This window comes from Cohnella herbarum (genome assembly GCF_012849095.1).
GTDB lineage: Bacteria > Bacillota > Bacilli > Paenibacillales > Paenibacillaceae > Cohnella > Cohnella herbarum.
Genome location: NZ_CP051680.1, coordinates 6529044 through 6759729, shown reverse-complemented (window position 1 = coordinate 6759729; position 230686 = coordinate 6529044). Strand labels below are relative to the sequence as shown.

Genomic DNA, 230686 nt, shown 5'->3' with positions numbered 1-230686 from the left:
GTATATAACAAGAGCTACCAAGTACTCCCCCAAGTGTACGGATGGGTATACGAAGCGACTAAAGGAATGAAATCCGATTCCTTGTTCGCCTCCTGGTTGCATTCCTTCGGTACCGTAACCTTACAAAAGCTAGTGGAGCAAGAGCAGCCGGATGCCATCATCCATACGTTCCCCATTCTAGTCCTTCCATACGTAAGCCAGCGCATGGGTCGCAAAATTCCGATGTTTAACGTCGTGACGGATTTTGACTTGCATTTCAGATGGGTACATCCGGATGTGGATAAATATTATGTCGCGACGGAAGATATAAGGAAGCAGCTTTGCGACCTGGGCGTCGACTCTCATCGCGTAGCCGCAACGGGCATCCCGATTCGCCCGGATTTCTTGGCGGGATCGGGAACCGCCGCCCATTACGGCTTATCTCCTCATAAACCTATCGTGCTCATGATAGCCGCAGCCAACGCGAGCGGGTCGGAAACCGCCGAGCTTTGCCGTAAACTAGCTCTCCGCCGCGAAACGCAAGTAGCGGTCGTATGCGGGCGCCGGCAAAAATTAAAGGACTCTCTAACCGACTTATTCAAAGCGAATCGGGACATTACGGTGCTCGGGTATGTCGACCGGATCGATGAATTGATGGGGATATCCGCTTGCATAATAACGAAACCCGGAGGTTTAACTTTGTCCGAAGCGATTTCCGCCGAGCTGCCTATCGTCCTCTATCGCCCCGTCCCGGGGCAAGAACGCAACAACGCCCGATATTTGCAAAATAAAGGCGCGGCCGTCATTTGTCATTCCGTCGAACAGTTGTTAAGCGCCGTTACCGAGCTATTTTCTGAGCCCGGACGCCAATTGGAGATGAAACTCGCGCTGCGATCTTTAAGCAAAAAAGGAGCAGCCGATCGGATCGCCTTGGATATTGTCCGTCAATTGCATATAATGGAAGAGGCCTCCTCGACTTCGATTATGGTACGGATATGATTCATGGGCTAAGGCAAAGGTTAATGTCTATCCCGACCTCTTAAATTCGTTTCTCATTGAAGCTTCGTTAAAGGAGAGCTGATCGTGAGCAAAGCTTTCACGAAATTTTTTTTCCAATCGGACATGCTGCTTTATTTGACGATCCTCTTCTTAGTTGAATTCGTGCGGGGCGCGGCCCTGATCAGCTTCCTGCCGATCTATGGAGATAAAGCTCTCGGTCTCGACCTTGACGTCATCGGCGCCGCAATCACGGCCCACTACATTACGGATACGGGACTTAAGCTGGCTATCGGCTATCTACTAGACCGTCTGTCGATCCGCACGGTCGTGAGCATCGGATTATTATTCTCGTTGATCGGAATAGCCGCGCTTCAGTTCGCAGATATCCCTTGGGTATTCATTACGGCCGCGGCCATCTATGGCATTGGGATTTCTCCGATCTGGATCGTCTGCTTAACAAGGGTAAAAGAAGATCAGCGCGCGACGCAAATGGGTTTCTTGTACACCGTCTGGCTTGTCGGCTTAGGCAGCGGACCGGTCGTCACGAATCTATTGCTGGATTTCAACCTGGAGATCACTTATTGGGTAATGACGGGAGTCGCTCTAGCCGCCTGGGTCATGTCCCTGTTTATTAAGGGAAGCCGCAGCGTCCATATCGACATCGTCCCGTTCCGAGAACAGCTGGCCATACTCGGAAGCCGGCTTAAGGACATGAAGCTGCTGCTGCCCGGCATGGTCCTGCAGACGCTTGGCGCGGGCATGCTGCTTCCGATCTTGCCTAGCTTTGCCGTGAACAGCTTGGGCATGTCGGCAACCCACTACTCCATCCTGCTTATTATCGGCGGAGGCTGCACCGTAGTCGGGCTTATCCCGATGGGAAAGCTATCCGACACGTTCGGCAAAAAATGGTTCCTCATCGTCGGATTCTTGGCTTTCGGAATCATTCTGATCGCTCTCACCCAGAAGCCTCCGCTCGCTCTCGCTTTGTTCTGGGCTTTCGTGCTAGGGGTCTCTTACGCCGCCGTACTGCCGGCTTGGAACGCTTTGCTCGCAACCTTCGTCCCTCCGGGACAGCAGGGCCTCGGTTGGGGCGTTTTCTCGACCGTGGAAGGGATAGGCGGGATCGTCGGTCCGCTCATCGGAGGTTTCATCGCGACGCGATACCACGAAGCCTCCGTCGTAGGGTTGGCCGGCATCATGTTTATGATCATTAGCTTGTTTTACGTCTTCTTTCCTTTCCGTCTCTTTAAGGGCGGCGAAGAACTGCCTCCCGTAAACGGGATGAAATAAACGAATATTCGCCGACAAGATTTTGGAGTCGGTTGGGTTGAATGGAGTTCGAGCGATGTACAGTGCGCACTTGTTATGGTCGTCCGCATGGAGCTTTCACGAATGGATCTCTTATGCGAAAGACATCAATCTGGAGGAGATCAAGAGTCTCCTCCAACGCTACTCTCAGTTCGGGCCTCTTCCCGGCATCCTGCTTCCGTTCCTCGAAGCCTTACTGCCCATTCTTCCTCTTGTCGTATTCGTCGTTGCGAATGCCGCCGCATACGGCATGTGGTGGGGTTTCCTGTTCTCGTGGATCGGAGTGGCTTCGGGCTCCTTCTTGGTATTCATGCTAGCCCGGCGTTTCGGATACCGATATGGAGACCGCATTCGCCGGAGATTTCCGAAGTCGAAAAAGTTTTTCGATTACATCGAACGCAAGGGTTTCACACCGATATTTTTATTGGCTTGTTTTCCTTTCTCGCCTTCCGTTATCGTCAATATCGCTTCAGGCTTATCGAAAATTCCTTTACATACTTTCTTTATCGCTATGGCGCTTGGCAAGGGCGTAATGATCTTCACGCTCTCCTTCCTGGGACATGATCTGCAAGCGATGGCCGACCAGCCTTGGCGCATTGTCATGGCCATTGCCTTCCTCATCTTAATGTGGCTAGGCGGCCGTAAGTTGGAAGCCCGGTATCACTAAGCCGACTCCCGAGCACTTATTGCCAAGCATAACGCTCCTCCTCCAGTGGCACCCTAAAGTGCACGGAATAAAAAGGAGGAATGGTGGTCATGTCGGGAAAGAACCCTTCCGCCAACCAGAAAGCGGCCAGCAAAGCTCAATCGGAAGCAGACCAAACCGGGGCGGGCAAGGACAGAGCGCGCCAGCTTCAATCGGATGCCGATAGAGCGGCCGTTCCGAAACACGGATTGTGAGGGAGCGAACAAGATGAGCGACTCTAACAGCATGGACCCGATGTCCGGAGAAAAAGTCGAAGTTGATGGCGTCTACGAGAACGAGGCGGGACAAGCGCAGAAGCTCAAGCGCGGAGATGCGTTCCCCTCCGATCTGATTCTAGGCGAAACGGAGTGGAAGCTGACCGAGTTCAGTTTCGACAACCATCACGAGGGCCGAACGGATCCGCGGCTTGTCCCGAAAGAGGACGACGTGGACAAGATGGGCAAGATCGATCATCCCCGTCGCCAGATGGACCGCGGAAAGAAATAGCGGTTTGGCGAAAGTTCGGACTGCGAGATTAAATTCAGCGTCGATATGCACGAAAGGCCGAACGGGGTTAACTCCGTTCGGCCTTTTATTCGTTGACGGTGTCACCGTGCATTACGTTAAATTCTAAAACGATAACCGGCGCCCCAAATCGTCTCGATGTATTGGGGCTTGGACGGGTTCGCCTCGATCTTCTCGCGAAGCTTGCTGATATGTACCGTTACCGTGGCGATTTCGCCCATGGCTTCCATGCCCCATATCTGATCGAACAGTTGCTCTTTGCTGAATACCCTATTGGGATTCATGGCCAGACAGCACAACAAATCGAATTCCTTGGTCGTAAACGTCACTTCCTTCTCGTTCACGAATACGCGACGAGCCGTCTTGTCTATCGACAACCCGTGAATGTGGATTTCATCGTTGCGGGTTTCCTTCCGGCCGCTGAGTCTTTCATAGCGCGACAGATGGGCTTTCACCCGGGCGACGAGCTCTCCCGGACTGAAGGGCTTGATGATATAATCATCCGCGCCAAGACCTAGACCTCGAATCTTGTCGATATCTTCTTTCTTCGCGGACACCATAATAATCGGGATATCCTTCTCGTTGCGTATTCTCCGGCAGATTTCGAAGCCGTCGATCTTCGGCAGCATGAGATCGAGAATAATCAGATCGTAATCCGATCTGAGCGCGCGTTGCAGCCCTTTCTCCCCGCAATTCTCGATATCCACGGAAAATCCGCTGATCTCCAAATAATCCCGCTCCAGCTCCGCTATAATTTGCTCGTCTTCAATGATCAAGATCTTTGTGCCCATGTTCCGCTGTCCCCCTCTCGTCCCTGCTCCGCAGCGGCAACGCCACATAAACCGTTGTGCCCATGCCAAGCTCGCTTTCGGCCCAGATCAGACCGCCATGCTCTTCAACGATCTGCCTAGCGATAGACAGTCCAAGCCCGCTCCCGCCGGTGGATGAATTACGGGATGGATCCGCCCGGTAAAACCGATCGAATATATGAGGGAGCACCTCTTGGGCGATTCCCTGACCGTTATCGCTCACGCCGATGACGGCCCTCCCCTCTTCCATGTGGACGTTCAGCCCTACTCTTCCGTCCGGTTTATCCATGTATTTCATCGCGTTTTCCAATATATTCATGAGCACGCGCTTTAACTTCTCGCGATCGGCCATAATGAGCGCCGAATTCCCCGGCAAGATGTTCAGTTGCAGCTTGATGCCCCTTTTCTCCATATCCAAATGTATTTCGAGCGCGCAATCTTGCAAATAAGCGCCTAAATCCACCGGTTCGAATTGAAAGGTGAGTTTGCCCATTTCCAGCTTGGAGATGAGGAACAGCTCATCGATCATCCGATCCATATCCACCGCTTTGGCATAAATAATCTTGACGTACCGGTCAAGCTTATCGGGCGAGTCCGTCACTCCGTCAATGATTCCTTCCACGTAGCCCTTAATCGCGGTAACCGGCGTTTTCAAATCGTGCGAGATGTTCGAGACCAATTCTTTGCGGTTTTCCTCGTAGCGCAGTTGCAGTTCGACCGATTCCTTGAGCTTCTTGCGCATTTCTTCAAATGCAACGCTAAGCTTCCCGATCTCGTCCTTGGAACGCGGTTTGACCTCATGATTCAGATTGCCTTCTTTAATTTCTTCCGTCGCTCTCTGCAAGGCTTTCAAGGGACGAATGATGCTGCGCGACATCAAATAAGTCAGCACCCCGTTGGTAAGAGCCAAAATAACCAGAACGATAGCCGCCAACCAGATAAAAGCTTCCATGATTTCTTTGGAAATCGGGAAGTCGTCCGCGACGACGAAAATAGAGCCTTCGCGCCCGTCCGGCAGCAGAAAGTCCTCATGACGCGCAATCCTATGTTTTTTGCGGAATTCTCCCTCCTCCTCGGATACCGTCCCGAAAGCGGGCAACTGCCCGAGGAGATCCGACGAGAGTAAACTAGGCGCAGCATATTGAATATCCTGATTCACTCGTATAATCAGATTCATGTTCATTTGTCTTAATCGCTCTTCGAAATTCTCGGCTACGTCCTTCCGAAGGAATTGCTCCGGCTCGCGAATGCTCGTCAGCTTGATCTCCGCATACAGGCTCGCTTCCTGTTCTACCATTTTCATAAACGGACTGCCGTGACTTGCGTAGAAATAAAAAATCACGGCGAAGGCTATGATAGACAGCACGAACGGCACGACCAACATAGCCAAGTAGGATAGGACGAGCTTCACGCGAATGGACAAGATTAAAGCTCCTTTTTATCGAACAAATAATAACCCGCTGTAAAAAACAGTATACTGCACGCTACCAAAAACATAAATACGGCCCCTACCTGATTCGACGCCATCGGGGTGCCTATCCAGAGCATGTGCCAATCCAAATAGGCCGTCGGGGAATAGGTCGACACCTGAGGGAAGAAGAACGAGCTTACCTTCACCCCGATATATAACAATACGCTGACGGTTAGCGCGCTGCTGCCGCTCGAGAAAAACTGCGCGATAAACACCGCCGCAATGCTTAGCGCCGCAAGCGGAACGAATGCCGAACCGTAAGCGAGCAACCAATCTCCAATGGAGTAGACCGAAACGCGGCCACTTAAGAATAGGGCAGAACCTACCGAACCGAGCATCCCGAGGAATAAATATACGGCTATGGACAGGCTAAGGGAAATTTGTTTGGATACGAAAACTTTGAAGCGAGAGATCGGCCTCGTCAGTAAAATCTTAAGCGTTCGGTCGCCGAGCTCTCCCGAGAACTGGTCCGCCGCGCCCATGAAGATGAAGAGCGGCAGGAATATCCCGGTGAACAGCCCGAGCATGACGATCGGAAAATCGCCCGAGGAAACGGCGCTGATGCCTAAACCGCTTTGAACGTTGGCAAATAGCAGGGCGGCTCCGATCGGGATCAGCAAAGTCATGGCCATGAAAAACCAAGTTTTCTTCTTCAAAGCGATCTTCAAAGTTTCATTCCAGACGTTCGCGTACAAGTTATGCATGGTTCACCGCTCTCCTTTCTTCTTTCACCTCGTGGATGAACAGCTCCTCTAACGTAGGAAAGCGTCCGTCCAGCAGCTCGGTCTTCAGTCCTTCGCGAATAAGCTTGCCGCCGTACAATATTCCGATTCGGTTGCACATGAGCTCCATATCGTGAATGAGATGGCTGGATAGGAAGAAGGTCGTTCGCTCCTCGCGAGCCAGCAGCAGGATCACCTCGCGAATCTGAACCATCCCTTCGATGTCGAGCCCATTCGTCGGTTCATCGAGGATCAGCAGCTCAGGGCGCGATAGAATGGCCGCCGCCAAACCCAACCGCTGCTTCATGCCCAGCGAATAGTGTCCTACCTTCTCCCGCTGGTAGCCGCTTAACCCGACGAGTTCGAGCACTTCGTCCACTCGACTGCCCGGAAGCTCCGGATACAGCCTTGCGGCTAGCTCCAGGTTCTTTCTTCCGCTCATGTACTCGTAGGCTTCCGCCGTTTCGATCAATACGCCGACCTTGGCCATCGCCTGCTCGTAATGCGTCGTCACCTCATGGCCGAATAATCGAACCTTGCCCTTATTCGCTTTGCTTAAGCCGGCCATAATCTTCATCACGGTCGTTTTACCGGCTCCGTTAGGTCCGAAGAATCCGTAGATATCCCCCTTACGTACCGTAAGGCTTATATCGTGAATTCCCCTTTGATTGCGGAAGGTTTTCGTTAATCCTTCTATCTCGACGATCGTTTCCATCTTATTGGTCTCCTCGCATGGCGCAAGAGGAAGAGCGACTCCGATCTTTCAGTCTTGGTCGCTCCCCGCTCTTAGCGCGGTCTGATGGTCTGACTATGAACGGTGCCACCGCTGGAACGTTTTTTCATCCGACAGCTTCACGTTCTCCACTTGCTTGCCGGTTAAATCAACCGTATCCGGCGTAGTGGAGTTAAAATCGGACGATTCCATGCCGAGCTTTACGACCACTGAATGCGGAGTGCCTTGGTTGTCCTTGCCGCTAATCCGAATTTCGGCGGCATGGCTCGTAATCAGGTTGTCGGCATTCACGTCCGCACCCAAGTTAACCGCATCGATTTTAATCTCATCGGTCAGCTTCGGAAGGCTGTCATGAACGGTTTGCAAATTCAATCCGAAGATATCCGCCGCCTTCCCCTGGGCCTTATCGCCGTGATCGCGGCCTCCTTCTCTAATGATCAGCGAACCTACGGCGTTCACCACGGCGGGAATTTGGCTACCCTCGAGATGCAACGAAATCTCCTTTGCAGATCCCTCTTCGTCCAAGGTCACATAGTTCTTCAAATTGCCCACCAACGCATCGATGACGTTCTCCGCTTCCCGGGCGAAAGCCGGATCTTGCAGTTCATCCGGATGTCCGCTTTCGTGGCGCATTTCCTCTCCCGCGTCGTTCTCCAGTACTTTGTACACGTCGGAATTCCCGGACTTGATAATTTGCTTGCCGCCCTGATTAAAGTATTGAATGCTTTGCTTCGTCTCTCCGCTCTGAAGAGTCGCATCGGCGCTTCCCGTCTTATCGTCTTTGCCCGTCTTTATCGTCGTATTCACTTGCAACAGCACCTTGCCGTTATCCTCCACGGTCAAGTTCATCTTATTGGTGGAGTTCTGTACGGTGACGGCCGTATTCTTGATGGCCGATTTGTAAGTATCGTAGCCGGGGGTCCCTCCGATTCCCGCGTATACGGACGACATCAGCAGCACGCTGCCCGCTACCGCTCCCGCTCCGATCATCGCCAACTTCTTGTTCATTCTCTTTTCCTCCTTGGGGGTTCTATCAGATATTTGGAATTTCCTCTCGGCTTCCATATCTTCATCTTAGCCACCGGTTCTAAACTCCCCCTAAAACGGTTGTAAAGCGAATCTAAAAAATTCTAAAATTTTTATAAAGTGAACTACGGATAATCCACTACGTATACTTACATTTCCCCTTAGCGGATTGGATACTGGGAAATCACATGAGGAACGGCTTAGTATTCGAGGTCACGACGTTGATTTCAACTCTAACGGAAGTGACGAGAATGTCGATTTTGTCGTAGCGAACAGATGAGTATTATTGCAAAAAAAGCCCAACCTCCGGCCTATTAGGCACGTTGATTGGACTTTCATTCGTTCATATCAGAAATTAGCTCGGTTCGAACGTTATTCTTCTTCCGGTTAATCTTCTTCCGGATTTTCTTCGTCGTCTTTGCGATGCAGCCATTGCTCCATCAGCTTATCCAGACGCCTTAGGCGCTCTTCATAGGTGTAGACCGAAGAGGTAATGACGAACAGCCGGGCTTTGGCGGTCAAATCCTCGTCCGTCCGGTCCGAGATCAGCTCGGTCAGCAGGATGGACGCTTCGGGAGGGGGAGCGGAAGCCAACGCGCCTGGCTTCATCTTTCCTTCCCACTTCCATAGCAATTGTTCGTGGTAGCCGCATAACGCTTCGATTTGTCGGTCGATGAGCCGATTCCACGCTTTGCTTGTCGAGACGGCCCAATAGTGATCCTCCACCGCTTCGATAAGCGCGTATCCACGTTCGAGCGTGGTCAGCATCCCTTTGTACACGACGAGCAGTCTCGCCCGCTTCAGCCTCGATTTCTTTCTCCATACCCGCTCCTCTGCGAATAGTTCGTAGAACTCGTCCAGCTTGCGAAGCTTGATTCGGAGACGGTGTTGTTCTTCCCGGTAGACGTTCTCCTTCAATTCGTTGGATACGACCGTCCTGAGCAAACGGGATAACATCACCTGAACCTCTTCCGCTTGTTTCAGAAAACGATTGCGATGCCGCGGAGGGGCAATGGCGACATTCACGGCGAAAGCCGATACCATTCCCGTCAAGATGGCGGCAATTCGGTCCAAAGCAAGCATCCACCCTTGGCCTTGGGCTTCCATGATGACTACGACCGTTACCAACGTGAGGGCGATCGTCTCTTCGGTTTTCAGTCGTATGCATAGTAAAATAACGCCGATACAAACAAGGCCCACCAGGATGGGCGTATTTCCGATGAGCGATACGGCCGTAATCGCGATGATCGCTCCGAGCACGTTGCTCTGTACCTGCTCCAATACTTGCATCCAAGAACGATAAATGGACGGCTGGATGGTGAAAATAGCGGCGATTGCCGCGATTAACGGGGAATCCAGACCGACGAGTCCGCCTACCCATAACGCGATGGCCACCGCTAGACCCGTCTTCAGCACTCTTGCTCCGATCGTCATGCGTCGCCCGTCCCTCCCGTCGCCGAAGCTTGAAGCTGAACGTCGGCGGAAGCGACTTCCTGCCCGTTAACGATAAGCGAAAGCCGGTGAATGCCCGGATAATGGCGACGCGTGGACAGGTCCGCGAAGGAAAAGCCGCGCCCCCCTCGAATCGACATATCGCCGGATACGGTTTTCTCGCTTAGCTTGAAGAGCTTACGGTAGAACTTGCCCGTTGAACGGGGAAACAGCACGGCAAGCTCGATTCTTAACTTGACCGGCTCGCCGGTCGGGGACTGCAGCTCGTATCGGAATTCCGTCGCTCCCCCGATCTCTACCGTCGAAGGAAATACCGTCCACTCCTTCACGATAACGTCCGGCTGAGGGACGATTCCGAACAACGCCATGATTTCCGGATCCGCGGCGCGCAACAGCCCTCTGCAAGCATGGCGAATGACCCACTCCGTCTGTTCGTTCTGGCCTTTCCAAGCTTGCGCGATCTTCTTGACCTGATCGGGGTGATCCTTGGAAATATCGTTCAAGTTATTCGCTACGCTTCGTCTCACGTATTCCGACGGATCTGCCTTCAAGTTCTCGAGGATCGGCCATATCGGGCTTGGATCGCGCTTGAGCTCGGGCAGAGCATCCGCCCACGGCAGCCGAGGCCGGCATCCTTCGCTGGCAAGCCTGCGGACGTGCTCGTTCGGATGCAGGCTCCACTCGAGCATCTGGGCCATCATGCGCGGCCGATCCCGCTTCACGAAAGGCCGAACCGCGAATTCGGAGCTCGACATTCTCGTAAAGGTCTCCAACGCCGCCACGGATTTCTCCCAATGCTCCAAGCCGTAGACTTCCACGAAGTCGGGGAAAAACAAATAAGGAAACCCGCGGCATTCCTCCGCGATCGCTTCCAGCACATCGATTGCCCGATCGTAATCGGCGGGTAGCGTAGCGCCGAGACTCATGGTAATTCGGCGCATTCTGCCTTTCAACTCCAGCTCGTTCCAGCCCGCTCCAAGCGAGAGCCGTATGAAGGACTCTCCGTCGAATTCGGGGTAAGCTTTGCGGACAATATCGGTAAACGCTCTAAGAAAAGGCTCGTTATACATTGCCTTAAGCGGTTCTGCCATTCTGAAATCCTCCTCATGCAACGGTAAAGCCATCCCATTATAACATGTCCGGCAGTCGGTACGCGCCTATCCGTTAATCGCTCTGTTCCTTCTCCCGCTTACAAGCGAACGGATTCTTTCCATCCATACGCATAGAAACGAGGATAGGAAAGAAGTCATCGCAATCGTCTCCAAACCTTCCTCCACGGACTGAAGCAACCTTTCCGCGCTTTTGTCCAAACGACGAATATCGATCGTGTCCATCGCAACCGCGCAGACGGATACGCAAAGGGCGACGACGAGGAATACCCGTGCCGATCTATTCGCGCCGATTAATCGCCAGATGCCCCATAACGCCGCGATTCCGCAGACCGCGTAGAGAGGAATAAGCCAGTCGCCCGCTTCCATCCAAGGCAGCAGCTTGATTCCCGTCGGTTTCAGAACCCGGTCTCTCAGCCTTTCATGCAAGGCGAATCTCTCATCCAGGGCCAACCAAGCGAAAGCCGCCGCCAGAAGAGTCCATCCCGAAATGGATTTCCTATTCATGTCTCCGTCTATCGTTCCTACGAATGCGTTAAGTCCCGCTATTCCCGCGACAAGCAAGAGAAGAACGCTCTCCAGCCAAGCAAGCGGAGTCGTCTCCGCGGCGATGAACCGCCAATATTGCGGCCAGGCCGCTGCAATCAACAGAAGCAGAAATCCCATGACGGCCGTCCAGAGTACGAGTAATAACTTGATCTCGCTGCTTATACCTTTTAACCGATTCATCCTAATCCTCCCGCTCTTCCTGCAATCCTATTAGATTTCGCGGATTCCCGGTGGCCAGGCCGATTAGATTATCGATCCAAGCGTCGTATCCCCGATGAATGACTTCCCGCGAATACCATGCCGTATGACCGGTCTGCAGGATGCGGCCTTCGGCGATCTGAACCTTGGCGCGTCCATGCGACTCCCCGATCGGAAAAATATCGTCGACCGCATACCCCCGCAGCGCTCCCAAGTCGATCGCTTCCACGACCGCTTCGGGATCGACCAACGCGCAGCGGGACACGTTCAGCAGAGTTGCGCCGGGTTTCATCTTCGCGATCTCCTCACGGCCGATCGCCGCCTCCCCCTGCCACTGCGCCGGGAAATGAAGGCTTACGACATCGCTGGAAGCAAGCAGCTCCTCCATGCTTACGTTAGGGATTCCTTCTACCTGACGATTAGGATCATGTCCGAGCACTCGCATTCCGAATACGCGGACCAGCTCCGCAACGCGGTTACCGATTCTGCCGAGTCCTACGATCCCGATCGTGCGCCCCCGGAGCTCCCACCCCAATACGGAAGTCCCTGCGGGAACGCGTCCTCTTACTCGGTCCTGACTCAAGTGAATCCGGCGAGACATCGTAAGCAACAGGCCCAACGTATGCTCGGCGACCGACTCCGTCGAGTAGTCGGGCAGATGGCAAAGGGCGATGCCTCTCTCGCTTAAATACTCCGTGTCTATGTAATCAACGCCCGTGGCGAATACGGCGATTCCCTTCAATCGGGGCAGCCGCTCCAGCCAGCTCCGGTCGATGACCTGCACCGATCGCGGGGTCAAGCCCGCATAATCCGCATCGGCCAAACGCTTTACGATTTCATCCGCTCCAAGCGCGCGAATCGCCGAACTGAACTCGACCTGCGCCGAATCCTCCAGCTTACGGACTTGCTGCTCCGTGAACGTGTTTCTTCCTTGCGCCGTTATGACGGCCACTTTGTAACGGATTGCGGACATCAGGTTCACTCCCTAACTTAGCTTCATGTGCAAATGGACGCGGTATCCCCCCGAAAGGTTTCTATTGCCCCTCCCCGCCGTGGACGGGTCTTCCCCATTTCGCCGCCCCCCCTTATAATGAGAGTCATAGGCACGCATACACCAAGGGGGCTTGAACGGCTTGATTCTGTTCGTCGTCAATGAAAATTCCGGTAACGGCCGCGGTAAGAAGATATGGGATAAAGTAGAAGTTCGGCTTCGAAAAAGCGGCGCGGAATACATGAAGATTGCTACGAAATCGGAATCGGAGGCCGTTGCCCTAGTAAGCGAGCAATTGAAACGGGGAAAAATGAAAGCGGTTGCGGTTGTCGGCGGGGACGGTACGTTGCATGGTCTTCTGCCCATACTTGCCGGCTCCGGTATTCCTTTGGGCCTTATTCCTTCCGGTTCCGGCAACGATACTTCTCGTTCTCTCGGCATACCTAGCGATCCGATCAAAGCTTTAGCTATTCTGCTAGACGGGCACTCGCGGCGGATCGACCTGCTGGAGACTACGACGAGCAGCGGTCAAAAACAGCTTACCCTCACAGCGGTCGCCATCGGGCTTGATGCGACGGTCGCGGAGGACGTTAACCGATCAAGCTACAAAAAATGGTGCAACAAGCTTAGAATCGGCTCCCTTGCTTACGTGATCGGTTTGCTGCGCGCTTTGGCAAAATTCAAACCGCGTCCCATTAAGATCACGATCGACGGAACGAGCCATGAATTCCGGCAAGGCTGGTTATCCGCGGTCTCGAACGTTTCCTCTTACGGCGGCGGACTCCAAATCTGTCCGAACGCCCTTCCGGACGACGGACTTCTCCATGTGTGCATCGTTCACGACTGTAGTGTTCCGCGTATTCTATACATTTTCCCAACGGTCTTAACGGGCAAACATATTCGTCAGCAACGATTCGTAACGATCTTGTCGGGGACTTCCGTCACCATCGAGACGCCGGTGTCCATGTTGGCTTATGGAGACGGGGAGCCTTCCGGGGAAACCCCGATTACGGCCGCGATTCGTCCTCGTCAGCTGGATTTCTTGATCGCGGTTTCCGGATAGCGGAACGGCAGCATGATCTCGAACAACGTCCCTTTGCCGATCTCGCTGTCCACGGTGATTTTCCCCTGGTGGTTATCGACGATTTTATAGCTGACCATGAGACCGAGACCGGTTCCCTTTTCTTTGGTCGTATAGAACGGTTGCCCCATCTTCGCCAATTGATCTTCGCCGATCCCGGGGCCTTCGTCGCGAATGCGAACGTATACTCCGTCGTTCTCGCGGGAGAGCTTAATTCCGATCGCTCCTCCGTCTATCATTGCTTCTATCGCGTTTTTGATCACGTTGATAAAAACCTGCTTCACCTGATTTTCCACGCCGTAAATCCACAGAGGATCCGTGCCGTATTCGGCTTCGATCGCGATGTTATGAAGAATGGCTTGCGTCTCCAGAAGAGTAACCGTATCCCTCATCATTACCCGCATATCCTGATAGCTTAGCTCGTAAACCTGCGGTTTGGATAACATGAGCAGTTCGCTGACGATATCCTCGATCCGATCGAGCTCCGCGTTCATGATGTCGTAGTAGCTGTTGTTGTTTTTTCTCCCGGAAGCGATCAATTGCAGAAATCCTTTAAGCGACGTGAGCGGATTACGGATTTCGTGCGCAATTCCCGCTGCCAATTGGCCTGCTACGTAGAGCTTCTCGGAGTTGATAAGCAGTTCCTCGTTCTTCTTCCGTTCGGAGATGTCCCTGATGATCACCTGGATGGCTGGCTCGTTGTCGAGCGTCGTCATCGTCTCTACGATCTCGGTATGCAGCACTTTACCGTTCAAAGTTAACCATTCTTGCTCGATCGGCTTGCCGCTGCCGGTATAAACCAGATTATGCAGCCTTTCCTTGACAATGCTATGATCCTTCACGGGCAGGAAAGAGTAGATGGACTTGCCGATAAAATCTCCGATCATCTCCGCCTCGAACATTCTCAAACCGGCCGCGTTCACGAAGCCCCAGCGGTCGCCCTTAAGTATCGCGATCGTATCCAGCGAGTTCTCGACCAACAGCCGGTAACGTTCGTCCATTTGGTTTAATCGTTTATCGATATACCAAGTAATGTGAGTCGAAACCAGAATCAATAAAGCCCCGACGCCTACGATCAGCGCTAGCAAATTAATATCCTGGCTGAGCTTGTCCCACGTGGAGATTCCGTCGGTATATTCGATCTGCAACGCTTCATTGCCTAGTAATTGCACGGCGACGACGGAAGCGCCCAAGATCAAGCTAGAGAGAAACTTTCTGCTGCGATAAGCGGTTTCCGACAAGAGAAAGGATAAGTAGGTGCCGAAGAATAACAGAAGAAGAGAGAGCAAGATGTATCCGATGTTGATGCTTAATCCTTCGATCTCCGGTCCTAGCACGCTAAAATAGTTCATGATCGCTACGCCGAACGCCAGAATCGAGCTGCCGATCACGAGACGATACTTCAGAACTCCCTGAAAAGTCAGCATGACGAACGACATTAGCGAGAAGAAAATAATAAACATCAACGCTACCGGCATGACCCAGGTAAAATTGAGAGGTTCATTTTCCCTTAGCAGCGTAACGAAGTGTTTCGCCCACATCCCGACTCCGAAAACGAACGCTCCCCCCGCCAACCAAAACTGGCGAAAAGTTCCGTTCGTTCTTTTGAGATTGCCGATGAAGTTGAACATGGTATATGATGCGAGTATGCTAATTAACAGCGCCAGCAGCAGAAAGAAAGTAGACCAAGTGGCTACGGAACCGTTCATCATTATGATCCCTCGCAGAAACTGACATTTGTTGCTTTCGTGTATTAGGATTCGACGAATACCAGCAAATTCCTTTTCCGTCAAAGTCAAAAAATGGAGGTTATACAAATGTTTCGCTCAACTTTAAACGAATTTAAAACTTTTGCCATGCGTGGCAACGTCGTGGATTTAGCAGTCGGGGTTATCATCGGGGCGGCTTTCGGCAAGATCGTCACCTCTCTCGTGAACGATATTGTCATGCCTCCTATTGGAAAATTGCTAGGGAACGTAGATTTCAAAGATTTATATCTCCCGCTAGGATCTACTTCGGCTAAAACACTAACAGAGGCACAAAAAGAAGTCCCCGTCATCGCCTACGGACAATTCATCAACATCCTTATCGACTTCATCCTCGTTGCTTTCTGCGTGTTCATGCTCGTGAAGTTTTTGAACAAGCTCAGCCGCAAGAAGGAAAAGGAAGCGCCTGCTGCCGCGGAGCCTACGACGCGCGATTGCCCTTATTGCCTGACGGCGATTCCGTTAGCGGCTTCCCGCTGCGGACACTGTACTTCCGAAGTGACTCCTGTAAAAGCTTCTACAGCCCAAGGGTAATCAGGCATGGCTGAAATGTTCGATGTCTATGATGAACAAGGGAATTGGACAGGCATAGCGGAGCGAAGCGAGGTTCATGCGAAGGGATTATGGCATCAGACCGTGCACTGCTGGCTTGTCCGCAATGCAGATTCCGTAAGCGGCGAAGGCGAGGAGGCAGGTTTAGTTGCGGGCTCAGGCGCTGGGAAAGGATCGGACGCGGGTGTGAGCGCCAAGATCTTGTTCCAACAGCGTTCGGCGAACAAGGACACGAATCCCGGTTGCTTCGACATTACGGCCGCGGGCCATATCGAAGCCGGAGAAACGCCCCGCGCGGTCGTTCGAGAGCTGGACGAGGAACTTGGCGTAAAAGCGGACTTCCAACAGCTTCGGGAATACGGGATCATTCGCGAACAAGGAACCGGCGTATTCGGAGGTGTCCGATACGTCGATGCCGAAATAAGCCACGTCTACGGTCTGGTCACTTCGATGCAACTGTCCGACTTCCGTCTGCAAGAGGAGGAAGTTGCCGGATTGTACGAGGCGGACGCGGAAGCGTTAATCTCGTTAATGGAAGGGAACGTCGAAGCCATTGCGGCGCAAGGCGTGGAGCTCCGATCCGGCAAGCTGCAGGAGGCGGAAACCAGGGTCACCCGCAGCTCGTTCGTTTTCCGGGATTATGATTACTATATTTCCGTTTTTAAGTTTTTGCGAGAACTGGTTCAAGCGCGGTAGATGAAGCCCCGCTAAGCTGTAACCGGACGGGTTGCCACATAATCCGTCCGTTCCTTACCTTCCCCTCGATCCAGCAGTCTCTCGCCGGATGATGGAACAACACCTCGAGCTTACCGTCTCCATCCGCGTCCCATACGCGAAAAGGACGATCGTCGCCCATCGAACCGAACTCCCGGCTATCTCCGATGACCGACCACTCCACCCTTGTTTCCTTGCGATCCATGCCTTGATTTTGCTGCAGCTTCCCTAACCACCAATCCCCGAATAACGAGCTATACAATAGAATCTCGTCGTCTTCCCCTTCGAACTTGCCGCACCAATAGCCGCCTTCCTCGCGGAATCGACCTAAACCTTCCCAATTGCGCCACCAGCGGTCGATCATGCCATGAATGTTATAAAAGACCGTTTCATGCGGAGCGACGTCGAAATCGTTAATGTCTTGATCCGCGTACAATCTGGCCGATTCCTGATGAATGCAGGCATGCAGATTGGACGACTCGATAAATCGGCCCAATTCGTCCGCGCTAGCGAATGATTCAGGCTGGAACAAGATGCGAGCTTCCGCGGCTTTGTTATAGCAAGGCGCCTGCCTGATCGGCTCCGGAACGGACGGCCAAGGCTCAACGAGACTAGGATCGTTCCCGTTCTGGTTGTACCAAGCCAATGCGCGAGCGATGAAGTTGCGGTGGAATTGCAAAAACTCCAAACCGTAACCGGGCGGAGGATTGTTAATATCCACGTTATGCCTAGCATGGTGCCACTGCTTATGCTCCTCGATCAAGTTCTGAGGAAAATTCGGAATTTGCGGCACAGGGACGTCCCCCCTCTAAATCTGCCTCATTGTGACTGTCGGCAGTATAATTGCCTATAGAATATGCAGCAATGTTGCGAGGGGTACTTTCACCCAACTTTTCGCCAAAGAGAATCGTCTATTGATTGTCCGAGTACGGAAGGAATGACATAGCGAGAGAGGAAGATGATAGCGATGAGCCGGAACCTGATCTGGAAAATGCTATTGGTTTGCACGTTCGTTCTTGCGGGATGCCAATCGAATCCGATTCCCGACGAAGAGGTTGTTGTTAGCGGACAATCGATAGATTCCGTAAAACACACTGCTTCACAGCCGCAATATCCAGCAACTCAACCACCTCGTACCATCGTCTATCAGACACGGCCTCTTGTGCTCTATTTTCTCTCTGACGATATGTTCAAACGCACGCGAACGGAAATTCCTTATTACCGAAACGGAGAGATCGTTTATCTGGAGGAACATGTTTTTCGGCAGCATGACGAGGGGCATCAGCCTTGGAAGGCTAACGGTATCGACGTCGTAACTGCGGGCTCCTCGAATTTGACGGGAGAGGATCTGCCCTACGAGGAAGCGGAAATCTTATATCGCGGGAAAATGCTCAAAACGAAGTCCGGCATCGTCCTGCGGCGAATCACGAACGAGAACGTCGAGATGACGGTGCCGGGCATCGGAAAATACAAGTTTTATTTGACCGCTCCCGAGGGGACTTCGATTCTGTTCATTCGCAAAATCATGCTTTATCCGGAAGTTGTCGCTTAAAATCAATTCAAAAGAATGTCGACGGCGTGGGTCTCTTTGTTCCAAGCTACCTTCGCCTTCGGATTCGCAGCCGCCAGATCGCGGATGGGTACATAACCTTTGCCATCGATGAGTCTCGTCGCTAAAATGATACCATTGGCGGTAACGGATTGTCCGTTCCAGCCCACTTTGATTTGCAAGGATTCTCCAACGACTCTAGCGGGTACCCAAGTCTGGCTATCCGAAGTTTGGCCTTCGGCTACTTGAACCCCGTTTACCGAAATCGGAACTAGAGTGACAGCCGGCTTAGGGTTATTATCGACCGGCGCGGCAAGATCATCGTATTGCGTGAGTTTATTGGCTTGAATAATCGAGATGATTTTGGCTCCGTATTGCGGATCGGTGGCATAACCGCAGAGGCGCAGCGCCTCCGCTTGCTGGCTTGGCGATTGGGCTTTCCTAACCCGCTCATAGCGGGAAAGCTGGAATAGCAAGTCCTGATCCTTGTAGAAATCGTAGACGCTATCGTAAGCTCGGAACAGTGCCGAGGTGTCCACGGTCGTGCCATTTTCCACTTCCCATGTTCCTTTACGTACCCACTGCCCATGCCAGTATGCATTCGCTTTGCCGCTACCCACCTTAATGCCGCCGAGATTGTTCCATGGATGGATCACCCCGCCGGTCTCTAGCAAATTCTGCGCCAATCGGACAGACGGGAACAACGGAGAACCCTCTTGCCTAACGCGAATCGCCATGGGCGCTAAAGCAGCGATAAATTGCGACTTGCTAAGCTTTGCCATTCGGCTGATCCTCCCTCTTCTTAGTAAAATGATACACGCCCGACGCCGTCAATCCAATGATCGAGATGGTCGTTAGCGTCTGCTGCACATGGCTAGGAACCAGCACGAAGAGGGCTGCGATTAATAGGCTGATTAGATGATAGTATTGGCTGGGGATACGGAATTCTTTCGCGATTCCCACGTACGCGGCAACGATAGGCGCTAGCATGACCGCTTTGTCGGTTAACAATGTAAGGCTGTCCATATTGTATTCATCCTCCCTGCAAGTTGGTCACGGCCGCAATCACGGCCGCCAGTATGGCACCGACAAGCGTCCGCCATAACCAACGCTGGTTGTCGGCGATCTCGTCTAACCGCAGATGGGCGGACTTAGCCGACTGCAGCGCCTGAAGCGCCGCGTCTCTCGCCGCCTCCGCCGTATCGCGTACATCGGTCATCGCATCGATCTTCGTCTCCACACGAACAACGCGCTCCCGGATATCCGAGAGCACGCGCGCTTCTTCGCTGGACATGGTTTCACCTCCTGGGTGGGGGTTAGGGCTACATTTTATTTCTATAGCCGTTTAAACATCTCTTGCTAGAATAGCTTCAACTTCTGGTCGCTTTTCAGTAGGAACGTCATCGATCGTTTTTAAACCTTTTCTGATTAAGTTTGCGTATATTTGTGCCATTAGTTATTTGCCTCCTCCGTTGGATTCTAATGTGGCGATATGGGTTGATAGTCCTTCGATCGCCAGTGCTTGGGCTTTGATTGATTACAGCTTGTTGGCGGAGAATAATCTTGTAAGCTTCCCAAACCCACTTGTCGTATCAACAGCTTTCTGTCCAAGTGCCGAGTTGGCTATCAAAGCCATTTCGTATATCTCGGCTAGAGCTAGCATTGTATCGACACTTTCGGACTCTAGCCTCGCTATCTTCTGGGCGTCCGTTTCCGGTTGTGGCTCGTTTTTGATTGCTTCTATTTCTTGTTGGGTTAAACCTTCACGAAACTCGTCTGTATCGAAGTCATAAACGGGTTTATAGGTTCCTTCTGGTACTCTCTTTGTTGTGAGATATCCGGTGATGTTCATAACCTCCGGTTTATCCGGGTCTTGTTCTGAAATGGGATGTAATTCATTTAGCTCTTCACCTACTAATTCTACATCTACTATATTGCCTTCAAGGTCGATTTTTAGTGCTTCTCTCATTATTCAATCCTCCTATTGTGCGGCCCGGAATGACACACCATTCATAAAGAAGTCATTGTTGGTTCCACCTACGGCTACTTTGTATATTTTAACTTCACCATTTGTACCCACAATAATATAAGGACTTGCAATGTCAGGAACATGGCTGAGAACTGCTCTCAATACCCTCTCAGTCGGTCTATAATCTCTGGGTAATAAAAATATTGTTGTCCCTTCGGTTGCGACTCCGCCCCAACAGTATCCATCAATAATCACATTCCCGGAATCATCTTTAGAGTATTTAACCGGAATTCCTCCAGCAGATGTCCACCCGTTCGACAACGTTGGTACGACCCATTGCGGCAGTTGTTTTTGTACCTTAGTGTTTCGTAATACTGATATTTCCGTCCGCGCTTCTACCACTTCACGAACCATTGACTCGACGGACTCTCGAATATTAGGCGCGTATTCAGCGTTGATTGAGTGTGGTGCGATACCTAGCGCGTATGTGTCTAAGGCAAGGTATGTTACGGAATAGGCGGCTGTTGGATCAAGATTAGCATTTAACGTCATCGCCCACGAACTTCCGTTTACTACACTACTCCCTGCTGAATTGTTATCTATCTTCCATACAGTGTCTATGTTGCCATTCTTATAGATTTTAATTGTTCTTAATGCCCTGCGTTTAAAATTACTCCCTGCCACATCTGTCCTATTTAAATAATATGATGTTCCATTTGTTAATGGCTTTGCTGCTTCTTGAACAACAATCCCTGTTCCCACTTCAATTTGATTCGCACCCTCTTGAAGCATTAAGGAACCCTCATAGTTGACCGCTTCATCTACGCTTTGGGCTAGTTGGTACATTAGGCGGTATGGCGTAAAGGACGGAGCCTGAGTAGTAGGAAGTATTAACGTCCCGTTTCCTGCGCTTGGATTTGTAACCCCATCAACTCGATAGTGCCATCCCCTTGTCCCCATCCCATTAAACGGGGTTTGATATCCAGATCCATCTAAGTGCATTCTCCACCCATTAAAATATGCCTTAATCTCATCTTGTGACGGTGAGTATGATTCTCCCCAACCACTGTCAGTGTCGGCAATATAAATGTATAAGATTCCAGCATTATTAAACCGAACCGCATCATAGAAAGTGGGAACATTTGTAACTGAAGTTAACAACTTTCCATCGTATTTAATTCCGATATTCGCTGTAGTATCTCCAACCCAGCCACCAATAGATGAAGTATTTACCCTTTTATATCCCGTATAGTCTCCATCATGCGTATACATCAGCGTTCCATCTAAGATCGTCTCCCTGAACCGTCTTGAAACTCTTGGCTTACCTTGCCCATCTGTATACAACTTATCTGCGATACTACCTTCGACATTGGATCGTAAGTTACAATCTGGCAAATACAAATAGGATGGTTTCTGTGGTTCAAATGGAATGGCTATGGAACCAATGTTAAGCATAGGATTTGTAAAACCTTTAGCACTTAGTCCAGTTGTATCTAAAACAACACGAATATATTTTGCATTTACTTCCGTTACTTTACTAATACTTGAACCAACTACATAGTTAGATTGAGCTATGAGAGACATACTAATATCAAAAGTTGCGATTAAAATTCTCCCGCCTCCTACATTAGTCACACTAAATGTGTAATCATAATTAGGCATACAGGGAACGTCCATTTGAACGGTAGAATTTGCATCAAGACTTAACGTATTAAATTCGGTGACAGTGGATGTTCCTGAATACTGTGTCCATTCCGAAAACAATGGTAATAAATTCTTACCCGGATTCCGCATAAAAACTGAATTGACATGCTTCATATCGTCTACATAAGGATATTTAGACTCAATATAGGACTGTGCTGTCAAAACAGATAACCCGTCAATATACATCTTTTCGGTTGCTGTGATTTCGAATAATCGCGCACCATCTACATAGTTGAAAGTGTTATCTGCTCCGTAACTATAAATAGAGAACTGCCTCATTATAGAATCGGGGGCAGTCCACGTTAGGTAAGAAATACAATACTTGGTTGTATCCGTCACTTCATTTCCTATAGTAGCTCCGTCACCACCACTTACTCCGACTGCCATCTTAGTTCCAGTTCCCACTTTGCCCTCAAAGAGCAGCAGATATGTCTTCCCTCCAACAATAGAGAAGTATCTCCACGCACTTCCATAACCACCAGCAGCGGCGGGGTTGAGTGTTAGTCTCATAGCATTGTTACCATACTTTACATTTGTCGTTACCAGTGAATGGGTATTTTGATAACTGTTCCATATGTTCAACTGCTCACAATTACCATCACGTCCCAAAAGGTTAATCAATGTCCTACCTATCATAGAAGGATGTAATATAGCGGGTACATCCCCACCCTGCACGATCTGAACACCATTGTTTAAAGCAATAGGTACCCCAGGCTTATGTCGCAATTGATCATGTATCTCCGAAATCGCCCCAGCAGCATCCTTAGCCGCAGTCGGTAAGTTTGACATTTGCCCAAGAGATTGGTCGATTTTATCCATATTCCCATTGATAATTCCGATATCAACAAATTCATTTTCCAGTGGTTTCTTTAATCCAATATTCGGCGATGTGTCAGCCATTAACTCCAACTCCTTATCATCACTTCACTGTAAGTGAAGTTGTTGAGATGCCCTAGTCGTACGCTACACTTCTACCCTTCAGGTATAAAGTGAGTAGGCGTTTTCGACGATGATATACGCCTTGGTTTCTTCATTGACCACTTTGACGATACCTGTGTCGTAAAGATTCGATAGAATGACGTTGTGATGTTGAGACATTGACTTCCAATTAGGCGACTACTTGTCCATTTCTCTCTTAATCCGAATCTTCTAATGAACCCGACAAGTGCAGCGAGCTGTAATATTTCATCTTCCATCGACCCGACCCCTTCATGCATAGAAGTCAATTTATGCGTACCCTTTAGTACTCAAATCCCTTTATTTCCTTGTATTGCTGTGTTCGATCGGCCTGAACCGTAGTCTTCCCAAGTTACCTATGTTGTTTTCCTTTTCTAATATGCACTTGGTTCCTATGACGGCCTTGATCCCACCGAGGTAAGTTAAAAAATAGCTGTTACTATTAAGGCGACTACGTGTGTCTGTTTCTCTATTAATCCGAATTATCTAATGACTCTGACAATGCTGCGACAAGTGCAGCAGGCTATAATATTTCTTATCCCATTAATCCGACTCCACTCATAATTGAAAACCCTCTTTTGCGGAGCTCCCAATTAAATCCTCTTTGTCCTTAGATACTAAATACGCATCTATTTCAACCTGTAGGTCAGGTCGCTTCCCGATAACAAACTCGTATGTGTAAACCCCGTCAACTATGCGCTGTCCCATATACGCAGCCATTAACCCCCACCTCCTAGGATTAATTCATCAAGAGCGGCTTGCATGAGGGCTTGTTTAGTTTTGAGCTCAATGAGCTCCTGATCCTGTGTTTTGGGCTCAGATACACCAAACTGGTACACAACGACCGACATCGAATCAACAATTCCGTCTGCCATAGCTTGAATAGTTACCGTCTGAGTTTCTCCTGTAGCAGTCGGATAAATCAACATGAAGCCATTCGAGTCTATTGTGGCCCCGGATACTGACCAAGTAACAGCCGCATAGATTTGTTCACCATATTGGTCTATGACATGAGCGGAATATTTAACAATTTGCTGGACGTCGTAAACGCGGAGCAACTCCGGCCCCTGAATGATTACCTTCGATGGTGTCGAAACTGGCTCGTTGTATTGTTCACCCACTGGTATTATCGGCTCCGCACTCAGCTCCGGGTTCTCGGCGTCGATCCGGTTAGCTTCTGATATTGCATGTTTCCGGATTTCAAACCAAACAGCGTCCCGGATTTCACCTGCAGTTCCATTTGCTGCAACCCCGTATATCATTCCGGAAATTTGAAAATCGTTACCTATCGAAGTAACGATAAGGAAATCGGCACGTTTATCCTTTCCTATCTCCGTTATTCCAAGAAAATAGATTTGCACGTCCTCTTCCTCCTTATGGCTGTTGATTGATATCCCAAACAAACTTTTCCGCAGAATTTACGGTATTACGAAGTTTGATGCTGTAAACTTTAATGGTTACGGAATGAAGCTGTTGTCCATTATCCGAATGAATATTTGGCTGAATTTCTATCTTGTAGACACCTGGGTTGGCCATTGTTAGGGTAGCTGTTATCCTAGATTCAACTGTGCTTGGTGTGTATGTTGCACTTGTGGAAAAAGGCCCCCAATTAATACGAGAAGAGTGCCACACTGAATTAGTTGCAATGTGGGCCATATCAACAACAATTTGATTATAACCGGCACTATCGATTGCTTCGCTCGTTTCCAGCGTGTTGTATGCGGGGACTCCGCTGTTGTATACCCCCACACGAACAAGCACATGATCACTATTTTTTTGTATAATGCTATCAAAGTCATTTAACTTTGCACCTTGTTGCAATATAACCGCACCGGAATATCCTTTTTTCCAGGCGCCCCCTATATTGGTATGAACCTCTTTCGTTTTTTTCCAAACCCCGCCGATGTTCACCCACACCTCTTTCGCTTGCTTCCAAGCGCCGCCGATATTAACATGCATCGTCATACGACAGACTCCCCTTTACGGTGTATAGACAATCCAAACGTCACCATTTCCGCCGCCACTTGGCGCAGCCGTGGACAAGGTAATATTACGGATTTGTTTGGTTGTGTATGATGTATTGTTCTGAGCAGTCACCGCTTCAATTAACCCAGTAGCATAATTGAGCAGCACGTTTGCCGATGTGCCACCGTTATCGATATAGCGTAGTTTGCTAACTAGATCGATAAATAAAGCGCCCGCAGTAGAGCCTGCGCGATGAAAAGCGTAACCAGCAAATTCTCCATCGTAAGAAGTTGCCATAGCTTGCATTTTTGTATACGTTATGGCATCCGCAACCTTAGTCCCTTCACCCGTGGGCGTGGTAAAATTTTGTGCTTTCGTAAATGTGTTTGGATATCCCAACAACGCAAAAGCTGCCGCTTGTACACCATCCAACAAATCAGCATCCAGGCCGCTTCCTGTACCATCAACCGTTTTGACTTTGGCTAATACATCAGCGGCCGTATATGCAGAAGAATTGAGCTTAGATGCAATTAAATTCGTAATTGTAGTCGCGAAATTCGGGTCGTTCCCGAGTGCAGTTGCCAGTTTTTTCAGCGTGTCTAATGCAACTGGCGATCCGTCAACTAAATTTGTGATTGCTGTCGCGATTGCCGACTCAACAGAGCCTTTGTTCGTAATGTCATCAGACGCTGATGGATTAGCAATTTTAGCTCGTCCTTGGGTGTCTCGTTTCACGAGAGTAATCGGTGTCGGGCCTGTCGAACTTGTTCCTAAAGCTTCGAGATCAGCATGCAATTCGTCAATCGCCCCAGCTACATTCTTGGCTGCCGTCAAGACTGATGGCATCGAGCCAAGGACTTGATCGATCTTATCCATATTCCCGTTAATGATGTTAATATCCGCACTTTCGTTCTCCAAAGGCTTTTTCAATCCAATATTCGGCGTTGTCTCAGCCATTAGCTCCAACTCCTTGTCATCACTTCACCCCACGTGAAGTTTTTGAGATTGCCCCACGTCGTAAGCTTCAACTCTTCCCATTGGGTATATGTGAAGGCATATTCGACGGCGAGATGCGCCGGCTTGATTTCTTCGATTACAGCTTTGAGGTCGTCTAGGTTAGGCGGAATGCCTCGCGTATCTACGAACTTTACGGTAAAAGTATAGGCCTCTGGCTGCATAGTGACATTCACTGTACCTCCGTCATAAGCTTCCGCGACGGATTTGATTAAGCTAACCGTGACGGTACCTATGCCGCGTAGTTTCGATAGGATGACGCTGCGACGTTGAGCGATTGGCTTCGTCGTGTCTACCGAGATACCGAGCTCTTTTTCCCAGAAATCAAGTCCCCATGTCGCCGTCGACACAAAATATTGCTCAAGCGTGCCGTCCAATGCTTGCCATAATTGATCTAACTCGGAGCCTTGGGCATCCATGTTGGCGCTCATAACCCGTGAAGTCGCATAGTAATCGGGGAGATAGGACAGCAATTCCTTCCCTCGTTCGTTAGTCATCGTAAAATTAAACAATGAAGCTCACCGTCCCGATGACCGCCACTTGACCTAGCGTCAAATCGACATTGTCGATCCCGCCATTAAGTAGGAACCCTTCGAAATCGACGATACGAGGAATATCTAGCAGGATCGCCCCGATCCGGTTGTACCGAACGAGAGGATCGACGAAAGCAAGCTGTTCGAGATACTCGGTAAGGCCAGCTACGAAGTCGCTCTTCGCCTGTTCTAACGTTGAACCGTTAGCAAGGGTAAGCTTAGCTTGTATGTTAAGCGGCACTTCGACAGCCGCCTGTACCGTTACGGTCGAACCGATCGGGGACTTGCCTTCACCCAGACCGGCAGATGGAGAAATATAATTTTGCACGGCTTGCACGATTGTTGGATTAGGAGCCCTTTTACTCTCGTCAAGCACGAACAGCCTTACCGTACTTGGACCGTTCCATAACGGTTGAACCTGAACCCGGCTCACTCCCGGCGTTTCGAGCGCCCATTGCTGGTAATCCGCCTTGTTACCGCTCGTTCCCGGTTGCCTAACCTTCAGAAGATACCGAGCGAGCAAAGACTCATCCGATTCTTCGTCTGCCCCACCAGTCGTCGCTGCTGTGTTCGTCACCCCAGTAACTCCGACGATTGGCTGTGCCAAAAGACTAATCGCCCCGACGGGAACATTTCCTACAACTCCGGCTTCTATTGCTTTAATCGGAATAACAGCCACGCCTTGCCCATCCAATACGGCAGCTTCCATCGTCTCGTAATCAATAGACGAAGATGACGTAACATCGTCGGCCGGCGTCGCTACTTGCGTGCCAAGCGGAATGACCGTACCGACAACCCCTGTCAACTTGACTGTTCCCGACGAAGCAACAGCCGGTCGTGGAATTACGCCTTGCTCTTCGCAGCGCATTTTCAAGTAGGGACCGAACGTCGTCATTGCAAAGCCCCGGCTCAACACTTCCCGCGCCCATTCTGACGCTCTATACAACTGATAGGCTGCCGGAGAAAGAGAGTCCCAAATGTACGACCCTTCCGATTTATCGAGGTCTGTCGGCAAGCGCTCTAGCATTCTCGCCAAAATCGCTTCTTCCGTCTGATCTTGTAAAAAATCCGGTAATACCGCCATTAAACATTCACCGCCCTTCCTTGAATTTCTGCCGATTCCTCATGAACGTTCGACACGTTACAATTAAAATAGCAGCCGTCTTCCGACCACTCATATGTGAATCCATCCACGCTAGCGGTCCTAGGATCGCTCATTAGCGTCTCGATCGTAATCCTTTCGATTTCCATCTCAATCGCGGAACGCGATAAGCCGGAACGAATGAGCTCATTGAATTCCTGGCCGTAGTTTCTCGAATATACGAGATGACGGTAGCGTTCGGTCATCAGCGCTTTTTTACACCATTCGAGCCATGCTTCCTTGCCCTCGCTACCTGCAATTTTCCCGCTAGGGGTCGTTACGAACTCTCCCGCTTCGAAATCGAAACGCCAGCTTCGACCGAAAAATACGTCATCGCTCCCCGTATCCACAACCTCTTCAATCGGCTCTTCCGTCGGAAATAAATTAGCCACCTGAACTCACCACCTTACAGACGACAACCGCATCTTTACCGCCGTTTACGGGAACGGCAAGAACTCGGTCACCTGATTTTAATCCAGCCGCCCAATTCAATCGCACTTCGCCCACCTTCGTTTCCTGGAAATCAAAACGCGTTCTCTGTGAAGGGGTAGCTCCACCGATGGTCACACCGTCTTCGTCCACTGGGGAAGTCATCGTGCCTACTAGCGAGAAAGCCGGATATTCTAACTGCGCCACCCAATTAGCGACAAGATAATCCGGTATTTCATATTTGAAAGAATCAAGCTTCAAGCCCGATACTGTAATCGTACCTAATTCGGAAGGAATCCCGGATAGCGATTTCGCGGCAATCTCCGAAAATCGCTTTTCCAATGTTGACACCAAACTTTTGTAAGGATCAGCCAAGAAAATCCCTCCTGACTTTTGCCTCTGTTGCAAGTTCCAATTCCATCCGCCCAGGACTACCCAATTGGTGGCGGACTCTCGTTACGATTAACTCTTGTCCATTCATACGCACCTTGTCACCAGCTCGAATTGTATTAATGTCGAGAGCAGTAACCGATAGCGTTTCCTGCAAACCCAACAATATTTTTTTGCCGGCTGCTTCGGCTTGTTCAATTGTCTTGATATTGCTATCGGAAATTATTTTCTGGAGAGTGCCAAACTTTTCCGTATCCTTACTCATGATCGCCAATGACTTGGGTTCTGAATATTCGCTTGTTTGAGAGCCCATCACTTTAACTCGTGTAACCGCACCTTCAAGCGTCCGGCTCTGAGTTACTTCTTGAATCGCCTCTAGCTCCCAAACCGCTGCGTTGCCACCAACTTTGACCAACTCCAATCCTCTAATCGTCATTCGGGGCTTGAACATTCCTCCGCCTTTTTTAACGGTCTCTTTCAAATCCTCCATGATCATAGAAAGAATCGTTTGCGATCGTTTAATGCTCCTAGCAAGCTTCTCTTTGGTATTTACTACATTACCAACTGAGATACCCCACTGTTTCGCATAGATTTGAAGTCGTTCACTTGCCGTTTGATCTTTAGGCATCAGCAGCTCATCCTCGGATTTCGCGAGATAGATCGTTTTCTCATAAGCTGTTATACTAAGACGTTTAATACCAGTATTCGTGCTTTGACATTCCCAAACTACCCCGGATGCAACAAGTTCTCCTTCCGGTTTCCCCCGAAAGGAATTCCTGCAACGCGGATGGACTGACCTGGAGTAATCATTGGCATGTCCGGTGTAACGACCAGTTTCATACTCGCGCGATAAGCAATCTCTTCAAGCGATTCCTCCAGGGAAATATCCTCTATTAATTCACTCAGATCATATTTATTAGCGTAAATAACTTCGTAGCTCACGGCATCACCAGCTTCTGTCCGGGCTTAATGAGGTCTGGATCGCGTCCGATGACCTTTTTATTACCGTTGTAAATATCACGCCATTTGGAGCTGTTTCCGAGTTCCCGTTTGGCAATAGCCGTAAGCGTATCTCCTGATATGACCGTGTAGACTTTAGGCACCGGCTTAGTGTCGGGCCGTGTGGACGCTTTCGCGCCTAAAGTCCCGACCTTAAACCCTTTCCATGTCCGGAATGTGATGTCGAAGTAAATATCCCCGGGTTCCCCGCCCTTAAACGTCGAGTTGTGAGAAGTCACATAGACCAACGCATTAATGATCGTACCTGTAATCGAGAGCCTGACTGGCCTCTTTTTGGTAAGAAGAGATGTCAGCCGGTTCATCGCAACTTGTGGATCGGGATGTCCACCAGTATCTTGAGAACAGTTACAATAAGTATCGTGATATTTCGGAAAAAAAGAAGAGAAGGTAATTTCCTTAATCCTTTCTCCTTGAAAAAGATCGATTTCACCTAGCGATAGAATTGTTACCGTTTCGAATTGCCTGTCTCGTTTGATTTGAACTTCTTCGGGGTTAACCGGAAATTGAAAATTACCTTCAATAGGGTCCCTTAATATAAACTCCATAGTAAGTCACCTACCTTCCCGCATTGAATGCAACATTGCTGTTCATTAAGGATTGCTTAATAGCTGCTGTCAATTTTTCTCCTAAAACAGCAGAAAGCTCTTCATAGTTCAGTTCATTACCTGGTAATGAAAGCTGAATCGCCCCAGGCGGCAGACTAACATTAACTGGTGCAGGCGATGGAGAACTTGGCTGCTTCGCTGACTCAGAGGAATTCGACAAAACCGGGAAAGGAGACATTGTTGAAGAATACATTGGAAAGTTTTGTTGTTTGTGTAACCATTCCTGAACCTTTACGTCTTGTAAGGTTAACGGCTTTGGCGGACCATTCAATATTTTCAGTTCTGCCTCAGAATACTTATAAGGTTCTTTATCCGTTTTTTCGGGTTTATCTTTTTTACCGCCAAACCCGAAAAATGCTTTAGTTCGATCAACAGCGTCGTTAAAGCTTTCTTCTACCTTTTCCGTTACTTCGTTGACCTTATTGTTCATCCTTGAAGCTATGTCGTCTAAATTAATGCCTATATTGTCCGAGAGGTATTGCTTTGTTTGATCAGCAGCGTAGTCTAAATTTTCTCCAACTATTTCTTTGACTTCGTTAAACTTGTCATTCGCCCGTGATGATACCTTATCAATATCAATTCCTAGATTATCCGCAAGGTATTGCTTTGTTTGGTTAGCTGCGAAATCAAAGTTTTCTGTTACTTTCCCTTTAATTTCAATGAACTTTTCTCTCGCCTGACCCGAAAAATCATTGTACTTCTCCTGAAATGAGCTCCACTCATTGCTAACATTTTCACGAATCATGCCCGAGGTCTCGTTAACCCAATCAACATAGTTATTAAAGTTTGTCCCAATATGTTTACCTACTCTCCCAAAAGCTTCTGACCCTAAATACGCTCCAACAATCGTAGCACCAGGTATCGGAACTAACGTACCTACAGCGCCTCCTACTAGAGATCCTACAAACTCACCAGCCATTTCACCTATTGCTCCATGCAGCTCTTTCCCCGGTTTTGTTGTTGCCAGCTCTATTGCATCACCAGCATAGCCAGCCCACTTAAAAACCTTTTCTGACTTCCTGCTCAGATCAACTACTTTTTTCATTGCAGGATCATTCCACCATTTCCCTGATGAATCCCTCTGAGTTATCGTTCGACCAGGTAACCTAGAAGCTTGCCTAGATTGTCTCACTCGATTAAGTGCTTCAGTCCTTTGGTTATACCCCCACTCCATAGTGGTATGAGTAACGTCCGTTAATTTACCTGTTTCATCAACGGTTTCTAAAACTTTGCCCATTATTTCGTTAACTTTATTGGTGGTTTGAACCCATGTGCTATCGTAATACGAACTTGATGAAGCAGCTTTAGAACCTGCTTTTGGTTGGACAGTATTAGTCAAGTTATCTAATCGCTGAAGCATTTTCATTTGTCTGGTTAATTCTGTATTAAGTTTCTTAATATCCGACGATGCACCACCACTTGCACCAATAACAACCTCTTCTTTACTCGCCATCCCTTCATCCTCCTCTCTTCGCCGATGTCGCTTTCTCCGCATCCCATTCCAGTTCCATACTAGCCATCAGGAATAGCTGCTCGCCTCGCGGAAGGCGCCAAAACTCTCCGGGGCGCAAATGGTGGCGAACCCAGCAGGCATGAAGCATGCCTGCGAGCCCCCCGGATCGAATTAGTTTTTTACGTCTTCGAGCTCCGTGTTAAAACCGGACAAGTCGAGCACAATGTCTCCAAGCGCCGACAGCTCTCCCGCCAGTAAAATCCTCTTGATTACTTCCTCTGCGCCACTAGCCGAGAATTTATCTAGCAGTTGCGGGTTCCCCCAATTGGGAGAGATGGTGGAAGCCGCGATTAGCGACACGTTAAACAATTCCTCGTCCAACCGCGTGATCGTCTGACCGCGTTTCTCTTTTCTCTCTGTGCAACGTTCGCGAATGTTGAATACTTGCTTGCCGGTCAAACCGCGAAGTTTAACCGGAATATCAAGGCGTTCAAGCCTTACTGCCCGCTCGGGCAGTTTGTCGGCGTCCAGTAATCGCTGCAAAACCTGTTCATCCGTCAATTGATCAAAAGACATTTTGTCTTTCCTCCCTTTATTAGCCTGCTACGATCGGATCGGTCAACTTGTATCCTACGAAAGTGAAAGCTGTCTCCTCAGTTACTTCTTCTCCCGCCGTCCAATTGGCCAGTTGGATCTTATCCACAACGCAGTCATATAATTCAATACGCTCAAAACCATAGGCTTCCGGGTCGGACAACTTGTTAACGATGGTAAATTTAGAGAACCCACGATTAATCATTTCGCTAGTCACTTTGTAACCGCTCATCGTACCCGTGCCCTTCTTAGCGCCCAGCTTATGCGTCGTCCACTCTCGTCCAGCGAGCTTCAACTCCCGCTTCTCCACCTCGACCGAAGCCTCAAGCTTGTTAATATTCGTTTGCCATACCCCGTCAATAAACACTTGTCCATACGTACCCAGAATCGCTCTTGTTGGATCCATCATGTTTGTTCTGCCCCCTTATCGCACGATAAACGTGCTGAAAATTTGTTCCATAACGTCCGTAAGACGCGCTTCCCACTTCAAGAAAACCTGGTCCGGCTCCGGAGTATAATCCGGATCTACATAGACGTCGTAACCTTCGGCTTCGATAATGCCAGCTTGAGCTAGCGACTGCATATACTGACGGCATGCGCCGATGAGCGCCAATCGTCCTTCTTCGCTGTTGTTGACTTTACCGATGTAGGAATCTTCGGCCGTCCGTTGAAGATCGGAGTTAATACTGTCCATCACGCGAATCGTGCGGATTTTCTTCCATGGATTGTTCTGTCCTTCGCGTAACGTCACTAAGCTGTTAATGCCTCGCAAGGCTTTGACTAGGCGACCGTCGTGAACGAGCAAGAATACGCCATTGCGAACGGCTTGCTCTTGCTCGGAGCGAGTCCATCTACGAGTAACGTCTTCGAACGGAGATGGGGCATAAGTGGTCGATTGGCTAAGCCCCTGTCCCGCGATCAATCCCGCGACATAGGCCGCAGCTTGAGCGGAACTGTAGGAAGTTCCGTCCAACTTAACGCCGGTGCCGACGTTAACGACGCCTTCATGATTAAACGCCGAGCTGCGGCTAATCGCCTTGGCCACCGCATCGGATGCCGTATCGTCTGCCGAAGTGCCTCCCAGCACCGCGATAACGCCTTTGCCTTCACTCCGAATTCGACTCACCCAAGAAGCAACGCTCGTATGAAGAGCCGGATCCGATACGCCATCAAGCGAGATGACATTGAAGTCCCGGGTTTCGAAATCTGCCAGCGCGTTCAAGTACTCCGCGTTGGTGATACCCGTTAAGCCCGAGTTTCCGCCGCTCAAAGAAACGCCCGACACGCTAGCTAGCGTGCCGTTACCTTCGGCAAGCTTCGAGGCATTCACCCATTTGTTGCCGCTATCGGCGTTGATGGTATTAACCGCCGCTTGAATAGAGCTTCCGTCGATCGTAAAAGTACGAAGCAACGTCGTTCCTTCGAACAGCTTCAAATCCTTCTTAGCGGGTTCGACCGCGTTGACTTGAACCGTAACCCTGAAATCATTCCCTCTAGTGCCCGGGTATTTCGCTTCCAGGCTCAAGACGTTTACCGGCGTGCTTGCCGAATCCGTCAACGTAATCGCCGAAGCGGCCGCGCTCCCGTCAGCCATGCGATAAGCAATAACTTTCCGCGCGCCTCCCAGCAACGCTAGCTTAATAGAACGGTATGCTGTCGCTCCATTTTCCTCCGAACGCGAGTAGGCATTCGCCGCTTCCGTTTCGCTGGAGATTTCGACAAATTGTTTTGCCGGCCCCCAATGAGCTTTTACCGGTACGATTACAACGCCTCTAGCTCCCGCTTGGATCGCCGCAGCCGCGGCTGCCCGAAAATTCATATAAAAACCCGGCAATACCGGTTTATCCGTCGTACTCCAAGTTCCTCCAGCCATATTAAAGCACCTTCCTTTTCAGAAATTGATCGACTAAGCGCTTGGCATCATCGATGGTAAGTTGATCGTTCTCGACTTGATGGAAAGCTCCGGCAACAATCTCGGGGTTCACCTGAAAAAGCGCCTGCGCATTTTGCATATAATCGTCCCGGTTGTACCTTGCTTCCGCGACTCCGGCTTTCTTGTTTGCCATTCGTACCACCTCGTTCATCATTTGTGTTGAAATTGAATTGTCCGCATCAACGGGCCCTCGTCTAGCTGACGCACGACCTTTCTCGATAGCGTGATTGATAGCTGTCCTTCGGTTAAAGCATCTTGCGCGAGATCGACGATAGGGCTAAGTACGGATAAATAACGACGCTCGGTAACGTTAAGAGGAATTTTTACCGCGCTGGTTAAGGCTTGCGTAAGCTCCAGGATAGTTGCGGTCTGCTCGCCCAAAGTTCGGCCTAATACATGACCGACCGTTTTCTTGCGAACCTCGATCGTAGCCGCTCGGGTGCTTGCCGTAGTTTCCGCGCCTTCCAATCTCCATAAGATAGACGGTCGAACGTAGTCCGAAGGCCATTTGCCGCAGTAAACCTGCCAATCCTCGCTGCCTAGCGTATTCTTGGTCCAGCTTGAGAGGGCAGCTAGCCAGGCGTCCTCCTGCAAATCTTCTGGGACATCCCCTCTCTTCACGGAGATTACCGCAAATCGAAGGCCGCGAGTGAGAGCGTTCCGCTCGATATCGACTTTGTCGCTGCCGATGTTCCCCTCGTATTGACAAGTGAATGATGCCATAGAATCCGGATCGGTAATGACCTGCCCGTCCAATGCTTGAATGATCAGGTTGGATAACCCGTCCACTTCGGAAAATTCATCCTGCGAAACGAAAGGCCATATTTCGAAAGAGGTTCGATATCCCATCCAATCGGTGTCTACCGTATCGGCGCCTTGAACGAGCAACACGTAAGGCTTGTCCAAGCCGGTTGCCGTCTCGTCGGCTTCGACGACTCTTCCCCCGATCAACGGAACGGCTTGAGTCAACCTTTGCCGAATACCGTTCCTCATGGCTGATGCCCATAGCTTCTATTTCGTGAGTGGTTTGCCATGTCAGTCCTCCTCTCCCCTAATTTGTCCTCTCGCTATTAAGTGGCAACCGTACGACAACCTGACAATCAACCGTTAGCCGACGAGGATGAGGAAGCTAACGTTGTCGGCGACTTTACGCTGGGCGCGCGTCATGTAGGTGCCTACGCTGGATTTGCTAATGTTCAGCAAGACGGCAATCTCGGCAAAAGAGTAACATTCGCCATGGGCGAGCATATAACAACTGCGTTCCCTTTCGGTCAGTCCTCGGAGGGCGGCTTCGAGACGAAATCGACTAACCTCGGTTTCTTCGATTGAAGCATGCGATTCGTTTCCTAATCTCGAACTCGTCGGCAGCTTCGCAGGATCCGTTAAGATCTCCCGCTGATACCCGGCCCGGCGCTCGATGCCTCTTCGACTGCCCGGCCTTCTCCCCGTCTCCAACCATTCAATGACGTAAGAGCAGCTTCCGATCATTTCGATAACCAATCGGCGATCTTTATCCAAAGCGAGGATTTCGTTCATCTCTTCAAGCGATCTAACCGGCTCCAGTCGGCTGATGAGTAAGGATAACTCGTCTGCTTTCCTCAATAGCATCCGCCTTGTATCTAAGTAGCTCTCTAATGTAGCTGGGCCTAGCTCTGTTATCCGAATCGTTTTCATAGGTTCACTCCCCTTTTTATGTTTTGCCAATTTGGCAAATAATAGATTCGAAGAATCAATTGGTATCACCTAATGCTCTACATCCAACCAATAACCGATTGCGTTTATAAGCTACAAATTACCAAATCGGTAATGTAACCCCATCATATATTGCCAATTAGGTAAAGTCAATTGTAATTTTGCCATTTTGGCAAATAAATCAGTTTACCAATTTGGAAATTGTGGTATACTATTAGTATCCTTACTAAAGAAGGAAGATTACGATGTCGTTAGGCGCACGTCTTAAAGAACGACGCGAGAAATTCAGTAAATCACAGCTAGACGCTGCCAAACATCTAGGCATAAGCAACGTCCAGCTCTCCCGATACGAGTCGGACGATCGTAAACCCGACCCCGAGATGCTTAGCCGTTTTGCGGAATATTACCGCACCACAACGGATTACTTGCTGGGAAGAACGGACAATGCGTCCTCGGACTTACATTCTTCCGGCGGTACGATGGAGTATCCCGTATTCGAGGAATTCATCAACAATCCGGAGCATGGCGTTTTTTTCAAAGATTACTTGAATGCGCCGGAGGAACGGAAAGAGGAAATGCGACGCTTCTGGGAGTTTATTCAGGAGAAGGAAAAAGGCAGGAAACCCGGAGATCAGCAAGGTAATCGTTAGTTCTCGCAACTAAGCCCGAATGGGCTTTTCTTTTCCCATTAAATACGAACATACATTCTCATTAATAAGGACGGGACTATGTACCGACACTATCGAACAACCCCATTGGAACAATGGATCGAGCAGCTTTGGTTGAAATCGGGAATCGTGAGCCCCTCCCAATTGAATATCGACGACGTAGCCGGAAGACTGGATGTGTGGGTTCACTTCATGCAAGATACTAGCCGCGCCCTGGAGTATATGGGGTTGAGATCCATCTTAATCGATAAGCGGCAAGGACGGGAATCGCAATGGGAAGACTTCCTGCACGAGCTGTGCCACATTCTTCGGCATGCGGGCAATCAGACGACGATGCCGCGGCTTTTCTGCGAGGGACAAGAAGCGGAAGCGAACCGGTTCGTGCTGTATGCTTCCACCCCTTTCTTCATGTTGAGGGAGCTCAAGCTGCCTGACCGAATGGACGAAGCCAGCGAGTTCATTGCCAGCCACTTCGGAGTCACGCATGAACTTGCGAGCAAACGATTGGAGCAAATCCAACGTAGAATGTTCGCTTCCGTTCTATGGGAAGAAGCTTTGAAGCAAGAGGCTCAGAGACTATTGCTCCAAGTGGAATTCCATAATAAAAACGCGGTCCTCTAACGCTAAGGAATGTTTTCTCTTAAACAAAGCAGGGTAATGGAAAATACAACCACATCATGCTTCCAGGAGAATTAAATCTCCCAGCATCTAAAAATCATTACAAAGGTGGTGATCAACGTGCGGGACTTGAGAGACAGCATTCATACGCTTGACGACAGCTTTCTGATCAACCAATTTCACCGAGCTTCCGAGCAATCTCCCGATGATGAGTTTATCCAAATCCTTCTGGGAGAGATTATCGAGCGCGAACTGACGATTGAAGAAGTACTGAGCCGGTCTCACTTCCATTAATGCAGCGTAGTATAAAAAGCAAAAATCCCCATACAGCACAAGGGCTGAACAGGGATCGATTTACGTAAATGGTGCCGACTAGAGGACTTGAACCCCCAACCTACTGATTACAAGTCAGTTGCTCTACCAGTTGAGCTAAGTCGGCGAATTAATGGCTCACAAGATAAGATAATACCACCTTCGGACGAGCTTTGCAATACCCAATTTCATTTTTCTTCAGGGTAATCGCAATAGACTGACTTCGAGACGAGTACGCTTAAAATCTACTAAAATTCGTTGATGGCGTAAACAACAATCGTGAGTTTTTCTAACGGAAGCCAAAGACGCTATTTCGACGAAAACAAGCGTTTTAAATTTTTAACGGAACTACGAGCCTCTATTCATGCTCAAATAGTATATTTTTATTGGAAATACGAAAATAAGAGCGCCTATTTCCGTTAGATTTCGAAAAGTGTCCTTTTTAGCAGAATAAGGGCTGTGGGCTCCGTTAGCCTGAAACTAACGAACTAAACCCGGTTACTCTATCATTTCCCCCTAACAATAGCGAGGAAAAACAGACCGCCACCTTCTCGCAAGGCTCGGTCTGTTTTCCGCGACGTGACGTTTCCCTTGACATAAGGTTCCCCTTATCGAGTTCCTCTTATCAAGTTCCCCCTCGCTCAATTACTCCATCATTTTCGGACTTCCTTAGAAACCGACGATTTGATCAATTCCGATACGGTGACGAACCGATACCCTCTGGCACGCAATTCGGGCAAAATGATGCCCAGCGCCTCCACCGTTTGAGTCTTCCCTTGAACATGGTCGTGGAATAAGACGATATCCCCGTTTCGCGCGTTCCGAATGACCTTGTCTCCGATCTTCCTTACCCCGGGTTTACTCCAATCCCTCGTATCCTGATGCCAGGACCACATGACGGGAACCAAACCCATACGATTCGAGACCTGAACGATCGTATCGTCGTATAAACCGCCCGGCGGGCGAAAAAAAGACGATTTCTTCCCGGTCGCTTGATATATTTCCCGCTCGGTCCGTTCGATTTCTTGTTGCACGATCCGTGCCGAAGAGGGACTTTTGAAATACACGTGGTTATATGTATGGTTTGCCACCTCGTGCCCCTCTTTCACGATCCGCTTCACGATCTCCGGATATTTCGTAACGCGATTGCCGATGACGAAGAAGGTAGCTTTCGCTTCGTATTTCTCGAGCAAATCCAAAATCTGATTCGTTTGAACCTTGTCCGGTCCGTCGTCGAACGTAAAGGCGATCATCTTATGATCGGTTCGGACTTCCCAAATCATCTCCCCTTTTTTCTCGTAATAATATCGATCTTTCTTGAACGGCAACGCCTCCGCCTTGTTGTTCATGAACAGTACAGTAAGGCTAAGGAAACACAGCAAATATTTCCGATTAATGAGGAATCACCATCCTAAACGCGAATGCACAATACCTGTAGGCTTTCGAAAATACCGCGATCTCATACATTGGAATTGTTTCACTCTCATTTCTGCTGAGCAGAAGGACATAATGACTCAGGGGACAAAAGCCCCTCATTCAAAATCCCAAGGAGGCAATCCAATGAAGAAGGCAGTTATCACGTTCGTATCCGCTTGTATGCTTCTCACCGCAGGCTCGGCAGCTTACGCTTCCGCTCCGGTGGCGGAGAAAAAACACGAGCACAAAGTTCACATGAAGAGCGCCCACGAGAAAAAAATGCATGAGAAGAAAATGCATGAGAAAAAAATGAAGGCCCACGCTACAAAAGCCCATAAACACCCAAGCAAACTTCATGCGAAAAGCCTTCACTCGAAGAGCCTCCACTCAAAAAGCCTGAGAGCAAAAGACGTTACTGAATTGCCGAAAACAGGCTTCGGCGGCGCAAGCGAAAAAACGGAATAAAGGAGCGCAAAGAGGGGATCGAGCATCTCCCCTCTTTATTCTTTATGATGAAAAAATGGCCTTTGCTTGTTCTTACGATCGCTATCCTCGTCGGAAGCACGAATTGCGGCAAACAGAGCCAGAGCGAGAAAATCGTTCAAGATTTACCCACGAACCCTACGAGTACCGAGAATAAGGTTATGGAATCGAAGGAATCGAAGGAGTCGAAGGAGCCGCAGGCATCGAAAGTCCCTAACGTCGAGCCCAAAGTCCAGGAACTCAAGAGAGTCGAGAAACCCAAGATAAAGAGCGCGAGCAAAGGAATTACTCCGGCAAGAATTTACATTCCCGCGATTGACGTTCATGCCGATATCGAACCCGTTAGCGTCACAAGCAAGGGGCAAATGGGAGTTCCGAACAGCACGGGAAGAGTAGGGTACTTATCCAGCGGCATTTTACCTGGCGCTGTCGGAAACGCGATAATGGACGGGCATGTCGATTCTTACGAAGGTCCGGCCGTTTTCTTCGATCTCAAGAAGCTCAAGAAGGGCGATTCCGTTATCGTAAAGAACGATAAGGGTTATTCTATCCCATTCATCGTTGAATCCGTCGAGAGCTTCCGAACTTCCGAAGCACCCATCCAAAGAATTTTCGGACATGCGGATGAGCCCCGGCTTAATCTCATTACGTGCACCGGAAAATACAGCAGGAAAAAACGGGAGCACGAGGAGAGGCTTATCGTCTTTACTAAGCGGCTGATGGATAAGTCGATCGTTAACGGATAAAATAATGAACAGCCCTCGGTCTCTCATAAGAGATGGAGGGCTGCATTTTAAACATAATGAAAAAAACGCTCCCTCCGACAACCCGGAAAGTGCGCTTTAATTGAAATATTAGTGGTGCTGATGAAGGGATTCGAACCCCCGACCTACGCATTACGAATGCGTTGCTCTACCAGCTGAGCTACATCAGCAAATCCTATATTAGGATAGGATTTTTCGAAGAAAAAGTCAAGAATTTCGCGACTGGATTTTTTTGTATCGGCTAATTACACAAGATGGAACACTTTGTTCGAACGTCTTTCCTTTTGCTCCGGCTCGCTTCCGATTAACAGCTTACCCGATTTATCGCTTCCGACGCCGCTAATCATGAGGTCGAGCTTGCTCTTGAGATCCACCTCGTAAGGCTTCGCCAGCAATTGCCCTTCCGGCGTGCGGATAACGCGGACGATCGGCCTTTGCTTCGTATCCTCGTGAAGAGCGGACACCACCCCGAGCTCTCCCGTGCTTAAGCGCACCGTGGTGCCTCTCGGAAACAAGGCCATATTGTCCCGCAAATTGCGTACTTTATCCATGTCATAGAGCGAGCCGGCTCCGCCGTACAATACCTCCAAAGCTTCGTGAGGCAGCATCGGAATGCCATTGCCGCGTCCATTGACGAGCGTATCGAACATATCGAAAATGCTGATCCATTGATGATGGGGATGTATCTTTCTTCCTTCCAGCCCGAAGGGATAACCGCTTCCGTCCATCCTCTCGTGATGGAATAAAGCGCAGTGCGCCGCCATCAGCGGAAATCCGCTATCCCGCAGCAGCTTGAATCCGAGCTCGGCGTGCGTCATGTACTGTTTGTCGTTCTGCGTCACCCTCGCCTTCAAGCCGTCGGGCAACAAGAGCCGGCCGATATCGTGGAACATCGCCCCTATGGCTAACGCCTGCAGATCTTCGCCAACCAAACCCTCATCGAGACCCAAACGGGTCGCGCAGACTCCGACGTTCATCGCATGCTCCAGAAAATGCTGCTTGTCCCCGTCCGCAAGCGTGGTCGCTAGATGAACCGGCAAACAAAGATCGTTACGGCGCGATTTCAGATCGTCGACCAGAAGCTTGGACGCATCGAAACAAAATCTCACGATCGCCGGCGACAGCTTCTCCTTAGCCCCTCCCGCAAGCTCTTCCATGACATGCGTTAACGCCCCGTGCAGCACGATGATCGTCTCGTCTCGGATCGCTTGGTCGGGAGCGATGTCCTCCGTTCCCTGCTCCTCGATATGAAGGTACGGCAATCCTAACTGTTGCAGCTTGTTAATCGCGTTCGCCGTAAGCACGAATCCTCTTCCCGCCAACACGTGTCCTTGCTCTGTATAGATCGATCGCCCCAGCTTCATGCCCGGGCGACACTGATTCGTATGCAAAATAATCATACTTTCGACTCCCTTCCGCAAGCGGGACGTAAGCTTGTCCCCGCCTTATGTACTCATCCTATCTAATCCTTCCGTCATATGACCAGTGACGCGTGTCACCTCTTCGGTCATGATTATGTAAGCATGTTTTGCCATCTATACTGTTCAAAATTAAATGTTCCTCTATAATGGAAAAGAAAGGGGAGAAACGCATGTTAAGAATATTGATCGCGGACGACCAAACGCTCATGAGGGACGGCTTGCAAACGATTCTTCAATTAGAGGACGATATCGAAGTCATAGCCACCGCCGAGAACGGCGAGGAAGCTTGCCGGCTAGTCGCCATTCACGATCCGGACTTGGTTCTCATGGACATCCGCATGCCCGTCATGACCGGCATCGAGGCGGTCAAGAAGCTGCGCGTCGATTCTCCTCATACGAAGGTGCTCGTGCTGACGACCTTCGACGAAGACGAATATATTATCGACGCTCTGGCTGGCGGGGCTGTCGGTTTCCTGTTGAAAGACATTCCCGCGGAGAAGCTGCTCCAAGCGGTACGCGAAGCGGCTAGGGGAGAAATCATGCTACCGTCTTCGATTGCCGTGAAATTGGCCGCGCGCTTATCCGCTCCGTCTCCCGGACGCACGCCGCCTGCCCGAGCACGCGGTAGAACTTCCGACCTCAAGTTCACGAATCGGGAGATGAGCATCATCGCCTTGATGGTCGAAGGACGCAATAATCGGGAAATCGCGCAACTGTTGTTCATGAGCGAGGGAACCGTTAAGAACTATATCAGCGCGATATACGATAAAATCGGTACGAACGACCGCACGCAAGCCGTGATCTGGCTCAAAGACATGACTGTCATATGACCCTCGTCACTGTGCCGCGTTGTGCCCCCGAGTTACAATAAGATCAGATTCTTATACCTATAAAGGGCTGCATCGCTTGGGGGAATGAAGGTTGGTCGGAGGCGGTATTCGCAATCATCTACCGTTGCTGCGCACGTTAACGGTATTGCTAGGATTCCTTGTACTCATAGGCTGGGGACTTGGATCCGTAGGGAAAAGCGATGAAGCTTCCGGATTGAAATCCGATCGATGGCTTTGGGCTCCCGCCCGTTCATTTCACGACTCTTCGCCGCCCCGAGGCGTATGGTTGCCCTATCCGAACAAATCCCCTAATCTGGAAACAAGCAGTCCATATTGGTTGCAAATCCCATTGGACAAGAGCTCCGCGCGCGAACCGCAATTATTGATCTTCAACGCCGTCGCTCTATCCGTGTACGATAACCAACGCCTTCTTTATACTTACGACCCCCAAGCCGAACACCATCGGCTGAATCTGTTCTACCATTGGAACTTGGTTCCGTTACCCGCCCCTATCCCTTCGGAAGTGTACGTCCTGCTCGACAATCGCGACTCCTCGCGTCCTCTGCCTTCGATTCATTTCGTTGGAAAAGGCGATATTTTTACGTATTTCATCCAAAAGGATACCTACGCCTTCCTGCTTGCCGGTCTCTTTCTCTTCAGCCTGTTCGTTGCCCTCGGATTGTATTTCGTTCGTCGGGATCGGCTTCATCTTTATTTTGCCTTGCTTGCGTTCTGCGGGTGTTACGCTTCGATTGCCCGGAATTACCTGCTGCAAGTCATCTGGGATCAGCCATGGGTCAGCTTTATGGAGCACGTCATCTTCCCGCTCGGCGTCTATGGATTCGTCAACATTATGATTGAAGTGTTCGGTTCCGCGCAGGCTGGCATTCTTCGAGCTATCCGATGGGTGCTCTTAGGCTTCGTCATCGTCACCTTATTCAGCGCGATCTTCTTGGATATGAAATGGTTCGGTTGGTTGCTTAGCTATCCGCTATTAACGGTGTTTCTTGTTACGGCCGGGGTCGTATTTCACTCGATATGGAGCGCTTACCAGGAAAGGCAGGGACCGGAATCCATTTGGATGCTTGCCGGTTTTTTCATCGTATGCACATTCGCTCTCATTCACGTGCTTCGCACCTATTTGCCGATGTTCTACGTTCTGCTTGAACGGAAAGTTCCCTTGCTTTTCAAGCTGCCCTTCGATGTCTTGTCCATCTCGCTATTCTTATTTCTCATTTGCCTGTTTCGCATTATTATTTTTCGGTTCGGCTTAATCAATGAGCAGTTAAAGGCTTTTAACCTTTCCTTGGAATCCAACGTCCGCAAGCGTACGGAAGAGTTACTCGAAAGAGAAACGCAGCTTCGGGACGCGAATACCCAGTTGACCATTACGATGAGAGGAACCGCGGAAGCGATCGCTTCTTCCATGGTTCTGGAGGAGCGGCATCTCTTAACCGGGACGATTCACGATACGATCGGCCATGCGTTAACCGCCACGATCGTCCAGCTTGAAGCCGCGAAACGCTTGCTTAAGCGGGATCCGGATTTAGCGCTAGAGAAGCTTGACGCTTCTCAAAGCTTGGTTCGGCGCGGACTGGAAGAAATCCGCAATTCCGTGCGCCTGCTACGGGACGATTCTTCCAGCTACGATCTGCAATCCGCCTTGAAGGAATTAATCCGCGAGACGGAACAAACGACGGGAGTCACGATCGTAAGCCGGATAAACCCGTTGCCGGATTCCCTAACGACGCTGCAGAAGAGAGTCCTCTATCAAGCGCTGCAGGAGGGGATGACTAACGGGTTAAAACACGGCGGCAGCACGCGCTTCGACTTTTCCTTAACCGTCTCCGGCACTCGGTTACAATTTCGGTTGATTAGCGACGGGCTAACCTACACTCCCTCCACCTTCGGATTCGGACTGAAGGCGATGTCGGAGAGAGTCGCTAACCTAGGCGGGCACATGGCCGTCGAACCAGGCAATCCCGGTTGCGTGCTTACGCTAACTTTACCCTTTCAAGCGCATGCGCAGCCGGAAGAGGTGACCCGAGGATGATCCGTTTTCTAACAACCCATATCCCTCTATTTCGTATTTTATTGGGCTTGACCGCCTTGATCCTATGCATCGGCCTTGCTTTAACCGCCTTTCAGCAGAGGGATAGCAACGCCATACAGTTAAATCCCGACAGATGGAGCTGGGCTCCCGCTCGTTCTTTCGAAGACGCTCACCCCCCTTCGGAAGGCTGGCAGGATCATGTACCCGGCACCGTGATTCCCGCGAAAGCTTATTGGATTAGAGTACCGATTCCGCGGAACGGTTGGGCAGATCCTCAACTATTCGTCCTCCGCGTCGGGAGTATCAAAGCGTATGCGGATGGAGCGATCCTCTACGATTACATCCTTAAGACTAAACAAGTACACACGGGATTTCATTGGAAAATGATCGCCGTACCTTTGCCCGCGCCGGACCACGTCGATCTTCTCGTCAAATACGCGAAGCATTCCCCTCTCGCCGCATCCGTCGTCATCGGGAATAAATCCAGCTTGCTGAATATCATTCTGATTAACGATCTGGATAATCTCATTCTGGGAACCCTGCTCTTATTCAGCGGAATTATCGCGCTCGGACTCTATGCGACGCAACGGGACAGGCTCTATCTATTCTTCGCTCTTCTCGCGTTTTCCGGAGGATTTGCCGCGCTCGTTCGCAACCTTCTTTTGCAGGTGATATGGGATATCCCGCAACTTGCCTACTTTCATGATAGTTGCTTGTCGTTGGCGACGTTCGCTTTTATCGGAGTGCTGCGACATGTATTTCCGACGATCAACCGGCGTAAGATCTCCTTTTTGCTGTGGGTGATGCTTGCCGATACCGTTCTTACCATTATCGCCGCGCTTGCGAATCCGAGGTGGTATTATTCTTTTACGATAAATTCGTTTGGCCCTCTATTCGCCGTGGTGTTCATAGCCGTATCTTGGACGCTGTGGACGGCCTATCGTTCTAGAAAAGATCTAGAATCGATCTGGTTGCTCGCCGGCTTTACTTCCTTAACCGTCATTTCTCTCATCCATATGTACCGCTTTATTCTGATCTTTCATTTACCCGAATGGTTTAACGAACGAATGCTCTGGGTGCATCGCTTGCCCGCCGATTCCTTGTTCTGGGGTCTGTTCCTCTTCGTCGTCTGCCTGATCCGCGTTATCATGCATCGATACACGGGAATGAATCGGCAGTTAACCGAATTTAACCGTTCCTTGGAAAACGTCGTACAAACCCGCACGCAACAGCTCCAAGAGAGAACTGAGCAATTGGAGACGGCCCATGAACAGTTGGGAGCATCCATGCGCGAAAATGCGGAAGCGTTGGCGGAAGCGATGATTCTAGAAGAACGGCATCGCATTACCGGAAGCATTCACGACACGGTCGGGCACACGTTAAGCGCGACCATTATCCAATTGGAAGCGGCCAAGCGTTTGATCGCGAAGGATCATGACTTAGCCGAAGAGAAGCTCGAAGCTTCCCAAGACCTCGTAAGAAGAGGACTGGAGGATATTCGACAATCCGTGCGTTTGCTTCGCGACGATGCCTCTTATTATGATTTGCTCGGCTCGATCGGAGCTTTAATCCGGGAGAAGGAGCATCTAACCGGCTGCCAAGTCGACAGTCAATTCGATTTGCTTCCTCTAGCGTTGAGCACGTTTCAGAAAAGGATCGTATTTCAAACTTTGCAAGAAGGATTAAGTTTAGGAATCAAGCATGGATCTCGCAAGCCTTTTCATTTTCAATTCATCATCCGATCGGATATGAAGACGCTTAACATGCAATTAATTCACTTGGAGGAGCATGATTATTCGGCCAAGGATCTCGGGTTCAGTTTGCAAGCCATCGCAGAACAAGCGGCGCTTATAGGCGGCGTAATCACGGCGGACGATGAGAAGACAGGTTACGTCATTACTTTGTTGCTGCCCCTAACGCCTGCAAGCTGACCGCGAGCGAACCGAATCTATTCCCTTGCATAAACTGGGATGACAACAGCCCATAGGCAAGGGGGAATGAGGATGAACGGCCAAACGTTGATGCTCCCGATCCGAATCCGAACGATGACCGCCAAGAACGTAAAGATTAACGTCCCCTACGTAAACGGAGGCACGACTCCCGCCGCGCAGGAGGCAATGAATAAAGCGATTGCCGCGGCCAACCAGCAGTTGCTGAAGGAGCAAGGCTTTCCAAGCAAAGACATACAGCAAATGGATGGCACCTTCGAGATCAAAAACAATCAAAGAGGCGTGCTCAGCCTTTCGCTGCTTAACTATGAATTCACGGGCGGAGCTCACGGCAATACGTTACAGAAATCTCTCACCTTCGATGCCGACACCGGCCGCAGCTACAAGTTAGGGCAATTGTTTAAGCCCGGTTCTAATTACGAGGCACGCTTAAACGCGATCATTCAGACCCAGATCAAAGCAAGAAAGTTACCTTTGCTCGTCGATTATCCGGGAATTACGCCCGACCAGGACTTCTATATCGCCGACAAATCCTTGGTCATCTATTTCCCTTTGTACGCCATCGTTCCCTATGTGTGGGGGTTTCCTTACTTCCCGATCTCCGTGTTCGAAATTCAAGACATTATAGACGAAGATGGACCGTTAGGGATTCTCATGTATTAAAATATCAAAAGGCGCGTAACCGAGGAAGTTTATTCCCCCGTTACGCGCCTTTTAACGCTTCAAATACTATAATGGCATTGATCGCCCGGTATGATCCACGAAGATTAATTCCTCGCTGACTTTGGTCTTACGCTCGATCAGATCAAGAATTCCCATCGCGCTTTCCGATGCTTCCATCGGAGCCTTGTTTCCGCCCATATCCGTGCGAATCCATCCCGGATGCACGGCAAGCACCCTGATTCCCCGCGGATGCAGCTCTGAGTTCAATTGCTTCGAGAACATGTTCAGCGCGGTCTTGGAAATCGCGTACGGATAATCGCCGCCATAGGCCAAGGCCATGCTTCCGGCCTCGGATGAAATATTGATCACCATAGCGTCGGAGTTCTCCTTCATCAAGGGTGCCATATGTTTCGCAACGCACATCGGACCGAACAGATTCACTTCGAAAGTTAGCTTTAGCAGATGCATCGGAAGCGTATCTAATTTGTGTTCCCGTCCCAATAACACCCCTGCGTTGTTAATTACGCCGTCCAGCTTCACCGAATCTTGGCTTAGCTTTTCCGCTAATCCCGCGACTTCTTCCTCGCGCGTCACGTTCATTCGCTCGATGTGCACCAAATCCGGACTTCGAGCGGCCAATGCAAATAACCCCTCGGAGGCATCGGATATTTCGCGGATGCACGCGATCACCTCGTGGCCTCTCTCGACGGCCAATTTCGTTAATTGCAACCCTAAACCTCTACCCGCTCCGGTTATTAGAATATTCATTGGAATCCCCTTTGCCAGCTTAATCGTTCTCGAGAAGCTCAACCAGAACTTTCAGGTCTTGGAAGGTATCCATATAGGCGTACCGTCCTCCGGTATATTCGCCCTTCTGCAGCAGTTGCATTCCTCCGGCTTCCAATACCGCGATCTTTTCCTTCATTCCTTTAACCATGAACGCAATATGGTGAAACCCCTCTCCGTTCCGTTCAAGCGACTCGCGCCAAGTGCTCGGATTATGGTCGGGTTCAATTAATTCCAACTGCAGCGATCCCATATCGAAGAAAGCCAGCTTCGCCCTAGCTTCCGACGGCTCGCCCCGGTATTCCGTCCGCGCGATATCCGCCGTATCCGTCCAAAACCAATTCGGCTTCTCGATTCCGAAAAATTCGGCGTACTTCTGCGACGTTTTCTCGATATCGTTGACCAATAACCCGATTTGCGTAATAACGTTATTCCCAAGCGCATTGTTGACCATCCTAGACCGTCTCCTCTTAAGTTAGGTTAGACTTGCTTGCATGAATCACGCTTAACCAACTTCATGTCAACCACGAACGAGGTATACTCGGTCGTTCGTTGCTCGATATGCTCGATCAAGGAAGCGGTCACCTTCTCTAGCATCGCTCCGAAATCGATCCTAAGCGTCGTCAAACCCGATGATCGAAATGTCATCCGGCACCCGAACGCCGTACTCGCCCAAAACTCGAATCGCTTAAGACGTAATATGTGTGAAAGTAAGCGTTCTCAATAACACTCGCGATCAGCATGTTCGTCAGGCTGACCGTGCTTCGCGATACTCCGGCCAGCCTGACGATCTCCATGGCATTCATTTCTGTCTTTATCAAGTGTTCAGCTTCTTTCCGTAAACACGTGTTCACAGCCTATCGTAAACGATCGAAATCACGGAGTCAACAACTACCATTTACCCGCATCGATCTCCGACGGCTTCAGCCCTTCCCAAATATTCGGCACCTCGATCGCATCCGGATCTTCGAATACGAGGAAGCCGGTCGGCAAGTATCTTTCACCGGAAGAGGATGAAGGCTTGTTTACGATATCTCCGTTTTCGTCAACCAGTACGGTGGAAGAGCCTCCATCCAAGTTAGCCGCGATAACGGCTCCATGCTCGAGCAGAATTTCCTGAGCATCGTATAGCGTAGCGCCGATGCTGTATCCCGGCTGGCGACCGTCGATCATTAAGAATAGGATGGCCCCGTCTTCGCGTTGCCCCATCACCGTGCGAGGCGCGATTCCCCAGCCTTGCGAGCGGTTCGGAATCAAACCTTTGCCGTTCACGATAATTCTCGGCGAGAAACTGACCGCTTCGGCAATCCCCATCGCCATAAGCTCGTCAACGGAATACTTGCCTGCTAGCATTTTGCCCTGTTTGTCGATACCGACGATTTGAACGCTTTTCTTGCTTCCCAGTCCGTTATATAGAATTTTCCCGTTGCTAATAACCAAACCGATAGGCTTAAATCCATTCCCTCTCCAATTCGGATCCGAGAATCCTCCCGCATTCACGCCCGCGATCGCTCCCGTGCGCTTCACCATGCTGGAAACCTTCTCCCCGCGCCCCCTCTTGTTCGGAACGACAAGCCTCACCTTCTTCGGATCCCGCACGGTCAGCAGGAACCCATGGTACCCTTCGCCATCCACTTCCTCGATGGTCGTAAGCTTATCCGGTTCCGAATCCACCGTTCCACCTTGCTCGGAATCCGTCGGAATCGTGTGCGTATCGCGCTCTTCGCCCATCTGTTCGAACTGATTCACATAATGGGCGACGCGTTCCCGCAACGCTTTCTCTCCGATAATGTATTTCGCCCATTCCCGGTGCTGGGTCGTAATTAACGAATCGGCTAACATGTAACGGTACTCGTTTCCGGAAGGCGTTAAGAAGAACCATCCCGAGAACAATACCGCGATCGTAAACCCCGATACGAACATAATCTTATAAAGCCGCCATAGCAAAGACCGCTTCCGCCGCGGAGCTTTCTTGTCTCGCCGCGCGACTCCCCCAATCGAAGCTGACGCCGTTTTAGTTGATCTAGGTGGCAAAGGTGCCAAGGCATCCACGCTCCTTCGTAATTGTTAATCTCGCACCTCCTATATACGAGATAAGCGCTAATGTTGTTGCGTCACTTGAAGGAAGTCAGTTATACCGCCTAGGAACGACAACGGCGAGAAGACCGTCAAGGAAGCTCGACTGCTTCCTAACGGTCTTCTTGCGTTGATCGGCTATCTCGCAAAATTGCCGAAAGGCTTATTCTGCTTTCGATTTCAGAAGTTCTAGCAAATTCATAATCGCTTGAGCGGTTTCGGCTCTACTTGCCTTCGATTTAGCCGAAAATTTACCGTTCGATTGGCCTTGAACCAACCCTATCTCTGTTGCTTTCCCGATCGCGGCATTCGCCCAAGCGGCGATTTGGTCGGCATCCTTATATTTAAGCGCCGAGCCGTTCCATCCTTCTCGATTATGGGCCGCGTACTCGTATGCCCTCGTCAACAATACGGACATTTGCTCTCGGGTAATGATCGCGCTTGGATCGAATTCAGCATCCGATATCCCTTTAACCAATCCCGCCTTGTAAGCCGCCGCAATATCGGCCGCATACCAGGCATTATCGGGAACGTCGCGGAACTTCGTTGCGACTTGACCTTGCAGTCTAAGGGCTCTAGCCAATAGAGCCGTAAACTCCGCTCTCGTGATCGGCTTGTCCGGCTTAAACTCCGTTTCGCTAATGCCGGTAACGATGCCTTTAGCTGCCAGCACCTTCAATGCTCGCGCAGCCCAATGATTCGCAGGGATATCGGCGAAGGTTCTGTCAAACTCCAGAACGGCGTATTTGCCGGGCTTTGTCGCATCGACCTGAACGATGTTAGAGTTACGATTCACCGTTCCTCCGACATATTCCCATTTCCCCGAAGATTCATTGAAATAGTAGACGCCCAGTAAATCAGCATCGACGGATGCTGCCGGATACGGAAGGACAATTTGCATGCCTTCAGGTCCTCGCCACTCTACTGACCGATCGCCGCTCTTCAATGACATTCGAACGTCATAGATGCTATCGACCAACCGAACGTTAGCGGTTCCTCCTCCGACTACAGGTACCTTCCCGAGCTCGACGTCGCTAACTGGGCTGAAGATTACCTGCAGCAATGCATGGCTACCTTCGGCCAAACCCGATGCCAAAGCATCCAATGTAGTGCGATCTACGTTTACGTTCGCTTTGCCGAATTCAACTCTTAGCGGAAGTTCCCCTATCTGACTGTAAGAGATTTCAGCAGAGTTTTGACCCTCCGCAATTTGGACAACCGCAACTCCATCGCGCACAGTGACCTTCGGCTTCTCATCGATGACGGTTCGATTTCCACCATTGCCGTTACTGGTGGTGTTACTGCCGTTATTGCCGTTATCCTCAGCAAGCGTCGTAACTGTGACCGAAGGTCCGTCCGTGCTCCAGACATCGAAGGGATTACCCGCTTCCACTTTGAACGCATACGTAGTCGCCGGGCTTAATCCTGTAGCTTCATACGAGTAAACCGAACCAGTCACGGACGCGTGCTCCGCTCCGTTCCGGTAGATCTTATATTGCATAATCCCTTCGGAATCGCTTGCTCCCGACCATCGAAGCTGCACGGAACCGGAAGTTACGCGATCGGTTGCGAGTGATCCGTTCACCCATGCAGGTTGAGCTTGAACGTCAATCGAATACGTTTGCGATGTCCCGCTTTCCGCCGTTACCACGACGATCATCCCCGGTAGAACTTTCCCCTGCGTGACCGGCGTCGTTCCGTCGGCCTCATAAACCCCAATTACCGCTCCCTCGGCAGCACATACCCGGCTTACAAATTGTTCCACCTCGGTACCGTATACGACCTTGCTTACGGATCCCGCTCCGCTGTCGACTTCATAAATTCCGGAAGCTAGCGTCGTATCGGAATTCGGACCGTAGATTTCCGCTTCCGTCACGGCAATGATTTTGCCCGGGAGAAAGCCCATTACAACGCGAATTTGAGAGGTTTGCACGGGATCGAACATAATTCGATTCAACGCGACATCGGGAGTTTTCGGCACGCTCGTTTGAGTAGACGCGCTTACCCATCCCGTTCCATCCCAGTATTCAATTCGGATGGAAGTGGGAGGAGTCTCGTTTCCCCCTCCCGCGACTACGTAAAGGTCTATGCGGTTAATAACCCTGTTCGTCCCGAAGTCGTATTTCAACCACTCAACGCCCGCGGCCGTATTAGTCGTCTTATAATTATGCCATCGGCTGTGGGGACTGTCCGTATACGAGATAATGCCGTCCACCGTCTTCCAAGCGTTGGGATCGTAAGTCGTATAGGCGTAAGACTCGGTCGCAGCAGGAAACCCCAGCTTCGAGGGATTCAACGCTATGTTTTTCCTTCCGGCCATTAGCGTGTACCGCTTGGAATTCTGCCCGTCCTGTGAAGTGACCCTAAGCTTCATGCCCGAAGCAATTAGCATTTGATCCGCAACCGGTGTCGTGCCATCGCTAAGATATAACATGCATGTCGCGTTAACTGCGCAAGTTAACCCATTGAAGAAGCTTTGCGCGTCGGTTCCCCAAGGCACGTTCGTGATCGTCCGCATCGTCTCGTCGATCGCGTATGCATCGGACAGGATACTCGCCTCCGAGTTTCGTTCTCGAACGACCGTTAACGAGAAAGTCAGTTGATAAACTTCCGCGCCTCCTTGAATAGTCGCGATCAACTTGACCGGAAGATCTCCCTCCGCGAAGGACGGTCTCGTCACGATACCTGAGTTAGTAATCACTTCCGGCTTGTCCGACTGCCACGTTATCGTTTCCCCGTTTCGGCCGACCGCAGGAAGAACGAGATCCGCTTCGATCCGGTCCTCGGACGCATTAACGCCGCGGATGTCCTCGAAAGAAACTGCCGCATGTATTTCCTTTATCGTCAATCTATGCTTACCCTGTGCAGCAAACGTATAGGCCGCCTGCCCGTTCTTCGGCAATAGCAAGACCGATGCAACTGTACCGTCCGTTAGATTTTCGTCCTTAACGAGATAGGATTTGCCGTTATCCAGATTTCTCCATGTCGATTCGACCGGAATGGCTCCGTCCGTGTCAACGATACGGTTTTTGTCATCGATATGCCGGATAGTAAAAGAATGTTTTCTAAGCTCGTATTTGACGCTCGCGCCGAACAGCGAAGCGTCCAATGACGGATCGATGACCAACCGATCGTACTTGGGTTTGATCCCCATGATAATGTCGTAAAATCCGGCGATCGGACGCGCGTTCGCGCTCATCCAAGGTTCACGTAAGGTGTCCGGCCGAAGGTCCCACGTATACGTGTTCCAGATCAAACCGTCTTTGCTATACTGCTCGACAATCGTACGGAGAAGTTCCGCAGGCACCTCATTGTTGCCGATTGCGGCGTAAGCCGCCATCATATCGTAGCTCAACTGCGGGAAGCTGTTCCCATGCAAATAGGTTGGAAACGGATTGTTATTCTCCGAACTCGAATAAGCCGATCTTTGCGCCGGGAACAAGGTGAGCGGACGGTTCATCAGATTATTCCCGTTCCGAAAATCCGAATATTGCTCCAGGATCACTCGTGCGCGCTCCTCATCGACCAAGCCGAACATAATGGCGTACGCGTTTTCAAACGTGTGACCGACGTCTCCGTAGATTTCCCCGTTCAAGCCGCGTGAGTGGACGAAAGATTTCGTGGTCTCCGACCAGAAGCCTCCTTGCGACTTGTCTTTGTTATACGTCGTCTTAAGTTGCTCCGCTTTGGCTTTGTATTTGTTCGCCCGTTGCTGATCGCCGAACACGTCCTCCTCCAATGCTGCCCAGTCCAGTAGCGCTTTATAGAGAAAGGCGTTCGCGTAGGCGCTGTTCTGGCCGATCTTGCTCTGGTCGTCCCACTGGGAAACCTGATAGGCCAAAGAATCCATTAAGCCGTCGTTATTCGTATCTCTGGTAAAAGCCGCCCAATCCAATACCTTCCTAGACATGTCTTTCACTTCAGACAACCAGACGTCATCCCCCGACAAGTCGTAGATCGCCGCGATTCCGGCGATAAACTGCCCGTACGTGTCGAAAAAATAATCCTTGTACCAGACGTTCTCCCTCGCGGAGACGGCCCACAGTTGTCCCGTGCCGTGGATCGGATAATTGTAATTTTTAATGAACCGAACGAAATTTTTCAGAGTATCCAAATATGCTCCGTTGCCGGCGCCTTGCAAAGCCAGCGCATTTCGGGAATACCACCAAGTCTCGTAAGGCCCCATGCCGCTGACATCCGTGTCTCCCATGCCCACGTTCAGATCGATGACGGACGATCTCGCGTAATCCTGAATGGCTTCCGCCAACGTGAATTCATCGATGCCCGAACTTGCGGGAATTTCTCCGATATCGTAATACGCATCCAGGTTGTCGTCGCTGCTGAACGTATACGTGAACGCGTCCGTCTGGCCGGCCTTCACCTGCACGGGCTTGAAATCGTTTTTCTGAAAAATGCCGAGCGGCAAGTACTTATCGGTGTACCCGGTTTGGGCATTCGAAGTGCCGCCGAGAGAGAATGCTTGATCGCTTAGTTTGTGCTCCACGACAAGAGCACCAGTCTCGTTCAGAGGTTTGCGCCAAATCTTGGTCGCGCGGTTGCGGTCGGAAGCCAACTCGATACTCAGAACCCGATGATTAAGCTTATCGATCAAGTCCATATTCGCCGTATAAAAGCTGTACCGATCATTGTCGTACCAACTGCCGGTGCGAATGACATTGGATTTTTCCGGGTTGGCGCTAAGGGACGTTGTATAGGGGGTGCGGGACAAAAATCTGTTCAGCGTTCGCCGCTCCCCCGCTGCGTTTACGCCGGGATCCAGAAGGATCATGCTACCTCCGTCTTCCGTCCTCTGTACGACGTCGAATGCCTTGCTTTGGAAAGCGAATGACAGCGTCCGCTGATCTTTAAGCTGAAGCGCTCCTCCGTAGGTTCTTGCAACATTCAATAAAATGTCCGATGTTCTCGCTTCTACGATCCATGTCTCGTTAATCGGGATACCGCCGCTCTCGTAATGAATATCGTTGAACGTGACCTTCCGGCCGTCAACCGTAGCCTGCGGGGAAGAAGCCAACCGGTGAGTGCCTATCCATTGCGATTGCGTCAGATTGGTTGTCCCGTCATAGGCTTCGAGCTCCGTAATAGCGGCATAATAAGCAGATTTGCCTCCGCCGGGGCTTTTATTGACCATGTTCAGACGGAGTTTCGACGTATTGATCTTATCGAATGCAACGGTGTTCGCAGCGTTGCCAAGAGGAGCCGACGGGCTATGCGTTGAATTGGTAACGTTTACAAAAATGGACCCGTTCCAATATTGGACGGAATGACTTTGCGGAGCGGCCGTATAGCCCGAATCCTCGAAATAATATATCTTGAGTTTGTCTACGTCCACGTTCTTCCCAAAGTCGTACTCAATCCAATCCGAGGTCACCGGTAGTTTGTTGCTACGGTAAGCGGTCCAGCGGTTCCGCGGATTTTCGGTATAAGAAATAATTCCGTCTTTCAAATGGTTAATATTATCGCCGGAATTCGTATACGACGCGCTTACGGCTACCGGATTAGCATCCGTTAGCACCTCCGAACCCGAAGTCTCTCCGGGTTCAAGTACCTCAACGTCCCCGCCAAGCTTCATTGAGGATAAGACAAGCTTATTGTCGTAATCGAAATTGACGCTCAAATTGCCCGCCGTAACAGATATCGTCTTGTTGTTAACGTCCTGCGTAATGGCTGGGGGTGCGATTATAGGGGATGCGCTCACCCGATTAGGCTGGGCGAGCGCTACGGTAGATAAGAGCAACGTGCCGCTCAATAATGTGGAAGTCCATTTTCTTAACATTGGAATTCTCCTTCCGACTCGATGCAGAGTCGATTTATTATTTGCTGCGATTCGTCGCCACCGCGATGCATCTGAACTCGTTCTGCCCCTCGAACACCTCGACCTGCGTGGAATCGCCTTCCCGCCATGGGCGACAAGCGCAATAGAAGTGAAAGAGCGTCCCGTTCCAGATCACGACCGACGATTTGTGCGCATGAATTTCGTCCAAATCGCCTGTTCCGCCATGCGGCAGCAACGGCTTGTCTAGCGTTACCCAATGAAGCAAGTCTTCCGAAACCGCCAACAACCCCTGCGCATGCGTTCCATCCAATCCAAAAGCGAAGTTTAACCAGCGCTCTCCATCATAACGAATGCAAGGATCGCTGTAGAATTGACTATAGAACGTCCCTTCTTCGAAAGGCATAATCGGATTGCCGTCATAACGTTCCCACTGAAACAGGTCGATCGAAGTTGCGACGCCCGTTTCTTCCTTCCATGGCCATACGTTAGAACCCTTCGCATTGTAGAACATCCAGTACTTGCCCTCATGCTCCAGCAAGCAGCACTTATACAGACCTTCCTTCTCCCAATCCCCGCCGTTCTCATAGGTGAAAATCGGCTGTTCGAGACGGTTCCACTTCCGTAGCGACTCGTCCGTCGTCCAGGCAAGCCCCATGACGGCTCCCCCTGCTTCATAACCTTCGCCCGGATAAGAGTGATAGATCATCCAATACCGACCGTCCCGCTTGCGAAGCGTCGGCACCTCCCGAATATCGTTCGATGCCAGCAAGATCCACGAACCCGCCGCGCCGATCCGGTCCCACCTATCCGAGCCTTCGAGGCGGGGCAGAATAACGGCTTCGTGGCGCCATTCCAACAGGTCGTCGCTAACGGCCAGCGCCGTCTGATAGCCGATGCCGTCAAACCCGACATGCATCATGTAGAATTGGTCGTTATGCCGGAAGACGAACGGACAGTCGACGCCCTGCGAATCGTAGCTACCCTTCATCCCCGACCCGGCCAAAGCCGGTTTCTCTTTTTTGTTCGTCGTGCTCCACTTTGCAAGTAACGCTTCTTGATCTGGTTTCATTCCGATCACCCTTTCACGGCGCCCGCCGCGACGCCTTTGATGATATATTTTTGCAGCATGAGATAGATGATGAGCACCGGGATCGCGGCAAGTATGAGCGATACGAGCGCAAGGTTCCATTGTTGGCTATACGTTCCGAAGTAACGATACACGGTCAATTGCAGAGTCATCACGTTTTCACGCTGCAACATAAGGAAGGACAAAATGAAATCATTCCACACCCATAGGACGTTTAGTACCGCGGCAGTCGCAGTTACGGGTAACAGCAACGGAACGATAATTCGGAAGAACGTTTGATAGACGTTCGCTCCGTCGATTCGGGCCGCCTCTTCTAGTTCGGCGGGAAGTTGGGTCATAAAGCCCCGATAAAGGAAAATCGTAAAGGGCGAGAACAACGCGACAATCATGAGCACTAGCCCGAATCTAGAATTCATTAGATTCAGCTCCGAAGCCAGTTTAACGAGCGGAATCATGATCGTCTGGAACGGTACCATCATCGACAGCGTGAAGAACATAAGCAACCAGAAGCCGCGAGAGCCCTTCATCCGCGAAATCCGATAAGCTGCCATCGCGCTGAACAATAATGTAAATCCTACTCCGAACAACGTAACGAGCACGGTATTCCATAGAGCGCGGGGATAGTGCATGTCTTTCCACACCTGCTTGTAATTACCGAATTCCCAAGTTTCCGGCCAGGATACGAACGAGCGAAGCATTTCCCCGTTCGTCTTGAAGGAATTCAGCAGCGCGAATAAAATCGGCAGCAGGAAGAGCAGCGCGATAAGCACCGCCACGATTTCTCCAATACTTCTTCGGATCATGCGCTCACCTCCTTGCTCCGCATAACGCGGAATTGAACGAGCATGACGATAACGATGAACAAGCAGAATACAATCGAACGGGCCGTGCCCGAGCCGTAAGAATTGGCCGTGAACGCCTCGCGATAAATGTTGATCGCCAAGCTCTGGCTGGAATTGGCCGGGCCTCCGCCGGTCAATGCCAAGATCAAATCGAACACCTTGAAGGAATTCGTCGTCGTCAGGAACACGTTGGAGATGATCGCGGGCATGAGCAGCGGAAGCGTCATTTTCCAGAACCGCGTCCAACTCCCGGCTCCGTCCACGTGCATCGCTTCTTTCAATTCGCCCGGAATCCCTTGAAGCCCGGCCAAATAGATAACCATCGCCAGCCCGACGCTGGACCATAAGGAAACGCCGGCGATCGGATACAGAATGCGGTCCGGGTTGCCTAGAAAGCTATAGGTTAGAAAATTCCACCCCAGCTTCGTTCCCATCTCGTAGAGCACGGAGGAAAAGAAAAATTTCCATAGAAAACCGACCACGATCAAGGAAATGACGTTCGGCGAAAAAAAGATGACCCGGAGCGCGTATTTCGATTTCAGCTTCGAATCGACCAACAACGCGAGGAGCACTCCGAAGACGTTAACAAGCACGATATTCAGCACGGAAAACTTCAACGTAAACAGGAATGAATCCCGAAAATCCCCGCTGTGCAACAACATATCCGCGTAGTTACGGAAGCCAACCCAGTTAAACGTAGACTGCAGGCCATCCCAGTCGGTGAAAGAATACATCACAGAACCGCCGAGAGGCACAACGAAAAAACAAATGTACAAAATACAGATCGGCCCTATGAAAGACAGCGTGATTCCGAGCTTTCTTAGTTTGGAAGAAACGCCGGATGACATTCAAAACCACTCCTAGAAGAGCAGAAGGACACTGCGAGGTGTCCTTCCGTCTCTATATCTTTATTTTTTCGCCCAAGATGTCGCGATTTCCGAGACCACTTCATCAGCCGTTTTCTTCTTGAAGAAATAACCTTGCATGATGGCCTCCGCTTCAACCCGCGTGGAGCCATTCATAAGCACCTGCGACCATGGAACGACTTTCTGAGCGTTCACGTACGACAAGATGTCGTCGGCGATCGGATTGCTGGATACGGTTACTCCTTCGATAGCCGGGATTTGTTTCATGTTCTCGTTGGCAATCGCATTGCCTTCCTTGGTCGTGAGCCATTCGAATAGCTTCTTGGCTGCATCCTGATGCGCGGACTTAGACGTAATCGCGTAGGAAACGTTGACGTTAACTCCCATTTTCGCTTCATCGGCATTGTCGCTATAAGGGATCGCGCCGAAGCCGAGATTCACGTCCGGATTAATGTCCGTGATGCTGGAGTAAGCCCAATAGCCCTGTTGGAGCATCGCTACTTTACCTTGAGCCAGAAGCGATAGACTCGCGTTGTAGTTGTTCGAAGCCGCTTGCGGATCGGCGTTGCCGTAAATCGCGTCTAACGTTTTGAAGCCTTGTTTCAGGCGATCCGATTGAATCGGTTGTCCGGCTTTGGCGCTCTCTGCAAGCGTCTTGACGTCGTCCGTCGTACCCGCAATGGTCGTGAACAGCGTATGCGCAAGCGTCCAACCGTCCGCTACAGCCAATCCGAAGGGCGAGATTTTCTTCGCTTTAAGCTTATCGATAGCGGCGAGTAATTCCGTCTGCGTCTTAGGGAAAGACTCGATGCCCGCTTCCTTGAACAAGTCCTTGTTGTAGTAAATTCCCATACCGGAAATATCGAGCGGGATCCCGTAGATTTTGCCGTCCGGCGTCGTCATCTGGGAGCGGATTTGCTCCGAGTAATTCCCGATGTAGGAATCTCCCGCGAGATCTAGGATATGTCCGGCTTGTCCAAGCTCCAGAAGATCCCCGTATTCGCCCATGACGATATCCGGCATGTCGTTGGAAGCGATCTTCGTCTTCAGCACCGTGTAGTAGTCCTGGTCGTTGACCAGCAAGTCGACCGTAATGTTCGGATTCTGCTCGGTAAATTTCTTGAACGATTGTTCGAGGGCCTGGCGTTTGTCCATATTGAATAGGAAAGCCGTGAGCGTTACGGGCTCTCCCGCATCTGAGCTTGCGCTTGCGCTTGGAGATGCGCTTTCGCCTGCAGGCGTGGAAGCCGGGCTCGAGGAGGATGGCGAAGCGTTATTGCCGCCGTTGTTGCCGCAACCGGATAGCACCATAGTAAAGCTTAACAATAGCGTGGATGTTAGGGTTAGCAGATTCTTTTTGCGCAAAATAATGACCCCTCTCGGATTGAATATCCTCATTATAAGGAATTCCGAAGGGGTCACCTACCATAATATTAAGGGATCGATTAGCACGATATTAATCTACTTTGGCTTTTGCCGACAATGTCCGATACTCCGAAGGCGTACTTCCGTACTCTCTCTTAAACAACTTGTCGAAATAACTGAAATGATCGTAGCCGACGGCGGAAGCGATAGCCGATACGGAAAGACCTTCCTCTTCCAACATTCGCCTCGCCGTATCCAGACGCCGGGAATGTATGTAATGGACCACCGTCACTCCGAATTGCCGTTTGAACCGGGAAGCGAGGTATTCTTTGCTGATGAAGAACCGTTCAGCCAAATCCGCGAGCGACATTTCCTCCCGATAACAGATGTCGATATATTCCTTTACCGCCAGTGCCCTGCTTCCGGACGCCGTTTCTCCTCGGAGGGCGCTTGCGGTATTCATGAAGAAATTCAAGCATTCTTCGAAGAGTTCCATCGCCTTCGTCTTGTCGAAAGCGATCTTCATCGCGAACGGCTCTACGCGGTCCAAAGATTCGGAGCCATAGACTCGAAAGCCGAATTCCGTCCCCACTTGGGTCAACAGCATCGTCCAAGCTTGGAACAGAAACATGGCCGACAGGCATCGCGAGGAAGACGCGGCCTCGAACAATTCATCCAGCTCTCCCCGAATACGGAACGCCAACCCGTGCTTGATCAGATGGCAAGCCTTCGGGACGAACGCGGTCACGAGCGCCTGCAATTCCGGAGTAGAAACCGCTCGGCTCCTCCATTCGTTCGAATTGCCCGTCGAGCCCGACTCCAGTGAATGTATATCGGTATAGAATGCCGTATCCTCCAACATAGCGATCGTCGGAGAATAATCCGCTATCGTTTTGCTGCCTTCTGCCGATATGGCGAAACATGCTAACTTAAGCACCGTTTCGAATGCGTCCTGAAATCCTTTCAATAGGGTCGCGGATGGGACTGAAGCGGGAGTGATCAACCAGTAACACCAATCGTATCTTCCGGAAGGGCCGAATAGTAGCGTGATTCCTTGCTGCTCCTCATACTCGGCAATTAATTTTATGATTGCGTACGCTAGCAGATCCTTGTCCTTATGGAATCTCTCCTGCAGCGCCCTGTCGTAATTCTTAAGAATGATCGTATGAACCCCGCAGGAGTCTTCCCTTGCGAATTTAGGCAATAAAGCCAGCTCGTCCCCCGTCAGCTTTCGCCCTTCGTACAGATTGCTTAGGACGGAGACGCGGTGCAACTGCGATTTCTCCTTCTTCATTTCCTCCCATAACCTTTCGGTCTGGCGTTGGAACCGGTTTTTGTCCATTCGATCCTTCGCTTTAAGCAGTGCCGTCTCGATATCCTCCCGATCGAAGGGCTTCAACAGATATTCAACGGCTTCATTCGAGAGAGCATGCTTAACGAACCCGAAGTCGTTATGTCCGCTAATGACGATAACCGGAGTCTCGAGTTTAAGGGCGCGAATGCGCTCCAACAGCTCGTTGCCGTTCATCTCGGGCATGATTATATCGAGCAGAATGAGATCGGGCGTTTCCTCCTGAACGGCGGCCAGCCCGTCCAATCCGGTCTCCGCCTCGCGGATAGATTCGATGGATGGTTCGATATCAAGCAGCAGCCGCTTCAATGCCCGTCTAACTTTCGGTTCGTCTTCGATAATAAGAACTCTCATGATGCCGCTCCCGCCTTCCAGCTTATCGAAACACTTGTCTGCCCCTGACTTGTCCGGATTTCGATCCCGTCGGATCCCGGGAACAAATATTGAATTCGCTTATGCACATTCGCTAGTCCCACGCTTGTTCCCAATGAGCCGCTTTCCCGAACGTGAAGCGTTAATCGGCTCGCTTCGTTCTCGTCTACCATCCCCGCCGTGTCCGTCACAGCCACGATCATTCGCCCGTCTTCTTCCCTAGCCGAGATCGCAATCGTCCCTTGCCCTTTCCGCGATACGCCGTGCACGATGGCATTTTCCACGATCGGCTGCAAGCTTAGCTTAAGAATAGGGGCTTCCTCCAGATGCTTCGGAATGTCGATGCGAAACTCGAGACGATGCTCGAACCTATATTTCTGAATGGCAAGATAGTTCCGAATATGCTCGATCTCCGCGGCCATCGTCACGATATCGTCCTTATGATCCGTCGTATAGCGGAACATGGCCGATAGCATTTTGACCATTTTGCAAACGTTGTCGGCCCCAACCTCCAACGCTTCGGAATAGATCGAGGTTAACGTATTGTACAGAAAATGCGGATTGATCTGCGATTGCAGCGCACGCATCTGCGCGACGGACTCGCTCATTTTTAACTCGTATTCCCGCTTAATCAGCTCTTCTATCCGTACGACCATCGAATGAAACTGAAGCTCGAGATAACCGATCTCGTCCTTTCTAACGTGTTTCGGCGTCCAACCGGACATGGTGAAATCCCCTTTGCCGACCTTGCGCATCCGTTGCACCAACCCATAGATCGGTACGGAAATTTGGCGCGACAGCATGAGCCAGAGCACGATTCCCGCCAGCAAGAAAGCGACTCCCCATAACACAGTAGGCTTAACCGCATCCCAGGCGATTTCCTGAAGCGTCTTCTTTGACAAATAGGTAGCGACCGTCCAACCGTAGACATTCGTTTCGCTTACGATCTCCAACTGATCGCTGTCATCCATCGGGGCATTAACCGTCGAATAGATCACCGTTCCGTCCGCGTCGCGGATTTCCGTATTTTCCACGATGAAGTCTTTGCCAAGCATGTTTTGAAAATAAGTCGTTCCCAGATCGATACCTATAACTCCGGCCTGCCTCTTCTCGATGACGTCGGGAATCGATCGGCCCACGAACAGAACGGGCTCCTCGGCGGACGCGCCCGGAACCGAATTACGAACGACAACCAAATTGCCATCGTGTTTTTTCGTTTCCTCGATCCAAGCCGGGCTTTCCGAAGGAGGAACCGTTTGATTGCGAACATCCAAGTACTTGGCGTTTACTTTGAACATCTGATGGCTTGAATCCAAATACAAATAGACATTGCTGAAATCGTTTAGCGAATGGGTCAGTATTTTCAGCAAATTTTCCACCCGGCGCTGTTTGGCGATCGTTTCCACTCCCGTATGCCTGCTTTCCGTGACGAAGTTGTACAGTTCGGCCGTCTGGTAGATGCTAAGGATGTTATTATCCATCCCTCGAATCGACAATTCGAACGACTGGTTAAGCCGTTCGGCTTGCGATTTGTATTGCGCAATCATCTCGTTCTTCAGACGGTTGTTGATTGAGTTGTACGAAACGAACACGTTAACGACTAGAGGAAGAATCGTGCAGAATAAGAGTAACAGGAGCAGTTTAAATTTGATCGTCAAGCCGTTTCACCGCCGGGATCTATAAGATGACTTGCCATTAATCCCCCTTATTAAAACATAAGCATGCCGGTTTTGTAATCCCGCATCTCCTGCGCGCTTCCGACATCCCCCGCGATTTCCGACAGCATTTCCCAGGAAATGACGAATAACTTCCCTTAACAACGCGAGGATGACGCGGCCGTTATTTGCCGTTTGGCGACGCAACATTTATTGATATAATGTAGGAACGAACGTCAAGACACAGGAGGAATTTCCTTGAGCGCCAACGCAAACTATCAAATCAACCCGATCACCGACGGATTTCCGCTATACGAACTGAAAGAGACGAGCACGAACTCCTCATTTACCATCTGTCCCGAGCGCGGGGGGATCGTTATAAGCTGCCGCTTGCATGGCGAAGAGTTGTTTTATTTGGATCGGGATACGTTCCTGAATCCGCAAGCGAATATTCGAGGCGGCAATCCCGTGTTGTTCCCGATCACCGGCCAGTTGGTCAACGGCGAATACGAATGGAACGGCCAGACGTACAAAATGCGCAATCACGGCGTCGCGCGAACCTCCGCATGGGAAGTCGTGGACACTAGCACGGAAGACTCCGCCTCCATCACTCTCGCGTTGCATAGTAACGCAGAAACTCTAGCCGCTTATCCATTCGAATTCGAACTGCGGTTTACATACCGGCTTAAGGACGGCGTCCTGTCGATCGACCAGCAATACCGCAATCTATCTTCGCAGGACATGCCGATGGTGGCCGGCTTCCATCCTTATTTCGCGACGGAAAGCAAAAATCTGACCTACGGCACGGACGCAACCCGAATGCTGGACGATAACGATAAACTAGAGAAGCCTTTCGACGGATATTTGCAGCTTGAAGGGATGGTAGAATCCGCAGCGTTGCTCGATGCGAGCAAACCGGAGATCACCTTCCCGATCGCGCAAGGTCGCACGGTCCGTCTCGCTTATAGCGAACAGTTCCGTTATGTCGTGCTCTGGTCGGTTGAAGGCAAGTCGTTCGTCTGCGTAGAACCTTGGACGGCCTTAAATGAAGCCCTGAACAAGAAGAAAGAATTGCTCATGATAACACCGGGCGAGAAGCTCGAGTTAACGTTAACCATCGCGCTCGAACAATAATTCGACCTTTAATCTTCCGAGGAGGAAAATGAAATGTTGGATGTACAGACGAAACCCGGTTTACGTAAGTTCGGAACGACCGATTTGCAACTCTCTCCGCTCGGGCTAGGCTGCTGGCAGTTCAGCCAGGCGAGAGGGATGGTCGGGGGTTTCTGGCCTAAGCTGGACAGCTCCCTCGTTCACGACATTGTCCGAGTCAGTCTTGCGGGCGGAATCAACTGGTTCGATACCGCGGAAGTCTACGGAGGCGGAGAATCGGAGCAAATCTTGGCGCAGTCTCTAAAGGCTGCGGGAGATTTGGCGGAAGGCGTGCACATCGCTACGAAATGGTGGCCGGCCTTCCGAACAGCGGGCAACATCCCGCTTACGATCGATGAACGGCTTCGCAGATTAGGCGGCTACCCGATCGATCTGTACATGATCCACCAGCCGTTTTCCTTCTCCTCCGTCCGCAGCGAAATGCGCCAAATGGCCAAGCTAGCGGAGCAAGGCAAGATTCGCTACGTAGGCGTTAGCAACTTCAACGCCAAGCGAATGAAAGAGGCCGACAGCGTGCTTAAAGAATACGGCTTGCGGCTCGCTTCCAATCAGATGAAATACAGCATGCTCGACCGCAGAATCGAAAGCAACGGCGTTCTAGAAACCGCTCGGGAGCTGGGGATCGCCATTATCGCCTATTCCCCGCTCGAGCAAGGGATTCTCAGCGGCAAGTTCCATGCCAATCCGGAGTTGATACGGCAAACATCGGGTCCGCGCAAGCTTATGAAGGGCTTCAAACCCGCAGGGCTAAACCAAACGAAACCATTGATCGACGTTCTGGAGCGGCTTGCCAAGCAATATAACGCCTCGGCGACTCAAGTGGCTCTGAATTGGACCATCCATGCGAACGGCGATTCCGTATTCGCCATTCCCGGAGCGTCTAAGCTGCATCATGCCGAAGAGAACGTTAAAGCGATGGGCTTCCGTCTCACAGATTCGGAACTCGGCGAGCTTAGCGAATTATCCGCACGGGTAGCGTTGAAGAGGTAATAGCAAACTCCGAAAGTCGCATAGCCGCTGCTACCTGCACCTATTTCCGCCTAATCCGGCTCAGCGCGCCAATTAATACCGAGCCACACACTACAACAAAAAACCCATTCAACCGCCTATAAGGCGAAGAATGGGTTTTCGTTTACGCTACAACTAGAATCAGGCCGAAAATTAACCTTTATAGATTTAAGTCTATGAAAATGTACCATTTTCTTTTCGTCTTCACGAGATTAAAAGAATCTTCTTGCGTTTGCTTCATGCCATTTACTACGTACTCGATCTCATAATCGACCGTAGCCTTATCTTCGTTAATCTTGACGTCCATAATCTCGTAGTCCTGAAGATCCATGCCGCCCGATTTGAATTGTTCCTCTTGCATCGCTATAAAAGAATCCTTATCCGAGACGTTCGGAAAATCCTCGTAAGTGATCGACAAATAGGAAGTCATTTCCTTGGCGTCTTCTTTCATGACGGCGCTCAAGAAACCCTTAACCGTTTTCTCCGGGGTTGCCTGGCTCCCGGCTCCTCCGGCGAATCTGAAAATAAGGAAAACGATCGCGATAGCTCCCATGCCTACCAGAATCAGCTTCTTGGATTGATCGGACAAGCCGTATGATCGAGTCTCCGGTTGAGTTACCCAACTCTGCTGTTCCGGGGTTTCTTCCTTGGCCGCCATTCCTTCCGGTATGTCATAAGCTTGTCTGACTACCGAGCCGCAGCTTGGACAGGATATCGCAGATTGTACTAGTTTCTCTCCGCAATTCACGCAATACATGACCGCAAATCCTCCAAATTGTGTAATATTCCCTCTAACTATACACAATTTAGTCGAAAAGATGTGGTTGGAACGGTAAACTTTAGAATAATTTTATGCTAAATGTCCATTCTTCGATAAGCTTCTCTCAAGCCGGCTCAACGGTTCCATAATCGAATCCGGAACATGCTGTTTAAGTAGAGCAAGCATGGCCCGGGCAAGAAAATGGTTTTTCAATCTCGGCTTGACGATTTCTTCCTTCAACAATCCAAGAGCCGCCAGAAGATCGCCCTGAATCAAGTCATCTCGCTCGGCGGAGGAAGCCATGACGAGGTCCGCCACTTGTCGGAGAAGAGCCATTTCCTCGTTCCCTTCTTCCTCGGCGTATCCGGCTAGTCTTCTTAGCTCCTTTAAGTCCTTCGAGGGCAAGATCTGGGTTTCTTTATCCTCGATAATCCCGGTCACAAGATCATCCAGACGCTCTAATAGAAACTTGCTTAATCGTAAGCTGTCGAATTGCCATTCCTCGAACAACATCGCTTCGAAAAAGGGCTTCACGATCCCCGAAAACAACGCTGCCGCATCTTCCAAGTAATCTTCTACGGAATCACCGTATATCGCTAACAAATGATGTACATGCCAAAGATGGGAACGAGCGCGAATTTGGATCATCAGCTTCTGAAGTTGCGGATGCAGTCCGGTTAACGGCTCGCTGATGAGCATTCTCATGAAATCCAAATGTTCGACAACAAACCCGAATTGCCTTTCCCACTGCAGAATAAGCTTCTCCCGGGGAGGAAGACCGGCTTCCTCCGGAAACCCGGTCATCAATTCGAACAACATCTCGCCGTAATACTCGATAACCGAGACGAACAGGTCGTCTTTGGACTTGAAGTAAAAATATATGGAGCCTTTGGCCATACCGAGCTCATCTACGATTTCCTGAATGGATGTCGCATTGAACCCTTTACGAGCAAAGCAGCGAATCGCCGCATCGAGAATCTGCTTCTTTTTATCCTGCACGACCGCTTAAATCTCCTTCCTCAATCCATTGCCGACCTGACGGTCAGGCTGCAATCTTCTTAGGCTTGCGTTTCATTTTCATTAGAATCTCATAGATGATCGGAACGATAAGCAAGGTGAGCAACGTCGAACTGATCAGTCCGCCGATAACCGTCACGCCGAGGCCTTTGGAAATAATTCCGGCGCTCTCGAAGCCGAATGCGAGCGGTAGAAGGGCACCGATCGTGGCAAGCGCGGTCATCAGAATCGGACGTAAGCGAATAACGCCAGCTTCAAGCAACGCTTCCCGAGTAGATAAGCCTTCTTGCTCCTTGTGAATGACGCGGTCGATAAGAACGATCGCGTTCGTCACGACGATACCGATCAACATCAGCGCTCCCATCAGGGCCGACACGCTTAACGTCTCTCCCGTCAAGTACAAGGCCACGAGTCCGCCGATAATCGCGAACGGAAGGGAGAACATGATCGCGAACGGAGCAAGTCCGCCCCCGAATGCCAGTACGAGCACAAGATATACGATGGCGATCGCGGCCAGCATCGCTAACCCAAGTTGGGTGAACGTCTCGTTAATCTGCTCGGTCACTCCGCCGAACTTAACCTCCACGGAAGACGGCTTCTCGATTTTCTCTACTTTCGCTTGAAGGTCGCTGGATACTTTAGCGACATCCGATTTCGTGATTTCGGCCGTCACGTTCACGACCATCTTGCCGTTCTGTCTGGCGATCGAATTCGGCGAATTGCCTTCTTCGACCTGCGCCACGTCGCGGATCGGCACGGATACTCCGAGCGGAGATTGCAGCTTGGAATCCAGAATGTCGTTCACGTTCTTATACTCCGCAACCGCAACGTCCACGTACACGTTGTAGGTTTTGCCTTGGTCTTCGACTTGCGTCAACACCGGACGAACGCGTTGCGGACTCAGCGTCATAGCGATCTGTCCCGCGGTAAGTCCGTACTTGCTAAGCTTAGCTTGGTCAGCGACGATCGTGTACTGCTCGTAGGATTTGGACAGGCTTGTATCGACTTTGTCGAACGAACTGTCCGCTTTCATCAGCTCGGCGATCCGATCTACGACAGGCGTAATTTCTTCTAACGATCCCCCGAAAACGCTGAGGCTGAAATTGCTTCCCCCGAGTCCGCCGCCCTGATCCATTTCGGACCACTGGCCGGTTGGAACGGCTTTGCGCAAGCCTTCCAGGACCGCTTCTTTCTTGTCCGCGAAATCTTTCGTCTTGCTATCGTATTGCAGGAAGAACAATCCAGACTTCGACGGTCCCGGCTGCAGAGGATTCGTTCCGCCTACGGAATATTGAAGACTCGTGATATCCGGTTGCTCCAGGATGAATTTCTCGGCGACAAGCGCACGCTCTTCGACGTCAGCGATACTATCTCCCGGATCCGGCGAGTAGGTCACCATCGCGTATTTATCTTCCTGTTCCGGCAAGAAGCTGGCTCCGATCAACGGAACGAGGAACAAGCTACCGATAAGGATGGCAAAAGCGACAACGAGCGTAATGATTTTGTGGTTCAATGCGGAATTCAGAATTTTACGGTAGCCCCCAGCAAGGCGGCCCGGCTTCTCATGATCATGGCCTTTACCGGCCTTGATTCCGTTCTTGAACATTTGGTGCGCCAACATCGGTACGACGGTAACCGCCACCACCAGGGATGCCAGCAAAGCAAAGACGATCGTTAACGCGAACGGAAGGAAAATTTGGCCGACCATCCCGCTTACTAGACCGAGCGGCAAGAATACCGCGATCGTTACGATCGTAGACGACATAATCGGAAGGAACATCTCGCGCGTCGCTTCCTGCATGAGCTCTTTGCCCTTGAGCTTCTCGTTCGAGAGCGACATGCGGCGGTAGATATTCTCGATGACGACAATCGAATCGTCGACGACCCTTCCAATGGCGACGGTCATCGCGCCTAGCGTCATGATGTTAAGGGTAATATCGAACTGCTTCAACAACAAAATCGCGATAATCAGCGATAACGGGATCGACACGATCGAAATGATCGTCGTCCGTATATTTCTAAGGAACAATAGAATAACGACAACCGCGAACAATGCGCCGAACAACGCTTTGCTTAACATCGTTTCGACGGATTCCTCGATCGGTTTACCCTGATCCAACAGAACGTCCAGCTTCAGATCGCTGAATTTTTCCTTCAGCTTTTCCGCTTCGTCTTTCACTCCGTTTACGACGTCGACCGTATTCGCGTCGTTTGATTTGACGATCTGAATCCCGATGGATTCCTCGCCGTTCGTACGGGAGATCGATTCCGCCTTGCCGATCATTTCGATATCGGCGATTTCGCTTAATTGAACCGTCGGCAATCCGGCTCCGGTCGCCGGAGGAGTCGTGCCGGCCGTTCCCGCATCCGGCGTGCCCGCACCAGGCGCTCCTGCGTTAGGCGCTCCTGCGTTTGCCCCCGGTGCGGATGGGATAACCGGAATCTCGATCTTCTTCAGATCGTCGATCGTCGTTACCCGGCCGTCGACGACTACCGTTTTCTGAGTTTCCTCTAATTGGAATAATCCAAGCGGAACCTTCAAGGCCGAACCTTGCACGATTCCTTTTACGGTCTCTTCGCTCAAGCCCAACTCCGCGAGCTTGTCCTTTTTGAATTTTAAAGTGACTTCCTGTACGTACTGGCCCGCGATCTGCACGGAAGCTACGCCCGATACGCCCTCAAGCGCCGGTTGAATTTCTTCGGATACGATTTTCGTCAGGTTTTCCAAGCTTCCCTGTCCTGAAGCGCTTAACGAGATGACCGGAAAGGAGTTAAACGAGAATTTCGAAATGCTCGGAGCTTCAACGCCTTCCGGGAGTTTGACGTCCGCGGACGCTTCCCTAAGTTGAGCTACCGCTTGATCCATATCTTGGCCGAAATCATACTCGACGAAGATCGAAGATACGTTCTCCATGGAGGTCGAGGTCAAATTCTTGACACCCTCCACGTTCTTCAGCCGCTTCTCCAGCGGCTCCGTGACTTCCTTCACGATCGCATCTGGAGCGGACCCCGGCGACACAGTCGTAACGCTTAAGAAAGGTAAACTTAAATTAGGCAAGCTTTCTTGTTTCATCGTCAAGCCGGAATACAGCCCTGCTACGATTACGATAATCGTAATCATCCACAAGGCGAATTTATTCTTCAGTGAAAACCCGATAACGCTCTTCATTTCTCCAACTCCTCCTCTAATCTCTCTGTGCCAAGCTTATCGAACGATCGTTCAAAAGTCAAATGAACATCCTGTTAACACCCTTATATGTCAAGGGAATATGCATTGAACGATTGGTCAACACCTTCATGACAACAACCGGAATTTTCATTTCATGCGATTAGTTTCTCCCGCTGGGAGATTTTTAATTGATTCTCGCTTTACCGCTAAGCCCTTCCGGAAACTGCCCTAGGATTCTAATACGGTTTTACTCGCATCCGGTAGCAGAATAATTCGGAATAGCGGTGTTCAGAACCGTTATTGTCAATACAAGCCGAATTTCGGCGCTGGTATACGATTCTAAGTCACGTCGAAGACCCCGCAGATCGATAACCCTGCGGGGCCTCCTCCGACTCCTATTCATTTCCCTCTGGAGCGACTGCTGCTATTCTGGCGATACTCGATAGGCGTGACGCCGAGCATATCCTTAAACACTCTGTTAAAATGTTTCGCGTTGTCGAAGCCGACCTTCTCGCTGATTTCCAACACTTTAAGCTCCGTCGTCTCCAGCAGTTCCGTTGCTTTCCCGATTCGAACGTTCTTCAGATAATTCACGAAGCTCGTTCCCGCGAAATCCTTGAATGCTTGGCTGAAATAAGAATAGTTAAGCGAGACATGGTTAGAGACCATCGTCATGCTGAGATCCTTGTTATAATTCGCGCGGATGTATTCGATTGCCTTGGCCATATCCTTCTGGTCGATATGCGCCGACTTCAAATGCCGGATATAGTCGTTCAAAGAAAACAATAAATCCTGGACGCAGTGAATGTAGTCTTGAATGTGCGTAAAATTGTACAAGTTTCCAGCGAGCTTATAAATTTTAATAACTTCAACCGACGAATCCCCGTAGGTGCGAAACACTTCGTCGAACACCCGTTCATTGAGCATCCGGCTGACTTCCTCGAAGTATCCGATATCCGTATCGGCAAGCCTTTCGGCCGAGAAGAGTTCCATCAGAAGCGACTTCATTTCCTTTTCTCTGTCGGTTCCCATCATATTAGACAGCTTGCGAACCGAATCTTCCGCAACCCGGTATGCGCGATCCCGATTCGCGAATTGCTCGTAAGTCATCCAGCTCGATTCCGATCTATCCAGCAGGAGCCGATACTTCAGCGCATGTCGCGCTTCTTCGTATTTGGTTTTCAACTGTCCGATCTTCTCTCCTTCGGAGCTTATGCCTATGGAAAAAGTACCCGTCCCTCCCGAAGCCGAAGCCAAAGCGTTCTCCATCCCGCGAAGCAACTCGCGCTCGGCGGAGAGGACGACAAGGCGTCCCTCCTTCTCTTCTAAAGAAAGCAGCTTCTCGCCCCGTTCATGCCCGGCGAGATATTCGTTTCCTTTAATTAAATTCCTTTGATGCCCGGAACAATCCAAGATTGCGATATAATAGGACGGCTCGAATTCGCCAAGCCCCGCTTCGTAACCAAGCGATTCAATCTCATCGGCCCCGATGTCCGATCTCGCCCAGATGTGCTGCAACGTATTGACCTGCATGCCTTTGCGGTATTTATCCGTGGACTCGAGCTTATGATGAATCGATTCTCTCTGCGATAGCTCGGTTTCGATTCTGCCGAGTGCAGCGAACAAGTCCTCCCGGACGATCGGCTTCAATAAATATTCTTTGACTTTATGCTTGATCGCTTCTTTGGCATATTGGAAATCATCGTAACCGCTCAAGATAAGCAACGCCGGGGCCTGCGGGAGTTCCGCCAATCGCTTGATAAGCCCGATCCCGTCCAGAACGGGCATGCGGATATCGGTCAACACGATGTCGGCCGGGTCTTGCCCGTATTGTTCAAGCGCCTGCTTACCGTCGGCTGCCAGCATAATCCGATACGCTCCGGGAAACTCGCGCTCGATCATTGCCTTTAGACCGTTCCGGATATTACGTTCGTCATCGGCGATCAGTAACGTTCTCATTGGCAGAGTTCCCCCCGTCTAATATAAAATGCGGAATACGGAGCGTTACCCGCGTGTAACTATCGTGCTTGCTTTCTACCTTTAACCCGTACTCTTTGCCGAAATGCATCTGAATACGGCTATGAACGTTCACGAGTCCGATGCCGTTTCCGCTGCTGCTGCCGTTCCCATTCCCTTCTCCTAAAGCCGCGCTTCCATTCGCCCGTTTGATTCGTCCGTTCAACTCGAACTCCTGCTCAGCCGACATGCCTACTCCGTCGTCCGTTACGGAGATCAGCATGGCGCCGTCTTCCTCCTCCGCGCGAATCCGAATTGTAAGTTCCTTATCCCCGAGCCCATGTTTGACGGAGTTCTCTACGATCGGTTGGAGCGACATTTTCAGCAACTCTTGCTTCATATACGCCTCGGGAATGTCCATCTCGAGTTTCATCCGGTTATCGAAACGAATATTCGCGATATTAATATAATTGCCGATATGGGCGATCTCGTCTTTCAAACGCACGTATTCGCTCGTCCAGCGCATGTTATACCGCATCATGCTCCCTAAGGAAGTCAATGCGTCGGAGATGTCCCTTTGATCGTTGATTTCCGCCATCATCTTAATGTTCTCTAACGTGTTGTACAAGAAATGCGAATCGATCTGATTCTTAAGCGTTGCAAGCTCGGCTTCCTTAGAGGCCGCCTGCTTGTTGACCGCCTCGGCGATAAGCTCGTTAATCTTTCGCAGCATTTTACGGAAATGATGGGCCAGATCGCCGACCTCGCCTCCGCCGCGAATGTTAATATCGAACCCGAAATCCCCTTGCCGAACCTTCTTCATCGAGTCCGTCAGCACGTGCAGCTTCTTGAGAATAAAGGAATTTAAGTAGTATGTAGATAACGTCAAAATAGCCAGCAGTACAACGTTGGCAAGAATAATCCGATTGCGGGTCTCATTAATTCCGTTGTATACCGGCTCTAATGAAGCCACCTTCAGCATATAAGAATCCAAAGGCTCGATGTAAGAATAGACGCCCAAGAACGGAACGTTTCCGACCTTGAATTCAAAGCTTCCTTTGCTTTGATTAGCAGGTTCGATGGAGTTAAACTGCTGCTTCAGAATTTCGTCGGTTAAACCCGAACGATCCAAGAAACCCTTGGCGGGATTTCGGAAAATATGACCATTCCGATCGAACACGACCAACTGGGACTGCTCATCCTGCAATGAACCGAACGTATTCGGAAAAAAGTTGGTAAGCAGCATATCGACCTGCAAAATACCAACGTGAGAGCCCAGCGGGTACTGTAGATCGCGGTACAGCGAAATTCTAGGGCGGTTATCGTCTTCTCCTCCGGACCGATTTTGAATCAATTCCCGGAAAGACAGACTAAACGACCACACATCGCTTAACCCTGCTTTTCTAACGGTCTCATACCAAGGATCCCCCCTTATTCGACGCTCATGCCAAAGGACGGGCCACATTTCGTTAGAAGAAGCATTGGTCATGAAAATACGTATGAGCTCGATACTCGGATTGTTGTACTGGATCCGGACAATGTTCTGCAGACTGAGCCGATCCAAGTCGATTAGATCCTGAACGCCCAATAAATCGGGCTGCATTAAATAGATTTGCACTTTATCGTCGACTACCGCTCTCTCAGCGGCCCGCTTCATCGTTTCCATATTATTATCGATATTAATCCGTTCGATCTCTAACGCATACTCGTTATTCTTCTGCAGTTCTTTCACCGTATTGCCGGTCAGCCCCCGAAAAATATACAAAGAAATCAGAAGACTAGGAACGAGCATGATGAGAATGTAGGAGATGACCAGCCGCTTCTGCAAGGTCAGCTGCTCCAGCCGGAATCTAAACTTCTCCCGTTTGTTCGTCCAATAACGAGGCATGATTCGTCGTCCTCTCTCTTTCGCGGCGGTCGTGCCCTTATTCTATCACGCGCTTAGGCCGATGAGCGGGGAAAAGCCCAAAAAACCCAGGCGTACTGGGTTTTTTGGACTTCCAACTCGCGGTTTACTTCATGAATTCGGCCAATTTCTTGACGTTCTCCTCGTACTTCGTCTGGCGATAAGCCTGCAGCTCGGCGAATCCCGTCTTATCGCGTTTCTCGATAAACTCGTTGAAGATTTGATCGAAATCCGCGTCCGACTTGGACAACAGCAGCTTAGGCAACACCTTGCCCCAATCGTTGGCGATTTTCGTAGCGTTGATGCCTTCTTTGGATGTCGCGGGAGGATTGATCAGATCGTACTGCGAGAAGCTGGTCGTCTTGCCTTTCGTCCAATCTTCCAGCTGTTTGAACGGCTCTACGGAAGGCGGCTGCCATTGCAGTTGCATATTCGTATCCATCAGCATCCAGAACGTATGGGACGAACCGTATTGCTTGTCGAACGCGGAACGGTCTTTATTCAGCAGATCGAGCACTTCCGGTTTGAATTGGTCTTTGCCGTCGATCGTATCGTAGGAGACGCCTTTCTCTCCCAGGTACATATCCTTCTGGCCTTCCTCGCTGATCAGGTAGCTGAGGAATTTGATCGCGCGTTCTTTGTTCTTCACGTTTTTGGAGATCAGCGTGACTGTCCATCCGGAGATGGCCGGCCCGGCGAGCGTCGGCGGATCCATCTGAGCGTTCGCGGGACCGTCGACCGCGATATAGACCGAGTTCGGGTCTTTCGCGAACAACACGTTCTGCTGGGCCGCGAAGTCCGTCCGTTGGTACAGCATCGCGAAATAACGGCCTTGCGCGATTTTCTCTTCCATCTGAGCGCGTTTGTCTACAAAAACGTCTTTGGAAATCAATCCGTCTTGATTCGCTTGGCGGAACACTTTAAGCCACTTCAAAAACTCGGGATCGGTAGAACGGTCGTATAGCTTACCTTCCTTCTCCCGAGGAAGCGCTAGGAAATTAGCCAGGTAAGAAGAGTCTTGTTGATAATCGATGAACGAGTAGTTGCCGACATCGCCGAATTCATGGAATCCGATCGGAATCAGCGGCTGACCGTTCACTTCCGGGAATTTCTCTTTCGCGAGTTTAAGCGCGTTCAGGAACCCTTCCGGCGTCCGCATATCCGGACTGCCGATCGCCTCGTACATGTCCTTGCGGACGACGAACGTCTGGTTGGACGTGAACTGCGTACCGAATTTGTCGAAGTCCATCGGCGATGACGACGCGTTCGGGTAGACGTACGTTTTGCCGTCGGGCTGCGCGTACCAGCTCAGCTTCGCCGGATCCGCCACCTTGAAGAAGTATGGATCGTACTGATCCGCCAAATCGCTTATCGATTCGACGAGACCGCCCTCGACCATCTTCTTCACGCCTTCTTCCCACCAACCGAGCGTAATGAAGTCCGGCAATTGGTTGGCCGCGATCATCGCGTTAAGCTTCTCGTTCTCGTTACCGGCCGGAACGACCAGATTCAGGTTAACGCCGGTTTTCTTCGTAATGTACTGGGAAGTCGGATCGACGCCCCATTTGTTCGGGAACCAGGCAAAGTTAAGATACCAGTCGAACGTAATCGGAGACGTGTCGGCCATCCAGCCGGGTGCATCCTCAGCGGGCTGTTCGCTCGCGCTTTCGGTGGCGCTCGGGCTGCTTTCCGCGCTGGAAGCCGGCGGTTCGCTGGAAGCGCTCGGGCTGTTGCTCGCTGCCGGTTCGTTTTTTCCGCCGGAGCAAGCGGCGATCGTAAACATCAGCGCAACGATGAGGGTGAGGCTTAGCCATTTTTTCATTGTCATACCCCTTTGTATCGATTTTATCGTATTCCCTCTCGGGAAAGTGAAGCCGGTATTTACTATCCTTTAAGCGACCCTATCATTAGCCCCTTGACGAAGTACTTCTGCAGGAACGGGTAGGCGAGCACGATCGGCAGCGTCGTGATCACCATCGTCGCTAGCTTGATCGATTGGGAGGTGACCGTCCGGTTAATCGCTCCGCCCGCCGTCCCGACGATCTGGTTCGAGCTCGATTGAGCGATGACCCTGTACAAGAACGTCTGAATCGGCTGCAAATAATCGCTGTTCGTATACAAAAGCCCGGTAAAATAATCGTTCCATTGCCATACGCCGTGGAACAACGAAATCGTGGCGACGACCGGCAGCGATACCGGCAGAACGATCCGGACGAAGATCGAGAAGTCGTTAGCGCCGTCGATCTTGGCGGCTTCCTCTAATCCTTCGGGAATTTCGCGGAAGAAAGCCACGAAGATGATGAGATCGAAGAAGCTGAACATTGCGGGATAGATGTACACCCCGAATGTATCTAACAATCCGAGATCCCTTAGCCAGATATAGTTGGGGATCAATCCCCCGCCGAAAAACAACGTAATCGTGCCGATAATCATATAGAAATTACGGAAAATCAAGTCCTTGCGGGAGAGCGCATAAGCGACCATTGCCGTGAAGAACACGTGGATGACGGTTCCCAGCAGCGTCTTCGCCACCGTAATGCCCATCGCCGTCATAATGCCGTCGTTCTTGAACACCGTCTCGTAATTTTCCAAGCTGAACTGCCTCGGAATCCAGTAGATGTTGCCTCCGGTCATGGCATCTTTTCCGTCGTTGAACGAGTTAACGAGAACGTACCAGATCGGATAAAGCGTAGCGAAGCAGATCAGTAGCATCGCGATAATATTGAGGTTATCGAATACGATATCGCCAATGGATCTGCGGTCTTTCGTCCACAAGGCCGTTCACCGCCTTTGCTAGAATAAGGAAGATTGATTCATCCGCTTCGTTACGGAGTTGGCAAGCAGCAGCAGGATAAACGCGATGATCCCTTTCACCAACCCTACCGCCGTCGAATAGGAGAACCGACCCGACTTGATTCCGACTTCATAGACGTAGATGTCGATTACGCTGCTGGCGCTTTCGTTCAATTGGTTTTTCAACACTAAAATCTGATCGAAGTTCGAGTTCAATACTCCGCTTATCGCCAGGATAAACAAGATCGATATCGTGCCTTTGATGCACGGGAGCGTAACGTACCACATTCGCTGGAATCGCCCCGCGCCGTCGATCGTCGCCGCTTCGTAGAGCTCCGGAGAAATGCTCGCGATGGCAGCGATATAGATGATCGCCGACCATCCGAACTCCTTCCAAATATCCGAGGAGATCACGATCGTCCAGAAATACCCAGGTTCCGCCAAATAAAAGATCGGTTCTTTAATGAAGCCCAGTCCCATCAATACGTCGTTCACGATCCCGACGTCGGACAGCCAGGCCGTGAGAATGCCTCCAAGAATGACCCATGACAGAAAGTGCGGAAGATACGAAATCGTCTGCACGATCCGATTGAATTTTAACGAACGAAGCTCGTTCAGGAACAAAGCGAATATGATCGGGATCGGAAATCCGATAATCAGCTTCAACAAGCTGATGCCGAGCGTGTTCTTAATGACCTGCAGCAGAAGCTCGTCCTCGAATATCGCCTGGAAATGTTCCCAACCCGCCCATGGCGCCTTCGCAACGTCCCCAATCCCGATATACTGCTTAAAGGCGAGTATAATCCCGTACATCGGAATGTAGTGGAACAAGATCATCCAGGCGACTCCTAGCAAAGCCATCACTTGAAGATATCGCTGGGCTAACAACTTACGGTAAAGACTCGCACTTCCTCTTGATCTGTTCACTGGCTTCTGCACCGGGCTTTGAATTCCCGCGTTCGATTCCATGTAGGCCGCATCTCCTCCGCAACACTTGTAAGCCCTTACACATTCCATAGTATACTCACTTGCACCTCCTTCGCATAAGGTTCCAAATTTCATATGAGGTTGCATTTTTTCAGGTACGGCGCCGGAATACCGAAAATAAAAAGAAGCCTCCAGCTTCCCGCATCCGGGAAAATGGAAGACTTCGATCATTTTCATATGGCGGAAGAATGTTCTCTCGGATACAGCTTCCGTTTCTTGGCCGGAATACGAATCTGCACGGTGGTTCCGATACCCGGTCTGCTCACGATCGAGACGCCGTATTCCGCGCCGTATTGCAGCTTTATGCGCTCGTCGATGTTCCGAATGCCGTATCCCGTCTCGGCTTCGCCCGCCGGGGCGAATATTTCCCCGAATCTCTTCCGCTTAATTCCCATACCGTCGTCGATGATGCGATACAGAATGTCATTCCCCTCTTTGCGAGCGACGATCCGAATATGAATGCGATCGCCCCACCAAGCATGCTTGAGGACATTTTCAATGAAAGGCTGCAGGATCAGCTTAATCGTTTCGTAAGGCCATATGTTCGCGTCGATATCGAACAACACTTCCAACCGTTGGCCGTATTTCACCTTCTGGATATCCAGATAGGCGTTCGACTGTTCGATCTCCGAAATAATCGGAATTAACGTGCGCCCCGAATTTAACGTCAGCCGATAGAACTTGCCAAGCTGGACGACCATTTTCTGCAGCTTCTCGTTCTCCCCGAACTTCGCCAATCGGTTAATCGACGACAGCGTGTTATAGAGAAAATGGGGATTGATTTGCAGCTGCAGCATTTCAAGCTCGGCCTCCTTCTTCTGAAGCTGCGTTAAATACACTTTGTTGATGAGCGCTTCGACATCCTCTCCCATCCCGTTAAGCGCCGTGGCAATTTGCGAGAATTCGTCTTTGCCCCGATAGGCGATCCGCTTATGCAGATCACCCTCCCGAAAAGCATTCAGCACCGATACGAATTTCGTTATCCGAATGGAAAAATAACGGGAAATGAAGATGCCGGCGAACGTAAACAAAATAAAGCAAAGCACGCATACGCTAATGATGAACGTCCGAACCTTCTGAGCTTCCTGCGCGATGATGGTGACGGGGACGTGCGCGACGATCGTCCATTCCTGCCTTCCCATTTTTTCTTCGATTTTGATATAGTCGTTTTTCAAGCTTTCCGAATCGATTAAATTCCCTTCGCTCGCGCCGGAAGTATAAATGACGTTTCCCTTTTCGCTCATGACGGACAACATGCTGCCTTCGCCTAACTTGGCGTAATCGACGCTCTCGAATAAGTCTTTCAGCCGAACGCTGAATCTCATTATGCCCAACTCTTTCAGTTTAAGCGGATTACTCGTATCCACGATGCGCCGAATCAACGAAATCCGGTTCTCGGCGCCGTCCTTCTCGACCTGCTTCCACTGCATAGTAACGCTATACTCTTCCTTCGGAAAATTCTTATACCACTCCTGATCGCGAATTCGGCTCAAATGGTAAATATCGTAGGTTTGCTCCAATAGAGCGGGATCCCCGTCGACTCGGGTCTGATAGACCTCGTCTATCGTTTCGTTATGGAAATAGACGAAGAGCCGCTGACTGAAGCCGATCGATTTGGACGCGCTATCCAGCTTGGGGGCGATAAGCTGAGCCATTCGATAATACTGATCCCTGCCCGTTTCCCGGGACTTCAAATTCCGGACGAGATTATAATCATCGTAGAGGAGGGAAGAGATCCGGATCATATCGTCCGTTTTGTACGATACGTTATCCTTGATTTGCGTTATGGCGGCCTGAATAGTCGTTCGGGTCTGCTGCCGCATCGAAGCATCGTACATGGAATTCGTAACGTAACCGTTAACCGACACCAGAATAACGATAAAAATCATATAGGAAAGCATTAATTTATATCCGATCGGAATGTATCTTAGCTTTCTTGGTTTCTCCGGAATCCGTCTCATCGATGTCCTCCATTATGGCGTCAGGGCGCGCCTCCTTACTGCTCCTTCTTTCGGTACTCCAGCGGCGTAATTCCGTATCTCTCTTTGAACTGCCTGCTGAAATACGGAAGATAACGGTATCCGACCCGATCGGCCACCTCGTAAATTTTGATCCCCGGTTCCTTGAGCAGTTCGCAGGCCCGTTCCATGCGAAACTGGACGAGCAATTCGTTGAACGTGTGACCCGACTTTTCCTTAATCAGAAATCCGAAATAGCTGGGCGAGAAGGGAAAATGCTTCGCGAAATCCTTCAACGTGATATTGTCGCCCATTCGCTCCTTCATCCTATTCGTAACGCTTCTCATAAACTTGCTATTCGTCGTATTGGACTTCTCGTGCAAGCGTTCCGAAATCTCGTATACGCGACGGACAAGCCAAGAGCGGATATCGTTAATCGTATCGAATTGCAGCACGATATCGAGATGATGAAGCTCGATGTCCAGCAGCTTGAATAAATCTTCGTCGATCGAGGCCAAGTATTGCTCCAGCTTCCAAACGATATAGATCGATAGGTTCTGAAGCGTGAACTTGGAGCTAAGGTTGCTTGCCGATTGAAACAGATTTTCCAATTCGTCGTAAATCCGCACGAGATCGTATTCCGACATCGACTTGAGCAACGCTTCCATTCTTGCGTCGATGATGCGCGCATCCAGCATCTCCGGTTCGCGCCGTACTTTCCCGTATTTAATCACCGCGCCCTTGCCGACGAACATCTTGCTCTCGACCGCTTTGATCGCCTGTTGATAAGAAGAATGCAATTGCTCCAAGCCGAATACGGGCTCTCCCAGGCCCGTCGTGACGGATACATCCAGCTGTTTCCGGATCGATGCATAGAGCTTATCCAGCGTCTGCTCGAGCCCGTTTTCTTCTAATAACAAGGCGATTCGCTGGGCGCTTAACTTGCAGTAGAGAATAGGTTCTTCGCCTTTAAGAGCCTCGTTCACTTGCTGCAAGAAGATGCGCGAGATGTCCGATTGCGTTCTCTGGGCGTCTTCGTATTCCCAAGTCCATTTGTCGAGCTCCATGATCGCAATTCTTCCGGGCCAATTCAACCGATCTAAGCCGTGAGCGGCGAAGAGTCTCGACACGGCTTCTTCATCGTCCATTCGATCGCCTTCCAGCAGACGGATGAGCAAGTCGCTCATGGCGATCGGTATCAATTGCTGATAGGACTCCTCCACTTCCCGCCGCTTGTTCGCCTCGTCCAAATCTTGCCTTACTTTAATCAAGGTAGCGACGAGTTCCTGGTCCTCCATCGGCTTGAGCACGTAATTATAAGCCTTTAACGAAAGAGCCTGCCTCACGTAGCTGAACTCTTGGTATCCGCTTACGAAGATGACGCGAATATTCGGAGACCGTTCAAGCGCGGATTTCGCCAATTCCAAACCCGACATGTACGGCATATTCACGTCGCTTACGAGAATATCGATCGGACATTGCTCCATCATTTCGTTAGCCGTCAGAGCATTGTTGGCGGCCCCCATCACTTCCATGCCTAACTCCTCCCAGGGGATGAACCGTTTCATCCCCTCCAAGTCCAGCTCCTCGTCGTCCACTAGCAGCACTTTGTACATCTTGTTTCCTCCATCCTAATTTTGCAGGTCCGGTTCTTTGTTTAACTTCTCTAAATTCGAATGCCACTTCGCCGTAATGAAGTCCAGATATTGCTGGAATCCGGCCTCCATGGATTGATCGTGCGCCGCATCCAGAATGAGGTCGACTTCCTCGTCCGTCGTTCCGAACATCGCATCCGCTCTCGCCTTTAACCAAATATCCTTGATCCGCCGATGAATCACGCCTTCTTCGGAATCCGGCATCGGATATAGATTCATGAACGGCGTCGCGTCCCCCTGCGATTTCCAAGTGATCCTGCTTTGCCAATAAGTGGCCCAATTCCGCTTCTCCTCCGGTAACGTTGCCTCGTAATCGCTTTTCGTTTTATCCAGAAACGTGGTGTTCCCGACCCAGATCAGATCTCCCGAAACCGATTGAATCCGGGCCAACCCCTCCGGATCCTCGCTATATTTGCTCGTGAATCTGGGAGTGATTCCATCTTCCTTGAAGCCGTCCCAATATCCGTCTGGCCCCGGAGGTCCCCACATCTGGACGGACGAGCCCTCCGGCCCGGTCATCCAATCCAGCATCGCGAATACCGCTTCCGGATCTTTCGCGCTCGTCGTGATCGCGGTCACGTTCCAACCCAATAGGTTATAGGTTCCCGGATAGATTTTGCTCTTGTCCAATCCTTGCTTGTAGATCGGTTCGATGAAGAAATACCCGTTATCGGGATCGTTCTTGGACAATTCGGCATCCGGCTTCATCGACAGCCTTATCGGATCCGCGCTGGCGAACACCGCGACGTGCCCTTCCATCAACTTCTGGCTAACTTGTTCTTCCGTCTGGGTCATGGCATCCTGCGTCATGAGGCCTTCCCGCATTAATTTGGCCACGTATTTCGCGGACTCCCGGAAACCTTCGTCCTTGTAGATCGAGACCATTCGATCCCCCGACGTTACGGCGTAGTTGCTCGTAAAACTGAAATTATCTTCCTTGAAAGCCGAGAATAGCTGGTCGATGCCATGTCCTTCCTTGGCCTGACCGGTCTCGAACGGAACGACATCGGGATAACGCTTCTTGACTTCAACCAAATAAGCGTACAGATCGTCCGTCGTTTCCAGCTTTGGCGAACCCAATTCCTTGTAAATTCTTCTGTTCACCACGTATCCGGCGTTGCCATGCGGTTTATCCGTATAATAGTTGGGAAAAAAATAAATTTTCCCGTCCGATGCTCGAAGCAGGTTCAAGATTTTCTCCCCCGCCCACCGCTTCAGGTTCGGATACTTCTCGATATAATCATCCAAGGGAACGAGCATCCCCGCTTCCCTCAGCCTTTCCAGGTCCGAATCCCGTTGGCCCCAGATCAAGTCCGGCAGTTTATTGCCCGCGATCATCTTCTGAAGCTTCTGCGCGCCGTTCCCGTCGGCGCCGACCGCTTGAACGTGGATCTTCATATGATCCCGAATCCACTTCGAAGAGGGGTCCTCGCCCCACTGGGGCATATTGTACGAACTATAGTGCGCATAGAAGCTAATGTTGAGCGGTTCGATGCCGAATTCGTACAATCGATCGCCCCGGTTATCGCCAATGTTGCGTTCTTCCTCTTCAGGCTCGACGGAGGAATAGGTTGCGGCGGCGGGACCGCTTTCGCCATTGCAAGCCGCAAGAACAGCCAAGGCGACAAGGACGGAAATCAACCGCGGGAACCTTTCTTTCTTATCTTTCAATGCGCAGCGCCCCTTAATTAGTTAATAGAAGCAAAAAAAAGCAGACAGATCCCAAGAGATCCGGAAGGATCTCTTGGGATTGCTCGCAGTGCCTTATTCCTTATTCGATTCCAAGCGTTTTTCTATTGGCTTGCCATTGCTCCGTCCGCCAATCGAGAAGCTTTTGGTAGCCGAGTTGCATGGCGGAAGCATCGGCTTTATCTAGTATTTTATCGACTTCCTCATCGCTCTTGGCCGTCGCGGATTCGGATAGCGTTTGCGTGAGCAGATCCAGAACGGACTGCCTAATATCGCCTAGTTCGCTGTCGGCCGGCGGTTGCAAATTCGTTCTGAACTCTGTAATATCATTTGCCGTCGGCCATGTGATTTCCTTCTGCCAACGCGCTTGCCAGTTTTTCTTCTCCGGCGGTATCGTATCTTCGTACTTGTTCTTGGCCGGATCGATATAAACGCTGTTTCCGGCGATATTGACGGGATCGTTCTTCGTTTGAATTTCCGCGACTTCGGCGGCGTTATAGGTATCCGTGAAATTCGGATAGCCATTCTCGTCGAACCCTTGCCAGTTGCCGCCCTCCGGACCGAAGAATTGAACGGCCATCCCTTCGGGGCTCGTATTATAATCCAAGAAAGCAAAGATTTTCTCGGGGTCTTCCGCCGCGGTCGTAATAACGGTTACGTTCCAACCGAGCTTGTCGTATCCGCCCGTAAATACCTTGTTCTTATCCAGTCCGGATTTCACGATCGGCCAGATCATGAAATAACCGGCGTCCGGATCGGTTTTCGTCAATTCGGCATGACCTTGGGCGGCGTACGTCGTCACGCTGGAACCCGCATAGACGGCTACGCGGCCCGCCATAAGTTTCTCCAGCACCTGTCCTCTGTCTTGAGTGAACATGTCTTGCGAAATCAGCTTCTCGCGATACAACTTGGAAACGAACTTCTGGGACTCGTGGAAGGCCGGGTCCGCAAAGATGGAAGTCAACTTATCTCCGGTCACGGTAGCCATGATCTGGGAGCCCAACGATTGGTAGAGCGCTCCTTCTTTGAATCCCGTATACAATAAGCCGATCCCTTGGGCGTCTTGCGTCCGATCCGGCTCGAACGGAATCACGTCGGGATATTTGTTCTTAACTTGAACGAGATAGGCGTATAAGTCATCCATCGTTTCAAGCTTAGGAGAACCCAGTTCCGCGTAGATCTTCTTGTTGACGACGTAACCCGCCGTGCTCGTCGAGTGGTCCGTATACCAGTTCGGGAACTGGTATAGCTTGCCGTCAGGCATGCGGAGCATATCGATATACTTGCTGTCCAAATACTTTTTCAAATTCGGATATTTATCCAGATAGTCGTCGAACGCGACTAGCTTGCCGGCTTCGTAAAGCCTGCTAACGTCCGGAGAGAACCGATCTCCGTAGATGAGATCGGGAAGGTTGCCGCCGGAAATCATCGTCGTCATAAGCTGATTATTATTGCCCTTTGCCAAGATCGGCGTGATCGTAACTTGTTTATTTTCCTTTAGATACTTCCAGAAGGGATTGTCCTCCATTTTGGAAGGGAAGTCCTGCCAGCTATAGTTGGTGAACGCGCTGAATTCGAATGGTTCCGAACCGAATACCCATGCTTGAGATTCCGGCGACGCATTGCTGCTTTCGGCGGATGCCGATGCCGTTGGCGACGCGGCGTCGCTGCTCTCGGGTGACGCCGCTCCGTTATTGCCGTTATTCGACGAGCTGCAACCGGCTAGTACGGTCGCAAGAAGCAGTACCGCCGATACGACTTGCAGTAACGGCTTTTTAACTTTCTTCATCCTTTTTTTACCCCTCTCTTGATTGCGTATATATGTCCAAAGCGCCATGCGCCCCAAACCAACGGGAAACGAACTATTCTTTCAAGGATCCGACCAATACGCCTTTGACGAAATACTTCTGCACGAACGGGTACACCAGCATGATCGGCAGCGTAACGACCATAATCGTCGCGTTGATGAGCGCTTTGGAGGTTAAGCTTTTCTTGGCGATCCTCTCAAGCGTCTCGGGACTCAGGTTGCCGGCTTCCTGGATGAGATTCGAATTCAGTATCCGCCTCAGAATCGTTTGGACGGGCATCAGATTCTCGTTGTTAATGTAGATGGTCGGCACGAACCAGTCGTTCCAGTGGGCGACGGCGGTGAATAGACCCAGCGTGGCGATGATCGGCCCGGAGAGCGGGAGGACGATCTTCAAGAACGTTCCCCAGTTGCCGCAGCCGTCGATTTGCGCCGATTCTTCCAGACCCGCGGGAAGACTCTTGAAGAAGGTACGGAAAACGATCATATTCCACACGCTGATTAATCCCGGAATAATGAATACCAAAAATTTGTTGTTCAAGCCCAAGGAGTTGATTAATAGAAACGTCGGGACAAGCCCGCCCCCGAAATACATCGTGAAGACGAAAAATACGGTGAAGAACTTTCTGCCCATCAGATAGGATTTGCCTAAGCCGTATGCCAGCAACGCCGTCATGAATACCGCGGCTACGGTTCCGATGACCGTTCGGCTTACGGAAATAAAGAACGCGTTCATGAGATTATCGTCGCTGAAGACGACTTTATAGTTATCCAGCGTGAAGGCTCGCGGCCAGAACGTAACGCCGCCTTTCGATGTATCGATACCTTCGTTAAACGAAACGACTAAGCCGTTCCAGAAGGGGTATAGCGCCGAGAAGGATAATAGGATTAGGAAAACGTATATGCTTACTACCATTATTCGATCGCTATAGCTCAACCGCTTCAAACTCAACGCCGTTCGACCTCCTATCGGATGTAAGGCTTACCACAAGCTGGTTCCGGATCTTCGCGCCAGATAGTTCGCTATCGTCAGAAGCCCTACGCTTACGACTGCTTTGAACAGGCCGACCGCGACGGCATACGAATATTTCGCATTCTGCAAGCCCACCCGGTATACGTAAGTGTCTATCACGTCCGACACCGGTCTAAGCGCGGGGTTCTGAGCCAGAATCAAAATATCTTCGAATCCGGCGTTCAGGAAATTACCCATCGCTAGAATCATGAAGATCGTAATCACCGGCATAATGGTAGGAATCGTAATTAAATAGATTTGCTTGAACTTGCTGGCGCCGTCGATATCCGCCGCTTCGTACATGTGCGGATCCACGGCCGCGATCGCCGCCAAGTATACGATCGAGGAGAAGCCGATTTCCTTCCAAACGTTCGTCGAGACGAGAATCGCCCAGAAATACTCTTTCATGGAAAGAAAGTTGATCGGTTCATTAATCGCGCCCACGTTCTCCAGCAAAATATTAACGCTTCCGTTCTCCGTGGAGAGCAACGACATGACCAGTCCGCCTACGATAACCCAGGACATGAAATGAGGCAGATACGTTATCGTCTGCACGATCCGCTTAAACATCATGTGACGCACTTCGTTCAGCATGAGCGCCAAGATGATCGGAGCGGGAAACCCGATAATGAATTTCAAGAGACTGACGACCAGCGTATTTCGCATGATGGAGTCGAAGGCCGGAGCATCGAAGAACGCTTCGAAATGCTTGAACCCTACCCAAGGATTCTCGAATATTCTCGAGCCGGTAAATACGTCGTAATCCATGAAAGCGGTTAGGACGCCATACATGGGAATGTAGGAAAATACGAAAACCAGTAGAACGCCCGGCCAGACCATTAGTTGAATGTCCAATTGCTTGAACAGTCTGCGGAAGAAGCCCTTTTTACTAACCATGCCCTGCTGTGGCGGCATCGGCGCATACCGTTCCTTCGTCGTTGCTTGCGACATGCTCATCCCCCGATAGTGAATGTTCTTGTCTTTAATTCTATCCCCTGAAAATCGGCGAAACTATATAACAGAGTACCGATTGTTTATACTTCGCCATGATGTTGAGAATAAAACGCAGCTTGCGTACGTCATCGGAAACGCAAGCATAAACGGTCATCGCCTTCCTTTGGGATGGCGGGAGAACTTTGGGCAATCGCTTACGAAACTGAAATTTGAGCGACAGATTAACCCTTGTGCGTTACGCATAACCCCGCTAGCAACGACTATCCATTGGCACAGCCGGAGGAGGGGGCAGGTCAGGGGCTGGTCCCGCCCTTTCGGGCCGAAAAACTGTAACGGAACCCACAGCCCTTATTTTGCTAAAAAAGGGGCACTTCAGAATGTAACGGAAGTCATCGCCCTTATTTGCCGATAATCCAACGAAATCGTACCTTTTGGGCACAAATCGGTTAGACCCCCTAAATCCGGAGTATTACTGATGAAATACGTTGCTGTCGTAAAAATACTTGGTTTACTAGCGTTTTCCTCAGGATTTCGATTCTTAAACGGCTCGAGTGTACTTTTCTAAAGAATCAGTCGTTTGCTCCACCCACTTCATGAAAGCCGTTGGGGACCGTTTTCCCAGGCTTCTGTGCATGCGGCGGTTGTTGTAAAAATCAATGTAATTCCGTACAGCTTCGTGTGCCTCCTGAAAAGATTCAAAGCTCTCTTTTCCAAGCAGATCTCGCTCAAGGGTGGCATGAAAGGACTCGATGTATGCATTCATATTAGGTGTCTTTGGAGGAATGCGCTCATGCATAATTCCCTCTGCTTCGCATAACTCTCCAAACGCCTTGCTGATAAATTGGGGGCCGTTATCGGTGCGAATGATCGGCTTGCTCTCTTCGGGCTTTAGACGTGACTGTAACGCCTTTTTCACAGCTTCGCATACGTGTTTGGCTTCGCAATTCGTACCGATATGGATGCCGACGATACTGCGATCGTAAACGTCGATCATATCTGCGATGTAGAAAAACTGATCATACCCCGCAACGTATCCATACTTAATATCGAGCTGCCAGACTTGGTTGGAACCTGTTATCGTGTGATTGCGTGCTAGGCGCCTTGGATAGTGAACCTTCTTACGTCGTTGCGGATGAAGAATACCGAGCTTCTTACAGAGGCGGTACACTTTTTTCTTATTGATGATGAGTTGGCGCTGTACGTGTAAGCATTCTGTTAACAACAGATAGCCGTAGCTATGCTCTTCGCCAGACACCAGCTCCATTAACCACTCTTCAATCTGTGCATTACTTATTACGTTTCCGCAAACCGTTAGAGAATGCTTAGTTACAGGGCGTCCTCGGAGTGGCATTTTTGTTTCTGTAGTTGTATCCTCACGTGATGCTTTCTTTCGTTCGTAGTACGTCGAAGACGCGGCCCCCACAATGCTTAAGATGTTAGCTACTGTATGTCCCTGCTCAATGAACGTCTGGGCAACGTCGAGTTTGTCATTGAGGCAGGGTTCGTCTTTTTTACGAGTTCGCGCAGCACCTCGATCTCTAACTCTTTTTGCCCTAACGCCTTTAATGCACGCTCGTACTTTTCTTCCAGATCTGCAAGTCGCTTGGACTCCATAACTCGTTCGTCGATCGTTGGCAATGAATCTGCCCCAAACGTCTCTTGATATTCCACTACCCATGCTCTAATTGTTTTCGGAGTCACGTCATACTTTCTGGCCAGCACGCCTGCTTTCATTCCCGCAAGAGCCTCTTGTGCTGCTTTGTAACGTACTTCCTTAAAGGCATTATTTCGCTGTCTCATTTCCGCTCGCCCCCCTAATGAAATACTACCTTATTTCCCTAGCCATTCTCCAATTCATTTAGGGGGCTTAATAGAAATAACGGCGTGTAGCTCCGATAGAATTTCAAAACCTCTGTTTTCTTCAAAATAGCGGCGTACAGCTCCGTAAGAAGTCCAATTGCTCGCTTTCTTCAACATAACGGCACCCCGATTCCCCACGGAGGAACGTTTATGTCGAAAAAAAACAAGACCTCCGGACGAACCGGAGGCCTTGTTTCGTATTCCATTCTCCTTCAATTAATTACACGTTCAACGAGCGGGTGTCGGATTGGCTAGCAGACGTTGTCGTATAACGGAACAAGAAGTAACCTCCCGCCGCGTAAATCGCGGCCTGAACGATGTCGCCAAGCGCCAGATTCTCGAATGGAAACAGCGCCAAGAACGCATATCCCCATAACCCGTAAGGCAAATATCTCACGTTCCTGGAAATCAGCGTCAACCAGATGCCTACGAAGAAACCATAATAAGCGATCAAGCCTAGCGGAATATCGTTAAACAGCGTGTGTAACGTATCGTAGCTAGAGTAGGGCAAGATGCGATCGAGCAGCTCCCTCAAAAACAATACGCCGACGCCGCCGAATAAAATATGTAGATGGAATGGCAACAAGAACCTTACGATCTGAAACGAGGCCAGAAACGCGCGAATTTCCTTGACCACAATCGCAAACTGTTGCATTAGAAATTCCTCCTTTTTTTACCTATTATACAACGAATAGATGACCTAAATGCACAATATGACCGGATAATATCCCGATCAAGTTCCCGGTCCGTTTGGGAACTTGTCCCTTGTGGTGGGAATTGTCGAATTCTAGGATAAAAGTGGAGTCAAATATACCACGAAGGAGATCATGTAATTGAAACAGCGAACATGGAAAAAGCTGCTTTCCCTGGTAACGGCAACAGCGGCGGCGGCAACGATTTTGACGAGCTTTATCGAAACGGCAGATGTCGCCAAAGCGGCGGAACAGCCTACGATCTTAAAGGTGTACGACGATCAATTGGGCACCGAGTTTAACAACAACAGTTGGGCGAATCACGATCTGGCGGACACAACGGTCGTGCACAGCGGGACTTCGTCGATCCGATTGAAGCCGAAAGGCGACGATGCTCTCTATCTCTACAAAAGCTGGATTATGCAAGTGTCCGATTTCCCCGTGCTCGAGTTATGGCTGAACGGCGGCAACGCCAGCGGCCAGCAATTGGAGATCGTATTCCAAACGGGCGGACAACCCGTAGCCAGCAAGCCGCTGAATCCGATTCAGGGCGGCTGGCAGAAAGTCAGCATTAATCTGGCGGAATTGAACCTCCCGCACGGTATTCTGGACGGAATTCTAATCCGGGGGACGACTCGCGACGAGCAAGCCGACGTTTACTTGGACGATATCTCGTTCATCCGCGAAACCGTCGTGACCGGTCTGAAAATCTCTCCTTCTCCGCTTCGGATGAACATGGAGGATCACGTCACGCTGTCCGTAGCTACGGCTTACTCCGATGGTAGCCAAACTCCCGTCGAACAAGGCATAGAGTGGACAACGGGCAACGATCAGGTTGCCGTCGTGCAGAACGGTTTAGTCACAGCGATCAACGCAGGAAAAACGACGCTGACCGCCCAATACGGTGACAAGAGCGCAACCGTTCCGGTTACGGTCATCGATCCGAACGAGACGCCAACCGAGCCTTCGGACGACCGTCCCGGGATCACCGTTTACGATGATGCCCTGTCTTCCGAATTTCAGGACAACAGCTGGGCGAATCACGATCTTGCTTCCGAGGATTTCGTTCGCTCCGGCAAAGTAGCCGTTCGAATGGATCCAAGCAACGATGCGGGTCTTTACTTCTACCGCGGAGTGGGCTCGGTGAATGTAAAAAATCACGATAGACTCGAGTTCTGGATCAACGGGGGAGAACAAGGCGGGCAACAAGCCGAACTTGTCTTGAATTCCGGAGGAAGCCCCGCTGGAGTCGTGAATATCGCTTCCCTGATCGAGGGCGGCGTCATCCCGGCGGACGAGTGGACGAAGGTAACCGTCGATCTGCCGCAATTAAAGCTAACTAACGGCATATTCGACGGAATTCTGATCCGGGGCGCTTCTGGCACCTCGCAAGGAAATCTGTATCTGGACGACATGCGGATTCTGGAGCGTTACGTGGCTCCTCCCGCTTTCGTGGAAGGCGTACTCTCGCAATACGGCGCGGTACTCGCTTCCGGCGATGTTTCAAGTCTTGCCTATGAAGCCCGATATAGCGACGGCTCCGTTCAAGACGTTACGAGCAAAGCCGAATGGACGTCCAGCGATCCGGCCGTCGTCGAGGTCGACAAAGGGGTACTGACAGCCAAGCAGGACGGGTTAGCCAAGATTACGGTTAACTTCGGCGGCGGTTCCTCCTCTATGTACGTTCAAGTCGTATCTTATGTACCCGAACCGGTCTATTCGGATGCGTTGTCTCCCGGCTATTCCAACTGGAGCTGGGGAACAAGCAACTTCGAGAATGAAACGCCGGTCGCATCCGGCAACAGATCAATCTCTTTCCAAGCGACAGGCTACCAGGGAATCTGGATGCACGGAGATACTCCGAAGGATTTGTCGCAATATTACGGATTAACCCTAAAGTTATACGGTAGCGGAGATGGCGGACAAAGACTGAGAGTGAATATGATGGACGGCCGCAGCTTCGCGGGCGATTTCGATCTCGACAAGTTGCTGCCGAACGGAATTCCTGCCGGCCAATGGACGGAAGTGAACCTGAAGTTCGCCGATCTTGGCTTAAGCGCCCTTGATTTCGACGGGCTTGTCGTTTCCGCCTGGGGAGAACATGATCAAGGCACCGTCTTTATCGACGATGTTAATTGGCTTAAGACGACAAGCCGCGTGGAATTGCCTGATCCCGAGGTTCCGGGCGTAACGGTATCCCTTGATTCAACCGCCGCTCAACGCACTCTCAGCGAAGGAATCTTCGGTGTCAACTTCGAGGATATGCCTTCCGCAGGCAAAACCGAAATGGACTTTCCGATCGAGCGCTGGGGCGGTAATCAAATGACCCGCTATAATTGGCAGCTCGATACGACGAATCGCGGCGGAGATTGGTATTTCCTGAATATCGCGAACCAAACGGGAAATCCCGATCAATTGCCTAAAGGCTCTCTTTCCGACAAGTTCATCTCGGATTCCATGCAAAGCGGAACCGACGTATTGCTGCAGATTCCGACGATCGGTTGGACGCCGAAGAGCCGCGAAACCGGTTGGAGCTTCTCCATCGATAAGTACAAAGATTTAGGCGAGCAAACCGGCAATGAGTGCGATTGGGGCGAGGCTTGGTGCCGATCCGACGCCGGAAACGGTAAGCTCAAGGGCGGTAAATACCTGACCGGCAACGATCCTAACGATACGAACAAGCCCGTTGGGACCGACTTCATAAAAGATTGGCTCACCCATCTGAAAGGGCAGTACGGATCGTATGTGAACAAGTATGCATTGGACAACGAACCGATGCTGTGGCCGCATTCCCATTGGGATGTCCATCCGCAAATGACGACCTACGACGAAGTATGGAATTATACGTCCGAATACGCCAAAGTAATTAAGGAAGCCGATCCGCAGTCCGAAATCTTCGGTCCTGTACCGTGGGGCTGGTGCGAGTACTTCTATTCCGCCAAGGATGGTTGTTATCCAGGCCAGGATATGGAAGATCATGACGGCAAGCCTTACTTGGAATGGTACTTGGAACAGGTAGAGAACTACCGCAAGGAAACGGGAACTCGTCTGGTCGACGTTCTCGATATCCACTATTACCCTGCCGAGAACAATGTGGCGTTTAACAGCGACGAGTCGCAGGCGATGACGAAGCGGAGACTGAACTCCTTGAAGTCTCTGTATGATCCGAATTTCACGGATTCTTCCTCTTGGATCCAAGAACCGGTGCAATTGATTCCTCGCATGCACGATATTATCGCAAGGAACGCGCCGGGAACGAAGCTGTCGATATCGGAGTACAACTTCGGGGATGGCATGGGAATCGGAAGCGGTCTTGCGCAAGCCGAAGCGCTCGCGATCTTCGCCCGCGAAGGAGTCGACTACGCGATGCGTTGGGGAGCGTTACCCGCGAATTCCCCGTTGGAAGACGCGTTTAAGCTGTTCTTAGACTACGACGGTCAAGGCAGCAAGATCACGGGGAACGTAATTAGCTCAACCAGTTCGAACCGCGACGCGGTAGGCTCCTACACGATCAAGTCGGAAGACGGAAAGACGTATATCCTGTTGTTCAACAAAGATACCGCGCCTCGCATGGCTAGCGTGAAGGCCGATTTCGGACTGTCGGGCACCGGTACGCTCTACCGTTTCGACGCCAAGAAGCGCTTAGCTCCAGCAGGCACGATCGAAGGGAACGAGGACGGCTTAGCTCTTCGTCTGCCGGCGAAATCGGCCACTCTGATCGTTATGCCGTAAGCTAATATGTTAAAAGCTCACCCGCCGTCCTAAGGGATGGCGCGGGTGAGCTTTATTGTTGTAGCCGATTTGGCCGAGTTCGCGTTCTAATCCTTGGATAAGCGGTAGGTAGTCGTAACGTTATTTTTCTAACGGAACCCACGGCTGCTATTTCGAGGAAAACAAGCGTTTTGAAATTGTAAACATTCCTGTAGGGCCTAGGATTTGGACTTAGACAAAAACAGGAGCGCCTCGTATGATGGGGGTGTCACGGGTCAATGCCCTAAAACCCATCATGGAGGCGCTTAAAATGAAGTCTACTCGAAACGACGCTACAAATCAACGTATTGAACGAATTACCAGTCATCATGCAATCGTAGGGATCGATATCGCTAAAGATGTACATGCCGCACAGGTTACGGATTTTCGCGGGCGGACGCTAACGCCGCGCCACGTTTCCTTTACGAACACAGAAGCCGGATTCCAGAAGCTGCTCCATTGGATGCAGGAGGCGGGGGCCAAACATGGCAAAACTTCTTTCCTTGTCGGCATGGAGCCCACAGGCCACTACTGGCATAATCTCGCTGACTGGCTGCTAAAGCAAGGCATCGAGGTCGTGCTGGTGAACCCGGTAACGACGCATCGCAATAAGGAAAACCGCGACAACAGTCCATCTAAGAACGACCCGAAGGACGCGCTCGTCATCGCCGATGTCGTCAGCCGAGGCTACTACACAAACTACGCGCCGCAAGAGCCTGTATTTGACGGAATCAAGGCCGCGATGAGCGCTCGGGAATACTGGGTGGGGCAGTCCATCGCCTTAGGTAATCGCATCGTGCGTTGGATAGACTTGTACTTTCCTGAGTTCCGAAGCGTATTCCTAGAATGGGACGGTGTCCGGTCGTTAGCAACATTAAAGGCTTTTCCACTGCCTGTCGATCTACAGCAACTGAATGCTGACGAGGTGATGGAGGGATGGCGAAGCCAGGGGATGCGACGCGTAGCTGGAGCCAGTGGCAAAGCAAAGGCTGTAGAACTGCTGAACGCGGCAGCACACAGTGTTGGGAAATCCAATACAAACGATGCCGCGCGGCACGATATCTTTCGCCTTTTGCATGTCTACAAAGAGACGCAACTCATACTCGAAGAGATGCAGCGAGAGATAGAGGCGCTCTTGGAGCAGGTGCCCGTTGTGCAGCAACTCCGCAGCTTACACGGTCTAGGCACGATCACCATTGCCTCTTTGCTTGGCTGCGCAGGCGGTCTGCATCACTACGCCCATGGAAGGCAACTGCTGCGCCGAGCCGGTCTCAATCTGGCGGAACGAACATCGGGAAAACACAAGGGCCAGATTAAGCTCTCCAAGCGGGGCGACAGCATGCTGCGCAAGTATTTGTACTTAGGGATGCTGAGCTTAGTGCGGCAGAATTCAGACTTCAAACATTGGCACGCCCGTAACCAGCTTAAAGGCATGTCGAAGATGTATTCCATCTTCAAGCTCATTGGAAAGCTCGCACGCATTTTAATTGGCATGATTCAACGTGGAGAAATGTATAGCAGCGGATCGCAAGATACGTTGGTCGCGTAGTCACAAGCAACACCCAGCACACCGAACAACTTACGAATACTGACCCATTCGTGGGACTTCAATGACAAAGAACGCACAGAGAACCGAGTATCAGTTCCGTCAGGGCAATTGACCCGTCTTCTAAACGTAATCGGTCTCCACGCCTTGGACAGGTACAACGAAGGAATGTAAGGGCAAAGACCCGTTGAGTCATGGGAGGGTGAACCTCCAAGGGGACAAGTGGAGCGTGCAGCAGAGCGTTAATGCGAAGTGCGATATAACGCGACTTCTGTTCCCGCATACCCGAACGTGTCATCGACGGCCGTCAGCCCTACGCCCCTATCGACCCACCTGACATCTAAGTCATTGAAATCCTGCGAATGAGTGAGCATTCGTGAGAAAAACCCTTAAATACGAGGGACGGAACTGAGCGCCTTTATTTATGCTCAAACGGCATGATTACATTAGAAAATGCTTAAATAAGAGCGTACATTTCCGTTACATTTTGGAAAGTGCTTTTTTAAGCAGAATAAGGGCTGTGGGTTCCGTTACAGCTTGAAACCGTCAACTTCTCATCAGCAATAATGGAGCAATATTTTCATTTCACTACGCGAAGCGGTAGTATAACAGCAAGAACGTCGCCAGCACGAGCAAGAAATTCAAGGCTACGAACACGATCCGATCCAGCTTCGTCTTGTGCATATCGACGGGGGGCTTGTAGAAGCTCACTCCTTCGATAATAAACAGCAGCAAAATAATATGGATCATGAAATGGCCGACAATTTCGATGTATCCGAAAAGCATCGTCGTCATGATGAAAATTAGCGTCAGGACGATCGACAGCAAGCGGTTCAAGATGCCTACGACAAGCAAATACCCGACTACGAACTCGATAAACGCCGCCAATACGATAAATACGGCCGGATCGAAACCGAACGTCGGCACGTGATGGTTCTCGACAATGTCTAGACTCATCGCGGGATAGATCCATTTTTCGACGGCCACCCAGCATAAGGAAAGCCCCGTACCCAAATACAGAAGCGGGAAAGACCACTTCTCGAATACCGTTCGGTTCAACCCTAAAGCCGCCGCAATCGCCAAGTAGAAGCCGTAATCGAGCATGTGGAAAAGTCCGTATTCGCCGACATAATACACGTAGAGAGCGAAGATAAGTACAGACGCCAGCTTGATGGGAATCGAATGCGGGATCAGCAATAAGGCAATCGTCGCCCATATCGTGATCTCGATCCAACCGTGGGGCGGTATAAACTCGGGCGCGAATAAGCTTCCCTCTAGCAGCGACCAGAGCAAAGCAACCGCCGTGCCGTATTGTAAAATCAGGAACGATCGCGGGCGCAGACGTTCAACTTGGCGATCCAATTTGCCCAATGCCGACAATTTCATGATCGAGGGGAGCAATTGCGTTAATACCGCGAGCAACAATGCAACGGCCAACGCCGTGCCCATGAATACCGGCGACAAGACATTATCCAATGCCTCCTTAACCGGCGTGACGTCCGTAAACCATTTCACGTGCGCGTAGTTAACCATATCCATCCGACCGACACCTGCTTCAACAAATTTAACTATCCTTACTTATGATCATCGGTTGCATCCTATGCGTTCATTAATTCATTGACATATATTAGTGAAAAGGGTATAATCATATATTGTAGAAGTAGTAACCCTCAGGTTTTTCCTCATTAAAAGGGTAATATTCCTCCGTTTTCCCACACATTCCTTATTTTGATCAAAGAATCGGCTGCTGGAAGGAAACACGAATTCTCACTGGCGCGGCCTCGGAGCCGCAAGAACGATGGAGAGGTAGGGCTATCGTTGTTTTCGTGAAAGTGAATTCAGGAAGAATCGCGCGGTTGCGCTTCAATATTTTAGACCCCCGAAGGACTCGTCCTCGGGGGTCGTCCAATATCCAGACCATAAATCAGGCAGCATTCCGTAACTCGGAATGCTGCCTGTCTTTCGTTTCGCTCGATTAATGGCCTACGATAATTGGAACTTCCGTATTGCCCGCGGATTCGCCTTCCGCTCTCTTCGGCTTCTGCAGCATTAAGCCCAGCAAACCGCCGACGATCGCAATTCCCAGCAAGATCAAGAACGTATACCCGAACGACGACGCATACAGATCCACGTCGGGCTTCTGTTTGCCTCCTTCGACCATCAGGTTCTGCATCTTGGTCGAAGAGATCGTCATTAAGATCGCGACCGCGAAGGACATCATGACTTGCTGCGCCGCATTGGTAAGCGAAGTTACGCGTCCTACCAGGTTCTGGGGCGCGGATTGAATCAAGTGAGTGTTCAACGGCATCATGAACAATCCCATACCCGCTCCGAGCAACGCAAGCGGCAGCATTACCGATCCGATTCCGGAGCTTCCGGAAATGTTGGACAACAGTAAGGCGGCTACCGCCGTCAAGGCCATCCCGGCCAATACGAGTGGACGGGCTCCGATACGGTCGGACAATTTCCCGCCGATCGGCATGAACAAGCCGGATGCCAACGCCTGCGGCAGCATGATCAAGCCTGTCTCAAGGGGGCTATAACCGTGAGCCTGCTGCAAGAACAAAGGAACAAGGAACATCGTTCCGAACATCGCGATTTGCGAAATCCATTGCACGATAATCCCTTTCGTAAAGTTACCCGAACGGAAAACCCGAAGCTCTAAGAGAGGGTTTTTGCGATTCATTTCCACGATGACGAAGAGGATCAAGGCCACGAGGCCTACTCCGGATCCGACCAGCGTTTGCCAATCCAACCAAGTGGATTTTCCGGTTACCGGATCGATGCCCCCGTGGGAAACACCGAAGACAAGAGCGGCAAATGCCAAGGGTCCTAGGATCATGCCGAGAGTATCCAATGTCGCCACCGTCTGGCGTTCGATATTAGGCAAAGTGCGAATACCTAGGAAGATACCGATGATACCGATTGGGATATTGATCAAGAAGATCCATTGCCAGCTGTGATACTCCACGAACCATCCTGCCACGACCGGACCAAGCGCGGGACCGAGCAAGATCGGGATCCCCATCATACCCATGATGGTTCCGACTTTCCCGGGAGGCGACAAGCGATAGATGAACGCCATCGCGATCGGCACGACGACGCCGCCGCCAAGTCCCTGAATAATGCGGAAAGCGATTAGCGTTTCGACGCTAGTAGCGAGCGCGCATAACAACGACCCTGCGGTAAACAATCCTACCGAAATGAGGAAAATTTTCTTGGCGCCGAACCGATCCGACAACCACCCGGCCAAAGGAATAACCGCAGCCTGGGCTAAAGCGTAACCGATGACGGTCCACTGAACCAACGACAGATTCAACAAGTTGAATTCTTGCTGTAGCTTGGGAAGAGCGACGTTAACGGCCGTTCCGTCTAGTATAACCATGAAGATACCTACGACGATCGCGACTAACGGCCCCAATATGCTACGAATAGAAAATGGGGCTTCCGTTGAAGCCGGTGCTGCTTTGGTAGACATGTATAGCCTCCTATCCATCTTAGAGCTTCCTCCGCGCAGTCTCTCTCAACCATTGACCGTAACATTCGTTAACGGTACAATATGTATATATGGACCCTACGAAGGAATACCCGCATTGATAACGGACAATTGTCCGCTTAATTTCGATGTTACCGGACAATTGTCCGGATGTCAACATGATTCAATGTTAAAATTCTGTAAAACGAGGGGGCTAGTATGTGTCCATTCGTCGGGAACGTAGAGACGCGGTCGAGAACCGTCAGTTAATTCTCCAGACCGCGCATGAGCTCTTCAATGAACATGGCGTGCAGCCCGTCAGCATGCATCAGATCGCCAAGACGGCCGGCATCGGACAAGCAACTCTATACCGTAGATACGCTCACAAAGGGGATCTATGCTTAGATATTCTCGATGATTATAGCCTTCAGCTTATGGAGCAGATAAGAGATTACCTTGAGAACAATAAGCAGACGTCCGCCATCGAGCGGCTAGGCGGGATTATCGATTTCTGGATCGACGCGATCGAAGAAAAGTCCGGCTTGATATCCGGATTAATGATGGCGATGGAATCCAAAATGAACTGCAACGATGAACGAGGCAACTTTTTTCAAACGCCCTTCTATCTATTTTTCAGGAACAGCTTGTCAGGGCTCCTGAATGAAATCATCGAAGCCGATTCGGGCGCTCCGCTCGATACCGAAGTCGCAGCCCACTTCTTCATGTGCGCCATGTCTCCGCTAGGTTATTTCCACATCAAGCACGAGAAGGGCTACAACGCGGATCAGGTCAAAGAGCACCTTCGCAAGTTATGTCGAACGATAGTCGCCAAAAAATAATAAAAAAGGCTGATCCTCTTAGCAGAACCGCGATTCTGCACAGTTGATCAGCCTTTTTCCTATAATTATGCTCCGTAGGTACCTTTCTGGCGTTCGCGGGATACGCGAAGCTTTCTTTCGAGTACGATCAGTACCGCCGTGACCACTTCGACTAAGAAAACGGCAGCTAGCGCATCCATGATGACGTGTTGCTTCACGAACAAAGTGGACATAATAATAAGGCTCGACATCCCCGTTATTAACGTGACGTTCCATTTGTTACGGAAAGAGCTGGTCCAAATCGCTCTCATCACCATATAACTGGAGAAGCAGTGTATGCTCGGAAAACAGTTATAAGGCTGATCGCGGTTATAAATGTATCGCATGAGCTCGGAGAACGGATCGTTGCCCACGATCATCGGACGATCTACCGTCGTTTGGAATACGGAGTAGATCAAATAACAAAGCAAAGCGCACACCGCGTACGTTAACAACGAACGATAATACACGTTAATATCCTTCATGAAGAAATAGATCAAGCAAACGTAAATGTAGAAAATCCAGATCGAGTAAGGCACGGCAAAAAATTTAACGAACGGTATCGCTTCGTCGACGCCCGTGACCAACCGATAAACTTCTTGATTTTCGATATTGTTGGTCATTGCGTACATCCATCCGAGGACGGGAAAAACCAGCATCAAGATTAACGGCGCGTATTTCTTCCATTCTATATTTTTGAAGACCACTATCTAACCCCCCTATATATATCTATAACGCCCTTTGTTTATTCATGTTTAGGCAACTGGCTTACGTAACTGTCGGAAAGTCGCAATAGCTCCAACGCTCGATTATATTCATCTTCCGTTGAATCGGTCTCGGCAGCTTTCCCGCCGTCATACGGAAAGTTCGTTCCGTCATCGAAGTTCAGTCCGGGCACGAATATTCCTTTGTCGTTCACGAACGAACCTGAAGGCAAGTAATAACGCTGAGGCAGCAAGTTGCTCGTTTCATTCAGCAGATCTTGTCCGAAATGGATATGACCTTCCAGAGAGATCCCGAGCAAGTTCGCGATCGTCGGGAAAATATCGACTTGTCCTCCGGTTTGATTCAGCCTTTGCGGCTCCTTCGCGCTCGGATCGATCACGATTAACGGAATGTTCATCATTTCGGTATACCCGTAATCCCGACCATAGATTTCCTTCATCAGGTTCTTCTCGTCGTCGCTAAGCGAATAGATCGGCAGTCCTAAATGATCGCCGTAAATGACGAGCACCGAATTGTCCCATAGACCGTTTTCCTTGAGCTTATCGATGAAGAGTCCTATCGAATAATCCGTATAATTCTGAGCCTGGATATAGTTGCCGACAAGCGTATCCTGGTATCTCTCCGGCAGCTCGAACCGCACCTTGCGTTCCGGAATATTGAAAGGATGATGCGATGACATCGAGATGATCTGCGAATAGAACGGCTTGCCCGACTGACTCATCTTCAGCAATTCGTCCGCGGTTTTCGCGTAGAGCACTTCATCGGACGATCCGAAGAATACCATGTCTTCGCCGCCGAAAAACTCGGAATCGTAATAGCGATCGAATCCCAATGCCTTATAGAGCTCCTTGCGATTCCAGAATTGGACGTCGTTCGTATGGAAAGTCGCCGTCTGATATCCGTGTTCCTTAAATACTTTAGGCATGCTCGGAAGTGCCAAGTCTCCATAATCTTGAGCCGCGGCGCCGTGTTTGGGAATATAGAACGATGTGTTCACGACGAACTCGGCATCCGACGTATTGCCCTGCCCGACTTGCTGATAGAAATGCGGGAAGTAAATATTTTCTTTGATCAGCTTGTTCATGACAGGCGTAACTTCTTTTCCTTCGATCTTGAGATCAAGCAAGAAGTTCTGCGTGGCTTCAAGCTGCAAAACGATTACGTTCTTTCCTTGCGCCTGTCCCCAATAAAGCGGCACGGCCGGTTGCTGTTCGCCTTTCAATTCGGCGATCGCTTCCGGAGTTATGTTGCTCGGGTCTTCGACGTCTTTCATTGCGCTTGCGAATACGGCGTAAGCCTCATAATTCAATATTCCCATATTCTCCGCTTGCTTCAGTTCGTTAATGCTGTCGCGATGAATCCAAATATTCGTAAAACATCCCGCCAACGATAGCAGGAAGATTGCCGAGATCAGCACGTTCGATTCGCGTATGGCAAGCGATTTGCCCCATGTTCGAAACCGACGGCTGAAGAACAGCAGCAAGAACGCAACAACGTCGGTATAAATAAACAAGAAGTACGGGTGAAGCAAGGAAAAGACGCTCCCCTTCACTTCCGTCACCTGATTTACTTGCTGCAAGGCATGATAAGTGACGATGACCCCGAAATATTTGTAGTACATAATGACCGCGAAGAAGATCGTCGTTAGAAATAGATTAACGGCCAAGTACACGCCCAGTTTTCTGCGAGGAGCAATCCATTCGATTAGGCAGAACAAAACCCAGACGGATGTGATCCCCGTAGCGAGTTGCATCCACATGGATGAGCTATCGAAAACAACAAATCGGGCAAGAAAAATCTTAATCACCATTAGAGCGGTGAAGAAGACGAACGGTTTGGTTAGCCAAACCCCCCATTTTATGGATTTCACGTCATTCACCCCCGGAACCTTATCTATTATAACGAATGTAAACTCAGTGTTAAAGCGTTAGCTATAGGAAGATCACCTAAAGGTTGGCTAAAGATTTCAGCGTCGCGTATAATGAAACAAAACTTGAAAAGGGGCATCCCAATGGCCATTGCTTATACGAGAGAGTACGATCAGATTCTGGATGACTTGTCCCGCGCTTTGACAACGGTTCCGCGCTTCTATGAAGCCTTCGAGATGGAAACGGACGATTGGGAGGGCCTTAGCAAGGATGAACGAGAAATTTGCATCCGCACTTTAGCCGACGACCTATTCTACGTTCTGGGCACCGAGTCGTCAACCGACGTTGGTCTAGGGAACGCGGTATACGATCCCGGACACGCCGTCATCAAGATAACGGCTAACGAGCAGCTCGTTCACGTCATTTCCTTGCGGGAATAACCCGCTTTAACAGCTCTGATCTGGAAGGCCAAGTATAGGAAGAACAGAGTTAATACCGCGCCTATGCCCATGACCGAATGATTAACGGGGACGTTCATCTGTCTTAGCGTCAGATAGAGGAACAGTCCCATTACCGTCAACGCGTTCTCCACGAAATTTTGCACGGCGATCGTCCTGCCCGAGCCGATGACGGTTTTACCTTCTTCTTGAAGCATCGTATTCAGCGGAATGAGGAATATGCCTCCCATGACGCCGGTAACAAATAGAAGCGTGACCGTTAGCCATAGTTCGTTCGTGAAGTTAGCGGACATAACGGCTGCGACCATAGCAATGCCGTAGAAGAATCCCCGGTATAGCCTGCCTTCCGGCACTAGCTTAGGAGTCAGCCAAGCGCTGGCGACGACTCCGAGCGCCGTAACGCCTATAATCATCGATTGTTGGTCCGTATCCTCGATTCCCAGATTAATCGGCAACCATGCGATGAGAGCAATCCGAAGCACCGAAGCCGTAAGCCAGAAGGCGCCCGTGCCGATAAGGGAGAACCGGCTTCTGCGGTTCCGGAAGAGCTTAACGACGTCGCGGAAAAATTGACCCGCCGCGCTTTGGTAACGAATGTTCGGATTGCCCGCCCTGACCGGAACGAAAAAAGTCATGCTCAACGATAGCAGGTAGATGAATAGGCAAACAATGATCGCCGGCAAGTCGGACCTAGCGGCAAGGAAACCGCCGGCGACCGTACCCAGCAAGATCGCAAGAATCGTCGACCCCTCCACCTGGGCGTTTGCCCTCAGCAGATCCTTCTCGTTGTTCGTTAATTCCGATAAAATGCCGTATTTTCCAGGAGAATAGACGACTGCCCCGACGCCGACGAAGAAGAAGCATAGTACCGGCGGTACTCCGAGCAATAGCAGCAGGATCCCCGTCGATTTCAATACGTTTCCTAGCAGAAGAACGTGCGATTTCGCATTTTTGTCCGCGAAGGCTCCAACGATCGGCGCCAGCACGACGTATGCGATCAGAAACGCCATTTGAATATATGTAACCGTCCCATCCGGATCCGATACGCCTTCCCTTTTGACCAGTCCGACGATGAGAAAGAAATTCAGATTATCCGCGAACGCGCTTAAGAACTGCGTCCATACGACCGCATTTAACGGTGATAGCTTATTGATTAACCGCCGCAACTTCGTCCACCCCTTCATATTTAGCCATATCATTATACTCCTTCTCGGTAGGTTCGTCCTAAGCGGATGTAATTTTTAAACAAAAACGGACGATCTGTCTATCGTTTAGCAGAACTAGAGGATCGTCGAATTGACAAATCCAAGCTTTCAACGCTATCATTTGGATAACAAATGATAATGATTATCACCAAATAGAAAGCGGGATGGGATTCCATTGGACTTGACCCTGTTCGAAGATCACTTTCATATCTCAGTCAAAGGTTCCGAAACCCCTCTTATCTCCGTACCCGCTCCTCTGATCCTTCAAGAGAATCGAATGAGAGAAGTGCTTCAACTGGGCTCGGGACTCGTCAAGGGAATCGGCCTGGAGCTTGCCGTCTCCTACATCGGACTTGCCTTCTTCGGTTTAGCGGCAACCAAGCAAGTCGTCATGTCCCAATACAATCGGATATTGGATCTGTCTTTAGACAACTTGACGATTCAATTGGAAACGCACAACGACCACGCGCATGTCGTTCTTAAGTTATCGGAAATCAAATGGACGGAGCTGCCGACGGAAGGCCGAGAGACTGCCGTTCGCTCGGAATGGACGCGGTACTTCTCCGAGACGATGAATCCTCTCGTGGAAGCAGCCGCATCGGCCGGCGGATTTAAACCGGCGATCATCTGGAACCAGTACGGCGCCCGCGTCGCATACTTAATGGATTATTTGCGGAAGCTCATCCCGGAAGGCCCGATTCGCCAAGTGATCGACGAGGATTACTTGCTGCTGGCCGGCATGCCCGGGGAAACCTTCAACCGCAGGAAGAACCCTTACGAACATACCCCTTGTTATCTCGACAGTCCTTACGAACCAGGCGGTCAAATCATGATGCGCTCCGCATGCTGTATGTACTATAAACGAGAGAGCGGAACGAAATGTTATAATTGCCCGATCCTTAAAGACGGAGAACGTTCCGAATTGAAGGCGCGGATTGAAGCGGAGAGGAAAGAACGCACCGCATAAGCATAAACGCCCCCTAACCGAACCTGCTGGCAAGATCAGCCGGTTCGGTTGCGTTTGCCGCGGAAAATGGCAAACTCGTTGTCCCGCAAGGAATGCATGACTCCAGACCCAAAGGAAACACAACCTAAGTCCGTTCGTTTCTCTGAGTACTTTAGTCATCGCGGCGGTTTCCAACTTATCCCGATTATGATTAGCTTAATAAGCCGATCATTCGGCAATCGATTATCGGGAGGATCCTCATGCGTCGCCGGACAGTATTCAGCTTCATCATCGCGCTATTGTGCTTCAGCGGCACCGCTTACGCGAAAGAACAAACGACCTTGCCTTTTAAAGACATCAAAGGCCATTGGGCCGAAAAAACGATCACGGAAATGGTCGCCAAGGGGATTCTGGACGGCTATCCGAACGGCTCTTTCCAGCCGGATCAGCCCGTTAAAGTAGACCAGTTCATCAAGATGCTTATTCTCTCCTACTCCGATATTCATCAGAACGGAGAACGCAGCTTCACCCCTTCGTTCCTGCAGTCCCTGAGTACGGAGAATCAAACGATAATCAAGCAGGACTACCGTTACTTTACGTTTAAGTCCGCGACCGTCGGCTATTGGGCGAAGCCTTACATCGATATCGCAAGCGATCTGCATTTCTTGAACAGAAGCCGCTACAGCGATTTCCAAGGGGATATGACGAGGGAAAACGTAGCCGAGGTGCTCTATTATACGCTTCAGGAAACCGAATTCCTGGAAGACACCCAGTTCGGACAGCAGCTTGCGCAAGCGTACGGCGACCTTAGAAGCGCAACGGAACGCGAGCAGAAATTTATCGCGGAAGCATTGGTTAAAGGAATTATGGAAGGCTATCCGAACGGCTACTTCGGCGTCGGAGACAAAGTTACCCGCGCTCAAGCGCTCGTCCTTTTGAACCGGCTTACGAACAAGGAGAAGAGAATCGCGGTTATAGCCCCATCCTCGGACAAGCTGCGGCTTGCCGTTCCGACGACAGGCGGCGGTATGAAAACGATCGTGTTCCCCGATCAGCGGATGCGGGACGCCTACGACGTTCTGAAGCTGGCAGGAGAGCAAAGAGGGACTAATCAGGTATTGCTCGATACGACGTTAAGGCTGTTTAAGGATCAGAAAGAGAAAGATACCGTCACGGCCTCATCCGCGGGCGTTGCCAAGCCGCAAGAAGAAACGGCATTATGGCTCGATCCGCAATATAACGCCTACGGAATTACGATTCAGCTCCGCGAGGGTACGCTCGCGCGTAATCAAGAGGCCGTCGAAACGTTCTCCAATTACTTGTTCGGGTATAACGCTGCTACGTTCCGCAAGTGGTTCAATGAAGTCTGCACCCATGTCGAAGCGGGAAAGACGGTTTCCTCCAAGCAAGTTACGATCGGCGAAGATAAGGTAGACATCCTCGTCGACGGCGGCAATAAAACGGTCATCTTCTCCATAACGAAGAAGCTTGGCTAGCAATTAATCCGTATAGGAACATGAACAGGGGCATCCAAGCTTGGCTTGGATGCCCCTGTTGCGCGATGGTCCGACATGATCAGCTATTTCGCGCCGACGCCTGCAACCAACCTCTCGATCTCCGCTTGCAGATCCTCCGGTTCGGTCGAATAGTTGTACATGCCTAGGAACGTTTCCTTGGCTCGCTCATCCTTGGCGACGAGATGATAAGCAGCCGCTACTTCCGGCGGTACCGGTTTATTTTGCGTGAATTGGCACCCCATCCAGAAGCGGGACATGAGCTTCGCTTCCATGGCCGATTGATAGACCCCGCTCATCGCCTCCCACTTCGTCTGCCATTCGTCGGCCTCGAATTGAGACAATATTTCCGTAAGCATGTGAGCCCCGTATATCGCGTCGTGCATCCCTTGGCCAATCGCGGGATCCTTGAAGGTTAGCGCGTCTCCGAGCAGCGCCCAACCTTGGCCCATGCCCACGTACCAATCGTTATCGTAGCCGTGCAATCCTTTAATGGATTCCGACTCCGCAAACTCCGCTACCCTGAAGCGATCGGCCAACGTCGTATGCGCGAACCCTTCTTCGATCAAATCTTGAATGCCGTTCGCGGGATTCGACTTAAACCTCTCCATCCAAGCCGAGTCCACTAGCGGGAACATCACCCCGACAACATGCAAACGATCGCTGGTCGGGAACACGATCGCCAACTTATCCTGGTTCTTATAGAACTCCACGTGCGACTCGCCTTCTTGCTCGAAGCCTCGGACATACGCGACATAGGAGGCGAAGTCGGTCGGCACGACGATTTTGCGTTCGCTGCCGGCCCATTCCCTGACTTTGGACATCCTTCCGTCGGCGCCTACGACGAGACGAGCCGTAAATTTCTCGTCCTCTCCCTCGCCATCCTTGCGTTTTCCTACCACGCCGGAGATTATGCCGCCCTCCTCGATCAGGGAAGTTACGCGAAAGCCTTCGATCGTCGTTACGCCCGTCTGGGCTTTGGCATTCTCGAACAAGATATGATCGATATATTTACGACGAATGCACAAGCATCCCCTGATTCCGTCCGTCTCCGGGAACAGACCGTCGATCACCGCTCCGTCGAAGTCGATATGCGCCCTGCGGTAAATCTTCGTATTCGTCTGCAACAGCGCATCCAGTACCCCCATATCGCGAAGCATACCGAGCGAATTGCTGTAGATGTTGTGGGTGGAAAGCGTATCGCTCGGGAACGTCCCTCGATCCAGCAATAACACCTTATACCCCTCCTTGGCCATTAAATAGGCCAAGGAGGAGCCGGCTATTCGCGCCCCTACCACTATGACGTCATACGATTTGTCCATAATTATTCTCCCTCTCCCGATTAACCTTCTTTTCCATTCCTACTCATCGTAAATGTCCGACAAGTCATATGACCAGTTACCCCGGTCATCAAGGCGGTCATGGAAAATAACAGTAAAATCTCGAGGGAGTCGAGTATTTAAGACAAAGAAAGAGAGCACCTCACGCGGTGCTCTCCCACAAAATTGGTTATCCGATTGAAACGCCTTTGCGAAGGGACTTCTGATCCCGGCTCGTATTCACGAGCATCGGAAGCATCTTCGTTCCGCTCTCCATCGGCATGTGACACAACCCGCATGTCGGAGCCGTTTCGAACGCGAAATTATCTCTCATCCATCCATTGCAATTTTCACTCGTGCAAGACCAGATCGCCGTCATTTCTTCAGGAATTTCCTCAAGCACCTTTTTCCGTGAGTACATGGACGAGCCCCCTTTTGCTATAGCATAACCAAAAAAAATGCCCTTAACTAACTGTTAAGGGCATTTTTGTACTGGATTTACAGTTTAACAACGTTCTCCGCTTGTGGTCCGCGGTTGCCTTGTACCACGTTGAATTGAACGCGTTGTCCTTCGTCCAAAGTTTTGAAGCCTTCACCCGTGATCGCGCTGAAGTGCACGAATACGTCGTTGCCGCCTTCAACCTCGATGAAACCGAAGCCTTTGTCTGCATTGAACCATTTCACTGTACCTGTTTGCATGTAATTCACCTCCAACTTCTGTTGCCTCATGAACTTTTTTATTCATACGAATAAAAAATCCACAACATGGCGAGGGTTAAATTCAAAATTATAACCCTTTCCATTTTGTGAATCCAGGTCACGATTTCGATAGTTTTTACTATAACAGGTTCCTTCGTAAAAAGCAAACTTAATTAATCATCTTATGCCCTCATTCGCACAACTCCTTTACCGATGAAACAATGACCGGCAACGCCGAGTACTCAAGCGTTACCGGATATAGGATAAACCATTATTTAACGGAATATGCCGATGTTTTCGTCCGAGGGTAACCTGATCTGCAGCCGTTGCCCACTCCCCAACGGGAGAGACCGTATACTCCTGTCCGTCGCTCAGTTGGCCGCCGTTCAAGAGATCGAATACGCCTACCGCGCCCTTACGGACTGGAATTTATACTGGCCGTCAACTCGGTTCCCTCTACAACCCGCTGCGAAACCAATCCACGGTTTCGGCATCGCCGGTCGCGGGATCGAATATTTTCGTTGTCGCGGGAGGCGTCGCGGCCAGAACTTTACCTCCGCGTACGGCCCATTTTACAGCCGCTTGGGTTCGAACGCATTCGAAAGCGTCCGGCGCGTCCATAATGATTAGATTGGCAGGTCGGCCGGCGACGAGACCGTATCGATCTTCGCCCAAGCCTAAAGTGACGGCGCCGTTGACGGTTATTAAGTCTAGCGACCGCCGGATATCTTCGTACCCGAGCATATGGCAAGCATGCAGTCCCATATGAAGCACGGGCAACATGCCGGAAGTTCCGAGAGAGTAGAAGGCATCCAAGAAGTTATCATGTCCGAAGCTGACGTTAACGCCCGCTTCGAGCAACGGCTTAACCCTTGTGATTCCGCGCCGGACGGGGAAAGAGTCGAACCGCCCTTGCAAGCTGATATTGGACAGCGGATTCGCAACGATGCAGATTCCCGAACGCTTAATGACCCCGAATAACTTGGCCGCGTAAGCATTGTTATACGAGTGCATCGCCGTCACGTGGCTCGCCGTCGTTCGGCTGCCCATCCCTCTGAAGATCGCCTCGGCCGCGACGACCTCGATGAATCTCGCATGTTCGTCGTCCGTTTCGTCGCAATGAATATCGATGAAACGGTCGTACCGTTCCGCGATGTCGAACGTCGCCTTTACCGATTCGACGCCAAGCTCGCGCGTCATCTCGAAATGCGGAATCCCGCCGATCCCATCGGCTCCGATCTTAGCCGCCTCTTCCAACAGTTCCAAGGCACGCGCGCCGCCCATCAGACCCATCTGCGGAAAGGCAACCACTTGAATATCCATCCATGCCTTCATCTCGTCGCGGAGCTCCAGCATCGTTTCCAGCGAAGTCAGCTTCGGTCCGGACACGTCGGCGTGGATTCGAACGTGCTGAATCCCTTGCGCGGCTTGCCATTTGATCGTCTGAACGGCCCGGCGCTTGTAATCCTCCGGAGTAGCCGAAGCTTGCCGCTCGCCGTTGAGCTCGATGGCATCGAACAACGTACCGCTTCGATTCCAATTCGGCTCGCCGGCCGTCAGCGCGGAGTCGTAATGCAAATGCGAATCGATAAAGGGAGGCAACGCGAGTCCCCCCTCCGCATCAAGGACCTCTGCTCCAGCCTCCCCGATGCGAGGCGCTTCCCCCATCTTCCCGATTGCCGATATCGTCCGATTTTCTAACCGAATGAAATATAGCCCCTCTTGATCGCGAAGAGCCGCATTGACGATAATCATCTTCTTCCTCCTCCCTCGAACCGCCTTCCCGCTACCGGTTTGCCGTTAACCACAACCCATTCCCTCACTGGCGCGGAAGCCATCGCATGCTCCAGATTCATTGCGTTCACAAGCACGAAATCGGCGGCATCGCCGCCCTTCGGCGTAAGCGGCTTATCGGTTCCGAAGCGGTACGCGCCAAGCAACTGCTCGTCCTCGACCCAGTAACAGCGCTCCGCCAACCTGCCCAGACGTTCCAGCATGTCTCCGCTGCCGAACGGGGACCAAGCGTCCAGTACGTTGTCCGTTCCGACCCGAATATCTACGCCGATCGAATCCAACTGAGGGACATTCATCATCTGACGGTCGATCGGAACGCTTGTAATGACGGACACGCCTTGTTCCCTCAGCTTATGGCCGATGTCGGAGGACTCCGATTCGCTAATCTGTCCCAGTCCCCAAGCGTGGCTAACCGCAACGCGACCCTGCAGTCCGGATTGCTCCGTATATTCCGCCATCCGCTCCATTGTATAGACGCCAAGATGTCCCGGATCATGGAGATGAATGTCGACGCCCGCGTTATACTCGGTCGCCAAGCCGAACACTTGCTCCAAGCAAGGCTCGATCCCTCGATCCAGTCCGCCCGGATCTACCGCGCCAACCACATCCGCACCGCTCTGCATCGCTTCGCGCATGACGCCGTAAGAACGAGAGCGCAGCAGCCCCTGTTGCGGGAACGCCACGATCTCGATCTCCATGAGTCCGCGGTATTGTTCTCTTACTTTCAGTACCGCATCCAGATGCTTTAATCCGATGTCCGGATCCACGTCCACATGGGTTCTTATACGCGTCGTACCGTGGCTAAGCATCAAATCCAGCAAGATGCGAGCCCGCTCCTCCACGCTCCCGGTCAAGGAAGCCAACAACTCCTTTTCCCTCTGCAACTGATTAGGAAGCGAGTCGATTGTTCGGCGCGATCGCCAACGCTCCCCAATAAAATGTTTATCCAGATGACAATGCATATCGGCAAGGACGGGCATATAGAGCAGCCCTTCCGCATCCCATCCGTCCTCATCTTCTCGGGGGAACCGATCGCCGCGATCGATTCGAACGATTGTACCCCCGTCAATCTCCAGCGTATAGAGCTCCGGTCCGACACGCACTTGTCTTATTAACGTCTTCGACATCAAGAAAGCCTCCTATTAACATCCGAAACAACTTACACCCGCTGCTCCCTTACGTACGGCACTCCAAGCGATTCCGGTTGACCGTTCGGCCGATTGCGATTGCGCCAACCGACGAACATAAGCACGATTATCGTCGTGAGGTAAGGCATCATTTTCAGAAAATACGGCGGTATCGCGTTCTCGAGCAACTGCATCCGGAAGCCCAGAGACTCGAATGCCCCGAACAAATAAGCGCACAACAAAGCCCGAACCGGGTTCCATCTGGCGAAAATAATAAGCGCTACCGCAATCCAACCTCTCCCGGACGTAAGCCCGTCGTTCCAGCTCGGCGTAAACACGAGAATCAACGAAGCGCCGGCGAGACCGCATAACATCGAACCCGCGATCACGTGGGCATATTGATACCGAAATACCCGAATGCCCGCGGCATCCGAGGTCGACGGACTATCTCCAACGGAACGCAGATGCAATCCCCACGGGGTTTTAAACAAATAGAAGTGTATCATGATTACGGCAACAAAACTTACCCACACGAGCGCGTTGAGATGTCCGAAAACCTTTCCTAGCGCCGGAATGGCATCTAAACCATTCAAATGCAACACGGGAATCGAATTCGGAACTTGCTGTCCTCCGTAGGGCTTTCCCAAGTAACTGCTCAACCCTGTCGCGAACAGCGTAATGCCTAACCCCGCCACGATCTGATTCGCTTTCAGCGACACGCTTAAGAAAGCGTGCAATAACCCGAGGGCGCCGGCCGCCAGCATTCCCGCCGCGATCGAGAGCGTCAAGCTCCCCGTCGTTACGCTCAGGATATAGGCCATGACTGCCCCTATTAGCATCATGCCCTCGATTCCGAGATTAATGACCCCGGCGCGTTCCGACAATACTCCTCCAAGCGTGGCGAATAGCAGCGGAGTGCCGGAAGATATGGCTGCTACAAGCAGCGTCAACGTAAAATCCATATCAACGACCCCCGTCGCTCAAATTAGACCATGTAAACCTATACTTGCTTAGCACCTCGCCACCGATCAAGAAGAACAAGATAGAACCCTGAATCATAAGCGCCATGGATGAGGGAAGCCCGATCATCTGCACGCTATAACCGCCTACGATCACCGCGCCGCATAAGACGGAAGATAGAATCAAGCCGAACGGATTCAGCTTGGCCAGCCAAGCTACGATGATCGCCGTATAACCGTACCCCGGGGAGATACCGTACATCAACCGATGCGTGACCCCGGACACTTCGGCCATTCCGGCAAGCCCGGAAAGTCCGCCGCTAATGAGCATGACCAATATGATCTGCTTATTGATGCTCATTCCCGCATATCGCGCGGCAACGGGGTTAGCCGATAACAGCCGAAGCTCGTATCCCCAACTCATGTGCTTGGTGAAAACCCAATATAAGAGCACCGCGGCTAACGCGAACAGAAAGCCGATATGCAGCCTGCTGCCCCCGATAGAGGGCAATTGCTGCGCCAAAGTAAACATCGGCGAACCCGGAAAGTTGAACCCCTTCGGATCTTTCCACGGCTCGAACACGAGATAGTTAAGCAACAACAGCGCGACATAGTTCAGCATGAGCGAAGTGATGAGTTCGTTGACTTGAAAATGCGTCCGGGGAAGCGCCGTGAACAATCCCCAGATCGCCCCGGCAACGAACCCGAATACGACCATTAAGGGAATCGCCGCGATCGCGGGCAAATCCGGCCAGTAGATCGTAACCGCCGTGGCGGCGATCGCTCCGACGACCAGTTGCCCTTCGGCCCCGATGTTCCATACCGATATCCGGTACGCGATCGATACGCCTAACCCGCACAGTAACAAAGGGATCGCTTTAACAAGCGTTTCCCCGATGCCGTATGACGATCCGAACGCCCCGTCCAGCATTTTCCCATAGACCAGAAACGGGCTAATCCCGTTCATCGCGATGAAAATACCGCTAAACACCAGCGCGCAGCATACCGACATCAACGGAATCCACCACGCTGTTCTCTGTAACGTCGAATCTTTCCTCACGGATATCGCCCATCTGCCCCCGGGCAGCGCCACCGTTTTACCGCTCATACCGCCGCCTCCCGACTTTCCTTCATCCCCGTCATGCACAGCCCGATATCTTCCTTACGGGTTTGGTGCGGAATGAATTCCCCGTTAATCCGACCATTGAAGATGACCAACACTCGATCAGAAAGCTTCAATACTTCGTCTAAATCCTCGGAGATGAGCAGGATAGCCCCGTCCCGATTGCGCAGTTGGATCAGCAAGCGATGAACGCTTTCCGCCGCCCCTACGTCCAACCCTTGAGTCGGGTGAACGGCAAGAAGCAAATCCGGATGGCTATCGATTTCCCTCGCTAATAACAGTTTCTGTTGGTTCCCGCCGGACAGTTGACGAACGGAAGCTTCCACGTTAGGCGTATCGACGTTGTAGGCTTCCACGAGTTCGTTCGCCCACTCCCGATTGGCCTTCTTCCTAAGAAAACCGAATTTCCGACGTTCGGGCGAGCGATAGGATTTCATTAGCAGATTATCGGTCACGTCCAAACTTCCCGCCATCCCGATCTTCATCCGATTCTCGGGAACGTGGGCGACTCCCCTGCGAATCATGCCGTCGATGGAAGGCTTCCGTATTTCTTCGCCCTTGAACGCTAAGCGCCCCTCGAGCGACGGACGCATTCCGGCAATCACCTCGGCAAGCTCCTTCTGCCCGTTCCCGGCCACCCCGGCGATACCGACGATCTCTCCTTTGCATACGCGCAAATCGATGCCGCTCAACGCTCGTTGACCGTGATCCCCCTTAGCTTCGAGTCCCTCGATCTCGAGCAGAAGCTCTCCCGCCGGCTTACGCTCGACCGGAAGGGATGCCATAGGCTCGCGCCCCATTAACAGCCGCGCCAGCTCCTTCTCGTTAGTCGCATCGCGATTCATCGAATCGATCATGCGCCCCTTACGCATAATGGATATCGTATCGCAGGAGGCCATGACCTCCTTCAGCTTGTGCGTAGTCACGATGACCGTTTTGCCGCCTTGCTTTAATTGCAGCAAGGTCGCGTACAGATCCTCCGCTTCATTCGGAGTCAGAACCGCGGTCGGCTCATCCAGAATGATAATATCGGAGTGTTTGTACAGCGTTTTGACGATTTCCACCCGCTGCTGCTCCCCGACGGAAAGCTGCCAGATCGGCCGATCGACAGGAAAGCGAAGGCCGAATTGCTCGGCCAACGCTTCGATTTGTTCCTTCTTCCGTTTGAACCATCCGGAGCCTCGCCATAATCCGGCCGATTCTCCCAAGATAATGTTTTCCAGCGCGCTCAGGTTCTGTACCAGCCTGAAATTCTGATGGACCATACCGATCCCGGCTAACCCCGCATCATGAGGCGATCGCAGCTTAGCCGGTTTTCCGTGAATCCGTACCTCGCCTTCGTCCGGTCGGTACAATCCGAAGAGAATGCTCATCAGCGTGCTTTTCCCCGCTCCGTTCTCCCCGAGAAGCGCATGGATCTCTCCCTTCTTCACGAGAAAGTCCACTCCGTCCGTCGCCTTAACGCTGCCGAATCTCTTGGCTATTCCTAACATCTCCACTGCATGAACATGTTGCATACCGGTTCTCTCCTTTAGATGAAGGATCGCCATTCCAACCGCCGCGTTATTTAGGCAAAGTGCCTTCTACGCCTTTCACGAACCACATCATCTGCATGATGTCCTCGTCCTTCATGGACTCGCCTTCTTTGATCTTCACGTTGCCTTCCGTATCGGTCACCGGACCGACGAAAACGTTCAATTCGTCTTTTTGCATGAGCGCCTTTTTCTCGTTCACGAGACTCTTGACGTCCTCCGGCACTTTGCTGCCGTATGCCGCGAGATCCACCATTCCGTCTTCCAATCCGCCAAGGTAACTTCCGCCCTTCCAAGTGCCGTCCATGATTTCCTTCACGACTTTCTCGTAGTACACTCCCCAGTTCCAGATCGGATTGGTCAAGTAAGCGTTCGGCGCGTAGCTGGCCATCTCGGTTGAATTGCCCACGCCCCAGACTCCGCGTTCCTCCGCCACTTTGATCGTCGCGGGAGAATCCGGATACGACACAAGCACGTCTGCTCCTTCGTCCGCCAAACTCGTCGATGCTTGACGTTCGTTCGTCGGATCATACCAGGAATTGTTCCACACGACTTTAACCTTGACGTCCGGATTTACGCTCTGGGCTCCCAACGCAAACGCGTTGATGTTATACACGAGCTGCGGAATCGGGAAGGAGGCCAAATAACCGATAACGTTGCTCTTCGTCACTTTGCCGGCGGCAATGCCCGCCAAGTAGCTGCCATCCCAGTTGCGAGCGAAATAATTCCCCATATTTTCCCCGGATTTATAGCCAGCCGCGTGTAGAAACTTCACCTTCGGAAACTTCAGCGAAACGTTATAGGTGTAGTCCATATGACCGAAGCTCGTCGCGAAAATAATATCGTGATTCTGAGCCAACTCGGTCAGCACCCGTTCCGCATCCGCGCTTTCCGGCACGCTTTCCACATAGTCGATTTTCGTCCCTAGCTTTTCTTCTAAATATTTGCGGCCGCGATCATGCTCGTAAGTCCAACCTTCGTCCCCGACCGTACCTACATAAATAAATGCGATTCTCGGGATATCCCCGGCGGCGCCGGAACCGGTAACGGAAGCCCCGGTCGTTTCCGAGGATTGCTCGTTAGCCGCTCCGCATCCGATCAAACTCGTTATTACCATTAGAAGAACCAGTATTCCTCCAAACGTTCGTATGCCGTTTCTCATCGAATTCCCTCCACTTTTGTTGTCTCTATATGTTTAGAACCTGCGCATGGAAGCCGCAAGATGTTCTTCCCTTTCTTCTCCTTGCTGCATTTGCAGAAACAGGAAAGCCAGCCTCAATTGCAGAAGGTCATTCGACTTCTTGAAATCCATTTGCAGCGTATCGCTGATTTTCTCGAGCCGATAAGCCGCCGTATTGCGATGGATAAACAATTGTTTCGCCGTCTCCCCGACTTGAGCGTCGTTGAAAACATAAGTTTGCAACGTCTGCAGCATCTCCCGGTCGTACAACGAATCGGAATCTATCAACGGGCCCAGCACGTGATGACAGTATCGCCGCATCGATTCCTGAGGCACGAACTGGAAGAGGTGAGCCAGTTGGATCGTCTCGAAATGCAGCACCCGCTCGCTCATTTGCAGCCTTTCGCCGAGTTTTAACGTTTCCCAGCATTCCGAGAAGGCATCGGCAAGCCGATCCGGACGATTCTTCACCGAGCTTAAGGCGAATACCGGTTGAGCGTTACCGAAAGCTGCCGCCGGCGGCAGTCCGGATTTGAGCAAGGCGGCTAGTCCCTTGACGGCTCCCGCGCCGTCGGCCGGATAGATCGATAGAATCCCGTCCTCCATCGCGAGGTGATAGCCTTTGCGTTCTTTAATAGAAGGATTAAATTCAAGTTCCTGGCGAATCGCCTTCAAACCGGTCGCCCTATCGGCTTCGGACGCTCCGCGAAACACGCACACGGCGCATTGATAGTCGCCTTCGAAGACGCGAACGCCAGCCTTCTCCGCATAAGAGAGCAACGCATCGATCGGCGCTCCTTCCGTTAGGTACCTCATCAGCATCGCGTTTAGATCAAGATGCAAGAACGATTCGGAGTTTTTCACGAGCATGTTCCCGAGATAATAGGAAAGCATCTCGGCCGCTTGGTGGAACAAGCCCTCTTCCGCTTTGCTTAATAGAGGAGCCGCCGGCATGAACAATCCGAATCCGATCGTTTCGTCCTGGTGGACAAGCGGGATCCGCATCAACTGGACGCCGCCCCGGACAACCTTCAGCACTTGCGGCCCCCACGGCCAATCGCTCATCAACTCGCCGTCGGAGCATAACGTCGCGTTGAACAAAATGTGTCCCCTGCCGCCGATAACAGCCATCGGCAGTTCTATGACGGAAGCGATGTGCTCGAAGTAATTCCCTCCGTCGGTCTGCCTCAGGGCAAGCTGCATGAGCCGCTTTTGCTTGTCTAAGATCGTATGGAGAATGTCCGTGCTGCGGGATAACTCATCCTGAAACAGCCCGTTGATCTGATCGGAGAAGGTGAAGGGATAGGGCAGCTCGATGAGCGGGAATCCCAGACGATCCGCTTCGTCGACCAACTCCGTCGGCATCTCGCTCCAGAAACGGCCCAACTTAATGCCCAAACCGGCAGAACCGCTCCTCTTCAAGCTTCGAATCAGCTTAATCGCGTCTTCTAATTGGTCCTTAAAGACGTAAGCTGTAGTGAAGAACATGTCGCCTTCCTTCACCCAATCGATGAAATCCGGAGCGTCGATAATGTTGACCGACTTCAATATGCGCGACAGACCCGATTTACCCGCGACGAGTTTCCCCTCCGATAACGGATAGATCCCAAGAGCTTTTTCCACCGTGATGTGCATCCGATCCCCTCCATCGCCTCTCTGATAGTTCTGATTATAGGAAGTCCGCCCCTTAACAACAATGGTTTATGTAAACTATTATAACGTAAAATAACCCGATTAGGCCTTATTGTGCAGCGTGAACAAAATTAATGTTATATTATATAACATTTGAGGTGCTCTGAATGGTATGGGTAATATGGCTATCCCGTTGACTCAGGAGTATTCGGTAACTAATCAAGTTAACGGAACGGCGTTCCGTTAATGAGGGAGATTTATCGTTAGATTGCGGCTTAACGGAACGACATTCCGTTATATCGCAGACAATCGCCCCATTCTTTCAACAGTTAAAGAATTAACGGAACGACATTCCGTTAACGCGGAGGATTTACCGTCAGGGTGCGGCTTAACGGAACGCCGTTCCGTTATATCGCAGACAATCGCACCATTCTTTCAAGAGTTAAAGAATTAACGGAACGACATTCCGTTAACGCGGAGGATTTACCGTAAGGGTGCGGCTTAACGGAACGCCGTTCCGTTATGGCTATCGCCTGCCCTGTTGGATGGCGGCACATGTTCCTATCGAGCGGACAGAGAATCCGTTATCGCTCAATTTCGCGCTATAAAATACAGTGATTGAGGTAAATAAGCGCATCTGAGTCGGCAGCAGTGCTGAAAAACTAGATTTAATCGCAATTAGCGGATCTGTAGTCCGGCTGTCCGGCTGTCCGGCTGTCCGGCTGTTCGGCAGTTCGTTTGTTCAACTGCGCGACTATCAATTGTTCGGATGCACGCCATACAGTAAACTCCGGAAAGAAGCTTCCATTACATTACTCTGAGTAAGCTCTCAAGCACGGATGAAGAAATAGTGCCAAAAAGTAACGCTACAGAACCGACTCCGAGCACAGATGGGGCAATAGTGCCGAAAAGTAACACTACAGAGCCAACTACGAGCACGGATGGGGCAATAGTGCCAAAAAGTAACGCTACAGAATCGACTCCGAGCACAGATGGAGCAATAGTGCCGAAAAGTAACACTACAGAGCCAACTACGAGCACGGATGGGGCAATAGTGCCAAAAAGTAACCTTCATGATGTGACCATCGCCGCCACGAATGAAAATGGGTTCGTACGCATCATTCTTCTAAAAACCGTAAAAGTCGGCAACACAGATAGTAGAACAGATCAAAAGACGGTAGCGTATTGGTTAACCCGTAAAGTAACCCGTCTTATTGCAGTTGCGAGAGCTGCCCATTGTCTGACCAAGACGCGTATAAACTTTCACAATCGAGCTGCATGGTCTGTTCTAAATCGATGTTAGAAGGTGTATAGATGGATGCTTTACGAATCACCTGTGCGGGATTGGATGTTCATCAGAAGACGGTTGTCGCTTGTATCCTTACCGGTCCAATTGAAGGCAAGCCCAAAACGCTCATTCAGACTTTTGGGACGACAACAAAAGAACTGCTGCAATTGCAAGACTGGCTTGCGGAAAATAACTGCACTGAAGCAGCCATGGAAAGTACCGGCGTACTCTGGAAGCCGGTATGGAATGTCCTCGAGTCCACCTGTAAGTTAGTGCTCGCCAACCCACAACACATCAAAAACCTTCCGGGACGCAAAACAGACGTAAAAGACGCGCAATGGATCGCGCAACTACATCGGTGCGGATTGATTGAGCCAAGCATGGTTGCAACCCGGGAAATTCGCGAATTGCGGGACAAAACGCGTTACCGTCGCAAGCTCGTTCAGCAGTCAACCTCGGAAAAGAATCGTGTTCATAAAATTCTGCAGGATGCCAATATCAAGCTGACAACCTACATGTCCGATTTGTTCGGCGTCAGCGGACGTGCCTTGCTGGAGAAACTCATAGACGGCGAAGTACTGGAAGAAGACACGGTTCGCGATCTGGTGAAAAACCAGTTAAAGAAGAAAGTTAACCTGCTCATGGATGCACTGAACGGTAAATTGCTATACCATCATCGCGAGATGATCAAGTACCACATGGAACACTTGAAGTTTCTCGAAGATCAAATTGGGCGGCTAGAAGAGAACATTCAAGTGTTAGTGAAACCTTACCAAGAAGAGGTGAAATTGCTCGATTCTATCCCAGGTATTGACGAAATTGCAGCAACCACGCTTATGGCAGAAATTAGCCCGAATGCAGCAAACTATTTTTCCTCTGACGCCAAGCTTGCTTCATGGGTGGGCGTATGTCCTGGAAACAATGAGAGCGCAGGCGTTAAAAAGACGGCTAAATCACGAAAAGGAAATAATCAAGCAAAAGGGATCTTATGCCAAGCAGCTTGGGCCAACAGCGTGCACCAAAATCGAATCGGAGAATACTTTCGTCGAATTCGAAAACGAAGAGGCGAACAGAAAGCCGCTGTTGCTACGGCGCACCTCCTTCTTAGAATCGCTTATGCGCTACTCAAAAACCGAGTCGAATATGCTCATTTAGAACAGTCATTCTTCCAAATACCGACCGAGAAGATGACAGAGCGACTGACGAAGCAACTTCAACAACTAGGTTACCAAGTAGAGCTCAAGCTAACAGGAACTCAATAATTTTTTAAAAGCCAGTTAGTCAAAACATGGTGGTGGGCATTTTTTTCTACGACTGACCAATTAACATGCAATACTTATTTTCAAGTGCTTGAAGATACTTTGCAGGGTTTCTTCTAAATCGTCGACGTTTGGTGGTTTCCTCTAATCGACGAAACCATCTTTGCCGCTCGTTTTGGAATTCGGCATAGCTTACACTTTGAAGTCGTTCAATGAGATTGCTTTGGCGGAGTGCATCATCGACGAACACAACAAACTCTCCGGAGCGGACGATATATTCGTTCCAGCTTCGGAGTCCTGTCATCCTACGGTGTCGTGTCTTCGTTTTACGAAAAAATCTTTCGTGGTCATTATTCGTACGATGAAGATAAGGGTAGTCGTAACAGGTAAACAAACCCTTCCAAAACCCTTTTGTGTAACTCTTTAAATTAGATAACATCGGATGGTCGGATTCTTTTGAGTAAGTTACATCTAGCCATTGAAGTAAGCAATGCATATGGAACCGTACGGAATCGCTGCTTTGGTCAACTGTGGGATTGAGGACGGTGGCGACATGCTGTAGAGCGTATGACCAGCGCTTTACTTCTTCATACAATGAGCGATACTCTTCAAGTTTACTGAAAATTCTAAATACGTTTTGGAGTAGAGATGGCTCTTTTTTTACTCAGGCAGCTTAGCAGCGATGCCTGTATGACTTCGGATGTTTCAAACACTCGAATGCCTGGCAAATCTAAAGGAGGGTTCCCATCTTCAAGTAGTACCGAGCGCACAGCGGCTAGATAATCCTTCGCAATTTCTGAATCCTCGGAGTTGTCTTTAACCAGCTTCCGTTCAATAGCTCGGATTCCTCGGAGACTTTTCTTGATGCCGGTTTTTAATTTCCGATCCAGTTCTACAATGGGCTTGGCAATATCCTTCAAGTAATGATACTGGCAGTACTGATAGGGCACTTCAGGAAGCAGGGATTCCATGGCAAGCCGAATAGACTGTTGTCCGTCTGTCACGATTCCGATGATTGGAAATCCAAGATCGATAACGGGTTGAATAAGACTTTTTAGTTCTTCAGTAGAACTGCTTTTGACGTTCTTGGCGACAAGAATCGTTCCGCTGAATACTTCTCGAATAACATACAGGGTTTCATTACCTTTCTCTGGCTGCACACCATCCATCGAGATCATAATTCCTTTACGTAGATCGACAACCTGCTTAAGCTGTTCTTTTACAAATTCCGTTACACTTGAACGCAATAGCGTCAGATAACGCTCATAAAGTCTTTGGGCATTTCGCTCTGATGTGGCCACACCCCGTCCAGTTAGTTCTTCCGTGATCTCAGCTATGGTCATATGATGCTTGAAACGTAGCTGACCAACTAAAGCAAGCACGTCAAAACCATATGAAGTGTGCTTCATAGCCAGTGAATCTGCTTCCACTGATTTGTAGTAGGTTTTTGGAAATGAACAGCTTGGATTTGCGCATACATAAGCCATGCTCCAAGCTTGAATGACACCATGTAAGGTGGATATATTTTTCTTCCAAGCTGTGTGACTTCGTTTCAACTTTCCACCACATTGAACACAACAAGTAACTTCTGGTTTAGAGGTACTCCATTTTCGTATAAACGCTACAGAATCGACTCCGAGCACAGATGGAGAAATAGTGCCAAAAAGTAACGCTACAGAACCGATTCCTAGCACAGATGGGCAATAATGATGGAACAAACGCTATTTTCGTTTGAGCCAGTCTTGCTATTGAAATTGACGGATTCTTTATTGCCGTATATATAATCAACACTCTGTTCAACAACGCATTCTATCTCTGACTTTATGCACCATTCCTCTTCGTACCCTCGAAGTGTCGGATATGGATAGCCAGTAACCGTTTCCGCAATCTTCTAACGGCGGTTATCGTTTATATCGCGATTCGACGCGTGCGTATTGATCCATCCGATTTTATCAATAAGAAAAACCGTCCCCTTAGGAACGGTTTCCGCACACTTTCCTCTACCAACCCAATGCCATACCGTCGCCGCGTGGATCCGCAGCACCGTGCAAACAACCCTTTTCCCGGTCAATCAATATTCCCTGCGCCTGCCCCATTAATCCATCCCAATCCCCAACGCGTTCAACGAGATGGCCTTTGCCTCGAAGAAGCTCGATTTCCGAAGCCGGAATTCTCCCTTCCACCTTGAGAGTGTCGCTATTTTGTCCCCAAGTGCGCCCGTACACCCACCTCGGATTCGCGATCGCTTCTTGAATCGTATCCCCGTAATCCAGTACGCTTGTCAGAATCGACAATTGCGTTTGCGGCTGCCCTTCCCCACCCTGTGTTCCTAGTAGCAGATAAGGCGCTTCATCCTTGAAAACCATCGCCGGCATTAATGTATGAAAAGTGCGCTTACCCGGTTGCAAGCCGTTTACGTGCTCGGCGTCGAGCGAGAAGAAGGAACCTCTGTTCTGCATGATCACGCCTGTACCTTCCGGCATATAACAGGAACCGAAATCGAAATAGAGACTTTGGATAAAAGAAACCGAATTCCCTTCGCCATCCACTACGGCCGCATAGGCCGTATCCTGTCCCATCGCCGAAGAAAGCCTCTCTTCCGCCCGCTCAAGCGATATCTCTTCCGCTAGCCGTTCGGCATAGAATTTGGAGAGCAGACGATCCAAAGGAATATCGGCAAATTCGGGGTCGGTCAAATAGAGATCCCTGTCTCGAAAAGCCCGCTTGACGACCTCCGTCATGAGATGATAGTAGTCCGCCGATTGACGCGGGATTTCCTTAAGATCGAATTGCTCCAACATATTCATCATCATAATCGTAGTGAAGCCTTGGGAATTCGGAGGCATCTGGTACACGCGATAACCGCGATAATCCGTCGAAATGGGTTTCACCCATTGTCCGGTATGGGAGGAGAAATCCGACTCCGTGAGCAATCCGCCCGCTCGATCCATCTCCGCGATCATCCGTTTCATTAACCCTCCGCGATAAAAGGAGTCCCTCCCCTCACGTTGAAGCAAGCGCAACGATTCCGCCAGATCCGGTTGAGTAAGCACGTCCCCCAGATGCGGAGTTTTGCCGCCAGGCAGGAAGGTTCCCGCCATCGCCGGGCACGATCGAATGAGCCGTTCATCCCGGCATATCCATTCGCGGAGGTTACGCGAAATCGGAAAGCCCTTTTCCGCGTATTCGACCGCCGGCTCCAAAATTTGCTCCCAAGTCAGCTTGCCGTTGCCGGACCAAACTTCCCACCAAGCATCGACCATCCCCGGAACCGTTACGGCGCTAAGAATCCCTCTTAACGGTATGGAGGTTAGTCCCCGGTTCGCGAAATAAGGAATGTCCGCGCGACTTCCGGCTCTGCCGGTTCCGTTAAAGCCGATCAGTTGCTTGGACTCGGCCCGGTATAACATGAAAAAAGCATCTCCGCCCATTCCCGTCATATGCGGATAGACAACGCCTAAAGCCGCGCTGACGGCAACCGCCGCATCAAATGCATTGCCTCCCGTCCCAAGTATTCTTGCGCCTACCATACTCGCCAGATAATGAGGAGATGTAACCATCACATGCCGCGTAATCGGCGTCGCGTTATTCATTCCCCTACCGTCTCCTCCATTCACCGGACGCATTAAACGCATCGCATCGCGGGTTCCAACTCTCATTGGCATGTCGACTGAAACTCACTGAGATATCCGCTAACTCTATATCCGCATACCACCCGAAGCACGCTGAGGTTTCCTCTAACTCTCATCCGCATACCACCTGGAACTCACCGCGGTTTCCGCTACCAGCTTCCCTCTTTTGTATACGCGTTCTCTTTCCGACCGTCGGTAAAGCAAGCTCCTCACATCGTTTGCCCGACATACGACCAAATCCGCATCCGCCCCTATCCGCAAGCCATAACGTTCTAGTCCCAATGCAATTGCGGCACGTTTCGTGGCCATTTCGACCAGCACCTGCGCATCTTTCTTGCTCCCCATATGCGCGGTTTGCGCAATCAGCAGTCCGACATCCAGAGGATCCGCCGTTCCGAAAGGCGTAAAAGCATTCTGAATGTTATTGCTTCCGTAAACGACGTTAACCCCTTGCTCCAGCAGCAATTGAACAGGGGTAAGCCCCCGGCCGGCAACGAGACTGCCTCCGCGACCGTTTAAGAAGAGATCGGTCGTCGGCAAGCACATGACATGTATGCCCGCGTTCGCAATCGCATTCGCGATCGCTTCCGCCCGGACTCGAGGCACGGATCCAAGCGAAGTTAGATGGCCGACCGATACCCGGTTTCGCATATTGTATTTCTCGGCTGCCTTTACGACTTCCAGTATGGCCAACTGTTCAGGGCGGTCCGAGAAATCAACGTGAAGGTCTAACGGAAGACCATGATTTTCGGCTAAGCGGAAAACGAAATCGACGTGATCCTCCAAACACCGGTCGACATACGTGATTCCCCCAACGACATCCGCCCCCATCGTTACCGCCTGCTCCATTAAACCTTGCGTTACGTCGTCCATGAACAAGCCCTCTTGCGGGAAAACGACGATTTGCAGGTCGATGACGTTTTTAAGCCGCTTTTTAAGCGCTATCGTCGTTTCTATTCCGATTAAACCGATGACAGGATCCACTTCCACATGGCAGCGCATGTGCGTTACGCCCCGAATTACCGCTTCGCCGATCACCCTCATGGAGCGTTTCATAATGTCTTCGGCCGTAAAAGAACGCTTGAGTTCGCCCGACTTGGCGATCGCGCCCCGCAATGTCGTCACGTCGTCGGAAATTCTGTCGAGCAGCAGCGCTTTGTCGAGATGGATATGCGACTCTACTAAGCCCGTCAGCAGCACTTTTCCCTGAAGATCGATAGTCTCGTTTGCCTCCGGAACTTCAATCGAAGCCGCATGTTCGGCTAAATATACGATCACTCCTCCCAGAACCCCCACATCCACGAGCGTCGGATAGTCGGGATTGGAGCATTGCGTAAATAGAAGATCGAGCATGCTATCACCTTTTCGGGTTCATCTAGTCTAATTCTGACACTAAGAATAGTCAGATTATCAACCGAATCCGCAGAGGCGTCAAACCGTTAGGTTATGTTTTGTAACCTATAATAAGATTCGCGCACCTCTTTGTGCATGAACATGCAGGGAAGAGCTTATAGTCGGTTTTTTCGACTATGGCGCGGGGGTCGGCAGGTTTCCCGGCTTTATAGTCGGTTTTTCCGACTATGAGGCGGGGGTCGGCAGGTTTCCCGGGTTTATAGTCGGTTTTTCCGACTATGAGGCGGGGGTTGGTGGGTTTCCCGGCTTTATAGTCGGTTTTTTCGACTATGAGGCGGGGGTCGGCAGGTTTCCCGGCTTTATAGTCGGTTTTTTCGACTATGGCGCGGGGATCGACGGGCTTCCCGGGGTTAAGATAAACAAAAAAAATCCCCAACCTGCTGTGACAGCAGCTCGAGGAGCCTATCCTATCCTCCGGCTATAATCTTTCGGCTTTAATCTTTTAATGATAATCTTTCATTCATAATTTTCCATCTATGATCTTCTAGTAATAATCCTCCAGCAATCCTCTTCCCGCTAACCCTTTCGCTAGCATCTCTAGCTCCTTATCCGCCGGATACCAATTGCATCACGAACAGTTTGTCGCCGGGACGGAGCGGGATGTCCAGATCATCCAACCAATCGATATTGTCCTTGTTGTAGCATAACAGCACGTGTTTCCTAACCTCGCCGTTTTCATTGTACACGTGACGCTTAAGCAACGGATAATCGGAAAACATGCGGTCCAGAGCTTCCCGCAGCGTATCGGCTTCCAGCGGAAACTTCGCCCGTCCTCCCGTACAATCCGTCAGCAATCCCGGTACGCTGGCTTCAATCCTCATCCGCATCCTCCACGATCCACGGCTTTACGCATAGAATCCGCGACAGTTGACCCGGCAAGCGTTGCCAACTGACTCCCCGATCCAAAGAACAGAACAGTTCACCGGACGTCGTACCGAAATAAACGCCGTAAGGATCAAGAGAATCGATCGACAACGCATCCCTCAGCACGCTGACGTGACGTTTCTCCTCGGGCAGAACGTCGCCTATCGGCAGCCATTCCGGCTCGTCCCGTCGCCTTCGGTAGACGAGCAGCTTTCCATCTCTCATCGACCTCTGTTCCGAGCTTTCCAGCGGAATGATGAACAGATCCCCGGTAGGCGATACTCCGAACGGGAATCCGAACGGCTCATCCCCTTCCTTCAGGACCAGCCCTTCTTCGAAAGGCGTCCAGCTATCCCCGCCGTCTTCGGATTTAAACACTCCGCAATGCTCTTGCATATACAGGATGTTAGCGTTGTCCGGATCGGGCGCCATCTTATGGATGCAATAGCCGATCTCTTCGTAAGGCTGTCCTGTGGGCACCCTTGCAAGACCCGCATTGCGGGCCTGCCACGTCTCTCCTCCGTCATCCGATCGAAACACGCCGACCGACGACATCGCCACCCAAATTCTTTCCGGCCGGTCCGGATCGACGACGATCGTGTGCAGACACATGCCTCCCGCGCCGGGAAACCAACCCGGACGCGTAGGATGGCTCGTTAACCCGCTTAATTCTTTCCACGCGATTCCCCGATCGCGACTGACGAACAGTCCCGCTTCCTCGACGCCGGCATACAGCGTGTCCGGTTGAGACGGCGCGCCTTGGACAAGCTGCCATATCCGGTTGAGCGAGAAGCCGCTTTCCTCGGAATAGCTTGGGCCGTCCTCGATCTGCGTCCACGATTTTCCGAAATCGTAACTCGCGCGAATGGACGGTCCGTATGCCGCATGCGAAGTTCCCGCGAACAGAGCATGTCCGTTACGACTATCCCCGAGTACGCTATAGACCTCCCACCCGTTCAAATACGGACCGCTAAGCTCCCAATTCAGCCTTTCCTTATTCGAGGAATAGACGAACACGCCTTTGTTCGTACCGACTAACAGCTTCACCTTGGTAGCCACGAAAAATTCCCTCCCGATTGGATATCTTCCATATACATCCATTCGCCATTTCGTTTCTGATTCCTCCGTAATTCGTATATGTCCTCTTAATAATTTACTGTATACTGGCTATAGAATGGAGCGTGCACGCAAAATGAAAACAACCGACAACACGATCGTCCGGTCGGTCTGCCCTTTCGACTGTCCCGACACTTGCAGTTTACATGTAACAATGGAAAAAGGCGTCATTGCATCCATAGACGGAAATCCCGATCATCCGGTGACCCAAGGCGCCATTTGCAATAAGGTCCGTCATCTTAAGGAAAGAGTCTATCATTCCGACAGGCTCATGCATCCGATGCGCCGCGTCGGTCCCAAAGGGACGCTCGAATTCGAACGCATCAGTTGGGAAGAGGCTTACGGCGAAATCGTTCACCGGTTGAAAAGCGCCATAGCGGACAAAGGAGCGGAAACGATACTGCCCTACAGCTTCTACGGAAATATGGGCATCCTCAATGCGGAAGGAATGGATCGCCGTTTTTTCCATCGGCTTGGCGCAAGCCAACTGGATCGGACGATATGCAATGCGGCCGGATCGGCCGGTTATAAATACACGATGGGAGCTGCCGCGGGTATTGATCCCGAGGATACCGTGCATTCGAAATACGTGCTCGTCTGGGGCTGCAATCTCGTTTCGACCAATATGCATCAAGTAATGTATTTGAACGAAGCCCGCAAGAGAGGCGCCAAAATCATTCACATCGACGTACACCGGAACCGAACTTCCGTATGGGCCGATGAATTTATTCCAATACTGCCCGGGACGGATACTGCGCTCGCTCTTGGCATCATGCACGTGCTTATCCGAGAGAAATTGACGAACGAAGAGTTTATCGAAAAATATGCCAAAGGCTACGAAGAGTTGGTAACCCAAGCGAAGCTATATCCTCCTTACCGCGTTTCCCGGATTACGGGAATTCCGGAGGAGGTCATCGTCAAGCTAGCATGCGATTACGGCAATGCGTCGCCGTCCTTCATCCGTATTGGAAACGGGCTACAGCATCATGATAACGGCGGCATGGCGATTCGCGCGATTACGTGCTTGCCGGCGCTGACCGGGCAATGGGGCATTCTCGGTGGCGGAGCGATTAAAGGAAACAGCCATTATTCCGCGCTAAACAGCTTTAAGCTGGAACGTCCCGATCTGATGCCGGATCGCAACGTTCGCACGATCAATATGAATCGGCTAGGCGAAGCTTTACTCGCGGCGGAACCGTCCGTCGATTTTCTTTTCGTCTACAACAGCAATCCCGCGGTGGTCGCACCGGATCAGAATCAAGTCAGACAAGGCTTGATGCGAGAAGATTTGTTCAGCGTCGTACATGACCTGTTCCTGACCGACACCTGCATGTATGCGGATATCGTTCTGCCTGCCACGAGCCACTTCGAGAACCCCGATTTGTACGCGTCCTATTGGCACTTATACTTGCAACTACACGAACCGATCATCGCGCCGATGGGCGAATGCAAATCCAATTTCACGTTATTCAAGGAACTCGGACTGCATATGGGCTTCGAGCCGGACACGTTCGATATTACGGAGGAGCAGATGATCCGCCAGGCTCTAGATCGCAACACTCCATACTTGGCTGGACTCACTTACGAAGAGCTTCAACGGGAGGGATGGGCGAAAATGAAACTGGATCGTCCCTCGCTGTTCCCGGATCGGATTCCTACGCCGTCAGGTAAAATCGAACTTTACTCGGAAGCGATGGAGCGAGTCGGTCTTCCTCCCGTGCCGGAGTACGTGCCGATCAAGGAGCCGGAAGATTATCCTTTCCTCCTCGTCACCGGACCTAATCATAGCTTCATTAACTCTACCTTCGGAAATCAAGACCGGCTTAAGAAGCTTGAGAAGCAGCCGACGGTCGATATGAACGCCAAAGATGCCGCAGCCCGGGGGCTGCAGCATGGGGACCCCGTTCGCATCTGGAACGATCGCGGGGAATGCCGCCTTGCGGTTAAAGTTGCGAATAACGTACTACCCGGCGTCCTCGTCACCCAAGGCTTATGGTGGGAGCACGGCAACGACGGCGTTCAAGCCGTCAATTCCCTGACCTCTCAGCGCCTATCCGACATGGGCGGCGGGGCGACCTTCTTCTCGACTCGAGTCGAGATTGAGAAGATCAAATATTAAGCTCTTTAACGACGCTCTCCCATTCGCTGGGGGTAGCGTCTTTGTTTACGACGATAACTTTACCCGCGCCCCAGGACTTGCGAAGCAGCACCGGTTCCTCCGTTGCTGGACGTACAATAAACGAGGACAGTCCGAACAACTCCGAGTAGATTCGCGGAATCTCATCGAGGAATACGTTCTCGGCATTCTTCTGGAACAGATCCGAAGTGACGACAAGGGCGCCCCCGTTGTCCACGAATCTCAAGAACGCGTCTTCCAACGCACGATCATGGACAATGTGCAAAGGTACGATGAGCGTATGGAGCCCCTCCACTCCATCTGCATCCCATACAATCCGGTGAGATTCATTTTCCCGATACAGACTCTTGTATACCGTGTCGATTACGTAGTTCGGATAATGCATCCGGTGATGGATTTGCGCTCCCCAAACGCTGATCGTATAGACCCATGAGCTCTCGAAATCGAAAAAGAGACCTACACCCGATTGAACGAACGGCACGACTTTCGTTACCGATACGGAATCTCCCGAATACGAAGACGACCACTCTTGCAGCACTCGATAGCTGTCGGTCGGTTCGCCCGTCAATGTGACAAGCTCCTGCAAACCCTGTTCCTGACCGAACGGGAACGGCTTGAACTTGAACACGGTAAACCAATCGCACCCTCTGCCCCGCAGCTGTTCCATTCCTTCGCGTAAGTTTTTTACGTTAGGACCGTACTCCATGAACCACGAAGCTCCCGGCTTTAAGCTATAGTTAAAGTCCGCGTAGAAGGCGATTTCGTGTAAATGCTCGCTATAGAGATCGATTCCGGCAACGTCCAGATCCCGCACCAACTCCGGCCAATGTACGTTATCTCCCCAATTCAGCGGGAAACGATTCGTCGTAATCGGACGGCTCTCGCCGACGTTATGTTGCCGGATTAGTCGAATCTGCTCGCGGCTATATCGAACGATCGCATCCGAGGAGAACCTCGAATATTCCATCTCCAGGCTCGGATTATTTTTCAACCACAAGTCCGCCTTGTATTTCTTCGGCGTAGCGATCTGATCGAACCGCTGATATTCCATCGACCAGAATACGTTACCCCATCGCTCGTTAAGCTCATCTATCGTATCGTACTTCGCCTTCATCGCATTCTGGAATGCTGCCTTACAGTGATCGCAATAACACCGCTTCTGCTCGCCGCCGAATTCGTTGTCCAGTTGCCATGCAACGACGTTGGCATTACTCCCGTAACGGATCGCCATCCGTTCGACGATTCGCAGAGAGTAATGAAGATAAGGGGGAGAATTATAGCAACGATGCTGCCTCGCCCCGAAGACGTTGCGACGCCCTTCCTCGTCTACCGGAATCACATCCGGAAACTCCTCCACCAACCAAATCGGCGGACAAGCCGTCGGCGTGCATAGAATCACCTCCAGCCCGTATTCCTCAGCCAGCGTTATGAATTGATCCAGCCACTCCCACCGGAACTCCCCGTTATTCGGCTCCAGCCTCGACCACGCGAACTCCGCAATCCGTACTCTTTCTATGCCTGCTTCTTTTATTTGCTCTAAATCACGATTCCACTGCTCCCGCTTGTTATGCTCCGGATAATAGGCTACTCCCAGCTTCATCTCGCGCACTCTCGCTTTCCTTGACTATATATGCCGCCAGTCTTGTCAGATCGCTCTAGTACTCTCACGGCTGCACCTTCCATTATCCATCTCGCAACGCGCTTCGGGATATAAGACTATTTGATCCTTCGTTGTCTTTTCATGCCGAGTTTGCGAATTTGAATTCGAATTTCAGCCTCGGGGCGGAGATCACTTTCATTCTTGCGAAGCTTCTGCCCCTTCTGAAATTTTCCGTAAAATTCAGGGAGAACAACAACGGGATCGTCAAAAAGGGATTTCGAAAGGAAGCGATTCATTGATGAGCAATCCGCCTGTTTCTGGACCATCGATTCTGAGCAACCGTTTCGCGCAAACGATTATCGTCTCTGCTTTGTTTTTGCAAATCGGGGTATGGGTGAGAAATATCGCTATCCTGTTTTACGTAATCGACATGACCGGCGGCGACTCATTGGCCGTTTCATTCATCTCGGTCGCGGAATATGCGCCGATCTTCATTTTTTCGTTTATCGGAGGGACGTTGGCGAAACGCTGGCGGCCGAAAAAGACTATGGTGCGGTGCGACCTGTTAAGCGCGGCATCCATTCTCGGGGTGTTGTTCGCGATGGAGAACGGTTCATGGAAAGCGGTATTCTTCGCAACGTTGGTCTCGGCGATATTGTCTCAATTTACGCACCTCTCCGGTATGAAGTTATTCAAACTGCATGTGCCTGAACATTTAGTGCAGAAGGGAATGTCAGTGTATCAAACGTTGTACGCGGTATTTATGATCTTCGGACCGATCGTCGGCACGTTCGTTTATCGGAACTTCGGCATCGAGACTTCAATCGGTATAATGGGCGCTTCCTTTCTGATATCCGCCGCATTGCTGGCTATCCTGCCCAGCGATCGTCAAGATGATGGGGAAAAACAAAACTCGCATATATTAGAAGATGTTAAGGCAGAGTATCGCTACGTGCGGTCCAGCATCCTATTTCGCAAACTCGGTGGCGTATGTATCGCAGCGGGGCTCGGCCTTGGCCTGATTCAGCCGCTGGCGATTTTCCTCATGACGGAAAGGCTCGGAAGAGCGGAAAACGATTTGCAATGGTTTCTATTGGTCAACGGCGTTACGATGATTATCGGCGGCGCGATGGCAATGAGCTTGGAGATTATCGGCAGCGGCCTCTCGACGGAGTACTGGCTGACGCTGGGACTTCAATTCATTAGCGGATTCTTGTTCCCGTTCATCCATATCGGAATGAACACGAAGATTATGCGAAATAGGCAGGAATCGTTCATCGGTAGGGTCAACCGCATTCTGACTCCGCTGCTCATGGGATCAATAGTCGTTACGATGATGCTGTCCGGCATCGTCAAGAACGCGATCTCGCTCGTTCCGTTGTATGCGGTCGCCGGTCTATTCTTCCTCGCAGGTTTGGTGATCATCATTCCTCTATTCATGATAAAAAGCGGTATTCCGCTAGAATCAGGGAATACCGCCAGTCGCTGACCGAGGAACAACGACACATCGACCGTCAGCCGAGCCACGACATCGATAGACTTTGCTCCCGAACGGCTCTATAGCTTAACAACGACTCTGCCGCGGGATTGCCCAGAGAGAATCGCGGAGAGGGCGGACGGAATTTGCTCTAAAGAGATTTCGGAAGCTATAGATGCTAATCCCTCCGGTTTGTATTCCGATGCAAGAAGCTCCCACACCCGCCTCCTCGCCGACATTGAAGCTTGGACGGAGTCGATTCCGATTAGCCGAATGCCACGAAGGATGAAGGGGAAGACGGTCGTCTCGAGCTCGCTCCCCCCCGTCAATCCGCTCGCCGCTACAGTGCCGCCGTATTTCACGTTGCTTAAGATGGAGGCGAGCGATTTCCCGCCGACGCAATCGACGACGCCTGCCCACGTTTCCCGGCCAAGGGGGCGAGGCTTCTCCGGGAAGAGCTCCTCTCGTCCGATTACGCGGGTCGCGCCAAGCCGAAGCAACTCGTCTGCCGCCTCCTTTTTCCCCGTGCTCGCCACGACTTCATAACCTAGCTTCGCCAGAATCGCGATCGATACGCTTCCGACTCCGCCCGTCGCTCCCGTTACGAGTACCGGCCCGCTCTTCGGATCCACTCCGCCGGCCTGCAACGCTTGAACCGACATTGCCGCCGTAAACCCCGCGGTCCCGAAGATCATCGCTTCCTTCAGCGAAAGTCCCGCAGGCAGCTTAACGACCCAATCCGCCGGCACCTTCGCATACTCGCTGTACCCGCCGAAGCGGTTGACGCCAAGCCCGAATCCCGTGACGAGAATCTCGTCGCCTTCCCTAAACCGACTATCCTCGCTAGACACGACGATACCGGCTAGATCGATTCCCGGAATGAACGGATAATCCTTCACGATATTTCCGTTCGGAATGGAAGCCAACCCGTCTTTATAGTTCACGCTGGAATAGACGACCCGCACCAGCACTTCGCCCTCGGGCAATTGCGCCGCGGTCATCCTTCGAGTACCGATCCGCACTTCGTCGCCTTCGCGATCCGCCACTAAAGCTTTGAATGCATCCATAATCCGCCAAACCTCCCTCTCCGTTTAACACCCCGATCATGAGCTCATCCCGGAACAAGAACCGAATGTTGGGTCACCGTGTGAAGATCCCGCCAAATCGCGTTGATCGCGTTGTCTTCCATTAATACGGCCATTCCAAGCAACGGAAAAATCATATGCGCATATGCTAATGTACTTTTGGCCAACCGCTGGCTGATCGTTCCGACTTCGAGCTGTTGTTGCTCCGTCATCTCTCCGTTAGTCCCGAATGATGTCCACGTCCGTTCGACCGTCTCATAGAATTGGTCTGCAACGGCTTTCAATGAAGCATCTTGCTCGCCAAGCGCGCGCAATAGTCCTTCCATGCGTTGAGATCGGCTTCGACTCCACTCTTCTCTTTTCTCTTCGGCGAAGGAACGAGCTTCCTCCGCGAAATGTCGGCATATGCCAAGACTAACCGCGGCGAAGGACGTCTGGGCGAACGGCATGAACGGATACCGGAAAATCGGATCGTCGTAGTTAGGGTTGTCCATAATATCGAACGTGCGATCCGAGGGGACGTATGCGTTGTCCACCGAGATCGAATGGCTCTCCGTCCCCTTCAAACCGAAGGAGTTCCAATCCTGAATGATGTTTACCTGATCAGGCAAGAAAGCGAACGAACGAATTATGGTTTCCTCGCCCTCCAAGCCCTCTATCCGGCAATTAGCGGTAAAGAGACTAGCGTAAGTCGACCCGCTGCAGTATTTCCATTGACCGCTAACGAGATATCCGCCTTCGACCGGTCGGGCGATTCCGTTAGCATGTCCGCTTCCCGCGACGACGGCGTTCGTGCCGCCGAACAGCTCGCGCGCTTGAGCGGGAGGCAGCGTAGCGGAGAAAAATCCGCCGCCCGACCCGATCGTGACCAACCAACCGAAGCTGCCATCGACTCTAGCCGCCTGCTCGAACACGCGCAGTGCATCAGGCAAGGGAAGCATGAGTCCGTTTAACTGTTCCGGAACGAACACTTTGAATAGCTTCGCATCGTAAATGTAATTCAATATCGTCGGAGTCAATCGACCGTTACGATCGCCGTTTGCGGCGTTGTCGCGCACTTCGCGCACGATAGACTCGGGAATGTTAATCATTAAGGTTTCCTCTTCTCCTCATTCCTGGCAAACAAAAATCTTCTCCTTCGCCGGCAAACAGCCGATGGTAACCGATTATAACGGATTAACCCGAACGGCCGCTTGTTTGCCGCTAAGCTGGATGCCGGTTTCCTTCTTCCCGCCGGCGGCCAAATCCTTCAGCAACCGCTCCAGCAACTCCTTCGCCTTCGGCCCTTCTTTGCCTTGTATTTTTACGACCAGTTGAACCGCGTTACCCGAAGCGAGCAGCTTCTCCGCTTGCCTGCATTTCGTATCGTAATCATGCTCCTCGATATTCGCCGTTAGCCTGATCTCCTTAAGCTTGGAAGGCTGCTCCTTCTTCCGGGCGTCTTGCTTTTCCTTCGATGCTTCTTGTTTGGCCGCCCCTTTGGAAACTAATTTACAAGGCGGCGGACTGCTATACAGAGAAGTGCACACCAAATCCACTTTGAACTTGCGGGCTAGCGCCAATGCCTCGTCCCGCGATACGACCCCTAAATCTTCTCCATCTACTCCCGTTAACAGAACCTCGGATGCTTTTATTTTCTCGTTCAGAATCATACTCTCCAACCTCCAACTATTATGCGATTCACCCTGCCGCTTAGCGAACATCGGTAAAATCCGCGTAAGGCCACTCCGATCCGACCGTCAACGCGACCCAGAATACGCCGACTGCATATCCCGCGAATACGATGTCCCGGTAAGAGAAACCGATAATATAATAATAAGTTCTCTTGGCCTCCCCGGCAAACCGCTTCGCCTCCATCGCTACCGCAATTCTGTGGGCACGTCGGATGCTCTGGGCGAGAAGCGGAATCGCGTATCGATACAATAATTGGTAGAAGTTTACAATCTGGCTTCGTTTACGCATTCCCCTGACTTTCAAAGCATGGCGCAGGGTTTGAAACTCTTCGACCAGAATGGGAACCAACCTCATCGCGGCCAAGAAACTGTACGCGTACTTCGGAGATAATCTTCCTTGCTGCATGAGGGAATAGAATAGGCTAACCGGCCGAGTCGTTAGACCGAACAGAAGTCCTACGGCCGCCATGCTAAGCGCTCTGAACCCCAGGTGCAGCCCTCTGAAGAAGCTTTCTTCCGTAATGTTCACCAATCCCCATCGGAACCACTCCGTCTCTCCTTTACCGAAAAACATCATTCCCGTAGACGTCGACACGAACACCAGCAAGAAAGGAGAAGCGTATAGAAGCAGCCTCCGCCATGGATGTCCGGACCACGGAAGGAGCAATACCGACCCGATAGCAACGTTCATCATGACGCTAAAATCGTGAATGAGGATAACTGCCGCGAACCATAAAGAGAACAGTACGATCTTAAGCGTAGGATTGACGCGGTGAAGCCATGTTTCCCTGTGCGGAAAGGTCAGTTGCATCGGTAAGTCTCCCGTCCTCGATTGTCCATGACTCCGTGCAGAAATTCTCCACGATCCGCTCATCATGCGTGACCATGATTATCGACGTACCTTCGGTACGCAGCCTCTCCAGTTTCTCCAATAGAGAGAACGTATTCCGGGCGTCCAGCCCGAAGGTCGGCTCGTCTAGAAGCAGCAAGCTCTGCCCTCTCACGATTGCCGTCGCGACGCTTAACCGTCTTTTCTGCCCCATCGACAGCTGATAGGGATGACGCGAGGTAACTTCCCGAAGATATAGTTCATCCATCAGTTTCTCCGCTATCCCGCGCCGTTTCTCGGAGCTCATGCCGTCCAACAAAAGCGAGTACTCGATCTCCTCTCGCACCGAATGCGTAACGAATTGAAATTCCGGATTCTGAAAAACGAACGCGACATTCTCGGCCGCCTGCTCGACGTTATCGATCTCCCTGCCCGCTATGCTGCAAATCCCTTCCGTCTTGATCAGTCGCATGATCGCGAGGAGCAAGGAACTCTTGCCCGCTCCGTTATTGCCGATGACTCCGATCCATTGACCGGGAGCGACGAGAGCTTTGCCGACTTCAATGACCGGACGCCCGCTCCCCCGTATACCGCGAAAATCGTTCATTTCAAGGAAGACGCCCCTCCCGTCATTCGAATGGCGTAGGTGCGCTTCCTTCTTGCGAGGTTTAATTTCTAGATAGTGCTCCCAGACGCCGGGATACCAAATCCCGTATTGTTGAAGTTCGTTTCTCATGGTCGCAAAAATTTCGGCCGGCGCGCCGTCCGCGATCATCGCCCCATCTCCCGATAACACCACTACGCGGTCGAAAAAGTCGATCACGCCTTCGATTTTGTGCTCGACGACGATTAACGTTTTGTCCCCGGATAGGGATCTAATCGTTGACCACACGAGTTCCGTGCCTTCGGTATCCAGCAGCGCCGTCGGTTCGTCCAAGAAGATCACTTCCGGCTCCATGGCCAGAACGGATGCGATGGCTAACCGCTGCTTCATCCCTTGGGACAAAGTATGAATCGGGACGTGGACGTCCGGAAGATCCAAGCCGACTTGAGCGAGATAACGATGAATGAGCGGTGTCATCTCGTCGCGGGGAATGCGCAAGTTCTCTAAGACGAACGCTATTTCCTCATCCATGTAAGACATGCAGAACTGCGTATCCGGATCTTGGAACACGTATCCCCATCGTTCAGGAACGACGGTTTCATCGGCAATCATCGGAACATCGATCGATCGGGGAATCAGTCCGCTCAACACTTGAAGCAGCGTCGATTTCCCGCATCCGCTCGGACCGAGCAGCAGCGTCTTCTCCCCTTCGCGGAAAGAAAGAGAAACGCCCTTGAACAACAAGGCGTCCTCTCCGGCAAACTTAAGCTTTAAGTTCTTAACACCGGCGACTACGGCCAAACTCGGGGAAAAGGAGGCTCCGTTCTCCGTCATGCCCGGTTTAAGGCGTCGTAGTCCGCTTGGGACGCCGGCCTCAGCGCTTTGGTTACTCCCGTCAGTTCCAACGCTTTGGATAACGCGGAGGCGAACACGCCGGCGATGACGATGCTTCCCAACGCTCTAAATCCGATCAACAACGTATAGTTCCATGTAGACAACGACTCAATGTAGCCATAGCCGAAATCCAACACCAACGAACCAGCCGCCGCGCCAAGCGCGGCTAGAGAAGTGACCCACACGTTCGCGTAACGATAGAGGAAAATCGCGAACACGATCTCCGCTCCCAAGCCTTGCAACGCTCCGTAGTACAAGGTGGAAAGTCCCCATTCGCTACCGAGCAAAGCGCTTATGGAAGCCGCGGCTATCTCGGCGAGGAGCGCGACTCCCGGCTTCCGGATAACGAGAAACGCGAACGTACCTGCAAGAAACCACATGCCGTATATCGTTTGCTCCGCATGGGTACCCAGCGGTTTGACCACGTCGTACATCGGTCCCCATATTTTGTAGATGATGCCGAATACGACCGCGATCACGATAGTGACGAGAATATCGGTCAGTTTCAATCCCCTGGGGTTCGCCCCTTGTCCTTGCCTTTGCCTAGCATGTTCCATGCTTCAACAACGTCCCTTCTACACTCTTGGATTCGTTGATCGCATGATGTGAGTAATCAAAAAAGCCTACCCCGAAAGGGTAGGCTAGCGCACGGCATCGTAAAAGAAGATGCTCGACAATAACGTCTCTACGCTGGCATTACCCAGATCAGATCGACGGTCAGCGGCATAAGGCCGCTATCTCAGCCTGACTTCATCAAGCACCCGTTTATTGCGATTCAACTTCTTATAACTTATATCAAGAGCAAACATTTGGCAATATGATTTTCCAACCCTTAACCTAAACCTCGTTAACCATCGTATTCGTGATCGAACCGAGCTTCTCGATCTCAACGGTCACGCGGTCTCCCGCCTGCAGATAAACCTGCCGCTCCGGAGGTTGTCCCAACACGACGCCTTCGGGCGTTCCCGTCAGAATAATATCGCCCGGTACGAGAGTCATGTTCTGCGAAATATAACTAACGATCTCTTCGCAGGAGAAAATCATGTCCGACGTATTCGAATTCTGCCTGACTTCCCCGTTCACGGTACACTTGATGCTCAACCGGTTCGGATCTCCCACTTCGTCCGCCGTTACAAGGTAAGGGCCGATAGGGGAAAATTTATCGCAGGACTTGCCCGTCAACCATTGTTGAGTACGTAATTGCAAATCCCGAGCCGACAGATCGTTCACGTTGCAATAGCCCAGCACGTAAGACAGCGCGTCTGCTTTATCGATATATTTCGCCTTCTTGCCGATCACGATGACGAGCTCCGCTTCGTAATCGACCTTCTGGGACACCCTCGGAAGCGGAATTTCTTCTCTGTCTCCCGCCAACGTATTATTGAATTTGTTGAACAAAATCGGATATTCCGGCAGCGCGGCATTCGTCTCCTCCGCGTGCTTGCGGTAGTTCAATCCGACGCAGATGATCTTGTTCGGATGCGTCACGCAAGGTCCGAGCGTCAACGCCGATTGCTCCCGAATGTAAGAGCCGCGATCGGAAGACGCCATCGTAGTCCCGACGAAAGCACGAAGCGCAGCCAATGCTTCGTCTCCGCCTTCAATAACCTGTTGAATCGTGATAGGAATGCTTCGCTCACCCGGAGCAGTCGCTGACGCCGCAGCAGCGCCGATATCGAGAATCCCTTCCTCGGTATAAACGCCTAACTTGTATTTCTCGTTTTCTATGAAGGTTAATAATTTCATTTGCAACGTTTCCTCCTACGCGTTTTTGCCGAACACGGCTCCGCCGTCGATGTAGAGCGGAGATCCCATCATAAATTTCGATTCGTCCGAAGCCAGGAACAGCGCGGCTTGAGCGACGTCTTCCGGACGGCCCAGCTCGCCGCTAAGCTGACGTTTCTTAAGCGATTCGATCGCCGCAGCGGGATCGTCGTACGAGGTTTTTAAGTAATTTTCCACGAACGGCGTTAAGATCGTTCCCGGCAACAGAGCGTTAACCCGAATGCTGTAAGGGGCATAATCCACCTGCATCGATTTGGTTAGCGCGAGAATCGCTCCCTTCGTCGCGGCATAGGAAGCGCGTCTCGCGAGTCCGATCTCCGCTATGCAGGAAGACATGTTGATGATCGAACCCGACTTTCGCTCCATCATCGCCGGAAGAACGTATTTGCACGGAAGGTAAACGCCTCGGATATTCACGTTCATCACGCGATCCCACGTATCGGGCTCGACCTCGTGCAAAGCTCCGACGCCGCTTATTCCCGCATTATTGAAGAGGACGTCGATAACCCCGTATTCGGCAAGGATACGCTCCACCATCGCTTGCACGGAAGCGGGATCCGTAACGTCGGCTTGGATGAAGCTCGCGGAACCTCCCGACTCCCGAATTTCCATGACCGTCTCTTCGCCTTTGACCGCGTCCAAGTCGTTGACGACGACCGTTGCCCCTTCCTTCGCAAACAATTGCGCCGAACACTTGCCAATACCGGAGCCGGAACCGGTAATCAAGATAACCTTGTCTTTTAAACGCATGAGAAACGCTCCTTTCTTTGTTACGATCGTTTCATTCGTTTTGGTTTATTATAATAAACCAAGTTTAATATAATAAAATATTAACATCTATTCCGATCAAGCACAACAAAAAAAAAGCCAACCGACTTTCCGGCTGACTCAAGCTATGATAGGACAAACGTCTCATCTAGAGAACGGCTATGCTGTTCAGGGTGCGGAGAGTCGGCTTGCAAGCATTCGCAATTCGGTTAGAACGAAAGAACGCTTGGCTTCCCAATGGTGCTTAAGCATGGAGCAGCTTACCGCGGACACGACCTTGCCTTGTCGGACGATCGGGGCAGCGATGCAATGGAAGCCTTGGACGGCTTCCTCCAAATCTTCCCCGTAGCCAAGCTCGCGCACTCGATTCAGCTCTCGGGCAAGGGAACGCCGATCCGAGATCGTGTTCGGCGTCGAGCTTCTGAACGGCTCCGTTGCGAAGAGCTCGGCAATCCGTTCATCCGGCAGATCCGCGAGCAGCACTTTGCCTAAAGCGGTCGAATGCGCGGGTAAGCGCATGCCGGGCTCCGACGTTAATCTAACCGGCCCCGGATACTCTTCCTTCGCGAGGTAGAGCACTTCGCTTCCGATCAGCTCCGCGAGTTGAATCGTCTCCCCCAGTTTAACTTTCGTCTGCGAGGCTTCTTGATGGAACGACGAGATGAGATCGTTGCTCTTGAAATATCCTCCCGCGATAGAGCCTAAAGCCGAGCCCAATCTGAAAGTATCGTCCTTGTCCCGACGAATCCAATTCAACTTCTCCAAGGTGTTCAACAAAGAGAACATCGAGCTCTTATTGATGTCCGTTTGCCTGGAGAGGTCGATCAGGCGCAATCCGCCGGGATGCTCCGCGATTAACCGCAAGACGGCATCGGCTCTTTCGATCGCCGGCACCCAATATTTATTTTCCACTGACGTCTCCCATCCGGTTTTTCATGCTAAACCCGGTTCGATATTTCCGACCATTATATCAAGCGCGTCTCAGTTATACAATGATCGGCTCCTTTCGGTCAGCGCAATAGCTAAGCCTATCGTGCTCCGCTCACGGCGCCAATGACTAGAAATTATTGAAGATGGCAGTAAGAGTTGCATGCATTTGGCCTTCACATGAGGCAATTGGAAAAAGTTGAGGAACCGTTTTACAACGGAGGGGTTGAATTGTAGCCTGCCTGCTAAAGCGATTGACCTAGGTACACTCCCAACTATCACAGCGGCACTCCAGCACTCCTGTAACCCAGTAAACAGGTAAACTTGAAAAACTAAGTGTAAAAACCTGCAACTAGTTTGGGGAGTTTTACTCTCTCTAACGACTAAGTGTAAAACCTGCAACTAGTTCAGGCGAATCATTCGATTGAACACGAATTTTATCCATTTAGGTGTATCTTTTACATTTAGAAGCTTGGAATGAGGAATTTAGGTCAATCTAATTGTACATTTTACACTTAGATTCTTTAGTATGAGATGGAGCGAGTAAGCATTATAGCTTAGCTGAATAGAAGGCGGATAATAGGCCTTGATTAATCTGAAATCGTAAGCGATTGTCCTGACCTTGCGTCAAACCTCAATGCGATCTTACAGAGGCCCGCGGGACATCAAGCGAACATATAAAGGCGTCACGGGAATTGTCTCCCGGGACGCCTTATTCCGCACTATTGACTACTCTATCCGATAGCTCAATTGATTTCCTTAAGCGTAATCTCAACGACGGTATCCCGTTCATCCGGCAGCGGATACGTGAAATGCTCGGGCTTGGAGAAGTTGAAGAACGCGTCGTTCGGATACATGACTGCGTTCCACGGACGAGAAACGAAAATCTCCGATCCGTCCGACAGCAGCCTTGCATGCTTAACGCGACCGGCCAAGCCGGCCAAATTCACCGGACCGACGCTCTCTTCGAACAGATGCGCGTAAAGCTTATTCCCTTTCTGCGTGTAACGTCCCCATTCGGGTTTCGGCAGATCGGCTTGACCGCAGCCGTAAATGCTTTCCCCGTTCCGGCGGATCCATTTGCCTACTTCTTCGAGGATGGCGAGCGACTGCTCCGGAATTTCCCCGCTGGCATCCGGACCTACGTTCAACAGTAGATTTCCGTTCTTGCTAACGCATTCCACGAGCTTGCGGATGACCGTCTTAGCCGATTTGTACGTATAGTCGGTTGCGCCGTAGCCCCAGTTGTTATTCAGCGTAATACAGGCTTCCCATGGAATGGAATTTCCCGCTTCGTCCGTAACGCCGCTAGGAGGAATGATCTGCTCCGGAGAAGCGAAGTCTCCCGAGTAGAAACTCGGATCGTTCGTATAGATGCTTCCGCCTTCTTCCCCGCTCGCCTCCAAGCGATTATCGAGAATAATATGCGGTTGGATGGAACGAATCATCTCCATCAGTTCGGTCGAACGCCAAGCCTCGCCTTTCAATTCCCCGTAAGAGAAATCGAACCACATGATGTCCAGCTTGCCGTAGTTGGTCAAGAGCTCGCGAATTTGTCCGTGCATATATTCCAAGTAGTTGCCGAAACGCGCCGGATCTCTCTTAAATTGTTCATTATCGCGCATCGGATGATGCATATCCCCATAAGCCGGGTAGTCGGGATGATACCAGTCTATTAGCGAGTAGTATAATCCGACCTTCAATCCCTCCGCGCGAAACGCATCCAGAAACTCTTGCACCAAGTCGCGGCCGGCTTTCGTATTGGTCGACTTATAATCGGTTAACTGACTATCGTACAAGCAGAAGCCGTCATGGTGCTTAGCCGTTAATACGGCATATTTCATTCCCGCCGCTTTGGCCGCTTTCGCCCATTCCTTAGGATTGTATCGTTCGGGATTGAAATCGTCGAAATAAACCTGATAGTCCTCATTGGTTATTCGCTCCGCGTTTCTTACCCATTCTCCGCGCGCGGGAATCGCGTACAATCCCCAATGGATGAACATGCCGAAACGATCCTGAAGAAACCACTTCGTCCGCTCCGTTCGTTGCTCGATATAAGATTGACCCATATGTCTTCATGCCTCCATAGGAATAAGATATAGGTCTAGTCTAGCAACGATTCGCATTAAACTATAGGCAAGAAATTAGCTTGTTTAGGGATCAGATTAACTTCCTGGCGAAGTTGAATACGAACTAGTCATTCGGACAGCCGCTATTCGCGGCTATATGTCCGGATCGATTGATTTTGGTCTGCAAGTACTTCTCGTTGAATTCCGAAACATCGCCCCAAAGCGGAGTTCTTCCCGCCACGTCCATTCCCGAGTCCTTTAAGGCTTCCAGCTTTTTAGGATTATTGGTAATGAGCGTAACCGGTTTGGAACGCAGAACCTTCAACACTTGAATGGCGTCGTTATAGCTCCGGGAATCGTCTACGAATCCCAGATTCAAATTGGCTTCCACGGTGTCGAACCCATTCTCTTGAAGAACGTAGGCCATCGCTTTGCTGAATAAACCGATTCCTCTTCCTTCGTGATTGGCTAGATAAAATAAAGCACCGGTCCCATGTTCGACGATCATCTTCAGCGACTGCCCCAATTGAAATCCGCAATCGCATCGTTGGCTCCCGAAAATATCTCCCGTATGGCATATAGAGTGCATCCGGATCAAAGCATTCTCGCCATCCTGAAAATCCCCATATGCCAGCACGCTGGATTGCTGCATTTCAGCCAAATTAACGGCCGATAATTTCTCTATGATTCGTTCGATGCTATCGGTGACCTCCTCGCAACGCAACCAACAGTACCATTGAAACGTCGCGGTTGCGTCCTCCAAGCTCACGGGTAACCGAATCGGCCCGACGAGATACAGGGCCTCTTTTCCCCTTCTGATTAATTTGATCTTCTGTTCCAATAAGGCGATAACGTTCTGTTGAAGGCCTGGCATATAAGAACTCCTTAGTCATTAATATCGATCCATTGCGGAAAACGAATCGAGGTACCGCATCCCCTCGAGCATTTCCTTTTTTTTGATATTTTATTAAAGCCCATCTATTTTGCTACTTAAACAACAAGGCACCCCGAAGGGTGCCTTGTGCCTCATTACTTAATCATATGGAACACTTGCTCGACATCCTTGTCGCCGCGGCCGGACAGATTGATGATAATAATCTGATCCTTGCTCATCGTAGGAGCAAGTTTCTTCGCGTGAGCGACGGCATGCGCGCTCTCGAGAGCGGGAATAATGCCTTCCGTGCGGGACAGCTCTTGAAAAGCCTCCAGCACTTCCTCATTGGACACCGTCACGTATTCCGCCCGTCCGGTCGCTTTCAGGTTACTGTGCTCCGGCCCGATGCCCGGGTAATCAAGGCCCGCCGCGATCGAATAGGTTTTCCGCGGATTGCCTTCTTCGTCCAGCAGTACCAAACACTTAAACCCGTGGATAACTCCTGGAACGCCTTCGGTTAACGTAGGCGCTTGGTCCGGCTCGACGCCGATTAAGAGTACCGAGGACTCGTCCAAATAATGAGCGAACGCGCCGATCGCATTGCTTCCGCCTCCGACGCAGGCGATGACGGCGTCCGGCAAACGGCCTTCCTTCTCGAGAATTTGACGCTTCGATTCTTCGCTGACGATAGATTGGAAGTGTTTAACCATCGATGGAAAAGGATGCGGGCCAACGGCGGAACCGAGCAAGTAGAACGTGTTCTTATAGTTCCGAATGAGATCGTTCAACGCTTCGTCCACGGCATCCTTCAGGCGGCCTTGCCCTTTATTTACCGGAACGACGGTCGCGCCGAGCAGCTCCATCCGGAAAACATTCAGCGCTTGCCGGCGCGTATCTTCCGCGCCCATATAGATGATGCATTCCATGTCGAACATGGCGCAAGCCGTCGCCGTCGCGACTCCGTGTTGCCCGGCGCCCGTCTCGGCGATAATTCGCTTGGCTCCCATCCGCTTGGCCAGAAGAATCTGACCGACGACGTTGTTAATTTTGTGCGCTCCCGTATGGTTAAGATCCTCGCGCTTCAGATAAATTTTCGCGCCGCCCCAAGATTCGGATAACCGCTTCACGTAAGTCAGCGGATTCTCGCGCCCGACGTATTCCCGCAAATAATAACGGTATTCTTCGTTGAATTCCGGATCGTCTTTGTACTTAAGGAATTGTTCGTTCAGGTAATCCAACACTTCCTGTAATTCCGGCGGCACGAAGCTGCCTCCAAACTCCCCGAAATACCCTTCTTGCGCAAGTTCCCGGCTCATCCTTCAACGACCTCCAATAGAAAATAAAAGTTTCATCCCTCCCATCGTATCATAAATACCGGACGACTTTTAGCTCTTGTTGCGTGATCTTGCGGCTCAAACCGGTTGTCGCCTTTTTCAAGCGTTCTGCATCAAATATTGATTGAAAGATAGTTTTTCCCTTCAACAAAACCGAATCTTTCGTACAGCGGTTTAGCCATATCCGACGAATGTAGCAGGATTTTTCTAATACCTTGCGTCTTCAAATCGTCTATGGCTTCACTAACGAGTTTCGATACAATGCCCTGGCGACGGTAACTCGGAATTGTGAAAACATTAGTCATGTATGCAACCACTCCAGAAGGATTTTCAAATCGCGGCGCAAGTCGACATAAGCAAAAACATACTGTCGATACCGCTATTCCGTCATCATCGGCAACCCATACAAGGAGTGACTTGTCCGATAATGAGGAATCGAAATAGTTTCTAAATGTTTCATCCATACTGCTGTCGTCCTCATGACATAGCAATATCTTACGAAATTTAATTAACTGCGGGATATCGGTTGCAACAGCTTTTCGAAACAGCACAATTGACTTCCCCCCTGCTAAAAATATACATTTTAAACCAATATTTGCGATGCTATCATCGTATCATCTCTAGGTCGAATTTTGTTAGTCACGAACAAATAAAGAGCGCCGCCTCAATGGCAAGCGCTCTGCAACTTCAATAATTAATACCATTTCTCCGTGAATCCAATAATGGCATGAAGCCAAGCCGTCATTCCGCCTACACTCCAACCGTCCCCGCCAAATCGGCCTCTAATCGCCGCAAATTTCCGGGGGATACCCGATAACGGGTCTTAAACGCTCTCTCGAAATAGGCCAACGTGTTAAACCCTGACGCGTAGCAGATTTCCGTGATCGGAAGATCGGTCGCGCTGACCAGCGATTTCGCGAACTGCAGCCTCATATCGCGTACGTATGCCTGGAAAGTAAGCCCGGTCTGCTTAGCGAAGCTCTCGCTAAAATAATTGGCGGACAATCCGGCTAGACGAGCAACGTCTTCCAATAAGAGAGGGCTGCGGAAATGATGTTGCAAATAGACGAGCGCTTTACGAATAGACGGATGAACAGGCAGAACCGCTTCTTCCTTCTCCGATGGCGGACAACTGCGGGACAGATCGACCAGCAATCGCTCGATGCAGCCTTGAACGATAATGTCCCCATGCTCCCGCCACTCCGCGGACTCGCTTAGAATACGTTCGAATTCCCGCTCCGCTTCCGTGAACTCCTCCTGCCCGTATTCGCAGTGATACGCGTTGCTTCGTTCGAATAGATGCCCCGCAAGCTTATCGGAGATCATCCTCTCCGTAAAAATCAGATTATAGAGCCGCAACGTCTGTCCCGGATCGGGATCGATCCGATGAAAATCGGCCGGGGTCAACAGAAACACGTGCCCCCGCCCCATTCGGAGCGGAGCGCCGTTAATGCTATGAATTCCCGTTCCGGAAAGGACGAGCGCCAACTCGTAAAATTGATGCCAGTGCGTATCGATCGTCCGGTCCAGGGTATGCTGATACATCCGAAAGGAAGACAAGGAATCCATATGCTGGTCATTTAGCAGCCTTTCGGGTATGTCTTGGTTTTTCAAGCGCGCATCCCCTTTCCAATATATCCATCTAAGGCTCCGGCGGTTTTTCGGCAGTGAACCTATACGTTCACGAACGGGCTACCTGCCAAGTCCTTACCTCGGGCTAGCCAAATCTTAAAGCCTTCATTATTCTCCGGGATGACCTTGGCCTCTGTCGAGAAATACCGCATCGTGTAACCGCAGCGGCGATTCGGGCTCGTGTTCGGAGGAGCGCCATGTATGATGCGCGAATCGTGCAGCGAGCATTCGCCCGGCTCAAGCTCGAAATAAACGGCTTGCGATTCGTCGATGCTGCTTCTCCTGATTTCCGTCGAGAAAATATTCTGTCCCTCGTCCACGCTCTCGTATTCCGAGAATCCGTTGCGGTGGGTGCCCGGAATTACCCGCATGCAACCATTCTCTTTGTTGCTTCTGTCGATCGCCAACCACACCGTCACGATCTTGTCGAAGCGGGAAAGGCGCCCTTTCCAGTAAGCCGAGTCCTCGTGCCAAGGCGTCTGCTTTCCGGTCAGAGGTTCCTTGCTGATGAAGTGACTCGACCACAGCCCGATATTCGGACCGATGACCGGTTCTACCAGATCAAGAACCTCGTCGGATAACAGGAACTCCAGCAGCCTTTCGTCGCGAAAATGCGGAGTGTCCAACTCGCTGTTCAATTTTCTGCCGACCATCGCCCATTGTTCCTCGAAAATATCGGTTAACTTTTGCATTTTCTCCGGTCCGAACAACGGTTTGCGATGAAGCGCGTATCCCTTCTCTTTGTACCCCTGCAACTGCTCCTCTGTCAACGTTCCGTTTCCCGCCATATTGGATCCCTCTCCTTATCGGATATACGATTACGCTTTGATTATAGATAATCCGCATGGAGGAACGCTTATCTTCATTACGGGAATAGTTGACTTTATTTCGGAAATGCACGGGTTGGGCAGGGTATTTTCTAAACGGAGGTCACGGACGTTATTTAGTCGAAAACAAGCGGTTTAAAAATCTAACGGAGCTAGGCGCCTCTATTTATGCCATATTGGCGTATTTTCACTGAAAAACTCTCAAATAAGAGCGCTGATTTCCGTTAGATTTTGAAAAGTGCCTTTTTGAGCAGAATAACGGCTGCTGCTTCCGCTAGATGGACGCTAGCGTTACAATTTTCCGCCGGAGTCAGCTCAACATGCCGTTTAGTATCACCGCACACACCTATCTCCGCCAGAGTCAGCTCAACACGCCGATTAATACCACCGCACACGCCTATATCCTCCAGAGTCGATCCAGCATGCCGTTTATACCACCACGCACGCACTTATTCGGATTTTAGACTTTTTTTACGTAAAAAAGCCGGCGCGATTGCGCCAGCTTGTTCCTTAACTGCGTTCGTTATTGCGTCCTTTGCTGAGTCCTCTACTGAGGCCTTTGAGGTCGCTCGCCGTCCGGAGGTACTCTACCCCCGCCCGCTCCGGGGCCGCCCTGTCCGCCTTCGCCCATTCCGCCTTGGCCAACACCGGGCCCGCCCTGACCGCGACCTCCGCCGCCGGGGCCGCCCATCATTCCGCTTCGCGCTTCGGTGATTCCCGATTCGTTCAGCCATGTGACAATCGACGACGCCTCGTATTCGACCACCTTCGTCCCGCCCTGATATTCACCGCCGTCGTAGAGGCCGTTCGTTTCGCTACCTGTCGACGTTCCCCCCGAAGAGAGAATATACGTAGTTCCCTGCTTCATATTCGGGGAGCTGACGAACACGGACTGATAGGCTTTCGCAGGCGCAAAAGTAACAATCTCATTGCCCTCGCTATCTTCCAAATGAACCAATGTGCCTGCCGCCTGGGTCTGCGGATAAGTCATCAGCACGCCGGATTGCGTAGACTGTTCGGACGTCGCTTGAGCCATGCCGGAGCTTCCGGCGGCCACGAGGAATCCGCCCGTCATCTCGAAGGTGCCGTCGTAATCCAATGCGCCGTTGCCGTTATTGGTCGGCCCGTTAACGATGACGGTACCGCCGCTCATCGCGATCGAACCGTTCGCGTCCAGTCCGTCGCCCTCGGCGTCGACGCTTAAATATCCGCCGCTTATCGTTAGCCTATTAGTCGAAGCGGCACCCGAGCCGTCGGGAGGATTCCCCCCATTCCCGGGACGCTCGCCCTCGTTACCCGCCGATCCATCGGCCGTCGTTTCTCCGGTAGCCAATTCACCCGTGCTCGACGCGACGTTGACTCCGTCATCGCTGGCTTTCAAGGTGATCCGCCCGTCCGAAATATCGATCGTAGGAGCTTCTATCCCTTCATAGCTATTCGCGATATCGATCGTCCCTCCCGCGATGCCGATCGCGACATCCGCATGGATTCCGTCATCCCCAGCATCAATAGCCAGCGTCCCTCCCTCCAGCAAAATACCGCCGCTGCTATGAACGCCGTCCACACCGGACTTGATGTCGAACGTACCTCCGCCGATAGAAATGAATCCTAGGGAATCTTCCGCATCGTTGGTCGTCTTGATGCCATGACCGTCTGCTTCGATCGTAATATTGCCTTCTTGAACGGCAACCAGATCGCGCCCCATCAGTCCATCGTCTACGGCATGAATTTCGAGTATACCCCCGGTGATTTTCAACTTGTCCTTGCTCGTAATTCCATTGTTGTAGTTCGCTTGAACGACAAGCTTGCCGGTCCCGTTGATCGTCAGATCGTCGTGACTGAATATCGTCGCGTTAGGTTCGTCCGTCGTCGCGTCCGGGTACACGTACTTCTCCCCGTCCGAAACCAGATTTTCCGTTCCCTCCGGCAAAGAAATAATCGTCTTGCCCGCTTCCTCGACATAGATCGGCGAGTTCTCGCCGTTATGAATCTCGGCACCGTTTAACACCACGCGCACGGTTCCTTTGTCCTCGACCGCGATCACGATTTGACCGTCACTCAGCTTGCCGCTTACTTCATATGTCCCCGCAGACGTAATCTTAATCGTACTGCCCTCAACTTCCGCCCCTGAACCTTCGATGCTTGCACCGGTACCGTTCAGATGGATCCGGGTCAGATCCGTCGCCGAAGTCCAGTCGGCGTATGAGTCATCGTCGTCATATTCGACCTCCTGGGTCAGATCGAAGCTCGCTAATTGCGAACCTGCCGCTCCTTCATTGGATTGAGCGGCTTCTGCCGTTGATGATTCGGTCGGGACGGTCTCCGTGGAATTATTGCTGCATGCCGACAATAAAGCGGCGCATAATAGAACGGCGCCTACCTTCACGTGCCATGGATTGTTCATCGTTCCTCATCCTCTCTATTAATATTCCGCAACGGTCGGACTCATCGTTAGCGTCACGTCCAGATTTCCGTTTCGGCTTCTAACCGCGTCGAGAAATTGTTTCTGGTTCGCGCTAGGCCCCAACGTGATCTCGTAGACCAATTCATACAGGCTGCCTAGCTCGGTCGTTCTCACCTTTCTCAGCTCGTAGCCGATGTCGAACTTTTTGAATAGCTCGTCGAAAGCTTCCTCGTACCCCAGGTTTTCCGGGATCGTTACTTTTAACGTTTTCTGCGTCGCTTTCTTTGCTCCGAACTTGATGGCTTTCAGGAAAAACATCAATAAACAGAGCACGATTGTGAACAACACCGCGTACCCGAACGATCCGACTCCGCATGCGAGCCCGGCCGCCATCGTGAACAATACGAACGCGATATCCTTCGGGTCGCCCGGCGCGCTTCGGAAACGAATAATCGAGAACGCTCCGGCAAGACTAAAGGCACGAGCGATATTGCTTCCGATCAGGAGAATGATGATAGCCACGATCACCGGCAACACGATCATCGTCAAGGCGAAGTTCTGCGTATAAGCGGCTTGCGATTTCATATAGGTCAAACTGATAATGGCACCTAAAGCGATAGCTATAAAAAGGGTTAACAACGCATGGGTCAGCGTTAATTCGGCAGTCGTCGCGTCCGTCGCGAATAGCGATTCGATCATAAGTTAATTCTCTCCCCCGCTAATTTGGCGTTCCTTAGCGTTTTTTTGTATTCGTTGCCGTACTTGGAGAAGCTCGTCCGAAACATGCCAAGCTCCGACAGCATTCTCGATAACCAGAGCGGAATCGTTTGCTCCGCCTTCACTTCCATTAACCATTGCCCCCGGTCGAGCAATTGCTCCCCTTGGTCGCCGCTTTCGAGCTCCAGATCATGCCGTCTCGTTCTAATGTTCGTATCGAACGTAATCCGCAGATCTCTGTTACGAATGCAGAACAGCGCAATTCGGTCGTAAGCCAAATACAGCTTAGGCTGTAATTCATAGCGCTGCAGGAAGTATTCGATTTCCCGAATGACTTGCTGGTTCATATAGGGCTTAAGCTCGGGAATCGTTCCCGTACCGACGAAATCGTATGCCTCGTCCAGCTTTAGCGCCGTCCTTCTCTTGTTCACCAGGCCGAACACCTTCTTCTTAAGCTCTAAGTAAACTTTGGCGTCTTTTTCCGGGACACCGTAGGCTCTAATCCGAAGCTTTTCCCTATATTTCGGCTTCGCGAGACTACTCCGAATCAAGGAATCATGCTCGGTATCGTAATAGAGGTTACTTATTGAGTAGAATTTGTCGTCCTTGTTGTATTCATCGAGCTCCATGTATTCAAGCAATCGGTTATAGATCGCGTAAAACGATTTGCTATCCATCAAATACTTGCTCTCATATCGGTTAAACACCTCGATCGCCATCCGTTACTCTCCTTTCTCGTATTTCTCGATTTTCTCGTAGTTCTTTGCGTATACCGCCGTTCCATGACTGTATCTTAGAGCCGGAACCTTTAATGAATCTTAAATGCCCCAAGCATGCTAATATGAAATCAAGTTCGTTAAGGTTGGTTAAAGGTTCGCTTCCTATAATAAGGATGCAAAGCGGCATTGCCATGATGACGTAAAGGAGTACGCGCCTATGAGAATATTAATCGTGGAAGACGAGGTTCATCTTGCGGAGGCCTTATCTCAAATTTTGAAAAAACACCATTATTCCGTTGACGCCGTTCATGACGGCCAATCGGGATTGGATAACGCATTAAGCGGAATCTACGATTTGCTGTTACTCGACATTATGCTTCCGGAAGTGGACGGGATTACGATATTGAAGACGATTCGGAGCCAAGGAATTTCCGCTCCCGTTATTCTGCTTACCGCCAAGGGGGAAATTTCCGATAAAATTACCGGACTCGATTACGGCGCGGACGACTATGTCGCTAAACCTTTTTCAACGGATGAACTCTTGGCAAGAATACGAGCGGCTTTAAGACGTAAAGGCGAGGTGATTCCGGAGGACTCGCTAAAGTTCGGAGATATCGAATTAAACACCGGAAATCTGAAGCTCGCTTGCGAAGGCAAGGAGCTTAAGCTCATTCTCAAAGAGAGCGAGCTCATGGAACTGCTTATTACGAGGAAAACGGCCATTACCTCCAAGGAGCAGATCATCGAGAAGTTATGGGGGTTCGATTCGGAGGTCGAGCATAACAACGTGGAGGTCTACATCTCTTTCCTCCGAAAAAAAATCGCGTTCCTGAATTCATCCGTCCGAATCAACACCATTAGGGGAGTCGGTTACGTCTTGGAGGAGAACGCCTGATGTTCAATAAGCTCCGGAACCGATTTCTCATCGTTAACATGGTCATCATCTCCGTCATGATGCTCTTGGCTTTCGCTTCGATTTACATGATTACTTATCAGAACGTACGCAACGGCATCGATATGGATCTCCATCGCGTAGCCGATTTCTATCGCAAATCCGACGGAAATCCGGATATGCCCCGCCCCGATGACGACCATCCTCCGCAAGAAGCTAAGGGGAAGATGAACCCGCCGCCGGAACGTTCCGTCTCCTTCGCTTTGCAAACGGACGAGCAAGGGAACATCAAGTCCACGAACTCCCGATTCGATATGGACGGCGAATTCTATGATCTCGCGCGAGCCAAAGTCGCCTCCCGCGAATCGGGCACCGGCCAATTCACCCTTGACGGCAATACATGGGCTTATACCGTTCAAGACAATATGACAGGGTATTCGATCGTATTTCTGGACGTCACCGCGCAGCAGACCATCGTGACCAATCTCGTGTACACGTTCCTGATCGTCGGATTGGGGATGCTCATCGTCATTTACTTCACGAGCCGGTTTTTCGCGAATCGTTCCATCGCTCCAGTCAAGGAAGCGTTCGATAAGCAGAAACGGTTTATCGCCGATGCATCCCATGAGCTGAAAACTCCGTTAGCCGTTATCAATACGAACGCGGACGTGCTCTTAGCCCACAGCGAAGACACGATCCGGGAGCAAACGAAATGGCTGCACCATATTAAATCGGAGACGGACAGAATGAAGACGCTAACGAACGATCTCCTGTACTTGACCGAGATGGACGATTCCCGGGAGCGTATGATCTTCGCCCCGTTTAACGTTAGCGAAGCGGTCGAAGGAGTCATTCTGACGATGGAAGCCGTTATTTTCGAGAAAAATATTTCTCTAAGCTACGAGATCGACCCTGATCTCACCATTTCCGGCAATAACGAGCAAATGAAGCAGGTCGTCATGATCCTGTTGGACAACGGTATCAAGTACACGAATCCCAACGGATCGATTACCTTGGCGCTCAAGAAACAGCATCACGATATCGTGCTATCGGTAACCAACACCGGGGCCGGCATTCCGTCGGAGCATTTGGATAAAATCTTCGACCGCTTCTACCGTGCCGACTCGTCGCGCTCTCGCAAACAAGGAGGATACGGCCTCGGGTTAGCGATAGCCAAGTCGATCGTCGAGCAGCATAACGGAAAGATTTACGCGAGAAGCACGGTGAACGAGACGACGACGTTCTACGTTCAGCTTCCGAGGGGTTAATCGCAGCGCGAAAAAGGAGGCTGCCCCTAAGTTCCCTTAGCGGACAGCCTCCCGTGCTTCGTTCGCAACGAACGATTCCTTATTTGATTAGCTTGACTAAATCTTCAAGCATCCATTCCATTGCCGCGGTGCTGTAATCGTTCCATCTTGCGCTGTCGACAAGCACGACTTTATCGTTCTTGACGGCAGGCACGTTTTTCCACGCGGTCGATTTCAGCGCGTTATACGTATCGATATCCGCTTGGCCGTCCACAAGGATGAAAATACGTTCAGCTTCCGCCGCATAATCGACGACGGCTTCTTCCGTAATCGCAGCCGTTTCCTTAACGGCCGCCTGAGCTTCCGTCGGAACGAATCCGATATCCTGGAACAACGGCGTAAATACCGTCGTCGCGTGCTGATAGATCGCTTTGCTCCAGAATTGCAGAACGATCGCTTTCTCGCCTTCCAGGTTAAACGGCTTAAGCGTTTCTTTCGTCTTAGCCGCTTTCTCGGCGTATTGGGCAAGCCATGCTTGCTCTTCCGCTTCTTTGCCCAACCAACCGGCTATTACGGACAGATGCTCCAGCGGAAGCAATCCCCACTTGGTCGCGATCGTCGGAGCGATCTTATGCAAAGCATCCAGCACTTCCGGTTTAAAGTAGCTCGGGATGATGATCAAATCCGGCTGCAGCGCGAGAATTTTCTCCATGTCGGGCTCGTCGCCGCCTATGCTTTGCACGCCGGCCAACCGATCCGTACCATACTTGCTTAAATAATAATCATTCGTAGCGATCGGCTTAATCCCGAGCGACAACACTTCTCCCATATTCCCGAGTACGACGATTTTCTCGGGTTTCGTCGGAATTTCCACTTCCCGATCCAGACCGTCCTTAATCTTCTTCGTAGTCGCTTCCGGTTCGGACGACGGCGACGGCGTGCTGCTCTCGCTGGCAGACGGCGATGCCGATCCCGTGGCCGAAGGACTGGCCGCGTTTTTATTATTTCCGCATGCGGCAACGACGAGCGTTAGAATAACGACAAGCAGTAGCGTGAGCGATCTTCTTCCTGTTTTCAAAAAAAATACTCTCCTTTATAATTGCAATATTGGTCTTGATGAAGTATTTTATAATGATAAAGATTATCATTATCAGCATCACATTCGCTCATTCTAATACAAACAAGACCGTAATGCAATTATTTTCGTATCGAAGGTGGCCTCTTATGATTTCCTCCCCGACGGATTCAACCGATATACATAAGCAAGCGAAAGTTACATCACGCCCGCTGTCCGCTATCGCGATTATCGTTATCGGACTTGCCGCGTTAGTCCTTGGCATGATGCTGTCCGTATCATATGGGGCGAAGGACATCGATCTGGCGACGGTATGGACGGCGGTATTCCGCTTCAACCCGGACCTAACGGAGCATCAGGTCATTCAAGCTCTTCGGTTGCCTAGAGTGACGGCGGGTGCGATGGTCGGAGCAAGCCTAGCCGTTGCAGGCGCAATGATGCAAGGGATGACAAGGAATCCGTTGGCCGATTCCGGACTGCTCGGCCTGAATGCCGGAGCCGGGTTCGCACTTGCGATATGCTTCGCTTTTTTCCCAGGCACGCCTTTCACGGCGCTCATGCTGTATTCCTTCTTGGGCGCAGCCCTTGGCGCGATCATCGTATTCGGTATCGGATCGATTTCGTTGGGCGGCTTGTCCCCAATGCGGTTAACGATGGCAGGCGCAGCGGTAACTGCTCTGCTGATGTCTTTCAGCCAAGGCATAGCTCTTCATTTCCGGGTCGGTCAGAACCTGGCGTTCTGGTATGCCGGCGGAGTTGCGGGAACAAGATGGGATCAAGTCGAGCTGATGTTTCCATGGGTAGCGGCGGGATTAATCGGGGCGATGCTGCTCTCTCGCGGTATTACATTGCTTAGCTTCGGCGATCAAGTCGCGGTAGGACTTGGTTTGCGCGTCGTTCCGATCAAGATCGCCTCGTTCGTCGTTGTCCTGCTGCTTGCCGGAGTCTCGGTTGCCGTCGCCGGAGCGATCGGATTTATCGGATTGCTGATTCCGCATATCACCCGGGCGTTGGTCGGCGTCGACTATCGATGGGTGATTCCCTGTTCCGCGGTACTAGGCGCATTGCTGGTCGTAGCCGCCGATTTCGCCGCGAGAACGATTAACATGAGCTTCGAAACGCCTGTCGGAGCGTTAATTGCCCTGCTAGGCGTACCGTTCTTCCTCTATCTCGTTCGCAGGGAGAGGAGGGAAATGCAATGAATTCGTTACAAAATGACCGGCGCGCACATAGGCAAGTAAAGGCATCCGTATTTTTTACGACGTTAGGAATATTGATCGCGGTCGTTTTTATTATCAGCATGAATACCGGTTCGTTGAGCCTGTCCCCGATGGATGTGATGAGAACGCTATTCGGGCAAGGCACGGAACAGACGAACCTCGCCTTGTTTCAGTTTCGCTTGCCGAGGATCGTGATTGCCTTGCTGGTCGGCGCGGGACTCGCGGTGTCCGGTTGCTTGTTGCAGGGGGTCGTGCGCAATCCGATCGCCGAGCCGGGCATTCTCGGTATCAATGCGGGAGCAGGGGTTATGGTCGTCCTCTTCATCACCTTCTATCCGAACAAGACGATCGCGCCGGTATGGCTTCTGCCTTGCCTCGCGTTCATCGGCTCCGCTCTGGCTGCCTTGATCTTGGTATTGCTCTCTTACGAGAAAAATAAAGGATTATCGCCGACCCGGCTAGTGCTCTCGGGAATCGCGGTTGCGGCGGGCTTATCCGCCTTGATGATCGTAATGACGATCCAGCTCGATTCGGATAACTATCAGTTTCTGGCTACATTCCTGGCGGGAAGTATTTGGGGGCGGATTGGAGATTCGTACTCGCTCTCTTGCCGTGGCTCGTCATCATTTTACCCTATGTATTCTACAAGGCGAGAACATTGGACATCTTGAATCTCGGCGATCAATTGGCCACCGGCTTCGGCGCTCCCGTTAAGAGAATGCGTCTTGCCTTTCTGGCCTCCGCGGTCGGTTTAGCCGCATCGTGCGTGGCGGTAAGCGGATCGATCGGCTTCGTCGGCTTGATAGCGCCGCATATCGCCCGGCGAATCGTCGGGCCGAAGCATAACATCCTGCTTCCGGCTTCCGCTTTGCTCGGCGCATTGCTCGTGCTTGTCGCCGATACGCTGTCCCGCGTCACGGATATTCCCGCGGGGCTAATCGTTTCCATGATCGGCGCCCCGTATTTTCTTTACCTGTTGGCGAAGCTGCGAGGTTAAAAGCTGGTCGCCATCGCGTTCGTCACGGCACGGCACGACAAGCGAAAGACGCTGTCCCCAATTATGGAACAGCGTCTTTCGCTTTGATATAGGGTTTACTCTCGCGAGCTATTCCGCAAGCGATGCTAAGGCACCTTCCAAAGCACCGATAACTCTATCGCACCAACGGTCAAACTCCGGATCTTCCTTCTGATACTCCGGATGCGCGAGAATATTCGCGACCGTTTGCTTAATGCCTTGATCAAAGCGAGTCGTTGCGACAAAGCCGGGAACGAGCCGCTTCAATTTGGAATTATCGAAAACGACCGAATTCGCCTTATCCCCGATCAATCCGCCCGTGTAATCCTCCTTGCTGCACGCGGCAAGGAACTCCGACGAAACATGGACCGCTTGCAGTTTGACCCCTAGCGCGTCGGCTATCGCCTCGTAAATTTGGTTCCAAGTGACGGATTCGTCGGATGTGATGTGCACGGATTCTCCGATCGCATGCATGTTTCCCATCAGACCGATAAACCCTTGGGCAAAATCGCTATTATGCGTCATCGTCCAGAGGGAAGTTCCATCACCGTGAATAATGACCGGTTTATTTTCCAGCATCCGCTTAGCAACCTGCCAAGATCCCTTGCTCCCGTGTACGCCTAAAGGAATGGAACGATCATCGTAAGTATGGCTAGGCCTAACGATTGTAATAGGGAAACGATGATCGCGGTATTGCTTCATTAGATATTCTTCGCACGCGATTTTGTTTCTGGAGTACTCCCAATAAGGATTGGCCAGCGGCGTGCTTTCCGTAATCCGATAATCGGACAACGGCTTCTGATAGGCGGAAGCGGAGCTAATAAACATAAACTGCTTCGTCTTCCCCTGGAACAAACGATAGTCTCTTTCCAACTGTGCAGGATGAAAGGCGATAAAATCCGCAACCACGTCGAACTCCAAATCTTGAATCAGTCGCGACACCTGATCTTCGTCGTTAATATCCGCTTGCAACACCTTAACGTTAGGCTGCAAATTCTCGTTGCGAGTTCCTCTATTCAGAAGATACAGCTCGCATCCTTGTTCCGATAGTTGTTTGGTGATCGCGGAACTAATCGTTCCCGTCCCTCCAATGAATAGTGCTTTCATCGCACACCTCCGCAATAAAATTCGGATTTCACTTTATATATTCTCTTCCGGGGTTTAGAGTCCTCCATCTTTGCAGTCTAAACTCACTACTCAATATTGGGATTGACTTTTTATGGAATATCCTCTACAGTTGTCTGTACAAACAAATACATCTATGTTCAAACAAGAAAGAGGTAACGATCGTGCTCGACACCTACCTGAAAGAATGCTTGTATTTTACGGCAACCCGACTCAGTCGAGTGGTCACCAAAATCGTGGAAGACGAGTTTTTCAAATGCGGCCTATCCCCTACGGGCGCTTTCTTGATGCTGGCCGTTATTGAAGAAGAAGGCATTTCCCAGAAAAAATTAGGCGAGGTTCTCCACCATCAACCCTCGACTGTGACACGTCTGATCGAGAAACTAACCGCTAAAGGGCTAATCTATAACCGCGTCGAAGGCCGGATGTCCCTCATATACGCCACGGATAAGGGTAAAGCCTTGGAAGCCATCATCCATGAATGCTGGGATAATCTTCGTATACGTATAAATGAGATATTGGGCGAGAAAGAAAGCGATGAACTTACGTTGCATTTATATAAAGTGAGCGACCAAATAGAGAATAGCAATTGATTAATTTTTATAAAAATATTTGCTTGTGCAAACAAATAAAATGCAATTACGCTGCATACAATCATTTGAAAGGAGGTGGTACATTTTTTAGTTCAATAGTTGTTTGCTCAAACAATATTATGAAGGTAAAATGAGGAGGATTCAAATGAACGAACATCAACTCTCGAGAAAGCCGATCCTGATTATCGGCGGTACAGGCAAGACGGGTCGACGGGTAGCGGAACGCCTCGCTGCTCTTGGCATTCCTACGCGGATCGGGTCTCGCGCCGGGGAACCGCCCTTCGACTGGCAAATCAAGTCCACTTGGTCGGCAGTCTTGGAGAACGCGGAAGCGGTATATCTGACGTACCATCCCGACTTAGCGATGCCGGGTGCCGCCGACGATATTGCGTCATTCGCCGAGTTAGCGTTGCAACATGACGTTCGACGGTTGGTTCTATTGTCCGGCCGCGGTGAAGAAGGGGCTCTCGTTAGCGAGCAAGCCTTGCGGAACTCGGGCGCAGACTGGACGATTCTAAGGGCTAGCTGGTTTAATCAAAATTTCAGCGAAAGTTTCTTGCTCGATTCGGTACTCGGCGGAACGATTGCCCTCCCGGTAGAGGATGCTAGGGAACCTTTCATCGATGCGGACGATATTGCGGACGTCGCGGTAGCCGCGCTAACCGAGAACGGGCATATCGGCCAACTTTATGAGCTTACCGGTCCTCGCGCGCTCACCTTTGCCGAAGCGACTGAAGAGATCGCCCAAGCAAGCGGTAGGGAAATCCATTATGTACCCATTTCCGTTGAGCAATTCAGATCCGGGTTAGAGCAAGAGAACTTGTCTGCGGAGTTTACGAATCTGCTCCTCGAGTTATTCACCAAAGTACTGGACGGACGCAATTCCCACTTAAATGACGGAGTAAAACGCGCCCTTGGGCGCGAGCCTAGGGATTTCAGGGATTTTGCGCGGGATACCGCCGCAACCGGTATTTGGGATCGGGGCGAACCGAATGGATGAGATCGTCTATTATTTCATTATCATCGCGGCCATCGGTTCCGGAATGGTAGCGGGAGTATTATTCGCTTTCTCCGCCTTCGTGATGAAAGCTCTTAATCGCCTCTCGGCCGAACAAAGCATTGCTGCCATGCAGTCTATTAACATTACAGTGCTTAATCCTCTATGTTCCGTTCTGTTCTTCGGGACGGGATTGATCACCCTATTTATTCTGATAACCTCCTTCAACCGATGGAACGACCCCGATGCGATTTATCTGCTCGCAGGGAGCGCTTCGTACCTTATCGCTCTCTTCATTACCGGCGCATTTAACGTCCCTCTTAATAACAAGCTGGCCGTCGTTAATCCTGCCGCCAACGATGGCGCGCAAAAATGGGGAAGTTTCGTTGCTAAGTGGATGATTTGGAACCATATTCGGACATTGGCATGCGTTGCCTCGTCTGCGTTTCTCCTTATCGCTTTTCATATGCAATAAAACGAGAACAAGTAGACCTGAGAAACCGGATCTACTTGTTTTCTATTCTAATCGTTACCAAGAAATCCTTGCTTGTAAATATTCAACAAATATTCAAGCGTCGTTGGATCGCTATAAGTGGAAGATTCGGTATCGATCTCAATAACTTGCTTGTTCTTAACGGCCGGAATGTTGTTCCAAGTTTCGGTTTTCATGAATGAGTTATCGTTTTTCGAGCTCTTGCTCAACACGATATAATCTCCCGCATACTCAGGAAGAACCTCTTGAGACAACGTGTAATAGCCTGGTCCCTGCGCATCCTTTTTGACTTTTTCCGGCATGCTCAAGCCCATCGCTTGGTACAGAATTTCCGTGCCGCGCGCCCAGTTGTTGCCGAACACGTAGAAAGTTTTAGCATCCGTTTCGAAAACAGATACAGTCGCGTTCTCGCCGATTTTCGCTTTGACTTCCTTGCCGATTGCTTCCGCGCGTTGCTTAAAATCATCTATCCAAGCCTGTGCTTCCTCTTCTTTGTTCAGAAGCTTGCCGATCTCCAATTGCTGCGCAAGATAGTCCAGCTTGCCCCAAGTAAACACTACGGTAGGCGCAATTTGTTTTAGCTTTTCGATATTCTTCATCTCTGTTCCGCCGATGATCAAATCCGGCTTCTGCTCGATGATTTTCTCCAAATCATCTTCGGATACGATTTCGACGCCAGCTAGCTTCTCGGCAAACAGAGGGTTCATATTCGTCCACTGATCTACCCCGACCAGCGTCCCGTCTAACGAGAGTACATTCGGCGCATTCGACAAGGCCACGATCCGCTGCGGATTAGCCGGAACCTCGACGGGGCCGGTCTCGGATTGGTAAGTAATCGTCCCGGATTCTCCATCTGCAGTCGTCGTTGCTCCCGAGCTTGGTGCGGGCGATGCGTTGTTCCCTGAATTGTTCCCTGCATTGTTTCCTGAATTGCTCCCGCAAGCGGTAACTATGATCATCAGCAACAAAAGAAAAATAGGGGCGGACAGCTTTTTGTTCATACTCGCGTCTCCTTATACGTGGATGTATGATCATCCACTGTCGATAATGATTCTCATTTTCATTCATGAATAAATATAAATTCTCGCTGCCTAGTTGTCAATGGAAATCCTATTGATTCGGTTTATATAAAGGAATATGCGTTCTCCGTGTCGAATTTCTTCGTATTATGATGATGCGAATGCTAAATAACACGACCCCCAAATATATCGTCTTATTAATCTTATTCCTTAGCGTTCTATTCTCCCTGCGGTGGGCTTGGTCCGAGCTTTTCTATACATCGGAACAGCCAAGTGCCGTCGATGGGGTGCTCGACATGCGCGGAATCGATTTGGAGAACTCCCCTTCGTTCTTCTTGAATGGCGAGTGGCATTTCTATCCTAATCAATTCATAACTAAACAGGGTATTCCGTCGGATGAGACGCCCCCCATTAAGATTCAAACTCCCGGTGACTGGGGCAGCCTGCTCAATCCGGAATCCGGCTCCTCGTACGGGTACGGAACATACCGATTACGAATTCTTACCGATCCGCTTATACAACCTGTCGCCATCTGGCTACAAGGGATTCAAGCTTCATCCGAAGTAGAAATCAACGGAATCGTCTCGGGAGTTACCGGCAAACCTGCCGTACATGCCGAAGAATATATTCCGAAGAACTTCTCTTACACGGCTTCCTATACGATAGCCGGGACTACGGAAGTCGATGTCTACATTCGCGTAGCCAACTTCGACGAGCCCTTTAACGGCGGGATCACGCGCGGCATTCGCTTCGGCTCTCAAGCCTCGATCGATGATGTACGTTGGTATTCCATCGGATTCCAGTTGGTTACGTTCGTGCTGCTCCTGCTTCACGGGTTGTACGCGTTCATCCTTTACGTATTCAATCGCCGCGAGCGGGCTTTATTCACCACGGCGCTATTAACGCTCTCGGTCGGCATTGCGATTATATGCGGTCACGATAACTTGCTGCTGCTATGGCTGCCGATCAATTATACATGGGCGATCAAGATCAGACTGATCTCTCTTCTGTGGCAGAACCTATTTATACTGCTTGTTTTCCGGAGGTTCGCATCGGCTCCCCCGAATAACGTGTGGTTGCGAACTTATTCCGCGACGCTCGTTGCTTTAACGGGACTGATCCTTGTCGCGCCCGCAACGTGGTTAAACGGAATGATCGATTTCGGAGGATTTATGTTCCTCTATTTAATCCCTTTCGTTTGGTTTATGTACACCGTTGGAACGATGATCTTCAAGCAACAAGCCGACAAGGACATCGCCTTCCTGCTGTTGTCCGCCGCAGGCATCTTCTCCAACCTGTCATGGAGTATCGTAGAGTCAAGCTTCGACATAACTACCGTGTACTATCCTTTCGATATTCTTGCGGCCCTTATCGGAATCAGCGCATACTGGTTCAAGAAATACTACCGCAATGCCAAGGAAAACGCCGATCTCAACGAGCAGTTGCAGAGGGCGAACAAACTGAAGGATCAATTTCTCGCCAATACGTCGCACGAACTGAGGACGCCTCTGCACGGCATTATGAACATCGCCCAGACCGTCGTCACCAAAGAGAGAGGGCAGCTCGGCGAGAGCAGCCTTAAGGAAATGGGGCTACTGATCTCGATCAGTAGCCGCATGTCCCATATGCTCGGCGATCTTCTCGATGTCGCTCGTCTCCAAGAGCACCGCATCGTCCTGCAACAAGAGCCATTGCCGATCCAATCGATCGTACCGGGCGTAATCGGCATGCTTAAATATATGACCGAGGGCAAGCCTATCGTATTGCAAATGAACATCCCCGAGTCGACGCCGATGGTCATGGCCGACGAGAAAAGGCTCGTGCAGGTATTGTATAACCTATTGCATAACGCCCTTAAATACACGGAAGCAGGAACGATCTCTTTTTCCGCCGTGAAGCGGATCGGGCATGTTCTTATAAGCGTCTCCGACACCGGCGTCGGCATGAACAAGGAAACGCAAGCCCGGGTGTTTCTTCCTTATGAGCAAGGGTCTTACGGAATAAGCGATGGAAGAGGAATCGGACTAGGTCTAAGCATAAGCAAACAGTTGGTGGAGTTACACGGAGGGACGCTGACCGTTCGTTCGGAGCCGGGGAAAGGATCGGTGTTCAGCTTTGATCTCCCGATAGCGGATTCGTCGAATCAACAGCAGATACTCAGACTCTCCCAACCTTACGGGGTATCGGAAGAAACCGAAATTCAGCTTGGGGGGCTGATATTGCCGGATGCCGCTATAGGAGAAACGGCTGCCTCGGCGCTTACTATGCCGCCGCTTCTCACCGAGAGGAAAATGAATATTCTGGCCGTCGATGACGACCCGGTCAACCTGAACGTGCTCGTGGGCATTCTATCGACGGAACCGTATACGATCGCAACGGCGCATTCGGCTCACGAAGTGCTGGAATTGTTAGACCGCAACCAGTGGGATTTGCTTATTGCCGATGTTATGATGCCGCAAATGTCCGGCTATGAATTAACGGAGAGAATCCGGGAGCGCTATTCCGTATCCGAGCTTCCGATCTTGTTGTTGACCGCGCGCAGTCAGCCCGCCGACATCTATACCGGATTCTCGGCGGGTGCCAATGATTATGTGACCAAGCCGGTAGACGCGTTGGAACTGAAGTACCGAATCCGGGCGTTAACTACGCTGAAGCAATCGATCAATGAACGGTTGCGCATGGAGGCGGCCTATCTTCAGGCGCAAATTCATCCCCATTTTCTATTCAACACGTTGAATTCCATTATGGCGCTGAGCGATATCGATTCGGGCAAAATGCGTAAGCTGGGCGACGCATTCGCTTCTTTCTTGCGGATCAGCTTCGATTTTCTGAATACGGGGGAACTCGTCGAGCTCTCTCACGAGCTGGCGCTTGTCGAGGCTTACTTGCATATCGAACAAGAACGTTTCGAGGACAGATTGTCCGTCGTATGGGAAGTGGAATCCGATATCCGCTTGTATATTCCTCCGCTTTCCTTGCAACCCCTGGTCGAGAATGCCGTCAAGCACGGCCTCCTTAGCCGGAATAAAGGCGGTACGCTGCAAATTCGGATCACTAGACAGGACGATTCTACTCTTATTGAAGTGACGGATGACGGCAAAGGCATGGATCGCGATCAGGTCGCTCAATTGCTGAATCCCACCCTGAAAGGAAAGGGCGGGATCGGACTTTCCAATACGAATCGGCGTTTGATGCAATTGTACGGTCATGGCTTATCTATTCGCAGCCAACCTAACGAAGGAACGACGGTGTCTTTCGTGATTCCGAACTGACAACCGCTTAATGATGGCCGCGCGGCTTCTTGCCGCTCCATCGTTCGTCGACTTTCTCCAGAGAAGACTGGTATCTCGTATCCACGCTAAGACGGTATTGGTTCGTCGTATTCTCCAGCGAGCAGTGCATAAGGAACATTCCGAAGATCAACACGTCTCCCGCTTTGAATTCCGTCGTCGCCCATTTGCCGCCGTATTTATTCGTAATGACGAGCGGGTCGTCCGTGTAATGACCGATTCCGTCCCTATCCGAATCCTTGGAACCGTAGGATCGCTTCAAATCTTCGAAACGATGGGAATCCAGGCATATGGCGAGCCCGCCCATAGCATAGTCGATGTCGCCGAGAGGAGACCATACGGTATACAAGTTATGCGTACCGCGGCCCATATACACGATATCGTAATGCGCGCCGGTGTAATCGCCTTTGCCGACGGCGCGCAGCCACTTGTAATGGTAGGTCAGCGACTGTTCGCCGAGCAACCGATCGAAGAATCTCATAATGTGATCCCCGTTCAACACGTTCAGCAATTCCGGCAAATCTTCGTTCGTGCCGCCCATGAACAACGTTTTGCTACCGTCCGCCATTACGCCTTCTTCCAGCAGAGTGTCTCTGTCCAACTTGCCCATCTTATGCATCTTTTCCAAGACGCCATGTCGGGCCTTAAGCACTTGCTCCCTGTCATGGAACCCCCGAAGCAACAAGTAGCCGTCCTCCGAAATCCGATCCCTCAAAGCCGCGATGTCATGTAAAATATCGTTCGAATCCCTCAACTCCGTTAAATGCGGTCCTCCAAGCTCCAACACGCGATTTCCTACTGTAACTAACATCCGGCAGCACTCCTCTAGCAAGGTTATGGCTTAATTGTATAAGCAGAAACCTCGTCTCTCCATGGATCGCCGTCACTATTACATGTATAATCGTACCAAATACCTGTCCGAACAGGAGGCCGCATATCGTCATGTCGTATATGGATATTCCTTATGGGTTAGACGATCATTTCTCCGTTCCCGAGTTTCGCTTCAAGTCGATCTGGAAAGTGCAGGCCAACGATACCTATCAAGTCAACCAACCGAACGGTCTCGAAATTCCGGGCATCTTCGTTGCTTATGAGGGCAAAGGAGCTTTCACATATTCGGACACCCGACATGAGCTTGATGCAGGCACCTATACGATCGTACGGAATGGCGTACCTTGCTCGTATCGTTGCGTAGGCGGCGATTGGAAATTTTATTTTATCCATTTCGATCCCCTGGATATGGCTTTTCACTTAGATCTACCGGTCGGGAAGCCGGTTTCCACCGCCAAAATGCCGGAAGCGGTCCGCTTGTGCGAGCGACTGATCGACAGCTTAATCGTTAAGCCGAAAGGCTACGGATTAACGGTCCAGCTCCTGTCGCAAGAGCTGCTGCAACTGCTGGCTAGAGAGCATGACGCGAACTATGAGAGTCGTCACCCCGAGCTGGACGATATTTTGTATCAAATGCATAAGAACATCGGGCAGACGCTTCCGATCGACGATTTCGTCCGGCAAAGCGGGTTGTCGCGCACCGTCTTCTTCGCCCGCTTCCGTTCGAGAACCGGAATGTCTCCCAATCGCTACATGCAGGAACTCAAGCTGGCTTCCGCTAAGGCGGCGCTAGAGACAACGAACTCGTCCGTGAAGGAGATCGCCGCCGCTTTGCGATTTTACGACGAGTTTCATTTTTCCAAGCTGTTCAAGCAGCGGTACGGGGTTGCTCCCCGTTCTTACCGGAACTCCCGGGGTGCCGCGCAAACCGACGAGCACTAATTATGAGCATTTATCGTCAGTAGAAATATCATTCGGGAACTCCGATGTCTATTGTCATGTACCGGTCGTCATGCTCGTAAAATAGAAAGATGACGCTCGTACGAATGACGGTTACCTCGGGGGGATGACGATGAAAATAACGTCCGGAGGATTCGAAGTCGTATATCACGGAAGAGTATTCGCCTATGGAATGAGCCCGATCGAAATCACTTTGTCCGAAGAGAACGATCCATTGAAGTTCGTATTCTGCATCGAGCAAGATGCGGAACGGGACGACTTCACGACCGACATCCGTCTTATCCGTTATAACGAGGTGCGCATTGCGTGCGTCAACTTTCCGAGAGGCAAGCCGACCGGCAACCATGACATGATTCATCTCGGCGTGCTAAACAATCGCAGGCTGTCTCTTCGTTACGAAGTGACGATAAACTTCGATATGGCGGCTTGGGTGTTGACGTTTACTTTCTATGCGGGGGAGGGGGTCTCGGACCATGAATAAAATCGAAATCCAAGACCCTAAAGTCGCCAGCAAGATCATCGCGGCGAATGCGGAGAGCGAGAAACGCAAAGCGGAGCTCGGCTTTCTAGGAAAGTTCTTCGGTTCCGGGGACAACGTCCGCTTGTATATCGTCGGCACGATCGCGCTCGGAATACTCCTTATCGCGCTGGTCTATACGTTGACGCCCGAGAAGTTCCGGTCGGCCGATTTCGGATTAAAGGAGTTATGGTCGCTGGTTCTCCCCGTCGAAATGACGATTATCGGCTACTTGATCGGATCGCGATCGAAAGATGCCGGCGGCGGTTAAGCGATGGAGGATATTCGAATTTCATTCGGTCGATGATTCCCGTACCCACACGCGATCTAAACCGCCCGATAGCAGACGACGTTGTTGGGCAGGGTTCAGATGAGGGTAATCCTCGCGTTGATGCATGCCTCGCGACTCCGTGCGGTTTAAAGCCGACGTGTACATCCATCTAGAGACGGCCGCCATAGCGGTCGCCTCGCGAAACTTGACTGCTTGAACGCCGTTGGGCATAGTGGTCGCTCGAATGGCCGACCAGACCTCATGCAGATTGGACAATGAACTGCGCAGCTTGGCCTCGGATCGGAAAAAGTTGATATCGTACGGCATGACTTCATCTTGAATGGCACGAATGTATTCGGAATTCCGCTCCGGCTCGTAAGCCCGCACGCTCGCTCCTGTCTCGCCGCCTCCCGCTAGCCTCCAGCCACGACCTATTGACAACGGTTTGAGCAAGCACCGGATTTAAGTAGGCGCACCCAAAACAAGCAAATCTGCTTCTAAGGAACGCTCTTTGTTGTTAGCGAAGCTGCCCATGATCATGACTCCTTTTCCTTGAAAATACATAAAAAGAGACGCGTCTCGATAGAAACGCATCTCCATGGATATGGTCGATTTGTTGTAATGCATTCATACTACCGTCATCGCGAGAGGGGTGTCAATATTTTTTCCGATAATTTCTATAGGAATTTAATTATTTGATTGACGATTAATGACTCGAGGTGATAACCTATGGATAATTAATTTCAATTTACATTAATCGCATGAATTAACTAGGATTACCAGACCCAAGCTTAACTCCATATTAAGTGACTACCGTACGAATGGAGACACTTCTACTCTTGATTAAAGAGCGAAGTGTCTTTTTTGCGTCATAAGGATAGGTTCGCATGATCGAAATCATCAGCGCAAGCAAGTATATCCAGTGCAACATGTGCGTATCCGTCTGTCCGACTAACGTCTTCGACAAGACGGTGAACGGAATTCCCGTCATTGCCCGGAAGAGCGACTGCCAAACCTGTTTTATGTGCGAATTGTACTGCCCAACGGATGCCTTGTTCTTGGATCCGCATGCCGAACTGCATAGACAACTGGATGAAGATGAACTGGAAAAAACAAATGCTTGGCGGCTATCGGGCCGTCATCGGCTGGGCTGGAATGAATAGAAAATCGGCGGTTATTTAGACGCGGGGGAGACGATTGCGATGGCTGAACCTTTATTGATCATAGAAAACTTAAACAAAACCTTTCAATCTAACAAAGGAGCCGTTCAAGCGCTTCATGGCATTAAGCTTCATGTCAAGGAAGGAGACTTCGTAACCGTCATCGGTCCCAGCGGCTGCGGCAAGAGCACATTGCTTAAGATCATCGCCGGCTTGGATGTTCATTATAACGGGGATGTAAGCCTTGGCGGCCAACCGATCAAAGGACCCGGAATCGATAAGGGCTTTATTTTTCAAGAGCCGCGATTGTTTCCATGGTTGACGGTCGAGAAAAATATAGCCGCCGATCTGTCGCTGCGAAAGCCCGAAGTACGCAAAAAGGTGGATGAATTGATCGGGCTTGTACGATTGGACGGCTTCCAGAAATCGTACCCGAGAGAACTGTCGGGCGGCATGGCGCAACGCGTAGCCATCGCGAGAGCTCTGCTGCGCAATCCGAAAGTGTTGCTGCTCGACGAGCCGTTCGGAGCGCTGGATGCTTTCACTCGAACGCACATGCAGGAAGTGTTGCTCGATATTTGGCAAAAAAATAAAACAACGATGATCTTCGTTACGCACGACATCGATGAAGCCGTCTATCTCGGGAACCGCGTCGTCATTCTGAAGCCTCGTCCCGGAGCTATTCGCAACATCGTTCCAATCGATTTGCCGGTACCCCGTAAAAAAACGACGACCTCGTTTCAACAATTGCGCCTGAAGGTGCTGAGCGAATTCGAGAAAATAGATGAACTGGATTTTTCGGATGGTTCAGGCATTTAGACCGAAGCGGAGTGATGGATAATGAGCCAGCAACGGCAGTTCGCGGCAGTAGATTTGGCAACTATGGAACAGGAGCAAAGGCTGTCTTTCATAGAAAACAAACAAAGATTCAGACAACGATTCAATCGTTTCGTTCTTGGCGCAACCGTTCCGGTTCTGCTTCTCGCGGCGTGGCAAATTCTCGGCGACCGGGGCGTTATTTCAACGTTGCTGTTTCCGACGCCCTTTAGGATCTTCCAAGCAGGTATCCGGCTCATGCAAACGGGCGAGTTGTTCGACAATTTGCAGATCAGTCTGTTCCGCGCTTTATCCGGTTTTATTCTAGGAGGCGCATTGGGACTGATGCTCGGCGTTCTTGTCGGGTTGTTCCGGAATACGGAAAGAACGTTGGATCCGACCGTACAGATGATCCGCATGGTACCGCATCTGGCGATAGCCCCTCTGTTCATCTTATGGTTCGGCATTGGCGAGACGGCTAAAATTTTACTGATCGCCAAAGGAGCCTTCTTCCCGCTCTACATTAATGCCTTCATCGGCATTCGGGACGTGGATAACAAGCTGTTCGATGTAACGCGGGTGCTCGGATTCAGCAAATGGAAGCAGACTATTCGATTGGTTCTCCCCGCCGCGCTGCCCAATATTTTACTTGGCGTTCGAATCTCTCTGGGCGTATCCTGGCTCGGACTGGTCGTAGCCGAACTGATGGGTTCAACGGAGGGGATCGGTTACCTGATGTCCGACGCCAGACAATTCTCCAAAACGCCGGTTGTGTTCGTTGGGATCCTAATCTTCGCGACATTCGGCATTCTGTCCGACTTGTTAGTCCGGTCGCTTGAGCGGAAATGGCTATCTTGGCGTGAAAACTATAAAGGGTGATCTACCCGTCCAACAACGGAAGATCGCCTGCGAGGGAGAACGGACCCATGGGCAACGCAGTCAAATCGTTATCGCAACAACCGCGGCCAAGCGATATCGCCGATCGGACCGAACGGTTGCTCCTAAGAAGCACATGGTTCAGGACCAAATTGAACGATATTGCCATCGGCGCGTTATTGCCGATATTCATCCTGCTAATATGGCAAGTACTCGGAAACTTGGGCGTTTTCTCCCCAACGTTCCTGCCGACGCCGCTTGCCATTGCAGCCGAATTTCAGAAGCTTATCGTGTCGGGCGAATTATTTCAACACTTATCGATATCGCTCCAACGGGCTGCTATGGGTTTTCTCATAGGCGGCGTAGCGGGACTTGTATTCGGCATTCTCGTCGGGTTTGCTCAACGATTGGAGTTTTTGCTGGACCCTTCGTTCCAAATGCTGCGAATGATTCCCCATCTGGCGGCGGCTCCGCTGATCATTCTATGGTTTGGATTCGGCGAAGTTTCCAAAATATTCATTATTGCCAACGGCGCGTTTTTCCCTATGTACATTAATACGTTCGTAGGCATTCGCAATGTCGATCGCAAGTATTTCGAAGTGACGCAAGTGCTTAATTTCAGTAAATCGAAACAAATCTTCCGATTGATTTTCCCGGCTTCCTTGCCGAGCATATTGTTGGGATTGCGTTTGTCCGTCTCCATTTCCTGGTTGGGGCTTGTCGTAGCGGAGCTGATCGGCTCACAGGCCGGTATCGGCTTCCTCATCAATTACGGCAAACAAACGGCGAGCACGGAACTGATTTTTACGGGAGTCATCATATTCGCGGTTTTCGGTAAGCTTGTCGATTCGGCAGTCCGCTTGTTAGAGCGTAGGTGGCTGCGTTGGAGAGACAGCTTTCAAGGATAGATCAATCCAAATTAGGGGGACAACGGAATGACAAAGGGACAAAGACAAAACAAGGATGGTTTGCATAAGAGCCGTTACGCAGGGATATTGCTCGTGATTATACTCGCGATGTTGTTTACGCAAGCCTGCGGCGATAAGGAGAAGACGGCATCAACCGGTGCCGAAGATTCAGCGACGGCTTCCTCGGTCGGCAAGGGTCCGACAACGTTAAATTACGGTTATATCGGGACAAGTAAGCTGAATTTCCCCGGCGGGGCCGAAGGTTGGGGCTTCTACAAAGGAATCATTCAAGAGGAATTGAAGAAATACGGAATCACGGACGTGAAGTTAACGGCGTTTCCGAACGGTCCCGATTTAAGCGAATCGTTAATCAGCGGTCGTCTGGATGTGGGCAGCTTGGGAGACACCCCGGCTATTCTGTCCAGATCGGTAGGGGCCAAGACGCGCTATATTACTCAGGGATCTACGAACAGCATTGGGTATTTAATCGGTAAAAAGGACGGTCCCAAGACGCTGGAGGAACTGAAGGGGAAAACCGTTTCCACGCAAAAAGGCTCGTTTCACCATCGTTATCTGGCGGGTTTACTTAAGGAAAACAATATCACCGACGTGAAAATCGTGCATATGCTGCGCGTCGATGCGGAAGCGGCGATCGCTCGCGGCGAGATCGACGCGATGACCAATACCGACGTATTCGCTCTCAAACAAATCGATCAAGGCTACCCGTTGATCGACGATGCCACGAAACACCCGAATCTGCTAGGGACTAGCGCTACGGTCGTCTCGGAAGATTATTTAAGCCAATTAGCGGACTTTCCGAAAATCTGGAACGAAATTCGTCTGAAAGCTTTGAACGACTTGAAAGCAAACCCCGACGAGTACTACGAATTTTTGGCGGAGCTGAACAATTCTACGCCCGAGTTGATGCAAAAAGTAAGTCCGATCAGCTTCATTAAGGAAGTTCCTTTTACGGATGACGGCATTAAGCTGCTCGAAGGAACGAAACAATTCCTCGTGGACGAGAAATTGGCTGAGAAAGATTTCGATCTGAACGATTGGATCTTGGAATAATGGATTACATGGAAGCCGACGTGTTGGTGATCGGCGGAGGACCGGCAGGAGCTTGGGCTGCATGGAGCGCGGCCAGACAGGGAGCCAAAGTCATACTTGCGGATAAAGGATATTTGGGTTCTAGCGGCGCTACTGCGCCTGGAGGTACGAACCTGCTGTATCTTCCGCCGGATCGCGAGCTGCGCGAGAAGGCCGTGCAGCAGCGGTATAAGGAAAGCGGATATTTGGCCGAGCCGGAGTGGATTCATCGGGTATTGAACCAAGTTTACGAAAGCTTGATTTGGGTTGAAGGCTGGGGATATCCGTTCAGACGCGACGAGGAAGGGGTTCCGCAGAGGGATCACCTGCAGGGGCCCGAATACATGAAATTAATGCGTCGGCAGGTAAGCCGTGCCGGCGTACGTATTCTTGACCAATCGCCTGCGTTGGAACTGCTGGTGGATGACCATGGCGTAGGAGGCGCTCGCGGTATATCGCGTCTGGACGGCGGAGATTGGGAAGTTCGCGCTAACGCGGTCGTGATCGCTACTGGAGGCTGCGCCTTCCTGAGCAAAGGACTCGGATGTAACGTGCTCACCGGCGACGGTCTGCTGATGGCGACGGAACTCGGAGCCGAACTGTCGGGCATGGAATTCACGCGCCAATATGCACCGAGTGCAGCCTTCGGTACGGTCACGCGCGGTAGGCTGCTCAACTGGGCGACCTATACGTCGGAAGACGGTACGGTGCTCCAAGGCGGAGGCCCTAGGGCCGGCGACTTTCTTCCGAAGATGCTGAGCAAAGGATCGGTATACGCCATGCTCAACCATGCGGATACGGAAGAGAAGCGGCAAATTTTACGCAAGTCGCATGCGATTTTTTTCTTGCCGCTGGATCGCGCGGGGATCGATCCGTTCACGCAGCGCTTTCCGCTGACGCTGCGTTATGAAGGAACCGTTCGCGGCACGGGAGGCATTCGCTTGACGGATGACGATTGCGCCTCCACGGTTCAAGGTCTGTACGCCGCAGGCGATGCGGCCACCCGGGAACGCGTTACCGGGGCCAAGTCTGGAGGCGGCGCGTTCAACGCCTCCTGGGCGATCTCCTCCGGCATGTGGGCCGGAGCCGGAGCCGCGCGATTCGCGCTAGCCCAAGAGCGTAGCGCAGCCGCGCGAAATCTGAAGCCAGCCGGACGGTACGGCTTGGCTGGCCGCGGCAGTAGCAGTAGCAGTCAGTCGCCGGAGCCTATCGATTCGGCGGCGTTGGTGAAAGCTGTCCAGCAAGAGGTATTTCCGCTGGACATCAATTATTTCCGCAGCGAGCCGGTGCTGCGTCAATCGCTGGAGCGCCTGCACGGCTTGTGGGCAGGAATTCAGGGAACGGTGCTGCACACGATTCAGGGTCGTTTGCGAACAAGGGAAACAGCGGCGATGATTGCAACCGCCAGATGGATGTATACTGCGGCATTGGAGAGAAAAGAAACGCGCGGTTTGCACATGCTCCAAGAATACCCTGAAACGGATATCGCCCAGCAGCACCGCCTAATCGTGTCGGGCCTTGAGCAAATTCGGGTTTATGCGGAGCGGTTGACGGAGCACCGCGAGCTGCGTCTAGGGCAAGAGGCGGTGGGCGGATGATTGAATTCGTAAGCTCGGATCGCTGCGTTCAATGCACGATGTGCGTGAAAGTATGCCCGACTAATGTGTTCGATTTAGGTGCGAATAAAATTCCGATAATTGCTCGTCAAGAGGATTGCCAAACCTGCTTTATATGCGAAGCCTACTGCCCGGTGGATGCGCTCTATGTGGCTCCTTATGCCGACCCATTGGAAGTTGCGCCAACGGAGGAGCACTTAGTGGATAACCACCTATTGGGCAGTTGGAGAGAAACCATCGGATGGGGCAAAGGCCGGATTAAACTAGCCGCAATCGATACTACCCCTTTCATAGATCGGATTCTACCGGTTCGACGCTTGGAATGACGAGAGGAGCCATTGTCCGGCTTTTCGGCTGGCGGAACTTAAGAAAGGGGGAGCCGATTTCTCGGCCCCCCTTTTTTAACTTCAATTACTTATTCATTTGATCCAGCAATTTCAGTATAACCGTTACCGCTTCTGCCCTTGTTGTTTGGTCTTGAGGAGCAAATTCGTTGCCGTTTTTCCCTTGCACAATACTCGCTTGCTTCACGATAGCAACGCTACCCTTCGCCCAAGCCGGGATCTCCTTATCATCCGCGAAGCCGGTTGCGGCATTCGCTTGGCTTGATTCACCCAGAGCGTTGGCAATCATCACGGCCATCTCAGCACGTGTGACCTCCGCATTCGGACGGAAGCTACCGTCATTGCTCCCTTTAATAATGCCCGCTTGCACTCCTTGAGCCACCGCTTTCTTAGCCCAAGCTCCGATCTTCGCAGCATCAGTGAAGTTTAACTTTGCTCCATCGCCTTGCGGCTTCAACGCATTCATCAGCATAACAGCGAATTCTGCGCGAGTTACGGTAGCATTCGGCTTAAACGTTCCGTCTGCATAACCCTTAACGATGGCTTTACCCACCGCTTGCTTGATATTCGCTTCAGCCCAATGTTTCGCGATATCGCTAAATTTATTTTCCACTGTGATGTCCGTTGGTACCTTAAGTTGCTCTGGCTCAGGTACAACTCCCGTTGGTTCTACTGCAAATACCGCAAATTTCGTGAAGTGATCCACCTCTACGCTAATCCGGTTTCCGTTGATCTTGCTGCTCGTTACTTCTACCCATCCCTTTTTCGCTTCGTCATAATAGAATACAGCGACCCTTTGATCTTTCTTTACGTTAGCTGGATCAAAAACAAAGGTCAGTGCAACCGGCTTGCTGAAGTTCTCCGGAAAACTCTTCAGAATCTCATAGATCGAGCTTACTAGCGATTGATTATTCGTTACAAGATTTTGCGTATCCAGTAATTTGCTTATCGTTAATTTTAATTCTTTTTTCGTTGCCCCAGTTGGAATCGCAACCGTCACTGTATCTCCCAAGCTAACTTGGCCTGCTTGACCTATAGGAAGCGTTAATTTGCCATCCGTAGGTGTGGATGAACCGCCGCCACCGCTACTATTTGACGGTTTAGTCGCAGGCTTAATGTCCGCTAAACCGACAGTCAATACTTGAGCTAACGATGCTGGCTCTACTTCGGTTGCTTTTACGCGGATCGAGATCTTATCCCCCGCAATTACGCTAATATTATCTACTGATGTGGCCGTAATAGGTTGATAACCGGCAGTGTTAATCGAGTACTCCATACCCTCTGCAACACCGTTCAACTTCGTCGTTCCGACGTTCGTTCCCTGGATCAAAGCGCCGGTCATTGGTGCTGACGGTAGAGCGATCGTGTAGCTAGCGAGCATCATCTCACTATCTAGCTTTCCAGCAATTGCTGCAATCGCTTTGATCGTCAGATCGTTGCTTACAACGATAGGTGAGCTGTACAATAGGCTGCTTGTTGAAGGAGTGCTGCCGTCTATCGTATAGTAAACCGCTGCGCTAACCGTTGCGGTACTAAGCGTCACATTTGCTTTCCAAGCCACAGGCCCGCTTGCAACATTAGCTGTAGGGGTCTTTATTTTAATGGCATGTAATTGCGGATAATAACCTTCGATTAAATACCATTCCGATGTAAAGTTCCAATCCTCGTAAGTACTTATCGTCTTCATCTCTGCGGTTGTCCTACCCGTGCCTGCATCCACTTGACCGGATGTGACACTGTCGAAGAAACTGGAGTTGATTGTTCCGCCATTCGAGCCAATCAAGCCGCCAGCTGTGGAACCGGCTGTCACTTTTCCTATAGAGTAGCTATTGCTGACTGTTGCTTCTCTATAATTTAAACCTACTAAGCCGCCTATACCATAATATCCATTTACGTTTCCGACAGCATAGCTGTTGCTGATTGATTTGCTATTACGACCTACCAAGCCACCCGCTTCATAATCTCCTTCCACAAAACCTGTAGCATAGCTGGTGCTGATCGTTCCATTATTCTCGCCAACCAAACCGCCTGCTCCACTAGGTGCTTCTACATTTCCTGAACCATAGCTATTGCTGATTGTGCCATTATTGACACCAACCAAGCCGCCTGCTCCAGAAGCTCTTTCCACATTTCCTGTAGCATAGCTGTTGTCAATTGTTCCATTATTCTCACCGACCAAGCCGCCTATATAACTAGCTCCTTTTAAACCTGCCGTGGAGTAGCTGGTGTTGATTGTTCCTTCATTTGTACCCACTAATCCACCTACAGATCTGCCATTTTGCCAAGAAATAGGGTCAAAAATTCCACTTACACTCCCTGAAACATAGCTGTTACTGATTGTTCCATTTTGGTGCCTCCCCACCAAGCCGCCTACCTGATTTTCACCTTTGACGTTTACATTTTCCAGCTTCATATTTGCAATAGAACTTCCATCACTCGTAATACCAAATAATCCGATATTGCTCTCAATTGGCCTATTAATCGTTAACCCCGTTATTGTATAACCTTTGCCGTCTATATTTCCATTAAAATCATTAATCGGAGCCCAGCCCACATCCGTTGAGTAGCTGCTCAAATCAATGTCTGCCGTCAGTATGAAATAGTTTCCTGGGACCTCCAAATGGTTTCTTACATCATTGAGCTGATCCGCATGGGCGATTTGATAGGGGTTTTCTTCCGTACCCTCTCCTACCACGATAGTATGATCAGCCGCATAGGCTTTGCCTTCTCCTGTCGTAAACAGTTCTGGCATACAACTGACCACCATCATTATAACCAGTATGAATGCCGCTATTTTCTTACTTGCTCGATTCATTTTGTACATACCTCTATCTCCTCCAAATTTCTTGCTTCACCTGGGTAAGCATAGATCATCGTTGCGAAAAAAGAACCTAACAAAAGTTAGTTTTGCGCAAATAAAGTCGAAAAAAGCCAATAACTAAGCGTTTTACGGCTTGAGTTGTTGGCTTTCTAGATTTGTAAAATGAGATTTAGACTATTTGTTCTTATGTGTCAACATTTTCAGCAGTACGGTTACGGCTTCTGCTCTTGTCGCATTATCTTGCGGAGCAAACTTGTTGCCGCTTTTCCCTTGTACAATGCCAGCTTGCTTCGCGATAGCAACGCTACCCTTCGCCCAAGCTGGAATATCCTTGTCATCCGCGAAGCCTGTTGTTGCGTTCGCTTCACTGGATTTACCTAGAGCGTTGGCAATCATCACTGCCATCTCCGCGCGTGTAACCTCTGCATTCGGGCGGAAGCTTCCGTCATTGCCGCCTTTAATAATGCCCGCTTGCACACCTTGAGCCACCGCATTCTTAGCCCATGCTCCGATTGTCGCGTTATCTGTGAATTTCAGCTCCGCTCCATTACCTTGCGGCTTCAACGCATTCATCAACATAACTGCGAATTCTGCACGGGTCACGGTAGCGTTCGGCTTAAACGTGCCATTGGCGTACCCTTTGACGATACCGCCGTACACAGCTTGTTTGATGCTCGCTTCAGCCCAATGTCCCGCGATATCGCTGAATTTAACTTCTTCTGTTGCTGGTTTGGTTGTCGGTTCTGTCGATTGCTCTGATACCGGCAATCCTGTTTTCTCATCTACAACAAGCGCTGCAAACTTCGTGAAATGATTAACATCTGCACTAATGCGATCTTTACTGATTTTGCCGCCTTCGACCTTCACCCACGTTTTCTTTACTTCATCGTAGTAGAAGATAGCTACCGTCTGGCCGCTCTTCAGTTTCGATGGATCGAAAGATATCGTGATCGTAACCGGTTTATCGAAGTTTTCCGTGAAGTTCTTCAGAATCTCGTAGACCGAGCTCGCTAAAATCTCTTTGTTGCTAAGTAAACCTTGCGTACTCAATACCTTCTCGATCGTGAGTTCCAGTTGCTTCTTCGAAGCATTGGCCGGAATGGCGATCTCGATTTCATTATTCAAGCTGACTTCACCAGCTTTACCTACTGGAAGAGTAAGCTTACCATCCTTTGATGTAACGGTACTCGAACCTCCTCCGCCACCGCTTGAAGGAGTTGGTGTAACAGGTGGGGCTGCACGGGTTACGGTTACTGAATACAGCTTGTTGCTGCCATCTTCTGCCGTGAGAACCAGTTCGATCTGATTGCTGCCTGATTTAAGCGGCAATTGACCGCTTGTCTGTCCGCTTGCTAGATTTACCGGTCCAAGCACAAGCGAATCTGCACCATCGTACAAGCTCAAAGCCACGTTCCCATAGACCGCATCGCTAACGGTGGCCGTTACGGTCGTGCTGGATACGGAATAGGGAACGCTTGCCGTATACGCATATACGCTTTCGCTTACGGATTGCTCCAAAGTTATTCCGCTTAAGTTCAGCGTATTCAAGCTCGCGCTAGAGCTAAAGGTCTTGAACGTCTCATCTTGACCGTAGGTGATGACGGCTCCTGAGACCGCATAAGCCCGTATGTGGTAGGTTGCTCCCGATTGCAATCTGTCGATAATGACCGAGTAATCTCCCGTTCCGGTTGTATCTGCAACCCTTCTATTGTCGTTAATCGTCGGATTGGCATTCAGAGAGTATGCGATTCCCCGCTCGGAAATGATTTCGTTGCCATTGGCAATAACATGACCTCCGACCGTCGCCGTCATGCTCGTAATCGAGCTTGCCCCGCTCGTTGCGACATTAATCGATTGAGTAGATGCTAGCGCGAATCGATAGGTGTTCGAGAAAGTATAGCCTGCATCATTCAAAGCCACCACTTTCCAATAATACCCCATTCCTTCTTCCAACCCGCTAACGTTCAAGTTGTTTTGCGCTACCGTTTCATCTAGGACAATCGATTTAAACTTGGCATCCGTAGCGATCAATACCCGGTAGGAGGTTGCACCGCTTACGTCGCTCCATTGCAAATTCGGGGCCGATAAGGAACCGTCGGCCGGACTTACCGCAGTCGGAGCGGCAGGCAAAGTATTCAGCGTCAGTAAAATAGGTTCGTACACAGCATTTGCCGTTATCGTATAGCTACCAAGACCATCTGGAATAAAGCGGATCGCTTGTTTCTCCGACACCTTCTTGATATTCCCGGATTTAGAGTAGTTTACGCTTCCCAAAGATCCCCTTAATCCGATATCCGCATAGCTGCCAAATGCGCGTTCGCCATAATCGAACCCTACAAGATTAGGGTATTGAAACTGAATTTCATTCGTCGATTCATAGAGAATGATTTGAAAGGTACCAAACGGATCCAGTTGATCATAGTCGCAACACAATCCCATATTCGTATATTGAATTACGAATTTCTGATCCGGATCCGATTCGGCTCCTATAGTCTTATAGATCACTTTCGTCATTGGACTGAGCTCAAGACCGTTATAATCATCGGAGAAAGGGAACATATAATAATAGCTATTCGGATCCTGGAATCTAATTTCTCCATACCATTCGGCAATTAGTTGCGTAAATTGTTCACCGAACAGATCAAACGCGAAGCCGATGTCGAGCAAAGGATTATTGTTATCGAACATTGCTTCATCCCCGTAAAAAGGAGTTTCTACCGGCTGATTCAATGGCTTCGAATATGTGTCTGAATTCGGCACCAAGAAACGATAAGTATTCGAAAAAGTATAACCGTTATCGTTAATGGCAACGACTTTCCAGTAATATATACTCCCGTATTCTAACCCGCTTACGGAGTAAGAGTTTTGTCCGATACCGCTTTGATCCTTCACGATCGTCTCAAATTCGGCATCCGCGGCGATCACCAAACGATAAGAGCCCGCATCGCTCGCTTCGTTCCATTGGAACGTCTGAGTCGAGGCGCCATAGCCGCCGTCCGCCGGACTAACCGCCGCCGCTACGCCCGGATGGCCATTCGTGATTAAGAGAGCTGGTTCGTAAGCGCTATGTTCCGCAATCCTATAGCCGCCTTGTTCGTCGCTAATAAACCGAATCGCTTGTTTCTCGGTCAAACTCTTAGTTTGAGTTGAATGAATTGTTGATTGATTAACGCTCCTTATATGGACCGTTGCATTTGTACCGAATGCACGATTATCGAGAAATCCCATAAGAGTAAGATATTGAAATTGAATATCATTCGTCTCTTCATACAGGATTACTTGAAAGGAACCCATAGGATCCAGTGGCGAATTACGAGTGCTGTAAAATGTCATATTCGTATATTGAATGACGAACTTCCGTTTAGGTGCTTCTCCGATCGTCGTATACAGGATTTTGCTCTTCGTAGTCATATATAGATCATCACTGAAAGGGGAGATTTCGTTAGTGTTGTTATCGTTATTAAAATGGAGGCGACCATTGGGGGAAGCGATCATTTTGTCAAACGTGTTCCCATAGAAAGTGAAAGAGAAAGGCATATCGAAGACATCGGAGTCCTGATCATCAGCAAAATTGACCTCATTGCCGTTATCTCGGAACACCACTTCCTTTACTTCCGGACCACTTATTAGCGTCTCCACCGGCTGAGGCTTATAATCCGAACTGGCAGCCGAAGCCTTAGACGAAATAAACATCGAACCCCAGCTCACGATTAAAGCAAAACATAAAAATAATACTAAACTCTTTCTCAAACTCTTTGTTCCTCGCATTATCAATTCTCCTTTTTAACTATAAATCATCATTGCAATCAAGCCCTAAATCCCCATTTCACACGAGGTAATATAACACCCTCCCTTAAAAAAAGAACCTAACTAAAGTTAGTTTTGCGCAAATAAAGTCGAAAAAGCCAACGATCGGGCGCATAATGGCACCAATCGTTGGCTTTCAGTTTATCTACCCTGTAAAGCTAATCTAGTATTCCCAGTTCTCTCGCGCGCGCAATCGCCTGAGCTCTCCGTTTGACTCCTAGCTTGCTGTACAGATGAAATAAGTAATTTTTGACTGTACCTTCCGTTAATCCGAAACGAAAAGCGACTTCCTTGTTGGATAATCCGTCCGCCAGCGCGTACAGAATTTCCGCTTCTCGGTTCGACAGCGATTCTAAGAGCGGCTGTAACTCATTGACGGAACTGACCGGTAGACTGTCTCCAGATTCGCTTGTCGCGCTGATCCGCGTACGGGAATCCTCCAACGACTTCAAGTACACCATTCGGGTGATCATAAGATCCAACACTTCAAGCCTCTCCGAAGTAAATACGCCGGGGATCAAATTATTTTCCAAATAAAGCACGGAAGATTGCGATTGTCCCGGAAAAAGAACAGGCATGCACAGAACGGACTTCGGCTGGATGGAGCGGATATAAGGATCTGCCGCATAAGCGCTGCGCGAAGCATCCGAGAGTACGACCGATTCCCCCGTCTTGACGACATAACGTACGATCGCGTCCGCGTAACAACCCTCTACTTCGCTACCTACTCTCTCACCTAACTGGTTTTCGATAGATAAGCCATTATCGAAACTATTCAACACATATCCCTGTTCCGCGCCCGAATAACTAATCGCCGACTCTAGGAAGAGGTGCATCACGTTATGACTGTCCTCTGATCTCGCCCATTCCGAAATTTTCTTTATGAGAGTTTTTTCGTCGACGTTTATTTGCATGATCTCGCGCGTAGCTTGAATGGATCCTTCTTCATCAACTACGGTAACTCGATTCACTTGCCGTTCAACTCTTGCCGCTTCAAGCTCCGGGTTTGCTTCTCTTAATTTTCTCGCTTTTGCTGTAGCTCCCCATACCGAATAGGCATCGCAAGCATCTGCCAATAGGATATCCGCTCCGGTAGTACTCCCTGCTTCCCTATAAAATAATGACGCCCGTTCGCAAGAGATGGCTTCTATTAAACGGTTTCCTTCGCTGCGTGCTTCCCGGATCGCGTCTTCGTACCCTCTTGCGGCATCTACGCGATTTCCGTCGATTCGCTGCAGCTCGGCCTTGACGAGTAAGCAAGCCGAAGACTTCCGCCCGTAATAGTCGGACCATTTCTTCATCTCTTGCAATTGTTGAGCAAGCTTGTCACGAATGCCTTTGCGCTCTTCCGGCGGAGCATCCGAATGAATGGCTGCCAGCGTCAACGAATGATAAACATGCTGTTTGCGGACTTGCATCCGAGTCTGTCTGAACGTGTTGAACTTGCCTTGCTCCACCCATTCGAGAGCTTCATCGTAGCGTCCGAACAAATAGGAGATTTCAATCTTGCAGGAGCAAGTATAATAGACCTCATGGTTCAGCGTTTCCTCGAACCGTTCGTTCTGCACCGGCATCGCGACTTCATCGTTTTCTCCAGCCAGGCCCTGCAATCTTGCTAAATACCATCTCGCAATTCGAAAGATGTTAAGCGTGACTTTATCTACAAGCTGCTGCGGAACATCTTCAAAAGTCGTTAACCGGGCGGACAAGGAATCTAAATTTCCGACATGGGTCGTCGCGCTCGTCAGCATCGCTATATTCACGTAAGTCAGATTGGCGGATTCCATCCCATAACGCACGGATTGCTCGAGATGCTCGACGCCTTCGTCCGGATCGTGCAAGAGCACTGCGAGTCCCATAATATAGTGCAATCGGCATAGCAGGTCCGCGCTGTCCAAAGAGGCCGATAGTCGAAATGCCGTATTTATATAATAAAGTCCGGTTTGGAAGAAAGAAATCTTGTTCCTAAGAATAACCAAACCGTAACCCGCAAGGATATAAGCAAATGCTTCGTTGTTTCCATGTTTCAAGCCATAGCGAACAAATCTGGAAAACAACACGGCGGACAGTTCCAAGCTTAAAGTAAACACAGATGTCGACATCGCCTTTACCAGTTCCGACAAAGCTTTGTAATGGGAATCGTGGTTAACGGGAAGATTCGGCAATTTATTACGCATGCCGTTCAATGCGATCTGCGTCATGGCCACTTCTTTGACAACGAGCGATGTAGACGGCTTCATCGACAGCTTCCACCCGAATTCCGCTAGTGCCTGTAGACCGATCCCCACGGCGAGAGAATCTCTCTTGAGATACGCGTTCATCGTTATTCTAATCAAATAAATACGGGAACGCTCAACCTGATCGGCGGTACGGGCCATCAAAGATTCGAGCAGCTCTTCCGCACGATCGACGCGCCCGCACATATATTCGCATTCGGGCATCTCCAGCATGATGCGATAAGCAAGCGAATCGGTCTCCGCCCCATCGTCCCGAGCGAGATCCAAACCGATTTTCAGAAAATGCAAAGCAGCCTCGTAGGCTGTCGTCGCTTTCGATTTCAATCCTGCCTGAAGATTAAAGCCGGCCAGTTCCGTTCTTTCCGCTTCGTCCGTCATCTTGCCGCTACCCAAGTTTAAATGATAGACCTTATCGAAGATAGATTGTTCGGGGATATCCGATGAATGGTCGCGCATAACCCGTCCAATCTTAAGATGCAGGCGCGCATGTTCCGTTTCGGGAATCATTTGATACGCGACTTGCTGCACCCGATCATGTAGGAAAGTAAAATAACCACCTTCCGCTTCCGCTGCGTCGGAATCTTTCTCAAGCGACAATAGTCCCTCTTCCTCTACTGAATGCAGAAGCTGGCGGATATGGGGCAAGGAACGGCCGCTTACTAGAGCAACGGTCGACGGATGGTAACGATGACCGATGGCGGCTGCTATGACAAGAAGTTCGATCGTTTCAGGGGGAAGCATACGGATGCGAGTTGCTATTAACTCCAGAATGTCCGGATCCTCGGGCATCTGCGCGACTACTGCCTCATCCCATTTCCAGACTGCTTGATCCTCGCAATAATAAAGCTTTTTCTCCCGGTAGAGACTATCCAGCAGACGGTGTAAATATAGCGGATCGCCGCCTGTTCGATGGTAAAGGAATTCCGCCAACAATCGGATGCGAGCCGAATTTTCGTTCAAAAGATGGGATATAAAATGTCTTACATCGATGTAGGATAACGGAAGGAGCGCAATATGTTCAATCTGTAGAGGATTATCGGACTTGCTCAAGGAAAAGGATCGATCAATCCATAATTCCGCATCGGCTTGGGTCTCTCCATGATCCTTCCGGTGCGGTGCCGATTCGTCCCGGAACGCGCCAATGATTAATAAATGATGCAAGGAAGAGTCGAATACGACCGAACAAAGAACATCCATCGTAGCCGGATCGGCCCATTGGAGATCGTCCAGGAAAATAACGAGAGGATGTTCCCTACTCGCGAATACTTGAATAAAAATAGGCAACAACCGGCGAAAACGAATAGCCGCTTCGGCAGGAGCCAGTTGTTCCACGGAACGAAGCTCTCCAAGAAGCTTCGCCGCTTCCGGTAGAAGCTGAACAATAACGCCGGCTCCTTGGCCTAACGCCAGCTTTAACTCTACTCGCAGCTTCTCGACTGTTTCCGGAGATTCGCTCCAAACTTGCCGAATCAAACTTCGAAGCGCCTGAAGGATCGGCGAGAATGGAATATCCCGATTCATTAAATCGCATTTGCCTGCAATATACTGCCCGCCATCTTTAATAACGGGAACCCGAAGCTTGCGGACAAGCGCGGTTTTTCCGCTGCCCGCCCGACCGGAAACGACTACGCAAGCCATTCCTCCCGATCGAGCCCGCTCCAATGCTCCATGAAGCTTATCCACTTCCGTTTCACGTCCGAATAGGATAGGCGGGAGCCGAAAGCGGCTGGCCTCATCCTCCCGGGCAATTGCGAAAGGAACGATCTCCCCGTTCTTTCTAATAGATGCGTCGCACTGTTGAAGGTCGGTTAACAACCCGTACGCGCTCTGATAACGATCTCCCGGCATCTTCGCCAGCAGCTTCATGATAATGCTTTCCAGCAAGCCCGCGCTCTCCGGTCGTAGCTCGCTCAGAGTTTTCGGCACAATCGTTAGGTGGGCATACACCCAATCTTCGGCGGTGTCGGCTTGGAACGGCAGGCTCCCTGCAAGTATTTCATAGAAGATCATGCCTAGCGCATACAGGTCGCTACGTTGATCGGGAGCACGATTAATTCTGCCCGTTTGTTCGGGAGAGAGATAAGCGTAGTCCAATGTTCGATTGTTCGAAAGCTCAGCTAATCTCAGATCCGCTTGGAAGCAAACACCCGCAGGATTCAAATCCCCAATGACCGTCTCCCGCTTATGGATCGAATGTACCATTTTCGTTAGAGCTACTGCTATATGTAAAAAAGACGAAAGTTCCATGGGCGATTTGTTCAACAAGTCCTGTAGCCTAATTTTCTCTGTTTGTGAGATGTTAACCCATCCTTCGTGAGCCGCTTATATCTGCTCTTTCAGTTCTCTTCTTATTCTACCATTAATTTTCAAAGAGTTGACTACGGGTCACGCCGACTAAATGACAAGTTGGAATCTATTTTATTCAGGATTGATCTAACGAGATTTCAAAAAGCCTCCGACCCCGATAGCTTATTGGGGTTGGAGGCTTCTTACCGTATTTTCTATTCCCGCTCAAGTTCAAGCTCGCCCGTCACGGCATTCTTCAAGACGATCCGGGCTTCGTAAGTTTCTTCGCCGTCTTTGCCGCCGAATTTCAGCTTAGCCGTCTTGCCCTTCTCGATGAGCGCTTTGACCATCGTATCGGTTAACGTACGATCGAAGCTTTCTTTCCAGATGACGAAGCCGCAGCCCGTCTTGTAGTTGCTGCATCCGTAGCCTTTGCGCCCCATGAAAATATGGCCGCCGCAGCCGGGACTCGGGCAAATGCCGATCGTGCTCGGTTGTGCGGCGGACGCGGTAGACGAAGCTGACGAAGCAGATGAGCTCGTAGCTTTAGCTGCTCCAGCGCCGGAACTTCCTGCTTTCGCCGAACCCGAGTTGCTCCTCGTTTTCTTCGGAGCCGCTTCCCCGTCCGCCGCCTTCTTGCCTCGCGGAGCCTTGGCTGGAGGCTCCGGCCGCGCAAAAGCATTTTTAGCCGCCGGTCGCTGAACGTTAACCTTGTCAATAATTTGCCACGTGAACTTCTTCACGTTGCCCATGAAAGCGTCCGCCGAGGCTTGTCCGCGGGAAATCTCCGTGAGCCGCCGCTCCCATTGCCCGGTCATCTCCGGCGAAGTAAGCAGCTCGATTCCGGCTCCGCGAATGAGCTCGATGGCAGTACGCCCCTTCGGCGTAATGACGATCTTCTTCCCTTGCATGTCGATATACCCGACCTGCTTCAGCCGTTCGATCGTCGCCGCACGCGTAGCCGGAGTGCCCAGCCCGGAATCCTTCATCGCGTCGCGAAGCTCTTCGTCCTCGATCTGTTTGCCCGCGCTCTCCATGGCCTTCAGCAGCGTGCCTTCGGTGTAATGCTTCGGAGGCTGCGTTTCCTTCTCCTTCACCTCGACTTCGGCGCAGACGACCGGTTGCTGTGGATCGATCTCGAACGGAGCATCCGTCTCCTGTTCCTCGTCTTCCGCGGAACCCGCTCCGTCTTCCTTGTCTTTGCCTTTGTCTTTGCTGGCGGATTTCGGCGCGGCGTCGGCGCCGTAAATCACTTTCCATCCCAACGACAGTAATTGTTTAACCGTAGTCTTGAAGTTCTCCTTCTCTACATCGGTCATCACAGTGTGTACTTTATATTCGGCCGCAGGATAGAAATGGGACAAGAATCGTTTTACGATCAGATCATACAGCTTACGCTCGTCCGGACTGAGTCCTTGCGGTTTTTTCATCGTCGGCATGATCGCGTGATGATCTTCGACCTTAGTCGGATTGCACACGTTTTTGTTGCCCGTATGCACGAGCCTCTTATTCGCACCCTGTACGAAATCCCCATAGTCCGGCGAGCTTCGCATCGCATCCAGTATTTTGTGCATTTCCGGTATGTTCTGCTCGTTCACGTAGTTGGAGTTCGTACGCGGGTAAGAGATCACTTTATGTTTCTCATACAGAGCCTGCGCCACGTCTAACGTCTTCTTGGCCGAGAAACTGAATTTCCCATTCGCCTCCCGTTGAAGCAGAGTCAGATCGTACAGCTTCCAAGGATACTCTTTCGTATCCTTCACCTCGTAGCTGGCGATCGTCCCCGTCTTCCCTCTCACCTTAGCGGCGATCGCTTCGGCTTTGTCGGGATCTGTAAGCCGTTCTCCCTGCCAGATTCCTCTATAGTTAGTCGCCTGTTGCGAGAACAATCCCGTAATGTCGTAAAATTTCAAGGAATCGAACGCTTCGATCTGCTTCTGCCGATCATAGATCAACGCAAGCACCGGCGTCTGCACCCGACCGACGGACAGCAGCTCGTTATGCTTGGTCGTGAACGCGCGCGACCCGTTCATGCCAATAAGCCAATCCGCTTCGCTCCTCGCTCGGGCCGCCTGAGTCAGGTTGTCGTATTCCGTATTGTCCTTCAATTGATCGAAGCCTTTGCGAATCGTCTCCGCCGTAAGGTCGGAAATCCATAACCGCTTGACCGGCTGCCGCAAATGCAAATGCCTCACGATCAGCGAGAAAATATGCTGCCCCTCCCGCCCGGCATCGCAAGCGTTAACGAGCGCATCGCTCCGCGCCGCAAGGTCTTCGATCACCTGCAGCTGATCCTTCGTCCTCGGGTTCGGAAGCAGCTTAAACGCATCGGGAATAATCGGCAGATCGCCGAATCTCCACTTTTTATATTTGTCGTCGTACAAATCGGGCTCGGCTAGTCCGATAAGATGGCCGATCGCCCATGTAATGATGTAGTTTTCGCCCTCCAAGTACGAGCGCTTATTCTGTGCCTTCGGTTCAATGACGGCGGCAATGTTGCGGCCCATATCCGGTTTTTCCGCTATGACCAACGTCTTCAACAAGTGTCGTTCCTCTCCGATAAGAAATCATTTTTCGCTAAATCGATCAACCATTCGTTCTTTATTATACTACACTCCTCGATCGGAGAGGCAACAAAAGCCGAATAGAGGAGAGATTACGCCGGCTGTCGGCATGAGGGGTCATAGCGGAAATCTCTGCCGTTATTCAACTGGGGAGAGAGGTTTGGGGAGCCGGTAACGGAACGGATTTCCGCTATTTTGTCATCCCTACCACCGTTCGAGCAATTGGCGGGGAAATAGCGGAAATTCGTGCCGCTATACGTCGCGAGAGTGAGGTGTGGAGAGGAATAACGGAACGCTGAGCCTTTATACGACAACAATAACGTCAGCATCGAAGGATGGTAGATCGCGATCAGCAACAGGAGAATTAGATCGACCTTAGCGGGGGAAGCGGACGATAAAAGTCGATCCTTTACCCACTTCGCTGCGGACTTCGATCGTTCCTTGATGAAGCGCGATGATTTTACTGACGATGGATAACCCCAGACCGCTGCCCGAAGAGGATCTGCTTCTTACTTTGTCGGCCTTATGAAACCTTTCGAAAATAAGCTTAAGCTCCGATTCGGGTATGCCGATCCCGGAATCGCGGATTTCGACGACGATGCCATCCGCACCGTCGTCTCTGATCTCAACGCTGACCGTACCTCCGATCGGCGTAAAATAAATGCCGTTGGAGATCAGGTTGAGCCATACCTCGTAGAGCAGATGGGCATCCGCGGCAATCGATATTTCAGGCAATTCCAATTCGAGGTTCAGCCGCTTCTCCGACCATTGCCACTCCAGCATAATGATGATCTCGCGGATTTGTTCATCCAGGCGAAAGGTTGTCATTTGCAAGCGCTGGTCTTCCTTATCCAAAGCGGCGAGTTTAAGCAATTGTTTACTTAGAGAAGAAAGCCGCTTGCTCTCCTGCTCAATGATCGTCAAATAACGCTCGGATTGCTTGGCGTTCACCTGCTTGTCCAGCACGGCGCGGGCGAAACCCTGAATAGACGTCAGCGGCGTCTGAAATTCGTGCGAGACGTTCGCCACGAATTCTTGCCTCATCCGATCAAGCTGCCGGATCGATTCCGCCATTCGCGCGAAATGCTCCGCCAAATCCCCGAATTCGTCTTTCCGGTTACGGGACTTCTCCAATCCGACGTTGAAATCCCCTTTGCCGATCTGCTGAGTTGCCTTCTTCAGCACTTGCAGCGGCTTGACGATGAACCGGGTCAGAATGACGATCATGACGAGGCTAACGAGAAAAGTAAAACCGAGCAGAACGGCGACGATAATGCGAATTTCGCCGATCTGCTGCTCCAGATTAGGGCGAATGAAGAGAGCGTTCGATCCATCCTTCGTCGGCAGAGGAATTCCGACGGTGTTGCGAACGCTATTCTCGAATAAGGAAAAGATCTCTAAGCGATTGTTCTCTTCCTTCATGCCGTGGTAGATATCGCCGCTCAATACGGATTGAATTTCCTCATCGGTCAGCTTGCCGCGCTTAAACGCGCCTCCGAACATTTTCCCCCGCATGCTCTCGTCTACGGCGTAAATTTGAAAACCTAACGCGGCGATTCCCGTTAAATAAGTATCCAGATTCATTTCGGAATCTTGCCCGTATAACTCGCGGATACTTTGACCCATTTGCAGTATTTTATCCTCGTTGTTCGTCTTTGTTTTTTCCTGATAATACAGGCTCGTCAGCACGACTCCGATAATGCCGCTCACGAAAGCGACGGCCATGAACGTAAGGACGATACGAACATATAACGTCTTCATGGTTCTTCCCTCGCCTCGAGCTTGTATCCCAGTCCGCGAATCGTCGTAATGACGAAATCTCCCTGGCAGTCGGCGAACCTCTCTCGCAGCCGCTTGATATGGACGTCTACCGTTCGACTATCGCCATCGTAATCCGCTCCCCAGATCAATTGGATCAACTGTTCCCGGGTATAGATTCGCCCCGGCTGGCTAGCGAGCTGCGCCAGCAGTTCGAATTCGCGCAACGGGATCGTAATCGGCTCGTCGCCTAACCGGATCTCGTACCCTTTGCGATCAATGCTCACGTTGCCTAACCGGATCATTTCCGACGACACCATCCGATATCTTCGCAGCAACGCTTTGATACGGAATAGCAACTCCTTCGGCTCGAACGGCTTAACCATGTAATCATCCGTACCGGCCAAGTAACCTTGCTCCTTATCTTCAAGCTGTCCCTTCGCAGTCAGCATAATAACCGGAATATCGTAATGCTCCCGAATTTCGCGGCATAGCTCAAGCCCGTCTAATCCGGGCATCATCACGTCTACGATCGCCAAATGTACCTGCTCGCTCTCGCACAATCGAGAAGCTTGCGCGCCATCCTCGGCTTCGAGTACGACATACCCTTCTTTACTCAGTACTAGTTTAAGCAACTCTCTGATCGAAGGATCGTCATCCGCGACGACAATATGTATTCTCATGCCAGACCCTCCACCGCCGCAACGGCTTCCGTAAGATTTTGGCTTCAGTATATCATAGGATTCATTCCCCATGCCTCCGAGGGACCGCCCTCCTTTTCGAATTGCCCCTTTCAATGATGCATTTCCTCAAACTTCCTTTATTTGCGCTCAAAATCGTTGATTTGTGCAATTGTCCGCCAACAAATAATCGCTTATGTTGTAGAGGCGTGAAAGCGCTTTATACTCTCTTGCCATTCTGAAGGAGGAGTGCCGACTTAGCCCGCATCGGTTTACGAAGTATCCATTCCACGAGGAGGTAAATGAAACATGCAATCCAATACCAGAAGTATTCGCAAGGCGGCATTCCGAACGACTTCTCTGGTTCTTATTCTCTCCCTAATCTTAAGCATCGCGAACGTCTTACCGACCGAGAAAGCAACGGCGGCGCCGGGTTCTTATTTGCTATCGGCGGATCGCACGGCCTACGCCTCGTCGACGGAAGGCAACAATACCGCGGACCTTGCTGTAGACGGCAATACGGCATCCCGTTGGAGCAGCGCATGGGGAGCCGATCCGCAGTGGATTTACGTCGATTTGGGGGCAACAGCAGCGATCGACCAAGTGATTATCCGCTGGGAAGGCGCTTATGCCAAATCGTATAAAATCCAGACGTCCAACGATGAATCCGCATGGACCGACGTCTATTCGACGACCGCCGGAGACGGCGGAGTCGATACGTTAACGCTAGCGGGCAATGGTCGTTATGTCCGGTTGTTAAGCACGGAACGGTTTCTGCCGCAATACGGGGTTTCCGTTCTCGAATTCGAGATTTACGGCACGGGAGGAGTCAACCCGCCGCCTCTCGTATTGGGACCTAACGTCGCTCTGAACAAACCCGTAACCGCATCCTCTTACGAGCAATCCGCCTATTTGCCTCCGGGCTCTACTTTGCCTCAGAACGCAGTGGACGGGAACGCCGCGACGAGATGGTCCTCCAACCCTACGGACGGAGAGTGGATCTACGTGGATCTCGGCAGCGTTCGCACGATCGGACGCATTCGGATCCAGTGGGAAGCGGCAGCCGGAAGAGCGTACGATATCCAAGTCTCCAACAATGCCTCGACCTGGACGACGGTCTATCGGGAATTGACCGGAGACGGCGGACTGAAGGATCTCCCCGTCTATACGAGCGGTCGCTACGTTCGAATGAAAGGGATCAGCAGGGCTACCAGCTTCGGATACTCCATCTTCGAATTGTCGGTCTACGACTACGTTACGGGCGATCCTCAGCCGAACTATCCGATCCCCGCGCTTCCGACTCCCGCGACGGTAGCCGCCGGACAGGGAAGCTACTACACCAACGATATCGCGATGCCCCAGCCTAGGTTTCCGCTCTACAAGAACGCGAACATCACCGCGCCTCTCCCATCCAACGATTGGTGGCAATCCGTTCTTATTAAGAAGCTTGGCGACGGCATCATTACGCTTCCTCTGAAATCCAAATATACGAAACAAGGCTTGAGCGTTCTGAATCCCGGAGCCGGTTGGGTCAACGGGCGTTCCCAAGAAGCGGGAGGAAATCCCGATCTTTACCTCATGGCCAGCAATATCAGCACATCCGCCATGTCGAATAAGATCACCGCTTACGGCGACTGGTCCGCGACGGTCTCGTTAAGCGACAACGCCATCGATAAGATGAAGACGACTTTCGTCAAAGGCTCCCCTTACCTCTACTCCGAGTTCAGCGATCCAACGACTCCGGAGCTATACTTGCCGGCGTCTACCCGTTTCTTCGACGACAGCAACAACACGATATTGGCAACGGACGGCACGACGATCACCGCCGACCATATCGGCTTTACCGTAACGAACGTGGACGGAGCTCCGACCCCTGCGACGGTAACGAGACATTACGGCGTTTTCGCTCCGGCGGGCACGACTTTCAAAAAAGTCGGCTCGAAAATCAAAATCCAATTGGGCGGAGGCCAGAACTATCTGTCCTTGGCTACGCTTCCCACCGTCAGCAACTTGAACTATTTTTACCAGCATGCCTATGCGTTCGTGACGGGCACGACGGTGACTCCGAGCTTCAACCCGACTACTTCGGACGTGACTACCGCGTTTAACGTAACGACTTCGCAGAAGCGCCCGGGATTCCCTACGACGACGTTAATGGCATTGCTGCCTCACCAGTGGAAAATAACGACTACGCCGCTTACGGCACTTTCCTATCCATCCATACGAGGTACGTTAAAGCTCAGCGACGGTAATGCGTTCACGACCGTGGACAAATTTTACGGGATCGTTCCTCAATTTACGGAGCCGGGAGATCCGACGTATTCCCGCCAGACGTTGCTGCAACAGCTGGCCTTGCTAGATCAGGAAACTTCAACCGGATTGATGAAAGCCGACGCCTATTGGCAAGGCAAAGTCCTTCATCCGCTAGCGATGGGCGTATTGATCGCCGATCAGATCGGCGATGCCAATTACAAAGCTTTGTTCCTCGGCCGGATGAAAACCGTGCTAAGCGACTGGTACACGTATACGCAAGGCGAACCTGATTACTTCATGTACTACGACCCGACGTGGGGCACGATGTATTACAAAGCGAGTGAGTTCGGCGCCAATACGGGGATCACGGACCACCATTTCACCTATGGCTACTACGTGTTCGCTTCTGCCGTACTCGCGACGTACGATCAAGATTTCAAGGATAAATACGGCACGATGGTGGAGCACCTCATCCGAGATTACGCCAATCCTTCGAAAACGGACCCTCTCTATCCGTTCTTCCGTAATTTCGATCCGTACGAGGGACATTCCTGGGCGGGCGGTTATGGCGATAACGATAGCGGCAACAACCAGGAAGCAGCCGGCGAATCCTTATTCGGATGGGTCGGACAGTATATGTGGAGCATGCTGACAGGCAACACCGCTTATCGAGACGCTTCGATTTACGGCTTCACGACGGAGCTCAAAGCCGTCGAGCAATACTGGTTCAATTACGACAACGACAACTGGCTTCCTGCCTATACCCACAAAACAGTCGGCCAGGTTTACGGAAGCTCGAACTTCTTCGGCACTTTCTTCAACGGCGATCCCGTTTATGTATACGGTATCCATTGGCTGCCGACGGCCGAATACTTGACGAGCTACGGTTTCAATCCGGCGAAAGCGGGAGCATTGTACAACGGCTTCGTCTCCGATAACGGAGGTCCGGAGACCGATTGGTATCATATTGTCTGGCCGATCCAAGCGTTAAGCAATCCGCAAGCGGTTCTCAACAAGTGGACGACGACCGGCATGCAGAAGAACGAGATTTTCAACACGTATTGGTTCGTTCACAACATGGCGACGCTCGGTCAGCGGACGAAAGACATTTGGGCGACCGGATGGTCAAGCGCAACCGTGTACAAGAACGGCGCCAACTATTCGGCAATCGTGTGGAATCCAACCAATGCTCCCGTCACGGTAACGTTCCGCAATGCGGGGGGTGTAACCGGATCGGCGACGGTGGCCGCCAAAACTTTGACGAAGGTCAATCCGACGACGAATACGAATCCAGGCCAACCGACGCCTCCGCCTGTCCTGTCGGCGGATGCTACTCAGAATACGGTCGGCCAGCCGATCGAAATTGCTTTCGCGGACAATGCGGCATGGAGAAACGCTATCGTGAGCGTCAAGCTGAACGGTACCTCGTTAAGCACGGCGCAATATAGCTTATCGGCCGGCAAACTGAGCCTGGTTCCCGCTTTATTCGCGCAGGCCGGGAATTATGCGATTAGCGTGCAAGCAACCGGATTTTCGGATGCTTCGGTTACGCAAACGATTCTGCCTGCCGGCGGTACGAACTTGAACCTGGCATTAAACAAGACGGTTACGGCCTCCGCGAATCCGCTTCAAGCAGGCGCCTTGGCGGTCGACGGGAACACCGGCAGCCGCTGGGAATCCGCGTTCAGCGATCCCCAATGGATAACCGTCGATTTGGGAGCTCCGGCGACGGTAAGCCGCGTGTTGCTAAACTGGGAAGGCGCCTACGGGAAAGCGTACACGATCGAGGTTTCCGCCGACGGAACGCAGTGGGCAACCGTCTTTTCCACGACTACGGGCGATGGCGGCATCGACGATATCTCATTCGCGCCAGTCAGCGCAAGATACGTGAAAATGAACGGTACGACGCGGGGCTTGCCTTACGGCTACTCGCTGTGGGAGTTCGAGGTCTATGGAAGCGGCGGTACCGGAACGATCGCGGCTCCTACTCTTGTCGCCGATACGACGCTCAACCAAGTCGGCCAGCCGATCGAGATCGACTTTGCGGACAATGCCGCTTGGAGAAGCGCCCTTGTCGGAGTCAAGGTGAACGGTACCGCAGCGGGCGCCGCGCAATATAGCGTGGCAGCCGGCAAAATAACCTTGAACGCTTCCTTGTTCCCGCAAGCCGGAAGCTACGTCATCACCATTCAGGCGAATGGTTATACGGAAGCCTCCGTTCAGCAGGCGATCGTCGCTGGGCCTGCGGTCAACCTTGCCTTGAACAAACCCGCAACGACTTCCGCTAACCCGGTATCGGCGGGAATGTACGCGGTGGACGGCAACAGCGGTACTCGTTGGGAGTCGGCGTTCAGCGATCCCCAATGGATTAGCGTAGATCTCGGCACGGCAGCGACAATCAGCCGCGTTTATCTCAATTGGGAAGGCGCTTATGCCATCTCTTATTCGATCGAGGTATCCGCTAACGGCACGACCTGGTCGACCGTCTACTCCACGACGACCGGAGACGGCGGTATCGACAACGTTACCTTTGCCCCGGTTAACGCTAAATTCGTACGTTTGACCGGCACGCAGCGAGGGACGCAATACGGTTACTCGTTGTGGGATATGGAAGTCTATCCTTAACGGGATATTTAATCGCAAGAGCCGGCCATCAGACCCTGGAGGGGATGACGACCGGCTCTTTTCATAACGCCCGGCTTAATTGCGCAATAATCTCATGATCCGCAAACCGTTCCCGGTGCTTCTCTCGTCCTTTATCGCCGTATTTCGTATCGTGATTTGTATTTCCGTCGTTTCCTCCTGAAGCGGGAACAATGCGATGATGGGACGGTAAGCCAACAAACACCATTCATCGAATAGATTAACCTTGTTAAACGTATTGCCGTTTACGGAATATTCGAAGCTTCCGGTGTCCGGACCGCACAGAAGCAATAACCCCGCGCTGCGTCCGGTTACCGAGAAGGTTAGCGAGGCTTCGGGCGAATCGGCGCGCAGGTGATCGATCTTATAACGCCAGTTCATCATCGGTCCTGGATAGGTTTCCGTGAATGCAAAACCGTTCAGCTCGCTAGCCGTGCCTAAGCCGAGCATCGCGGCGTGTTCATAATTCGTCTTGAGGAGAGGCTTCGGTAAGGTAACGTCGAAGTGGACTTCGCCACCTTCTCTTGGTTCGTCGTCTCCTAGGACAAACTCCAGCATTCCCCGAATATCGTCCGCGTATAACGCATGTCCCGCATCGTTAGGATGGGTTCGATCGTTCGCGAGCTCCCCCCAGCTTCCTTCTCCCGCGTACTCCCTTTGCCGGATTTTTGCCGCTAAATTTATGGATGGAATATCGTAATGGATAGCGACTTCCTCATGTATGGCGATGTTAAAGGGCAGCCCTTCCGACAAATTTTTGTCGGCCGCGGCATAGACGAAACAAACATCCGTTTTCGGGAATATCGTTCTGCATTGCCTTACGATTCCTTCCATCCCCCGGATGGATTCCTCCCGGTCATCGCCATCGTTTACGCTGAACTCCACGAACAGCAGATCGATCTCTCCTTGCGAGAAAACGTGCTCTTGCAGACGATGAGCCCCGAACGTAGAGTTCGTGCCTCCCACGCCCGCGTTAATGGACGCGATCCGTTCCTCGGTATACCGTTCCTTCAGAAATCGGTCGGTCAATGCCCGCCAACTGGTCGCGTCCGCATCCGACGCCCCCGCCCCCTCGGTAATCGATCCACCGATATAAGCAACGACGACCCGGCCATTCCCCGCCAGCTTCTCCTTCAATCGGGGAAATCCCCTTCGCAATCTTATGTTCGGGTTAACCATAGCTGTTCCTACTCTCCATTTCTTTAGCGACCGCGCGAAGAAGAATGAAGCATTTACGGCTTAGGTGGCTTATAGTCGCTGAGGCTACTCTCACCGGCTTACAACATACTTTAGCTCGAAATTGAACCAAATAGACCGCTCTCAGCGGCTTACTGACACGTTCGTTCCGCAAGTCGACGTCCGGCGGCTTCCGGCACTTAGCCTACTCTCGGCGCTCAACCCGTCACATTACACCCCAGCCGGCCCTAGATAGACGGTTTTCCAGCCTATCTCCTCTCCTCCGCACCCCAGCCGGCCCGAGTTAGACGGTTTTCCAGCCTATCTCCTCTCCTACGCACCCCAGTTAGCCCGAGTTAGACGGTTTCCCAGCCTATCTCCTCTCCTACGCACCCCAGTTGGCCCGAGTTAGACGGTTTTCCAGCCTATCTCCTCTCCAACGCACCCCAGTTAGCCCGAGTTAGACTGTTTTCCAGCCTATCTCCTCTCCTACGCACCCTAGTTAGCCCTAGATAGACGGTTTCCCAGCCCATCGCCGACTCAAACCCTCCCGATCGCTCGGGAGGGTAGCTCGTCAAGTCAAGGCGTAACCGTCAGCGAATCCAACAGCATGTAGGCCCCCGTCTTCTTCACGGCCTTAAGCGTATGAGTGCCGCTGGTCAGACCGGATATGCTGTAGACGATCTGATTCGATAACCGCGTGGCATTATAAGTGCTGACCGTCTGCTTGAACACGTTGTCCACGTAGATATCGATATCGCCTTGGTCGGCGGCTTTCTCCGTGATCAAGTCGATTCCCGTGCCCGTGAACGTGAATTGGAAGTCGTTATTATTCGTCTGGGTAAAATGCACATCGTTGTTGTAATCCCCATACCCTCTGTTGCCATTAAGCGACCAAGCCCCGTTATACGTTATTCCCGGATCCGTATTGTTGAATTGAAGCTTGCCGCCGGCGAAGCTTAATTTGTCGAGCAGCATATAAGTACCGGATTTCTTGACGGCTTTGATCGTATGGGAACCGGGCGCCAAGCCGGATATCTTGTACACGGTTTGCTGGGCCAATCGGCTGGAGTTGTACGTGCTTACCGTTGCCTTGAATACGTTATCTACGTAGATGTCGATATCTCCCTGCGACGGATCCTTCTCCGTGATCAGTTCGACTCCCGTACCGTTGAACGCGTATTGGAAATAGTCGTTATTGTTCGTCGTATAATGAACGTCGTCGTTGAAGTCCCCGAATCCTCTAGCTCCGCTCAGCGTCCATGTGCCGGAATAAGAAATTCCCGGATCGGTGTTATTCACGGAGATCGGAGACGAAACGCTGAAGCTCAATTTGTCGAGCAGCATAAAATTTCCCGATTTCTTAACGGCCTTAATCGTATGCGGCCCATTGGATAAACCGGAAATTCCGTATACCTTCTGCTGGACTTGCCGCGTCGCGTTGTAGGTGTTCACCGTTTGTTTGAATACGCCGTCCACGTAAACGTCGATATTGCCTTGAGAAGAGTCCTTCTCCGTGATCAAGTCGACGCCCGTGCCGTTAAAAGAGTACTCGAAATAATCATAGTTCGTTTCGGTGAAATGCACGTCGTTCTGGAAATCCCCCAAACCCCGGTTATAGCTGCGCTCCCAATCCCCGACGTACTTGATTCCCGTATCGTCGTCGTTTACCGAGTTGGAGCCGCCTTGCGATACGACTTTAAGCAATCTCGACGCGTGAGGCGCCAAGTTCACCGAGCTGTATCCCGTGTTAAAGGTTCCTAGATCGGTATGACTCCATAAATCCCGAACGGAAGCCGCGCCGTTAAGGCCGATATCGCTCCAATTCACGGTCACCGTAGCCGCCGAATTCCCGAGATTGATCAGCCCTACCGTATAGCTTCCATCGCCATTGTTGGCATACCAAACCTGCTGGTTCGTCGCCGTGGACACCGGATGAGCCGGGCGTCCCGCTTGATTGACCGCAATCACCTCGTCGTTCGTAAGCAATCCGATGCCGAAGCTATCCAGATTTGTCAAATCGTTGCCGACATAGAGTTGCGCGGACGACATCGCCCACAGCGTCATCGCCGTTCGGCGTTCGTCTTGGGTTAATCCGTCCATCGCTCCGTTGCCGACGTTCAAGGAATCGAAGTCGTTCCAGCCCCCCGGACGACCTTCTCTCCACCATTGCTCCGCCTTCGGGAACGTGCGGGCGATGTTCGCCCACGTCGTCAGGCCTCCGCTACCGCAATAACACTCGATATCCCAATCGACGCGCCATCCGTTGGCGTATTCCCTCCAATAATCGATATAGTTCATATCGAGCGCCCAGGAAAGTTCCAGCCATATTCCGTGCGGAGCCAGCGCTTGCGCCCAAGCCTTGACGTCGTCCCGCGCGTCGATGGACGTATCGTTATGTCCGGAGCCCGGCGTAACGCTGTCGAATTTCAGGAAATCGATTCCCCATTCCCCGTATAGGTCCGCAATCGAGTCGATATAACTTTGCGCGCACGGAGAGCTGAAATCGATCTTGTAACCGATGTCCCAATAATCTCCCGTTCGCAGCGGCAGGGCCGCGATATCCTGCATCGAACAACCCGGAGCCCCGTAAATGGGCAAATCGTCGTTGTAAGCCTGCTTCGACATTCCGGGGATGCCGTATATCCCGATTTTCTGGCCGTTACCGTGCACATAGTCGATCACTTCTTGAAAGCCGTTAGGGTATAACGTCGTGCTAGGAATCGGCCGTCCATACCCGTCCATGCTTCCGTTCCATCCGGCATCGATATTAATATACTCGTAACCGTGAGATTGCAACGTTGCCTCCATCGCATCCGACTGGGCTTTAATCTGGGCCGCGGAAATAATGGTATTATTGCCGGTATACACTTGCATGCTGAAGCTGCTCCAACCCATTAACGGTTTCAGCGCCAATCCGTTGTTCGCCGCTTGCGCGACGGGCGCATTCGGAACGATGATCCCTAATTGGGCGACGATCAGGACGAACATTAACAAAACGATGCGTAGTTTGCTTGATCTTAGACTCACTAGTTTGCTTGGCCTTAGACTCACATCATTCAACTCCTATAAGGGTATCAGTCGGATTTTCTCTCCCGTATCCGTATCCAACGCCAATACTTCCCCTGTCAGCGTCTCCTCCCCTCTCGTCCGGATGACTGTCGCCGCGTTCCACGGGTTGTAGATCCGCAGCGTCGAACCGGCTTCGCTATAAATTTCTATCCCCTGAACCTTTCCCGCATCGGCTATCGCGCTGACGAGGAAACCGCCTACCGCACGGAGAGTGCTGAATTCCGCGCGCTTGTCCAGCGGCCAGTTAGGGAAGAAGCGAATGATTCCGTTATAGCTTTGCATGAGACATTCGTTAATGACGGCCGGCAAGGCGAAATTCTCGAACCAGATGCCCATCGGCCCCATATAATCGAACGAGGTCGTATCCGAATATCGGCCGCCGGACTCCAGCAATTTGTCCGTGCAGGTTCCGTTTGGAAGCATGCAGTAATCGATCTGGCGCTTGAAACGTTCCAAGTCTAGCTTGCCGAGCCGCGCTCCCGCGAGATTCAAGAAAACGAGTTCGTTCCCTCCCTCGTTCCGATGGTTCAGGTAAGAATTCACCGCGATGCCGTACTCCTCCGGCGAGGAGTGAAGACCGTGGTCTTCCCCCGGGAACACGGTCGTAATCCCGTTCGGCACGTTGTACACCGTTTCCGGATCTTCGCCGGCAACGGATACGAACACGGTGCCCCGCTCGGATTCCGCCGTCGGGTACTCCGGGAAATGGTCCAGGATGTCGCCGATCTCGGCGAGCAGCTCCGATTGCTCCGCGCTCCGCCCCAATGCCTCGCAAGCGTCCAGAAAAGCGCGGAATAGAAATTTAGTCAACGTCAGGTCGACGATGCAATCGCGATTTTTCTCGAAGCCGGGCGTTAATTCGTACAGCTCCGGCACGACCGTAGGGAAAATATGATAACGATCGTCGCCCCAGCTCTCCCCGCGAGCGTCCGGCCTCTTCATATAGTCGACCATGAACAGTACCGCTTCCTTGATCGGCGTGTATGCCCGTTCGGCCAGGAAGATTTTATCCATCGTGTACAAGTAGTGCCACCATAGACTCTGCACCGTCCAAGGCGTTTCGCATACTTCCCAGCCCCAGTGGGGAACGGGATAAGGCATCATGTTCATCTCGACGGGATAGGCGGAATGCGGATAATAAGCTCCTCGCAGGCCGTAGTATTCCCGCGCCCACTTGCGGCTGACGGGAAGCACGTGATCGACCATGTTCACGTAAGCCAGATGCTTGTCGACGTGATTGCTAGAGAACGCTAACCAGAAAGGCTGCTGCGTATTGTAGTTCATATGATAGTCGCCATGCCATTCCGATCCGATCTTGCCGTAACTCCAATTCGCGAACAATCCCGGGCACGTCGCCTCCGGTTTCACCGAGCACTGGAAGAAGTAGAGGTTACGGTACCAGATTCGCTCCAGGAATTCATCCTCCAATGCGACGCCTGAGCGGCTCCAATAGGCTTCCCAAATCACCCCGGAGGAAGCGAACGCGGCGGTAAACGATTCTTGATCAGGTGAAGGGGAACCTGCCTCCTTGTGCACCGAACTGACGTCCGTCTCCGAGCCTTCCTCCAATTCGACGCATACGGTGAACTCCCCCGCCTTGCCGAGCTTGGCTTCCAGCTCTTGAACACCTTCTAGAAAATCGACCGAGGAAGCAAACCGAGCCGAAAGCCGAAAAGCCCGATCCTTCGAACGGTTGCCGGCCGAGACCGAATCTTCCAGTGAGAACGGCAGCGTCTGACGAAAAGAAAGGCGATGGTCCGCAAGATCCGCCAAAGCCTGAAACTTAGGCAACTCTGGTGGGGTGCATGGATCGGGAATCAGCCTAGCTCGGTTGAAAATATTCGATTGAGCGACCGCCCCCTCCGAATCCCGTAGCGTCGCCCACAATCGATCGCGTTGCTGATCTACGAATACGTGAAGCGTGAGGAAGGAGCCTCCATTCTTAAAGTAGATTTCGCATAATCCATTCTCTATGGCTAATTTATGTCCGAGCACTTCGGTCGTTCTCCGGTCGATGCCGAGCAGCAAGGAGCCGCAGGGCATCGGTCGCGGATACGGGAAGTCGTAATTTTCGCTTGTCATGGCCACGTAATCCCGATACCAGGCTTCCTCGCTTAACGAGGCATAGCTTGCGGGAATTTCCTTTAACCTTGCGAATAGATGCTCGAAGGTTCCGATCTTGTCTTGATGCTTCTCGGCGATGCGAATGTCCCACACGTTGTTATGTCCGAAATGAATGACGACCGCATCGGGTCGGGTCGTCACGACTGCCCCTAATCCCCCGTTACCCAGTAGAGCCCCTTCGAAGAAACCCGAAGCCGGCCGATCGTAACGAATCGCATGTCTGCCCGCCCGTTCCAGAATATCCAAGTCTATCGCCTCCATGATGTGCCCGCTTGAAGCTACCATTAATAATCGGGTGCTCTATTTCGCAATAAAGCACCCGATCGAATGAACCGATTTTTATTTTTTGGAAGCGTCGTATGCCTTCTGAAGGATTTCCAAGTAACGATCTACCTTCAAGTCCTGCAAACCTTTTACGTAGCTATCCCAATCTTTGTCCAAGCTCTTGTTGCCGGTAACGAATTGCAGCGCGTTCTGCTCGATGTAGTTTTTCAAGTTCGTTTGCAGAATGCTGGCTTCGTCCGTTTCGGCAGGATCCAACCACAGCGACCAGAGCGGGAACAATTCCTTCGGTTCATGGCCTTGGTATAAGAGCGTAGCTTGGTGAAGCCTTAGCTCGTAGTTGGCCGAGTCGTAAATGTCCGTGCCGGCTTGAACGAAGCTGTCTCTGTACTCCGACGGCATGAAGAAGTGAGCCATTCCGCTCCAGCCCGCATTACGCGGAGCTTCTCCTTCTACCGCGGGAATCGGTTTAATCTTAGGCTCTACGCCTTTACCAAGCGCAACGTCGCCCGGTTTCGCTTTCTCCCAGTCGATGCCTTCCATGCCCGAACCGCCGTTCGTTTGGCCTTCCGACGTAAACATGTAATCCGCGAACTTAATCAGAGCGATCTGCGCTTCTTTGCTGGCTTTGTTCGTAATCGCGAATTTGGCGCCCGGCGATACTCCGCCGCCATCATGAGTGGCCAGAGAACCATGAGGTCCGGTCAATGGCGGAATCGGACTGTAATCGGCCGAACGTTGGTTGCCTTTGTCGATGTTGACGAAGATAGCTGGATGCATGCCCGCGCCTACGCCCAGAATTTGCGTGTCCGCGTTTTCGCCGATTTTTTTGAATGCTTCCGCGTTTTGCGTGAACGCGCCCGGGTCGATCAACCCTTCGTCGTACAAGGACTTGATGTAAGTCAGGCCTTCTCGCCATTCCGGTTTGATCGCCGCGGATTCGACTTTACCGTTCGTCAAATTCAAGTAATTGCGATCGTCGTCGTATACGAATCCGTTCATTAAGAACGGAATAACCCGTACGCCGAATTCTTCGATCGAACCGCTCAGAGGCACTTCGTCTTTTTTGCCGTTCCCGTTCGGATCGTCGTTTTTGAATGCTTGAAGCACTTTTTTGAACTCTTCCGTCGTCGTTGGCATCTGAAGATTCAGCTTTTCCAACCACTTCGTATTCAACCACATCTTGTTCGGATAAGAGCAGTGGAAACATTGCGTGTACGCGACCAAACCGTAAATGTTTCCGTCCGGAGCCGTATTCAGCGCTCTCAAATCGGGTTTGGCTTCCATCGCCGCTTTGATGTTCGGCGCGTATTGATCGATGAGATCGTTTAACGGAATGAGCACGCCTTGCTGACCGTACTTCAGTACGTCAGCCTGCGAGAACTGATCGATGTAATGCGTCAGTATATACGCATCCGGATAGTCCCCGCTCGCCAAAGAAATTTGGCGCTTTTCCTTCGCTCCGTCGGAAGGGATAAGCTCCCAGTCGAACTTGATGTTGAACTTCTCTTCCACGAATGCCGTGAATTTATTCGTTTTCAGATCGATATTGTTTTCTTGTATCGCGAACACGCTGATGTCTACCGGAGCCGTCGGCGCCGCGGCCGACGATTCCGCCGCTTGAGAGGATGCCGGCGCGCTACCGCTTGCCGCCGGACTGCTTTCGTTATTTTTGCTCGAACAAGCGGCAAGAACCACGCTCGTAACCAAGACAAGCGCCAATAAGCTCAACATTCTCTTTTTCATTTTGTACTCTCCCTTTTCATCGTTATAGGTTTATTCGAACGCTAGTCAAGCAAGCTTCAAGCCGCGAAACGCTACATCCGAATCTCCTCCCTTCAAAATGCGGGTTCAGCGCGCAATCAGCCTTTAACGGAGCCTACCATCATTCCTTGAACGAAATACCGCTGCACGAACGGATAGATGATCAGCACCGGCAAGGTCGCGATGACAATCAACGAGTACTTAAGCAACTCCGCCAACTGCTGTCTCTCCACCATCTTCATCGCGTCCATCATGCCTCCCGCGGAATTGTTCTGGATAATAATGCTCCGCAGAATCAATTGAAGAGGAAACAAGTCCGCCGATTTCAGATAGATTAGCGCGTCGAAGTAGGCATTCCATTGACCGACGGCGTACATCAGCACGAGTACCGCGATAATCGGCATGGACAGCGGAATAACGATGCTCCGCAGAAACCGGATGTCGCTGCATCCGTCTATCTCGCTTGCTTCGAACAATTCGTCCGGTATGGACGATTGGAAGAACGATCTGGCGATGATGACCTGCCATACCCAGATCGCGTTAGGGATCAGCAGCGCCAGTCTCGAGTCGATTAAACCCAACTCTTTCACGACCATGTATGTGGGAATCAATCCTCCGCTGAAAATAAGGGTAAATGTAATCATAATCATCAGAACGTTACGGCCGAAGAACGATTTACGGGACAGCGGATAAGAGATCATGATGGTCAACGCTACGCTGATGATCGTCCCGAATGCCGTATAGAAAATGGAGTTTCCATACCCCGTCATGACTTGCGGTGTATTGAGCAGAGCCTTAAAACCTTTGAAGGAAATATCCACCGGCCATAACCAGACCCGTCCGGACGTTACCGCCGCGGGACTGCTGATCGAGCTGCTCAGCACGTAAATGAGCGGATAACATACGGCGATCAGAATCACGCACAAGACCACGTAAATTCCGATCAGAAATATTCTGTCACCCGCCGAATCTTTTATCTTTTTGCTTACCGTTGCCATGCCTGCACACCCCTTCTACCAAATGCTGCTGTTCGAGAATCTCTTGGCCAAGCTATTCACCGATACCAGCAAAACGAGATTGATAACGGAATTAAACAACCCTACCGCCGTCGCGAAGCTGTAATTGGCGTTCTTTAAGCCGATGTCGTAGACGTAAGTGGCGATTATCTGGGAATTGACTAGATTGAGCGGGTTTTGCAGCAAATAAATCTTCTCGAAACCGATGGCCATGACGCTTCCAACGTTAAGAATGAGCACGATCATGATCGTGGGAAGAATGCCCGGCAGATCGACGTGAATAATTTTCTGAAACCGGGACGCCCCGTCGACTTTGGCCGCTTCGTATAACGTCGGATCGATGCCGGCTAGCGCTGCCAAGTAAATAACGGCGGTATATCCCGCATTCTGCCAAATATCGGACCAGACATAGATAGACCGGAACATGCCCGGTTCTCCGAGGAAATTAATCGAATCGAAACCGAAATAATTCAAAGCGACGTTTACGAATCCGAGACGCGGGGCCAGGAACAGCATAATAATGGACACCATAACGACGGTAGAGATGAAATAAGGCGCGAACGATACTAATTGCACGAGCTTCTTGAACCGCCCGTTTCTCACTTCGTTGAGCATAAGCGCAAGCAAGATCGGAATCGGAAATCCGGCGAGCAATAAGTAACCGCTCACATAAATCGTGTTCTTGACGAGAGGCCAGAACATCGGGTTGTCGAAGAACAAATCGAAATATTTCATCCCTACCCAAGGACTGCCCCATATTCCCTTGATCACGTTGTAATCCTTAAAGGCAAGAACCGTGTTCAACATCGGGTAATATTTGAAAATAAGGAAGAACAGTACCGGCGGGATGACGATTAAATACAATTGCCAATGTTTCTTAAAGCTTTTCTTAGCTTCCGCGGACAATGTCCGTCTATTCTTGCTGCTGCGGATCGTCGATTTATGGTTCAATACGATCTCGGTCTCCAGAACAATCCCCCCTAGTCCAATTCCACCGTTGTTATGGTAGCGCTTTCTACAGGTCTGATTTTATAGCCGTTTCTCCATGTACGGATAGGTACAATTGGGTTCTTTTGCGTACAGTTGCCCCGATTTCATGGGGGCAAATGCCCTATCGCGCGTACATTTTTCCGGTAATGCCGGCAAGGCGCATAGAAAATCCCGACCGTAAGCACGATCGGGATGACGTAATCTTATTTCGAAGTTTTGTCGTAAGCTTTTTGCAGGATTTCGAGATACCGCTTAACGTTCAGATCATCGAGCCCCTTCACGTACGAATCCCAATCCTTGTTCAAATCTTTGCTCCCCGTTACGAATTGAAGAGCGTACTGCTGCACGTAATTTCTGATATTCGTTTGAAGAATGCCGGCTTCGTCCGCTTCGGACGGATCGATCCAAACCGCCCAGATCGGGAACAGCTCTTTCGGTTCGTGACCGACGTACATGTCCGTCGCTTCGTTGATCCTCCGCACGTAACCTTCCGGCGCATAGATATCCTCGGCGGAGACGAAGCTGTCGTAATATTCCTTCGGCATGTAGAAATGTCCCATGCCGCTCCAGCCGGAATTCGTAGGCGCGTCTCCCTCCTTCGCCGGGATCGGGGCGAATTTCGCTTCGACGCCCTTGCCGAGCGCTACTTCGCCCGGCTCGGGTTTTCTCCACGCTATCCCTTCCAGTCCGCTGGCGCTGTTGGTTTGCCCTTCCGGCGTATACATGTAATCCACCATCTTGATCAGCGCGATTCGAGCCTCTTCGCTGGCTTTGTTCGTAATGACGAACTTGGCTCCGGCCGTTATTCCTCCCGCATCGTGGGTCGCGAAGGAGCCGTGCGGTCCGACAAGCGGCGGAACCGCGTCGTAATCGCTCGAGTTTTTGTTGCCGGCGTCGATGTTGACGAAGATAGCGGGATGCATCGCCGCGGCTGCGCCGAGAATTTGCGCGTCCGCGTTTTCTCCGATTTTCTTATAGGCCTCGGCGTTCTGGGTGAAAGCTCCCGGGTCGATCAAGCCCTCGTCGAACAACGACTTGATATACGCCAGCCCTTCCTTCCATTCCGGCTTATTGGCCGCCGTGTCGACTTTGCCGCCAGATAAATTCAAGTAATTGCGATCGTCGTTGTAAATAAAACCGTTCATCAAGTAAGGAATAAGGCGAACCCCGTAATCCTCCGTCGACCCGCTGAGCGGAACCTCGTCTTTCCGGCCGTTGCCGTTCGGATCGTCGTTCTTGAACGCCAGAAGCATCTTTTTGAAATCCTCGGTCGTGGTCGGCATATCGATATTCAGCTTCTTCAGCCACTTGGTGTTCACCCACATTTTGTTCGGATAAGAACAGTGGTAACACTCGGCATAAGCCGCCAACCCATAGATACTGCCGTCCGGCGCGGTATTGAACGCCTTGAAAGTAGGATCCTTCTCGATGACGGCTTTAATATTAGGCGCATGCTTATCGATCAGATCGTTTAAGGGGACGAACACGCCTTGCTGGCCGTACTTCAAGACGTCCGCCTGCGAGAATTGATCGACGTACGCCGTTAAGATGTACGCGTCGGGATAATCGCCGCTAGCCAAGGAGATTTGACGTTTCTCCTTCGCTCCGTCCGAAGGAACCGTTTGGAAGTTGAATTTCGCGTTAAACTTGTCTTGGAGCAGCTTAGTGAATCCGTTCGTGTTCAAGTCGATGCCGTTCTCCTGCACCGCGAAAACGTCGATCTCGACGGGCTTTCCGGAATCCGTCGCCCCTGCCTCCGGCTGCGAGGCCGAGGCACCCGTTGCGGAATTCGAGCCCTTTTCGTTATTGGAGCAGGCGGACAGTACCATACCCATAATCATTGCCCATACCAGCAAACCCGATGCTTTCCTTTTCATCGTCTCTCTCCCTTTCGTTGGCTTGTGTTTATGGTAGCGCTTACCACACGATCGATCATAGTAGAATTCACCGGGTCCGGCATAGGTACATTTAGGTTGTTTTGCGTACATAACTCCATCCTTCAAGGGGGCAATTTACTTACTCGCGTCCAGATCTCCTTCACGCCGCGATAAGTTCCCCTGTACGGGCAAAACCCCGAGCGCAGTCGCGCCCAGGGTTTAACCGGTCTTCCGTTAATCCGCATCTAGCCGTTCATTCGTTATCCGATTTTAACGATCTATCGTAAGCCTTCTGCATAATTTCCACATACCGGGCAATCTTCAAGTCGGCCAATCCTCGTACGTACCCGTCCCAATCCTCGTTCAAATTTTTGTTGCCCGTTATGAACCGCAGCGCGTTCTCTTCGACGTAGCTTTTAATATTGGTTTGCAGAAAATTCGCTTCGTCCGCTTCGTTGGAATCGATCCACGCCGACCAAATCGGAAACGTCTCCTTGGGCTCATGGCCCTCGTATACGAGAGTCGCCTCGTAGAGCCTTCGTTCATAGCCGTCCGGAGCGTAAATATCCGATCCCTGAACCCAGCTATCCCTGTACTCCTTAGGCATATAGAAGTGTCCCATCCCGCTCCAGCCGGCGTTGTTGGGTTTGTCCCCTACCTTGACGGGAATTCGCGTGAAGGCCGGACTAACGTTAGGACCCAACGCCCGTTCCCCAGCGATCGGCCTTCTCCAATCCAAGCCTTCCTTCCCCACTTCCGCGAAAGCTTGGCCTTCGGGAGTATACATATAATCGACCATTCTGATCAAAGCGATCCGCTGTTCCTTGCTCGCTTTGTCCGTTATGACGAATTTGGCTCCGGGACTCACGCCGATCGTATTGTAAACGGCGTAGGAGGAATGAGGTCCGAGTAGCGGAGGTACCGGATTATAATCGCTCCCTCGATCGTTGTCCGGTCCGGTATCTACGAAGATCGCGGGATGCATGGCGGTTCCCGCTCCTAGAATTTGCGCCCCGGCGTTCTCGCCGATCTTCTTGTAGGCATCGGAGTTCTGGGTGAACGCGCCGGGATCGATCAATCCTTCATCGTAAAGACCCTTGATATAAGTCAAGCCTTCTTTCCACTCCGACTTGTTCGCTACCGTATCGACTTTGCCGTTCGTCAGGTTAAGGTAGTTCTTATCGTCATCGTAAATAAATCCGTTCATTAAATACGGGATCACGCGAACGCCGAAATCCTCCGTCGATCCGCTGAGCGGAATTTCGTCCGCTTTGCCGTTCCCGTTCGGATCACGCGTCTTGAAAGCTAGCAATACCTGCTTGAATTCCTCGGTCGTCGTCGGCATTTCCAAATTTAATTTCTTCAACCATTCGGTGTTCAGCCACATTTTATTCGGATAGGAGCAATGAAAGCATTCGCTATAGGAGACCAAACCGTAAATATTCCCGTCCGGAGCCGTGTTGAATGCCTTGAGAGTCGCATCTTTCGCCATGGCCGCCTTGATATTTGGAGCGTATTGATCGATCAGATCGTTTAAGGGTACGAATACGCCCTGCTTCCCGTAACGGAGGACGTCGGCCTGCGAGAATTGATCGATATACGTCGTCAAAATATAGGCGTCCGCATATTCGCCTCCGGCAAGCGAAATTTGCCGTTTCTCTTTAGCACCCTCGTAAGGAACGACGTGCCAGTCGAATTTCACGTTAAAGCGCCGCTCAAGCTCTTTCGTGAAATCGTTCGTTTCCAGATTTTGCGTCGCTTCTTGCTGGGCGAATACGCTGATCGGGAGCGCGTTCGAGCCCGTCTCTCCGTTCTCTGAAGCTGCCGAACATGCCGCCAGGAGCATGGAAACGATGAGGAATGCGATGATCTTGCAAGCTCTTCTCTTCAACCCTCTCCGCTCCTTCCTAAACGCGCATGTTCAAAAAGTCCGGTTTTCGCGCCGAGAAGGAAACAACCTCTAATCCTCGACGGATTGCCTGAATGCGCTAGGGGAAATACCCGTTACCCGCTTGAACGCTCTCCTGAAGGAATGCGAGCTATTGTAGCCGACCCTTGATGCGATCTCGTCGACCGTGTACTCGTTGCTCTTCAACAACGTCGCCGCATGATCCATTCTGATTTTCTCCAGATGGTCGGACAAATTCATTCCGGTCACTTCTTTGAACAATTGCGAAATGTATTTCTCGGGTCGTTCCACTTGCTCGGCTACCCGATAGAGAGTAAGATCCGGGTCTGCATACGACGCTTTGATATATTCTTTGATCTGGTCGACGGTTCTCGTATGGCTGTCATTTTTCTTGCTCATGATCAGCCCGCATAACGCCTCCATGATACCATGAATCTCCTCGCGGATAAATTCGAACGATTCCGTAGCCTGAATTTCGATAATCCGGTTTTTGACGCTTTCGAATAGCTCCGATTCCATGAACGTCTTCTGGTCGAGCAGCTTAAGGAAGGTTCCTTTCATTTCTCCGACCAACTGATGCCTCATCTCGAAGGAAAGCTCCCTTTGCTCGGTGTTTAACGTAATAATCGATTGAACGATGCGCTTGGATTCTTCAATTTCTCCGGCGCGAATCGTGCCGATCAACCGCAACTCGACGTCCAGCGGATAATAATAAGTTGCGCTTTCCGACCTGGTTTCCTCGAACCAGAACGTCCCCTTCTTGTTCGCATGCACGGCATATTCCAGCGCCTGCTTCGCTTGCTCGAAAGAATGGCTGACTTCCGTCACCGAGCCGAATAGATCTCCCAATGCCGCCGTAACGGAAATCCGGTACTCGTCGAAGACGAGCTGGGATACCCGGTTCAGCGTCTTCGAAATCTCTTCCTTGCCGAACTGGATCGCCGTCGGCTTATCCTCGTACGCGAACAGGAACACGATCTTATCCGAGCCGACGTCCGTCATCCGAACGGAGCTTCCCGAATCCGACAACGCCTGCTTGAGAATTAACCTCGCGGCGTTCAACTCGTTAAGAATTTCCACGGTGTCCATTCCGGAGTACCCGTTGACCTGCAAAATCCCTACATACCCGGCGTTTCCGTTTAATCCGGCGTTCGCTTGCACGGCCGCGGCGATAATCTCTTCCCTCGACTGGAATTCCCCCGCAATCAACCGCTTGAGGAAGGCATCGCGCACGAGCGGAAGCTGCCGGTGAAGCTCGGACTCCAATCGCTTATTGTTCGTGATCATCTCGGAAATATTACCGTGCAAGAAGTCGTACTCGTTACGGTCCGCGTGTCCGTCTTGACCGAATTGATCCTTCATTACGCCTAGCAAGCGGTTGATAGGGACGCTGTTCCGATAGGAGAGCAACAAGCCGACCAGCAAACCGATCAATAGCGCGATTCCCGTTACCGACCAAGTAATGTATTTGGTTTTATTCGCGTTCTCCAATAGAACCTGTCTTGGAATCCCCGCCCGGTATACCCAATCGTTCGTGCTGGAACGAATCGTAATGACGAGGTCGTCATCGTAAAACTGGCTTACCTTCTCTTTATCGAACCGTTTGTCCGCGGACAATTTCTCGACGTCCTGTTCCTCGATCCCCTGTAATCCGATCGTTTGGCCTTGAGCATCGGAAATATGAGCCCATCCGCCGTATCGATCCGTTATCCCGGACAACAGGTTCGATATCGTCTTCCGGTCAATGATAACGACGACGATAGCGGGGGACGAGCCATTAAAGCTGTCGAGCGGGAGCGACTGCATGTAGGTTACGACCGAGGTTTCCGTGCCTTTGTTCAGGAACGGGCTTAACGGCAGAATCTCGCTTCTATGCGTCTTGCCAAGAATCGTCCGTCTCCACTCCGAGAAGGAAATATCGGCATAATGGAAGTTCTCGTAGTAATGCTCCGGGCGAAAATAAGCGGATCCGGGCGTCAGCACGACGTTGTAATTGTTCAGATAGACGAAAAAATGCTGAAGGAAATCGTTCGTCTGGCCGAATGTCAGAACGTCTCTCATCATTTTCCATATCCCGTAGACGTTGGATTGTTCGTTAGAGCCCTTCTCGTTCATCAAAATACTCAAATCTTGATTAATCGCGAGCTGTCTCGTAAAGCCTTCTACTTCGGCCATTCGCCGTTCAAGAATTTCTTTGCTCTTCTGCAGCTGCGTTACGCTGTTCTCGATCGAGACGGATTGCGTAACCGAAATAGAAGTTCGATACGACATGTAACCGGCGATGCTGGGAATCATCAGAATAACGATGTAGGAGATCAGGAATTTTCTAAATACTCTTGAATACTTAGGCACGCACGATCTCCCCTTTCTCGATTGAGAGCGCTATCATAACCGATCGAAGGTTAATCCGCAATAGCTTATTTTGTATAAATCAAAAGCAACTACCGATATCATTCACCGTAGTTGCTTGTCATTGCATGCTCGGAATTTTTCAAAAACCTTCTTTAGGAACAATCTTTATGAACGACCTCTATAATAACCGTAATCGGCCGTCAAGCTTATAGGTATGTCCCTGCTCAAGATCGAGATGAACCGTTAAGTTACCGTATCTTACGATTACCTCTAATGTGCCGGAGGTAAAAGCTCTAAGAGAAGTCTCGGTTAAGCTGCCGTTCTCCCACGCGATATCTACCTCGACGTTCCCTTTGGCTCGCAAGCCTTCGACCTTCCCCGTACTCCATTGTTCGGGCAAGGCGGGCAGCACGTCGATCTGTCCCGCGTGGCTCTGCAACAGAATCTCCGCGATCGCCGCCGTCCCTCCGAAATTACCGTCGGCAACGAAAATATTCGTCTCCGCTCCGGCAATTCCTGCCTTGGAATAAGTAAATAGATTGTCGAAGCACAGCCGTCCTATCAAATATTTCAATTGCTTGTGGGCGTTCGCCCCGTCTCTTAACCTTGCGAAGCTCGCAGCGATCATCGCAAGCGTAAACTCCACGTCTTCCAGATCCGCGCGTCCCATGCGGTTATTCAGCGTCGTTCTCGCCGCCTCGCATAGTTCCGGCGTTCCGCTAGGCGTAATCTGATTGCCGGGATACAGGCCGAACAGATGGGACAAATGCCGATGATCCGGTTGAGCTTCGCCGTAATCCTCCAGCCATTCCTGCAGCTGCCCTTTCGCGCCGATCCGCAGCGGGGGAAGCAGGGCAATCGAATGCCTCAGCTTTTCCTGAAAGGCGTGATCCGCATCCAACGTTTCCGCGGACGACAGGCAAAATTCGAATAGATCTCTTACGAGCATTTGGTCCATCGTGGCGCCCATCGACAGCTGATGCGTAACGGTAGGATCGCTCCCTAGGTAGAAGCTGTTTTCCGGCGAATTCGAAGGCCCGGTCACCAACCAGCCGTATTGCGGGTGCACGGTCAAATAATCCAGGAAAAACGCGGCCGCTTCCTTCAATACGGGATAGGCCGTCTCTCTTAGGAATCGTTCGTCCAAGCCGAATTCGTAATGCTCGCGCAAGTGGGTGGCGATCCACAGTCCTCCCGTTACGTTGAGTCCCCACGACGTTTCCCAGCCCGGCGACGCGAAGCCCCATGCGTTCGTGAACACATGGGCCACCCAGCCCTCGCAACCGTAGAATCCGTCGGCCGCCGCTCTCCCCGCGTCTGCCAGTCTTGCGACGAACGTCATTAACGGAACGTGGCATTCCGCCAGATTACCCGACTCCGTCGGAAAATAATTCATCTGCGTATTGACGTCCAGATGGTAATCGCAGCTCCACTGCATGCGATTGGCTTCTCCGTCATTCCATATTCCCTGCAGATTCATCGGCAGGGGAGAATCTTCCCGAGACCCCGCTATCGTTAGATAGCGACCGTATTGATAAAATAAGGCGAATAATTGCGGGTCCCCTCCCTGTTCCAGTTCCGGCTTATCCATCAACAGCCGTATTCTTTCGTCGATCGCAAGCTCCGAACGGCCGCCGGAATCTCCTAGCTCGAGGCTTACCCGCGCATACAGCTTGCGATAATCGGCTATATGGTCTTCCCTGATTTTCTCGTATCCTTTGGATATCGCATGCTCCAACCGCTTGCCGCTTTCCATTGTCCAGTCTTCGCCGCTTTGCCCGTAATCCGTTGCTACGGCAAAATAGATGAAAGCCTCGTCCGCGTTGTTGACGATGACCGTTCCCGCTTCCTCGCCGACCGTTCCACCTTGGGCGACGACTTTGACCGCCCCTCGGGAGAAGACGCCGCAGCTGCCGTCGCTATGCATGTTCTCCGTCGCTTGACCGGCGAAGCCGATCGTCCCGCAACCGTCCTCGACCGTTGCCGTTACCGAGAAATCCGTCGTCCTTCCTTGAAGACCGAGAACGAAACTTACTTCTCCCGGTTGCTCGCTCCATATTCGGGAAGCCACGATGCCGTCCGCGTGGGAAGCGAAAACTTCCCGTTTATGTCTTCGCCCGTCCGCTTGATACGAATGATGCACGATCGCTTCCTCTAAATCGAGCTCGCGCGCGAATCGTTCCCCCTGCGAGTCGAACCGGAGCGTTAGATCGCACAACGACAAGTTCGTGCCGAAATTCGATTTGGCGGGCTGAAGAGATTGCTGCGCCAACTGCTCTCCCAGGCGATAATCCCCGGCGAAGAATGCGTCCCTCATCCGATCAAGCTCGGCTTTACTTTGAGCCGAGCCGCTGATTTCTTCCGGCCTGCCCGACCAATACGTAACTTCCGTTAAGTTCCATCTCTCGCTCTGTATACCGCCTTGAATGACTGCACCCATTCTTCCGTTCCCTATGGGAAGCCCTTGCGACCAATTCGTCGCCGGACGCGAATACTTTAGCTTCATTCCGTTCATGATGTTGCACCGTCCCGTAGTCTGATTTCTTGTTAGCGCTTTCTCATAAGGAAAATAACTCAATTCAATTGAGCTACCTCTATAAGAAATGTTACCGGATCTACGGGTTTACCGTAAGGTACAGTTACGGTTTTAAGCGTACGATTTTCCTGCTATTTCACCCGATACTCGTCAAAATAACGGGGGATGATCGTCGTTGAAGCCCCCGGCTCTTGCGGAAGAACGTAATACCCGTCCTTGACGGTGGCCGGCTCTTCGAAGATGTGGCGAATCCACGGAATGTATTCCAGCATGATCGCGTTAGAAGTCGCGGCTACGAGATGCTGATGAATCTGGCCCATATCGCCGACATGCGGACAGACGGGAAGATCGTACGCAGCCGCCAGACCGGCAACCTGCAGCCATTCGGTTACGCCCGCGACTCGGGTCACGTCCACCTGAACGTATTCGACGGCGCCTCTCTCGATATAATCCCGGAAAGCATATTTATTGTAGACATGCTCTCCGAGCGCGATCGGAACGTTCAATTCGTCCGCCAGCTTACGATGATTGCCGATATCGTCCGGATTAAGCGGCTCCTCCAGCCAGATCAAGTCGAATTGCTCCAGCTTCTTCCCCCAGGTCATCGCCGTCGTAATATTCCACTGCTGATTCACGTCGATCATCAGGCCGATGTCATCGCCGATCGCCCGTCGTACCGCTTGCACCCGATCGAAATCCTCTCGCGGATCCGGTTTGCCTACTTTCATTTTTACCGCGGAGAAGCCCTGCTCTAGGATGGCTCCCATATCGGCGATAAGCCTGTCTTTACTCCAGTTCAACCAGCCGCCGTTCGTATTATACGCTTTGATCTTATCCGGCTTATGCCCCCCGAGGTATTGCCAGAGGGGCTTGTTCGCCGCCTTCGACATAATGTCCCACAACGCGATATCTACGGCCGCAAGCGCCATATGGGTAACGCCTGCCCTCCCGATCCAATGCATCTGACCGAAGCGCAGCTCATCCCAAATCATTTTGACCATAAACGGATCTTTCCCGATGAGCGCGGGCGCGTAATAACGGTCGATCGTCTGCGCGATCATTTCGTCGCCGTTCGCGCAAGTTCCCGTATATCCGTACCCTGTAATGCCTTCGTCCGTATGGATGCGAATTCCCGTTACTCCCCAATGGGTCGCTACGTTAATAGCGTCCGTGATCGGCGGGGTGATCGGGACGTGTAAAATAAAACTCTCGGCGCTCGTGATTTTCATGAATAATGCCTCCCGTTTTCATTGTGTGTCGCGTTAATAACCCAAGGACGCTCCGCCGTCTACCGGCAAAGCCACTCCCGTCATGAAGCGAGCATTCCCGCTCGCCAAGAACAGCGCCGCATCCGCGATTTCATCCGCTTGCGCGGGCCTGCCTAACGGATGCATATCGTTTAGCTTCGTTCGCGTCGCCTCGGGACTGTCTTGCTCCAGAATCCATTTCTCCAACAATGGGGTCATCACCCCTGCCGGACAAATGCAGTTGACCCTTACGCCGTCCTCCGCGTAATCGAGCGCCAGCGATTTCGTCATCGCGACGATGGCGCCTTTCGTGGCCGCGTATACCGCATTCTGCTTCTGGCCGACCAACCCGTTCAAGGAAGACATATTGACGATATTGCCTTTTGTCTTCCGCAGCCAGGCGATCGTATGCTTGGTCATGAGATAGACGCTCTTCAAATTCACGTCGATCAGCCTCGTCCATTCGCCCTCCTCGACTTCCTCCAACGCCTTCGGCAATATCGCCGCCGCGTTATTGAACACGACATCGATCTTTCCTTCGCGTTCGATCAGCTCGGCAACCATCTCCCGTACTCGAGCCTCGGAAGAAACGTCCGCGATCAGGGCGTGCGCGGAATTCACGCCATGCTTCTCTCTTATTTCGTCGACCACTCGCCTAGCTTCCCGCTCGTCGATATCGACGACGATCGCGATCGCTCCCGCTTCCGCGAACCGCTTCGCCGTGACTTCTCCGATCCCCGAGCCGCCTCCGGTTACGATGCAGACTTTGCCGTTCAGCAGCATTTTCTCTCGCTCCTCTCGCCTTGAAAATAATAAATCGTGTATGATTTTGATAATATCATACACGATTTATAGTGTAAATCAGATTTAACGCCGCCGTTTATTCAAAATTATCTCGCAACCGCCGATGCGAATGTTGCAGGTGAAGACGCATCGCTTGCACGGCTTTCTCCGCATCCTCGTCTAGCAGAGCTTGAATAATCGCCTCGTGTTCCAGCTTCTCCGCGCGAAACTCGATCCGGTAATGGTGCAACTTCAAATACCGGTGAATTCGCTCAATGAGGAAGGTCACCGTTTGCTTGAGGTTCTCGTTCTTGGCGTATTGAAGTATCGTCCCGTGTAATCCCTCGTTCATTCGCGAGATAGCGTCTTCTTGTCCTTGTTCGACCTCTTCAGAACCATCCGTCTGAGCCTCGCCGTCTTCGGATTGGATTTCCCGCAACAGCTGCCGCAGAAGCTCCTTCGGTACCCGGCTTACCGCTTTGCGGACGGATAGCTCCTCTAAGGACTGCCGAATCTCGAAGATTTCGTCGATATCCTTCAAGCTCATTTCGGCGACGAACATACCCTTGAACGGGACGATGGTTACCAGCCCTTCCGAAGCAAGGCGGAACAGGGATTCCCGGATCGGAATGTTGCTGACACCGAGATCCCTGGCCAGCTTGTCGATGTTGATCTTATCTCCCGCCTGCATCACATGGGAAAGAATTTGATTTTTGATTAGTAGATACAGTTGATCCGTCAGTACGTAACGGCTTAATTGTTTTTTGGACACGCGGCTCACCTATTCCAATGATATTTGCAATATCATATCATGTATGAAATATGAATTGTAGCTGGACATCGTCTCTGCTGTTGCGTCGCACAGTTCTTTTCGCTGATAGAACTTATAATAATAACTCCAGCACCCCAGGTAACCTTGTACTCCTAAGTGTAAATCCTGCAACTAGTTTACGAAGGTTTGCTCTCTCTAACGACTAAGTGTAAATCCTGCAACTAGTTCAGTAGAATATCTCGATTGGACACAAATTCAATCCATTTAAGTGTAAGAATTGCAATTAGAATGAGGAAACGAGAGGTTTGGGCCAAACTAGTTGTACATTTTACATCTCGATTTTAAGTATGGCCTCCTTTTGGTGAGCGCACCATACTTCCGTTCTACAAATCACATTTTTGGCCTACTTTCGGACCAAAAAGGCACATTTTGGCTACAGACGGCGGGCGGGCATCGGATGGTGGAGATATGATAACCCGAACATCATCTAAAAATGCCCCCTAACCATAACTCGCATCATGGTTAGGAGGCACAAACATTTAATAGATTGCAATCTCATATATGGAATAGCCGTAAGGCAGCGCCCGGACGGTTCCGGTCATTCTCACGTATTGTCCCGAGACCGGGCCGAACGTGAGAATATCCTTCGCGCCGGAGCCGGTCGTCGTCGAGTAAACTTCCGTCCACCCTGCTCCGTCAACGGAAACTTCAACCTTATACGACGAAGCTCTGGCGCCTTCCCAATCGATGATAACCCGCTGGATCGTCTTGCTGCTCTTCAGGTCGACCATAATCCACTGCGGATCTACTTTATGCTCGCTTTCCCATCTGCTAACGGAATTGCCATCGATGGCCATGCTCGCATCTCCCGAGGAAGCCGATGCCGTAACGCCCGGGCTAAGAGCCAGATTAATTGCCGACACCGTCTGTACGACCGATGCTTGACTATAACCGGTAGCAACGACTTGGATGTCGTAATCCTTCGCCTCCGGAATTAGCAAGGCCGGAATCTCGATGCTTCCGACATTCGCGTAAACTGAACCAATCACGCTGACGTTATCGATGAGAATATCCGAGATCGCCGTCCTCCAAGCCGGATCGTCGGAGAAACCGATCTGTACGTCTTCCCCGACAATGTTATTCGTTGTGTCCGCGATGAGCGCGGGCGGTGTCATCAAGCCGCTCGGATCGTAAGGATACACCTCGAAGCTCCACAGGGAGTAAGAGTAGATCGTTCCCCTCTCCGTGCCCATTAAGCGAACATAACGGGCTTGAGCGGATGCGAAATTAAACGTATCCACTCCACCGTCGCCGATATTCGTAGCGTAAACCTCCGTCCAGTCGGTTCCGTTAACGGAAGTTTCTACGCTATACGTTTTACCGTAGGCTCCTTCCCATTTCAGCAATACTCTGCCGATATCGTAGACATCTCCAAGATCGACGCGAATCCATTGCGGATCGGAAACGTCCGATATCCATCTCGTTCCGTCGTTCCCGTCGAACGCGGACGCGGCATCGCCGCTGGAGGCCGTTGCCGACTTGCCGACCGCCAAATCTACCGTCGGAGGAATCGGCGAAATGCTTTGCGTGACGGTCGCGTCATCATAACGGATAGCTTGAATACGGATCTCGTAATCTCCGGCTGTCGGAGTCGCCGTTCCCTTCAACTGTATTTTCCCCGGCACGATCCAGTAATCCATTCCGTTCACGAGCGGCGTTCCATTCAGGCTAAGGGAAGTAATGCTATTACGCCACTGCTCGTTATCCGCGAATGCGATTTCGGTATCGTGCTTGATAATCGCATCGGTAGAATCCGCCACGAGCGCAGGCGGAGCGGATGGTTCGACGATATAGCCGGCATCGTGCGCATAAACGGCGAATTCGAACAACGAATATCCGTAATTCGTTCCGCGTGCCGTTCCGTTAACCTTTACGTAACGCGCTTGCACGGGGTGGAATCGAATTTCGTCGAGCCCCCCGTTGCCGCCGCTCGTTAAGAATACGGTCGTCCAATCCGAACCATTGGTCGAGACGTCGATGGAATAGGCTTTCCCGTACGCCCCCTCCCAGTCGAGCTTCACGTAATCGATTTCTTGAGAGCTTCCTAGATCAACCTGAATCGATTGCGGATCGCTTTGCGCGGATTCCCAGCGCGTCGCGAGATTGCCGTCGAAAGCAAGCGCGGCATTACCGCTTGAAGCCGACGCCGTTTGGTTGAGCGCCAAGTTCGCCATCGTTCCTCCGCCAAGTTCGGGAACGACTTCTCCGGTCTCCGACAGAATGACGTTGTCCAGATATACTTGATGCGCCCCGACGATACCGGACACGTTGCCCAAGACGAAATTCAGCTTAGCGTTCTCTTGGCTGATCTGGTTCATGGCGAAGTCGTAACTGTATCGCGTCATACCGTTGCCAAGGTCTAGCGTCTTCAGTAAATATTGCGGAGAGCCTCCATCCTGCTCCAGGGATACGCGAACCTGACGGTTTACCGTAGACCGGGCATCGAAGGAAAGCCTATAGTTCTTGCCTTGCTTCAAAGAAATCCCCATCTGGTTGAACTGTATGCTCCAGAATTGATTCCCTTGGTTCTGGATATCGATCTTCATCTCGCCACTATCGATCGCCATGGAACCGGCTGCGAAACCAGCCCAATCTTCGGTTCCAACCCATAATACCCACGGATCGGTTACGGTATCCATCGCATTGTTACTGATCAAATCCGGCGCGAACTCTATCCAATCTAGATTTACGCCTTTTCCGGATAACTTCCACGTATGCAGTCCGGCCGTCAGCTGCACCCGCTCCGTCACCACGCTCCATCTCTCGTAACCATGCGTGTTAGGTACAGCGAGCAGTCGCTTGGCGCCTCCGTCAAGCTCAACCCCAATCGACTTGCCTCCGGCAACGGCGGAAACTTTATAAGAAACGACGTATTCGCCCGTCTCCGCAATCTCTATGCCGCTCTCGATAAAGTCGCTATCATCGTCGAAGGCTACGTAATGGCCCCCTGCCGTCTTCGGCTTCATCGTTACGCCTTCCGTAGTCTCGAAGTCTTCTCCCCGCAGCATCTTGCTTAACGGAGGGAAGTACTGCTTCATCTCGACATCGTCGATGTAAACATCCGCGCCATCACCGCCGAGCAAGAATTGCAGTTCTCCATTCAAGTCGGAATTTCCGTTCATTTTGAAAATATAACTATATACCCCGTCATTCGATGTAAGCGCAAACCGAGCGCTTTCGCCCGCGATTCGGACGTCGATACTACGAGCCGATTCGGAACGAGCCTTGAACTGGATCTTATACCAGTTGTCCTTTACCAGATGCAAGCCTCGCTGCTTTAACCGAACCGACGACTCGGAATTTCCGCCATTATCGATTGCGGCATGGAACTCGCGAAGCCCCGCATGGGGATCCACCTTGCTTGTTGCTGCTGCGTCCGCATTTTTCTCGAAGGTCCAGAAGCCCATATAACTCGCTCCCAGCTCGAAAGTGCCGTTATAAATGTAGTTCCCGTTCGCAAGCGGCGGTCTCTCGACGACCGTATTGTCCGTCACTTCCTCGAAGCGTACATTATCTATCCATACCGAACCGGTCGAGCCGCCAAGGTTGATCTCCAAACGCGCCGTATGATGCGTATTGGAGAGCATTCGGAAAGTGTACGAATAAGTTTTCGTTTCCGTCGTTACCGCCATGTTTCCTTTGCCGTAATCGGTCCATCCGCCTTCTCCGCCTTGACTCGTCTTCACTTCGATATTCCGGTTGGCCGAAGCTCGCGCGTCCACGGATATTTTATAGGATTTGCCCATCTCGATAGGGATCGGCTTCTGGATTAACTGAACGGCATACGTAGCTCCGCCGCCGTTCGAGATATCGACTCGCATCGCCCCGTTATCGTAAGCCGCCGTTGCTTGCGCTCCGAATCCGGTACCGTTATTAAACGTCCAATAATCGGAGTTAGAGGTTCCGGGTATACCCTCGACGTCCGGTGCGTTCTGATCGAAAGCTCCGTTGTACACGTAGTTACCGTCCGCCGTAGGAGTCTTGCCCGTGCCCGTAATGCCGCTTAAGTCTCTCGGTCCCGGCCGTTGACCCGGAGCCTTGCGGTACTTCTCTTCGTCAAGCTGGTATACCCTTACGTAATCGACCAGCATTTTCTGCGGAAATACGGTTGAGGCATCGGGATTTCCCGGCCATACGCCACCGACCGCAACGTTCAACTGCATATAGAAATCGCGGTCGAAAGGAGCAGGGTAAGTATAGACGTCGGGATTCTCATAGTTGTATGCAAACCAGTCGTTCTGTACCGCAAAGAGAATGTCGTCTACGTAGAACCTCAGCTCGCCCGGCTCCCACTCTACGGCATACGTGTGAAAACCGCTTGTGAACGTTTGGCCGCCGGGAAGCGTGTAGCTTTGCCCGCTGCTGGCATGCTCGACTCCGTAATGCAACGTACCGTGGATCGTACTCGGTTCATGCCCCAGCGCTTCCATGATATCGATCTCTCCGGATGCCGGCCATGTCCCGTACATCCCCATATCCTCCGGCATCATCCAGATTGCCGGCCATAGGCCTTGCCCTTCCGGCAACTGCGCTTTAATCTCGTAGCGGCCGTAAGTCCATTTCGCTTTACCGCTCGTATCGAGCTTAGCGGATGTATAACTTGAGCCCTGATAGTTTTCTTTACGCGCTTCGATCACGAGCGCCCCGTTCTCGATCCTTACGTTGTCCGCTCGGTTCGTGTAATTCTGCAGCTCCTGGTTTCCGTATCCACCGCCGCCTTGAACGTAATTCCATTTCGCCGGATCGATCCCCGAGTCATCGAATTCGTCATTCCACACCATCTGCCAATTTTCCGATTTGATGTTCGCCGCCGTTAGTTCCAGCAGCTTGAATTTCACGACGCGCTGGGCTGCATCCGCTTCGTACAATGCGACGTATTTGTTCGTAGTCCCATCTACGCCGGACAGATCCGAACCCGAAAGATAAGGATTGACTACTGTCCCGCCCGACGGAACGCGATCCCCTTTATTCGGCGTCGCTATCGCTTGATGGGACACTTTAGCGACGAGATGATTGCCCCCTCCCGCGCTCGCGTTGATTCGGGTCGTCGCATGCGACGTACCCGGTTGAATACTTGCAATAGCCAATAGCTCTGCAGGATCCGTAGCTTCAGTCGGGAGGATATCCTGCTCCGTAAGTACGAACTGCTTATACTTCACGATCCGGTTGTTCGCGTCCGCCTCATAGATGGCCAAGTACTTATTCGTTGTCGCATTTGCGCCGAACAAGTTATCCCCGCCGAGATAGGGATTAACCAGATTTGCCGAATCGGGAAGCTTGTCGCCGTAATTCGGTACCGGCACGGAGACGTTTCCGATAGACGCCGCTAGATGATTAGCGCTGCCTGGCACCGCGTTAACCCTCGTCGTACCGGGAACGGTACCCGGCTCGATCGCGGCGTCAAGCGGCGCAACCTTGTTCGTCACTTGCAGCTTGACGTTATCGATCCATATTTTGTGACTTCCCAAACTTCCGGCATTACCCACGTTACCCAAGGAAAACACCAACTTCCCAGTCGGATCTGCTGCTCCCATCTCGAAGTCGAAGGAATAGCGCGTCATCGAGGACTGCAAGTCGATCGTCTTGTCCGGCATGAGACGATTCTGCACTGCATTCTCTATCGCTACGCCGATTCTTCGATTAACCGATGCGCTAGCGTCAAAAGAAAGCGTATAGAACGTATTCACCGCCAAGGAAATATCGGATTGCGTCGACTGAATGCTCCAGGATTGTCCGCCTACGGAATTGGCGGTTACCCTTAACTTCCCGTTGTCGTTAGCTACGTTAGCCGACGCCTCCGTCCAGAACCCCCACTGCGCGAGATCGTCGTTGAACTTGCCGTTCTTGATCAGATTGCCCGAGTCATCGATGGAGAAGTTGCTGCCATCTTGAGCGATCGCGAACCAATTGAGGCTCATTTCGCCGGCAATCGCTTTGAGCTTGATCATCTGCACGCCCGCTTGCAAAGCGAGCGGCGCGCTAACGACGGTCTGCCAGTTGCCGCTTGTATCGGGAATCACCGTTTGGCCACCCGCTGCCTCATCCGTGGTCGCCTGAATAGCGCCGCCTACCCCTGCCGACTTCGCCCGATAAGCGAACTGGTAATTCCCCGATACCGCGATATCGACCAAATATTCTAAAGAGTCTCCGGTTCCGAACGATTCGACGGAAGTGCTTCCGTTCGTTTCGGACAAAACCGTAATCCCGCTTTGATAGAAATAATGCTCGGCTTGTATGAATACCGGATCGGTCGATATTCGATTAACGTTTCGCTCGTCGATTCTGAAGTCGTCCAGCGTGACCCACCTCGACAGGCCACCGCCAAGAAGGACTCGCAGTTTCACATTGCGATCTTGAGCGGAATCGAAGCGGAAATAAAATTGCTTCTTCTCCCGATCGACCCCGAGCGGAATCGTCCGGACACCGGAGTAGTTCGTACCGTCGACGGCATCGACGACGTCGATTTGAACGGCCGTAGCTTGCTCTGCTGCCCCGTCGAACGATACAACGTAATAAGCATTTCCTTTCAGGAAGATATTGTCCTGAACGAGTTGGACGGCTTCCGGCGTGCTTCCCCCGTTCATTATCGCAGCCTTGAAGGGCTTCGACTCTGCCGTGATGCCTACGGATGCGGTTGCGCTCGCGGAGCTATTCTTCAGCCAAGTCCAATAACTCATCCCGCCTTTGCCCAGCGCGAACGATCCATTGTATATATAATTCCCGTCGGCTAACGGAATCCGATTCTGCTCCGACTGCCCTGCCGTCTCCACGAGCTTGATATTATCCAGCCACACCGAGCCGGTGCTGCCTCCAAGGTTCATCTCAAGACGAGCGTTCATGTGCGTGAAGGCTTGCATTTTGAACACAAACTCATAACGCGACATCGATGTGCCCAGATTAAAGGATTGAGCCGCATAATCTTTCCAGCCGCCTTCGCCGCCGCTGCCAAGCTTGACTTCGATCGATCGTTCGGAGGATGCCTTCGCGTCGAAAGACACTTTGTAAAACTTGCCGATCCGCAAAGGCACGGGCTGCTGGATCAGCTGCGTGGAATAATTGGCATCGCCGGTATCGGAGACGTTGATCTTCATCGCTCCATTGTCATTCCCAACGGTCGCAGCGCCGTTATTGCCGACCCTGAACGTCCAGTAATCGGAATTCGCCGCTTCGGGAATACCTGCAACATCGGGCTTATCCTCGTCGAAGGTACCGTTATAAATATAGTTCCCATCGGCAAGCGGCGTTTTACCCGGCGTTATGCTCCCTTGGTCGCGTTGCCCCGGACGTTCCTCGGCGGGCTGGCGATAGCCGTATGTCGGGTCCATCTCGTAAACGCGAACGTAATCGACTAGCATCTTCTGGGGAAACGCGGTCGTAGCATCCGGGCTTCCCGGCCATATACCGCCTACCGCTACGTTCAATTGCATGTAGAAGTCGCGGTCAAACGGCGCTGGATAGGTATAATCCGCAGGCTGAGTCCCATCCAAGGAAAACCAATCGTTCTGCACGGCATACAGAACTCCGTCCATATACCACCGCAATTCTCCCGGCTCCCACTCCGTCGTGAATATATGATAATCGTCGGCGAACGCGCCTCCGCCCGGAAGGCTATAGGAATAACCGCTGCTTGTGTGAGGCGTGCCGTAATGCAGCGTACCATGTACGGTTCCCGGCTCATTGCCAACCAGCTCCATGATATCGATCTCGCCCGAAGCCGGCCATGTACCGTACATATCCATATCCTGAGGCATCATCCAGATCGCCGGCCAAATCCCTTGACCTTTAGGAAGCTTAGCGCGCACCTCATACTTCCCGTATGTCCAATGGCCTTTATCCTCCGTCGTCAGCTTGGCCGACGTATATTGCTGCCCCTGGTAATTTTCTTTGCGGGCTTCAATAATCAACGAACCGTCCTCTACCCGAGCATTCTCTGTACGGGCCGTGTAGTACTGCAGCTCGCTATTCCCGAATCCGTCGCCCTTCTCCACATAGTTCCATTTGCTTTGATCGATGCCGACGCCATCGAACTCATCATCCCACACGAGATTCCATTGCTTCGGTGCAATCTCAGCCTCAGTCAGTACGACCTGCTGGAATTTCACGACTTTATGACTTGCATCAAGCAAATAGACGCCCGCGTATTTATTGATGACTCCATCGACGCCGCCGATATCGCTCCCCGCGACATACGGGTTGATCACCGTTCCTCCTGCCGGCGCTTTCGTTCCCGGGACGGGCTCCGCGATTGTCTCATGAGAGACTTTAACCGCTAGATGAAGGCCTGAAGAAGCAGTGGCTTGAACCTTGGTCGTTCCCGCGGCCGTCCCTTTGCTTGCTTTTGCGGTGAACGCGGCTACGTTAGGCCCAGTGCCTGAGGAGTTGCCCCCAGCTGAGGACGGAACCGCCGTCGCATCCTCCGTTTTGGGCAATATTTTTCCCTGATATCGGACATTGTCCGCCGCATTGTCGATCTTCTCTATTTTCCCTTCCAAGGTTGAACCGGAAGCCATCGTACCGATCTTCAGATTTCCTATCGAGCCTGTTGGGGAAACGATAATATTAGCTTTGAAATTCAAAATCAACTCGCCTACCGGTCCGTCAATGAGAATGTCGATCGGCTCCGCGTTCGAGCCATCTCCCGCTTCCGTATCGACCTTCGTAAACCGGCCGATGAACCTCACCTTCGCCTGTGAGGGCAAAGATTTGGCAATCATGATTCGTCCGAAGCCTTCTCCGCTCTCCGTGGCATTGTCCAGAATCGTACCGCTATTCGCATAGACCCTGTCTGCTGACGAGCTCCCTAGAAGTATAAAATGAATTTTATGATTCCTCTTGCTTATTCTCACGGTATTCAATTTGGAGTCTATCGCCTTAATGCTATTCTCTCCGCCGCCCTGAACGAATGTGTTCCCGGTAACGGTTACGTTATCGAGGATAACGTCGCCTTCCCCGATCCCTTCCGTTAAGATGAGATCTCCAGCGATCTTCATGTTGCTTAGGGTGACGCCCGCTGCGTTTACGAGCACGTTTCCTTCTACGTTCTTAACATCCACATTGCCGGCTTTGTTGATGATTAGGGGAGCGATCCGGTTCATGATGGATACTGCTTCAGCCCGCGTGATCGATTGCTTGCCTTTGAACGTCCCGTCCTGATAACCCGAAACATAGCCGAGCGTAGCCAACTGCGCTATAGCCTTCTTCGCATAGTGACTGATTTGGTCCGAATCCTTGAATGCCAACGGAGTCGCAGCAACCTCAGAATCGTCCAGCTTAAATACCCGCTGAAGCACGACCACCGCTTCTTCCCGCGTGATGGGACTCAGCGGTTTGACGGTTCTGTCGGCATAGCCGGTTAAGTAACCTGACGTTCTCGCCTTTGCCATATCGTCCGCGTACCACTGCCCCTGCCGAACGTCGGCGAAATTGCCGCCGCTTGTATCCGTTAGGTTAAAGAGCCGATTAACGAGAGCCGCGAATTCGGCACGCGTAATCGATCTGTCAGGCTGAAGATTTCCCGACGGATCACCTTGAATCAAGCCTAAGTCCTTCCATTTACCGAGGGCTTCCTCTGCCCAATGGCCCGTCCCGATTTTCGTCTCCGGCTCCTTGTTCTCGCCAAAGGCAACAGAAGGCTGTATTACGCTCGCCAACATCATGAATAAGAGCAATAAACTCACGTTTCTTCTCATACGCGTACTCCTCATATTAGGATAATTACCCTAATTCTAACGAGTAAGCGTTTGCACAAAAACTCAAAGCATCAACGAAATCTATTCAAAATCACGGGTTTATTCCGCAATCGATTGTTCTTTTTCCTAACTAACGGCTCTTAATACCCTACTGTCACTATTTCGCGTATCTCGGAAACCGAATCCGCACCGTCGTCCCTTCCCCGATCGAGCTCGTAATGGATACGCCGTAGCTTTTGCCGAATTGCAGCTTGATCCGCTGATCGACATTGCGAATGCCGTAGCCAACCCCCTTCTCGGATGGGTCCAGTACCTGTTCGATCGTCTCCTCCTTCATTCCGATTCCGTTGTCGCGAATCTCCATGACGATCTCTTCGCCTTCCAGAGCGACGCGGATGAACAAATGGATCTCGTCGTCGTACCAGGCATGCTCGAGCACGTTCTCGACGAACGGCTGAAGAATGAACTTGATCGTGTCGTATCCTAAAGTTTCCTCGTCAATGTCGTATTCGACGATGATCCGATCCGCGAATTTGATTCTCTGAATATCGACGTAGGATTGAATAATCTGTACTTCCTTGTCGATCGAGATGATCATCTCCCCCTTGTTCAACGACAAGCGGTAGAACTTAGCCAACCCGCGCACCATCTCGTGCATTTTGTCGATCTCGCCCAGCTTGGCCATACGGCTAATAGACGAGAACGTATTGTACAGAAAATGAGGATTCATCTGCGAATGGAGCACCTGCAGCTCGACTTCCTTTTTCTCCAGTTTGCTTAAATAGACCTCGTCGATCAGCTTCTCCATGTTGGAGGCCATATCGTTGAAGGCATCGCCGATCTGCGAAAATTCGTCGTTGCCCGGAACGACCATTCGCTTGTGGAAGTCTCCTTCCTTGAACGCCTTGAGAGAGCGGATTAATTTCATAAAACGCTTGGAGAAATACCGCGACATCACCCAACTAATGATCGTCATCACGATCAAGCTGACCATGCAGATCAAGATGGTCAAATTGCGAACCTGCTCGGAATTTTCCTGAAACGATGAATTCGGTATCCAAGCTACGATGCTGGCGTTCATATTGGTTATCGGTTGTTTGATTTGCATATAGTCATCCGGAGCGCCTACGAAACCGTCCTTAGCTACCGATAATAAATTCGGATTCAAATCCGTCCGCGAGCTTGAGTATAGGAGATGATTGTTGCCGTCGATGACGAACAGCATGCTGTTGTCGCCCAGTTTCGTAAAATCCACGTCGTAGAAAATATCTTTGAGCTTGACGTTCATATTGATGAGCCCAATGGGAGAAAGCGTCTCGTAATTGATAATCGGACGGAGGAACGAAATGCCGCCCTTCTCGACGTCGTCTTCGATTTGCTTCCACGTCTTGGCTTCGTAGGTCATGGGCAACGTTTTGTACCAATCCCTATCCACGATCCGGTCCATATGAAAAATAGAATATTGCCGTCCCTGGGTTTCCTGACCCTTCCCGTTCTGATCGTCGAAATAAAATTCGCTAATATAGTAGAACTCGCTAATGTTCTTATTGCTTAGGAATACCGACAGCTTCGTGTCCAGGATCGGTAAATTCACGGCGGACTCCAGCTTCGGCATAATATACTGGGTCGTAATCGTATATTTCTCGTAATCCAGATAATAACCCGATAGAATTCTAGACAAGGCCTGATCCGTGAAAATATCGTCGGAGCCGCGAATGACGTCCGCCAGCCTGTAATCCACGTTGCTGCCGATCTGCTTGACCGCGATCTCGAGATTGCTGCGGGTATGCTCTTCGCTGGATCGGACCGATGACACGTAAGAATAACTCCCGATAACGATAACGGGAGTCAGGACGAGGATAAGATAGGAGAACAGCAGCTTATAGCGTAGAGGAATATAGGCGCCATTCGACTTCGTCGTAGAGGTATGGGTCGCGTTGGACAAGGTTATCAACTCTGCTTTCGATAGTCTCCCGGAGTAATTCCGTAGTGCTCCCGAAACAATCTGCTGAAGTAAGCCAGGCTTTTGTATCCGACCTGATCGGCCACTTCGTAGATTTTAAGCGTCGGCTCCTGCAGCAGGCTCCTCGCCTTCTCCATCCGATTGCGAACCAAATATTCGTTAAAGCTTTCCCCCGTCTGCTCCTTGAACAAATAACCCATATGATTCGCGGAGTACGAGAACTTGTTCGCGATTTCCCTGAGCGTGAGCTCCTCGGCCAGATGAACATGAATGTACTGCTCGATCGGCTCGATCAGGCGTCGGCTCTTGCTCTGTTTCTTCAAGAACAATCGTTCCGAAATCTCAAACAACGTCTTGCGGAGCCAAGATTTGATGTCTTCGACCGTCTCGAATTGCCGGATCACGTCCAGATGCTCGAACTCCCAGCCTAACAAGCTTTCGTACGTTTCCTTTACCGTATTTAAGTACGCCTCCAGCTTGGACGCGATATGAATCGAGAAGCTGTACACTTTAACCGGGTGTTCGAAAGTTCTCACGTTGTCGAAGAGGTCGTCCATGCAATCGCAGATTTTGACAAGCTCATAGTTGGCGACCGCCGCGAACATCGCGTCCAAGATTACGTTTAAGTCCTTGGCGTCTTTAACGATCCGCAGCCTGGCTAGCTTCGGTGGGATGACCCGGTTTTTGCCGATAAACATTTTATTGCCGATCAGTTCCTTCGCCTGCGCATACGAAAGCGCGATCCCTTCCGGAAACGCGGCCGGTTCGCCGTAGCTGGAAGTTAGCGTGAACGTCGATCGGTCGGCTACGTAAGCGTGAAGCTCGTCCAACACTTCCTCCAATCGCGAGGGCTCGCCGCTGAAGATCAAGGCGATCTGAGAAGATGAGATCGCGCACCAAGGTCCCAGCATACGCGACTCGATATATTCTACGATAAGCGCGGTTGCACCGAGCAGCTTCGCATGCCCCGCATCGGGCGCTTGCTTGTTCTTCCACAACACGTCGTCCAGCTCGATCACGACGGCGTTAGCTTGACTTGCGGGGACATTAAGCGGATAACGAGCCAAGAAAGCGGGCAGAGCCTCTTGATTGATTCTCCCCTCCAGCAGATGCTGGAGAAAATCGCTCTTGATGAACGCGAACGATTCGGTGAAATGGGACTGCTCTTCGTTCTTCTTACGCGTATCGTCGATCTCGGCCACGACTTTACGCAGCAAGTCTACGATCTCGTCATCGTCTACGGGCTTCAGGAGGTAACCGTCCGCCTTGAGATCAAGCGCTTGCTTGGCGTATTCGAAATCCTGGTATCCGCTAATGAAGATCGTTTTAAGCTCCGGATTTCTGTCCAGCGCTTTCCGGGATAGCTCCAATCCGGTTAATACCGGCATTTTGATATCGGTTACAAGAATATCGATCGGGTGTTGATCGATATAGCTTAAGGCCGCTATCGACCGGTTCTCGCTGCACACGACTTCGATTCCCAGCTCGGACCACGGAATCAATTGCCGTAAACCTTCCAAGTCGTAATTCTCGTCATCGACCAATACGGCTCTATACATTGGAATATGCGCTCCTTCATGGCGAAAAGAGAGGGTATATTGAGTATACCCTCTCTAAACGCTAAGTTATAGGTGCATTTCTATTGCGCTTGCATGCTTTTCAGGTTGGCCTGCCATACGTCCGTTTTCCATTTCAGCGCTTTGTCGTAACCGATTTTCGTCGCTTCTTTATCGGCTTTGTCGATAAGGCTCAACACTTCCTCGTCGCTCTTCGCGAAGAAGATTTTCGGAATCAGCTGCTTATGCATGTCTCTGAGACGTTGCAAGATGATCCCTTCCTCGGAGTTCGGAGCCGGCTCCAGGTTAGAGTACTGGGTAACGTCCATGGACGTTACGAACGAAACGTTAGCTTGGCCGACCGTCGTCCAGTCTTGCGCTTCCAGCGGCAACAGCTTCTCCCGTTTGCCTTTCGTGGAATCCACGTAAGCCGTGTTTCCGCTCCAGTTGAATTCCCCGATTTTCAATTCGTCGTATTTCTTCGGATCTCGATTGATATAAGCATCGTTCGGAATCGGCACTCCGTCTTCTACCGTATCGTAGAACAATCCCGGAGGTCCGAAGAAGAGAATTTGCTGGCCTTGCGGGCTGGATGCCCAGTTGTAATAAGAGAAGATCGCTTCCGGATCCTTGGCGCTCGTCGTAATGACGTTAACGTTCCAACCAAGGGTGTTAAATCCGGACGGGAATACTTTGTTCTTGTCGACTCCGCTCTTGTGGAACGGCCATACGACCTCGTATCCGTCTTCCGGATCTTTGGCTTTAAGCTGGTTGTTCGCTTCGCGGCCGATCCCTTCGACGACTGCGTCGTAAGCGCCGAATACAGCGATTTTACCCGTTTTTAATTTCTCGAGAATCTGATCCCGGGTTTGCGTGAACATGTCGCTGGACGTCAATCCTTGGCGGAACAGCTTGCTGCTATACAGAGCCGTGTCCTTGAACGCTTGATCCTGATAGATGGAAGTCAAAGCGTTGCCGTTCGGAATACCGTAGTTACCGCCTGGGGAGATGAATGCGCCCGTCAAGTTTTCGCCTGCGCCGCTGTAAAGCATGCCCATCATTTGCACGTCCGTACCTTCGCCGCGAACTTCGCC

At 51.1% G+C, this 230686-nt stretch carries 183 protein-coding genes, 2 tRNA genes, 2 pseudogenes and 1 riboswitch (2 of these 188 only partly in view); of the genes and pseudogenes, 48 read left to right on the top strand and 139 right to left on the bottom strand.

What is annotated here, in order from left to right:
• The 5 genes from HH215_RS28635 to HH215_RS28615 form a co-directional block, all read left to right on the top strand.
• Positions 1 to 978, top strand: the 3' portion of a protein-coding gene (locus tag HH215_RS28635; RefSeq protein ID WP_169282994.1) for an MGDG synthase family glycosyltransferase. 165 nt of this gene lie to the left of the window's left edge; the window shows 978 of its 1143 coding nt (coding positions 166-1143); its start codon lies off the left edge, out of view; its stop codon occupies positions 976 to 978.
• Positions 979 to 1062: 84 nt separating this feature from the next.
• Positions 1063 to 2268, top strand: a complete 1206-nt coding sequence (locus HH215_RS28630; protein ID WP_254450257.1) for an MFS transporter — start codon at positions 1063 to 1065, stop codon at positions 2266 to 2268.
• A 55-nt stretch (positions 2269 to 2323) separates the two neighbouring features.
• Positions 2324 to 2953: a TVP38/TMEM64 family protein gene (locus HH215_RS28625; protein WP_169282993.1), complete on the top strand. Its 630-nt coding sequence runs from the start codon at positions 2324 to 2326 to the stop codon at positions 2951 to 2953.
• An 89-nt stretch (positions 2954 to 3042) separates the two neighbouring features.
• Positions 3043 to 3186 (top strand): hypothetical protein, encoded by a 144-nt coding sequence (locus tag HH215_RS28620; RefSeq protein ID WP_169282992.1) that lies wholly within the window; start codon positions 3043 to 3045, stop codon positions 3184 to 3186.
• Positions 3187 to 3199: 13 nt separating this feature from the next.
• Positions 3200 to 3478, top strand: coding sequence for a transposase (locus HH215_RS28615; RefSeq protein WP_169282991.1), 279 nt, complete (start codon positions 3200 to 3202; stop codon positions 3476 to 3478).
• 116 nt (positions 3479 to 3594) lie between these two features.
• Here HH215_RS28615 and HH215_RS28610 read toward each other — a convergent pair whose 3' ends face one another.
• From HH215_RS28610 to HH215_RS28570, 9 genes are all read right to left on the bottom strand, one after another.
• Positions 3595 to 4287, bottom strand: a complete 693-nt coding sequence (locus HH215_RS28610) for a response regulator transcription factor (protein ID WP_169282990.1) — start codon at positions 4285 to 4287, stop codon at positions 3595 to 3597.
• A complete protein-coding gene (locus tag HH215_RS28605; protein WP_169282989.1) occupies positions 4262 to 5728 on the bottom strand; it encodes a sensor histidine kinase in 1467 nt (488 codons plus the stop codon). Before HH215_RS28605 ends, HH215_RS28610 begins: the two co-directional genes overlap by 26 nt.
• Before the next feature lie 2 nt (positions 5729 to 5730).
• The gene (locus HH215_RS28600; protein ID WP_169282988.1) at positions 5731 to 6480 is read right to left on the bottom strand and encodes an ABC transporter permease; all 750 of its coding nucleotides are present in this window, start codon (positions 6478 to 6480) and stop codon (positions 5731 to 5733) included.
• Positions 6473 to 7213: an ABC transporter ATP-binding protein gene (locus tag HH215_RS28595; protein ID WP_169282987.1), complete on the bottom strand. Its 741-nt coding sequence runs from the start codon at positions 7211 to 7213 to the stop codon at positions 6473 to 6475. The genes HH215_RS28600 and HH215_RS28595 overlap by 8 nt, the downstream gene beginning before the upstream one ends.
• Before the next feature lie 93 nt (positions 7214 to 7306).
• Positions 7307 to 8239 carry a hypothetical protein gene (locus HH215_RS28590; RefSeq protein WP_169282986.1) on the bottom strand — a complete coding sequence of 311 codons (933 nt, stop codon included), beginning with the start codon at positions 8237 to 8239 and terminating at the stop codon, positions 7307 to 7309.
• 405 nt (positions 8240 to 8644) lie between these two features.
• The gene (locus HH215_RS28585) at positions 8645 to 9691 is read right to left on the bottom strand and encodes an FUSC family protein (protein WP_169282985.1); all 1047 of its coding nucleotides are present in this window, start codon (positions 9689 to 9691) and stop codon (positions 8645 to 8647) included.
• The gene (locus HH215_RS28580; RefSeq protein WP_169282984.1) at positions 9688 to 10800 is read right to left on the bottom strand and encodes a DNA alkylation repair protein; all 1113 of its coding nucleotides are present in this window, start codon (positions 10798 to 10800) and stop codon (positions 9688 to 9690) included. The genes HH215_RS28585 and HH215_RS28580 overlap by 4 nt, the downstream gene beginning before the upstream one ends.
• 66 nt (positions 10801 to 10866) lie before the next feature.
• On the bottom strand, positions 10867 to 11547 hold the full coding sequence (locus tag HH215_RS28575) for a DUF8692 domain-containing protein (RefSeq protein WP_169282983.1): 681 nt from the start codon (positions 11545 to 11547) through the stop codon (positions 10867 to 10869).
• A gap of 1 nt (position 11548) precedes the next feature.
• Positions 11549 to 12538: a 2-hydroxyacid dehydrogenase gene (locus HH215_RS28570; RefSeq protein ID WP_169282982.1), complete on the bottom strand. Its 990-nt coding sequence runs from the start codon at positions 12536 to 12538 to the stop codon at positions 11549 to 11551.
• A 160-nt stretch (positions 12539 to 12698) separates the two neighbouring features.
• Between HH215_RS28570 and HH215_RS28565 the strand changes: the two genes are divergently transcribed.
• On the top strand, positions 12699 to 13619 hold the full coding sequence (locus HH215_RS28565) for a diacylglycerol/lipid kinase family protein (protein ID WP_169282981.1): 921 nt from the start codon (positions 12699 to 12701) through the stop codon (positions 13617 to 13619).
• On the opposite strand, the gene HH215_RS28560 is transcribed toward HH215_RS28565, so the two are convergent.
• A complete protein-coding gene (locus HH215_RS28560) occupies positions 13586 to 15349 on the bottom strand; it encodes an ATP-binding protein (RefSeq protein WP_169282980.1) in 1764 nt (587 codons plus the stop codon). The genes HH215_RS28565 and HH215_RS28560 overlap by 34 nt on opposite strands.
• Before the next feature lie 105 nt (positions 15350 to 15454).
• Between HH215_RS28560 and mscL the strand changes: the two genes are divergently transcribed.
• Positions 15455 to 15937 carry a large conductance mechanosensitive channel protein MscL gene (gene mscL, locus HH215_RS28555; protein WP_169282979.1) on the top strand — a complete coding sequence of 161 codons (483 nt, stop codon included), beginning with the start codon at positions 15455 to 15457 and terminating at the stop codon, positions 15935 to 15937.
• 6 nt (positions 15938 to 15943) lie between these two features.
• Positions 15944 to 16651, top strand: coding sequence for an NUDIX hydrolase (locus HH215_RS28550; RefSeq protein WP_169282978.1), 708 nt, complete (start codon positions 15944 to 15946; stop codon positions 16649 to 16651).
• Here the strand turns inward: HH215_RS28550 and HH215_RS28545 are convergent.
• The gene (locus tag HH215_RS28545) at positions 16617 to 17462 is read right to left on the bottom strand and encodes a tyrosinase family protein (protein ID WP_169282977.1); all 846 of its coding nucleotides are present in this window, start codon (positions 17460 to 17462) and stop codon (positions 16617 to 16619) included. The genes HH215_RS28550 and HH215_RS28545 overlap by 35 nt on opposite strands.
• A gap of 174 nt (positions 17463 to 17636) precedes the next feature.
• Here HH215_RS28545 and HH215_RS28540 point away from each other — a divergent pair, with 174 nt between their 5' ends.
• Positions 17637 to 18221 carry a hypothetical protein gene (locus HH215_RS28540; RefSeq protein WP_169282976.1) on the top strand — a complete coding sequence of 195 codons (585 nt, stop codon included), beginning with the start codon at positions 17637 to 17639 and terminating at the stop codon, positions 18219 to 18221.
• Positions 18222 to 18223: 2 nt separating this feature from the next.
• On the opposite strand, the gene HH215_RS28535 is transcribed toward HH215_RS28540, so the two are convergent.
• The 25 genes from HH215_RS28535 to HH215_RS28425 form a co-directional block, all read right to left on the bottom strand.
• On the bottom strand, positions 18224 to 19000 hold the full coding sequence (locus HH215_RS28535) for a glucosaminidase domain-containing protein (RefSeq protein WP_169282975.1): 777 nt from the start codon (positions 18998 to 19000) through the stop codon (positions 18224 to 18226).
• The gene (locus tag HH215_RS28530; RefSeq protein WP_169282974.1) at positions 18987 to 19244 is read right to left on the bottom strand and encodes a hypothetical protein; all 258 of its coding nucleotides are present in this window, start codon (positions 19242 to 19244) and stop codon (positions 18987 to 18989) included. Before HH215_RS28530 ends, HH215_RS28535 begins: the two co-directional genes overlap by 14 nt.
• A 7-nt stretch (positions 19245 to 19251) precedes the next feature.
• The gene (locus HH215_RS28525) at positions 19252 to 19512 is read right to left on the bottom strand and encodes a hemolysin XhlA family protein (RefSeq protein WP_169282973.1); all 261 of its coding nucleotides are present in this window, start codon (positions 19510 to 19512) and stop codon (positions 19252 to 19254) included.
• Between the two features lie 51 nt (positions 19513 to 19563).
• Positions 19564 to 19671 (bottom strand): CD1375 family protein, encoded by a 108-nt coding sequence (locus HH215_RS36125; RefSeq protein WP_217362244.1) that lies wholly within the window; start codon positions 19669 to 19671, stop codon positions 19564 to 19566.
• An 84-nt stretch (positions 19672 to 19755) separates the two neighbouring features.
• Entirely contained in the window at positions 19756 to 20187 is a 432-nt protein-coding gene (locus tag HH215_RS28520; protein WP_169282972.1) for a YomQ N-terminal domain-containing protein, read from the bottom strand.
• A gap of 12 nt (positions 20188 to 20199) precedes the next feature.
• Positions 20200 to 22791 carry a hypothetical protein gene (locus tag HH215_RS28515; RefSeq protein WP_169282971.1) on the bottom strand — a complete coding sequence of 864 codons (2592 nt, stop codon included), beginning with the start codon at positions 22789 to 22791 and terminating at the stop codon, positions 20200 to 20202.
• A gap of 615 nt (positions 22792 to 23406) precedes the next feature.
• The gene (locus HH215_RS28510) at positions 23407 to 23568 is read right to left on the bottom strand and encodes a hypothetical protein (protein ID WP_169282970.1); all 162 of its coding nucleotides are present in this window, start codon (positions 23566 to 23568) and stop codon (positions 23407 to 23409) included.
• The gene (locus HH215_RS28505) at positions 23568 to 24209 is read right to left on the bottom strand and encodes a hypothetical protein (protein ID WP_169282969.1); all 642 of its coding nucleotides are present in this window, start codon (positions 24207 to 24209) and stop codon (positions 23568 to 23570) included. The genes HH215_RS28510 and HH215_RS28505 overlap by 1 nt, the downstream gene beginning before the upstream one ends.
• Positions 24210 to 24222: 13 nt before the next feature.
• A complete protein-coding gene (locus tag HH215_RS28500) occupies positions 24223 to 24813 on the bottom strand; it encodes a hypothetical protein (RefSeq protein ID WP_169282968.1) in 591 nt (196 codons plus the stop codon).
• Between the two features lie 15 nt (positions 24814 to 24828).
• Positions 24829 to 25770 (bottom strand): hypothetical protein, encoded by a 942-nt coding sequence (locus tag HH215_RS36120; RefSeq protein WP_217362243.1) that lies wholly within the window; start codon positions 25768 to 25770, stop codon positions 24829 to 24831.
• On the bottom strand, positions 25770 to 26324 hold the full coding sequence (locus HH215_RS28490; RefSeq protein WP_169284620.1) for a YmfQ family protein: 555 nt from the start codon (positions 26322 to 26324) through the stop codon (positions 25770 to 25772). The genes HH215_RS36120 and HH215_RS28490 overlap by 1 nt, the downstream gene beginning before the upstream one ends.
• A 7-nt stretch (positions 26325 to 26331) precedes the next feature.
• Positions 26332 to 27444: a baseplate J/gp47 family protein gene (locus tag HH215_RS28485; RefSeq protein WP_169282967.1), complete on the bottom strand. Its 1113-nt coding sequence runs from the start codon at positions 27442 to 27444 to the stop codon at positions 26332 to 26334.
• Complete coding sequence (locus tag HH215_RS28480; protein ID WP_169282966.1) at positions 27444 to 27893, bottom strand: DUF2634 domain-containing protein; 450 nt, start codon at positions 27891 to 27893, stop codon at positions 27444 to 27446. Before HH215_RS28480 ends, HH215_RS28485 begins: the two co-directional genes overlap by 1 nt.
• Complete coding sequence (locus HH215_RS28475; RefSeq protein WP_169282965.1) at positions 27886 to 28305, bottom strand: hypothetical protein; 420 nt, start codon at positions 28303 to 28305, stop codon at positions 27886 to 27888. Before HH215_RS28475 ends, HH215_RS28480 begins: the two co-directional genes overlap by 8 nt.
• Positions 28298 to 29017, bottom strand: a complete 720-nt coding sequence (locus tag HH215_RS28470) for an XkdQ/YqbQ family protein (RefSeq protein WP_445662481.1) — start codon at positions 29015 to 29017, stop codon at positions 28298 to 28300. Before HH215_RS28470 ends, HH215_RS28475 begins: the two co-directional genes overlap by 8 nt.
• Before the next feature lie 29 nt (positions 29018 to 29046).
• Positions 29047 to 29262: a hypothetical protein gene (locus HH215_RS36570; RefSeq protein ID WP_254450255.1), complete on the bottom strand. Its 216-nt coding sequence runs from the start codon at positions 29260 to 29262 to the stop codon at positions 29047 to 29049.
• Positions 29259 to 29885, bottom strand: a complete 627-nt coding sequence (locus HH215_RS28465) for a LysM peptidoglycan-binding domain-containing protein (protein WP_169282964.1) — start codon at positions 29883 to 29885, stop codon at positions 29259 to 29261. Before HH215_RS28465 ends, HH215_RS36570 begins: the two co-directional genes overlap by 4 nt.
• A gap of 10 nt (positions 29886 to 29895) precedes the next feature.
• Positions 29896 to 31398 (bottom strand): hypothetical protein, encoded by a 1503-nt coding sequence (locus HH215_RS28460; RefSeq protein WP_169282963.1) that lies wholly within the window; start codon positions 31396 to 31398, stop codon positions 29896 to 29898.
• Positions 31399 to 31402: 4 nt separating this feature from the next.
• Complete coding sequence (locus HH215_RS28455) at positions 31403 to 31546, bottom strand: hypothetical protein (protein ID WP_169282962.1); 144 nt, start codon at positions 31544 to 31546, stop codon at positions 31403 to 31405.
• Between the two features lie 23 nt (positions 31547 to 31569).
• Positions 31570 to 31974 carry a phage tail assembly chaperone gene (locus HH215_RS28450; protein ID WP_169282961.1) on the bottom strand — a complete coding sequence of 135 codons (405 nt, stop codon included), beginning with the start codon at positions 31972 to 31974 and terminating at the stop codon, positions 31570 to 31572.
• A gap of 19 nt (positions 31975 to 31993) precedes the next feature.
• The gene (locus HH215_RS28445; protein WP_169282960.1) at positions 31994 to 32401 is read right to left on the bottom strand and encodes a phage tail tube protein; all 408 of its coding nucleotides are present in this window, start codon (positions 32399 to 32401) and stop codon (positions 31994 to 31996) included.
• Between the two features lie 15 nt (positions 32402 to 32416).
• Entirely contained in the window at positions 32417 to 33865 is a 1449-nt protein-coding gene (locus tag HH215_RS28440) for a phage tail sheath family protein (protein WP_169282959.1), read from the bottom strand.
• A gap of 1 nt (position 33866) precedes the next feature.
• The gene (locus HH215_RS28435; protein WP_169282958.1) at positions 33867 to 34058 is read right to left on the bottom strand and encodes a YqzN/YkzM domain-containing protein; all 192 of its coding nucleotides are present in this window, start codon (positions 34056 to 34058) and stop codon (positions 33867 to 33869) included.
• 17 nt (positions 34059 to 34075) lie between these two features.
• Positions 34076 to 34918 (bottom strand): hypothetical protein, encoded by an 843-nt coding sequence (locus HH215_RS28430; RefSeq protein WP_169282957.1) that lies wholly within the window; start codon positions 34916 to 34918, stop codon positions 34076 to 34078.
• Positions 34919 to 35032: 114 nt separating this feature from the next.
• A complete protein-coding gene (locus tag HH215_RS28425) occupies positions 35033 to 35599 on the bottom strand; it encodes a sigma factor-like helix-turn-helix DNA-binding protein (RefSeq protein WP_254450254.1) in 567 nt (188 codons plus the stop codon).
• Between the two features lie 263 nt (positions 35600 to 35862).
• Here HH215_RS28425 and HH215_RS28420 point away from each other — a divergent pair, with 263 nt between their 5' ends.
• The 3 genes from HH215_RS28420 to sda all read left to right on the top strand — a co-directional run bounded on the left by HH215_RS28420 (position 35863) and on the right by sda (position 37197).
• Positions 35863 to 36267, top strand: coding sequence for a helix-turn-helix domain-containing protein (locus HH215_RS28420; RefSeq protein ID WP_169282956.1), 405 nt, complete (start codon positions 35863 to 35865; stop codon positions 36265 to 36267).
• Between the two features lie 78 nt (positions 36268 to 36345).
• Entirely contained in the window at positions 36346 to 36906 is a 561-nt protein-coding gene (locus tag HH215_RS28415) for an ImmA/IrrE family metallo-endopeptidase (RefSeq protein WP_169282955.1), read from the top strand.
• Positions 36907 to 37023: 117 nt separating this feature from the next.
• Complete coding sequence (gene sda / locus HH215_RS28410) at positions 37024 to 37197, top strand: sporulation histidine kinase inhibitor Sda (protein WP_169282954.1); 174 nt, start codon at positions 37024 to 37026, stop codon at positions 37195 to 37197.
• Positions 37198 to 37266: 69 nt separating this feature from the next.
• Here sda and HH215_RS28405 read toward each other — a convergent pair.
• Both HH215_RS28405 and HH215_RS28400 read right to left on the bottom strand, forming a co-directional pair.
• Positions 37267 to 37342 (bottom strand) — tRNA-Thr (locus HH215_RS28405).
• 526 nt (positions 37343 to 37868) lie between these two features.
• Positions 37869 to 38564, bottom strand: coding sequence for a polysaccharide deacetylase family protein (locus tag HH215_RS28400; protein ID WP_169282953.1), 696 nt, complete (start codon positions 38562 to 38564; stop codon positions 37869 to 37871).
• A 211-nt stretch (positions 38565 to 38775) separates the two neighbouring features.
• On the opposite strand from HH215_RS28400, the gene HH215_RS28395 reads away from it, so the two are divergent.
• Both HH215_RS28395 and HH215_RS28390 read left to right on the top strand, forming a co-directional pair.
• The gene (locus HH215_RS28395; RefSeq protein ID WP_169282952.1) at positions 38776 to 39096 is read left to right on the top strand and encodes a hypothetical protein; all 321 of its coding nucleotides are present in this window, start codon (positions 38776 to 38778) and stop codon (positions 39094 to 39096) included.
• Between the two features lie 62 nt (positions 39097 to 39158).
• Complete coding sequence (locus tag HH215_RS28390; protein WP_254450253.1) at positions 39159 to 39860, top strand: class F sortase; 702 nt, start codon at positions 39159 to 39161, stop codon at positions 39858 to 39860.
• A gap of 112 nt (positions 39861 to 39972) precedes the next feature.
• Here HH215_RS28390 and HH215_RS28385 read toward each other — a convergent pair.
• Both HH215_RS28385 and HH215_RS28380 read right to left on the bottom strand, forming a co-directional pair.
• Positions 39973 to 40048: transfer RNA gene (locus HH215_RS28385), tRNA-Thr, on the bottom strand.
• A 75-nt stretch (positions 40049 to 40123) separates the two neighbouring features.
• Positions 40124 to 41278 (bottom strand): HD-GYP domain-containing protein, encoded by a 1155-nt coding sequence (locus tag HH215_RS28380; RefSeq protein WP_169282951.1) that lies wholly within the window; start codon positions 41276 to 41278, stop codon positions 40124 to 40126.
• A gap of 191 nt (positions 41279 to 41469) precedes the next feature.
• Between HH215_RS28380 and HH215_RS28375 the strand changes: the two genes are divergently transcribed.
• From HH215_RS28375 to HH215_RS28360, 4 genes are all read left to right on the top strand, one after another.
• Positions 41470 to 42129 (top strand): response regulator transcription factor, encoded by a 660-nt coding sequence (locus HH215_RS28375; RefSeq protein ID WP_169282950.1) that lies wholly within the window; start codon positions 41470 to 41472, stop codon positions 42127 to 42129.
• Positions 42130 to 42220: 91 nt separating this feature from the next.
• Positions 42221 to 44182, top strand: coding sequence for a sensor histidine kinase (locus HH215_RS28370; protein ID WP_169282949.1), 1962 nt, complete (start codon positions 42221 to 42223; stop codon positions 44180 to 44182).
• Positions 44179 to 46113 carry a sensor histidine kinase gene (locus HH215_RS28365; protein WP_169282948.1) on the top strand — a complete coding sequence of 645 codons (1935 nt, stop codon included), beginning with the start codon at positions 44179 to 44181 and terminating at the stop codon, positions 46111 to 46113. Before HH215_RS28370 ends, HH215_RS28365 begins: the two co-directional genes overlap by 4 nt.
• Before the next feature lie 72 nt (positions 46114 to 46185).
• Positions 46186 to 46794 (top strand): DUF3298 and DUF4163 domain-containing protein, encoded by a 609-nt coding sequence (locus HH215_RS28360; RefSeq protein ID WP_169282947.1) that lies wholly within the window; start codon positions 46186 to 46188, stop codon positions 46792 to 46794.
• Positions 46795 to 46860: 66 nt separating this feature from the next.
• Here the strand turns inward: HH215_RS28360 and HH215_RS28355 are convergent, their stop codons facing one another.
• From HH215_RS28355 to HH215_RS28300, 12 genes are all read right to left on the bottom strand, one after another.
• Positions 46861 to 47562: an SDR family oxidoreductase gene (locus HH215_RS28355; protein ID WP_169282946.1), complete on the bottom strand. Its 702-nt coding sequence runs from the start codon at positions 47560 to 47562 to the stop codon at positions 46861 to 46863.
• Positions 47563 to 47581: 19 nt separating this feature from the next.
• Entirely contained in the window at positions 47582 to 48034 is a 453-nt protein-coding gene (locus HH215_RS28350; RefSeq protein WP_169282945.1) for a VOC family protein, read from the bottom strand.
• 26 nt (positions 48035 to 48060) lie between these two features.
• Positions 48061 to 48228 (bottom strand): hypothetical protein, encoded by a 168-nt coding sequence (locus tag HH215_RS28345; RefSeq protein WP_169282944.1) that lies wholly within the window; start codon positions 48226 to 48228, stop codon positions 48061 to 48063.
• Positions 48225 to 48401 carry a hypothetical protein gene (locus HH215_RS28340; RefSeq protein ID WP_169282943.1) on the bottom strand — a complete coding sequence of 59 codons (177 nt, stop codon included), beginning with the start codon at positions 48399 to 48401 and terminating at the stop codon, positions 48225 to 48227. Before HH215_RS28340 ends, HH215_RS28345 begins: the two co-directional genes overlap by 4 nt.
• Positions 48402 to 48471: 70 nt before the next feature.
• Positions 48472 to 49527 (bottom strand): phosphodiester glycosidase family protein, encoded by a 1056-nt coding sequence (locus HH215_RS28335; RefSeq protein WP_375140466.1) that lies wholly within the window; start codon positions 49525 to 49527, stop codon positions 48472 to 48474.
• 292 nt (positions 49528 to 49819) lie between these two features.
• Positions 49820 to 55450, bottom strand: coding sequence for an S-layer homology domain-containing protein (locus HH215_RS28330; RefSeq protein WP_169282942.1), 5631 nt, complete (start codon positions 55448 to 55450; stop codon positions 49820 to 49822).
• A gap of 37 nt (positions 55451 to 55487) precedes the next feature.
• A complete protein-coding gene (locus HH215_RS28325; RefSeq protein WP_169282941.1) occupies positions 55488 to 56519 on the bottom strand; it encodes a glycoside hydrolase family protein in 1032 nt (343 codons plus the stop codon).
• A 5-nt stretch (positions 56520 to 56524) separates the two neighbouring features.
• Positions 56525 to 57340, bottom strand: coding sequence for a carbohydrate ABC transporter permease (locus HH215_RS28320; protein WP_169282940.1), 816 nt, complete (start codon positions 57338 to 57340; stop codon positions 56525 to 56527).
• Entirely contained in the window at positions 57337 to 58227 is an 891-nt protein-coding gene (locus tag HH215_RS28315) for a carbohydrate ABC transporter permease (protein ID WP_169282939.1), read from the bottom strand. Before HH215_RS28315 ends, HH215_RS28320 begins: the two co-directional genes overlap by 4 nt.
• Before the next feature lie 60 nt (positions 58228 to 58287).
• Positions 58288 to 59610 carry an ABC transporter substrate-binding protein gene (locus tag HH215_RS28310; protein ID WP_169282938.1) on the bottom strand — a complete coding sequence of 441 codons (1323 nt, stop codon included), beginning with the start codon at positions 59608 to 59610 and terminating at the stop codon, positions 58288 to 58290.
• A gap of 91 nt (positions 59611 to 59701) precedes the next feature.
• Positions 59702 to 61315 (bottom strand): response regulator transcription factor, encoded by a 1614-nt coding sequence (locus HH215_RS28305; protein WP_169282937.1) that lies wholly within the window; start codon positions 61313 to 61315, stop codon positions 59702 to 59704.
• Entirely contained in the window at positions 61312 to 62991 is a 1680-nt protein-coding gene (locus tag HH215_RS28300) for a sensor histidine kinase (protein ID WP_169282936.1), read from the bottom strand. Before HH215_RS28300 ends, HH215_RS28305 begins: the two co-directional genes overlap by 4 nt.
• 255 nt (positions 62992 to 63246) lie before the next feature.
• Between HH215_RS28300 and HH215_RS28295 the strand changes: the two genes are divergently transcribed.
• Both HH215_RS28295 and HH215_RS28290 read left to right on the top strand, forming a co-directional pair.
• On the top strand, positions 63247 to 64122 hold the full coding sequence (locus HH215_RS28295; protein ID WP_169282935.1) for an aldose epimerase family protein: 876 nt from the start codon (positions 63247 to 63249) through the stop codon (positions 64120 to 64122).
• A 33-nt stretch (positions 64123 to 64155) separates the two neighbouring features.
• Entirely contained in the window at positions 64156 to 65151 is a 996-nt protein-coding gene (locus tag HH215_RS28290; RefSeq protein ID WP_169282934.1) for an aldo/keto reductase, read from the top strand.
• 178 nt (positions 65152 to 65329) lie between these two features.
• Here HH215_RS28290 and HH215_RS28285 read toward each other — a convergent pair whose 3' ends face one another.
• The 17 genes from HH215_RS28285 to HH215_RS28205 all read right to left on the bottom strand — a co-directional run bounded on the left by HH215_RS28285 (position 65330) and on the right by HH215_RS28205 (position 89347).
• Positions 65330 to 65926, bottom strand: a complete 597-nt coding sequence (locus HH215_RS28285) for an Rv0361 family membrane protein (protein WP_169282933.1) — start codon at positions 65924 to 65926, stop codon at positions 65330 to 65332.
• Between the two features lie 93 nt (positions 65927 to 66019).
• Positions 66020 to 66928, bottom strand: a complete 909-nt coding sequence (locus tag HH215_RS28280) for a TetR/AcrR family transcriptional regulator (protein WP_169282932.1) — start codon at positions 66926 to 66928, stop codon at positions 66020 to 66022.
• 43 nt (positions 66929 to 66971) lie between these two features.
• Positions 66972 to 70115, bottom strand: coding sequence for an efflux RND transporter permease subunit (locus tag HH215_RS28275; protein ID WP_169282931.1), 3144 nt, complete (start codon positions 70113 to 70115; stop codon positions 66972 to 66974).
• Positions 70116 to 70514: 399 nt separating this feature from the next.
• Positions 70515 to 72074, bottom strand: coding sequence for a response regulator (locus tag HH215_RS28270; RefSeq protein WP_169282930.1), 1560 nt, complete (start codon positions 72072 to 72074; stop codon positions 70515 to 70517).
• Positions 72049 to 73959 carry a sensor histidine kinase gene (locus HH215_RS28265; protein ID WP_169282929.1) on the bottom strand — a complete coding sequence of 637 codons (1911 nt, stop codon included), beginning with the start codon at positions 73957 to 73959 and terminating at the stop codon, positions 72049 to 72051. Before HH215_RS28265 ends, HH215_RS28270 begins: the two co-directional genes overlap by 26 nt.
• 124 nt (positions 73960 to 74083) lie before the next feature.
• A complete protein-coding gene (locus HH215_RS28260; protein ID WP_169282928.1) occupies positions 74084 to 75805 on the bottom strand; it encodes an extracellular solute-binding protein in 1722 nt (573 codons plus the stop codon).
• A 56-nt stretch (positions 75806 to 75861) separates the two neighbouring features.
• Positions 75862 to 76689 (bottom strand): carbohydrate ABC transporter permease, encoded by an 828-nt coding sequence (locus HH215_RS28255; RefSeq protein ID WP_169284616.1) that lies wholly within the window; start codon positions 76687 to 76689, stop codon positions 75862 to 75864.
• A gap of 81 nt (positions 76690 to 76770) precedes the next feature.
• Positions 76771 to 77739 carry an ABC transporter permease gene (locus tag HH215_RS28250; protein ID WP_169282927.1) on the bottom strand — a complete coding sequence of 323 codons (969 nt, stop codon included), beginning with the start codon at positions 77737 to 77739 and terminating at the stop codon, positions 76771 to 76773.
• 191 nt (positions 77740 to 77930) lie between these two features.
• Positions 77931 to 79718 (bottom strand): cache domain-containing sensor histidine kinase, encoded by a 1788-nt coding sequence (locus HH215_RS28245; RefSeq protein ID WP_254450251.1) that lies wholly within the window; start codon positions 79716 to 79718, stop codon positions 77931 to 77933.
• Between the two features lie 35 nt (positions 79719 to 79753).
• Complete coding sequence (locus HH215_RS28240) at positions 79754 to 81331, bottom strand: response regulator (protein ID WP_169282926.1); 1578 nt, start codon at positions 81329 to 81331, stop codon at positions 79754 to 79756.
• A 15-nt stretch (positions 81332 to 81346) separates the two neighbouring features.
• Entirely contained in the window at positions 81347 to 83041 is a 1695-nt protein-coding gene (locus HH215_RS28235; protein ID WP_169282925.1) for an extracellular solute-binding protein, read from the bottom strand.
• A 100-nt stretch (positions 83042 to 83141) separates the two neighbouring features.
• Entirely contained in the window at positions 83142 to 84848 is a 1707-nt protein-coding gene (locus HH215_RS28230; protein WP_169282924.1) for a type 2 periplasmic-binding domain-containing protein, read from the bottom strand.
• 73 nt (positions 84849 to 84921) lie between these two features.
• A complete protein-coding gene (locus HH215_RS28225) occupies positions 84922 to 85812 on the bottom strand; it encodes a carbohydrate ABC transporter permease (protein WP_217362327.1) in 891 nt (296 codons plus the stop codon).
• A gap of 36 nt (positions 85813 to 85848) precedes the next feature.
• Positions 85849 to 86793, bottom strand: a complete 945-nt coding sequence (locus HH215_RS28220) for an ABC transporter permease (protein WP_254450613.1) — start codon at positions 86791 to 86793, stop codon at positions 85849 to 85851.
• A gap of 577 nt (positions 86794 to 87370) precedes the next feature.
• A complete protein-coding gene (locus HH215_RS28215; RefSeq protein WP_169278256.1) occupies positions 87371 to 88255 on the bottom strand; it encodes an IS3 family transposase in 885 nt (294 codons plus the stop codon).
• A gap of 17 nt (positions 88256 to 88272) precedes the next feature.
• Positions 88273 to 88632 (bottom strand): helix-turn-helix domain-containing protein, encoded by a 360-nt coding sequence (locus HH215_RS28210; RefSeq protein ID WP_169278257.1) that lies wholly within the window; start codon positions 88630 to 88632, stop codon positions 88273 to 88275.
• A gap of 280 nt (positions 88633 to 88912) precedes the next feature.
• Positions 88913 to 89347 carry a hypothetical protein gene (locus HH215_RS28205; RefSeq protein WP_169282922.1) on the bottom strand — a complete coding sequence of 145 codons (435 nt, stop codon included), beginning with the start codon at positions 89345 to 89347 and terminating at the stop codon, positions 88913 to 88915.
• 178 nt (positions 89348 to 89525) lie between these two features.
• Between HH215_RS28205 and HH215_RS28200 the strand changes: the two genes are divergently transcribed.
• Entirely contained in the window at positions 89526 to 93116 is a 3591-nt protein-coding gene (locus tag HH215_RS28200) for a glycoside hydrolase family 44 protein (protein ID WP_169282921.1), read from the top strand.
• Between the two features lie 289 nt (positions 93117 to 93405).
• Positions 93406 to 94683: an IS110 family RNA-guided transposase gene (locus HH215_RS28195; protein WP_169284195.1), complete on the top strand. Its 1278-nt coding sequence runs from the start codon at positions 93406 to 93408 to the stop codon at positions 94681 to 94683.
• Between the two features lie 239 nt (positions 94684 to 94922).
• Here HH215_RS28195 and HH215_RS36765 read toward each other — a convergent pair whose 3' ends face one another.
• From HH215_RS36765 to HH215_RS28185, 3 genes are all read right to left on the bottom strand, one after another.
• Positions 94923 to 95054: a hypothetical protein gene (locus tag HH215_RS36765; protein ID WP_256376626.1), complete on the bottom strand. Its 132-nt coding sequence runs from the start codon at positions 95052 to 95054 to the stop codon at positions 94923 to 94925.
• 214 nt (positions 95055 to 95268) lie between these two features.
• Positions 95269 to 96219: a DoxX family membrane protein gene (locus HH215_RS28190; protein ID WP_169282920.1), complete on the bottom strand. Its 951-nt coding sequence runs from the start codon at positions 96217 to 96219 to the stop codon at positions 95269 to 95271.
• A gap of 436 nt (positions 96220 to 96655) precedes the next feature.
• Entirely contained in the window at positions 96656 to 98158 is a 1503-nt protein-coding gene (locus HH215_RS28185; protein WP_169282919.1) for an MDR family MFS transporter, read from the bottom strand.
• Between the two features lie 218 nt (positions 98159 to 98376).
• On the opposite strand from HH215_RS28185, the gene HH215_RS28180 reads away from it, so the two are divergent.
• Positions 98377 to 98994 carry a TetR/AcrR family transcriptional regulator gene (locus HH215_RS28180; protein WP_169282918.1) on the top strand — a complete coding sequence of 206 codons (618 nt, stop codon included), beginning with the start codon at positions 98377 to 98379 and terminating at the stop codon, positions 98992 to 98994.
• Between the two features lie 65 nt (positions 98995 to 99059).
• Here HH215_RS28180 and HH215_RS28175 read toward each other — a convergent pair whose 3' ends face one another.
• Both HH215_RS28175 and HH215_RS28170 read right to left on the bottom strand, forming a co-directional pair.
• Complete coding sequence (locus HH215_RS28175; RefSeq protein WP_169282917.1) at positions 99060 to 99719, bottom strand: phosphatase PAP2 family protein; 660 nt, start codon at positions 99717 to 99719, stop codon at positions 99060 to 99062.
• Positions 99720 to 99757: 38 nt separating this feature from the next.
• The gene (locus HH215_RS28170) at positions 99758 to 101608 is read right to left on the bottom strand and encodes an LTA synthase family protein (protein WP_310735509.1); all 1851 of its coding nucleotides are present in this window, start codon (positions 101606 to 101608) and stop codon (positions 99758 to 99760) included.
• Between the two features lie 141 nt (positions 101609 to 101749).
• Here HH215_RS28170 and HH215_RS28165 point away from each other — a divergent pair, with 141 nt between their 5' ends.
• The gene (locus HH215_RS28165) at positions 101750 to 102046 is read left to right on the top strand and encodes a hypothetical protein (protein ID WP_169282916.1); all 297 of its coding nucleotides are present in this window, start codon (positions 101750 to 101752) and stop codon (positions 102044 to 102046) included.
• Here HH215_RS28165 and lplT read toward each other — a convergent pair.
• Positions 102022 to 103263, bottom strand: a complete 1242-nt coding sequence (gene lplT, locus HH215_RS28160) for a lysophospholipid transporter LplT (RefSeq protein ID WP_169282915.1) — start codon at positions 103261 to 103263, stop codon at positions 102022 to 102024. The two genes, HH215_RS28165 and lplT, sit on opposite strands and share 25 nt — an antisense overlap.
• A 283-nt stretch (positions 103264 to 103546) precedes the next feature.
• Here lplT and HH215_RS28155 point away from each other — a divergent pair, with 283 nt between their 5' ends.
• A complete protein-coding gene (locus HH215_RS28155; RefSeq protein ID WP_169282914.1) occupies positions 103547 to 104236 on the top strand; it encodes a (2Fe-2S)-binding protein in 690 nt (229 codons plus the stop codon).
• A 239-nt stretch (positions 104237 to 104475) separates the two neighbouring features.
• Entirely contained in the window at positions 104476 to 105711 is a 1236-nt protein-coding gene (locus HH215_RS28150) for an S-layer homology domain-containing protein (RefSeq protein WP_169282913.1), read from the top strand.
• Between the two features lie 83 nt (positions 105712 to 105794).
• Here HH215_RS28150 and HH215_RS28145 read toward each other — a convergent pair whose 3' ends face one another.
• The 10 genes from HH215_RS28145 to HH215_RS28100 form a co-directional block, all read right to left on the bottom strand.
• Positions 105795 to 107051 carry an NAD(P)/FAD-dependent oxidoreductase gene (locus HH215_RS28145; RefSeq protein ID WP_169282912.1) on the bottom strand — a complete coding sequence of 419 codons (1257 nt, stop codon included), beginning with the start codon at positions 107049 to 107051 and terminating at the stop codon, positions 105795 to 105797.
• 187 nt (positions 107052 to 107238) lie between these two features.
• Positions 107239 to 107469 (bottom strand): cold-shock protein, encoded by a 231-nt coding sequence (locus HH215_RS28140; protein ID WP_169282911.1) that lies wholly within the window; start codon positions 107467 to 107469, stop codon positions 107239 to 107241.
• 77 nt (positions 107470 to 107546) lie between these two features.
• Positions 107547 to 107747 carry a cold-shock protein gene (locus HH215_RS28135; protein ID WP_041059099.1) on the bottom strand — a complete coding sequence of 67 codons (201 nt, stop codon included), beginning with the start codon at positions 107745 to 107747 and terminating at the stop codon, positions 107547 to 107549.
• 456 nt (positions 107748 to 108203) lie between these two features.
• Positions 108204 to 109502 (bottom strand): cytosine deaminase, encoded by a 1299-nt coding sequence (codA, locus tag HH215_RS28130; RefSeq protein ID WP_169282910.1) that lies wholly within the window; start codon positions 109500 to 109502, stop codon positions 108204 to 108206.
• A complete protein-coding gene (locus tag HH215_RS28125; RefSeq protein WP_169282909.1) occupies positions 109499 to 110668 on the bottom strand; it encodes an amidohydrolase family protein in 1170 nt (389 codons plus the stop codon). The genes codA and HH215_RS28125 overlap by 4 nt, the downstream gene beginning before the upstream one ends.
• A gap of 32 nt (positions 110669 to 110700) precedes the next feature.
• Positions 110701 to 111630: an ABC transporter permease gene (locus HH215_RS28120; RefSeq protein WP_169282908.1), complete on the bottom strand. Its 930-nt coding sequence runs from the start codon at positions 111628 to 111630 to the stop codon at positions 110701 to 110703.
• A 1-nt stretch (position 111631) separates the two neighbouring features.
• Complete coding sequence (locus HH215_RS28115; RefSeq protein ID WP_169282907.1) at positions 111632 to 112735, bottom strand: ABC transporter permease; 1104 nt, start codon at positions 112733 to 112735, stop codon at positions 111632 to 111634.
• Positions 112732 to 114267, bottom strand: a complete 1536-nt coding sequence (locus tag HH215_RS28110; RefSeq protein ID WP_169282906.1) for an ABC transporter ATP-binding protein — start codon at positions 114265 to 114267, stop codon at positions 112732 to 112734. Before HH215_RS28110 ends, HH215_RS28115 begins: the two co-directional genes overlap by 4 nt.
• 46 nt (positions 114268 to 114313) lie before the next feature.
• Positions 114314 to 115444: a BMP family ABC transporter substrate-binding protein gene (locus HH215_RS28105; protein ID WP_169282905.1), complete on the bottom strand. Its 1131-nt coding sequence runs from the start codon at positions 115442 to 115444 to the stop codon at positions 114314 to 114316.
• Positions 115445 to 115477: 33 nt separating this feature from the next.
• A complete protein-coding gene (locus HH215_RS28100; protein ID WP_169282904.1) occupies positions 115478 to 117097 on the bottom strand; it encodes a PucR family transcriptional regulator in 1620 nt (539 codons plus the stop codon).
• A gap of 1311 nt (positions 117098 to 118408) precedes the next feature.
• Here HH215_RS28100 and HH215_RS28095 point away from each other — a divergent pair.
• Positions 118409 to 119644 (top strand): IS110 family RNA-guided transposase, encoded by a 1236-nt coding sequence (locus HH215_RS28095; protein ID WP_169282903.1) that lies wholly within the window; start codon positions 118409 to 118411, stop codon positions 119642 to 119644.
• A gap of 623 nt (positions 119645 to 120267) precedes the next feature.
• Here the strand turns inward: HH215_RS28095 and HH215_RS28090 are convergent.
• The 6 genes from HH215_RS28090 to HH215_RS28065 form a co-directional block, all read right to left on the bottom strand.
• Positions 120268 to 121197, bottom strand: a complete 930-nt coding sequence (locus tag HH215_RS28090) for a transposase (RefSeq protein ID WP_254450250.1) — start codon at positions 121195 to 121197, stop codon at positions 120268 to 120270.
• 444 nt (positions 121198 to 121641) lie between these two features.
• Positions 121642 to 123234 carry a gamma-glutamyltransferase gene (ggt, locus tag HH215_RS28085; RefSeq protein ID WP_169282902.1) on the bottom strand — a complete coding sequence of 531 codons (1593 nt, stop codon included), beginning with the start codon at positions 123232 to 123234 and terminating at the stop codon, positions 121642 to 121644.
• Between the two features lie 144 nt (positions 123235 to 123378).
• Positions 123379 to 124626, bottom strand: coding sequence for an amidohydrolase family protein (locus tag HH215_RS28080; RefSeq protein ID WP_169282901.1), 1248 nt, complete (start codon positions 124624 to 124626; stop codon positions 123379 to 123381).
• Positions 124627 to 124717: 91 nt separating this feature from the next.
• Complete coding sequence (locus HH215_RS28075; RefSeq protein WP_169282900.1) at positions 124718 to 125062, bottom strand: hypothetical protein; 345 nt, start codon at positions 125060 to 125062, stop codon at positions 124718 to 124720.
• A 169-nt stretch (positions 125063 to 125231) separates the two neighbouring features.
• A complete protein-coding gene (locus HH215_RS28070; RefSeq protein WP_169282899.1) occupies positions 125232 to 125507 on the bottom strand; it encodes a MoaD/ThiS family protein in 276 nt (91 codons plus the stop codon).
• Entirely contained in the window at positions 125497 to 126609 is a 1113-nt protein-coding gene (locus tag HH215_RS28065) for a WD40/YVTN/BNR-like repeat-containing protein (protein WP_169282898.1), read from the bottom strand. The genes HH215_RS28070 and HH215_RS28065 overlap by 11 nt, the downstream gene beginning before the upstream one ends.
• A 133-nt stretch (positions 126610 to 126742) precedes the next feature.
• Here HH215_RS28065 and HH215_RS28060 point away from each other — a divergent pair, with 133 nt between their 5' ends.
• Positions 126743 to 128785 (top strand): molybdopterin-containing oxidoreductase family protein, encoded by a 2043-nt coding sequence (locus tag HH215_RS28060; RefSeq protein WP_169282897.1) that lies wholly within the window; start codon positions 126743 to 126745, stop codon positions 128783 to 128785.
• Here the strand turns inward: HH215_RS28060 and HH215_RS28055 are convergent.
• Positions 128775 to 130403, bottom strand: coding sequence for a beta-galactosidase (locus HH215_RS28055; RefSeq protein WP_169282896.1), 1629 nt, complete (start codon positions 130401 to 130403; stop codon positions 128775 to 128777). The genes HH215_RS28060 and HH215_RS28055 overlap by 11 nt on opposite strands.
• Positions 130404 to 130701: 298 nt before the next feature.
• Between HH215_RS28055 and HH215_RS28050 the strand changes: the two genes are divergently transcribed.
• Positions 130702 to 131892, top strand: coding sequence for an MFS transporter (locus HH215_RS28050; RefSeq protein ID WP_169282895.1), 1191 nt, complete (start codon positions 130702 to 130704; stop codon positions 131890 to 131892).
• Positions 131893 to 131960: 68 nt separating this feature from the next.
• On the opposite strand, the gene HH215_RS28045 is transcribed toward HH215_RS28050, so the two are convergent.
• The 18 genes from HH215_RS28045 to HH215_RS27960 all read right to left on the bottom strand — a co-directional run bounded on the left by HH215_RS28045 (position 131961) and on the right by HH215_RS27960 (position 151021).
• On the bottom strand, positions 131961 to 132947 hold the full coding sequence (locus tag HH215_RS28045; protein WP_169282894.1) for an oxidoreductase: 987 nt from the start codon (positions 132945 to 132947) through the stop codon (positions 131961 to 131963).
• A gap of 44 nt (positions 132948 to 132991) precedes the next feature.
• Positions 132992 to 134056 (bottom strand): acyl-CoA dehydrogenase family protein, encoded by a 1065-nt coding sequence (locus HH215_RS28040; protein ID WP_169282893.1) that lies wholly within the window; start codon positions 134054 to 134056, stop codon positions 132992 to 132994.
• A gap of 75 nt (positions 134057 to 134131) precedes the next feature.
• Positions 134132 to 134617, bottom strand: coding sequence for a translation initiation factor IF-3 (gene infC / locus HH215_RS28035; protein ID WP_169282892.1), 486 nt, complete (start codon positions 134615 to 134617; stop codon positions 134132 to 134134).
• 40 nt (positions 134618 to 134657) lie between these two features.
• Positions 134658 to 135449, bottom strand: coding sequence for an energy-coupling factor transporter transmembrane component T family protein (locus HH215_RS28030; RefSeq protein ID WP_169282891.1), 792 nt, complete (start codon positions 135447 to 135449; stop codon positions 134658 to 134660).
• Complete coding sequence (locus HH215_RS28025) at positions 135391 to 136905, bottom strand: ABC transporter ATP-binding protein (protein ID WP_169282890.1); 1515 nt, start codon at positions 136903 to 136905, stop codon at positions 135391 to 135393. The genes HH215_RS28030 and HH215_RS28025 overlap by 59 nt, the downstream gene beginning before the upstream one ends.
• Positions 136902 to 137522: an ECF transporter S component gene (locus tag HH215_RS28020; protein WP_169282889.1), complete on the bottom strand. Its 621-nt coding sequence runs from the start codon at positions 137520 to 137522 to the stop codon at positions 136902 to 136904. Before HH215_RS28020 ends, HH215_RS28025 begins: the two co-directional genes overlap by 4 nt.
• 106 nt (positions 137523 to 137628) lie before the next feature.
• Positions 137629 to 137740, bottom strand: a riboswitch (TPP riboswitch).
• Between the two features lie 62 nt (positions 137741 to 137802).
• The gene (locus HH215_RS28015; RefSeq protein WP_169282888.1) at positions 137803 to 138711 is read right to left on the bottom strand and encodes a fumarylacetoacetate hydrolase family protein; all 909 of its coding nucleotides are present in this window, start codon (positions 138709 to 138711) and stop codon (positions 137803 to 137805) included.
• A 15-nt stretch (positions 138712 to 138726) separates the two neighbouring features.
• Positions 138727 to 139500, bottom strand: coding sequence for an SDR family NAD(P)-dependent oxidoreductase (locus tag HH215_RS28010; protein WP_169282887.1), 774 nt, complete (start codon positions 139498 to 139500; stop codon positions 138727 to 138729).
• 186 nt (positions 139501 to 139686) lie between these two features.
• Positions 139687 to 140430: an IclR family transcriptional regulator gene (locus HH215_RS28005; protein ID WP_169282886.1), complete on the bottom strand. Its 744-nt coding sequence runs from the start codon at positions 140428 to 140430 to the stop codon at positions 139687 to 139689.
• Between the two features lie 761 nt (positions 140431 to 141191).
• Positions 141192 to 142514, bottom strand: coding sequence for an alpha-L-fucosidase (locus HH215_RS28000; RefSeq protein WP_169282885.1), 1323 nt, complete (start codon positions 142512 to 142514; stop codon positions 141192 to 141194).
• A 124-nt stretch (positions 142515 to 142638) separates the two neighbouring features.
• A complete protein-coding gene (locus HH215_RS27995) occupies positions 142639 to 143388 on the bottom strand; it encodes a GTP cyclohydrolase II (protein WP_169282884.1) in 750 nt (249 codons plus the stop codon).
• A 155-nt stretch (positions 143389 to 143543) separates the two neighbouring features.
• Positions 143544 to 144704 carry a tryptophan synthase subunit beta gene (gene trpB / locus HH215_RS27990; RefSeq protein ID WP_169282883.1) on the bottom strand — a complete coding sequence of 387 codons (1161 nt, stop codon included), beginning with the start codon at positions 144702 to 144704 and terminating at the stop codon, positions 143544 to 143546.
• A 131-nt stretch (positions 144705 to 144835) separates the two neighbouring features.
• Positions 144836 to 145273 (bottom strand): GNAT family N-acetyltransferase, encoded by a 438-nt coding sequence (locus tag HH215_RS27985; RefSeq protein WP_169282882.1) that lies wholly within the window; start codon positions 145271 to 145273, stop codon positions 144836 to 144838.
• Positions 145274 to 145472: 199 nt separating this feature from the next.
• Entirely contained in the window at positions 145473 to 146336 is an 864-nt protein-coding gene (locus tag HH215_RS27980; RefSeq protein ID WP_169282881.1) for a helix-turn-helix domain-containing protein, read from the bottom strand.
• 59 nt (positions 146337 to 146395) lie between these two features.
• Positions 146396 to 147142, bottom strand: coding sequence for a phytanoyl-CoA dioxygenase family protein (locus tag HH215_RS27975; protein ID WP_169282880.1), 747 nt, complete (start codon positions 147140 to 147142; stop codon positions 146396 to 146398).
• A gap of 586 nt (positions 147143 to 147728) precedes the next feature.
• A complete protein-coding gene (locus HH215_RS27970; RefSeq protein WP_169282879.1) occupies positions 147729 to 149585 on the bottom strand; it encodes a carbohydrate-binding domain-containing protein in 1857 nt (618 codons plus the stop codon).
• Between the two features lie 18 nt (positions 149586 to 149603).
• Positions 149604 to 150284 carry a DUF4956 domain-containing protein gene (locus tag HH215_RS27965; protein ID WP_169282878.1) on the bottom strand — a complete coding sequence of 227 codons (681 nt, stop codon included), beginning with the start codon at positions 150282 to 150284 and terminating at the stop codon, positions 149604 to 149606.
• A complete protein-coding gene (locus HH215_RS27960; protein WP_169282877.1) occupies positions 150281 to 151021 on the bottom strand; it encodes a polyphosphate polymerase domain-containing protein in 741 nt (246 codons plus the stop codon). The genes HH215_RS27965 and HH215_RS27960 overlap by 4 nt, the downstream gene beginning before the upstream one ends.
• A gap of 217 nt (positions 151022 to 151238) precedes the next feature.
• On the opposite strand from HH215_RS27960, the gene HH215_RS27955 reads away from it, so the two are divergent.
• Both HH215_RS27955 and HH215_RS27950 read left to right on the top strand, forming a co-directional pair.
• Positions 151239 to 151916, top strand: coding sequence for a response regulator transcription factor (locus tag HH215_RS27955; protein WP_169282876.1), 678 nt, complete (start codon positions 151239 to 151241; stop codon positions 151914 to 151916).
• Positions 151916 to 153181, top strand: a complete 1266-nt coding sequence (locus HH215_RS27950) for a sensor histidine kinase (RefSeq protein ID WP_169282875.1) — start codon at positions 151916 to 151918, stop codon at positions 153179 to 153181. Before HH215_RS27955 ends, HH215_RS27950 begins: the two co-directional genes overlap by 1 nt.
• Positions 153182 to 153260: 79 nt before the next feature.
• On the opposite strand, the gene HH215_RS27945 is transcribed toward HH215_RS27950, so the two are convergent.
• Positions 153261 to 154238 carry an ABC transporter substrate-binding protein gene (locus HH215_RS27945; RefSeq protein WP_169282874.1) on the bottom strand — a complete coding sequence of 326 codons (978 nt, stop codon included), beginning with the start codon at positions 154236 to 154238 and terminating at the stop codon, positions 153261 to 153263.
• A 146-nt stretch (positions 154239 to 154384) separates the two neighbouring features.
• On the opposite strand from HH215_RS27945, the gene HH215_RS27940 reads away from it, so the two are divergent.
• Both HH215_RS27940 and HH215_RS27935 read left to right on the top strand, forming a co-directional pair.
• Entirely contained in the window at positions 154385 to 155437 is a 1053-nt protein-coding gene (locus tag HH215_RS27940; RefSeq protein WP_217362242.1) for a FecCD family ABC transporter permease, read from the top strand.
• Positions 155434 to 156452 (top strand): annotated as a pseudogene (locus tag HH215_RS27935) (FecCD family ABC transporter permease). Before HH215_RS27940 ends, HH215_RS27935 begins: the two are co-directional and overlap by 4 nt.
• A 108-nt stretch (positions 156453 to 156560) precedes the next feature.
• Here the strand turns inward: HH215_RS27935 and HH215_RS27930 are convergent.
• A complete protein-coding gene (locus HH215_RS27930; protein ID WP_169282872.1) occupies positions 156561 to 157577 on the bottom strand; it encodes an SDR family oxidoreductase in 1017 nt (338 codons plus the stop codon).
• Between the two features lie 182 nt (positions 157578 to 157759).
• Here HH215_RS27930 and HH215_RS27925 point away from each other — a divergent pair, with 182 nt between their 5' ends.
• From HH215_RS27925 to HH215_RS27915, 3 genes are all read left to right on the top strand, one after another.
• Positions 157760 to 158188, top strand: a complete 429-nt coding sequence (locus HH215_RS27925; protein WP_169282871.1) for a MarR family winged helix-turn-helix transcriptional regulator — start codon at positions 157760 to 157762, stop codon at positions 158186 to 158188.
• A gap of 145 nt (positions 158189 to 158333) precedes the next feature.
• Complete coding sequence (locus tag HH215_RS27920; protein WP_174887644.1) at positions 158334 to 159188, top strand: Rossmann-fold NAD(P)-binding domain-containing protein; 855 nt, start codon at positions 158334 to 158336, stop codon at positions 159186 to 159188.
• The gene (locus tag HH215_RS27915; RefSeq protein WP_169282870.1) at positions 159181 to 159660 is read left to right on the top strand and encodes an anthrone oxygenase family protein; all 480 of its coding nucleotides are present in this window, start codon (positions 159181 to 159183) and stop codon (positions 159658 to 159660) included. Before HH215_RS27920 ends, HH215_RS27915 begins: the two co-directional genes overlap by 8 nt.
• 47 nt (positions 159661 to 159707) lie before the next feature.
• Here HH215_RS27915 and HH215_RS27910 read toward each other — a convergent pair whose 3' ends face one another.
• The gene (locus HH215_RS27910) at positions 159708 to 160679 is read right to left on the bottom strand and encodes an iron-hydroxamate ABC transporter substrate-binding protein (RefSeq protein ID WP_169282869.1); all 972 of its coding nucleotides are present in this window, start codon (positions 160677 to 160679) and stop codon (positions 159708 to 159710) included.
• Between the two features lie 173 nt (positions 160680 to 160852).
• On the opposite strand from HH215_RS27910, the gene HH215_RS27905 reads away from it, so the two are divergent.
• Positions 160853 to 163969, top strand: coding sequence for a hybrid sensor histidine kinase/response regulator (locus HH215_RS27905; protein WP_169284610.1), 3117 nt, complete (start codon positions 160853 to 160855; stop codon positions 163967 to 163969).
• A 7-nt stretch (positions 163970 to 163976) separates the two neighbouring features.
• Here HH215_RS27905 and HH215_RS27900 read toward each other — a convergent pair whose 3' ends face one another.
• Positions 163977 to 164798 carry a phytanoyl-CoA dioxygenase family protein gene (locus HH215_RS27900; protein ID WP_169282868.1) on the bottom strand — a complete coding sequence of 274 codons (822 nt, stop codon included), beginning with the start codon at positions 164796 to 164798 and terminating at the stop codon, positions 163977 to 163979.
• A gap of 131 nt (positions 164799 to 164929) precedes the next feature.
• Here HH215_RS27900 and HH215_RS27895 point away from each other — a divergent pair, with 131 nt between their 5' ends.
• The 3 genes from HH215_RS27895 to HH215_RS27885 all read left to right on the top strand — a co-directional run bounded on the left by HH215_RS27895 (position 164930) and on the right by HH215_RS27885 (position 166566).
• Positions 164930 to 165760 (top strand): AraC family transcriptional regulator, encoded by an 831-nt coding sequence (locus HH215_RS27895; protein ID WP_169282867.1) that lies wholly within the window; start codon positions 164930 to 164932, stop codon positions 165758 to 165760.
• Between the two features lie 130 nt (positions 165761 to 165890).
• On the top strand, positions 165891 to 166259 hold the full coding sequence (locus tag HH215_RS27890; protein ID WP_169282866.1) for a DUF6864 domain-containing function: 369 nt from the start codon (positions 165891 to 165893) through the stop codon (positions 166257 to 166259).
• Positions 166252 to 166566, top strand: coding sequence for a hypothetical protein (locus HH215_RS27885; RefSeq protein WP_169282865.1), 315 nt, complete (start codon positions 166252 to 166254; stop codon positions 166564 to 166566). Before HH215_RS27890 ends, HH215_RS27885 begins: the two co-directional genes overlap by 8 nt.
• A 21-nt stretch (positions 166567 to 166587) precedes the next feature.
• Here the strand turns inward: HH215_RS27885 and HH215_RS27880 are convergent, their stop codons facing one another.
• Positions 166588 to 167007 (bottom strand): hypothetical protein, encoded by a 420-nt coding sequence (locus tag HH215_RS27880; RefSeq protein WP_169282864.1) that lies wholly within the window; start codon positions 167005 to 167007, stop codon positions 166588 to 166590.
• 446 nt (positions 167008 to 167453) lie between these two features.
• Here HH215_RS27880 and HH215_RS27875 point away from each other — a divergent pair, with 446 nt between their 5' ends.
• The 7 genes from HH215_RS27875 to HH215_RS27845 are packed head-to-tail and all read left to right on the top strand — an operon-like array spanning position 167454 to position 173357.
• Positions 167454 to 167729 carry a 4Fe-4S dicluster domain-containing protein gene (locus HH215_RS27875; RefSeq protein ID WP_169282863.1) on the top strand — a complete coding sequence of 92 codons (276 nt, stop codon included), beginning with the start codon at positions 167454 to 167456 and terminating at the stop codon, positions 167727 to 167729.
• Between the two features lie 39 nt (positions 167730 to 167768).
• Positions 167769 to 168545, top strand: a complete 777-nt coding sequence (locus HH215_RS27870) for an ABC transporter ATP-binding protein (RefSeq protein WP_169282862.1) — start codon at positions 167769 to 167771, stop codon at positions 168543 to 168545.
• A 21-nt stretch (positions 168546 to 168566) separates the two neighbouring features.
• Positions 168567 to 169421: an ABC transporter permease gene (locus HH215_RS27865; protein WP_169282861.1), complete on the top strand. Its 855-nt coding sequence runs from the start codon at positions 168567 to 168569 to the stop codon at positions 169419 to 169421.
• Positions 169422 to 169468: 47 nt separating this feature from the next.
• Complete coding sequence (locus HH215_RS27860; protein ID WP_169282860.1) at positions 169469 to 170326, top strand: ABC transporter permease; 858 nt, start codon at positions 169469 to 169471, stop codon at positions 170324 to 170326.
• Between the two features lie 27 nt (positions 170327 to 170353).
• Positions 170354 to 171397, top strand: a complete 1044-nt coding sequence (locus HH215_RS27855) for an ABC transporter substrate-binding protein (protein WP_169282859.1) — start codon at positions 170354 to 170356, stop codon at positions 171395 to 171397.
• Positions 171397 to 173013: an FAD-dependent oxidoreductase gene (locus HH215_RS27850; RefSeq protein ID WP_169282858.1), complete on the top strand. Its 1617-nt coding sequence runs from the start codon at positions 171397 to 171399 to the stop codon at positions 173011 to 173013. Before HH215_RS27855 ends, HH215_RS27850 begins: the two co-directional genes overlap by 1 nt.
• Positions 173010 to 173357 (top strand): 4Fe-4S dicluster domain-containing protein, encoded by a 348-nt coding sequence (locus HH215_RS27845; protein WP_169282857.1) that lies wholly within the window; start codon positions 173010 to 173012, stop codon positions 173355 to 173357. The genes HH215_RS27850 and HH215_RS27845 overlap by 4 nt, the downstream gene beginning before the upstream one ends.
• An 85-nt stretch (positions 173358 to 173442) precedes the next feature.
• On the opposite strand, the gene HH215_RS27840 is transcribed toward HH215_RS27845, so the two are convergent.
• From HH215_RS27840 to HH215_RS27815, 7 genes and pseudogenes are all read right to left on the bottom strand, one after another.
• On the bottom strand, positions 173443 to 176199 hold the full coding sequence (locus HH215_RS27840; RefSeq protein ID WP_169282856.1) for an S-layer homology domain-containing protein: 2757 nt from the start codon (positions 176197 to 176199) through the stop codon (positions 173443 to 173445).
• Between the two features lie 171 nt (positions 176200 to 176370).
• Positions 176371 to 179328: an S-layer homology domain-containing protein gene (locus HH215_RS27835; RefSeq protein ID WP_169282855.1), complete on the bottom strand. Its 2958-nt coding sequence runs from the start codon at positions 179326 to 179328 to the stop codon at positions 176371 to 176373.
• Positions 179329 to 179331: 3 nt separating this feature from the next.
• Positions 179332 to 179889: pseudogene (locus HH215_RS37235) on the bottom strand (NIDO-like domain-containing protein); the annotation flags it as partial.
• A 272-nt stretch (positions 179890 to 180161) separates the two neighbouring features.
• On the bottom strand, positions 180162 to 184442 hold the full coding sequence (locus HH215_RS27830) for an AAA family ATPase (RefSeq protein WP_169282854.1): 4281 nt from the start codon (positions 184440 to 184442) through the stop codon (positions 180162 to 180164).
• 299 nt (positions 184443 to 184741) lie between these two features.
• The gene (locus HH215_RS27825; protein WP_169284609.1) at positions 184742 to 187066 is read right to left on the bottom strand and encodes a type IA DNA topoisomerase; all 2325 of its coding nucleotides are present in this window, start codon (positions 187064 to 187066) and stop codon (positions 184742 to 184744) included.
• A 399-nt stretch (positions 187067 to 187465) separates the two neighbouring features.
• Entirely contained in the window at positions 187466 to 188851 is a 1386-nt protein-coding gene (locus HH215_RS27820; RefSeq protein ID WP_169282853.1) for a sensor histidine kinase, read from the bottom strand.
• A complete protein-coding gene (locus HH215_RS27815) occupies positions 188848 to 189531 on the bottom strand; it encodes a response regulator transcription factor (protein WP_169282852.1) in 684 nt (227 codons plus the stop codon). The genes HH215_RS27820 and HH215_RS27815 overlap by 4 nt, the downstream gene beginning before the upstream one ends.
• A gap of 306 nt (positions 189532 to 189837) precedes the next feature.
• On the opposite strand from HH215_RS27815, the gene HH215_RS27810 reads away from it, so the two are divergent.
• On the top strand, positions 189838 to 194406 hold the full coding sequence (locus HH215_RS27810) for a galactose-binding domain-containing protein (protein ID WP_254450249.1): 4569 nt from the start codon (positions 189838 to 189840) through the stop codon (positions 194404 to 194406).
• 75 nt (positions 194407 to 194481) lie between these two features.
• On the opposite strand, the gene HH215_RS27795 is transcribed toward HH215_RS27810, so the two are convergent.
• From HH215_RS27795 to HH215_RS27715, 17 genes are all read right to left on the bottom strand, one after another.
• Positions 194482 to 195561, bottom strand: a complete 1080-nt coding sequence (locus tag HH215_RS27795) for an SGNH/GDSL hydrolase family protein (RefSeq protein WP_169282851.1) — start codon at positions 195559 to 195561, stop codon at positions 194482 to 194484.
• Between the two features lie 618 nt (positions 195562 to 196179).
• Positions 196180 to 198654: a glycoside hydrolase family 27 protein gene (locus HH215_RS27790; protein ID WP_254450248.1), complete on the bottom strand. Its 2475-nt coding sequence runs from the start codon at positions 198652 to 198654 to the stop codon at positions 196180 to 196182.
• A gap of 12 nt (positions 198655 to 198666) precedes the next feature.
• Positions 198667 to 201057 carry a glycosyl hydrolase family 95 catalytic domain-containing protein gene (locus tag HH215_RS27785; RefSeq protein WP_169282850.1) on the bottom strand — a complete coding sequence of 797 codons (2391 nt, stop codon included), beginning with the start codon at positions 201055 to 201057 and terminating at the stop codon, positions 198667 to 198669.
• 78 nt (positions 201058 to 201135) lie between these two features.
• A complete protein-coding gene (locus HH215_RS27780; RefSeq protein ID WP_169282849.1) occupies positions 201136 to 202824 on the bottom strand; it encodes an extracellular solute-binding protein in 1689 nt (562 codons plus the stop codon).
• Positions 202825 to 202940: 116 nt separating this feature from the next.
• Positions 202941 to 203840 (bottom strand): carbohydrate ABC transporter permease, encoded by a 900-nt coding sequence (locus HH215_RS27775; protein WP_169282848.1) that lies wholly within the window; start codon positions 203838 to 203840, stop codon positions 202941 to 202943.
• A 15-nt stretch (positions 203841 to 203855) separates the two neighbouring features.
• Complete coding sequence (locus HH215_RS27770) at positions 203856 to 204665, bottom strand: ABC transporter permease (protein WP_375140534.1); 810 nt, start codon at positions 204663 to 204665, stop codon at positions 203856 to 203858.
• Positions 204666 to 205051: 386 nt separating this feature from the next.
• A complete protein-coding gene (locus tag HH215_RS27765) occupies positions 205052 to 206725 on the bottom strand; it encodes an extracellular solute-binding protein (RefSeq protein ID WP_169282846.1) in 1674 nt (557 codons plus the stop codon).
• A 253-nt stretch (positions 206726 to 206978) separates the two neighbouring features.
• Positions 206979 to 208616: a type 2 periplasmic-binding domain-containing protein gene (locus HH215_RS27760; protein WP_169282845.1), complete on the bottom strand. Its 1638-nt coding sequence runs from the start codon at positions 208614 to 208616 to the stop codon at positions 206979 to 206981.
• A gap of 69 nt (positions 208617 to 208685) precedes the next feature.
• Positions 208686 to 210986 carry a helix-turn-helix domain-containing protein gene (locus HH215_RS27755; RefSeq protein ID WP_169282844.1) on the bottom strand — a complete coding sequence of 767 codons (2301 nt, stop codon included), beginning with the start codon at positions 210984 to 210986 and terminating at the stop codon, positions 208686 to 208688.
• Between the two features lie 178 nt (positions 210987 to 211164).
• Positions 211165 to 213501 carry a glycoside hydrolase family 95 protein gene (locus tag HH215_RS27750; RefSeq protein WP_169282843.1) on the bottom strand — a complete coding sequence of 779 codons (2337 nt, stop codon included), beginning with the start codon at positions 213499 to 213501 and terminating at the stop codon, positions 211165 to 211167.
• A gap of 152 nt (positions 213502 to 213653) precedes the next feature.
• On the bottom strand, positions 213654 to 214751 hold the full coding sequence (locus HH215_RS27745; protein WP_169282842.1) for a mandelate racemase/muconate lactonizing enzyme family protein: 1098 nt from the start codon (positions 214749 to 214751) through the stop codon (positions 213654 to 213656).
• A 33-nt stretch (positions 214752 to 214784) separates the two neighbouring features.
• Positions 214785 to 215552 (bottom strand): SDR family NAD(P)-dependent oxidoreductase, encoded by a 768-nt coding sequence (locus tag HH215_RS27740; protein WP_169282841.1) that lies wholly within the window; start codon positions 215550 to 215552, stop codon positions 214785 to 214787.
• A 97-nt stretch (positions 215553 to 215649) separates the two neighbouring features.
• Positions 215650 to 216324 (bottom strand): GntR family transcriptional regulator, encoded by a 675-nt coding sequence (locus tag HH215_RS27735; protein ID WP_254450247.1) that lies wholly within the window; start codon positions 216322 to 216324, stop codon positions 215650 to 215652.
• Between the two features lie 539 nt (positions 216325 to 216863).
• Complete coding sequence (locus HH215_RS27730; RefSeq protein ID WP_169282840.1) at positions 216864 to 226073, bottom strand: carbohydrate binding domain-containing protein; 9210 nt, start codon at positions 226071 to 226073, stop codon at positions 216864 to 216866.
• Between the two features lie 157 nt (positions 226074 to 226230).
• Positions 226231 to 228018 carry a cache domain-containing sensor histidine kinase gene (locus HH215_RS27725; RefSeq protein WP_169282839.1) on the bottom strand — a complete coding sequence of 596 codons (1788 nt, stop codon included), beginning with the start codon at positions 228016 to 228018 and terminating at the stop codon, positions 226231 to 226233.
• A 5-nt stretch (positions 228019 to 228023) separates the two neighbouring features.
• Positions 228024 to 229595, bottom strand: coding sequence for a response regulator transcription factor (locus HH215_RS27720; RefSeq protein WP_169282838.1), 1572 nt, complete (start codon positions 229593 to 229595; stop codon positions 228024 to 228026).
• Positions 229596 to 229675: 80 nt separating this feature from the next.
• A protein-coding gene (locus tag HH215_RS27715; RefSeq protein ID WP_169282837.1) for an extracellular solute-binding protein crosses the window boundary here: on the bottom strand, positions 229676 to 230686 show its 3' portion. It continues 723 nt past the right edge of the window; the window shows 1011 of its 1734 coding nt (coding positions 724-1734); its start codon lies off the right edge, out of view — the gene reads right to left on this strand; its stop codon occupies positions 229676 to 229678.

Excerpts from the sequence above, each read along its gene's own strand:
- HH215_RS28165 (WP_169282916.1), top strand. The coding sequence starts at position 101,750 with ATGGCCATTGCTTATACGAGAGAGTACGATCAGATTCTGGATGACTTG.
- HH215_RS28190 (WP_169282920.1), bottom strand. The coding sequence starts at position 96,219 with ATGGATATGGTTAACTACGCGCACGTGAAATGGTTTACGGACGTCACG.
- HH215_RS28140 (WP_169282911.1), bottom strand. The coding sequence starts at position 107,469 with ATGTACTCACGGAAAAAGGTGCTTGAGGAAATTCCTGAAGAAATGACG.
- HH215_RS28400 (WP_169282953.1), bottom strand. The coding sequence starts at position 38,564 with ATGAACAACAAGGCGGAGGCGTTGCCGTTCAAGAAAGATCGATATTAT.
- HH215_RS28360 (WP_169282947.1), top strand. The coding sequence starts at position 46,186 with ATGAACGGCCAAACGTTGATGCTCCCGATCCGAATCCGAACGATGACC.
- HH215_RS28460 (WP_169282963.1), bottom strand. The coding sequence starts at position 31,398 with ATGGCGAGTAAAGAAGAGGTTGTTATTGGTGCAAGTGGTGGTGCATCG.
- HH215_RS28325 (WP_169282941.1), bottom strand. The coding sequence starts at position 56,519 with ATGAAACCAGATCAAGAAGCGTTACTTGCAAAGTGGAGCACGACGAAC.
- HH215_RS28375 (WP_169282950.1), top strand. The coding sequence starts at position 41,470 with ATGTTAAGAATATTGATCGCGGACGACCAAACGCTCATGAGGGACGGC.
- HH215_RS28135 (WP_041059099.1), bottom strand. The coding sequence starts at position 107,747 with ATGCAAACAGGTACAGTGAAATGGTTCAATGCAGACAAAGGCTTCGGT.
- HH215_RS27965 (WP_169282878.1), bottom strand. The coding sequence starts at position 150,284 with ATGATCGAATCGCTATTCGCGACGGACGCGACGACTGCCGAATTAACG.
- HH215_RS28350 (WP_169282945.1), bottom strand. The coding sequence starts at position 48,034 with ATGGTCAACAATGCGCTTGGGAATAACGTTATTACGCAAATCGGGTTA.
- HH215_RS28220 (WP_254450613.1), bottom strand. The coding sequence starts at position 86,793 with ATGCCGCCACAGCAGGGCATGGTTAGTAAAAAGGGCTTCTTCCGCAGA.
- HH215_RS28060 (WP_169282897.1), top strand. The coding sequence starts at position 126,743 with ATGAAAACAACCGACAACACGATCGTCCGGTCGGTCTGCCCTTTCGAC.
- HH215_RS28185 (WP_169282919.1), bottom strand. The coding sequence starts at position 98,158 with ATGTCTACCAAAGCAGCACCGGCTTCAACGGAAGCCCCATTTTCTATT.
- HH215_RS27890 (WP_169282866.1), top strand. The coding sequence starts at position 165,891 with ATGAAAATAACGTCCGGAGGATTCGAAGTCGTATATCACGGAAGAGTA.
- HH215_RS28255 (WP_169284616.1), bottom strand. The coding sequence starts at position 76,689 with ATGCTACTGATCTGCTTCGCTACGCTTTATCCGATCTGGTACGTTCTC.
- HH215_RS27785 (WP_169282850.1), bottom strand. The coding sequence starts at position 201,057 with ATGGAGGCGATAGACTTGGATATTCTGGAACGGGCGGGCAGACATGCG.
- HH215_RS28535 (WP_169282975.1), bottom strand. The coding sequence starts at position 19,000 with ATGGCAAAGCTTAGCAAGTCGCAATTTATCGCTGCTTTAGCGCCCATG.
- HH215_RS28305 (WP_169282937.1), bottom strand. The coding sequence starts at position 61,315 with ATGAGAGTTCTTATTATCGAAGACGAACCGAAAGTTAGACGGGCATTG.
- HH215_RS27970 (WP_169282879.1), bottom strand. The coding sequence starts at position 149,585 with ATGAACAATCCATGGCACGTGAAGGTAGGCGCCGTTCTATTATGCGCC.
- HH215_RS28265 (WP_169282929.1), bottom strand. The coding sequence starts at position 73,959 with ATGCCTCGTTATTGGACGAACAAACGGGAGAAGTTTAGATTCCGGCTG.
- HH215_RS28100 (WP_169282904.1), bottom strand. The coding sequence starts at position 117,097 with ATGCACATCACGGTGGAAAAAGCTCTTGGGATCTATCCGTTATCGGAG.
- HH215_RS28330 (WP_169282942.1), bottom strand. The coding sequence starts at position 55,450 with ATGTTAAGAAAATGGACTTCCACATTATTGAGCGGCACGTTGCTCTTA.
- HH215_RS27740 (WP_169282841.1), bottom strand. The coding sequence starts at position 215,552 with ATGCTGCTGAACGGCAAAGTCTGCATCGTAACCGGAGGCGGCTCGGGG.
- HH215_RS28515 (WP_169282971.1), bottom strand. The coding sequence starts at position 22,791 with ATGGCTGACACATCGCCGAATATTGGATTAAAGAAACCACTGGAAAAT.
- HH215_RS28585 (WP_169282985.1), bottom strand. The coding sequence starts at position 9,691 with ATGACGATCGGAGCAAGAGTGCTGAAGACGGGTCTAGCGGTGGCCATC.
- HH215_RS28240 (WP_169282926.1), bottom strand. The coding sequence starts at position 81,331 with ATGTACAAAGTGCTGCTAGTGGACGACGAGGAGCTGGACTTGGAGGGG.
- HH215_RS28070 (WP_169282899.1), bottom strand. The coding sequence starts at position 125,507 with ATGAGGATTGAAGCCAGCGTACCGGGATTGCTGACGGATTGTACGGGA.
- HH215_RS28320 (WP_169282940.1), bottom strand. The coding sequence starts at position 57,340 with ATGATCCGAAGAAGTATTGGAGAAATCGTGGCGGTGCTTATCGCGCTG.
- HH215_RS28080 (WP_169282901.1), bottom strand. The coding sequence starts at position 124,626 with ATGCTCGATCTTCTATTTACGCAATGCTCCAATCCCGACTATCCGACG.
- HH215_RS28590 (WP_169282986.1), bottom strand. The coding sequence starts at position 8,239 with ATGAACAAGAAGTTGGCGATGATCGGAGCGGGAGCGGTAGCGGGCAGC.
- HH215_RS28290 (WP_169282934.1), top strand. The coding sequence starts at position 64,156 with ATGTTGGATGTACAGACGAAACCCGGTTTACGTAAGTTCGGAACGACC.
- HH215_RS28275 (WP_169282931.1), bottom strand. The coding sequence starts at position 70,115 with ATGAAGAGCGTTATCGGGTTTTCACTGAAGAATAAATTCGCCTTGTGG.
- HH215_RS27900 (WP_169282868.1), bottom strand. The coding sequence starts at position 164,798 with ATGTTAGTTACAGTAGGAAATCGCGTGTTGGAGCTTGGAGGACCGCAT.
- HH215_RS28095 (WP_169282903.1), top strand. The coding sequence starts at position 118,409 with ATGGATGCTTTACGAATCACCTGTGCGGGATTGGATGTTCATCAGAAG.
- mscL (WP_169282979.1), top strand. The coding sequence starts at position 15,455 with ATGTTTCGCTCAACTTTAAACGAATTTAAAACTTTTGCCATGCGTGGC.
- HH215_RS27780 (WP_169282849.1), bottom strand. The coding sequence starts at position 202,824 with ATGAAAAAGAGAATGTTGAGCTTATTGGCGCTTGTCTTGGTTACGAGC.
- HH215_RS36125 (WP_217362244.1), bottom strand. The coding sequence starts at position 19,671 with ATGGCACAAATATACGCAAACTTAATCAGAAAAGGTTTAAAAACGATC.
- HH215_RS28415 (WP_169282955.1), top strand. The coding sequence starts at position 36,346 with ATGTACCGACACTATCGAACAACCCCATTGGAACAATGGATCGAGCAG.
- HH215_RS27845 (WP_169282857.1), top strand. The coding sequence starts at position 173,010 with ATGATTGAATTCGTAAGCTCGGATCGCTGCGTTCAATGCACGATGTGC.
- HH215_RS28345 (WP_169282944.1), bottom strand. The coding sequence starts at position 48,228 with ATGACATTTCGATCATCGGGTTTGACGACGCTTAGGATCGATTTCGGA.
- infC (WP_169282892.1), bottom strand. The coding sequence starts at position 134,617 with ATGATTCTGAACGAGAAAATAAAAGCATCCGAGGTTCTGTTAACGGGA.
- HH215_RS28430 (WP_169282957.1), bottom strand. The coding sequence starts at position 34,918 with ATGAGGAACGGTATTCGGCAAAGGTTGACTCAAGCCGTTCCGTTGATC.
- HH215_RS28115 (WP_169282907.1), bottom strand. The coding sequence starts at position 112,735 with ATGAGCGGTAAAACGGTGGCGCTGCCCGGGGGCAGATGGGCGATATCC.
- HH215_RS28500 (WP_169282968.1), bottom strand. The coding sequence starts at position 24,813 with ATGACGATGCATGTTAATATCGGCGGCGCTTGGAAGCAAGCGAAAGAG.
- HH215_RS27745 (WP_169282842.1), bottom strand. The coding sequence starts at position 214,751 with ATGAAAATCACGAGCGCCGAGAGTTTTATTTTACACGTCCCGATCACC.
- HH215_RS28525 (WP_169282973.1), bottom strand. The coding sequence starts at position 19,512 with ATGTCCAGCGAAGAAGCGCGCGTGCTCTCGGATATCCGGGAGCGCGTT.
- HH215_RS28055 (WP_169282896.1), bottom strand. The coding sequence starts at position 130,403 with ATGAAGCTGGGAGTAGCCTATTATCCGGAGCATAACAAGCGGGAGCAG.
- HH215_RS28040 (WP_169282893.1), bottom strand. The coding sequence starts at position 134,056 with ATGATTAACATTCCCGAGTCTATCGTGCGCGAAGTGCGCGACAACGCC.
- HH215_RS27870 (WP_169282862.1), top strand. The coding sequence starts at position 167,769 with ATGGCTGAACCTTTATTGATCATAGAAAACTTAAACAAAACCTTTCAA.
- HH215_RS27960 (WP_169282877.1), bottom strand. The coding sequence starts at position 151,021 with ATGGCGATCGAGGTGTTTAACCGATATGAGAGCAAGTATTTGATGGAT.
- HH215_RS28595 (WP_169282987.1), bottom strand. The coding sequence starts at position 7,213 with ATGGAAACGATCGTCGAGATAGAAGGATTAACGAAAACCTTCCGCAAT.
- HH215_RS28125 (WP_169282909.1), bottom strand. The coding sequence starts at position 110,668 with ATGTCGAAGACGTTAATAAGACAAGTGCGTGTCGGACCGGAGCTCTAT.
- HH215_RS28455 (WP_169282962.1), bottom strand. The coding sequence starts at position 31,546 with ATGCTTCATGCCTGCTGGGTTCGCCACCATTTGCGCCCCGGAGAGTTT.
- HH215_RS27770 (WP_375140534.1), bottom strand. The coding sequence starts at position 204,665 with ATGTTGAACACGGTTCTTGCCTTTAAGGATTACAACGTGATCAAGGGA.
- HH215_RS28540 (WP_169282976.1), top strand. The coding sequence starts at position 17,637 with ATGAGCCGGAACCTGATCTGGAAAATGCTATTGGTTTGCACGTTCGTT.
- HH215_RS28015 (WP_169282888.1), bottom strand. The coding sequence starts at position 138,711 with ATGAAATTATTAACCTTCATAGAAAACGAGAAATACAAGTTAGGCGTT.
- HH215_RS27850 (WP_169282858.1), top strand. The coding sequence starts at position 171,397 with ATGGATTACATGGAAGCCGACGTGTTGGTGATCGGCGGAGGACCGGCA.
- HH215_RS28045 (WP_169282894.1), bottom strand. The coding sequence starts at position 132,947 with ATGGATGCATTCAAAGCTTTAGTGGCGGATCGCGAAGGCGACGAAGTG.
- HH215_RS27910 (WP_169282869.1), bottom strand. The coding sequence starts at position 160,679 with ATGAACAAAAAGCTGTCCGCCCCTATTTTTCTTTTGTTGCTGATGATC.
- HH215_RS28530 (WP_169282974.1), bottom strand. The coding sequence starts at position 19,244 with ATGGACAGCCTTACATTGTTAACCGACAAAGCGGTCATGCTAGCGCCT.
- HH215_RS27820 (WP_169282853.1), bottom strand. The coding sequence starts at position 188,851 with ATGAAGACGTTATATGTTCGTATCGTCCTTACGTTCATGGCCGTCGCT.
- HH215_RS27875 (WP_169282863.1), top strand. The coding sequence starts at position 167,454 with ATGATCGAAATCATCAGCGCAAGCAAGTATATCCAGTGCAACATGTGC.
- HH215_RS28155 (WP_169282914.1), top strand. The coding sequence starts at position 103,547 with ATGAGAGAAGTGCTTCAACTGGGCTCGGGACTCGTCAAGGGAATCGGC.
- HH215_RS27905 (WP_169284610.1), top strand. The coding sequence starts at position 160,853 with ATGCGAATGCTAAATAACACGACCCCCAAATATATCGTCTTATTAATC.
- HH215_RS28365 (WP_169282948.1), top strand. The coding sequence starts at position 44,179 with ATGATCCGTTTTCTAACAACCCATATCCCTCTATTTCGTATTTTATTG.
- HH215_RS28025 (WP_169282890.1), bottom strand. The coding sequence starts at position 136,905 with ATGACGGAGAACGGAGCCTCCTTTTCCCCGAGTTTGGCCGTAGTCGCC.
- HH215_RS28315 (WP_169282939.1), bottom strand. The coding sequence starts at position 58,227 with ATGTCATCCGGCGTTTCTTCCAAACTAAGAAAGCTCGGAATCACGCTG.
- HH215_RS28285 (WP_169282933.1), bottom strand. The coding sequence starts at position 65,926 with ATGTATTGCGTGAATTGCGGAGAGAAACTAGTACAATCTGCGATATCC.
- HH215_RS28270 (WP_169282930.1), bottom strand. The coding sequence starts at position 72,074 with ATGAGAACGTTACTGATCGCCGATGACGAACGTAATATCCGGAACGGT.
- HH215_RS28465 (WP_169282964.1), bottom strand. The coding sequence starts at position 29,885 with ATGGAGTTTATATTAAGGGACCCTATTGAAGGTAATTTTCAATTTCCG.
- HH215_RS28610 (WP_169282990.1), bottom strand. The coding sequence starts at position 4,287 with ATGGGCACAAAGATCTTGATCATTGAAGACGAGCAAATTATAGCGGAG.
- HH215_RS27915 (WP_169282870.1), top strand. The coding sequence starts at position 159,181 with ATGGATGAGATCGTCTATTATTTCATTATCATCGCGGCCATCGGTTCC.
- codA (WP_169282910.1), bottom strand. The coding sequence starts at position 109,502 with ATGATTATCGTCAATGCGGCTCTTCGCGATCAAGAGGGGCTATATTTC.
- HH215_RS28600 (WP_169282988.1), bottom strand. The coding sequence starts at position 6,480 with ATGCATAACTTGTACGCGAACGTCTGGAATGAAACTTTGAAGATCGCT.
- HH215_RS27830 (WP_169282854.1), bottom strand. The coding sequence starts at position 184,442 with ATGGTACATTCGATCCATAAGCGGGAGACGGTCATTGGGGATTTGAAT.
- HH215_RS28230 (WP_169282924.1), bottom strand. The coding sequence starts at position 84,848 with ATGAAGAAAGTTAAAAAGCCGTTACTGCAAGTCGTATCGGCGGTACTG.
- HH215_RS28020 (WP_169282889.1), bottom strand. The coding sequence starts at position 137,522 with ATGGAACATGCTAGGCAAAGGCAAGGACAAGGGGCGAACCCCAGGGGA.
- HH215_RS27860 (WP_169282860.1), top strand. The coding sequence starts at position 169,469 with ATGGGCAACGCAGTCAAATCGTTATCGCAACAACCGCGGCCAAGCGAT.
- HH215_RS28435 (WP_169282958.1), bottom strand. The coding sequence starts at position 34,058 with ATGGCAAACAAGAAAGCCGGAGTCGCGGAAGCAAGGTACAACCGGGAC.
- HH215_RS27950 (WP_169282875.1), top strand. The coding sequence starts at position 151,916 with ATGTTCAATAAGCTCCGGAACCGATTTCTCATCGTTAACATGGTCATC.
- HH215_RS28450 (WP_169282961.1), bottom strand. The coding sequence starts at position 31,974 with ATGTCTTTTGATCAATTGACGGATGAACAGGTTTTGCAGCGATTACTG.
- HH215_RS28520 (WP_169282972.1), bottom strand. The coding sequence starts at position 20,187 with ATGAGAGAAGCACTAAAAATCGACCTTGAAGGCAATATAGTAGATGTA.
- HH215_RS27720 (WP_169282838.1), bottom strand. The coding sequence starts at position 229,595 with ATGTATAGAGCCGTATTGGTCGATGACGAGAATTACGACTTGGAAGGT.
- HH215_RS28030 (WP_169282891.1), bottom strand. The coding sequence starts at position 135,449 with ATGCAACTGACCTTTCCGCACAGGGAAACATGGCTTCACCGCGTCAAT.
- HH215_RS28485 (WP_169282967.1), bottom strand. The coding sequence starts at position 27,444 with ATGGCGGTATTACCGGATTTTTTACAAGATCAGACGGAAGAAGCGATT.
- HH215_RS27940 (WP_217362242.1), top strand. The coding sequence starts at position 154,385 with ATGATTTCCTCCCCGACGGATTCAACCGATATACATAAGCAAGCGAAA.
- HH215_RS27995 (WP_169282884.1), bottom strand. The coding sequence starts at position 143,388 with ATGCCAGGCCTTCAACAGAACGTTATCGCCTTATTGGAACAGAAGATC.
- HH215_RS28440 (WP_169282959.1), bottom strand. The coding sequence starts at position 33,865 with ATGGCTGGAGGAACTTGGAGTACGACGGATAAACCGGTATTGCCGGGT.
- HH215_RS28560 (WP_169282980.1), bottom strand. The coding sequence starts at position 15,349 with ATGATGAACGGTTCCGTAGCCACTTGGTCTACTTTCTTTCTGCTGCTG.
- HH215_RS28445 (WP_169282960.1), bottom strand. The coding sequence starts at position 32,401 with ATGATGGATCCAACAAGAGCGATTCTGGGTACGTATGGACAAGTGTTT.
- HH215_RS28195 (WP_169284195.1), top strand. The coding sequence starts at position 93,406 with ATGAAGTCTACTCGAAACGACGCTACAAATCAACGTATTGAACGAATT.
- HH215_RS27885 (WP_169282865.1), top strand. The coding sequence starts at position 166,252 with ATGAATAAAATCGAAATCCAAGACCCTAAAGTCGCCAGCAAGATCATC.
- HH215_RS28510 (WP_169282970.1), bottom strand. The coding sequence starts at position 23,568 with ATGGCTGCGTATATGGGACAGCGCATAGTTGACGGGGTTTACACATAC.
- HH215_RS28620 (WP_169282992.1), top strand. The coding sequence starts at position 3,043 with ATGTCGGGAAAGAACCCTTCCGCCAACCAGAAAGCGGCCAGCAAAGCT.
- HH215_RS28260 (WP_169282928.1), bottom strand. The coding sequence starts at position 75,805 with ATGACAATGAAAAAATGGCTAAGCCTCACCCTCATCGTTGCGCTGATG.
- HH215_RS27955 (WP_169282876.1), top strand. The coding sequence starts at position 151,239 with ATGAGAATATTAATCGTGGAAGACGAGGTTCATCTTGCGGAGGCCTTA.
- HH215_RS28245 (WP_254450251.1), bottom strand. The coding sequence starts at position 79,718 with ATGAGACGGATTCCGGAGAAACCAAGAAAGCTAAGATACATTCCGATC.
- HH215_RS28580 (WP_169282984.1), bottom strand. The coding sequence starts at position 10,800 with ATGGCAGAACCGCTTAAGGCAATGTATAACGAGCCTTTTCTTAGAGCG.
- ggt (WP_169282902.1), bottom strand. The coding sequence starts at position 123,234 with ATGAATAACGCGACGCCGATTACGCGGCATGTGATGGTTACATCTCCT.
- HH215_RS27765 (WP_169282846.1), bottom strand. The coding sequence starts at position 206,725 with ATGAAAAGGAAAGCATCGGGTTTGCTGGTATGGGCAATGATTATGGGT.
- HH215_RS28625 (WP_169282993.1), top strand. The coding sequence starts at position 2,324 with ATGTACAGTGCGCACTTGTTATGGTCGTCCGCATGGAGCTTTCACGAA.
- HH215_RS28420 (WP_169282956.1), top strand. The coding sequence starts at position 35,863 with ATGTCGTTAGGCGCACGTCTTAAAGAACGACGCGAGAAATTCAGTAAA.
- HH215_RS28205 (WP_169282922.1), bottom strand. The coding sequence starts at position 89,347 with ATGCAACAGTTTGCGATTGTGGTCAAGGAAATTCGCGCGTTTCTGGCC.
- HH215_RS28550 (WP_169282978.1), top strand. The coding sequence starts at position 15,944 with ATGGCTGAAATGTTCGATGTCTATGATGAACAAGGGAATTGGACAGGC.
- HH215_RS28395 (WP_169282952.1), top strand. The coding sequence starts at position 38,776 with ATGAAGAAGGCAGTTATCACGTTCGTATCCGCTTGTATGCTTCTCACC.
- HH215_RS27855 (WP_169282859.1), top strand. The coding sequence starts at position 170,354 with ATGACAAAGGGACAAAGACAAAACAAGGATGGTTTGCATAAGAGCCGT.
- HH215_RS28120 (WP_169282908.1), bottom strand. The coding sequence starts at position 111,630 with ATGGATTTTACGTTGACGCTGCTTGTAGCAGCCATATCTTCCGGCACT.
- HH215_RS28425 (WP_254450254.1), bottom strand. The coding sequence starts at position 35,599 with ATGAAAACGATTCGGATAACAGAGCTAGGCCCAGCTACATTAGAGAGC.
- HH215_RS28575 (WP_169282983.1), bottom strand. The coding sequence starts at position 11,547 with ATGAATCGGTTAAAAGGTATAAGCAGCGAGATCAAGTTATTACTCGTA.
- HH215_RS28050 (WP_169282895.1), top strand. The coding sequence starts at position 130,702 with ATGAGCAATCCGCCTGTTTCTGGACCATCGATTCTGAGCAACCGTTTC.
- HH215_RS36765 (WP_256376626.1), bottom strand. The coding sequence starts at position 95,054 with ATGCTCACTCATTCGCAGGATTTCAATGACTTAGATGTCAGGTGGGTC.
- HH215_RS28150 (WP_169282913.1), top strand. The coding sequence starts at position 104,476 with ATGCGTCGCCGGACAGTATTCAGCTTCATCATCGCGCTATTGTGCTTC.
- HH215_RS27920 (WP_174887644.1), top strand. The coding sequence starts at position 158,334 with ATGAACGAACATCAACTCTCGAGAAAGCCGATCCTGATTATCGGCGGT.
- HH215_RS36120 (WP_217362243.1), bottom strand. The coding sequence starts at position 25,770 with ATGGCTGAGACAACGCCGAATATTGGATTGAAAAAGCCTTTGGAGAAC.
- trpB (WP_169282883.1), bottom strand. The coding sequence starts at position 144,704 with ATGAGCCGGGAACTTGCGCAAGAAGGGTATTTCGGGGAGTTTGGAGGC.
- HH215_RS28380 (WP_169282951.1), bottom strand. The coding sequence starts at position 41,278 with ATGATTATTTTGCATACGAATCAGTGTCGCCCGGGCATGAAGCTGGGG.
- HH215_RS27840 (WP_169282856.1), bottom strand. The coding sequence starts at position 176,199 with ATGTACAAAATGAATCGAGCAAGTAAGAAAATAGCGGCATTCATACTG.
- HH215_RS28490 (WP_169284620.1), bottom strand. The coding sequence starts at position 26,324 with ATGACTAACGAACGAGGGAAGGAATTGCTGTCCTATCTCCCCGATTAC.
- HH215_RS27895 (WP_169282867.1), top strand. The coding sequence starts at position 164,930 with ATGTCGTATATGGATATTCCTTATGGGTTAGACGATCATTTCTCCGTT.
- HH215_RS28145 (WP_169282912.1), bottom strand. The coding sequence starts at position 107,051 with ATGGACAAATCGTATGACGTCATAGTGGTAGGGGCGCGAATAGCCGGC.
- HH215_RS27975 (WP_169282880.1), bottom strand. The coding sequence starts at position 147,142 with ATGGCGGGAAACGGAACGTTGACAGAGGAGCAGTTGCAGGGGTACAAA.
- HH215_RS28615 (WP_169282991.1), top strand. The coding sequence starts at position 3,200 with ATGAGCGACTCTAACAGCATGGACCCGATGTCCGGAGAAAAAGTCGAA.
- HH215_RS28105 (WP_169282905.1), bottom strand. The coding sequence starts at position 115,444 with ATGAGAAACGGCATACGAACGTTTGGAGGAATACTGGTTCTTCTAATG.
- HH215_RS27865 (WP_169282861.1), top strand. The coding sequence starts at position 168,567 with ATGAGCCAGCAACGGCAGTTCGCGGCAGTAGATTTGGCAACTATGGAA.
- HH215_RS28355 (WP_169282946.1), bottom strand. The coding sequence starts at position 47,562 with ATGAATATTCTAATAACCGGAGCGGGTAGAGGTTTAGGGTTGCAATTA.
- HH215_RS28000 (WP_169282885.1), bottom strand. The coding sequence starts at position 142,514 with ATGGGTCAATCTTATATCGAGCAACGAACGGAGCGGACGAAGTGGTTT.
- HH215_RS27750 (WP_169282843.1), bottom strand. The coding sequence starts at position 213,501 with ATGAACGGAATGAAGCTAAAGTATTCGCGTCCGGCGACGAATTGGTCG.
- HH215_RS27810 (WP_254450249.1), top strand. The coding sequence starts at position 189,838 with ATGCAATCCAATACCAGAAGTATTCGCAAGGCGGCATTCCGAACGACT.
- HH215_RS27775 (WP_169282848.1), bottom strand. The coding sequence starts at position 203,840 with ATGGCAACGGTAAGCAAAAAGATAAAAGATTCGGCGGGTGACAGAATA.
- HH215_RS28250 (WP_169282927.1), bottom strand. The coding sequence starts at position 77,739 with ATGGAATCGAACGCGGGAATTCAAAGCCCGGTGCAGAAGCCAGTGAAC.
- HH215_RS27815 (WP_169282852.1), bottom strand. The coding sequence starts at position 189,531 with ATGAGAATACATATTGTCGTCGCGGATGACGATCCTTCGATCAGAGAG.
- HH215_RS28570 (WP_169282982.1), bottom strand. The coding sequence starts at position 12,538 with ATGTCCGCAATCCGTTACAAAGTGGCCGTCATAACGGCGCAAGGAAGA.
- HH215_RS27730 (WP_169282840.1), bottom strand. The coding sequence starts at position 226,073 with ATGAGAAGAAACGTGAGTTTATTGCTCTTATTCATGATGTTGGCGAGC.
- HH215_RS28010 (WP_169282887.1), bottom strand. The coding sequence starts at position 139,500 with ATGCGTTTAAAAGACAAGGTTATCTTGATTACCGGTTCCGGCTCCGGT.
- HH215_RS28210 (WP_169278257.1), bottom strand. The coding sequence starts at position 88,632 with ATGAGACAGCGAAATAATGCCTTTAAGGAAGTACGTTACAAAGCAGCA.
- lplT (WP_169282915.1), bottom strand. The coding sequence starts at position 103,263 with ATGATATGGCTAAATATGAAGGGGTGGACGAAGTTGCGGCGGTTAATC.
- HH215_RS27930 (WP_169282872.1), bottom strand. The coding sequence starts at position 157,577 with ATGAAAGCACTATTCATTGGAGGGACGGGAACGATTAGTTCCGCGATC.
- HH215_RS28110 (WP_169282906.1), bottom strand. The coding sequence starts at position 114,267 with ATGCAACATGTTCATGCAGTGGAGATGTTAGGAATAGCCAAGAGATTC.